Raw genomic sequence first — 228223 nt, 5'->3', positions numbered from 1 at the left:
GCTGGCAGGCCAGGCGATGCCCAGGTCCATCAGGCGGCTGCGCTTGATTTCGAGGATCTCGACGTCGAGCATGACTTCCGGTTCGGCGACATCCTGCAGCGCCACCAGGCGCGTGGCCAGCTTGATCACTTCCGGGCTGTCGCGCAGAATCACCAGGTTCAGCTTTTCGTCCACCACCACGTCGCGCGACTTGAGGATGGTCTTGAGGGTGTTGGCGACGTTTTTCGCATCGGCGTTGGCCAGGAAGAAGGTCTTGACCGCCATCTCCTGGTATTCCTTCACCTTGCCGGCGACATTCGGGTAGACCAGGATCGTGTTGCCGTCCATGACCTGCTGCTCGAGCTGGTTGCTGACCAGGAGGTAGTACACTGCCGCTTCGACGGTGCTGTTCTTCAGGAAGATCGAGGTGCGCTGGTCGGTCTTGACGTCCTTGTCGAACAGGAAGTTCAGGCCGGAGCGGCGCGAGATCACTTCGAACACCTGCTTGAGCGAAGCGTCGCGGAACTCGATATTGATCGGCAGCTTGAAGGCGGCGGCCAGGCCGGTGTCGGCGGCCGGGGCGGCGGTCTTCTCGACCACTTGGGCCATCAGCAGGCGCGCCGGCTCGTGGCCGGGGCGCTCGGTCAGGATCGCGGCCAGCTTCTGGCGCGCCAGCTCATAGTCCTTGCGCTCGAACGCGGCGGTCGCCTCCTCCATCAACACCGCGTGGCGCGCATCGGCTTCGACCTGGCGCAGGCCGGCCCGCGCGCGCTCGTTGGCCGGGTCGATCGACAGCGCACGCCGATAGCTGCGCAACGCCAGGTCGGCATGGCCGTCGGCCAGCTCACGCTCGGCCTGTTCGACCAGGCGCGTGGTGTTGCGGTCGCGCGCCCGCAGGAAGGCGGCCTTGTATTGCGCGTTGCCCGGATCGGCGGCGATCGCCTCCTGGTACTTCACCAGGCCGGCTTCGATCTTGTCCTCGGCCACCAGCTTCTCGCCGTCGCGGTAAGCCATTTGCGCGGCGCAGCCGGCCAGCGCCACGGCGATGGCGCCGAAGGCCAACAGGCGCGGCAGGCGGTTCAGGTGGATCGACATCACTCGGCTACTCCAATATTAAGCTGTTGAACCTGATTCAAAGGCAGGTAGGTGATTTTCAGGGTCGGCGGCGCAATGGCGTCGATGCGGTACACGCCGTCGAGCACCATCTGGTTACGCACGATCAGGGTTTCGTTGCCGCGCGCGAGGAACACTTCCCACGCACCCTTCTCCTGCGCCTTGCCGACGAAGCTATACGGCAGCGGCGGCGCGGTGGGCGCCGGCGGCGGCGGCGCCGGTGGCGGCGGAGGCGCCAGCGGCGTCCAGTCCTTTCGGCCGAATACCATGTCCGCGTCGTTCGGCGGCATCATCGCGCTGGCGCGCGGTTCCAGCCGCATGATCATCACGACCGGCGCCGCTTCCTGTTTCGGCGCGACCGCGGCAACCCGCGCAGGGGCAGCCGCAGCGCGGCGCTGGGCCGGCTCCACCACCACGCTGCCCGGCGTCTTGTCGCCGAACAGCGCGAATCCGGCCGCCACGATCAAGGCGGCGCTAAGCGCAATATGGCGCGGTTTCATTTCGATGCTCCCAATGGCTGGTCGGCCAGGTACAGGGTAAGGCGCACGCGCGCTTCGACCGCCGGCTCGCCGACGGACTCGCGGCGGAAGCTGATCTCGTCGAGCGAAGCGAACGGGATGGCCTCCAGCGCCAGCGCGCCGAACTGCCAGATGGCGCCGTAGCTGCCCTTCACGGGCAAATTGATCTGATAGGTATGGAAGCGGCCGTTCTTGTCGTAGGCGGCCTTGTACTCGCCCTGGCTGAGCGTGAGCCCGGCCTTGGACGCGAGGCCGAACAGGGTCTTGACCTGCTGCTCGGCGTAGCGGCGCTCGCCCAGGGTGCCGTAGAACAGCGCCAGGTTTTCGTTCGGGCTTTCGGGCACGGCGACCGCCAGCGGCTTGGGCGGCGGCAGCGCGGCCAGGCTCAGGGCGACGGCGCGGCGCTGGCTTTGCAGGGCGCGCTCGGGCAGCAGCCACGCCAGCGCCAGCGCGCCGGCCAGGCACAGCGCCGCGCCGGCGCAGGCCACCGGGCCGCGCGCGGCGAGCCACAAGCGAAGGCGCAGCATCAGCGAGGCGGCCTTCATGGCGCGCTCCACTGCGCGTCGAGCTGGAAACGGATCGGCTTGTTCGGATCGAGTTCGCTGATTTCATGGCGCACCAGCGCGACGGCGCCGAACAGCTCCTGCCGCTTGAGCTGTTCGACGTAGGCGATCATGTCGTCGCTGGTTTTGGCCTCGGCGGTGATGCGCATGCTGCGCCGGCGCGGATCCGGTTCGAGCGTCAGCAAGGCGATGGAAGGCGGAGTCGCGGCGCCGATCGCGTCGCGCAGCGCCTGCCACGGCGTATTCAATTGCAGCACGGCGGCGTTCACCGCCGCGGCCTGCGCCTCGGGAATCGGCGCGCGCGGCTGCACAGGCGCGGCCACGACGATCGGCGCGGCGTGGCTGCGCACCGCCGCCAGCTGGGCGTCGAGCGCGCCCTGGCGCAGGTGCATCTGCCAGCCAGCCGCGCCGGCCGCCGCGCACAGGGCCAGCGCGAGCGCGGCGAGAGCCCAGGCGCCCGGGCCGGTGCGGTGGATCGTGCGCGCCAGGCTCGGCGGCGCGAAGTCGATGCGCACGCGCTTCATGCGGCGCTCCCGCTGACGGCCAGTTGCGCCGCGGCCGACCAGCCGCGCGGCGCCTCGGCGCCGAGCATGCTGGCGCGCGCGCCGATCCAGGCCGGCGGCAGGTCGCCGCACAATTGCAGCTTCGCCGGCGCGGGCAGGTTCAGGCGCAGCGCCTCGCGGTCGAGGTGCTCGGCCAGCCAGGCCGCGCCGGCGCCTTCCGGCACCCTGGCCGCGCGCACCGCGGCAATCGCGCCGCGGTCGCAGGCGCCCAGGGTCAGCACGCCGTCATGCAGCACGCCGAACCAGGCGCCGGGGCGCAGCGCGCCGCGCCAGCGATTGAACAAGCCAAGGAACTGGGGCACGATTTCGACCGCTTTCAATTTGTGCGCCGAGGCGCCCTGCTCCAGCGCGCCGAGCAGCGCGCGCGGCATCGCCGCCGCGAGGAAGGGGCGCGCCGCGTCCCAGCCGGCGCTGAATTGCCACGGCGCGGCGGGTTCGCCGTACAGCTGCTGGAATCGCAGCGCGGCCGCCGCTTCGAGGTCGGCCAGCCGCGTGCTGTCGGCCGGCGGCGTGACTTGCCAAAGGCGCACCAGGTCGTCGGCCAGCACGATGGTCAAGGGCCAGCCGGCGCGGCCGGCGCCGTCCAGCAGCGCGGCCAGGGCGTCGGGCAGCGCCGCCGCGTACGGCCGTTCGGCCAGCAGCACGGCCTCCCCGCCCCAGCGGCTGGTCTGCACCAGCGCCAGCGCGTCGTGCGACACGCCCAGCCGCAAGGCCTGTCCGAAGCGCCTACGCATGAAGAGTTACCCGCTTGATTTCGGCCAGCGTGGTGGCGCCGCGCCGCACCAGGTCGAGCGCGGCCAGGCGCAGGCTGCGCGTGCCGTTGTCGAAGGCCGCCTGCTTGATCTGGCGGATCGGGCGCTTGTCGACGATCAGCTCGCGGATCTCGTCGTTCAGGGTCAGGATCTCGGCGATCGAGCGGCGCCCCTTGTAGCCGGTGCCGCGGCAGTCGCCGCAGCCTTTGCCCTGCATGAACAGGTAGTCGTGCACGTCGGCGCGCGCCAGGCCGGCCGAGGCCAGCTCGGCGTCGTCGGGACGGTAGGCAAGCGCGCAGTGCGGGCAGTTCATGCGCACCAGGCGCTGCGCCCAGATCCCGTTCAGCGCCGACACGAAGGCGTACGGGTCGATCCCCATGTGGGTGAAGCGGCCGAACACGTCGAACACGTTATTGGCGTGCACGGTGGTCAGCACCAGGTGGCCGGTGAGCGCCGACTGCACGGCGATTTCGGCGGTCTCGCGGTCGCGGATCTCGCCGACCATGATCTTGTCCGGGTCGTGGCGCAGGATCGAGCGCAGGCCCTTGGCGAAGGTCAGGCCCTTCTTCTCGTTGACCGGGATCTGCAGGATGCCGGGCAGCTGGTATTCGACGGGGTCTTCGATGGTGATGATCTTCTCGCGGCCGTTGTTGATCTCGGTGAGCGCCGCGTACAGCGTGGTGGTCTTGCCCGAGCCGGTCGGGCCGGTCACCAGCAGCATGCCGTAGGCTTCCTGCGCCAGGCTGCGCAGCGACACCAGCGACGGCGCATCGAAGCCGAGCGCTTCGAGCGTCAGCGCGCCGTAGGCTTCGATCATGGCGCGCTTGTCGAGGATACGGATCACCGCGTCCTCGCCGTGGATGCTCGGCATGATCGACACGCGCAGGTCGATCTCGCGCCCGTTCGACTCGACCCGGAAGCTGCCGTCCTGCGGGATGCGGCGCTCGGAGATGTCGAGTTCAGCCAGCACCTTCAGGCGCGAGATGACCTGCTCGGCCACTTCGATGCCGTTGACCGAGGTGGCGTGATCGAGCACGCCGTCGATGCGGTACTTGACGGCCAGCCCGAGCGCCGTGCTTTCCAGGTGGATGTCGGAGGCGCCGGCCTTGAGGGCGTCGTACAGGGTCGAATTGACCAGCCGGACCGCCGGACTGGCGGCCTCGCTGACCGAGGCGAAGGACAGCACCGCGGTGGTCTTGCCGTCGCGCCGCTCGCCGGCGTCGCCGGTGACCAGGCTGTCGACCGCGCGCGCCGATTCCTCGTGCTTGCCGAGGTAGGCCTGGATGTCGGAGGCGAGCGCCAGGCGCGTTTGCAGCGGCGCGCGCGGCGTGGCCTGGGCGCGCGCGCCGAGCCAAGTTTGCAGGTCGAGGTCGAACGGGTCGGCCACCACGCCGATCAGCTCGCGCGACGGGCTGCGCAGAAGCACGCAGCGGCGCGCCAGCGCCTGCGACAACGGTAGCAGGTCGAACGCCGGCGTGAACGCCAGCATGTCGGCCGTCTCCGCCACCGTCAGTCCGAACGGCGCGGCGAGCGAGCGCACGATGTCGCGCGGATCGGCGCCAGTCTCGGCCTCGATCTCGTCGACCAGCGAGCGCTGGGTGCGGGCCGCCTGCGCGCGGGCGCGCGCCAGCAGCGCGGGATCGAGCCGTGCGGGATCGAGCGGCGCGTTCAAGACATGTCTCCGGCAAGGTCGAAAATCGGCATGTACAGCAGCACGACGATGGCGCCGACCACCAGGCCGATCGCGGCCATCAGCAGCGGCTCGAAGGTGCGCGTGAAGCGGTCGATCCAGCGGCTGATCTCGCCGTCGTAGAACGCCGCCGACTGGGTCAGCATCGGGCCCATGTCGCCGGTGCGCTCGCCAACGCGCAGCATGCGCAGCGAAATCGGCGTGGTCAGCGCGTGGTCGGCAAACGCCTTCGACAGGGGCTGGCCCGATTCGATTTCCAGGCGCGCGTTCTGCAGCGCCGTGCGCATCGACGGCGACACCATCGACTGCACGGTGTCGATCGCATGCACGATCGGGATCCCGCCTTCAGTGAGCATGCCCAGCGTCAGGTACAGGCGCGAGAGCTCGTAGATGCGCACGCGCTCGCCGATGCCTGGCAGGCGCGCCAGCAGGCCGCCGACGCCGCCGCGCGCCATCATGTGGCGCACGCCAAGCGCCGCCAGCGCCGCGGCGGCGGCCACGCCGGCCAGCAGCACGGCGGTGTGGCTGGCGGCGAACTGGCCCCAGGACAGCAGCAGGCGCGACATGAACGGCAGGTTGCGGCCGGCGCCCTGGTAGACCTCGGCGAAGCGCGGCACGACGTAGGTGATCAGGAAGGCGCTGACGCCGCCGCCGACCAGCAGCAGGATGGTCGGATAGATCGCCGCGCTGACGATCTTGGCGCGCACCGCGTCGATGCGCTGCTGGTAATCGATGTAGCGCGACAGGGAGCGCGGCAGGTCGCTGGTGCCCTCGGCCGCCTTGACGATGCCGATGTACAGCGGCGGAAAACGGTCGCCCTGCTCGGCCAGCACGCTCGAGAATCGTTTTCCCTCGCGCAGGCCGGCGAGCAGGCGTTCGAGCACGTTGGCCAGCGCCGGGCTGGCTTCCTTCTCAAGCAGCGCCTCGAGCGCCTCGACCACGCCAAGGCCGGCCGACAGCAGCGCCAGCAACTCCTGGCTGAACAGCACCAGCGAGATCGCGCCCTTCGCGCGACCGCCGGCGCGGCGCTGGACCGACGCGACAAACAGGCCGCGCGCCTCCACCTGGCGGCGGGCGTCGGCCTCGTCGAGCGCATCGACACTGAGCTGGGCGACCGTGGAATCGGCCGTCAGGGCACGCACCTGGAACTGCATTGCTCGCCGGTCCGGTCAGTTGGTGATGTCGGCGTCTTCGCCGGCCCCGCCCGGCTGGCCGTCGCGGCCCAGCGAGAGGATTTCGAACTCGCCCTTCGGACCCGGCGCGCGGTATTGGAATGGATGGCCCCACGGATCGAGCGGCAGGGCTTTCTTCAGGTAAGGGCCGTTCCATTTGCCGGCGCCGGAGGCCGGCGCGGCCAGCAGCGCGGCCAGGCCTTCCTCGGTGCTCGGATAGCGGCCGACGTCGAGCCGGTAGGTGTCGAGGGATTTCTCGAAGGCGTTGATCTGGGCCCTGGCGATGGTCACTTCGGACTTGCCAAGCTGCGAGAAGTATTTGGGGCCGACATAGGCGGCGAGCAAGCCGATGATGACGATCACGACCAGCAGTTCGAGCAATGTGAAGCCGGCGGCAAATGAGCGCCGGGCGCGCCGTTGTGACGTTACTGCATGCATCCGACCAACTCCTCGATGACCTTTGTTTTGATTCAGCGGCCGTCCCGGCGCAGCGCGCACATGACAGCCGAACACAGCAATTCTTCAGCCCGACAAGGCTACCACGCCGCCTCGCGTTCCGACAATATTTCTTTCAATGGAGGAACGACATTTCCACCCGTGCGCGCCACAGCGAAATGGCGGACGCGTCAAACGAAAAAAAGCGGCCGCACCGGGTATTCCCGGCAGCGGCCGCGGGCGCCGCCTGCCGCAGCACAACGTCGAAACGCTGCGATGCGGCCGGCGGCTTGCCTGCTACTGCACCAGCTTAGTCCTGCGACTTCGAAGCCGAAATCGCGCGATCCGATTCCGACAGCGGGACGCCCGCGGCGCCGGTATCGACGCGCAGCACGGTCGTGGCCTGCACCGCGTTGTTCAGGTCGAGGAAGTGCGCGCCACCGACAAGGCGCTGGTTGGCCGTCAGGCCCGACCAGCTCATGCCGACGGTGGTGTTGTTGCCAGCGACCACTTTACCCGGCACTGCGACGACGAACTTGCCGCCGTTGTCGGCAGGCGTGACCACCCACGAGGACAGCTTGTGGGTCATGACCGGCGAGCCGCCGTACGCAACCACGCAGACCTTGTAGGTGCCTGCAGCCGGGGCGCTCACCTGCACCGACTCATTGCTGCCGTTGTTGCCCGAGTAGCCCCAGGTGGTGCCGTTCGGCGCCAGGACGCCCATGTCGTTGTCGTCGATCGGCGAGCTCACGTCGACCTGACGCAGGGCGAAACGGGCGACAATCGCGCCGGCCGGAACGTTCACGCTGTAGACCTTGACCGACGCCGTATCGACGCCGGCGATGCACGCGGCCTTGAGGCCTGCCGAGTCCATCGCAGCAGGGACCAGCGACACTTCGCTGCCCATCGTCACGTCCTTCAGCCCGCCCTTGATGAAGCCCATGCGGCCGGAGAAACCGGTCTTGACGGCGAACAGCTTGCTGCCCGAGACCTTGTCGCTGGTCATTTCAGCCGGCGCGGTGATCGGCTTGCCCACCTTGGCCTGGATCGGGCTGCGCACCGTGGTGGTGCCGCTGGTCCAGATCAGGCTGCCGAACTGCCAGACATCGGCAGGCGCACTGGTCGCCGTCATCTTGACGGTGAAGCTGCCGCTGGCGCCTGGCGCGAGGGTCAGGCTCGATGGGGAGACCACCGTGCTGAAGCCCGGCACCGATGCGGCGGCGGTGTAGGTCGCGCTCGCGGCGCCGACGTTGGTCACCTTGCGGCGCACGGTGACGTTGCCCTGGACGCTGCTGACGGTGATCGACGGCAGGTTCAGGTTGTACGACTCGTCCAGGATGCCGTAGGTGGTGCAATCGGAAGCTGGCGACACGGCGGGCCTGTTCACCTTGCACTGGTAGGACACATAGTCGGCCTTGCCGGCGTCGTACACCAGGCCTGGATTGGCGGCCTTGTTCGGGTCGACGTGACCTGCGCCCTGCGACCATGGCAGCAGACCGTTGGAGGCGCCGGCCACGCCGTCGTTCAGGGTGGTGTAGCCGGTGGTCATCAGCGCCGACTTGACCGCCGCCGGCGACCAGTCCGGATGCAACTGGCGCAGCAGCAGCGCGAGGCCGGCCACGTGCGGGCTCGACATCGAGGTGCCCTGGTAGGACTCGTAGGCAGGCGGCGGCACCATCGCGCCGGCGGCGACCTGGGCGTGCTGGGCGACCGTCAGCGCCGGCGTGACGCTGGCGATGATGTCCACGCCAGGCGCGGTCAGGTCAGGCTTGAGGATGTTGCTGTCAGCCTGGTTCGGTCCGCGCGAGGAGAAACCGGCCATGATCGGCGCCGGCTTGGTGCCGATGTAGAAGGCGCTCATGGCGCTGGTCGCCGCGGCGGCCTGGGCTACCGCGTAGGTCTTGATCGCGGCGCCGTCGGCGGCCGAGACGTGGACGGTCGGGACCGAGTGCACCTCGGCCACCAGGCCGGCGCCATTATCGGCCAGCACCATGCCGACGCCGCCGGCGTTCTGCACCGCCAGGCTCTTGTCCACGCGCGCGTTGGTGCCGCGCGTGCAAATGACGATCTTGCCGTTGACCTTGGCCGGATCGAGCATGGCCTGGCCGGCGGCGGTGGCCGCGGCCGCGTCGCTGTAGCACAGGTTGGCGTTGCCGCCGGCGACGCCTGCGTCTTCGGCGCGAATCAGCGCCGTTTGCGGCAGCGGAACGATGTTGTCGGAGGCGCCGAAATAGGTGGTGCCGCTGCCCAGGGTGACGTCAGCCTGGAACTTGCGGTCGTGGGTCGATGCCGCGACCGTGGTCAGCCATGGGCTGTTGTGGGCCACGGCGTTGGCCGGGCCGCTGTTGCCGGCCGAAGCGGCGACGAACACGTTGGCCAGCGAGGCGCGGTAGAAGGCCTGCTCGACCGCGTCGGCAACCGAGGTCTGCGAACCGCTGATCGAGAAGTTGATGACGTTCACGCCGTCCTTGACTGCCTCATCGATCGCCTTGACGGAGTCCGAGCCGAAGCAGCTGTTCGAGGCGTGGGTGCCGTCGACAGCGGTCGGATCGTCATAGGTCCAGCAGACCTTGTAGGCGGCAACGCGTGCGCGCGGGGCGATGCCCGACGCTTCGCCCATCGGCACGCCGCCGATGACGACCGGGACGCCAGCATTACCGGCCGAGGTCGACGCGGTGTGGTCGCCGTGGCCGCCGTGGCCCTGGCTGACGCCGTTGCTGCCGGCGTTGGAATCGCGCGGCGAGAAGAATTCGCTCCAGTTGGTCGGCAAGGCGGCGGCCAGGTAACCCGCGTTGAAGTACTTCGCGCCCACCAGCTTGTTGTTGCAATGCTTGAGCGGATCGAAGCCTTCGCCGGCCATGCACGAACCGGTGAAGGTTGCCGGAGGGCTGGTGTAGGCCAGCGTGCCGGCTTGGTCGAAGGTTGGCTTGCCGTTGGCGTCGGTGCGGTCGGCGAAGGCCGGATTTTCCGGCCAGATGCCGCCGTCGATGATGCCGATGACCATGTTCTCGCCCTTGACCAGGGAGCCGCCGGCAAATTGCGACCACAGGCCGCCAGCGTTGGTCAGGCCGAGGAATCGCGGGGTCGATACAGTGTCGACGTGGCGCGGCACATCGGCTTGGATGTCGGCGACGGCAGCGTTGTTCTTCAGCGTCAGCACTTCATCGTCGGTCAGCATTACGGCAAAGCCGTTCAGCACGACGTCGTAGTCGGCGATGACCGGGGCGGCGCTGATGGTGGCCAGCACTTCGCTCTTGCGGTCGCCCAGGTAGCGCACGTAGTTCTGAACGTCGGCTGCGTGGTAGTCGAACACGGCGCCGGGCGCCGGCTGGGTGGCTGGCAGCCCGTCGATACCGCCGACGTAGCTGGCGGCCGGCTGGTCCTGCAGTTGAACGATGTAGGGACGGCGGACTTCCTGGGCGGTGGTGCTGACGGCGACGCCGGCCAGCATCAACATCACGGCGAATGAAATTGGGCGTAGGTTGAGCTTCATGTGTCTTCTCGAATGAGGTAATCGGATGGAAGCGGCGGCGAATCAGGCGCGGCGGCGGCGGGACAAGGCCAGGCCGGCCAGGCCGAGGCCGAGCATGGCCCAGCTGGTCGGCTCGGGAACGGTCACGATGTTATCGATCGCGAAGTTCGCCAGATTGGTGTTGCGGAGGCAGTTGGCCGAAGCGTCGCAGGAATAGCCCAGCACGCGCACGAACGACACGTCGTTGTTGCTGAATGTGCCAAGGTTGTAGGTGGCAAAGTTAAACTGGCCGTTGGTCGGGCCCGCCAGGCCGAGCTGCAGGGCGTTGCCCACGGTGTGACCGGTAATGTCGAAGCCTTGCAGGACCAGCATGCCGCTGATGTCCGGGAAGCTGGCCTGGCCGGCGCCGATGAAGCTGGCCTGCAGGCTCTTGACCTTGAAGCTGGCGTCGTTGGTCATGCCGAAGTAGAAGTAGCCGTCGTCCAGGCCGGCGAAGTAGTGGGAGCTGTTGTTGACCGGGCACGCCACCGAAAAACAGGTGCCGGGATCGCTGCCGTCGACCAGCGCGCCGACCAGGTCGCTCGACAGCGCGCCGCCGTAGGTCTGGACCCAGAAGTCGCCCATCTCGACGTAGCCGCCGGAAAAGAAAAACGGGCTGTCGACAGGCGCCTCGAAATCGAGGACGCCGGCCTGCGCGAAGGCGCAGGCGCTCAATGCGCCGGCGGCAACGATGGATTTAAGAAAATTCCCTGTGCTGCGGTTTGGTTTTTTTGAAATATTAGCCACGTCTTCCCCAGTTTTAGTTAACTTTTCGATAAATAGGTCGCCCGGATTTGTGACCCGGACCTTGCTGCTTGTTGTGCAAGTAAAAGCCGTCGGACATGTTGACGAGCGAACTCAGCGATTGTGAACAAGCATTATTTGTGCCTGGAAAAAATATCCAGCGGAATCAAAGAGTTGTTGCGAATCACCAATGTTTCCCCGCTGGACTGTAAGATTTCCCGACAAATTTTTGACCGGAAGTCATGTTTTCTTAACAATGCGCATGCTTGCGCAATGTTGCATTGCCGCATAGATTGGCACACATGCTTATTGCATACGGGAAGCCGCCTCGACAGCGACGTTATTGTCGAGAAGAAAAGTTGACTTTTGGTTTAAATGACAAGGGAGGAGCTCAGCGCGAAAAGCGCTGAGGCGCGGCGGGAGGACGGCGAATGCGAGCGGCCGCAGGAACCGATCGAACGACGGAAACTACCCGGCCAAGAGCCGCATGCCGGGCAGTGAGGGATCAGCTAGGGTCGTTGGCCATGGTGCGCAGCTGGCAGGTGCCTGCGACGCACAGGGCGCCACGATCGGGAATGACCTCGCAGGTGGACAGCATCCCGGAGGCGGCGACGTCGGCCTTGCGGCGCTCGGCATGGCGCCGCGCCAGTTCCTGCAGGGGCGCGCTGGCGGTCACTGTTGTCGAGTACGGCAGATAGCCTTCCGGGCCGCCGCAGGCGCGCGCGCCCACCGCGACCGTCCGGCATTGCGAGGACTCGGTGCAGCTGGCGGAGCCGACCATGCCGCGCAGGCGGATCAGCAGCGTCGCGGCGTCCTCGCCTTTGGCAGGCGCGGCGGTGGCGGTGACGGCTGGCGCCGCGGGGGGAACCGGCCCCGCCACAGTACAGGCGGAGCAGCCGAGGAAGAGGATCAGGAGAAGTTGTCGCATTGATATATGATCGCGCCACCCTAAGCCGGCGTCAAGCGCATTCGCGCCGCCGTGCCGCCCCGCTGTCGAAACGGCCAGGCGGCGACGAGGATCGTCCGCCAACGCAGCATGATTGCACGGCGATTGTCGTTCAACATACGGTTAAATTACCCAGCCAAAATAAATCGATGCCGTGTAATCGGAAGCGGCATCCGTCCTTACTGCGGCGAACCGAGGGCGGGCCCCGGCGCTTCGAGCAGGCGCAGCGCCAGGCAGCGCGCCAGAGCGTGGGTGCGGTTGGAGACGCCCAGGGTGCGGTAGATGCGCTGCAGGTGGTTTTTCACGGTCAGTGCGCTGATGCCCAGGATGCAGCCGACTTCGAAATTGCTCTTCCCTTCGCGGACCCAGCGCAGGATCTCCGTTTCACGCGCGCTGAGCGGACGCGCCAGCCCCTCCTGCGCCGCCAGTGCGGGCCGCCCGCCCGCCGACAGCCGCAGCAGCGCCATGTGCAGGTAAGGCAGGAGCAGCGCGAGGAAATAGGCGTGGCGCGCGGCCGGCTGCTCGCCCCAGCCGCACAGCACGAACAGGGTGGCGCCGCCGGCCAGCGCGCCGCTGCCGTGCACCACCATATGGTCGAGACCGGCCGCCTGCTGCAACTCGCGGCGAAATTGCTCGAGCATGGCGTCGCCGGCGCGCCGCCCTCCCCCTGTCATGGCCGGCAGCCGGTCGCTGTCGCGGCAATGGCGCGCCAGGCGCGCCGCCAAGCCGTCCGAGGGATCGCACAGGCGCCGCATCGCCGCATCGTCCAGCAGGCCGGCGTGCATCGGCTCGAGCCGCAGCAGCGCGCCGGCCGGGTCGAACTGCATGCACAGCATCAGCTGATGCGGCAGCAGCGCCTGCAGCTGGCCCTGGGTCCAGAGGAAAAACTGGCGCGCATCGCGCACCTGGTGGGCCGACTCGATCACCCGCAGCAGGTATTCCTGCTCGAGCTTGCTGAGGATGACCGGTTCCAATGCTTACGCGATCATGCCGCGGCGCCCGGCCAGCCCATCTTCAGGCGCGCGTCCCACGCGACGAAGCGGTAGCCGCTGCCGCGCACGGTTTCGATATGGTCCTGGTGCCCGCTCGGTTGCAAGGCGCTGCGCAGGCGGCCGACGTGGGCGTCGACGGTGCGCTCGTCGAGGAACACGTGGTTGCCCCAGACGCTGTCGAGCAGCTGGGCGCGGCTGTGCACCCGCTCCGGATGATGCATCAGGAAGTTCAGCAGGCGAAATTCGATGCGGCCCAGTTCGAGCTGGCGCGCGCCGGCGGTGACCCGGTGCGTACTGGGGTCGAGCCGCAGGCCGGCCATCTGCACGGTGTCGGCGGCCGCGTGCGGCACGCGCCGGCGCAGCAAGGCGTGGATGCGGGCGATCATTTCGCGCGGGGAAAACGGCTTGGTGATGTAGTCGTCGGCGCCCGATTCGAGGGCCAGGATCTTGTCATGCTCGCCGTTGCGCGCGGCCACCATGATGATCGGCAGGTCGCGCGCCTGCGGATGGGCGCGCAGGCGCCGGATCAGCGCGATGCCGCTCTGGCCGGGCAAGTCCCATTCGAGCAGCACCATGTCCGGCAGCGCCTGGCCGAGCGCGGCCAGCGCCGATTCGGCGTCCGGCACGCAACTGACCCGGTGGCCGGCGCGCGTCAGGTTCAACCCGATCAATTGCTGGATCGCTGGCTCGGCTTCGACGACGAGGACGTGTGCTGACATGGTTCAATTCCAGGCAAAGTGTGGCTTTTGTAGCAATATTATGTCTATTGAACAACAAACAATTCCACTATGCACGAGAAGGCCCGGCTTTGACAATACGATTTTTGTTTGGCGATGCACGTCACCGGCGAATTAACAGGGGGAAATGCCCGCCGCTATTGGTGCCGCGCGCCGTTTCGCGCCGCAGCGGTCGAATTTGCAAAAGGCAAAAAAAAGACACATGTGTCGTTTGCGGCACATGTGTCCATGAGGCGTTGCCCTCCCCTGCCGATGCCTTACTTGCGTGCTGTCTTGCGGCGCGCGACGGCGAAACCGGCCAGGCCCAGGCCCAGCAGCGCCAAGCTGCCCGGTTCCGGCACGGCGGCTGCGGCGCTGTCGAACGCGACATTGTCGAGCACCATGCCGCCCGTGCCCGAGAACTCGACCCGGCCAATCGCGCCGGCATCGGTTTCGTAGCCGTAGAAGTCGTCCCAGGACCACATGCCGAGGGAGTTGGCGTGCACGGTGTCGATCACCGCGTTGTTCATGTCGTAGAACGTCACATCGATGATGCCGTCCGCCGCCGGGGAGCCGTCTTCGCTCAGTGCCTCGGTGCCGTGGAAGCCGAAGCGCTTGACGCCGCCGGCAAAACTGAACGCGAACGTGGTCGGGCCGGCGCCGGTAGCAAAATACTTGCTGCCTTCGAAACCGCCATTTGCCCCAGCCAGCGCGCCCAGAACATAAAAGCCGTCGAAGTTGATCTGGGCTGGATCGCCCGTCAGGCTGGTGTAGACCATGCCGTTGCCGAAGTCGTAAGTGCTTGCCGTGACCGGCAGGCCGTTGAATTGCTCGACGGTCCCGGTGATGCCGGTGACGTCGATGCCTTCGACGATGCCGGCCTGGGTGGCGGCGCTGGCGCACAGGGCGATCGAGGCGAGGAGAAGTTTAAGGTTCATGTCGATTCCAGTAGTAGGCTTGATTGGAACAATGCAACAATCATGCCCGAAATAAAATATTGTTTAACAACAGCAACTTATCTTGACGCAGAGGATGAAAGGCGGGGCGAGTGTAAAGTTTTCCGACGCGCCCCGCCCCTGCCCTCTCTTAGTGTAACCAGCCGCCGATGGCCTGGTGTTGCGCGTCCAGGTAGTTCTGGCCGACCAGGGTGGCGATCGACCAGCCGTCCAGCACGACGGTGTCGCTGCCCAGGTTGCCACCGCTGATCGCCACCGCGTCGGCCGTGCCGTTGCCGTCGGCGTCGACGTCGACGAAGCTCCATGGCGCGGCCGTCGCCGCCAGCGGTGCGTTGCGGATCGTCGTGGCCCAGGTGGACGGATTGCCCAGGGCGCCCGTTTCGCCGAAGCCGGTCAGGATCGTGTCTTCGCCCGGCTTGAAGCCGAGGATCGTGTCGTGTCCGCTGCCGAGGCTGAACACGAACAGGTCGTTGCCGCTGCCGCCGTCGAGCACGTCGTCGCCTTTACCGCCCAACATGGCGTCGTTGCCGGCGTTGCCCACCAGGCGATCGGCACCCGCGCCGCCCTGCACCAGGTCGTCGCCGATGCCGCCGTCCACGAAGTCATCGCCATTTCCGCCGTTCAGGCTGTCGTTGCCGGCGCCGCCGTCGAGCGAGTCGTTGCCGTCGCCGCCAGCCAGGGAGTCGATGCCGTCGTTGCCGGTGATGACGTCGTTGCCGGCGCCGCCATCGATGGTGTCGTTGCCTTCGCCGCCGATCAGGACGTCGGCGCCGGCCGCGCCGATGATCTTGTCGTTGCCCTTGCCGCCATCGTAGGTGGTGTCCTTGCCGAGCACGACGCGGTAGGTGTCGTTGCCGGCGGTGCCCATCACGCTGATGTTGTCGCCCGCTTCCTGCACCGTCACTTGCGCCGAGATCGGGCCGGACAAGCCGCCATGGCCGTCGCTGATGCGGTAGGTGAACGTGTCGACCAGTTTGGTGTTGGAGGCCATCAGGTCGAAGCGGTCGGCATCGGCGCTGTAGCGCACCTGGCCGTTTTCCAAGGTCAGCGAGGCGCCCAGGGCGGACTTGGCGCCGACCAGCACGATGTCGAGCGCGTCGCCCTCGGCGTCGCCGTCATTGGCCAGTACGTTGATCAGCACGCTCGAGTCTTCCATCGCGACGGCCTTGTCCGCTTTGCCGAACGGATTGTCGTTGGCGCCCTGGATGTCGAAGGTGACCGGCACGCTGGCCGTGGCGTCGCCGTCGCTCACGGTGACCGTGAACTGCTCCTGCACGTGGTCGGCGGCGCCGAGCGAATCGGCCATGCCATTGTCGAGCCGGTAGGTGACGGTGTTGGTGTTGATGTCCAGCGTGGCCCAGCCGTACTGGCCATCCTGGGTGTACAGGCCGTCGCCTTGGTCGATCCAGCCGTCGCTGCCGAGCACCAGCGTGGCGCTGTCGATATCGCTCATGTGCAGCTGCACCGTGGCCACATCGATGCCGTCGCCGTTCATGCCCGCCTCGACCAGCACCGTGTCCGGCGCGTCGGCCGTCAGGACCGGGGCATCGTTGACGGCATCGACCGTCAGTTGCACGGTCGCGCCCGAGCTGAAGCCATGGCCATCGTCGACCAGGTAGCTGAAACTGTCGGCGCCGTTGTAGTTGGCGTCCGGCGTGTAGCTGAAGGAGCCGTCGCTGTTCCACGCCAGGCTGCCGTGGGCAACGCCGGTGACCACGTTGACCGACAGGGTGTCCTGGTTGACGTCGTGGTCGTTGGCCAGCACGCCTTGCAGGGCGTTGATCGTCAGCGTCGTGTCTTCATTGAGATTGAAGCTGTCGTCCGCAGCCACCGGTGCGCTGTTGATGTAAAACGTTCCCAGCACCGGATCGCGGTCGGCCTGGGTGGTGTTGGCGGCCTGGTTGGTGTTGAAGTGGACGATGTCGAACTGGGCCTGGCCGGCCAGGTCGCCCGACACCAGCAGATGGTCGAGCTGGCTGTTGTTGCCGTTGGTGGCGGCGGTATAGCGGTCGGTCGCATCGCCCAGCTTGTCGGTCAGGTTGACCAGGCCGGCGCCGGTGGCCAGCGCCGTCATCGCCGTGTCGAACTGGTAGGCGTTGAAATTGCCGCCCACCACGATGTGGCTGCCCGGATGCGCCGCCTGCAGTTCGGCGACGTAGTCCTGCACCGAGCCGATCTGGTCGGCGCGCAGGGCCTCGCCGGCGACGGTGGCCGGCTGGTTCTTGCCGAACATCTCGTCGCCGGGGCTGCGGCCGGCCATGTCCACGCCGACATAGGTGACGGTTTCGCCGCGGAAGACGAAGTCGGCCGCCAGCGGGTGCACCGCGTTGGCGAACGCCGTGCCATCGGCGGAATGGGTGTCGTCGAGCAGGCGCGCCGACTCTTCGACGTATTGCACCCGGTCGGCGTTGTACAGCACCACGCTGCGCACATTGGTGTTGAGCGTGCCGCCGCTGGTGTTTTCGTCGGACGGATTGACCTGGGCGAACTGGTAGCGCGGGCCGCCGGCAGCGACGATGGCGTCGATCAGCTTGCCAATCGTGAGGTCGGCGCCCAGTTCGCCGGCGAGGTTGCCGTTGCTGTCCTGCACGCCTTCCAGCCCCAGCAGGTCGGGCCTGGCCAGGTTGGCGACGATGTCGTGGGCCAGGGCGTCGTACTTGGCCTGGGAGTCGTTCACGCTCAGGGCGCCCAGGTTGTACGAGGCGACCGACAGATGGGTGGCGTCGCCGGAGAGGCCGGTCGTCTCGCGCGAAGCCGCATGGTGCACGGCTCCGGCCGGCAGCGCGGTCGGCAGCAGCTCGTAGTTGCCGTTGTAGTAGCTCATCACGCCGGTGACGTCGCCCAGCGTGTCGCCGGTAGTGTAGGCGCCGGTGATGCCGGTCGTCACGCCGGTGTCGGCGTAGATCTGGAAGCGCTCCGGATTGACGTCGCCCAGCGAGTTGGTCAGGCCGCCGCGGTCGTTGGCGCCGCTGGCGCCGTCGGTGACGACGAAGGTCGCGCCGGCCACGGAGTTGCTGACCACCTGGACGTTCTTGACCTGCAGCAGCATGCCTTCCACCGATTCGTAGAAATCGATGGCGTCGTGGTCCGGATTGAACACGCGGAAATGGTCGCTGTCGACCACTTCGCCGGGCACCGCGCGCCCGCCCGCGCCGATGATGGTCGGCGCGATCACGTTGTTGTGGCTGACGATGCTCAGGTTCTGGACCGCATTGAGCTGCGTGACGGTCAGATTGTTGGTGTTGCTGCCGACGTTGGTGCTCTCCTCGACCACGCCCTGCAGGTCGAGCAGGTCGCCGACCTTGATGGTGGTCAGGGTCGACGAGACGAAGATCGCGTCGGAGGTGGCGGTGTTGCCGTCGCCGGCGGCGTCCTGGATCCAGAAGCCCTTGTTGCCGGTGGTGTCGATGGCCGTGACTACGCCGCCGGTGTGGACCGTCTGGCCCACCATGGACGAAGTGTGGCCGGCGCCCTGGATGTCGTAGATGCCGGTGAACTTCAAGGAGGTGGCGAAATCGATCGGATTGGCGGCGTTGCCGGCGAAGGCATTGCCGGCCAGGTCGACCACGGCGCCGGCCGGCAGCGTCAGGTGGTAGGTGGCGCTCAGCTTCAGGTCGTCGGTCGGATTGATCGTCAGCACCTGCCCGCTCAGGCTGACCTGGCTGGCGTCGGTCACCGCGATGATGCGCGTGTCGCCGGCGCCGTCGGTGAGCGTGATGTTGCCGGTGCCGAGGTTGACCGCTTCGCTGAACGTCACGGTAAGGTTGCCGCCCGCGGACACGTTGGTGGCGTTGTCGGCCGGCGATGCGGCCGCGATGGTCGGCGCCGTGGTGTCGGCGCCGACCACGATCGCCGTGCCGGTGACGCCAATGTTGTCGATGCCGATCCATTCATCGGAGCCGGCGGCATCGACCGTGAGGATGCGAATCTGCAGGTTGGCCTGGTTGTCGGCAGCCGATGGCAGGGTGATGTCGACGTGCGTCACCAGGCTTGCGCCGCCCGCCGCGCTGGCGTCGGCGATGTAGGCGGTCGAGCCGGGGGTGGGCGTCTTCGGCGCGATGTTGGTCCAGTTGCCGCTGTCGCCGATGCGGTATTGAATGGCGATCTGCTGGATCGAGTTGTCGGTCACGTCGAGGTCGCGCAGGTCCAGCGTCAGGTTGACCTTCTCCATGCCGGTCGAATCGAGGTAGAGCACCAGGTTCGGCGCCTGCCCCGTTCCCGAGCCCTGCAGGCCGACCACGGCATTGCCGCTGTTGTTTGGATTGTGGAACTCGGCCACGCCGCCGGACGACAAGGTGGTCGCCCTGTTGAAAAACAACTGGGGGGTGGCGGAGACGGGATTGTCGGCCACCAGCGCGCCCGCGTCCCTGCCCGGGGAGCCGGACATGCCGGCGCCGTTGTAGCCGACGATGCTGGCGACGTGGGACCAGTCGTTGTCAGCGGTGAACTGGCTCAGGTCCGACCAGTCCTGGAAGAAATTACCGGTCGAGAGTTTAAAGGCTGTTTTGGACATGGTGGTTTTCCTTATTGCACATTGACGCTGACGTCATCGATGATGAACGAGGTCGCAGCCCCGTCATTTTCGGTGCCGGCGAAAGTTACGGTGACAGCCTGGCCCTTGTAGGCGGTCAGGTCGAGGGTCTTGAGGACGTAGTCGTTGCCCTTGTCCAGGTTCGAGTAGGTGGCCAGGGTGGTCACGACGCCGCTGGCGCTCTTCGCCTGCACTTTCAAGGTATCCACCGGCGCCGAGCCGGTTTCCTCCGACGTCACGCGCAGCCAGAAGCTCAGCTGGGCCAGGCCAGCGGTGCTCGGGATCGTCACCTTCTGCGCCAGCGAGGCGCTGCCCGCGGTGCCGGCGCCGTTCAGCCAGGCCTTGTAGGTGCCGGTGCGCGCCGCTTCGCTCGGATCCTTGTTGATCACGCCAGCGGTGGCGGTCCACTTGGTGGCGCCCGATTCGAAGCCGCCGTTGAGGATCAGGTTGGTGGTGGCGTTGCTGACGCTGAAGCTCAGCGGCGCGGACGTGCCGGCGTTGCCGGCGGCGTCATAGGCCTTGGTCACCAGGCTGTGGGTACCGTTGGCGAGCTGGGTCGAGTTCATCGCCAGCGAGTACGGCGCCGCCAGCGAAGTGCCCTTCAGCACGCCATCGACGTAGTACTCGACCTTGGTCACGCCGATGTTGTCGGACGTCGTCGCGCTCAGCGTGATGGTGCCGCTGGTACCGCTCTCGCCTGCCGTCACCACGGGGGCGATGGTGTCCGGATTGTCGATCGTGAAGGCGAAGGCGGCGGCGCTGCCGATGTTGTTGGCCGCGTCGTAGGCCTTGGCCGTCACGTTGTGGCTGCCGTTGGTCAAGAGCGTCGAATCGAACGCCAGCGAGTAAGGCATGGCGGTGGTCGAGCCGGCCAGGCTTCCGTCGACGTAGAACTCGACCTTGGTCACGCCGATGTTGTCGGTAGCGGCGGCGCTCAGGGTGATCGAGCCCATGCGGCCCGTTTCGCTGGCCGACACGACCGGAGCGGTGCTGTCGACGATCGGGTTGTTCACTGCGAAGGTGACGGCGGCCGAGCTGCCGACGTTGTTGGCCGCATCGTAGGCCTTGGCGACCAGGCGGTGGTTGCCGTTCGACAGCGTGGTCGAATTGAGGGTGGTCTGGTAAGGCGTCACGCCGGTGGCCTGGACCAGGGCGTTGTCGACATAGAATTCGACCATCGTCACGCCGGTGTCGTCGCTGGCGTCGGCGGCCAGGGTGATGTCGCCGCTGCTGCCGGTCACGCTGGCGCTGACGGTCGGCTTGATGTAGTCGCCGGTGCCGTTGGTCTGGGTCACCCAGAGCGGGGCCGACCACAGGATGTTGCCGTCGTTCTGGGTGACCTTGGCGTAATAGAAGTGCTCGCCCAGCGTCGGCACGATGCTGGCGGTGGCGCTGTTGACCAGCACCGAGACCGTGCCGTTGCGGCCCGGTACGCCTTCATAGATCGCCACCGTGGCGACCGACTTGCCGCTGGTGTTGGAGAAGCTGGCGGCCAGGGCGAGCGGGCCGCTGTTGTAGAAGCGCTCGCCCATCATGTGGCCGTTGGCGGTGAAGATCAGCTGCGAGGCCTTGTCCATGGTGGCGAACACGCGGCGGTCCTTGATGGCCGCGATGAAGCTGTCCTTGGTGAAGGCGGTGCCGGTTGGCACCAGGATGCCGGTGCGGTTGGTGTAGGACGCGCCCCAGTTCGCGCAGTGGTTATCCTGGTCGGTGGTAAACGCGACGTGGTAGCCCGCTTCGAGCGCCTTCTGGCAGGCGCCCTCGTAGCTGCTGCGGCCCGTTTCCGTTTCCGTCGCGTTGGTCGAGAAGGCCGAGGTGTTGAGCACTTCGCACAGGGCCATCGCGGTGTCGCCGTCGGCCGTGTAGCCGAGCGGCACGCCGTTGACCAGGAACTGGCCGCTGGAGGACGGGTGGTTGAACTGGCCGACCCAGCCGCGCTGGGCCATCAGGGTGTACAGGCCGGCGTAGTCGCCCTTGGCCGTGTAGGTGTCGCCGATCAGCTGGCCGCTGCTGTTCGATTCCCAGCCCAGCAGTTCATTGGTGTTGAAGATGTTCATGTGACCGCCGTTGCTGATCACGCCCCATTCCAGGCCATAGACGCCGAGGAAGTTCGGGTGGGCGGCATTGAAGTTGGTCGCCGCCGCCAGGCCGGACTGGTACAGCGCCTTCGCGTTGGCGGCGTTGGCGCTGGCGTTGGTGCTGTCCGAACCGTCGAACATGTGGTTGTGCTCGGAGGCCATCAGGAAGTCGAGGCCCTTGTTCATCGCGTAGGTGTAGGCCTCGGTCGGGCCGCCGGCCGTGCCGGACTGGGGGTTCTGCGCGCCGACGCAGGTCGACAGGGCGCCGCCGCCGTCGCTGTGGTTGGTCTGGCTGTGCAGGTTGCCGAAGTAGACGGTGTAGGCCGGCGTGGACGAGCCGGTTGCGGGCGCCGCATCCATGGTGGCCGGCGCGGCCATCGTGGCGGGCGCGGCCAGGGTGGCGCCGTTCGCCGCGACCGATTTGCTCTGCGCGGCCATGCGCTGCAGGCTCGACGCGCTTGCCTTGCGCGCCGGCGCGGCGAATCGGGCGGCGCTCGGCATCGCGGCGGCGGGCACGTCGCCGACCAGGATGTCCCATTTTTGTTCTTCGGTTTCCGCGGCGCCGGCCAGCATGGCGTCCACTTCCGCCTTGCTGACGACGGCGGCCTTGGCGCCCGTGGCCGGCTTGGCGAAGGCAAGCATGCGCGCCGTGTACAGGCCATCGGCCAGGGACGGGTCGGCGCTGCGGGCGGCCCAGTCGATATTGACTTTGCGCGGCGCGCCGGTCAGGCGCTCGACGCCCTGCCACTGCTGCACGCTGCGGCCGCGGGCATCGAGCAGCTCGAGGCGCCAGACGATGTCGTGGGCGCTGCCGACGAAGGGGTAGGAGAAATCCATCGTGAAGCTGCGGCTGCCTTGCGGGCCGGCGGCGTAAGGCGCGTACAGCGTGGCCTCGAATTCGCGGTGATCTTCTTCCAGATGTTGCGCCAGGGCGCCGAAATTGATTGCTGCCAATGCCATCGCGAGCAGTGCGCGACGCGGCAATTGCTTGCCCAACTGATTTTTTCCGTTCATACCTGAGCCTCTTCGTTGTTTTTCGCCTCGGAAAGCCGGTGCTTCCGCGGGTCAATATGCATTAGCCGCTGAGCTAAACGCAAATTCGATTTCGTTAATGAATTCAGATGAAATCCGACTAAATTTGTTTTTTCCCTATGAAAAGATAAATTCTTTTGATAAAAGTTTCTTAAAATAAATGCACTAACTGTTGCGAAAAAGCCGTGCTAAATAGGCATGAATGTGTCATTCGTTATATTTCACGCAATATGAGTGGTGTAGCTAACAAAACATATTGATTTATGGCAAAAGTGATACTAATTGCCGACGATGACCGCTGTGTGACCAAGGCTTAGTCCGTTCGGATCAATTCGTGGTTTTTCGAGAGAATTTATGCAAGATTTTGCATAGTGGGCGCCCATTCAAACGCCGAAAAAAAACCGGAGCATTCTCTGCTCCGGTTTTTTTCTTGTGCGCGCCTTGTCACCTTCAGCGGAAGTAGCTGGCCACTTCGCCCACATCGGCCGCCGACAGCGTGCCCGCCGCCGCGCGCAGGCGCAGCTGCGCCACCAGGTAGCCGTAGCGGGCCTGCGCCAGATCGCGCTGCACCCCGGTCAGCTGCTGCTGCGCGTTGAGCAGGTCGAGATTGATGCGCACGCCGCCCTTGATGCTCTGCTCGGTCGCCTTGATCAGCAACTGGGCCGACGCCACCGCCTTGTCGAGCGCGGCGATGCGCGCCACGCTGCTCACCGCCATGCTGTGCGCCTTGCGCAGTTCGATCACCACCTTGTCGGTGCGCGCCTGCAGGTCCGCCCTGGCGCGCTCGTAGCCGTCCACCGCCTGGCGCACCATCGCGCTGACCTGCCCGCCCGCGTACAGCGGCACGTTCATCTGCACCCCGATGGCGCGGTTGACGCTGTTCTGGTTGTAGGTGTTGACCGTCTCCGCGTCGTTCTTCGAATAGGTCGCCACCAGGTCGATGCGCGGCGCGTGCCGGGCCTGCGCCTTCTGCACTTCCAGCCGCCCCGCCTCCACCATCAGCCGCGCCGCGGCCAGGTCCGGATTATTGGCCAGCGCGATCGCTTTCCAGTCGTCGAAACCGGCCGGCGACAGCGGCGAAAAATGGAAGGTCGGCGCCAGCGGCTGAAGCACGCCCGGGTCCATGCCGATGACCGCCGCCAGCGCGTTGCGGTCGGTTGCCAGCGCATCCTGCGCTTCGAGCACCTGTGCCTCGGCCTGGTCCAGCCGCGCCTGCGTCTCGAGCATGTCGGTGCGGGTGCCCTCGCCCTTTTCGAACAGGCGCTGGTTGACTTTGGCCTGCTCGACGTACATGTCGCGCTGCGCCTGGGCCAGCGCCAGCGCATCGCCCGACAGCAGCGCGCCGAGGTAGGCGCCGGCCACGCGCAGCACGACTTCGCCGCCGCGGGTCCGGTACTGCGCCTCGCCCGCTTCGGCCTGCACCTTGCTCTGGCGGTAGAGCGCGACCGCTTCGAGGTTCAGCAGCGGCTGGCGCAGCTGCACCGCGGCCGAACGGCTGATGTATTCGGGCTGCGTCAACTTCGCACGCCCCAGCAAGTCCGGAGCGGTCAGGTCGACCCGGTTGCGGCTGGCCTGATAGGTGGCGCTCACGTTAGGCAGCAGGCCCGCGCGCCCGATCACCGCGTTCTCCTTGCTGTATTCGTTCTCGTAGTAGTTCATCCGGTAGGTCGGATCGTTGCGCAGCGCGGCTTGATACGCCTCGGCGAAGGTCACCGCGCCGGCCCCCGCGCACCACGCCGTCAACGCCAGCGCCGCCGCTGTCCGCAGCGCGAACGGCGTCCTGTTCTTCAAAGCGATGCTCACGCTATTCCTCCGACATCGACGTCTTGGCGCGGTCGAACACCGGCTTTAGCAGGTAGCTCATCATCGTGCGCTCGCCGGTCTTGACGAACAGTTCGACCGGCATGCCGGAGCGGATGTCGAGCTTCTGCGCGGCGATCAGCCGCGCGCCGGCCGGCGTCACTTTCGCTTTCATGCGGTAGTAGGCGGCGCCGGTGCGCTCGTCCACGGTACGGTCGGCCGACACCTGCGTCACCACGCCGGGAATGTGCGGCGTCTTGTTGGCATTGAAGGCCGAGAAGATCAGGTCGACCGGCAGGCCGGCGTGCACCTTGTCGATCAGGTTCACAGGCAGCTGGCCCTCGACGATCAGCGGATCGTCGGTCGGCACCAGGTCCATCATCCGGAAGCCAGGGCCGACCACGCCGCCGCGGGTGAAGATGTTCAGGCCGACGACGGTGCCGTCCACCGGCGCCTTGACGTCGGCGTTGGCCAGCTCGTAATCGAGCGCCGTCATGCGCGCGCCGAGCGCCTCGGCTTCGCGTTCGGTGTCGGCCAGCGTGGCGCGCACTTCCTTCTGGTAGTCCTGGATGCGCTGGGCGCGGCGCAGGCTCAGCTCCATCACCTGGCGCTGGGCGCGGCCGATGTTGCCGATGTCCTCGGACAGCATCCCGCTGGTCTGCACCCAGGTGCGCTCGACGTCCAGCAGCCGCGAACGCGCCACATAGCCGTCCCTGGCCAGGTCGCGCATGTTGTCGAGCTGCTCCTTCAAGATCGCCAGCTGCTGCTTCTTGCTGTCGCGCGATTCCTGCAGGCCCTGGGTCTGGATCTTCAGGCCGGCGATATTTTCGTCCATCGCGGCCAGTTCGTTTTGCAGCGCCATCTGGCGCGACGCCATCAGCTGCGCCTGCAGCGCCATCACCGGCGCCACGCGCGGATCGGCCTTGTACGGCGCCAGCGCGGCCGGCGGCGTGATGGTCTTCCGACCTTCCAGTTCGGCGCGCAGCCGCGCCTCGGCGCCGCGCGCATTGAAGTACTGGGCGCGGGTGATGTCGGACTGCGACCTGGCCTGCACGCCGTTCATGCGCACCAGCACCTGGCCGGCCTTGACGTTGTCTCCCTCGCGCACCAGGATCGCGTCCACCGTGCCGCCGGCCAGGTGCTGCACCGCCTGGCGGTTGCTTTCCTTGGCCACCGTGCCGGTCAGCGGCACGCCCTTGTCGAGCGGCGCCCAGAATGCCCACAGCAGGAAGCTGCCCACGCCGAGCAGCACGATCCACCATCCGAACTTGCTGTAGGCGCCCGCATCGGTATCGACCGTCAGCGGCTCCACATCATGCGCAACGACTTCGGTCGCCGGTTCTTTTTTCAGGAGCTTCATGTTCATTCCTGTTCAGTAGTGACTGCCGCCGCGGCCCGGGCCCGCTGTGCCTGTTGCGCCGACTGCGCCTGCGCCTGTTTCTGGCCCGCTTCCTGCAGCGCCGCCAGCACCTGCTTCGTCGGCCCGAACATCTCGGCGACGCCGTCGCGCAGCAACAGCAGCTTGTTGGTCACGCCGACCGCGCTGGTGCGATGGGTGATCAGGATGATGGTCTTGCCGCGCTGGCGCAGTTCGCTCAGCGCCTGCACCAGCGCCTGCTCGCCGACGTCGTCCAGGTTCGAGTTCGGCTCGTCGAGTACCAGCACCGACGGGTCGCCGTACATCGCGCGCGCCAGGCCGAGGCGCTGGCGCTGGCCGCCGGACAGGCCGGCTCCGCCGTCGCCGAGTACGGTGTCGTAGCCTTGCGCAAAGTGCAGGATCATGTCGTGCACGCCGGCGCGCTTGGCCGCCTCCACCACACGCGCCGGATCGACCTCGCCGAAGCGGGCGATGTTGTCGCTGACCGAGCCGGCAAACAGCTCGATATCCTGCGGCAGGTAGCCGATATGCGGGCCCAGCTCGGCCTTGTTCCAGGAATAGATATCGGCGCCGTCGAGGCGTACCTTGCCCACTTGCGCGGACCAGACGCCCACCAGCAGCCGCGCCAGCGTCGATTTGCCCGAGCCGCTCGGGCCGATGACGCCGACCACGTCGCCGGCGGCGATGGCGATATTCAGGCCCTTGATCACGGGAGTGGCGGAACCCGGCGGCGCGGCGGTGACGCCTTCGACCGTGAGCGCGCCCAGCGGCTTGGGCAATGCCATGCCCGCGGGACGCGCCGGATTGGCCGCCAGCAGCGTCACCAGGCGCTCATAGGCGCTGCGCGTGCTGCTGTAGCTTTTCCACACGCCGATCACCTGCTGCACCGGCGCCAGCGCGCGCCCGACCAGGATCGACGCGGCGATCATCATGCCGGGGGTGATCTTGCCCTCGATGACCAGCAGCGCGCCAAAGCCGAGAACCAGCGACTGCAGCGATACCTGGACAAATTTCGTGACGGCGCCGACCATGCCGCCTTTTTCGCTCGCCTCGGCCTGCAGGTGCAGGAATTTGCCATGCAGTTTGAACCAGCGCGCCAGCAGATTGGGCAGCATGCCCATCGATTCGATGACTTCGGCGTTGCGCAGGTTGTTCGTCGCCAGCGTGGTCGAGGCGATCGCCATTGCATTGGCTTCGGCCAGCGGCGCCTTGGTCACTTTTTCGTTGATGAACGCCAGGCTCACCAGCACGGCGGTGCCGGTCAGGGCAAACAAGCCGAGCGCGGGCTCGAACAGGAAAATAACGATCAAATACACCGGGAACCACGGTGCGTCGAAAAATGCGAACAACGCGTTACCGGTGAGAAATTGACGGACAGTGGTCAGGTCGGCCAGCGCCTGGCCGGCGTTGCCGCCGGATTTCTTCAAATTCTGTTCGAATGCGGCGGTGTACACCCGCTTGTTGAGGCGCATGTCGAACTGGGCGCCCACCCGCACCAGCACGAAAGTGCGCACCACCTCCAGAGCACTCATCAGCAAGTAGGCGCCGAGCATCATCAAGGTGAGCATCAGCAAGGTAATCTCATTGCGGCTGGCCAGCACCCGGTCGTACACCTGCAGCATGTAGAGGGATGGCACCAGCATGAGCAGATTACTGATCGCCGAAAATGCGCCGACGGTAAAGAAGACGCGCTTGAACGACGCCAGCGTCAATTCAATTTCGTTCTTGACGGAAGAATTTTTTGATTTCATTGAATCGTTGCGCTCTGATCGGGTTGCGAGGCGTACCTCGTCGGGAAAACAAGCTTGCGGGGAATTATCGCTGAATTCCTGCAATAAACATGATCAGAGTCACAACAATTCTGGAATTTTTGTGGAAGTGATGTTTTGAAGCCGCAACCCGTCGCCGGCGCCTACTGCTTCGCGAATCGCATCAATTGCACCGTGTCCATCATCATCTCCCCCCACAGCGCTTGCCGCGCCTTCGCCTCGTCCGGCGTGCAAAAGGCACGCGTTGGATGCGCATGGTAGCGTTGGTGAACCAAGATGGCCTGCCCTTCGCGCAGGTATTCGGCGTTGTAGTCAAACTGCGCCGTCTTCAGCGCCACGGGCGGCGGCAGCTTGGCAAGCCGAAATCTGGCGGGAACCCGAATGTGCGTGCGCTGTTCGATTTCCTCCGCCGCGCACGGATACGGATGAATGCGCGATTTCTCTGCGACCATGTCTCGGGTCGTCACAAGCCACGAGATAGCGGGCCCGGCTGCCTGTTCCGCCCACAGGTCGATATGTTTCTGATCTGGTGACGGCGATTTGCCGCGAATTGTTTCCTTGTACACGTACTCGTCCCCCCCACCATCGATCATGCCCGGCTCGACCACGGTCGTTTCCTCTGACCTGTGCGGGCCCGCATCGGGGTCGCGACGCCGGTAATGCTCGGCGGCCGCACCCTGCGCGGTGGTGGTGCGAACAATCTTGTAATCGCCGTGCGCGTCGATCACGAATCTCGATTCGACCAGCACCTTGGTCTTTTGCCGCGCGGGCGTGCGGGCCAGTGCTCCCGTTTTCGTCAGCACCACCTGCTTGTCCAGGTCCGCTTGCGGCAGAAAGCCAGCGGCGACTTTCTCTGCCGTCGCGTCGACGAACAGGTCCAGGCTCGGCACATAGGTGATCACGTGATTGAGCACGCCAACCGCCGCGACCGAAGGCAGCGTGAATGCGCTGCCCGAACTGATCAGCGCAGGCGTGCTGTCGATACCGGCCGATGCGAGCAGCGCCTCGAGCAGGGTCGCGTGGTCCTTGCAGTCGCCATAACGCTGCTCCAGAACTTCATCAGCTGAATGCGGGACGACGCCGCCGTGGCCAATATAGACCGCCACGTAGCGGATATGCTTGCGCACCCAGTCGGCCAACAGCAGCGCCTTCGCGCGCGGCCCATCGGCGCCCTGCGTGATGCTTTGTTCAAGCGCGCGGATCGCAGGCGAGACGGCCGCCTTGCCCTGGGCGCCACGTTCATACGCGGCGGCCAGCGCTGCGTAGTCGGCCATGGTCGACACAACCAGCCGGTCGGCGACGTCGAGCGGGGATACCGCGCCACGTTCGTGCTCGGCGCGATCGTGCTCTGCATATTCGTACTGGTAGCGCTTGCGCCCAGGCGCCGCGTCAACCGGCCTTGCGACGTAGCCGCGCGCGTCGGCATACAAGGCCATGCCCGCCGGCAGGTCATAAATCAATCGCTGCTGGGGCGCCGCCTGCTCCGGCGGCATGACGATGTCCTGGAATTGGCCCGGAATCAGGGCTGCGATCTGGTTCTGCCGAATCTGCATCACCAGCCGGTCGCCGACTTCCACCTGCGGGAAGATCGCGACCTTGATGCGTTCGTCCGCGAACAGGGTCGTATCGCGCGAACCTTGCGCCTGCTGTTCACGGATACGGTCGGGCGGTACGGGCACCCTGCGGCCATCGGGCTTTTCGGTATAGGCGCCGACGATATCGAGCGTTTCCAGCGTGGCGTTGTAATCGAAGGCCTGATTGGCGAACTTGGCGATCGCCGGCGCACTGTTAATCCGAATCGCCAGGTCGCGCGTCATCGCCGCCGTGCCGTTGGGATTGATCAGATAAGTTCGCTGGTCTTTTTCAATTGTCGCCGAGGGATCCGGCACCGCGGCCTGCGCAGCGAAGAACAATGCCGAGCCGGCAGTTGCGAGAAGCAGGGAAAGCAAGCTGAATGGGGTTGAGCGCATGGCGATTTCCGAAAAAAGGAGATCGCTCATTAAGCGCCCGGAATTGTGGAAATGCCAACGAAATGTTGCTGAGGATTGCGTAGTGTCACATCCGGAGATAGGCGTCCTCCGTCCAACTGTTTCGTTACCCAACTAGGCAAAAAACAGCTGGGCGCAGCTGGCCGGACCACGCATCCCTGATGCATTTCAAGCAAGGGTCCCGCTTGCGCTTCTTTCCACCTTATCATTGCGAATTGTCAACACAAATTAACTTGCTTGCATCATTATCGCATTGGCATTAAATGGTAGAGCGGCAATGCACCATGGTAATTTTTCGAACGAACCAGCGTAGGTACAGAATGAATCTCACTTCTAGAACGGTGCTCAACACGTTTGCAATTGTCGGATTTTGCGTGGCTGCAAATGCTGCAGAAGCGCCGCCCAGGCTGTGGGAAGTCACCGGGAAAAATGAACAAGGCGTAACAGGAAAATTCTATATTCTGCCGGTGACCCACAACGGTCTGGCGGCCGAACACGACGACTATTTCTACAGGACGGTCGTACCTATCGCAATGCAAGCGGATCTATTTTTGCATGAATCGTCGGGCATGCTGCCGGCCGACGCGCCAGCGTGTCCGATACCTTTCGCCGACACTACGGAAAACCGCGAAATCCTTGGAAAAGCGCACGCGGATGTGGCGCGGGCACTGTTAAATATTATCCCGCCTGCCGCCGCAATGCCGGGCGACACCGAGAACGACCGTCTGCAGGCGCGCGAAGCATCCCGTATTTTCGCGCACAGTCTCACGCGTGACTTGTCCGAATACGGGTTAATCATTGCAATGGGCTCGTATCTGACCAAAACCCAAGAATCACATCCCGAAAGACTGCCGAAGGCGGATGCCGGCTACGCGTCTCGACCAGAAATCGCCCGCTACATCGCGTATCGCCGGCAAAAGGATGGCAAAAAGGCAAATGCGTCGATCGACGAGAAATACGACTTGGTCAATGCCTATTGCGGCCTAGGGAAAGATCGGCCCCGCTATTTGCAGCGGTGGCTCGCATTGCTTGATCCGACGAAGTTCGCGCCTCCATCGAAAAATGAGCTCGTGCGCATGGATGAGGGCTTCGTCGATGCGGTGCGCGACAAGCAATTGAACGGTGTTCTGGTCGACGCACTGGCCGGTTATGGCGATGCCCCGATCGTGTGTGACCGTAACGACAAGTGGTTGGCCAAGATGAAGCAAAACCTGGGCGGTGGGATTAGATTTTATGCCTTGGGAATGGCGCACGTATTCCAACCGGCGCCGAACGACAAGAAACGATGTGACGGATTGCTCTTGCGTCTGGAGAAGACGGGTTTCACGATAAGCGTGGTCAAGTGAGCCGAATGTGATTCACCAACGAATCGTTTGAGCGTGGTGCCGCGGGCGGCCACGTTAGCGATATCGCGCATGCCATTGCGCAAACCTTTTGACCTCAACCATGGAGAAATGATATGAGAAGTTTGGAACATGCGAAGTGGGATTTCGTCGCTGGCGGCGGAACGACGGGTATGGTGTGTGCGCCAGCGGTGCCGACACACATCAAGTCGCGGGATATCGATGTGTCGAGTTCGTCGCAGCTCTGCCAATTAGCCAACGGCAATTCCGTGACCACTACGGTTGACATCACCGTAGTGCACGCGTCAATAGGCATAACAGGACTGGTCAAACGGATGGTCGGGTTGGACGCAGGCGTCGATGTCATCAAAACTACGACCGAGACCAAGACGTGCAAGCCGAACCTCGAATGTGAGACAAAAAAGGATACAACGATCACCCCGACGAGCAGCGACACCTCGGACGGTTCCGTCTTCGAGGGTTTTGCCGACTTCGGTAGCGATGGCTGGGGAGACAGCGCTGGTTGGGGTGATGGGGGCGCATGGGCTGGAGGCGAAAGCGGCGGCGCGGGCGGCGGCTTTGGCGGCGGCGTTGGCGGCGGCGGTGATGGTCTCGATGAATATAACGCGGAAATCTGCTGATGTTCGCCATTTGCGCCATGAGCTGTAGCACTTGGGGCTGGACCGCGCGGCCCTGACGCTCCAACCTGTTTCTTGTCAAAAAGGCGAACGCCTTTTTGACACTTATTCCAGCGCGTGTAGGAGAGAAACTTATGGCGTCCGGCCAAAGTGTATTTCGGGCAGAAGTCCTCGATTCCGACGGCAAGCGCGCTTTCGGCGACGTGCTGTTGGTCTATCCAGTTTCGAACTATTTTATAGTGGCATTGGCTACTGCCCTGCTGACGGCACTTTGCTCCTTTGCGTACGTCGGTAAATATACCCGGCACGCCAGCATATCGGGCGTACTCGAGCCGAGCGAGGGCGTGGTCAAACTTTATGCCCCGCAAGGCGGCACCCTGAAAACGTTGCGCGTCCAGGAGGGCCAACAAGTGCGAAAAGGGCAGGTCTTGCTCATATTCGAATCGGAGCACGTTGGCGCAGACGGTAAGGCCATCGAAGTGGGACTCGACGCCAAATTGACCGAACAACTAGCAGCACTTCGCCAAGAGCTTGGCGGCACCGCGAAGCTGCATGTGGCAAGCGTGGCAACGATGCGCCGGGATCTTGATGCTGCGCAGCGCAATCGCGCCACGTTGCGCAGCGAAACGCAAACGCAGGCAGCGCGGGTAAAGTCGGCGGAACGGATGGTTGCGCGCTTCAAGTCGCTGCAAAAATCCGGCTTCATGCCCGCCATGCAGACGCAGCAGAAAATCGATGAACTGATGGATCAGCAAATGCGCCTGCAAGGTTTGCAAAAGCAGGCGACCAGCGCCGACGCCGATATCGCGCGGCTGACGCTCGAACTGGAAAACAGTCCGCTACGCGAACAAGTGGCCGAGGCCCAGCTTAGTAGAAGCATTTCCACCACTGAGTCGGAATTGAGCAAGCAGCAAAACAATCATGAATGGTCGGTGCTTGCGCCGTGCGACGGCGCCGTGTCGTCGCTCACGATTTCTCACCACCAGAACGCAGCCATCGGCGTTCCGCTAGTCACTGTTGTGCCGAGCAACAGCAAGCTGCAGGCGATCCTGTATGCGCCGAGCAGAGCGCTGGGATTCCTCAAGCCCGGTCAAGCGGTCAAACTAAAGCTCGATGCCTTTCCTTACCAAAAATTTGGGGTGGCCGAGGGCAAAGTGATGTCGATTGCCGACAGCCCTGTGCGCGCATCGGAGAGTTCGGCTGGCACGCGCCTTGCGACCAGCACGGAAACCGGCGAGCCGATGTACACCGTGCGGGTCCAGCTGGACAAGCAGCTCATCGACGCCTACGGAAGCCAGCAACGATTGCGGCCAGGCATGCAGCTCGACGCCGAAGTCCAGCTCGATACCCGCCGGATCTACGAATGGGTGTTGGAACCGCTGTACAGCCTCCGCCGCGGCTGAATCCCGAAAAGGCAAGATCATGAATCTGGTCAAGGACCTGAAACTCGGCTGGAGCCAGCGCGTGCCGGTGTTAATGCAAACCGAGGCGGCGGAATGTTCCCTGGCGTGCATTGCAATGGTCGCCTCCTACCACGGCCACGAAACCGATGTCGCCGAAATGCGCAAGCGTTATCCGGTTTCGCTAAAGGGCGCCACCGTCGCCCACATCGCCGAGGTGACAGACCAGATGGGAATGGCGTGCCGGCCATTGCAACTTGAACTGGCCGAATTGTCGCAGTTACAGCTGCCCGCCATCTTGCACTGGAACCTCAACCATTTTGTCGTCCTCCACACCCTCACAGGGGGATGGGCCTACATTCACGATCCGGCGATCGGCGCCCTGAAACTGCGTCTCAAGACCGTTTCAGACCACTTCACCGGCATCGCAATAGAACTTGAGCCTGGCATGGCGTTCAGGCGCAAGGCGCCGCCTCCCGCGATCGAATTGAAGGCGTTGATCGGCAAGGTCGTCGGACTCAAGCGAGGGTTGGCGCAGCTATTGGGTTTGGCACTCGTGATCGAAGTGTTGGCTCTGGCCCTGCCGATCCTGACTCAGTGGATCACCGATGAAGCCATCGTCGGCGGAGATCGCGACCTTTTGACGGTGCTCGGCTTCGGCATGGTCGCGATCGGGCTGTCGACCGCCGTGATTGGAGCGGTACGCTCCTACATCGGTATGTATATCAGCGCTCGCTTCAACATGCAGTGGATGTCCAACGTAATGGGGCGCATGATGAAACTGCCCGTCGAATATTTCGAGCGACGCCACGTAGGCGACATCGTGTCACGATTCGGCGCCGTAAAATCGATTGAACATGGACTGACGAATGCCGCCATTGAAGCCGCCCTCGACGGCTTGCTGGCGATCGGAACCCTTGTCATGATGGTGCTTTACGCTCCGGCCCTGGCAGGTGTGACAGTGGGAGCGGTGAGCCTGTACGGCACCCTGCGGTGGCTGCGCTACAGTGCCGAGAGAACAGCGGCGACCGGCATGATCGCAAAGCAGGCAAAGGAACAAACCTTCTTTCTTGAAACGGTACGCGGGGTTCGCACGATCAAGATGTGCAATCGGGAGCGCGAGCGCCGCACTGCGTGGCTGAATCTGTGGGTCGATGCCACCAATGCCGGCCTGGTCATGCAAAAGCTCAGCTTGCTATTCGGAACCAGCTGGTCTTTCATCTCTTCTGTGGAGCGCGCCTTTGTATTCTGGCTGGGCGCGGTGGCCGTGATAGATCACCGGATGTCGCTTGGAATGCTGTTTGCCTTCCTGAGCTACAAGGAGCAGTTCGCCGGCCGGATCAATCGCCTGATCGACAGCGTCGTTGAATTCAAGATGCTCGGTATTTCGGCCGAACGGCTGGCGGACATTGTTCTCACCGCGCCGGAAGAACGCAACATCGCCCACCGGCGTGAACCGTCCGACGATCTGACCCTTGCGCTGGAAGATGTGAGCTTTCGATACGCGGCGGACGATGCCCTGCTGTTGAACGGTGCCACGCTGAAGGTAAAGCCGGGCGAGTGCGTGGCGATCATCGGGCCTTCGGGCTGTGGCAAGACGACTTATTTGAAACTCATCCTCGGTATTCTCAAACCGGAAAAGGGGAAAATTCACCTTGGCGGTCTTTCGGTCGCGCAGCTGGGGCTGCAAAATTACCGAAACGTGGTCGCGACGGTCATGCAAGACGACCATCTTTTCGCTGGTTCGGTGTACGACAATATCGCGTTTCTCGATCCGAAACCCGACACTGAATGGCTTCACGCCTGCGCCCGGTCCGCTTGCATCCATGATGAAATCGTCCAGATGCCGATGGGCTACCAAACGCTCGTTGGAGACATGGGTTCGGTACTATCGGGTGGCCAGAAACAACGGGTACTGCTGGCGCGCGCTCTGTATCGACGCCCGAAAATCCTGCTCCTCGACGAGGCCACGAGCCAGCTGGACGTTGGGAACGAAGCCATGATAGGCGAGGCAATCGCGGCGCTCGATATCACCCGGATCATGATCGCCCACCGCCCACAGACTATCGCAATTGCCGATCGTATCGTCCGGCTTGAGCAAGGAAAATTCGTTGATGTCACGGCTGGCACCGGAATCGCTCCGCGTCAAATGGCGGAGTCCGAGAAATCCGTGCGACCGGTTTGAGCGACGAATGGGGTCAGGTCCGCAGGACCAGACTCCGCGGCCTTCGTGAGTGCGGCGAAAAAAAGGAGGCCGCAGCCCCCTTCGCTTGTTGCCGGCGCCCAGTCAGGCGCGCTGGTAGATGTCCTCGAAGCGCACGATGTCGTCTTCGCCCAGATAGCTGCCCGACTGCACCTCGATGATGTGCAGCGGCACCTTGCCCGGGTTCTCGAGTCGGTGATTCATGCCGATCGGGATGTAGGTCGATTCGTTTTCCGACAGCAGCTTGATGGTATCGCCGCAGGTCACGCGCGCCGTGCCGCTGACCACCACCCAGTGCTCGGCGCGGTGATGGTGCATCTGCAGCGACAGCTTCTCGCCCGGCTTGACCGTGATGCGCTTGACCTGGAAGCGGTCGCCCATGTCGATGCCCTCGTAGTGGCCCCACGGCCGGTACACCTTGGTGTGGTGCAGGTGCTCGGTGCGCGCCTGCGCCTTCAGGTGGTCCACCACCTGCTTGACGCGCTGCACCTGGTCCTTGTGCGCCACCAGCACCGCGTCGCGCGTTTCCACCACCACCAGGTCCTGCACGCCGACCACGGCCACGATGCGGCTTTCGGCACGCACCAGCGAGTTGCTCACGCCGTCGAGGTAGACATCGCCGCGCTTGGCGTTGCCGTCGCCGTCGCGCTGCTGCACTTCCCACAGCGCCGACCAGGAGCCGACGTCGCTCCAGCCGATGTCGGCCGGCACCACCACGGCGCGCTCGGTCTTCTCCATGACGGCGTAGTCGATCGAGTCGGACGGGCAGGCGTTGAACGAGTCCTCGTGCAGGCGGCAGAAGTCAAGGTCGCTGTAGCCGAGCCGCACCGCCGCTTCGGCCGCCGCGGCGATCTCCGGCTTGCAGCGCGCCAGCTCGGACAGGTAGCGGTCGGCGCGGAACAGGAACATGCCGCTGTTCCAGTAGTAGCCGCCGTCGTCGACGAATTGCTGGGCCGTGGCGCGGTCCGGCTTCTCGACGAAGCGGTTGACCGCGAAGCAGCCCTCGGCATCGAGCGCGGCGCCGCGGCGGATGTAGCCGTAGCCGGTTTCGGGACCCTGCGGCACGATGCCAAAGGTGGCCAGCGCGCCGCCGGCGACCGGTGCCGCGGCCCGCTGCACGGCGGCGGAAAACGCGGCGCGGTCGAGGATCACGTGGTCGGCCGGCAGCACCAGCATCACCGCCTCGGGGTCAAGCTTGGCCAGGAAGTGCGCGGCCGCGGCCACCGCCGGCGCCGTGTTGCGTCCGGCCGGCTCGAGCAGAATGCCGAGCGGAGCGACGCCGATCTCGCGCAGCTGCTCGGCCACCAGGAAGCGGTGATCGTTGCCGCACACCACCACCGGCGCCATCAGGCCCGGCCAGTCGGCCACCCGCAGCACGGTTTCCTGCAGCATGGTCTTGTCGGACACCAGCGGCAGCAGTTGCTTGGGCAGCACCGCGCGCGACAGCGGCCACAGGCGGGTTCCGGATCCACCGGACAGGATGACTGGATAAATTTTCATGGACGTTCTTTCTGTTCTGTTGAAACGGAAGCGGCCGGGCTTTCCTTGCGCCGCTTGTTGCGGCGGTCGCGCGCGTTGACCCATTCTTCCGACGAATATTCCGAAACGTGCTTCATGTCGCCCTTGCGGTCGACACTGTAATCCTTGAACACGATCATCTCATGCAGGCTGACATCCGGCAACACCCGAGTATATTCAAATAACACGCTGCGCACCACTTCCGCGCCTTCGCAGATGTGGCTGCCGTGGCCGATCCAGGTCGGCCCGACGATATGCACGCCCGACTCGATCCGGGTGCCCGAGCCGATGTACACCGGCCCTTCGATGGTGGTGCCGTGCCAGTCGATGCTGGTGTTCAGGCCCACCCACAGGCCCTCCTCGACGCGCGTGCCGGGCACGTCCATGTGCGCCACTTCGCCCATCAGCACGTTCTGCAGCACTTCCCAATAGTCGGACACGCTGCCGATGTCGAGCCAGTTGAACGGCCGGCGCTGGGCGTAGAACGGCAGGCCGCGCTCGGCCAGCAGCGGGAACAGCTGCGAGCCGATGTCGAACGGCACGCCCGACGGAATCAGGTCGATCACTTCCGGCTCGAAGATATAGATGCCGGTGCTGATGAAGTTCGAGCGCGCCTCTTCCTGGCTGGGCTTTTCCTGGAACTCGGTGATGCGCCCGTCGGCGTCGGCCACCACCACGCCGTAGCTCGACACCTTGTCCCACGGCACCTCCTTGGTCACCACGGACGCCAGCGCGCCCTTGCGGCGGTGCTCGAACAGGGCCGACTTCAGGTCGAGGTCGATCAGCGCGTCGCCGCACAGCACGATCGTGGTCTGGTCGAAGAAGCCGCCGAACTCCTGGATCTTCTTCATGCCGCCGGCCGAGCCGATCGGCATCGGCACCACTTCGCCGTCGTCCTTGGTGTAGCCCTCGAACGAGTAGCCGATCTGCACGCCGAACTGGTGGCCCTCGCCGAAGTATTCCTCGATCTTGTCGTGCAAATAGCTGACGTTGACCATGATCTCGTTGACGCCGTACTTGGCCAGGTGCTCGACCAGGTAGGCCATCACCGGCTTGCCCAGCAGCGGGATCATCGGCTTGGGTAAATCGTAGGTCAGCGGCCGCACGCGGGTGCCCTTGCCGGCCGCCAGGATCATTGCTTTCATGTCCGTGTCCTTACTTCGCAGTTGACTGGTAGCGCCAGGAATCGGCGCACATTTGGGCGATGTTGCGCTCGGCGCTCCAGCCCAGCTCGGACAGCGCGCGCGCCGGGTCGGCGTAGCATTTGGCGATGTCGCCCGGGCGCCGCGCGACGATCTTGTACGGGATCTTCTTGCCGCTGGCCTGCTCGAAGGCCTGGATCATCTCGAGCACGCTGTTGCCGCGTCCGGTCCCCAGGTTGTAGGTCACCACGCCGGGCGCGGCCGCCAGCCTGGCCAGCGTCTTGACGTGGCCGATCGCCAGGTCGACGACGTGGATGTAGTCGCGCATGCCGGTGCCGTCCGGGGTCGGATAGTCGTTGCCGTACACCGACAGCTGCGCGCGCTCGCCGCTGGCGACCTGGGCGATGTACGGGACCAGGTTGTTCGGGATGCCGTTCGGGGTCTCGCCGATCAGCCCGCTCTCGTGGGCGCCCACCGGATTGAAATAGCGCAGCAGCGCAATGCGCCATTCCGGCCTGGCGCGCGAAAGGTCGCGCAGCATTTCTTCGATCATCAGCTTGCTGCGGCCGTAGGCGTTGGTGGCCGACAGCGGGAAATCCTCGGTGATCGGCACCGAGGCCGGGTCACCGTAGACCGTCGCCGACGAGCTGAACACCAGCGTGCGCACGCCGAACTTTTCCATCGTCTCGAACAGCGCGATGCTGCCGGTGACGTTGTTGTCGTAGTAGCGCAGCGGCTGCTCGACCGATTCGCCGACCGCCTTCAGGCCGGCGAAGTGGATTACCGCGTCGACCGGGTGGGCGGCAAACGCCGCCTCGATGGCGGCGCGGTCGCGGATATCCGCTTTCACGAACTGGACCTTCTTGCCCGCGATGCGCTCGACGCGCGCCTGCACGCCCGGATCGCTGTTGCACAGGTTATCGAGGATCACCACCTGGTGGCCCGCCTGGAGCAGCTCGACGCAGGTGTGGGAACCGATGTAGCCCATGCCGCCGGTAACGAGGATATTCATTGTCGTATTCGCTCTAAAAAAATTCAAAAACTCCCGCGGGCGGACCCGCGAACAGACTGATTGTGCACCAGCGCCGCGCCACCACAACCGCAATCGGGAAATCGATGTTTAATGGAAAAATGTTATTGTAATCCGGCACTCTACCGGAACCCCGTTCGATAGAGTTGTTATTTTGAGAACGCCGCAGGGCGGGCGCGGTTGCCAGCCCAGCGCCGGATTCTCGATGCCGCGCGCGCGCCGCCTTCAGGCCCCAAGCTCCCGGTACAGCGCGCTCAAGGCGCCGACCGCGCCTTCGGCGCTGAAGCGTTCGCGCACGGTGGCGCTGGCCGCGTCGCCCATGCACTCGCGCAGCGCCCGGCTGGCCAGCAGCTTGCCGAGCGCCGCCGCCAGCGCGGCTGGGTCGCGCGGCGCCACCAGCACGCCGTTGGCGCCGTCGGCAATCGCGTCGGGGACGCCGCCGACGGCGCTGGCCACGATCGCTTTTCCCGCGGCCATGGCTTCGAGCATCGCCATCGGCAGCCCCTCCGCGTGCGACGGCAGGCAGAACACCTGCGCGCGCGCCATCTCGCGCTCCCTGGCGCGCGCGTCCAGCCAGCCCGGCAAGATCACGCGCGCGCCGATGCCAAGTTCTTCCGCGCGCCGGCGCAGCAGCGCCAGCTGGCCGGCGCCGCCGATCACCAGCCGGATATGCGGCAGCGCCGGCGCCAGCAGCGCCACCGCCGCGAGCAGGTCGAACACGCCCTTGCCGGCGTCGGCGCGGCCGAGGAACAGGATGCGGCCGCGCTCCTCGCGGCTGCGGTCGGCGCTTGCCGGCAGCGCGACCGCGTTGGGCACCACGACCACGCGCGCGGCCGGCGCGTAGCCGCGCACGAATGCTGCCCAGCGGTCCGACAGCGCGATCACGGCGGTGCTGCGCTCGAGCGTGCGGCGAATCCACCAGCGCATCGGCGCCCAGGCCCCGGTCGCGGCAAAGCGGCCGAACTGGGCGCCGTGCAAATGGAAGATGGTACGGCAGCCGGCCGCGCGCGCGAGCAGCAGTAGCAGCGATTTGCGCGCAAAGCTGGCGCGCGTGGCCGAGTGGACGTGCACCACTTCCGGCCGCCGGCGCAGGCAGGCGGCAACGGTGCTCAAGAATGCGGAGAGCGCGGCGCGCGCGCCGACGTGGTGCGCGCCCGCGCGGTGCGACACCACGTAGCGCACCGCCGCGCGCTCGAACAGGCCGCCGGCGCGCAGCACGCCGACCACCGAAGCGATGCCGCCGCGCCCGCCCGGCGCCGTGCCGATCATCAGCACGCGCGGCACCTCCGGCAGGATGCGCTCGTAGGTCTCGGCCACCTGTGCGCCGAGGATGGCGTAGGTGCGGTGGCGCGCAACCCACGGCGGCCCCAGTTTGGCCAGGCGCGCGCGCTGCGCGGGATCGTCGAGCAGCGCGCGCACGGCTTCGCTGAAGGGGCCGGGCAACATGGGCGCGAGCACGCCCGCCCCGCTCTGCTCGATCGCCAGTGCCTGGTCGGGGATGTCGCTGGCCACGCAGGGAATGCCGAGCGCAAGGTATTCCATCAGCTTCGCCGGCGACGAACCGTCGAACAGCGTGCCGCGCGGGAGCGGCGACAGGGCGACTTCCGCCCGCACCGCGTAGCGGAGCGCTTTTCGCTGCGGCAGCCAGCCGGTCAGCACCACATGCTCACCGAGGCGGCGCTCCCCGATCAGGCCGCGCATCCACGCCATGTCGGCCGACGATGACGCGTCGCCGGCAATCACCAGCAGGATGCCGGGTATGCCGCGGCGCAGCGCTTCGACCACGTCGAGCAGGAAGCCCGACTGGCGCGACTGCGAGACGCGGCCCAGGTAGAGGATGACGCGGCGCCCGTCCAGGCGCGGATCGCGCGCCGGCTCGATGGCCGCGCGCTCGAACAGCGCCGCGTCCACGCCCATCGGCACCGCGCTCATGCGCGCGCGCGGCACGCCCTGCCCGGCCAGCCATGACGCCATCGCGTCGCTCTGCACGAACACGTGGCGCGCGCCAGGCAGCACCAGCCGGTACAGCACCAGCCGCGCCACACGCGCGCGCAGCGCATGGGCAGCCCAGCGCGGGCCGCGGCCGGCGCGGCCAATCTCGTCGCGCCGCGCCTCGAAGCCTTCGACGACCGGGAACGACATCCAGTAGACGAACGGGACGCCGAGGATCGCGGCGGCGACGCGGGCCAGCACGCCGCTGGCGATCTTGTCGCGCACCTGGATGCCGTCGACGCGGCGCGCGCGCCACAGGCCAAGCGCGTCCCGCAAAGGGCTCGCAGCAAGCGCCAGCACGCTGCGGGTCTTCCCCTGCCCGATCAATTCGCTGTCGATGCCGTGGCGCGGCAGTTCGGCGCCGAACAGCGTCGCCACGTCGGCCCGGGTCGGCGGCAAAGGGTCGCGGACGATGAAGGCGATGCGCTTCATGGCGCGCACGCTTCGCGCCGGAGCCGCGGCGCGCCGCCGGCGGCGGGGTTGAGACAGGTCAGGAACTCGTCGTCCGCCATGCGGACCACCAGCGCGCTGAGCTGGTCCAGGTTCTTGTGCGCGTGGATCAGGATTACCTGCCGCATGGCCGCCTCCCGGGATCGGATCCGGCGGACCCGACCTTGAAAGCGTAGCACCGGCCGCGTAGGGCGACCTTGATCCGTTCAGGGTGATCGGCTGGGCGCCCGCACTGCGGGCTTATTCGGCGTAGTAGTCGAGGATCTTCGGCACCGCATGGATCACATCGAGCGCGGCCGCGGGAGGCAGCGGCTGCGCCGCCGGCGGCCGCGCGAGCCGCTCGCACAGCATGGCGACCAGCCGGTCCATCGACCCGCCCAGTTGCAGCTGGCCGGCGTGGAGCTGGTAGGCGGCCAGTTCGGGCGTGCCCCCGCGCGCCAGTGCGACGCAGGGCCGTCCCAGCGCCAGCGCTTCGAGCACGGTGGTGCCGCATGGCTCTTCCCACCGCGACGGCACGACGCAGACATGGCTGCGGGCGGTCAGCGCGAGCACTTCCCGGTGCGGCCGCCAGCCGAGGAAGCGCACTTGCCGGCTGGCGTAGCGCTCTTCGAGCGCGGCGCGTTCCGCGCCGTCGCCGACGACCAGCAGGCGCGCGTCCGGCGGCATGCGCCCGCGCGCCGCGGCCAGGAATTCGCCGAAGCCCTTCCCGGCATCGATGCGCCCGGCCAGCAGCACTTGCCCGGCGCGCGGCGCCTGCGCGCAATTCGCCAGCATCGAATAATCAACGAAGTTGTGGATGACGCGGCTTCGCGCCAGGTCGGCGCCGGGAATCTGGCGCAGGAACTGGCGGCGCAGGAAATCGGACACGAAAATGGTCTTGTGGCGACGGAACGCCTCCGCCGCGTCGCGCCGGTAGCGCGTCACCGCCAGCGCCGAGACGTGCTCGCGCAGCGGGCCGGGCGCCGGATGGATGCAGCCGGCGCAGGCGCGCGCGGAGGCCGCGGCGCACACGACGCCGTCGCGAAAGCGCAGGTGGGTGATGCATTCGCTGCCCTGGTCGTGGCGCGTCTGGATGAAGTTGAGCGCCCGGTCGACGTGCAGCGCCACCATCGGCAGGTGGCCGTGGTAGTGCACCACGTCGAAGCCGGCGGCATGCGTGGCGATCGCACGGGCGATCTTGCGCGCGAACCAGGGCCGCTTGAGCGGATTGAACACGCCGAGCTGCGTCTCCTTCCATCCGGGATGCGCGAAATCGAATCCCGGGATGAAGCGGCCATTGAAACCGATCTGGCGCGCGCTGCCATCGGCGGCGGCGCCACTGAAACTGCGGCCGAGGATGGCGACCTCGTGGCCGCGCGCCAGCAAGGCGTTCGACAGCGTGACCACGTGCTTGCCCAATCCGCCGATCTGTTCGCCGGGCAGGTCTTCGGACACCATCAGAATCTTCATGCGAGCGCCCCTTTCACGCGCAGCCGTGGCTTGCTGCGGCCGTCCTTGTCGATCACCGGGTCATGCCTTGCCCAAGGGTTCACTCCAGTGAAATGGCGACGTCGTAGCCGTTCGCCTGCAGCAGCTTGTGGCGGCGCGCGCGGTCCAGATCGTGCGCCACCATTTCCTTCACCATCGACTCGAAGCTGGTCCGCGGCGTCCAGCCAAGCCGCGCCCGCGCCTTGCCGGCGTCGCCCAGCAAGGTATCTACCTCGGTCGGCCGGAAGAACCGCGGGTCGACGGCGACGATGGCCTGGCCCACACGCGCGCCGCGGCATCGGTCCCCCATGATGGAAGCGATGACGCCGTGCTCATCGACGCCGCTGCCATGCCATGCGATTTCCATCCCCAGTTCGCGCGCGGCGATGTCGACGAAGTGGCGCACTGAGTACTGGCGGCCGGTGGCGATGACGAAATCGTCGGCCTGGTCCTGCTGCAGCATCAGCCATTGCATCTCGACGTAGTCGCGCGCGTGGCCCCAGTCGCGCAGCGCGTCCAGGTTGCCCAGCAACAGTCGCTGCTCGAGGCCCAGCGCGATGTTCGCCAGCGCGCGCGTGACCTTGCGGGTGACGAAGGTTTCGCCGCGGCGCGGCGACTCGTGATTGAACAGGATGCCGTTGCAGGCGTACATGCCGTAGGCTTCGCGGTAATTGACCGTGATCCAGTAGGCGTACAGCTTGGCCGCCGCGTACGGGCTGCGCGGATAGAACGGCGTGGTTTCGCGCTGCGGGGTTTCCCGCACCAACCCGTACAGCTCGGACGTCGACGCCTGGTAGTAGCGGGTGGTGGCGCCGAGCCCGAGGCAGCGGATCGCCTCGAGCAGGCGCACGGCCCCGACGCCATCGACGTCGGCCGTGTACTCGGGCGACTCGAACGACACCGCCACGTGGCTCATCGCGCCCAGGTTGTAGACCTCGTCGGGCTGGACCAGCTGCAGGATGCGGGTCAGGTTGGACGTGTCGCTCAGGTCGCCATGATGGACGTGGAAGCCGGCGTTTCCGCGCAGATGGTCGATGCGCCCGGTGTTGAGCAGCGAGGCGCGGCGCCGCAGGCCGTGCACCTCGTAGCCTTTTTCCAGCAGGAACTCGGCCAGATAGGAACCATCCTGCCCCGTGATGCCGGTGATCAGTGCTTTTTTCATGGTATCCCCCTCAAGTTTCCGCTGGACGCGGACGCGCTGGCGGCTGCCGCTGCGGCCGCAGCGGGGCGCTCCGCCGAATGCGGTGAGGGAGAAGGAAAAAGAGTCGGGCCGGTCGGGAACTCAGCGGATTGTGTCAATGTCCAAATGATCAATCCGCTGCCTCCCTCCTGTCACCAATAGGACCAGCTACCCGTGTGCACCACCCACGCGCCCAGCAAACCGTTGGTTACAGCATGGGCCAGGATGGGGGACCAGATCGTGCGATGGCGCATATACAGTGCACTGTAAGCAAGACCGGCGACGATTCCGGCCAGCCACAGGTTGTGCTCGAAGCCGAACAGCACCGACGAGATCAGCACGCTCCTGATCGTCACTTGCGCTGGAGCAACAGTGTCGAAGTCGGGGTTGTCGAGCCAGCGCAGCAGGAAGGAGCGCCAGAACAGCTCCTCCATCACCGGCACCACCAGTGCGGCGCCGGCGATGCGCACCACCACCAGCGCCCAGTCGATGCGCCCGTTCGTGGTGGGATCGAAGCCGGCCGACGTGCCGATGGTCATCCAGTCTGCGCCCAGACCGATCCACAGCACCAGCACGACCACCCCCACGGCCAGCGCGAAAAGCAGGCGCGGCGGCCGCAGGCGGAATATGTGCAGCTCGGTGTAGTGGCGCCAGAACACGGCTAGCGCCAGCGCCACCGTGGCGGCCTTGACCGCATACAGCCAGCGCAGTTCGGCCGCGGTCCAGCCGAGCCGGGCCAAGAGTTCGGTCAGCGCGATGAACGCCAGGTAGACGGCGAAAGGAAGGACCCGCACCAGGGCGGCGCGGGGAAACAGTGACGCCCCGGCGCCGAGGGCGGCGGAGCTGGGTGCTTCTTGCTGCTTGGACATCGGGATCCTCCAATGTTTTCAGCGTGGCTTATTCGCCTTTTGAGCGGGCCTCGATCTGTTCCCATTTTTCCAGCGCGACCATCAGCAGATCGTCGATTTCCGCAAAACGCGCATTGATGCGCTTTGCGTCGGCCGGATTGGTCTTGTAGAAATCGGGAGCATTGAGCTGCAAGGTGATGGCCGACTGCTCATCTTCCAGGCTGGCAATGAGCAGCGGCAATTCTTCCAGCTCGCGCTGTTCCTTGTAGCTCAATTTGGCCTTTTTTGCAACTTCCTTGGGTGCGGCGGCGGGCGCCGCCTTGGCCGCCGGCTTCGGCGCCGCGACAGGGGCCTGCGCCTTGACGCGCTCCCAGTCGGTGTAGCCGCCGACGAATTCGCGCCATTTGCCCTCGCCTTCGGCCACGATCACCTGGGTGACCACGTTGTCGAGGAAGGTGCGGTCGTGGCTGACCAGGAACACGGTGCCGGTGTAGTCTTCCAGCAACTCTTCCAGCAGTTCCAGGGTGTCGATGTCGAGGTCGTTGGTCGGCTCGTCGAGCACCAGGCAGTTGGCCGGTTTGGCGAACAGGCGCGCCAGCAGCAGGCGGTTGCGTTCGCCGCCGGAGAGCGATTTGACCGGCGAGCGCGCGCGTTCGGGCGCGAACAGGAAGTCGTTCAGGTAGCTCATCACGTGCTTCTTGGCGCCGTTGATTTCGACCCAGTCGCTGCCCGGCGAAATGGTTTCCATCAGGTTCGCCTCTTCATTGAGCTGGGCGCGCATCTGGTCGAAGTACGCCACCTGCAGCTTGGTGCCGAGCTTGGCCTTGCCACTGTCGGGAGTTTCCTCGCCGAGGATCATCTTCAGCAAGGTGGTCTTGCCGGCGCCGTTCGAACCGATCAGGCCGACCTTGTCGCCGCGCAGGATGGTGGCGCTGAAGTCCTTGACGATGACCTTCTCGCCATAGCTCTTCGAGATGTTCTCGAGTTCGGCGACGATCTTGCCGGAGCGATCGCCCGCCGCCACCGTCAGGTTGACCTGGCCCTGCTGCTCGCGGCGCGCGGCGCGCTGCAGGCGCAGCGCTTCGAGGCGGCGCACGCGGCCTTCGTCGCGCACCCGGCGCGCCTTGACGCCCTTGCGGATCCATACTTCCTCCTGCGCGAGGAACTTGTCGAACTTGGCCGCTTCGACCTCTTCGATTTCCAGCTGCTCGGCCTTGCGCACCTGGTAGGCGCTGAAGTTGCCCGGATACGACAGCAGCTTGCCGCGGTCGAGTTCGACGATGCGGGTCGAGACGTTGTCGAGGAAGCTGCGGTCGTGGGTGATGAACAGCACCGAGCCCTTGAAGTCGCGCAGCAGGCCCTCGAGCCACATGATCGACTTGAAGTCCAGGTGGTTGGTCGGCTCGTCGAGCAGCAGCACGTCGGGCGCGGACACCAGCGCCACGGCCAGCGCGACGCGCTTTTGCATCCCGCCCGACAGCGTGCCCATCAGGTCGGCGCCGGCCAGGTTCAGGCGGTCGAGCGTGGTATCGACCTTGTTCTGCATGCTCCAGCCGTCGGTCGCGTCGAGCTTGACCTGCAGGTCGTGCATGCGGTCCATCAGTGCCTCGTCGTCGCCCTGGCCGAACTGGCCGGTCAGTTCCTCGTACTCGGCCAGCATGGCAGCCTGCTCGCCCATGCCGGCGGCGACCGCGTCGAACACCGACATGGATGGGTCGAAGGTCGGCTCCTGCTCGACGTAGGCGATTTTCAGGCCCTGCTGCATGACCAGCAGGCCGTCGTCGAGCTTGAACTTGCCGGAAATGACCTTCAGCAGCGTGGACTTGCCGGTGCCGTTGCGGCCGATGATACCGACGCGCTCGCCGGTTTCGAGGGAAAATTCCGCGTGATCGAGCAACGCGACGTGGCCGAACGCGAGCTGCGCCGACGAGAGGGAAATGACTGCCATAGTAGTGAGGAATGCCCGGCCGCGGAGCTTTTCGCAAGGAAATGCGTGGCCGAAAAAATGAAAGAAGCGTGCATTGTACCGACTGTCGCGGCAGCAAGCGCAATTTGCTGCCGAAGGTCGGCTATAATTGCGCTCGATTCACGACACCGGACGGCGAACGCGCCGTCACGATCGCCGAATTGCAGGCCTGGCCTGCCACTGCCCGCCGGACTTCCCGGCGGCGCGAGCGTCCTCTCCGTAGCACAATGGATAGTGCACATGCCTCCTAAGCGTGGGATACTGGTTCGATTCCAGTCGGAGGGACCAAGATCACGTCTCGGCGAACGCACCGACCTGATCGAACACCAATTAGCCCATGCCCTAAGAGATCCAAATGGACGGGCATACACTCGCCCTGCGCGCCTGCCCGCTCCAAAGGCAAAGATGCCGCGTTGGCGACGGTGCCCCTCCACACCGCGAGCTACTTCACCCAAAGTAACAACATGACTCGTATGCACGGCGCACGATTATTCATTTCGGGTGTTTTGTTCGGCACTGCCCCCGTTTGCGCTCGCAGCGCGGCCTTGGGACGCGACGAAGCAAGATGTCACCGCTTCGCAGCGTTAGTGGAATTTCGACGTAAACCGAACCGTGCCACGTCGTTCAGGTGACGTTAGATACCGGGAAAGCTCAACAAGAATCCCTTCTATCGAACGACTATTGCATAATGGACACGTGTCTTGCTTGAGGTTAAACTTCCACTATGCCAGCTCTCATCCGAGTGCCGCAGAATCCGGCATTGGCAACCAACTGCCGCTGCACCTGACAGGCCTTATCTTAGACCCGACTGTGGATTTACTACAGAACGATACGTCAAATGTCGCTCGATTGTTAGATGTGGTACAGACCCGAAAAACGCGGATTTACATGCCGGGTACGTTTTTCCGACAGAACTTTAAAGGAGCGGTAATTGTTAGAGATTTTTATTTTAGTGGCATTACTGCTTGTAACGTACCAAATTTATGCCTTTATATATTTTGGGAGCAAAAAATTCCTGCAAACCAAAATCGGTATTAGTCAGCACACCGACAACTGTAACGAGCTAAACGACCACATAGAGAATTTGAAATCGACATACTCATATGTTACATCAGTCGATTACGGTCAAAGTGATCTACGTGACAATAGCCGCTACAACATGAAGAGGACGAAGTGGCAAGAGGTTGTGAGAAGTAGTTGGGTACACAATTGCTCTGCGACGGTCTGTAAAAATGCGAGCAATCAGCCTTTTAAGTATCTTTGCAAATATTTTGACATCAAACCAAGTGAAGAGACACTGTCGAAGTTTGAGGAAGTGATCAACAACTTTTCGGCAGCTGAGCAAGGAAAATTCTTACTGGAAAATGAGAGGGATGAAATCGTATCAAGTATTAATAACGAGGTACCCTTCGCGATATACTGTTTCAGCCGGAACAGGTTAATAAAGGAACTGGGGTTCAACAAGATTGATTTAAGCGATTTGTATTTTCCTGTCTATACCTTCCAGTATGTTTCCGCGGGAGGCAATAGTTCGGCCAGGTGTGATATAAAACTCGATCTAGGAAATCTGGATAGATTCATTGCGTACCTGAGCACACTGGTCAAATTTCGGAATAGCGTCGCGGGACAGCGCGCGCTAATGACGCCGAGCTTACGGGAAAAAATTAAGAACCGGGACAATTTTACCTGCAAGATTTGCAACCTGTCGACTTCGGACGAGAAAAACCTTTTACTTGAGATTGACCATATCAGGCCCCTTGCTAAGGGGGGGATCACATCAGAAGAAAACCTTCAAACTTTGTGTTGGAAATGTAATCGCTCAAAAGGGGCGAAAATTATCGGAGAATAGCTGTCCCTCAAGACCCGAACCGTTGGAGCGGTTCGGAAAGCACCAGTTGATGTCCGCTGGTCTATCGATGGGCATACTCTCAGAATACGCCGCAGGCATCGCAAGGACAGCTTCTTGCCGGAAGAAGCATGGTTGAGGGGCCGCTAACGCTGCCTTGTTGTCGTTGGCCCTGGGGCTTCGATGGGCGCCTGTCGCACTGCGAAGCGGGCATCCAGCTCCGCACAGGAAAGCGCTGATCCGACCAACAGGAACAAGGCGAAGCGCGAAGAACAAAGCCCGCCAGTGCTTGCTGGTACCGCCGGTTTTACTTGCCACTCCTCCAGCGAGCCCCTAAATTAGCGTTTATGCCTGCTGAACAAAACTCCCAAGTCCGATCCCACCGACACATCAAGGAAGAGTGCGCTTCAGGATCGGCGCCATCTTGAAGATCGCCCGCATTCTCCTTCCGCGAGGCGCCCATCCATCCGCCCTGCCGCTGCTGCTCGCGCGCGCTCTTCGGGCATTCGCCGACGGCTATGTCGCGATCTTGCTGCCTGCGTATCTGCTCGCCCTGGGATTCGGAGCATGGGAGGTGGGCGTCCTGGCGACGGCGACCCTGCTTGGATCGGCCTGCGCGACGATGGCCGTCGGTGCATGGGGCCACCGCGTCCACCACCACAGCCTCATATCCGGCGCGGCGATCCTCATGGCCGCCACCGGCTTCGCCTTCGGTCTGGCCTCGACGTTCTGGCCGTTGCTGCTGATCGCCTTCGTCGGCACCCTCAATCCAAGCTCAGGGGATGTCAGCGTGTTCCTGCCGCTCGAGCACGCCCGACTGGCTGAGTCCGCCGATGGCGACGCCCGGACTTCCCTGTTCGCCCAATACAGCCTTATTGGCTCCTTTTCCGCTGCGCTGGGGGCCCTCGCTGCAGCCCTGCCACCCCACATTTCCATGGCAACCGGGTTCTCGGCGGTGGATGGCCTGCGCTGCATGTTCGCGTTCTATGGACTAGTGGGATGTGGAGTGTGGATGCTTTATCGATCGATTCCCACTCCCCGCGAAGCGTCCCCGAGACCACGGACCAGCCTTGGGCAATCGCGGCCCACCGTCATCCGTTTGGCGGCCCTTTTCTCCGTCGACTCCTTCGCGGGTGGGCTTGTCGTCAACGCCTTGCTTGCGCTATGGCTGTTCAAACGCTTCGACATGTCGCTCGCTTCGGCTGGCCAATTCTTTTTTTGGTCCGGACTCTGCGCCGCCGCCTCGCAACTCGCGGCGCCTCCGCTGGCGCGGCGAATCGGCTTGGTCAATACGATGGTGTTCACCCACATTCCGGCGAGCCTGTGCCTGATCGGCGCTGCATTCGCGCCATCGATCGGGCTCGCACTTGGCTTGCTGATCGTCCGCGCGCTGCTGTCGTCCATGGACGTGCCGGCGCGCAGCGCCTTCGTCATGTCGGTTGTCACTCCGGCCGAACGCACGGCCGCCGCGAGTTTCACCGCCGTTCCTCGAAGCCTGGCGTCCGCTGCCGGCCCCGTCATCGGAGCAGGCCTTTTCGCCGCCGGATACCTTGCCGCTCCGCTGGTGGCCTGCGGGGCGCTGAAGATTGCCTACGATCTCGCAATCTGGAGGTCCTTCAAAGACACGGAACAATCGCGCTAGCCGACCGCAATCTCAGCGCCGTAACTCCAACATGATCTTTTCGGCGAGGAAGTCGCACGGCGGGCGCTTCGATTTCGTGCTGCGCGCCAGGACAAGCTCCAGCGGATCAATTTCCGGCAATCCCTGCGCCTGGCCGAGCAGGGTAAGGTGAGCGGGAACGGCACAGCGCGCGAGCGGCGCCACCGCGAGCCCCGCTTCGACCATGCTCAGCAGCCCCATCAGGCTTGGGCTCTCATACGAAGTCCGATACGGGATGTGCGCTCGCTCAAGGCTGCGCACCGCGTTTTCCCGCGCCACGCTGCCCGGCAGGAAAACGGCGATCGGCAGCGGCCGCTCGCGCCAGATGTCGTGGGCACTGGGATTGGCCGCCCAGACCATCGGTTCGAACCGGATGAACTCTCCCGACAGGCCTTTCACGCGCGTCGCGCAGACCAGGTCGACCGATCCGTCTTTCACCATGGGCGCGAGCGCCACACTCGGTAGCCCAACCACCTGGATCTCCACCTTCGGGTAGGTCGCGGAAAATTTCTTGAGGATCGACGGCAAGAGCGATGACGCATAGTCGTCGGGCACGCCAATGACGACGCGACCGGTGACGTCGGGCTGCACAACCGCGGCCCACGCTTCATCGCGCAGTGCCAGCATGCGCCGCGCAAACGTCAGCAGGATCTCGCCATCCTGCGTCGGCGTGACGCTCCTGGGCCTGCGCACGAACAAGGGCTTGCCGATCGCGGTTTCAAGCGTCTTGATCTGCATGCTCACCGCCGATTGCGAGCGATGAACGACTTCCGCCGCCCGGCTGATGTTCCCCGTATCGGCCACTGCCACCATCATCGCGAGGACGTCCAGGTCGAGTGCTTTCATTTGGTATCAGATAATCAGATAGATGCGATCAATATTATGCGATTTTCTTAGGCGGCGCCATCGGGCATAGTATGGGAAAGGAGCCCATTCATGAACGCACGGATCGATCGACCCATTTTCGCCAGCCCGGACTTGAGCGTTGCCACCCTCGCCTCCGGCGTCCGCATGCCCTTCGTGGTTTCCGGATCGGGAGCGCCGCTGGTGTTTGTTCACGGTTCGCTGTGCGACTACCGCTATTGGGCCGGTCAGGCCGAAGTTCTTTCGAAGCATTTCTCCTGCGTTTCAGTCAGCCTCAGCCATTATTGGCCGGTGCCGGATGGTGGCGCCGAAAGCCCGTTCAGCTGGAGCACGCACGTCGCGGAGCTCGCCGAGTTTATCGCAGGCATGGACGCCGGGCCGGTTCACCTGGTGGGTCACTCGCGCGGGGGCTGCGTCGCATTCCATCTGGCGCGCCAATATCCGGCGCTGGTAAAAACGCTGACGCTGGCCGATCCCGCGGGCCCCTTGCAGATCGACGGCGTGGCGGAAGCAGCGCTACCGCCCGCGACAATCGCCCTTCGCGGGAAAGCCGCCGGTCTGATCGAAAGCGGTGAGATTGAGGCCGGACTGGAATTGTTCGTCGATTCGGTCAGCATGCCCGGTATCTGGCGGAGGAGCTCCGCCAATTTCCGCACAATGGCAATTGCCAATGCGGCCACCCTGCCAATGCAGTTTCGCGATCCATTGCCAGCTTTTACGCGCATCGGCGCTACGGATGTGAAATGCCGGACCTTGCTGATCGGAGGCGAAAAAAGCCCCCGCATGTACCGCGACAACATCGAAAAGCTTGCGGGCTGGATCGGCCAGGTGGACAAACGATCCATTGCCGGCGCATCGCATGGGATGAACATCACGCACCCGCGGACATTTAACCGGCTAATCGGAGCCTTCGTGACCGGCGGGGACTAACGCGCGCACGACAATCTTGACGCCCGGAAGTGCGCGCAAACATCGACGGCTCTGCCGGTACCTCGTCCGCGCGGGCAGGCATGCACTGCGTCGTGGGAGGCGCGATCCGCCGCGGATTCACGATGTACGGCAGCTACAACGCTTCGCGGGTAATTCCAGCCTTCCTCGCAATCTCCGTCATCCCTTCGGCGCGCGCGATATCTCCTAGCGCCGATGCAAGCAAGCCGGCATCGTCTTCCAGGATAATTTCGCTAAGATAAGCGGCGATGGTCTCTGGGGAATCCAAAAATTCAGCGGCATCGAACTCGGGCAGGCTGTCCACCTCAATCAGATTGTTCACGGCTTTTCCCCTTGCTGCAAAATCGATTTCTTGGCTAACTTCGTTGCCTCATGAATGTTTGACGTTTGCGTCCCTTATGTGCCACCGACGAGCAGGATTATCTCGGCTCAATTTCTCACAAAGGTTGCAGCACCCGCCCAATATTTGAGCGCGCTGCGAAAATGGGGTCCGGTCCGCGGACCAGCCCCCGGCATCGAAGGTTGAGCGTTAGAAAGATGGCTAGTGCCGCAACTGCTCCCGCGGCGCAGTCAGCACGCGCTCGGTGAGGTCCGGGTCGATGCCGCGCAGCAGAAGGAATTTGCGCGCGACATCGTCGCCGAAGGCGCGCTTCATCGCGATTCCCTCATCCACCTGGCGGGCCGTTTCCGTGTCTGTGCGTGGGGCATGCTGTTCGTTCATCGCGTCCTCCCTGTCGATGAAGATTTATAACATGCTCGGCAAAGCGCACGATTGCCTGTAGGACTTCACCCGCAGATCAACGCGCCGTGTGTAACGCCGCGGCCACCGGCTTGAATGCGGCCGGCGCCCTGCCCGCCTCGCCGTCGCGCCGTTCCAGCACCAGGTGCTGCGCCGGACCGCCGCTCGACACGCCCATCTCCTCGAACGCTTCCATCGCTTCGAGCAGGATCGCCTGCTGCGTATCCATGAACTTGCCGTAGGCGGCGTCCAGCACGAAGAACACCAGCTCGAATTCCAGCGCGTCCTGCGCCACTTTCTTGAGGTGCACGCGGTCGAAGCGCACGTCCGGCTGGCGTTCGATGATCGCGCGCAGAACGCCCGGCACCTTGCGCGCCAACGCCGGCGGCGTGGACGGATCGGCCATCAGCGAGAACTGCACGCGCCGGTTCGACATGCGCTTGAAATTGCGCACGGTGTTTTTCAGCAGTTCGGCGTTGGCGATGACGATCTGCTCGCCGCTGTCGGCGCGGATGCGCGTCGTCTTCAGCCCGACGTGCTCCACCTTGCCGGAAAAGCCCGCCACGCTGATCGCGTCGCCCACCTCGAACGGCTTGTCCACCGCGATCGACAAGGATGCGAACAAGTCGCCGAGGATGTTCTGCACCGCCAGCGCCACCGCGATGCCGCCGATCCCCAGGCTGGCGACGAAGGCCGACACGTTGATACCGAGGTTGGACAGCATCGCCAGCGCGAACATCACCCACAGCATGGTCTTGATCGCCCACACCATCAGCGTGTGCGCCACCGTGGACGGCGCATCGGGATCGGCGGCATGGCGATGGAAGTAACGCTTCGCGCCGACGCTGATCGCGCGGTCCAGGTACAGCGCCAGCTGCGCGCCCAGGGCGATGAACCACAGGTGGCGCAGACGCTCGTCCCAGGGCGGCGCCAGGTCCAGCACCGTCAGGCCCACGAGCAGCGACGTGACGATGACGGCCAGGTTGCTGGTGCGCGCGAGGGTGGCCTTGAGCAGTTCCGCGGCCGGGCGGTCGGCGCGGCCGTCCTCGCCCAGCTTGCACAGGCGGCGCCGGAACAGGATCACGGCGCCATGGATGACGACGAAGCTGACCACCGCAACGACCAGTGCCATCAGCCAGTTGCCGGCGTCGATGCCGGCGAAGGGGACGAGGATTTTTTCGAATTTCAAATTGCACTCCTATACAGCTGCGACCGTCCCGAAGGATCAGGCGCTCTCGGCAGCAGGTTACAGGCTGAGCCAGAATCTCGTCTTTTCTATTCCGCAGTGCAACAGCCAGGATGCCGTGATATTCTCGGCGCCATGGCTCCTCCCCTCGTCCTCATCACCGGCGGCGGCCGCGGCATCGGCGCGGCCTGCGCGCTGCTGGCGGGCCGGCGCGGCTACACCGTGTGCATCAACTACCTGCGCGATGCCGACGCCGCGATGGCGGTGGCCGGCGCGATCGAACAGGCGGGCGGCAGCGCGATGGCGATCCAGGCCGACGTCGCACGCGAAGCAGAGGTGCTGCGCATGTTCGCCGAAATCGACGCGCGCTTCGGCCGGCTCGATGCGCTGGTCAACAATGCGGCCATCCTCGGCAAGCAGATGCGGGTCGATCAGATGGACGTGGCGCGCATCGAACGCATCTTGGCCACCAACGTGACCGGCAGCTTCCTGTGCGCGCGCGAAGCGGTGCGGCGGATGTCGACTGCGCACGGCGGCAATGGCGGCGCCATCGTCAACATCTCGTCGCGCGCCGCGGTGCTCGGTTCGGCCGGCGAGTACGTGGACTACGCCGCCTCCAAGGCCGCCGTCGACGCGCTGACCATCGGCCTGTCGAAGGAAGTGGCGGCCGAAGGCATCCGCGTCAACGGCGTGCGGCCTGGCCTGATTCGCACCGAAATGCATGCGAGCGGCGGTGAGCCGGGGCGGGTCGAGCGCTTGCAGGGATCGGTGCCGATGGGACGCGGAGGTTTGGCGGAGGAAGTGGCGGAAGCGGTGCTCTGGCTGCTGTCGGCGCAGGCGTCGTACACCACCGGCAGCTTCATCGACGTGTCGGGCGGCCGCTAGCGACAAGATGAGACGACGGCCGCGTCACGAAGCCGGGTCTGGTTCTAATGCCGTTAAGTTAAGGAGTAAATCAGCACTGCACGGAGGCGCGTCAGCTTGAAAAACCGTCGTACCCGCGCAGGCGGGTACCCATACTGAGCATGCCGACGAGGTAAAGCACGCTCAGTATGGGTACCTGCCTGCGCAGGTACGACGGCTTAACTTAACGGCATTAGGGTCTGGTCCTGCGGACCTGCCCCCCATTTTTTGAACGCGCGAGCGATCGATCAGTCCGGCGCGTTCACGCCCACCTGGCAGGCGTACAAGTGCACATCGGTGTCGTCTTCGCGGATCGTGCGTTCGAAGCTGAGCCCCAGCTTGGACAGCACGCGCGCCGACGCCAGGTTTTCCGGCATGACCAGGCCGACGATGCGTTCGAGCCGGTGCGTTCGCACGCCGTCTTGCAGCAGCGCCCGCGCACTCTCGGTCGCATAACCTTTTCCCCAGCACTCGGGCAGGAAGCGATAGCCGATGTCGACCTCCTGCAAATGTTCGACAAACTTCAAGCCGCTGAATCCCACCAGCCGTCCCGAGCTCTTCTCCACGCAGGCCATTCGCCCAAACCCATGCACTTCGTAGTGGCGCATCGGATAATTCAGCAATATCTGGCGAGCGCCTTCCACCGATGTCTGCGCAGGTTCGCCGATGTAACGCAGGACTTCAGGCATCGACACCAGCGGCAAGTAGGCCTGCGCATCGTCCAGCGTGAAGCGGCGTAAATAAAGGTTGGGTGTTTCAAGTGTAGTCATGTGGTTTTGTCGTCCGCGGCGTTCAGGTGCTGCTTCATTTGCGATAGCAGCTCTATCAGGGTGCCCTTGTCTTCGGGCGGAATGTCCTTCAGCAGGTCGGCCACCCAACCCTCGTGCACGGCCGCCATGTCGGAGAACGCGCGGCGCCCGGCCGGCGTCAGCATCACGCTGTAGGCACGGCGGTCCTTCGGGTCGGGAACGCGCACCACCAGCTTTTCCTGCTCCAGCTGGTCGGTGATGCCGGTGATGTTCCCGCCGGTGACCATCATGCGCTTCGACAGCTCGCCCATGCGCAGCCCGTCCGGATGGCGTTCGAGCTGCGCCATCAGGTCGAAGCGCGGCAGCGTGATGCCGAAGGTTGCGCGCAGCCGCGTGCGGATTTCGTTCTCGATGCGCGTCGTGCACGACAGCATGCGCAGCCACAGCTTGAGCGACTGGTGATGGTCCTGGGTCAGGCGGGTGGCCAGGTCGATATCGCGGTCCTGCATGTGGTCCTTATCCGGCATCGCCGCTGCGCAGCTTGAAGCGCTGCAGCTTGCCCGTTTCGGTGCGCGGAAGCTTGTCGAGGAAGCGCACCGAGCGCGGGTACTTGTACGGAGCGATCGACTGCTTGACGAAATCCTGCAGCGCGACGGCCGTCTCGGGCGACGGCTCGACGCCGGGCTTGAGCACCACAAACGCTTCGACCACCTGCCCGCGCTCCTCGTCGGGCCGGCCGACCACGCCGCATTCGGCCACCGCCGGATGGCGCAGCAGCGCCTCCTCCACCTCGACGCCGGCGATGTTGTAGCCGGCCGAGATGATCATGTCGTCGGTGCGCGAGCGATAGTGGAAATAGCCGTCGGCGTCCATTTCGTAGGCGTCGCCGGTCAGGTTCCAGCCGTCGACGACATAATCGCGCTGGCGCTCGTCGGCCAGGTAGCGGCAGCCGGTCGGCCCCTTCACCGCCAGGCGCCCGATCACGCCCGGGCCCACCGGCTTGCCGTCGCTGTCGAGGATGCAGGCCTGGTAGCCGGGCACGGGCTTGCCGGTCGCGCCGGGCCGCACGTCGGCGCCGGCGGCGGAGATGAAGATGTGCAGCAGTTCGGTGGCGCCGATCCCGTCGACCATCTCGAGGCCGGTCGCTTCGCGCCAGGCGTCGCGCGTCGCCAGCGGCAGCGCTTCGCCGGCCGACACGGTCTGGCGCAGGCTGGCCAGGTCGAACTTGTGCGCCAGCGGCGCCATCTGGCGATAGAAGGTCGGCGCGGTAAAGCAGATCGTCGCGCGATACTGGGCGATCGCGGCCAGCAGCGTCTCGGGCGTGAGTTTTTCGAGCAGCACGCCGGCCGCGCCGACGCGCAGGGGGAACAGCAGCAGCCCGCCCAGGCCGAAGGTGAACGCCAGCGGCGGCGTGCCGATGAAGATGTCGTCCTCGCGCGAGCCGAGCGTGTGCGGCGGGAAGCAGTCGCAGATCGCCAGCACGTCGCGGTGGAATTGCATGGTGCCTTTCGGGATGCCGGTGGTGCCCGAGGTGAAGCTGATCAGGCAGACGTCGTCGGCGGCGGTGTCGCACGGGGCGAACGGCTCGTCGTGGCGCGCCATGCGCGATTCGAGCGAGTCCGGGTCGACGGGCGCGTCGAAGTACAGCGCCGGCGGCAGGCGGTCCATCCCATCGAGTTCGGCGCGCAGGCCGGCGGCGCACAGCACAGCGTCCACTTTTGCCTTGTCGATGATCTTGCCCAGCTCGCGCGCGCGCAGCAGCGGCATGGTCGGCACGGCGATGCAGCCGCACTTGATCACGGCGAGGATGCTGGCGGCCATGGTCGGATTGTTCGCGCCGCGCAGCAGCACGCGGTTGCCGGGCACGAGTCCGAGGTCGCGTCGCAGCACGTGGGCGATGCGGTCCACCCGCGCCGTCAGCTGGGCGTAGGTCAGGGTTTCGTGGGCGCCATAGACGGCGATCCGTTCGCCGCGGCCGCGCGCGACCGCCGCGTCGAGCAGTTCGGCAACGCAGTTCAGGCGCTCGGGGTACTGCAATGCGGGCAGGTCGAAACGGAATTCGGGCCACTCCTCGGGCGGCGGCAGGTGCGCGCGCGCGAAATCGTCCTGGTGGGCGGAAGGGCTCAGTGCTGCGGGCATCACGCTTGTCATGGTCGCCTTGGATTGAGGTATCGGTCAGACTGGCTGCTGGCGAATACTTTAATTCTAAACAATCACAACATCAAGCTTATTCTGGACACGGGAAGCGTTACCGCAAAATGGGGTCAGGTCCGCAGGACCAGACCCCGATAAATCCCGCGACGCTGGAATGCCGGGGTCTGGTCCTGCGGACCTGACCCCATGCTCAGTCTTGCAGCTTGCGCACGCGCTCTGTCTGCTGCCCCACCGCCTCGCGCGCCGCGCCGAGCGCCGACTGGATGCGTGGCCCGTCGATCTCGCCCTGCGCCAGCGCCTGCAGCCGCGCCGCCGCGCCTTCCAGTCCCAGCGTCACGCACCCCGCGTGCAGCTTGTCGATCCGCGCCCGCACCTCGCCGTCATCGGCCGCGGCCAGCTCGTGCGCCGCCGCCGCGAGCTGATTCTCGAAACCCGCGAGATAGGCCAGCAGCCGCGCGCTGTCGATGCCGAGGCGCTGCATGGTGGCCGGCGGGCTTTCGGCCGCGTCGTCCATCCGCGGCCGCAGTCCCGCCAGTTGCGCAAGCACCAGGTCCTGCTCGAAGGGCTTGACGATGTAGCCGGCCGCTCCCAGGCTGCTGGCCTGCGCCATCGTCGCGTGGTCGTTGGCCGACGACGCCAGCACGAAGCGCATGTCATCGAGCGCGGGTTCCGCCTTGACGCGCGCCAGCAGCGCCATGCCGTCCATATTGGGCATGCGCAGGTCGCAGAAGCAGATCGACGGCCGCAGCCCTTCCTGCAGCTGGCGCCAGGCCTCCGCTCCGTCCTCGGCTTCGAAAATTTCGTACGCGCCGCAGCTGTCGACCAGGTGCATCAGCACCATGCGCGACACCACGTCGTCGTCAACCACCAGCACCTTCATCGCGTCTCCCGTCATCCGGTTCGATTATATCGGCTGGCGCGTTCAGGCAGCGCCATCTTCGAACCGGTCGAGCAGCCGGCGTAGCCGCGGCATGGCGGCGCCGATCACTCCCCACTGGCGCTGGTCGGCGGCCAGTTCGAGCTCGCCGCACAGCAGGTGCAGTTCGGTCGCATCGAGGTAGGCGGCACTGCCCTTGAGCCCATGCAGCACGCGCGCCGCGGTGTCGTGGTCCTGGTCCGACAGCGCCTGCTCCAGCTGCGCGCGCCGTCCCGGCAGGTCGCCGGCGAAGGCGCTGCGCAGGCGCGCCTTCAGGTCGGTGGTGCGGCGCCCGGCGTTCTGCGCCACCGCCACCGCCAGCGGCGTCGGCCCGGTCAGCACGCCGAACATCGCATCGAGGTCCGCGATGCCGGGAGCGCCGGCCGGCGCCGCGGGCATCGTGGCCAGGGCGACGCCGCGCGCCAGCTGGCGTTCGATCGCACGGCTCAACTGATCGTGCAGCGCCGCCTCGTCGATCGGCTTGGACAGGAAGTCGTCCATGCCGCTTGCCAGGTAGCGCGCCCGGTCTTCTTCGCTGGCGTTGGCGGTGAGCGCGATGATCATCAGGTCGCGATCGCGCACCGGCGCCTCGGGCGGGCCGCCGGCGCGGATGATGCGCGTGGCGCTGGCGCCATCGAGCTCCGGCATGCGCCCGTCCATCAGGATCAGGTCGTAGCGGGTGCGCGCGCAGGCCGCCAGCGCCAGCTGGCCGTTGTCGACGATGTCGGCCTGGTGACCCAGCTCCTGCAGCATCATGCGGATGATGATCTGGTTGGTCGGGAAGTCCTCGGCGCACAGCACGCGCAGACGGTGGCTGTGCGGCGCGCGAGGCGCAGGCTCGACCACGGGCGGACGCACGCCGTCGGCCAGCGGCAGCACGAAGCTGAAACAGCTGCCCGCGCCCTCTTCGCTTTCCACGCCGATGGTCCCGCCCATCAGCTCGACCAGCTGGCGGCAGATCGCCAGTCCCAGACCGCTGCCGCCGTAGCGCCGCGTGGTGGTGCTGTCGGCCTGCTCGAATTTCTGGAACAGGCGCCCCAGCGCATCGGATGCGATACCGATTCCGGTGTCCTTGACCGAAAACCGTATCATGTTGATGTTCGGCCGCGCCGGGTCGGCCGGCAACGCCTCGACCTGCACGCTGACGCTGCCGCGCTGGGTGAATTTGAAGGCGTTGCCGACCAGGTTGACCAGCACCTGGCGCAGGCGCGTCGGGTCGCCCACGACGAAGCGCGGCAGGTCCGGCGCCAGCTCGATGTCGAAGCCGATGCTGTGCGCCGCGGCCTGCTCCTCGAACAGGCTGACCACGTGTTCCAGCGTGGCCGACAGCGCGAAGTCGATGTTCTCGATGGTCAGCTTGCCCGCCTCGATCTTGGAGAAGTCGAGCAGGTCGTTGATGATCGCCAGCAGCGCCTGGGCGTTGGCCTGGCCGCGCAGGATCTGTTCGCGGGTGCCGTCATGCAGCCGGGCGTCGCGCAGCGCGAAGCCGAGCATGCCGATCACGCCGGCCAGCGGGGTGCGCATCTCGTGGCTCATGTTGGCCAAAAATTCCGACTTCTGGCGCGTCGCATCCTCGGCGCGCTGCTTGGCCAGGCGCAGGCGCTCATCGTTGTCCTGCAAGGCGCGGTTGGCCTGCGCCAGTTCGTCGGTGTTCAGGCGCACCCGCTTTTCCATCTCTTCGAGCTGGCGGTAGGCGCGCGCATTGTCCAGCGCGACGGCGGCGTGCGCGGCCAGCGTCTGCAGCATGTCGAGGTGCACGCGCCGGTACGCATTCTTCTCGATGCTCTGCACGCACAGCACGCCCATCACGCGCTCCTTGACGATCAAAGGCACGTACATCGTCGACATCGCCACCGAGGAGGCGCTGCCGTCGGCCCGGGGAACATGGGCCAGCGGGCCGGGCGCCGGGTGTTCGATGTAGTTGTCGTATTCGGCCTCGATGTCGTTGATGAACACCTCGCGCCGGTGCGTCAGGCACCACACCGCCAGCTGGTTCGGCTGGTCCACCGGGCGCGTGTAGCGCGGCGAGCGCATGCCCTGGTCGATCGCGAACGGGAACTCGATGACGCCGAGGTCCTCGCGGTAAATGCCGATGCCGAAGATGCGCGCATCCATCAGGTGCTGGACGTGGCGGTACACCGTATCCATGATCGTTTCCATGTCGAGCGTGGCGGTCAGTTCGCGGCCGATCTCGGACAGGATCGAGATGTTGCGGTGGGCCAGTTCGACATTCTCCTTCTGCAGCTCGACTTCCTCCTTCTGGCGCTCGGCGTCGCGGCGGCGCTGCTCGGCTTCGGCGCGCTGCGATTCGGCTTCGACGCGGCGCATGTCCAGTTCGAGCTTCTGGCGTTCGAGCAGGCGGTTCTGCTGGCCGATTTCGGCGGTGCGCGCGTGCACCTGCTGTTCGAGCAGGTCCTTCTGGCGCCGCAGCCCGCGCATGCGGAAGCGAAAAGCCGCGTAGGCGCTGCCCAGAACGAACATGCCCATCATCGTGCGGAACCACCAGGTCTTCCAGAACGGCGGCCGGATCACGATCGAGAGCGTGGCGCCGGACGCGCTCCAGACGCCGTCCTTGTTGGCCGCCTTCACCTTGAAGGTGTAGGTGCCCGGATCGAGGTTGGTGTAGGTCGCAAAGCGCCTGGAGGCGTCGGTGGCGACCCAGTTCTCGTCGAACCCGACCAGCTGGTAGGCGAAGCGGTTGCGCTGCGGCGCGGCGTAGTGCAGCGCCGAAAATTCGAGCGAGAACACCGAGTCGGCGGCGTCGAGCGTGATCTCGGAGGCGTGCTCGATCGGCCCTTTCAGCAGGCCGGGATGGACCTGCTGCACCGGCTTGTTGAATACCTGGAAGCCGGTGATCACCGCGCGCGGCGCAATCAGGTTGTCGCTGATGGCGCGCGGGTGGAAGGCGGTGATGCCGTTGAAGCCGCCGAAGTACAGCGTGCCGTCGCGCGACTTGAACGCGGAGCCGTCGAAGTAGGCGCCTTCGATGGTGCCGTCGGCGCCGTTGTAGGTGCGCCACTTGCCGGTGGCCGGGTTCAGGCGCGACAGGCCGGTGGTGGAGCTGACCCAGATGTTGCCGTCATCGTCTTCCAGCATCGCCGCCACCGCGTCGTCGGCCAGGCCGTCGGCGGAAGAATAGCGCTTGAACTTCACCCCGCCCCGGTCCTGGATCATCTTGTTCAGGCCACCCGCGGTGCCGACCCAGATGTCGCCCCGGTGGTCCTCCAGCAGGTAGTGCACCTCGTCGTGGTTAATGCTGGCCGGGTCTGCCGGATCATGGCGGAAGTGGCGGAACTTGCCGGTGGCGCGGTCCAGCAGGTCGAGCCCGTCGAAGGTGCCGATCCACAGCTGTCCGCGGCGGTCCTCGAGAATGGTGCGCGCGACGTTGTCGGCCAGGCTGTCCGGGTCGGCCGGGTGGTGCTGGTAGGTCCTGACCTTGCGCGTGGCCGGATCGAGCCGGTGCAGGCCGCCGAGCGACGAGATCCACAGCACGCCCGCGCGGTCGGCCAGCATGCCGCGCACGGTTTCGCCGGCCGGGTCGCCGGCCGCCAGCAACTGGCGCGTGAAGCGTCCCTTGGCCGGGTCGAAGCTGGTGACGCCGGAGCGCCCGCCGGCCCACAGCACGCCATTGCGGTCGAGCGCCAATGCATTCACCAGCGCGTCCGACAGGCTGTTCGGATTGTCCGGGTCATGGCGCCACACTTCGGTCGTGGCGGTGACCGGATCGTAGCGGTCGATGCCGTCGTTGGTGCCCAGCCACACCTTGCCGGCGCCGTCGCCGACGATCGCGCGCACCTTGTTGTCCGACAGCGCGCCCTGCCCGCCCGCCTGCCTGACGATGCGGGTGAACCCGCCGCTGCCCAGGTCGACCCGGCTCACGCCCGCGTACCAGGTGCCCACCCAGAAAGTGCCGAGACGGTCGCGAAACATCGAAGAGACGTAATTGTCGGCCAGGCTGTGGCCATCGCCCGGCTGGCTGCGGTAGTTTGCAAAGCGGCGCAGCTGCGGCAGCCAGCGGTACAGTCCATCGTCGTGGGTGCCGGCCCAGATGGTGGCGTCGGCGTCCTGGAACAGCACCGTCACCTTGCTGCGCGCAACGCCCTCCGCGGGGCCGAGCAGGCGGCGCGCGGCCGGGCCGGCCGACGGCTTCCACATCTCCAGCCCGTCCAGGCTACCGATCCACAGCGTCTGGTTGGCGTCGGCCAGCAGCGCCGAGACGGTATTGAGCTTGGCGCCGCCGCCGGCCACGGCGTGATGCTCGAACCCGCGCGCCCCCGGAGCCAGGCTGTCGAGGCCCGAGTCGGTGCCGATCCACAGGCGCCCGCCGGCGTCGAGCGCCAGCGCGTTGACCTTGTCGTCGGCCAGGCTTTGCGGCATGCCGGCGACGTGGCGCCACACCTTGAAGGCGCCGGTCTTCATGTCGAAGTGCTGCAGGCCGTCGGCGGTGGCGATCCACAGTCCGTCCTTGCCGTCGTCGAGCAGCGCGTGGATGTGGCGGTTGCCGTTGCCGCGCTTGACCGGCTCCTGCGGATCGTAATGGGTGAAGGTCTGGGTCTCGGGATCGAAGCGGTCGAGCCCCCCGTCGGTGCCGATCCAGAGCCGGCCGACGCTGTCGATGTGCAGCACGCGCACCCAGTTGTTCACCAGGCTGGCGGGATTGCCGGCCTCGTTGCGATAGGTGGTCACGCGGTAGCCGTCGAAGCGCGACAGGCCCGACTGGCTGCCGAACCACATGAAGCCGTCGCCATCCTGGATGATCGCCAGGATCGATTCCTGCGCCAGTCCGTGTTCGACCGACAGCTGCTCGAAGCGCAAGCTGCGCGCCGGCGCCGCATGGGCGCCGGCGGCGCACAGCAAGGACAAGGCCAGCAGCAGCGCGGCGCACAGGCGGAGGGGATGAAACGTCATGCTAGTCCCCGAAAAAAGCCAGCACGTCGGCCGCGCGCGCGTGGGTGTCGCGCTTGCCCAGCTCGATCAGTTCGCGCGTGAAGCTCGACTCGAACAGCAGGTAGGACGCCAGCGCCGAGCCGCGCGCCTCGGTGGCGCCGATCCCCGACAGCAGCGCGCGCACCGGCCCGGGCAAGCTGGCGACGTGGCGCGCGGCGATGTCGTCGAGGCGCTCGGACGGCGCGATCACCAGCAGCTCCACCGGCTTGAGGGTCGTCTTCGCATGGTGCTCGGGCGGCATCATCGACAAGGTGGCGTTGATGCGGTTCAGGCGCTCGACGTCCACGGCCAGGCTGTCGAGGAAGATCGACGACATCGCGTGGCCGGCGATTTGCGCCAGGCTCGGATAGCGCGCAGCCTGCGGCGCGCTGCGCACCGGCTCGTTCATGCGGCCGGCGCCGACCACCAGCACCCTGGTGGCGCCAAGGTGGATCGCCGGCGAGATCGGCGCCAGCTGGCGCATCGAACCGTCGCCGCAGTATTCCTGGCGCCCGCCCAGGTACAGCGGCACGGCCGGAAAAATGAAGGGGATCGCCGACGACGCCAGCAGGTGCTCGACGCCGATCTGGTCCTGCATCGCCACGCGCTGCATGCGGATCCACGGCGCCACCTCGACCGCGCTCTGGTAGAAGGTGATGTGGTGGCCGACCGTGTACGACGAGGCGGTGACGGCGACCGCGTGCAGCAGCCCTTCGGACAGCGCGGCGTCGAGGCGCGGCAGGTCGAGCATGCGGTGCAGCAGGCCGGCCAGCGGCGTGTTGTCGAGCAGCGAACTGGGAGGCGCCGCGCGCCATTTGCGCAGCAGCCAGCCGAATGACAGCAGCGACAGCCAGCGCGCGCCCGAGCGCAGTACGCCGATCGAATCGGCGCGGTAGACCTGTTCGGCGGTGAAGTTTTCCCATACGTCGAGCAGCGCCTGGACGCCCTCGCCGAAATTGTCGGCGCGGCAGGCCAGCGCGGTGGCGTTGATCGCGCCGGCGGAGGTGCCGCAAATGATGTCGAACGGATTGCGCGCCGGTGACCAGCCCTGTTCCCACAATAGTTGGGAAATCGCCTGGAGCACGCCCACCTGGTAAGCGGCGCGCGCCCCTCCCCCGGTCAGAATGAGTCCGGTTTTTTCTTGTATTCCCATGCTGCAAGATTAGCAGGGAGTGGGGTTGCCCGGCTAGCAAAAGTTACAAAACCGGGGACACGTTTTTCCGCTTGTCGTTCCTGGGCTCGGCGCCCCCCTTGGCAGGAACCTATACCGACTTCGCGTTGCTCAGCATGGGTTCCTGCCTGCGCAGGAACGACAGCCAAAGGAAGTCAGTCGCCTTTGGCCACGCCTTCGCGGCGCGGATCGGCGCCGCCGAACCAGAAATCCTGCCCGTGGATCGACAGGCGCTGGATGCCGTGCAGCCCGGAGTTCTGCTCGGTCAGGCGCACCGTGTGCCCGCGCGCCTTGAGCGCGTCGATGGTCGCCGCGGGGAAGCGCCGCTCTTCCAGTTCGGTCGGGCCGTTCTTGCTGCCGAAGTTGGGCAGCGCGATGGCCTGCTGCACGTTCAGGTTCCAGTCCAGCGTCCCCACCAGCACCTTGGCGACGTAGTTGATGATCGCCGGCCCGCCCGGCGAGCCGACCGCCAGCACCAGCTTGCCCGTGCCCTTGTCGAACACGATGGTCGGCGACATGGCGCTGCGCGGCCGCTTGCCGGCCTGGACCCGGTTGGCGATCGGGCCGTCCTTGTCCACCGAGTCGAACGAGAAGTCGGTCAGCTGGTTGTTCAGGATGAAGCCATCGACCATCTGGCGCGAGCCGAACAGATCTTCCACCGTGGTCGTCATCGACAGGCCGGCGCCGTGGCTGTCCACCACCACCAGGTGCGAGGTGGACGGATTGTCGATCGCGGTGTCGGCGCCCCACGCCACGTCCATGCCGGGCGGACGGCCGGCGGGCGCGACGCCCATCGACTTTTCGCCGATCAGCATGGCGCGCTGGGCCAGGTAGTTCTTGTCGATCAGGCCTGGCACGCCGCGGCCCGGCAGCGGCACGAAATCGGTGTCGGCGGCGTAGCGGTTGCGGTCCGCGTAGGCCAGTCGCCCCGCTTCGGTGAACAGGTGCAGCGCCTCGGCGCCAGGCACTTCGCCGGCCGCCGGCGCCAGCGCGCGCATGTCGCGCGTTTCGAGAATGCCGAGCATCTGCGCCACGGCGATGCCGCCTGACGACGGCGGCGGCATGCCGCACACGGTCCACGCGCGGTAGTCGCTGCACACCGGCGTGCGCAGTTTGGGCTGGTAGCCGGCGATGTCGCTCGCCGTCAGCTTGCCGGGATTGGTCGGATGGGCCGCCACCTTGGCCGCGATGTCGCGCGCGATGTGGCCGGTGTAGAAAACATTGGCCCCGCCCTGGGCGATCTCGCGCATGGTCTTCGCCAGCGCCGGGTTCCTGAGGATGTAGCCGATCGGACGCGGGTTCATCTCGGCGTCGTAGAAATACTTCGCGGCCACCGGGTCCTTGCGGATGTGCTGGTCGAACATCAGCAGGCCGTTCAGGCGCTGGCTGACCGCGAAGCCGTGTTCGGCCAGGCGGATGGCCGGCTCGAACAGCGTTTTCCACGGCAGCTTGCCGTGCTGCTTGTGCGCCAGTTCGAGCATGCGCAGCACGCCGGGCGCGCCGACAGAGCGTCCGCCCACCACGCCGGCCACGCGCGACAGCGGCGTGCCGTCGGGATTCTGGAACAGGTGTTCGTCGGCCGTGGCCGGCGCGGTCTCGCGGCCGTCGAAGGCTTGTACGTGCTTGCCGTCGTAGTACATCAGGAAGGCGCCGCCGCCGATGCCCGACGATTGCGGCTCGACCAGCGTGAGCACCATCTGGGTCGCGATCGCCGCGTCGATGGCGGTGCCGCCTTTTTTGAGCATCTGGTAGCCGGCGTCCACGGCCAGCGGATTGGCCGCGGCCACCATGTACTTCTTCGCGGCCCAGCCGGTCTTGTCCTGGAAGGCGGTGGCGACTTCCGGCGCCTCCTGCGTGGTCTGCGCCCGCGCGGGCAGGTGGGCAAAAGCGCCCGTCAGCGCGGCCGCAAGGGCCAGCGTCCTCAAAGTAATCATCGAATCTCCAACAGCGGCTGTAAAAAATCGGGGCCAGATCCATCGGACCTGACCCCAGCTGTTGGCATCCTACATCAAATTGTGCAAACGTTTACTTCGGCTGCATGCGGATCGCGCCGTCCAGGCGGATCGTTTCGCCATTGAGCATGGTGTTTTCGATGATCGTGCGCGCCAGGTGGGCGTACTCGTTCGGACGGCCCAGGCGCGGCGGGAACGGCACCATCTTGCCCAGCGCGTCGCGCACTTCTTCCGGCATCCCCATCAGCATCGGCGTCTCGAAGATGCCCGGCGCGATGGTCATCACGCGGATGCCGCTGCGCGCCAGGTCGCGCGCCATCGGCAGGGTCAGGCCGACCACCGCCGCCTTCGACGAGCCGTAGGCCGCCTGGCCGATCTGGCCGTCGTAGGCCGCGACCGACGCGGTGTTGATGATGATGCCGCGCTCGCCCGACTCGCCTGCTTCGGTCTTGCCCATTGCGTCCGCCGCCAGGCGCGCCATGTTGAAGGTGCCGACCAGGTTGATGTTGACGGTGCGCTGGAAAACGTCCAGCGGATGCGCGCCGTCCTTGCCGACGGTCTTCACAGCAGGCGCGACGCCGGCGCAGTTGACCAGGCCGCGCAGCGTGCCCATTTCCTGCGCCGCGGCGACGACCGCCATGCCATCGGCTTCGGAGGTGACGTCGCACTTGACGAAGCGGCCCTTGAGTTCGGCGGCCAGCGCGGTGCCGGCTTCGACCTGCACGTCGGCCAGCACGACCTTGCCGCCGGCTTCGACGATCATGCGCGCGGTCGCGGCGCCGAGGCCGGATGCACCACCGGTGATGATGAAGACATTGTCCTGAATTTGCATGGATTTCCCCTGAATGTTCGATTTAACGTTTACGTAAACGTCAACCTGCAGGATTGTAGCGAACTTTGCGCCGGACAGCGACTAAAAGCACTGGGCGTTCACCAGGCCCTTGTTGCACAGCTGGCCCTGCGGGCCGATCAGGGTGGTGCCGATGCCGCCGTTGAAGCGGTTGCCGTTGGTGTCGGTGCAGCCGGCGCCGTCGCAGCTGTTCATGCGCACCGGGCCGGGGATGGGCTGCGACAATGGTGCGGAGGGCCGGACTTCGAGGACGGGGCGATAGGGTTCGGTCACGATGCGCGGGGTCGGCTCGATCACCTGCTGAACCGAGCGGCGCTTGAGCGGCTTGCGCTTGGGCGGCGGCTTGACCTCGGGGACGGCAGAGCGCTCTGGCGCGGGCGCGGGCTCCTGTTGCGCATAGGCGCAGGTGCAAGCGATCAGCAAGGCGATCAGGGCGGGCTTCAGGGTGTTCATGATTCCAACATTAGCACTTTTGGGGGAAATGGCGCGCACCCGCAACGTCAAAATGGGGTCAGGTCCGCGGGACCAGACCCCGGCCGCCGAGTAAGCCCGGGGTCAGTTTCCTGCGTTAGTATTTCCCCATAACGAGGAGACGGCGATGCAAACGGCACACCAGCTGTACCAGAGCAAACGCATGGGCGCGGCCGACGCGCTCGACCTGCTGCGCGACGGCGACATGATCATCGTGCCGACCGGCGTGGGCGAGCCGCCCACCCTGCTCACCGCGCTGTCCGAGCAGCGTTGCCGCTTCAACGACATCAAGGTCGCGCAGATCCTGGCGATGCGCAAGTTCGGCTATTTCGACAGCGAAACGGCCCACCACGTGCGCCATGCCGCGCTGTTTTTCGGCGGCGCTTCGCGCGCTGGCGGCCAGGCCGGCTGGTGCGATTTCATCCCGAATTATTTCTCAGAGATTCCGATCCTGATCGAGCGCGGCCTCATGCCCGCCGATGTGGTGTTCGCGATGGCGTCGAGCATGAACGAGCAGGGCTTCTTTTCCGTCAGCCTCGGCACCGACTACACGATGGCGGCGATCGCAAAAGCGCGCGCGGTGGTGTTGGAGGTCAATCCCAACGTGCCGTTCGCGCACGGCCAGTGCCACGTGCATGTGTCCCAGGTGCATGCACTGGTCGAGAACGATGAGCCGATCCTCGAGGTGGGACTGCCAAAGATTGGCGCGGTGCAGGAGCCGATCGGCAAGTATGTGGCGGACATGATCGAGGACGGCTCGACGCTGCAGATCGGCTACGGCGGCATTCCGGACGCGGTGGTGATGCAGCTGACCGCCAAGCGCGACCTCGGCGTGCACACCGAGATGATCGGCGACGGCATCCTGACCCTGATCGAGGCGGGCGCGGTGACGAACCGCAAGAAGACGCTGCTGCCCGGGAAGATGGTGGCGACCTTCGCGCTCGGTTCGCGCAAGCTTTACCAGTTCATGCACCACAACCCGATGCTCGAGATGCATCCGTCGAACTTCACCAACGATCCCTACAACGCTGGGCTGAACGACAAGCTGGTGTCGATCAACGCCAGCCTGCAGGTCGACCTGCTGGGCCAGTGCGGCTCAGAGAGCATCGCCCACCTGCCCTACTCCGGCACCGGCGGCCAGGTCGATTTCGTGCGGGCGGCCAACCGCTCGCGCGGCGGCCAGTCCTTCATCGTGCTGCCGTCGACCGCCAAGGACGGCGCCGTCTCGCGCATCGTCCCCATGCTCACGCCCGGCACCCACGCCACCACCAGCAAGAACGACGTCAACTACGTGGTGACTGAGTTCGGCGTGGCTCAGCTGCGCGGCAAATCAGCCCGCCAGCGCGCGCGCGAACTGATCGCCATCGCCCATCCGGACTTTCGCGCCGAACTGCGCGCGGCGGCCGACAGGATGTGCGTGTTCTGAGCAGCTAGGCCGGCGGCGTGCCGGTGTGGATCGCCTTGGTGAGCGCCTGGCGAAATTCCGGCGTGTCCTGGTGGCCGTGTACGCTGACGGCGTGCTGGACCGCCACATCCATCAGCTCTTTCTCGGTGTCGGCGGCGATTGTCACCGAGCACTTCGACTCGCTGGGAACCTCGCGGCAGTCGATGTATTTGCGTGTCATGATAAACCTCCAAAAATGGCGGGTTCGGGCTTAAAGTATACGCAACGAAGGCGCGACTTCAAGGGAGGCACAACATGAGTCCGACAGTTTCGATTCATCACGACGACCACATGCAGGGCAGCAAGGACGCCGGCATCGTATTGGTCGAATACGGCGATTACCAGTGCCCGTTCAGCAAACAGGCGCACGCGGCGGTGAAGGACCTGCAGCACCGGCTGGGCAGCCAGCTGTGCTTCGTGTTCCGGCCGTTCCCGCTGACCGGCAAGCACCCTTACGCCGAAGTGGCGGCCGAAGCAGCGGAAGCGGCGGCGGCGCAGGGCCGCTTCTGGGACATGCACGACGCGCTGTTCGCGCTGCAGGAGCGATTCGAGCCGGCGCTGATCCCGGTGCTCGGCGCGCGCCTCGGGCTCGATGTCGACATGCTGCAGCTGGACCTGGCGAGCCGGCGCTTCATGGACCGCATCGAGCAGGTCGCGGCCGGCGGCACTCACCTCGGCGTGGTCGAAACGCCGGCCTTCTTCGTCAACGGCGAGCGCCACTCGGGGGAGTCGGACGAAATGTCGCTGGTGTCGGCGATTATGCGATTTGTTGCATAATTAAAGGTCACTCTCGAAAGGAAGCGCATGAAGACCCACCGCATCGCGGTACTGGCCGGCGACGGCATCGGCAAGGAAGTCATGCCCGAAGGCCTGCGCGCGGTGCAGGCGGCGGCGGAGCGTTTCGGCATCGGCCTCGAATTCACCACCTTCGAGTGGGCCAACTGCGACTACTTCGAGGAGTATGGCCAGATGATGCCGGACGACTGGTTCGCCCAGCTGTCGGGATTCGACGCGATCATGTTCGGCGCGGTCGGCTGGCCACAAAAGGTGCCGGACCACGTGTCGCTGTGGGGTTCGCTGATCAAATTCCGGCGCGAGTTCGACCAGTACGTGAACCTGCGCCCGGTGCGCCTGATGCCCGGCGTGCCCTGCCCGCTGGCCAACAAGAAGCCGGGCGACATCGATTTCTACGTGGTGCGCGAAAACACCGAGGGCGAATATTCGGCCGTCGGCGGGCGCAGCTTCGAAGGCACCGAGCGCGAAGTGGTGATGCAGCAGGCCGTGTTCAGCCGCCACGGCACCGACCGCATCCTGAAGTACGCGTTCGAGCTGGCGCAGCGCCGGCCGAAGAAGCACCTGACGTCGGCCACCAAGTCGAACGGCATCTCCATCTCGATGCCGTACTGGGACGAGCGCGTGGAGACGATGGCGCTTTTCTACCCGGACGTCCGCTGGGACAAGTACCACATCGATATCCTGTGCGCGCGCTTCGTGCTGTCGCCGGAGCGCTTCGACGTGGTGGTGGCGTCGAACCTGTTCGGCGATATCTTGTCGGACCTGGGGCCGGCGTGCACGGGCACGATCGGCATCGCGCCGTCGGCCAGTTTGAACCCGGAGCGCAAATTTCCGTCGCTGTTCGAGCCGGTGCACGGATCGGCGCCTGACATCTACGGCAAGAACATCGCCAATCCGATCGCGATGATCTGGTCGGGCGCGATGATGCTGGATTTTTTGGGCCACACGGAAGCGCATGATGCGATCGTGCGGGCGCTGGAGAAATGCCTGGTGGAGGGGCCGCGGACGCCGAATATGGGCGGGACGGCCAGCACCACCGATGTGGGCAAGGCGATCGCCGCGGCGATTTGAAACGCGATCCAGCTATTCAAGTATTGCGCGCAAGCGCGCCAAGGCATCTTCAACGACAAATTCCGGCGCGACCTCGATCTTCTTCCCGTGCCGCGCCGCGAGGTCCAGGGTGCGCACCATATTAACCAATGCCACTCCCTGCGTCTCGGTGCCGGAACCGGACAATGGCACCGCGAAGCCGGCATAGCGGGCGAAATCGCCTCCTTGCGTAATCGGAGCAACCAACGCCACTCCCATCAGGTTGAAGGCCGCGGGAGAGAGCACCAGTACCGGGCGAAAGTCGCCTTGCTGTTCATGCCCGAAGGTCGGATTCAGGTTCACCCGAACGATGTCACCCCGATTGAAGCCCTGGCGCCTCACCATGCTTCGTGGCCTACCCGCTCGATTGCATCCCACTCCGCCAGATCCGCAGGCGGTTCCGCGGTCAGATCGCACTGCGCCATCAAGTCGGACAGTGCATAGCTCTTGCGCGCAGGGCGCAGCATCATGCCGTCCGGTTTCACATCGACGACCAGTTTATCGCCAAGCGATACACCTATCTGCGTCAGCAAGGCAGATGGGAGTCGGACCGCCGCGCTATTTCCCCATTTTTGGATCGAGAGTTCCATGAAGTGCCTCCAATGTAGAGACATTGTATATTCACGACAGTCTCAGTTCAAGCGTAAAAGTGGGGTCAGGTCCGTGTATGGCCGGGGGACATGGGTAACACTTTGTCGGGGGACATGGGTTACACATGAAGTTCGATTTTAGGCGGTTTTTCTAAGGTCGAGCGTGCGAATTTTCTGGCTGCAGTAGAAGACGTCCATGACTCCATCAATAGCGGACTGACGCACCGCCACGGGCTGTCCTTTCAATCCCTCGCCGATAAAGTGTTCGTCGCTGTTGTATTTGATCCGGCCGGTGCGCCGCACCATGCGCACCTCGTCTTCGGGTTCGTACTCAATCGTGGGCAATGACTCCGGATAGGCGCGGCCGCTGACCGAATACCGGGAAACGGGGGGACATTGCCCTAAGGCTTGGTGGGGCCGAATAAGGTTGTACTCGTCGCGCCAGCGATCAAAACTGGCTTGGCAAAGCTCAATCGAGTTGAACCCGTAGCGCTCCAACAATTCGCGCTTTAAGGTGCGGTGAAACCGCTCGTCCTTGCCTTGCGTTTGCGGATGGTATGGCGTGCTGTGGCCGACGCGAACACCGAGTCGTATCATCCAGGCCTCCAGGGCCGACACAGTCCCGCGTCCGGCAGTTCCCCACGGCGGACCGTTATCGCAGGTGATCCGCTGAGGTAAGCCATACTTCCTGAATGCCTGGATCAAGGCAGTCTGTACCTGCTCGCCAGACTCTGCGGAACAGGCGATCAGGCAGATATTAAAGCGCGAATGGTCGTCGAGAACGGTCAACGGGTGACAGCGTCTGGCAGCAGCGTCAGTGAGCGGGAAATGACCTTTGAAGTCCATTTGCCAAAGCAGGTTCGGCGCTTCGTGTTCAAACCTGCTCAACGCAAGCTTGCCAGGGTTGGTCAAAGGGACCAACTCGCAGCCATTGCGCCGAAGGATGGAATCAATCGTGGAGTGGTGAAGGTCGGGAAACCCGTCTGGCAGAAGCGCCTTCAGTTTACGCGCCCCCCAGCAAGGATACGCACGATGCAGGTCGACGATCGTCGCTTCAACATCTCTGCTGCTTCGCCCTGGCGAGTTGGAAGGACGGCGTGAACGGTTTGCCAAACCATCGACGCCGCCTAATTCATGGCGCTGCAGCCATTTGTAGCCAGTCTTCCTGCTTATGCCGAACGCCGTACAAAGCGCTGAGATATTGGCGTCGTGAGCTTGGGCCAACCGCACAAATTCAAGCCGTGAGGACATCTGAGAACACTCCATCCAAGGCATCGTACGCTCCACATTTATCGGAAAGTACGATGATGATAAAAGTGTTACCTATGTCCCCCGACAAAGTGTTACCCATGTCTCCCTACAAAACAGTCCGCTGGACCTGACCCCGGTTTTGATGCTGGCTGCCGAATCGCCGCAGCGTCGATTCAGGCTGCGGCTAGAATTGCGGGGTCAGGCCCGGCGGGCCTGACCCGACTTCAATTACTTCAGCGGCTTCGGCTCCTCCGTCTCGCTCTTCGGCATCGGCTTCGTCGGATCCGTCGCCGGCGCGACTTCAGGCGCCAGCGGCTTCGGCTCGGCCGTCTCGCTGGTCGGCATCGCCATTGGCGCGACGACAGGCGCTGGCGCCACGGCCGGCGCATGCACCGCGGCCGCAGGCGCCGTCACCGCAATCCAGCCAGTCGCCGGCAGCAGCGGCACCAGCAGCAGCGCGACGATGTTGATGATCTTGATCAGCGGGTTCACCGCAGGACCTGCCGTATCCTTGTACGGGTCGCCCACCGTGTCGCCGGTCACCGCGGCCTTGTGCGCCTCGGAGCCCTTGCCGCCGAAATTGCCGTCTTCGATGTACTTCTTGGCGTTGTCCCACGCACCGCCGCCGGTCGTCATCGAGATCGCGACGAACAGGCCGGTGATGATGGTGCCCATCAGCAGGCCGCCCAGCGCCATCGGTCCGAGCAGCATGCCGACCACGATCGGCACCAGCACCGGCAGCAGCGACGGGATGATCATTTCCTTGATCGCCGACGCGGTCAGCATGTCCACCGCCTTGTCGTACTCCGGCTTGCCGCTGCCGTCCATGATGCCCTTGATGTCGCGGAACTGGCGGCGCACTTCCACCACCACGGCGCCGGCCGCGCGCCCCACCGCTTCCATCGCCATCGCGCCGAACAGGTAAGGAATCAGACCGCCGATGAACAGGCCGACGATGACCATCGGGTTGGCTAGTTCGAACGAGACGACGTGGCCGGCCGACTCCAGCGCGTGCGTGTAATCGGCGAACAGCACCAGCGCGGCCAGGCCGGCCGATCCGATCGCATAACCCTTGGTGACGGCCTTGGTGGTGTTGCCGACCGCGTCGAGCGGATCGGTGATCGCGCGCACCGAGTCGGGCATGTGCGACATCTCGGCGATGCCGCCGGCGTTGTCGGTGATCGGACCGTAGGCGTCGAGCGCGACGATGATGCCGGCCATCGACAGCATCGAGGTGGCGGCAATCGCGATGCCGTACAACTGGCCCATCTGGTAGGACGCGAGGATCGCGGCGCACACCGCCAGCACCGGATACGCGGTCGACTTCATCGACACGCCCAGGCCGGCGATGATGTTGGTGCCGTGGCCGGTGGTCGATGCTTCGGCGATGTGGCGCACCGGATGGAAATCGGTGCCGGTGTAGTACTCGGTGATGTAGACCATCAGGCCGGTGAGGACGATGCCGACCAGCGCGCAGCCCATCATCTTCATGCGCATGTCGGGAGCCCACATGTACCAGGTAACGGCGGCGAAACCAATCAGCGACAGGCCGGCAGCCCACCACAAGCCGGTGTACAGCGCCGACATGATTTTCTTGCCCGGCTTGGCCTTGACCAACGCGCAGCCGACGATGGAGCCGATGATCGACACGGCGCCGAGCAGCAGCGGATAGAGCATGGCGGTGCCCGTGTCGGCGCCCATAAACGTCAAGGCGCCCAGCAGCATGGTGGCGATCAGCGTGACCACGTAGGTCTCGAACAGGTCGGCGGCCATGCCGGCGCAGTCGCCGACGTTGTCGCCCACGTTATCGGCGATCACCGCCGGATTGCGCGGGTCGTCCTCGGGAATGCCCGCTTCGACTTTTCCCACCAGGTCGGCGCCGACGTCGGCGCCCTTGGTGAAAATGCCGCCGCCAAGACGCGCGAAGATCGAGATCAGCGAGGCGCCGAACGCCAGGCCGATCAGCGGCTTGATGATGTCATGCGCGGACAGCGCGCTGCCGGCCGCCTGCGCGGTCAGCATCCAGTAGAACAGGCTCACGCCCAGCAGGCCCAGGCCGACCACCAGCAGGCCGGTGATGGCGCCGCCCTTGAAGGCCACGTCGAGCGCGTCGTTCATGCTGCGCGTGGCCGCCTGCGCGGTGCGCACGTTGGCCCGCACCGACACGTTCATGCCAATGAAGCCGCAGGCGCCCGAGAGCACCGCGCCGATCAGAAATCCGAATGCCGTCTGCCATCCGAGGAGGACGAAGATGGCGATGAACAGCGCCACGCCGACGATCGCGATGGTGCGATACTGGCGCGCGAGGTATGCCGCGGCCCCTTCCTGGATCGCCTGGGCGATCTCCTGCATGCGCGCGTTGCCGGCATCCTGCCGCAGGATCCAGCTGCGCGACCACAATCCGTACACTACTGCGATGACACCACATACGACTGCATAAATCAGTGGATTTGCTACCATTTCGTCCCCTTAGTTTTCTTATCAAGTAACACAAAAACACACTTCGACAGCCCGCCCGGAAAGAGCGGCCAACCTTACTGCGTACTGCTAAACCTTGAATCCAAAACCTGGTGCGAGGGCGGCAAACCCTGGCCAATCCATCTGCAGCGGCCAAAAAAATAGCGGACACGAAGTCCGCTGGTTTTGTTGGCTTTAGTCCGTCAGCGCCGCGAAGGCGGCGTCACGGATTTGCTCGACAGGTCCGACACCGGAAATGCGGCGGTATTTCGGCGCGCCCGGCAGGCCGGACTGCGACCAGTTGTTGTAGTAGCCGAGCAGCACTTCGGTCTGGGCGTGGTAGACCGCCAGGCGCTTCATGACCGTCTCGGCCTTGTCGTCGTCGCGCTGGATCAGCGGTTCGCCGGTGACGTCGTCGACGCCTTCCGTTTTTGGCGGATTGAATTTGGTGTGGTACACGCGGCCCGAGCCCGGATGCGACCAGCGCCCGCTCATGCGCTCGACGATCAATTCGTCCGGCACGTCGATTTCGAGCACGTAGTCGACATTGATGCCGGCGTCTTTCATCGCGTCGGCCTGCGCGATGGTGCGCGGGAAGCCGTCGAACAGGTAGCCGTTGGCGCAGTCCGCATCCTGCAGGCGGTCCTTGACCAGGCCGATCATGATGTCGTCCGACACCAGGCCGCCCGCGTCCATGACCTTTTTCGCGGCCATGCCCAGCTCCGTGCCGGCCTTGATGGCCGCGCGCAGCATGTCGCCGGTGGAAATCTGGGGAATGCCGTACTTTTCCTTGATGAAGTTAGCCTGAGTGCCTTTGCCGGCGCCGGGTGCACCTAACAGTATGAGACGCATGAACAAGTCCTAAAACAGATGTTGAATAATTTTTTGGTGGCACCGAAGCGTTGATGCATATCTGACTACCTTGGAACGAAACTTACCACAAAAGTCATCGTCAACGCCAATATCAAAATTGCCGGTTATTTATTTTTGTTGGCTGTGGTCAGCCGGGGTAATGGCGGCGCACGCGTTCCAGGTCGTCCGGGGTATCGACCCCGGCGGCCGGCGCGGCATCGGTGATGTGCACGGCGATCGGATAGCCGTGCCACAGGACGCGCAACTGCTCGAGCGCTTCGACCGCTTCCAGCGGAGCCGGATCGAGCCCGGGATACAGTTGCAGGAAGGCGTTGCTGTAGGCATACAGGCCGATGTGGCGCAGCGGCGCGTAGCCGCTTGGGAGCGCCTGCTGCGACTGCGCGAAGCCGTCGCGGTGCCACGGGATGGCCGCGCGGGAGAAGTACAGCGCGCGGCCGGCCTTGTCCAGCACCACCTTCACCACGTTGGGGTTGAATACGTCGGCGGCCTCGCCGATCGGATGGGCGCACGTGGCCATCGGCACGTCGGCCGAGATGCGGCTGGCGCAGGCGGTCAGCAGCGAAGGATCGATCAGCGGCTCGTCGCCCTGCAGGTTGACCACCACTTCGTCCGGCGCCAGGTTCAGCGCCCGCGCCACCTCGGCGATGCGGTCGGTGCCGGACGGATGGTCGGCGCGCGTCATGCACACTTCGACGCCATGCGCCGCGCAGGCGGCTGCGATGTCGGCGTGGTCGGTGGCGACGATGATGCGCGACGCGCCCGATTCGGCGGCCCGTTCGGCCACGCGCACCACCATCGGCTTGCCGCCCAGGTCGGCGAGCGGCTTGTTCGGCAGCCGGGTCGAGGCCAGGCGCGCCGGGATGATGACGGTAAACTTCACGCCGGGCGACGTCACGCCGGTTCGACCTTGCGCGCCTCGTCGGCCCACATGATCGGAATGCCGTCGCGGATCGGGTAGGCCAGGCGGTCACCCTTGCAGATCAGTTCCTGCGCCTTTTTGTCATATTCGAGCGGTCCCTTGCACAGCGGGCAGACCAGGATATCAAGCAGTCGAGCATCCACGACATTTCTCCACAATTTGTTCGGCCAGCGCGGCGTCTAATTGCGCCGTCACCGGAACGACCCACAGTCTCGGGTCGTTGCTGAGATTTTCAATTTGCCTACATTTTACTGCATCCTTCTCGGTGATCAGGATGATGTCGGCGTCGACCCGCGCGAACCGCTGGTCGAGGAAGTCGTGGTGGTCCGGCAGCGGCAGCTCGGCGAAGTCCAGGCCTTCGGCGCGCAGCATCGCGAAGAAGCGGCCCGGGTTCCCGATGCCGGCCGCGGCGACAATGCGCCTGCCGGCCAGCGCGGTCAGCGCGACGCGTTCGGCCGGCTGCGCCAGGCGCTCGGCGAACCTGCCGGCCAGCTGCATGCGAAACGGCCGGCCGCCGACGTTGCCTGGCATCTGCGGCGCGTTGACCACGGTGAAGTCGCGCCGGCGCGACACCGGCTCGCGCAGCGGACCGGCCGGCAGCAGCCAGCCGTTGCCGGCGCCGCGGCCGTCGAACAGCACGATTTCCACGTCGCGATGCAAGGCGTAATGCTGCAGGCCGTCGTCGCTGATGATGACGTTCACGTTCGGGTGCGCCGCCAGCAGCGCCCTGCCCGCCTGCGGCCGGTCGCGCCCAACCATCACCGGGCAGCCGCTGCGGCGCGCGATCAGCAAGGGTTCGTCGCCGACCTCGCCGGCCAGCGCATCGAGCGTGACTTCGCGCGGCACGCTGCCGTCGCCCCCGTGGCCGCGCGAGATGATCCCGGGCGTGAAGCCGGCCGCGCGCAGGACCTCGGCCAGCCAGATCGTCAGCGGCGTCTTGCCGGTGCCGCCGATGAAGATGTTGCCGACCACGACCACCGGCACGGGCAGCCTGTGCGACTTGAGGACGCCGGCGCGAAACAGCAGCACGCGCAGGCCCGAGAGCGCGCGAAAGACCAGCGACAGCGGCCACAGCGCGCAGGCCAGCGGGCCGCGGCGCAGCCAGGCGCGGGTGAGGATGGCTTCGAGGGAAGGATTGGATGCGGACATGCGCGGGCGGGCGAAACCGGTTCGCCCGCGTGGCCTTACTTCTTGCCGGCGGTCTGGGCCGCGAAGGTCAGCTTGTCGTAGCCGGCGATGCGCGCCGCCTCGAGCACGTTGATGACCATTTGGTGCATCGCGAACTGGTCGGCGTTGACGATCACCACCGGGCTGTTGGCCGCGGTCGCGTTCGGCGCACCGGCTTTCGCGGCGGCCTTCAGGTCGTCGGCCAGGCCGGCCACCGTGTGGAACGACACCGGCTGGTTGTTGACCGTGTAGTTGCCCTTGGCGTCGACGGTCACGTTGATTTCAAACGGCCGGTCGAGCGCCTTCTCGGCGTCGGCGGTCGGCAGCGTGATCTGCAGTTCGGTGAACTTGCTGTAGGTGGTGGTGACCATCAGGAAGATCAGCACCACCAGCAGCACGTCGATGAACGGGATCAGGTTAATTTCCGGATCCTCGCGTTTGCGGCCGCGCCGGAAATCGATCATTTGCGGGCACCGTGGACGACGTCGACGAATTTCACCGCCTGCAGTTCCATGTCGATGATGAAGGAATCGACCAGCGCGCGGAAGTGACGGTAGAACACCAGGGCCGGCATCGCGATGGCCAGACCGAAGCCGGTGTTATACAGCGCCACAGAAATGCCGTGCGCGAGCTGGGCCGGGTTGGTGCCGGAAGAATTTTGCGCGCCAAAAATTTCGATCATGCCGACCACGGTGCCGAACAGGCCCATCAGCGGCGCCAGCGAGGCGATGGTGCCGAGGGTGGTCAGGAAGCGCTCGAGCACGTGGGCCACGCCGCGGCCGGCCTCCTCGATCGATTCCTTCATCACGTCGCGCGGGGCGTCGATGTTGCGCAGCGCGGCGGCCAGCACGGCGCCCAGCGGCGAGCTGTGCTCGAGCTTGTCGATGATGTCGGGCGTGATCTGGCCGTTGTGATACACGCGGATGACCTCGGCGAGCAGCTGCTTCGGCAGGATCTTGGCGCGGCGCAGGTAAATCAGGCGCTCGAAAATCAGGGCCAGGGCGACGACGGAGGCAATCAGCAACAGCCAGATTGGCCAGCCTGCAGCTTGAAGAATGGCGAGCAAAGGAACTCCTGAGAATAAGGTGGAACGACAAACTGGTGAATGCGGCAATGTAACTTGTTGCCAGCTGAACGGCAAGTATAGTTCTGCACATCTTCTGTGGATAAGATTGTGCGCAAGGAATTTGACTATGGGAAAGAGCGTTGATTCTTAAGGGAAAAATCTTGCTGCGCAAAAACGAGGCAGGTGGAGGATTGTTGAAGAAAAACGTCCCAGGGCCAACTTTTAGCGCCCCTTTCTCGTCCGGCACCGATGCTTTGTCCGTCGTTTCCGTGCCGGGCCAGTGAAAACGGTGGGCAGCTGTAGCGCTGTTGATAAAGATGGGGTCAGGTCCGCAGGACCAGACCCCGGCCTGAGGGGCTCGATGCAAAATGGGGTCAGGTCCGCAGGACCAGACCCCGGACTTCGTGACGCGGCGCCGGCAGCATCGGGGTCTGGTCCTGCGGACCTGACCCCATTGCATTGATCTGTGGAAACACTCAGATGTTGCACAGTTCTGCACATCTTCTGTGGACAACATTGTGCGCAAGGAATTTGACTCTAGGAAAGACCGTTGATTTTAAAGAATAAATTACCCATGCGCAAAAATCAGGCAGCGTGAGAAATCATCGTCAAAATGCCCCTAAGACGGGATGTTTTGCTCCGTTGGACGCCCGGAACGGGTCGGAACATCAGGCGATTCGGGGCGATTGAGGTGAGATCGTTCGGTCGGCGCACTTGTCCACCTTTCTGCACATTTTTTGTGGATAAGATTGTGCGCAAGAACTTTGACACTAGGAAAGCTCCTTGATTTATATAGGAAAATTCCTACTGCGAGAAAAAACGGCAGAGCATGAAATGAACGTCGAAAAGGCGTTTCGGCCAATTTTTTGCGGCCGAGGCGGGATCCTAGCCGCCAAACGCCCGGAAGTTATCCACGGACGAGAGTTTTCGTTCAGTTTGGACGAAGGAATGGCCGTCCAGTCGTTCTGCACATTTTTTGTGGATAAGAATGTGCGCAAGAACCTTAACTGTAGGAAAGTTCGTTGATTCGTAAGGAAAATTTTGCACTGCGCAAAAACGAGGCAGCGGGGAATTTTGGGGGAAAATCCGACAATCAGAAGAGTTTGCCATGCTTCCTGCCCCTGCGGCGATGTTCTGCACAATTTTTGTGGATAAGATTGTGCGCAAGGACCTCCACCGCCTCTCATCACCTTGATTCATATGCATATTTTTCCCTTGCGCAAAAACAAGGCACCCGGCCGTTTTGTGGAGAAAACCACGAAATTTCGGTTTGTGTCATGCTGTTCGGCTCAGCGATTTCAATCCCCGACGGCTTTCTGCACACCTTTTGTGGATAAGATTGTGAGCAATGGGCTCAACCCCATGCGAAGTGGTTGATTCCATTGAGAAATTTTTTGACGCTTAAAAAAGAGGCAGCAAAAAACGCTGGTTTTCCACAGCGGCGCGCCGCGCTTTGCCACAGAAAATGTGGACAACTTTGTGAGCAAGTGCGCGGGGTGTGGCCAAAGTCCTTGATCCGTAAGGCTTTTTCATTCCTGCGAGAAAATGAGGCATGCCGTTTTCCCTTTTAAAATCAGGCACTTGACAAGAAATGCTTGAAGTCTTGAACAATTTGTGACATAAGCATGACCGCCAGAAATTTTTGTGGACAGATTCCAGCCCCATGCACAGCCTCTTCGACCCTGACGCCCCAGTTGCCGCCCCACCCGTCCTGACGGTCACCGCGCTGAACCAGCAGGTCGCGCGCCTGCTCGAGCGCAGTTTCCCCCTGACCTGGATCGGCGGCGAGATCTCGAACTTCACGCGCGCCAGTTCCGGCCACTGGTATTTCACGCTGAAGGACGATGCGGCGCAGGTGCGCGCGGTGATGTTCCGCGGCCGCGCCCAGTACGCCGGCTTCATTCCGCGCGAGGGCGACAAGGTCGAGGTGCGCGCGCTCGTCACGCTGTACGGCGCGCGCGGCGACTACCAGATCAACGTGGAAGCGATCCGGCGCGCCGGCGTGGGCGCCCTGTTCGAGGCTTTCCTGCGGCTCAAGGAAAAGCTGGGCGCGCAAGGCTTGTTCGACGAGGAGCGCAAGCGCCCTCTTCCGCTGTTTACACGCAGTGTGGGCATCGTCACCAGCCCGCAGGCGGCGGCGCTGCGCGACATACTCAGCGCGCTGCGACGGCGCGCCCCCCACGTGCGCATCGTGCTCTACCCGAGCCCGGTGCAGGGCCAGGGCGCGGCCGAGCGGATTGCCGACGCGATCCACAGCGCCTCGCGCCGCGCCGAGGTGGACGTGCTGCTGGTGTGCCGCGGCGGCGGCTCGATCGAAGACCTGTGGAGCTTCAACGAAGAAATCGTCGCGCGCGCGATCGCCGCCTGCAGCATGCCGGTGATCGCCGGCGTGGGCCACGAGACCGACTTCACCATCGCCGACTTCGCCGCCGACGTGCGAGCGGCGACGCCCACCGCGGCGGCCGAACTGGCGGCCACGCCGCGCGCCGACTGGATGGCCTCGCTGTCGGCCGACTGCATCGACCTCAAGCGCGCGATGCGGCGCACCCTGTCGGAAGCGAACCTGAACCTGGACAACTGGGCGCGCCGGCTGCAGAGCCCGTCGGCGCGGATCGGCCACCAGCGCCTGCAGCTGCTGGCGCTGTCCACCGCGATGACGCATGCGGTGCGCGCGCCGGTCAACCGCCACAGCTTTACGCTGGAACAGCTGCGCGCGCGCTGGTCGCGCCACCGTCCCGACGTGCGCGGCTGGCGCGCCGAAATCGCCTCCCAGCAGCGCCACCTGGGCGCCAGCTTCGCCAGCCAGCTCGGGGCGCGGCGCCATGCGCTGGGCGCGCTGGCGGCGCAGCTCGAGCTGCTCAATCCGCAGCGCACGCTCGAGCGCGGCTACGCCATCGTGCGCGACGGCGCCGGCAAGGTGTTGCGCTCGCCGTATGCGATCAGGGTCAACGACAAGCTCACCGTACGCCTGGCCGAAGGCAGCGCCGAAGTGGGCGTGGCCAGCGTGCAGGGACTGCTCGAATAGCCGGCGAGAACAAATCAGCAACGAAGCGGCATCCGTTTTACAATAAGCGTCGTTTCAGTATTATCAACGCGTTTCCAATCAACAAAAGGACAAGACATGGAACATACTCTGCCACCCCTGCCGTACGCGATGGACGCCCTGGCGCCGACCATTTCCAAAGAAACGCTCGAGTACCACTACGGCAAGCACCACGCGACCTATGTGACCAACCTGAACAACCTGATCAAGGGCACCGAGTTCGAGAACATGTCCCTGGAAGAGATCGTCAAGAAATCGTCCGGCGGCATCTTCAACAATGCGGCGCAGGTATGGAACCACACCTTCTACTGGAACGGCATGAAGCCGGCCGGCGGCGGCGCGCCAACGGGCAAGGTCGCTGACGCGATCAACGCCAAGTGGGGCTCGTTCGACAAGTTCAAGGAAGAGTTCACCAAGTCGGCGCTGGGCAACTTCGGTTCGGGCTGGACCTGGCTGGTGCAAAAGGCCGACGGTTCGGTGGACATCGTCAACACCTCTAACGCCGGCTGCCCGCTGACGACCGGCGACAAGCCGCTGCTGACCTGCGACGTGTGGGAGCACGCCTACTACATCGACTACCGCAACGCGCGCGCCAAGTACGTCGAAGGCTTCTGGAACCTGGTCAACTGGGACGCTTGCGCCAAGAACGCAGCCTGATTCCCGTCCTCCGGACATGATGAGCGGCCCGCCACGTGCGGGCCGTTTGTTTTTCAGCGTCAACTAGATCGACCCGGCACCAATCTTGCGCCACGTTTACGGCGGTGCGCTATCATGCCTCGTCAGCGCCGCTTTTCTCACTCCATGCGTGCAAGGAGGTCGAGTTGGACGTCTCCCCGCTGCCGATCGCCGTCTTCGTTGTCGATGCGGCCGGCACGATCCAGAGCTGGAACAAGGCCTGCGAAAAGATGGCCGGCTACGCCGCGTCCGACATCCGCGGAAGCCGGCTCGACCGGGTCATCGCCTTCGACGAGGCTGGCGGCCACGGGCCGTCGCTGCCGCTCTCCGGGGAATCGGAGGCCACCGGACACCTGACCAGCATGGACGGCCGGCGCATCCCGGTTCGCGTGACCATCGCGCCGCAGTCGCTGTCCCCTGACAATCCCGACTCCTACAGCGTCATCGTCGCGCCGCGCGCCGGCATCGTGCCGCCACGCTACGCGCTGATCCAGGATCTCCCGGTTGCCGACATCATCGAAGGCCTGCCCTGCGTGTTCTACGTGATCGACCAGAGCGGCCACCTGATGCTGTGGAACCACCAGCTCGAGGCCGCGCTGGAAATGTCGAGCGAGGAACTGCCGACGGTCGATGTACAGCTGTTCTTCGACCCAAAGGAACGGCAGAAGATCGTCAAGGACATCCTCGACGTGTTCGATCATGGCACGTCGATCCACGAGGCGGAACTGATCGGCAAACATGGCAAGCGCACCGCTTTCCTGTTCCACTGTGCGCTCACCAGCCTGGGCGGGATTCCCTGCGTGTTCGGCACCGGCCTCGATATTTCCGCGCGCAAGGAGGCCGAACTGGGACTGCTGCTGCGCGAGCGCGCCATCTTTTCCAGCGTCAACGCAATCGTGATTACCTGCTGCAAGGACCATGAGTACCCGATCGAGTACGTCAATCCCGCGTTCGAGCAGACCACCGGCTACACGCTGCAGGAAGTCAAGGGCCGCGACCCGCGCTTCATGCGGGTGGAAGGCTGCGACGTGCACGAGCACGAGCGCATCCACGAGGCGCTCAAGCGCCACGAGAGCGTGCATGCGATCGTGCGCAACGCCAGGAAAAACGGCGACATCTTCTGGAACGACCTGCGCATCGACCCGGTGGTCAACAACCACGGCGAGGTGACGCACTTTGTCGGCGTCATCAACGACATCACCGAGGCCAAGCACTACGAGCGGCGGCTGCAGCACATGGCCCATCACGATCCCCTGACGGGACTTGCCAACCGGACCTTGCTGCAGGACCGGCTGCGCTTCGCCATCGAAGACGCAGTGCGCGAGCACGCGCTGGGCGCGGTGGCCTTCCTCGATCTCGACAACTTCAAGTACATCAACGACACCTTCGGCCACGAGGCCGGCGACCAGGTGCTGCGCGAAATCGCCGGGCGCCTGCGCGCGGGCGTGCGCGAGGACGACACCGTGGCGCGCGTCGGCGGCGATGAGTTCGTGCTGGTGATCAACAACGAGCCGAGCGCGGCGCGCGTGGCCGAGCTGGTCGAACGCATCCGCCACCATGTCAGCGCGCCGGTGGTGGTGGACGGCAACGACATCGTGCCGGGCGTGAGCATCGGCGTCAGCCTGTTCCCGCGCGACGGCGACAGCGCCGAACGGGTCATGCGCGCGGCCGACGCCGCCATGTACCACGCCAAGACCATGGGCAAGAACAACTGCCAGTTCTACTCCCCTGACCTGAACCAGGCGGTGCACGAGCAGTTGCTGCTCGAGGCGAGCCTCTCGCGCGCCATCCACGACGACGAAATGGTGGTCGGCTACCAGCCCAAGGTGGACCTGCGCACCGGCAAGATCGTCGGCGCCGAAGCGCTGGTGCGCTGGAGCCATCCCGACAAGGGGGTGATCCTGCCCGGCCGCTTCATCCCGGTCGCCGAGGAAACCGGCCTGATCGTCCCGCTCGGCGAGCTGGTCCTGACCAAGGTGTGCGAAACGCTCAAGCAGATGCAGGCCGAAGGCGTGAAGGATTTCGTCATTTCGGTCAACCTGTCGGCGCGCCAGCTGCGCCAACGCCAATTCGTCGACCGGCTGGGCAAGATGCTCGAGCAGTACCAAGTCGATCCCGCATCGCTCGAACTGGAGGTGACGGAAAGCCAGCTGATGGACCAGCCGCAGGAAGCTGTCGAGACGCTCACGCTGCTCAAGGCGCTGGGCGTGCGGCTGTCGATCGACGATTTCGGCACCGGCTATTCGAGCCTGAGCCACCTGCAGAAATTTCCCCTCGACTTCATCAAGATCGACCGCTCATTCCTCAGCGACGTCGGCCTGAACGGCAACGCGGTCATCACGCGCGCCATCATCGCCCTCGGCCACAACCTGCAGATGAAGGTGATCGCGGAGGGCGTGGAAACGCGCGAACAAATCTCCTTCCTGCGCGATCACGGCTGCGACCAGATGCAGGGCTTCTACTTCAGCCCCGCCCTGCCGCGCGACGGCCTGCGGCAGATGGTGTCGGCGGACACGCGGCTGTCGCACTAGGCGCGATGCGCGAATCGTTGGGGTCTGGTCCCGCGGACCTGACCCCATCTTTCTGCGATCGTCATCTCAAAAAATGGGGACAAGTCCGCAGGACCAGTCCCCGTTGTCAATCCGGGCGCAGGCAAACGCGAAATGGAGGTCTGCCCCCGGTTTATCGGCGATGTTTCCTCTACAATAGCGGGCGAGGAGATTGCCCATGTTTCGAGTCATGCTGGTGGAAGACGACGTCAGGCTCGCCGAGCTTGTCACCGAATATTTGAGCGGCTACGAGTTCGCCGTGGAGACCGTCGCGCGCGGCGACCAGGCGCTGGCCCGCTTCGCCGACATCGCGCCCGACATCATCGTGCTCGACCTGATGCTGCCCGGCCTGGACGGCATGGTGGTGTGCCGCCAGTTGCGCGCCATCACCAGCGCGCCGATCCTGATCCTGACCGCGCGCGAAGATTCCTACGACGAGGTGTCGGGGCTGGAACAGGGCGCCGACGATTTCCTCAACAAGCCGGTCCAGCCGCGCGTGCTGCTGGCCCGCCTGCGCGCGCTGATGCGGCGCGCCAGTCCGCAGCCGGCCGGCGACGGCCAGCCGCTGGTGTTCGGCGCGCTCACCATCACGCCGAGCGAACGCAGCGTCACCTGGCGCGGCGTGCCCTGCGTACTGAGCAATACGGAGTACAAGCTGCTGCAGGTGCTGGCCAGTGCCGCCGGCCAGGTGCTGTCGCGCGACGCGCTGCTGAAAAAGATGCGCAACATCGAATTCGACGGCCTCGACCGCAGCATCGACAACGGCATCTCCAAACTGCGCCGCCGCTTCGACGACGCCAGCTCGGAAAAAATCAAGACGGTTTGGGGCGAAGGCTATCTGTTTTCGCCGACCGCCTGGGGCTGACTACTCGAACACCGGCACGACCGCTTGCGGCGCCTGCCGGGTCACCACCTGGGAATGCGCCGGCAAGTCCGCAAAGCGCACCAGCACCGTGTGGAAGCCGTCATCGGGGTCATCGGCAAACACCGGCCCCTCCACCGCCGCCAGCGGCGTCGCCGACTCGCCGTTGCGTATCCGGACCGCCGGCGCCGCGCCCTTGCGGCCGAACCCGAAACGCACACCCACGCACGCGAGGCCGCGCGCCGACGCCTCGACGTAGCGGGCGAAGTTCAGCGCCTGCTCGCACGCGTCGCGCAACTCGGCCGCCTCGTAGATGCCGTCCGCGCGCACCGCCAGCGTCACGCGCGGCCGCACGGTGAACTGGCCGATATTGTGATCGAGCACCAGCGCGGCGTTGTCGTCGTAGGCGGCTTTCAGCAGCGGAAACACGGTACGCCCGGTCGCGTCGAGCGCCAGGTTCAGCTGCGTCGACTTGCCTTCCAGCGCCAGCCGCAGCCCCTCGCGCAGGACGCCCCGCGTGCGCGGCACGACCTGCAGCTGGCTCTGGATCAGGTGCTTGGGCTTGCCGTACTTTTCGAATACCACCATGGCCCGGTAGGCGTCGCGGTAGCTGACCCACTCGGCGCCCTGCGCCTGCGCGGCCGCCTGGCCGGCGGCCAGCAGCAAGGCAGCAATCAGGACGAGTGGGCGGGTCAGGGACATCGGATCAGAACCTGTAGGCAAGTGCGGTCGAGACCGTCAAGTTGGTTGGCCGCTGAACCAGCGGGCTGTCTTTGGCGCTGCCCGCCAGGCGCGTCGCCTGCAGGTTCGAGGTGACGAGCCAGGCCGGCGCCAGCGCCCAGTTCCAGCGCGCGCCGAGGTGGAAGTCCTCGATGCCGGCGCCGGCGCGGTACGCCGGATAGCCGCTGCGTGCCGATTCGGCCTCGGACACGCCGAAGAACGCCTGGCCGTGGGCGTGGTTGGCCAGCGTCAGCCCCGCGCTCAGCGCCACCGTATGATGCGCCGGCAATCCGGCGGCGACGTGCTGCAGCCCGGCGCTCCAGGTCGCACCCTTGCGCGCGTTGCCGGAACCGGCGAGCAGGTTATTGGTCAGACGAAGGCGTGGGGTGAGCGCCAGGTTGAGAAAGGCGCCGGCTTGGACGCGCGTTGCGATCGGATCCATGCCGGCAAGGCCGTCGCCGCCGCGGGTGGCGCGCTGGGCGATCATGGGCGGCGAAATCAGCGCGGGAGGTCGGGCGCTGTCGACGCCGCCGATGCCGCCGGCACTGCCGTTGTCGTTGCGGCGCGGCTGCAGGGCCAGCAAGGGCCCGTACTCGAGCGACGGTTCGCTGGACAGGTGCATACCGGCGCTCGCGCCCGAAACGAACACGCCGTTGCTCCACTCGAACTGCACCACCGGCCAGGCCGACACCTTGCGCGCGCTTGCGCCCTCATAGCGCGGCGCCGACGCTGCACCCAGGCCCAGGTACAGGTCGCGGCTGCCGTCGGGCATCCGGTTCAACGCCGGCGTTTGCGCCGCGGCCGCACCCGATGCGGCCGCCAGCGCGAGGCAAAGATATCGTTTCATGTGGTGTGTGCTTGAGTTCGCGTGCCGGTATTCTACGGTGACAGTCGCCTCCCCTTCAAATTCCTCAGTTTCGCGGCCATTGCTGGCGCCGCAGTTTTTCAACGATGGGGTCAGGTCCGCGGGACCAGACCCCAGTTATTCACGCGCCGCGGTCAGCATCGGGGTCTGGTCCTGCGGACCTGACCCCGTTTTTCGCTAATGCGGCGGAACCGCGATCGGCTCGACCTGCTGCGGACTCCAGCCATCCACGCGCCGCGGTCAGCATCGGGGTCTGGTCCTGCGGACCTGACCCCATTTTTCGCTAATGCGGCGGAACCGCGATCGGCTCGACCTGGTGCGCGCCGCCCAGCCCCAGGTCGCTCTTGTCTAGGTTGGAGGTGATGGTCGCAAACAGCGGGCGCGACGACTCGTCGTTGCAGCTTGTCCTGGGACCGGCGATCGAATCGCTGAGCGAACACAGCACTTGCTGCGGCGTGGCGCCAAACAGGATGCGGCCGTAGCTGTTGTCGGGACAGTGGCCGGCGCGGTCCCAGAACACCATGGTCTTGTCGATTATGTACAGGCGGTTGCTCAGGTCGGCGCAGTCGGCCGCCTGCGCCATCGCGATGAAGTCGGCGGTCAGCAACATCGACGCGGCCATGGACGCCGCGCCGATCAATTTTTCGGATGAGGCCATGAAATGTCCTCCCAAACACGCGTCCGGCGCCACCGGCGGCCCGACGCGTTGCGAATAAAAAGAGCCCGCCGGCATTGGCGTACCGGGCGGGCAAACGGAAAACGCTAATGCACCCAGCATAGCGGATTGCCGCCATCGATTCAGCCGCGATTTGTCGGCCAATTGTCATCAATTTGTAATGGCGAGTTTCCGGATTACAATGCTGGCCGAGGAGAGATCGATGGTTTCGAGAATGGCCGCGGCGTGAATCGCCTTTTCTTCCGTTTCTTTGTGCTGGTGACGCTGTCGATCACCGTGGCGGCCTTCGTCATTTATTTTGCCATCAGCCGCCTGTTCGGCGATCCGCTCGACGACATCGCGCGCCGCCAGGCGGCGGCGGAGATTTTCCTGCTCGAACAATATGTCGACAAGGCGCCCGCCGACGAGTGGCTGGTGCGGCTGAACAAGGTGCGCGAGGTCTCGCGCGCGAACCTCGAGCTGGTGCCGCTGGCGCGGGCGCGCAACGCCGTGCCGGCCCACGGGCAAGCGGCGCTCGAGCGCGGCGACGTGGTGCTCGACGCGGCCCACAAGGCGTTCTTCCGGCGCGTGGACCTGGCCGGCGACCGCTACATCGGCAGTGCCGACGAAGTGATCCACGCGCAGAACCTGCCGATCGACGTCGGCTTGGCGCTGGAGATGGAGGCGCTGCGCTACGCGATCGTCGCGCTGGCGCTCCTGATTCCGATCGCGCTGTGGTCGCGCGCGCACTGGCGCGGGCTGCAGTCGCTGTCGGCCGTCGCCGACGAGTTTGGCGCCGGCAAGCTGTCGGCGCGCGCGAAGGTCAAGCCCAGCGCCAGCATCTACCCGCTCGCCGAGCGCATCAACCACATGGCCGGGCGCATCGAGGGGCTGGTGGAGTCGCAGGCGAACCTGCTGCACTCGGTCTCGCATGAATTGCGCACGCCGATCGCGCGGCTCGAGTTTGCCCTGGAGCTGTTGCGGGCGAAGGCGCCGGACGGGTCGCTGGAGCCGCGCATCGCGGCGATGGAGGCGGACCTGGCGGAACTGAATGCATTGGTGGGCGAGCTGCTGGGCATGGCGAAGATGGGCGCCCGCGAGACCGTGGCCAGGGCGCCTTTCGACCTGGCTCTGGCGCTGCGTGACTGCGCCAACTCCACACCAGGATCTGAGCCCGCGGGGTCAGCCCCCGCAGCGGCGAACCGCAAGCTCCACACCGATATCGATGCGGCGCTGGGAATGATCGAGGGCGACCAGCGGCTGCTGATGCGCGCCGTCAGCAACCTGCTGCGCAATGCGGAAAAATATGCGAAATCTCGCATAATTTTACGCGCGCGCCGCGATGGCTCCGGCGTCGAGATCGTGGTGGACGACGATGGGCCCGGCATCCCGGACATGGAGCGAGACCGCATCTTCGAGCCGTTCTACCGCCTCGACCGCAGCCGCGACCGTGCCACCGGCGGCTTCGGCCTGGGCCTGTCGATAGCGCGCAAGGCGGTGGAGCTGCACGGCGGGACGATCCTCGCCGACCAATCGGCGCTGGGCGGCGCGCGCTTCGTCATCGCGCTGCCGGCCGGGGGTCTGGTCCTGCGGACCTGACACCATCTTGGGACGGGACGCACGCCAAAATGGGGTCAGGTCCGCGGGACCAGACCCCGACGTTGCGAAACACGCAGCAGAAAAAAACTCCGCCGCGGCGGAGTTTTTTTACTTCTTCAGCGCCGTCTGGCGCACGTGCGTCATCGCGTAGCCCAAGTGTTCCCACCAGTGGTCGCGCGACTGCACCATCACCAGGCACTGCTGGTCGATCTCGCCCTTGAACAGCGGATCGGCGCACTTCTTGGTCACCAGGGCATAGCGCTGGTTCTCGGCGTTGACCAGCGCGATCATCAGCCAGATCACCAGCCCGCCGAACAGCACCGCCAGCGTCCATGCGACCTGGTTCACGTGGCTAGTCTCGAACAAGTCCTCCTCGACAGGCCGGGACTTGTCGTACATATTGAGGACCTTGCCTTCGACTTCGTTCATTTCGATTTCGCCACTTTCGTCACGATGTTGTCCAGCGCCTGGATGGTGGCGCGCGACAGCGACGCTTCATCCATGCTCGGATTGCTGGCGCCAACCACCGACGGCGAGGTCATCAGCTTACCGTCGATGACCAGCGTCGGCACCGAATCGACCTTGTACGCATTCAGGATCGACTGCAGGCGCTTGAGCTTGGTCATCACGCCGAACGAATTCCACGTGTCCATGAACTTGGCCTTGTCGACGCCGTTCTTCACAACGAAATCGATCAGCGCCGGCTCGGTAGGACGCATCCGGTCGACGTGGATCGCCTTGAATACCTTGGCGTGCATTTCGTCGAGCTTGCCCATCGCTTCGAGCGTCAGGTACAGATGCGCTTCCGGGTCGTTGGCGCCGGTGAACGGCATGTGCACGCGCTTGAACACGATGTCGTTGCTACGCTTTTTGACCCATTCGGCCAGGAATGGTTCCAGCACGTTGCAATGCGGGCAGTGATACATGAAGAATTCGATGACTTCGACCTTCTTGCCGACGGCTTGCACCGGCTGCGGGCTGGCCAGCTGAACGTAGTCGGTGCCCAGCTTCGGATCGGCCGGCGAGGCAAACGCGGTGGAGGCGACCAGCCCGAGGGCGGCTACAGCGAATCGCAGGTAACGCATGTGTGTCCTTATAAAGGTTAAGCGAACGACCGCGAGATTACCACTTTTTCGACCATCCCTGCGGAGCCCGGCTGGAATATTGCAAATGCTTACGTCTTTAACGCGATGCTACTTGCGACGTTGACGCGCCAGCTCGATTTTTTCGCACAGCTGGGCCACGCCCTGCGCCATGCGCGGCCCGGGCCGGGTCAGCAGCTCGCCTTCGAGCCGGAACAGGTTGCCGCGCTCGACCGCGAGCAGGCTGCGGTAGGGCTTCCAGATGGCGATGCCGGCGTCGTCCGGTTCGTGCTGGTCGCCCCCGACAATCGCTTCCGGATTGGCCTGCAGCACCGCCTCGGTGCTGACCGACGGCGCCACCACGTTCAGGTCGGCGAAGATGTTTCTGCCGCCGCACAGGCGGATCGCGTCGTCGATGATGTGCTTGCCGCTCAGGGTGTACAGGGGCTTGTCCCAGATCTGGTAGAACACCCGCACCGGCGGCCGCCTGGCGTAGCGCGCGCCCAGGCTGGCGATGCTGGCGCGGTATTGCGCCGCCGAGCTTGCTGCAGCCTTTTCGGTGCCGAGCAGGCGGCCAAAGCGCGTCAAGCTGTCGGCCACCTGGTCGAGCTTGTGCGGCTCGCTGTAGAACACGGGAATGCCGAGCTTCCCAAGCTGTTCGAGCTGGCGTCCGGTGTTACCACTCTGCCAGACCACCAGCAGGTCCGGCTTCAGCGCGATCACGCGTTCCATGTCGATCTGGGCGTTGCTGCCGACCAGCGGGATCTTCTTCGCCGCTTCCGGGTAGTCGCTGAAGTTGATCGCGCCGACGATGCGCTCGCCCCCGCCGGCGGCGAACAGCAGTTCGGTCACGTGCGGGGCCATGGAGACGATGCGCTGGGCCGGCGCAGCCAGCGTGACGGCGCGGCCGGCGTCGTCCACAACCGTGATGGCGGCGCTGGCCAGCAATGGCGCGCAGAGCAACGCTGCGGCTATTCCGACGGCGGCGCCCAAGATGGGGTCAGGTCGCGCAGGACCTGACCCCAACGGCAGCGGGCTTCGGCTAGAAGTCATAGCGGGCGGCGAGTTTCAGCTGGCGGCCGTTCTCGGGATAGATCCCGGACTGGCAGCCGAAGGCGTTGCTGAAGAACCGCTTGTCGGCCAGGTTCTGCCCCGACAGCGCCAGCTCCCACGCGCCGATCTTTCGTGCGTAGCGCGCGTCGAGCGTCGCGTGCGACGGAATGCGCGCCGCGCAGGCGTTGGTGAAGTCACTGCCGTAACGCTGGCTGCCGGTCCACTGCACGCCAACGTCGGCGCTGTGGCCCGCGGCCGGCGCCCAGGTCAGGCGCGCTGTCAACAGGTCCTTCGGCACCAGCACCATCTCGCGCCCCGCGTTCAGACCTTCGCTGAACGTGGCCTTCACGTGCTGCAGGTGGCCGCTGACGCGCCAATCACCGCCAAGGCGCGTTTCGGCGTCCACCTCCAAGCCTTCGCGCCGCGTCGGATCGAGGTTGGTGTTGATGCCGCCGAATCCCAGCGTCGGATCGAAGAAGATCTCGTTCGTCAGCTTGTGGCGGAACGCGCGCGCGCTGACCTGGCGCCCGGCGCCGCCGATCGTGACGCCCACTTCGAGATCATGCGAGGTCTGTGCCTTCAATACCGTGATCGATGAGCGGTAGCTGTTTTCGTCGGCGTTGGCCATGCGGTAGCTCTGCCCCGCTTTGGCATGCAGCGTCACGTGCGGCAGCACGTCGTAGCTGCCCTGCGCGTCCCACGCGTTCTGGGTTTGCGCGGTGGACTCGTTCACTGGCGGGAAACCGAGGGGATCAGCGTAGTCCTTGTCGAACACTTCATGGCGCGCGCCGGCCGAGAAGCGGCCGTTGTGCGCGGCGTCCCAGCGCACCTCGTCGCGCAGATAGATCGCCTTCGAGTCCTGGCGCGCGTCGGCGGCCGAGAAATCGCTGTGCGTCACGCGCTTCCAGCGAATCAGGTCGACGCCGGCGATCGCTTCATTGAGCATGGCGCCGAACTGCGCGAGGTGGCGCAGGCGCGGCGAGAACTGGGTCTGCTCGCTGTCGTACGACAGGTCGGTGATGCCGAAGCTCGATTCGTAATGGGACTTGACGGTCTTCTCGCGATGCGACAGTTCGGCCGCGAGATCCACGCCGCCGATGCGCTGGTCGATGAAGGCGCTGATGCGGTCCGAGTCGAGCGAACCGTGGTCGTTCGGCGTCGTCGTCTGGCGCGGGTCGGCCTGGAACTGGGCCAGCGTCAGCGATCCCGGGAAGCGCGAATCCTGGCGCGCGCTGTCGATGCGCAGGCCGACGCGGCCGGCGCCCACCAGCCACTGCGCGCCGCCGCTGAAGGCGGTCTGGCGGAAGTCGGCGTTGGCGCGGTAGTTGTCGGTGGCCTGGTTGTCGATCGCCGCGTCGATCGACACGGCGCCAAAGCTGCGCGAGGCCGATGCACGCACGTCGTGCGATTTGAACTGGCCAATTTCGGCGCTGACCGAACCGCGCCCGCCGTTCTTGCCGGGCCGCCTGGTGACGATCTGGATCACGCCGGCGGTGGCGCCTTCGCCATACAGCACGGCGCTGCCGCCGCGGACGATCTCGATGCGCTCGACGGTTTCGATCGGAATGGTCGACAGCACCGGGTTGGCCAGCTCGTTTTCGCTCATGCGCACGCCGTCGAGCATGATCACCATGTTCTGGCCGCTGTTGGCGCCGAAGCCGCGCAGGTCGAGCGAGAAGTCGGGGCTCGAATCGAGGCTCTGGCGGCCCACCACGCCGCCGATCTTGCGGATCGCCTGGTTGACGTCGGCCACGCCGGCGCGGCGGATCTCGTCGGCGGTGATGACGGTGGCGCCGATCGGCGCCAGTTCGGGTGCGCTGGCAAAGCGCGCGCCGGTGATCTGCACCGACGGGATGTCTTGCGCGAAGGCCGCGGGGCCGATGAAGCACAGGGAAATGGCGAGGGCGAGCGGACGAATGGCGCGCGCGGACAGCGGTGCTGCTTGAAAAGTCATTGTGAAGGTCTTCGAAAAAGTCCCCGGCCGTGCGTCCCCGCAAGCCGGATTCAACGGAAGCGGCCGCAGTGCGAACGCTTCCACCTGTCCTGGCCGGTATCCGGGCTCGCAAGTCGGACCGCCTCACCTTCCTATGCACGCACAGTGGTGTTCGAGGCAGCCAGTCGCCGTATTCGCGGCGACGCTTGTTTACCGTTGCGGGGGCAGCACACCTTTGGACCGCGGCGCCGAAGCATGGCGCCGCCGCCTGGTGTTTCCCGTTTAACTGTCCGCGTGATCACGCGAACGGGCACCAAAACGCGTCTATTATAAACGTAACAATGAGGATTCGCCCGGCGGCGGCGACAAAGACGGGGACCAGGCGTCCCCGTCGCTTCGAAGGACCTGACCCCATGTTCAAGCCGCGAGCCAAAATTAGTTCTAACTAGTACAATATAGTCTCATCCCCACTTTCAGGAGCCATCATGAGCCACACCCTGCCCACTTTCTTCGTCTCGCACGGCGGCGGACCGTGGCCATTCATGAAGGAGCAGTACGGAACCACCTACGACAAGCTGGAAGCGTCGCTGGTGGACATGAAGCGCCAGGTCGGCGCGCGGCCGAAGGCAGTGCTGGTCGTCACCAGCCACTGGGAGGAAGACGAGTTCATGGTCTCGTCCGGGACGGCGCCCGGCATGATCTACGACTACGGTGGCTTCCCGCCACACACCTACCAGGTCAAGTATCCGGCGCCCGGCTTGCCCGAGCTGGCGCAGCGGGTGGCGGACCTGGCGGCCAAGTCGGGCCACGCCGTCAGCCTGGATCCGCTGCGCGGCTATGACCACGGGACGTTCTCGATGCTGTACCCGGTGTATCCCGAGGCGGACATGCCGGTGGTGCAGCTGTCGATCAAGCATGGCTACGATCCGAAGACGCACCTGGAGATCGGGCGCGCGCTGGCGCCTTTGCGCGACGAGGGCGTCCTGATCATCGGCAGCGGGCTCAGTTACCACAACCTGCGCCAGTTCGGGCCCGGCGGGCAGAAATCGTCGCATGAATTCGACGCGTGGCTGCAGCATGTGCTGCTGAAGCTGACGCCGGCCGAGCGCAGTGTCGCGCTGATGCACTGGAGCGAGGCGCCCTACGCGCGGCTGGCGCATCCGCGCGAGGATCACCTGGTGCCGCTGATGGTGGCGCTGGGGGCGGCGGAAAACGAAGAGGCTGCGTGCGTGTACCACGAAGACGATTTCTTCGGCAGCCTGGCGGTGTCGAGCTTCAGGTTCGGCAAGGCCGCCGACTAACGCAAGATGGCGTAAGGTCCGCGGGACCAGACCCCGGCGTCGGCAGCATCGGGGTCTGGTCCTGCGGACCTGACCCCATTTTGTGTGTTACGAGCCGCGTTTGCCGCGCGCTGCGTTGGCGGCCTTTTCGGCGGCGATCGCCGCAGCCTTCGCAGCCTTCTCCGCCATCGCGGCCGCATGCTCGGCCAGCGCCTTCGCGCGCGTCTCCGGCGTCTCGAGGCTGATGCGTCCCAGCGCGCCGGTGCGGTAATCCTGCAGGAAGGTGTGCGCCGCCTTCTCGAAATCGAGGTCGCCGCCCTTCTGCCGGTAGCCGCGCCGCGCCGCCACGCCTTCGATCACGGCGATGCCGTCCATGCCTTCGAGCTTGAAACCGTAGCGCGCCGTCAGCAGCTGCGGATAGCGCTCGAGCAGCACCTCGGCCAGGAACACCGCCACCTCGTCTTCGATCAGCGCGTTCGATCCGATCGCGTGGCTGGCGGCGAGCATCAGGCCGTCGCTGGCCAGCGCAATCTTCGGCCACAGCATGCCCGGCGTGTCGACCAGGATGGTGTTCTTGCCCAGGTAGAGCTTCTGCTGCATCTTGGTGACGGCCGGCTCGTCGCCCACCTTGGCCACTTTTTTCTTCAGCAGCGCGTTCATCAGGGTCGATTTACCAACGTTGGGAATGCCCATGATCATGATGCGCAGCGGCTTGGTCGGCACGCCGCGGTGCGGCGCCAGCGACTGGCACAGGTCGGGAATGCGCGCGACGTCGGCCGGCTTCTTGGTCGTCATCGGGTAGGCCGTCACGCCTTCCTGGGCGTCGTAGTAGGCGCTCCAGGCGGCGGTCGCCACCGGATCGGCCAGGTCCACCTTGTTGAGGATCTTCAGGCAGGGACGCTGGCGGAACAGGCGCAGCTCCTCGACCATCGGGTTGCAGCTGGCCTCGGGCAGGCGCGCGTCGAGCACTTCGATCACCAGGTCGGTGTTCTCCATCTGCTCCGCCGCCTTCTTGCGGGCGGCGTTCATGTGGCCCGGGTACCATTGTATCGACATGCTGTGCTTTCAAAATCTCAAGTAATCCCGCTATTTTACGGGTTCATCGAGAACTTGATGTAACGCAGTAAGTTGGCGTACGGAAAGAAGAACAATAGACCCATCTTTGGGAGGGTCTGGCGATGAGCGCACAGAAACACATGGAAACCATTTTCGCCGTGGTCGTGGTCGCCGGTTGCGTGGTCGCCGCGCTGCCCGACAGCACGGCCAGGCCGGCGCCGCGCGAGACGGTGGCGAACGCCCGCATGCCGGTGGTGGTGATCAAGGCCAAGCGCATGACGGCGCGGGAAAAGCGCCAGTCCGCCGTCATGGACGCCACCGCCGGCGCCGCCGCCGCAAAAGGGACCTGAGGGGCTACTTCGCGTACGCTTCCATGTCGGCGCGCATCGGGGCGGTAATGCCTTCCCAGTTGCCGCGCAGGTAGTGGTTGAAGTATTCGGCGTCGTCGCGGTACCAGACATCATGGTTGGTCCACTTCGGCCAGCCGCCCTCGTTGACCTCTTCGTGCATCCGCAGGTCGTTGCACCACCAGTCGCGCGGATTGCAGTAGGCGCCGCCATCGGTGCCGGACACCGCGCCCGAGCTGTGGTAGGCAATCACTTCGTCGTCCTGGCCGGGCAGGATGCCGGAATACAGCGTGCCCTTCGCGCCTGCATACATGTAGAACTTCAGGCCGCGCGTGTTGTTGTGGTTGTACATCGCGCGCATCGTCGTGGTTCGCATGTCGTGCACCAACGGCTCGCCCGTGGTCCAGCGCCCGGCGTCGGACAGCTCGCTGCCCCCGGCCGCGCCGGCCGCCGCGCGCACCCAGCGGATGTTCCAGCCGGTTTGCGTGGTGCTGCCAACGCTGGCGCACACGCCGGCCGCGTTTGGTGTGGCATTCTTGACATGGCGCGTGGAGCCGCCGTAGTTCGCCAGCGCGTAGCCCATCATCGGATCGCCGGCGCTGTAGGTGGCGATGAAGCACCAGTTCGTGCCGGTGCAGAAGCAGTCGAGCGCATTGCGGATGATGCCGTTCTGCGAGGCGATGCTGTTGTAGCCGTCCCAGTTGACGGCCTTCTTGTTGACGCCGGCGTTGAACCGGGCCGGGCCCCAGTACGAAAAGTCGTCGTAGTTGCCGACCACGCCGCCGGAACCGCGGCCGTTGATCCAGAGCGTGTAATCGGTGGCGCCGGCCGCCGCGCAGCTCAGCAATACACCCAGCCACATTACCAGCCGCATCATCTTGTTCATGTTGTTCTCCCAGGGTCGCTCTAATTTAGACAATATTGCCTAGCGCTGGTTCGCCCGATTGACGGCGCAGCCGCTGGGCGGCAGTTCCGCTTGCGGATCGAACGCAGCCAGCGCGGCGCGCGCCTTGTCCCGGCTCCTGCCGAACTCGGCGAGGTAGCGGCTGCGCTCCTCGCTCTGCCATTCGGCGTCCGAGAACGCGCTCAAGGGATGCGCCGCCACCGCGGTGCGGCCTTCAAGGCGCGGCATCAGCTCGCGGTCGGGGTCGGTGTTTTCCTTCAGCAGGTAGCCGTCCACATCGCGCAGCGACAGCGGCAGCGCCGGTTCGCCGTCGCGCAGCAGCTTGCCGAACACGGTCAGGCGCACGTCGTTGGCGCCCTCGCCTAACATGTCGTTGAAGGTCACCACGGCGAATGGGCGGCCGCTGGCGTCGTCGACGCGGCCGGTGACGATGTAGCGGCCGGCGTGACGGATGTCGGCGCCCAGGTAGAAATTGAGCGAACCGTTTTCGACTGCTTCGCGCACCTGGCCGGTCCAGGCGCCGGGCGCTTCGGGAGAATAGATCACGTCGAACAGCACGACACCGGCGCGCCCGGCCACGCGGTAGCGCACGTCGGCGCGGATGGTGCCGGCGAACGCGGCGAGCCCGGACTGGGCCGGCGCCAGCGTGGCGGCGAGCGCGCCGTCGCCGGCGTCGGCGAACGCCAGCGTGGCCTGGGCCCCGGGCCGGCGGCCGGGCACCGGCAATCCTTGCGCCACCGCGCGCGTCACCACCAGCGGCAGCGCTCTGCCCGCGGCATCGAGGGCGCGCAGCGAGAACGCCACGGTCTCGCCGGCCGCAAGGTGGACGCGCGTTTGCGAAGTCTGGATCTGAACGCCGGGGTCGGTGTCGCCGCCTTCGAGCCGCAGCGCGTGGCTGCCGGTGACGGGCGCGTTGGGATAGACCTGGTCGGGCTGCTCGGAAACCGGGCGGGAATCGTGGGGATATTTGCTCGATTCGCGATAGCTGCAATAGGTGTAGTCGGCCAGGCGAAGATCTTCGACCAGTTGGCGGCGGATCAGTGCGGGCGCCGCGGCAACCGGCGGCGCGGATGGACGTTCGGCGCGGGCCGGCGCGGCCAGCGTTGTGGATTGCGCCGGCGCCGTAGCGGTCCGGTCGCCGCGGGCCAGCCAGGCCAGCGCGCCGGCCAGCGCGCCAATCGCCATCGCCATCAGCACTCGCCGCGAACCACGCATGCCGTCCTCCCAGTAACCGACCGGTCCCCTGTTTAGACAACGACCGGGGCCGCCGAGTTCTGCGGACTAGTCGAGTTCCGCGAGCGCCCTGACGTGCGCGACCACGCTGCGGCCCAGCGCCGACAGGTTGTAGCCGCCTTCGAGGCAGCTGACGATGCGGCCCTGCGCGTGCTCGCGCGCGACGGCCATGATCTGGCGCGTCATCCAGGCGTAATCGGACTCCACCAGCGCCATTTCGCCGAGGTCGTCCTCGCGGTGGGCGTCGAAGCCGGCCGAGATGAAGATCATCTGCGGCTTGAACGCGTGCAGCGCCGGCAGCCAGTATTCCTGCACCACGGCGCGCACGGCGTCCCCGCCGCTGCGCGCCGGCACCGGGATGTTGACGCAGTTGGCAGTGATCGGCTCGGGCTCGGTGTAGGGATAGAAGGGATGCTGGAAAAAGCTCGCCATCAGCACGCGCGGATCGTCGCGGAACGCTTCGGCCGTGCCGTTGCCGTGATGGACGTCGAAATCGATGATCGCCACGCGGTCCAGCCCGTGGCCGTCCAGCGCGTGGCGCGCGGCCAGCGCGACGTTGTTAAACAGGCAGAATCCCATCGCCCCGACCGGGCGCGCGTGGTGGCCGGGCGGGCGGATCGCGCAGAAGGCGTTGGCGATGTCGCCGGCCAGCACCGCATCGGTGGCGGCCATCGCGGTGCCCGCCGCGCGCAGCGCCGCCTGGTAGCTGTGCTCGTTGATCAGGGTGTCGGCGTCGAGCGGGTAGTACTCGCCCGTGCCGGGCAGGTTGTCGCGCAGCAGCGCGATCGCCGCCTCGCTGTGATTGCGCAGCAGCGCCGGCAGTTCGGCCAGCGGTCCTTCGCGGCGCTCGACCAGGCCGTCGATGCCCGAGCGGATCAACTGATCGTCGATGGCGCGCAGGCGGTCCGGCGATTCCGGGTGCCAGTCGCCCATTTCGTGGCGCAGGCAATCGGCGTGGCTGTAGATGGCAGTGCTCATGTGCGTAAGTTTTGTGTCCTGATGCCATCAATATCATGCCGGACCCGCCGTTCTCTTATAGAATCTTCGGACCGGTAGCGATGACGAATCAATTAAATCGGTATGGCGCTAATCTACCACGCCGCCACATCATTCAGAAAAGACAAGCACATGTTCAACAAGTTGCACGCGGTAGCCAGTCAGGTCAGCGGGATCATCGTCGGCAAGGACCTGCAGGTTCGCCAGGCGCTGACCTGCCTGCTGGCCGGCGGCCACCTGCTGGTCGAGGACGTGCCGGGCGTGGGCAAGACCACGCTGGCCCACGCGCTGGCCATTTCGCTGGGCATGAAGTTCAACCGCGTGCAGTTCACCAGCGACCTGCTGCCGGCCGACGTCGCCGGCATCTCGGTGTACGAGCGCGAACGGGCCGACTTCGTGTTCCATCCGGGGCCGATCTTCACCCAGGTGCTGCTGGCCGACGAAATCAATCGCGCCACGCCGAAGACCCAGTCGGGCCTGCTCGAGGCGATGGAGGAGCGCCAGGTCACCGCCGACGGCGTCACGCGCCCGCTGCCCGAGCCGTTCTTCGTGATCGCCACGCAGAACCCGGCGCACCAGGTGGGCACCTTCCCGCTGCCCGAATCGCAGCTGGACCGCTTCCTGATGTGCCTGTCGCTGGGCTATCCGGACGCCGCCGCCGAGCGCGCCCTGCTGATGGGCGAGGACCGCCGCAGCATGCTGCGCGCGCTGCCGGCGGCGATGCAGCCGTCCGAACTGATGGATGCGCAGCGCTCGCTGCGCCAGGTGCATGCGTCGGCGTCGCTGATCGACTACGTGCAGGCGCTGGCGCAGGCCTCGCGGCGCGACGGCCTGTTTGCCGAGGGCCTGTCGCCGCGCGCCGCGATCGCGCTGCTGCAGGCGGCGCGCGCCTGGGCCGCGCTGGAAGGACGGGACCACGTGGTGCCGGAAGACGTGCAGGCTGTGCTGGTGCCGGTGTGCGCGCACCGCCTGCGTCCGCTCAAGTCGGCGCACGGCGTGGCGCTGGCCAGCCGCGACCTGGTGCTGGAACTGCAAAAATCGGTGCCGGTGTAAGGCCAGGCATGATCGCCGCATTGCGCCGCAGGGCCAGGCAGTGGATGTTCAAGCCGCGCGGCTTCGAGCGCGGCGAGATGTTCCTGCACAGGCGCCGCGTGTACATCCTGCCCACCAACGCCGGCGTCGGCTTCGCCTTCCTGTTGCTGGTGCTGCTGGTGGGCGCGACCAACTACAACCTCGCGCTCGGATTCGCCCTGACCTTCCTGCTCGCCACCTGCGCGGTGGCCGACATGTATCTCACCTATCGCAACCTCGGGCAGCTGTACGTGCGCGGCGGGCGCGCGCCGAGCGTGTTCGCCGGATCGGAAGCGCGCTTCGAGATGACGCTGGTGAACCGCAGCGCGCTGGACCGCTACGCGATCGGCGTCGATTTCCTGCGCGACGACGGGCCGCGCTACCTGGCCGACGTGGCGGCCGGCGCCAGCACCGTGATCGATCTGACCATTGCGGCCGGGGAGCGCGGCTGGCTGCGCGCGCCGCGCGTGCGGCTGGTGTCGCGCTTTCCGCTCGGGCTGTTTCGCGCCTGGGCCTACTGGCAGCCGGACATGCGCGCGCTGGTCTACCCGTTTCCGGAAGCCGATGCGCCGCCGCTGCCGGTGGCCGGCGTGGCGCGCGCCGACGGCCGCGGCGGCGCCGGCGACGACGACTTCGCCGGCATCCGCAATTACCAGCCGGGCGATTCGATGCGCAGCCTGGCGTGGCGCCAGATCGCGCGGCTCGACCTGGCCGACGGCGGCCAGCTGGTGACCAAGCACTTCGAAGGCGGCGGCGCCGATGAACTGGTGCTCGACTTCAATGCGCTGCCGGTGCAGATGCACCTCGAACTGCGCCTGTCGCGCATGACGCGCTGGGTGCTGCAGGCGGAGCAGCGCGGCCTGCCGTACGGATTTCGCATCGGCGCGCAGGACTACCCAGCGGGCCTGGGCGCGGCGCACCAGGCGGCCTGCCTGCGCGCGCTGGCGCTGCACGGCATCGCGGCGGAGCAGCCATGAAGCGGCCGACGCTGTCGTCGCTGCGCGCGCGCTGGAGCGGCTTCGTGCTGCGCATGCCGCGCGACAAGGCCGACACCCTGACGCTGCTGGCAGGCGCGCTGCTGGTGCTCGCGCCGCACGCACTGCACCTGCCGCTGTGGGTAACGGCGCTGTGCGCGACGACGCTGGCGTGGCGCGCGGCGATCACCGTGCGCGGCACCCGGCTGCCTCCCTCGGCGCTGCTGCTGCCGCTGGCCGTGGCGGCGGCGGGCGGCGTCTGGCTGACCTTTCACACCGTGCTCGGACGCGAAGCCGGCGTCGCGCTGCTGGTGCTGCTGGTCGCCTTCAAGATGCTCGAAATGCGCGCCCGGCGCGACCTGTACGTGGTGATCTTCCTCTGTTTCTTCCTGCTGCTGACGACCTTCTTCTACGCGCAGGGCATCGGCACGGCGCTGATGATGGTCGCCTCGACCGTGGTGCTGTTCACGGCCCAGCTGTCGTTCCAGTTCACCGGCACCGTGCCACCGCTGCGGCGCCGCCTGTGGCTCGCCGCGCGCGTGGTGCTGCTGGCCGCGCCGCTCGGGATCGCGCTGTTCCTGGTGTTCCCGCGCATCCCAGGTCCGCTGTGGGGCATGCCCGAGGATGCCGGCACCGGCCGCACCGGCATGTCCGACAGCATGGCGCCGGGGAACCTGGCGCACCTGGCGCAGTCGGACGAAACCGCGTTCCGCGTGCGCTTCATCGATCCGGCGCCGGCGCAGCCGCAGTTGTACTGGCGCGGCCTGGTGCTGAGCCGCTTCGACGGGCGCACCTGGACCCAGATCCAGCGGTTGCGCCCGGCCAGCGCCGCGGCCCATCCGACCCGCGGGCCGGCGGTGCGCCACGAAGTCACGCTCGAGCCGAGCGGCCAGCGCTGGCTGTACGCGCTCGACCTGCCCGACGCGGCGCCGCAGGTGAGCGGCCGCCCGAGCGCGATATCGCACGAGCAGGAGCTTGCCGCCTTCGGCCCGATCGACCAGCGCGTGCGCTACGAGGCGGTCTCGCATCCGGACTACCGGCTCGAAGCGGGCCCCGCGCTGCCGGGCGCGGCGCGCTGGCTGGCGCTGCCCGAGGGCTTCAATCCGCGCGCGCTGGCGGCGGGCGAAGAGCTGCGCGGCTATGCCGATCCGGCGCAGCGGGTCAAGGCGGTGCTGCACACCTTCCGCACCGAAGGCTTCGCCTACACGCTCGATCCGCCGCCGCTGGGACGCCACAGCGTGGACGAATTCCTGTACGAGACCCGCGCCGGCTTCTGCGAGCACTACGCCAGCGCATTCGTGGTGCTGATGCGCGCGGCCGGCGTGCCAGCGCGCGTGGTGACCGGCTACCAGGGCGGCGAACTCAATCCGGTGGACGGCTTCATGACGGTGCGCCAGTCTGATGCGCACGCGTGGGCCGAAGTGTGGCTGGCGGGGCGCGGCTGGCTGCGCATCGATCCGACTTCCGCGGTGGCGCCCGAACGGGTGCAGCAAGGCGCGGGGCGCGCGCAGACGCGCAACGGCGGCCTGACCGCGCTGGGCCACTTGATCGACTTCGGCGCCGGCGCCAGCCCGCTGTTCGAGCGCGTCCGCTTCGAAATGGCCGCGCTGAACAACGGCTGGAACCAGTGGGTGCTGAACTACACGCCGGAACGCCAGCGCGGCGTGGTCGAATCGATCGCGGCGGCCCTGCTGGACTGGCGCAGCTTCGTCGCGCTGGCTTTGTGCGCGGCGCTGCTCGCGCTGGCGCACGCGCGGCGCGTGCGGCGCCGGGGCGATCCGATCGATGCGCTATACTCGGCGCTGTGCCTGCAGCTGAGCCGGCGCGGCCTGGCGCGCGGCGCCGACGAAGGCCCGAACGACTACCGCGCGCGGATTGCGAACACGCCGCTGGCGCCGGCGCAAAAAGACGCCGCCGTCCAATTCCTGCGCCTTTACAGCGCCTACAAATACGGCGCCCGGCCCTCCCCCGCGAGCCTGGCCGCCACCCTGAAAAGTCTGCTGACAAAATTCCGATGACATTCCCGCTGCGCTTTATCCCCCGCCGTTCCACCCTGTTGTTGCTGGCCCTGGCCTGCGCCGCCGCGCCGCTGGCGGTGGCTGCCAAAGCCAAAGCGAAGACAAAGACCACGATGCATGCGAAGGCCGTGAAGGCGTCGAAGCTGGTCAAGGCGAAGAAGGCCCCGCCCGCGCCGCAAAAAATCGATTACGCCGGCGAGCAGGTCAACTTCCGCGAATGGAAGGCGGTCGCCGACTTCGAGGACGAGATGGTGGCGAAGCACGGCTTCGACCGCGAGGCCTTGAAGAACGTGATGGCGCAGGTGAATTACATCGATTCGGCGGTGCAGCTGGTGAAACCGGCGCCGCCGGGCAAGCCGAAGAACTGGCAGGCTTACCGCGACCGCTTCATCGAGCCGGTGCGGATCGAAGCCGGCGTCGCGTTCTGGAACGAGAACGCCGCGGCGCTGGCGCGGGCTGAAGCGGAATATGGCGTGCCGGCCGAAATCATCCTCGGCATCATCGGCGTCGAAACCGTGTACGGCCGCAATACCGGGCGTTTTCGCGTGATGGACGTGTTGACGACGCTGGCGTTCGCCTACCCGGACACGCCGAACCGCGAAGCGCGCCAGGTGTTCTTCCGCAGCGAGCTGGAGAACACCCTGCTGCTGGCGCGCAAGTCGAACATGGATCCGCTGTCGCTGGTCGGCTCGTTCGCCGGCGCCGTCGGGCTGCCGCAGTTCATGCCGGGCAGCATCCTGGAATACGGCGTTGATTTCGATGGCGACGGCAAGGTCGATTTGCGCAATTCGCCGGTCGATGCGATCGGCAGCGTGGCCAATTTCCTGGTCAAGCATGGCTGGCAGGGTGCGCGCGGCGGGCCGGCGGTGTTCCCCGCCGAAGTGTCGCCGAGCCGGGCGTGGGAAAGTTTCATCGGCCAGGGCCTCGCCGCCAAGTTCACCGCGGAGCAACTTGCCGCGGCGGGTGTGACCAGCACCGCGGCGCTGCCGCCAGGCACCCTGTTCGGCCTGATCGACCTGCAAAACGGCGCCGAGGCCACCGAGTACTGGCTCGCCACCGATAATTTTTTCGCGATCACCCAATACAACCGCAGCTATTTTTATGCCATGTCCGTGGTCGAACTGGGCAGGGCGATCCGGCTGGCGCGCGGCGCTTAACAACGATATCGAAAAAGCACGGAGACCGAAGTGTCGCGTGCTCTTCGATGGAATGGTAAAAAAATACCGCGAAAGCAACAGTTCACTGCTCGGGCACCGATAATTTTTTGGCTACCAGCCATTACAATCGTAGTTATTTTTATGCCATGTTAGTTGTCGATTGTGGGCAACTCGCGGCGGCTAGCGCACGGTGCATGAGCGTTGCCGACTAGGAAACTTTGTAATCAACTGTAACGGGCATGCCCGCGCACAGACCGTTGCGGGCTCGCGCCGCTCCATATACTCCCCTCAGTATCCCGAGAAGGCTCGCCGCTACATAGGGGAATTCATGGAAATTCCAAACATACTCCGCCAATTTCATGGTGCGCGTGTATGCAGACCGGAATTGTGCGGCAATCCAACTACAATTACCCTACACTTAACTTTACCCACAAAACAATTTCAGATTTGTGAATATGTGAGAGAATTGCATTGGGGCTATGTTGCAGGTGAACAACATAGCGATGCCTTCGGCGGTCGAATTTTTATTGCTGTCAGGTATTAACTCGGAAAAGGTTGTACAATTGTGTATATATTTTCCAAATTGTTCTCGGAAGCCAAGCAGCAAGTGAAAATTAAGACGGTTGTAGCACACGGACGCCGAGTGTAGGAACCAGCAAGACAACTCAAAATAGGAATGATCGAAATCATGACAAACCAAGTCGGCATTGATATGAACAGCGATTCGGATTCGGACGATCTGCTGCAATACAACCCTAACCGGTTGCTCGACACGCTCATCGAAAACCTGCGCCTGAAAAACGACGCCGCGCTGTCGCGCGCGCTGGAAGTGGCGCCGCCGGTAATCTCGAAGATCCGTCACCACCGCCTGCCAGTCGGCGCATCGCTGCTGATCCGCATGCACGAAGTAAGCGACCTGTCGATCCGCGACCTGCGTTACCTGATGGGCGACCGTCGTAACAAGTTCCGCATCAGCGACAAGCAGTTCAAGCCAAAAGAAGGCGAGCCACAAGCTTAAGCCGGACCGGATTTACTCGCCGGGTCCCTTCGCGTGAAGGGACCTGGGCGCAGCATTCAGGCGGGGAACACGCCCGTCGACAAGTAGCGATCGCCGCGGTCGCATACGATGAACACGATGGTTGCGTTCTCCACGGTCTGCGATATCCGCAACGCGATTTCACAGGCGCCCGCCGCCGAAATTCCGCAGAAAATTCCCTCTTCCGCAGCAAGCCGACGCGCCATGTGCTCGGCCTGGGCCTGACTCACGCTTTCAACCTGGTCCACCCGCGCCTTGTCGAAAATTTTCGGCATGTAGGCTTCCGGCCATTTGCGGATGCCGGGAATCGAGGACCCCTCTTCCGGCTGCGCGCCGATGATGCGGATCGCCTCGTTCTGCTCCTTCAGGTATTGCGACACGCCCATGATGGTGCCGGTTGTGCCCATCGCGGAAACGAAGTGGGTGATGCGCCCGCCGGTGTCGCGCCAGATTTCCGGGCCCGTGCCTTCGTAGTGGGCGCGCGGATTGTCGAGGTTGGCGAACTGGTCGAGGATGACGCCCTTGCCTTCGCGCTGCATCTGCTCGGCCATGTCGCGGGCGTATTCCATGCCGCCGGTTTTCGGCGTGAGCACGATTTCGGCGCCGTAGGCCGCCATGCTCTGGCGCCGCTCGACCGACAGGTTGTCGGGCATCAACAGAACCATCTTGTAGCCGCGCACCGCGGCGACCATCGCCAGCGCGATGCCGGTGTTGCCGCTGGTGGCCTCGATCAGGGTGTCGCCCGGCTTGATGTCGCCGCGTTCTTCGGCGCGGCGCAGCATCGACATCGCCGCGCGGTCTTTCACCGAGCCGGCCGGATTGTCGCCTTCCATCTTGCCGAGGATGACGTTGTTGCGGGCGGCGGCGTCGGCGCCAGGCAGGCGCACCAGTTGCACCAGCGGCGTGTTGCCGATCGTATCTTGAATGGTCTTGTAAGACATGGGTGCTCTCTTGCAGTTCGTACAGACCCCATTGTATGCCGGGATGCATTTCTGCGTCTGCGAGAACTCAGTCCCCCAACGATTGTCGTACCGGCGAAGGCCGGTACCCATGCTGAATATGCTTGACCGTGTTGCCAGCTCGGCATGGGCACCTGCCTCCGCAGGTACGACGAGACAACTATGCTTACATCTTCGCGGCAGGCTTGGCTTCAGCCTTGGCTTTCGCCGGCGCCTTCGGCACGACCGCCGTCTCCACGCCATCCATGGACTTGCCGCCCACCATCAGCCCGGCGGTCGACAGTTTCTTGGCGTTCTTCGGCCCCACGCCCTGCACGCGTTTCTCGAAATCGGCCCAGTCCTTGAAGGCGCCGCCCTTGGTGCGCTCGTCGACAATCGCCTTCGCTGTCTTCGGTCCGATTCCTTTCACGGCGTCCAATGCGGCGGCATCGGCCTTGTTGACGTCGACCTGCGCGAAGGCGAAACCCATCGTGGCAATCATTGCAGCGACGGCAAGCATCAGTTTCTTGATCATGTCGGTAATCTCCGTTGTAGTTGGAAGAAGGACGGCGGATGCCATCCACGACCATCAACGGGCGCCGGACGGCTGAGTTGACGCTGGCGGTTTGAGGCTTCTCAAGGCGCGAGAGCCGGGTCTGGGGTCCGACCCCGCGGGGTCAGACCCTGGTGTTGCCTGTGGCTTACATCGAGGCTTTGGCGCCGGCGGCGGCAGGCTTGGCCTTCATGTCGGCCGGGGCCTTGGCTGGCGGCATCGGCTTGGCTTCCGGCATCGGCTTCGATTCCGGCATCGGTTTGGCGTCAGGCATGGCCTTGGCCGGCTTGGCCTTGGCGTCCATCTTCATCTCGGCGCCGTCCATCGACTTGCCGCCCACTTGCAGGCCGGCCATCGACAGCTTCTTGCCATTCTTCGGACCCACGCCCTTGACCCGCTTCTCGAAGTCGGCCCAGTCCTTGAACTCGCCGCCCTTGGCGCGTTCGTCGATGATGGCTTTCGACAACTTCGGCCCCACGCCCTTCACGCTGTCGAGCGCGGCCGCGTCGGCCTTGTTGACATCGACTTGCGCAAAGGCAAAACCCATCGTGGCAATCATCGTCGCCACTGCAAGCATCAGTTTCTTGATCATGTCCGTCATCTCCGTTGTTGTTGGGAATGGACGGCGGCGCCGCCCTTCCCGCTTAACGGTTCAGTAAAGACATGGTTGACAAGAATTAGGCGCCGAACAGTTCCTCGCGCGTGACGGTGGCCGTGCCCAGCTTGCCGACGACGATGCCGCCGGCGCGGTTGGCGGTGATCAGCGCGTCGGCAATCGGCATGCCGGCGCCGAGCATCGCCGCCATCGTGGCGATCACGGTGTCGCCCGCGCCCGACACGTCGAACACCTCGCGCGCGGCGGCGTGCATGTGCAGCACCTCGGTGGCGCTGTACAGGCTCATGCCCTCTTCCGAGCGGGTCAGCAGCAAGGCGTCGAGCCCGAGCTGTTCGCGCAGGGCCTGCGCCTTGGAGGTCAGCTGCTCTTCGCTGTTCCAGCTGCCGACGATGCGCTTGAGTTCGGACTTGTTCGGCGTGAGGATGGTGGCGCCGGCGTAGGGCGAGAAGTCGTCGCCCTTCGGATCGACCATCACCACCTTGCCGGCCGCGCGCGCGGCGCGGATCATCTCGGCCACGTTGACCAGGCTGCCCTTGTTGTAGTCGGACAGGATCACCACGTCGTAGTCGGCCAGCACGCCGTTGAACTGGGTGAGCTTGTCGCGCAATACGGTGTCGGTCGGCGCGTCCTCGAAGTCGATGCGCAGCAGCTGCTGCTGGCGGCCGATCACGCGCAGCTTGATGATGGTGGAAATGGCCTCGTCGCGCTGCAGGTAGCTGTGGATGCTCGACTCACCCAGGAGCTGCTCGACCTGCGCGCCCGCCTCGTCGGCGCCGACCACGCCGAGCAGGCCGCAGTGGGCGCCCAGCGAGGCCACGTTGCGCGCGACGTTGGCGGCGCCGCCGAGGCGCTCCTCGCGCTTCTCGATGCGCACCACCGGCACCGGCGCTTCCGGCGAAATGCGGCTGACGTCGCCGAACCAGTAGCGGTCCAGCATGACGTCGCCGACCACCAGGATGCGCACCGCGCCCAGCTGCGGCGCGACGATGTTCGGGTTGCTGTCCGGTGTCAGCAGGCGGCTCGGCACGGGGTCGTTCATCGGCTTACCTCCGGGTCAGCACGGAGCGGCCGATGCCGTGGTACTCGAAGCCGGCTTCGGCCATCACCTCCGGCTCGAACAGGTTGCGGCCGTCGAATACGACCGGCTGCTTCAGGCGCGCCTTGATCTGGTCAAAGTCGGGACTGCGGAATGCCTTCCATTCGGTGACGATGGCCAGCGCGTCGGCCTGGTCCAGCGCATCCATCGGGCTGGCGGCAAAGCGCACGCGCGCCAGCTGCTCCGGCGCCAGGTCGAGCGCCAGCACGCGCTTGGCCTCGATCATCGCAACCGGATCGTACACCGCCGCGCTGGCGCCGCGCGCGAGCAATTCGCCCAGCAGAACGCGGGCGGGCGCCTCGCGCATGTCGTCGGTGTTCGGCTTGAACGCCAGGCCCCAGATCGCGAAGTGGCGGCCGGCCAGGTCCTCGCCGAAGCTGGCGACGATCTTCCTGCCCAGCACCTGCTTCTGGTTGTCGTTGACCGCTTCCACCGCGCGCAGGATCAGCAGGTCCTGGTCGTACTGGCGCGCGGTGCGCTCGAGCGCCTGCACATCTTTCGGGAAGCACGAGCCGCCGTAGCCGGCGCCGGCGTACAGGAAGCTGTGGCCGATGCGCGGGTCGGAACCGATCCCGTGGCGCACCGCCTCGATGTCGACGCCGACGCGATCCGCCAGGTTGGCCAGTTCGTTCATGAAGGAGATGCGGGTCGCCAGCATCGCGTTGGCCGCGTACTTGGTGAATTCGGCCGAGCGCACATCCATCCAGAAGGTGCGTTCGTGGTTGCGGTTGAAGGGCGCGTACAGCTTCTTCATCATCTCGCGCGCGCGCAGGCCGGCGGCGTCGCCGTCATGGCCAAGGACGATGCGGTCAGGGCGCATGAAGTCCTCCACCGCGGCGCCCTCTTTCAGAAATTCGGGATTCGACACCACCGAGAAGGTCGCGTCGGATCCGCGCGCGGCGATTTCCTCGGCCAGCGCGGCGCGTACCCGTTCGCCGGTGCCGACCGGCACGGTGGACTTGTCGACGATGACCTTGAAGCCGGTCATGTGGCGGCCGATCGAGCGCGCCGCGGCCAGCACGTATTGCAGGTCGGCCGAGCCGTCTTCGTCGGGCGGGGTGCCGACCGCGATGAACTGCAGCGCGCCGTGCGCCACGCTGGCGGCGACGTCGGTGGAGAACTGCAGGCGGCCGGCGGCGCGGTTGCGCGCCACGACTTCTTCCAGGCCCGGCTCGTGGATCGGGATCCCGCCGTTGTTGAGGAGGTCGATCTTGTTCTGGTCGACGTCGAGGCAGAACACGTCGTTGCCCAGTTCGGCGAGGCAGGCGCCGGTCACCAGGCCTACGTAGCCGGTGCCGATAATGGTAATTTTCATGGTGTCTTGATCAGTTCATCACGTTGAGTTCTTCGGTGCGGCGCGGCGGGTAGGTCTCCCAGCGGCTGCATCCCGGGCACTGCCAATAGAACTGGCGCGCCTTGAAGCCGCAGTGGCCGCACTGGTAGCGCGCCAGTTTCTGGGTGTAGCCATGCACGAGGTTCTTCACCATCGACAGCTCTTCCCAGATGTTGGCCGGGGCGTCCATCATGCGCGCCTCGAGCAGCTTGTCGAGGCCGAGCAGGGTCGGATTGCGGCGCAGTTCTTCGACCACCAGCTGTTTGGCAGCTTCCACGCCATCGAGTTCAATCACGGCCTTGAACACCACTTCGATCAGGTCGATCGACGAGGCCTCGGCCAGGTAGGCGCGCAGCAGGTTGACGCCTTCCTGCGCCCTGCCCACTTTGCGGTAGCCGTCCATCAGGCGCGCGGCCACCAGCGCCACGTGCGGCACGCTTTGCTGCTCGACGCGGCGCCAGGTCACCAGTGCGCCTTCGGTGTCGCCCTGGGCCAGCTGGGCGTCGCCCGAGAGCATGGTGGCGCGCACGTTCTTGCGGTCGGCCAGCAGCGCCTGGTCGAGCAGCGCCATCGCTTCGGGCACGTGCATGTGCACCAGCGCGTCCTGCGCCAGCTCGCAATAGAACTGGGCGATTTCCTTCTGGCGCGCGCCGGCGCCGGATTCCTGCAGCCCTTGCGCGGCTTCGATCGCGCGGCGCCACTCCTTTTCGCGCTGGAAGATCTCGAGCAGCGCGCGGCGCGCCTGCACGCCGTAGCTCGAGTCGAGCAGCAGGTTGAAGGTCTCTTCCGAGCGGTCCAGCAGGCCGGCCTTCAGGTAGTCCATGCCCAGTTCGTAGCGCGCGTGCTGCTGCTGTTCGAGCGGCAGGTCGGGGCGCGCCAGCAGGTTCTGGTGGACGCGGATGGCGCGCTCGATCTCGCCGCGGCGGCGAAACAGGTTACCGAGCGCGAAGTGCATGTCGGCCGTTTCGGGGTCGTGCTTGACGATGTCGATGAAGGCGTCGATCGCCTTGTCCGGCTGCTCGTTGAGCAGAAAGTTCAGTCCCTTGAAGTAGCTGGTCGGCAGGCTGCGCGACTCGGCCAGCAACTGCTTGATGTCGACCCGCGCGGCGATCCAGCCGAGGGCGAAAAAGAAGGGGATGCCGAGCAGCCACCAGAGTTCAAATTCCATGCGTTTCTTTTTATTCGATGGGTAAAGGACGGATTCAGCCGCGCGGGCCGACGCTGTCCGGTTGCGGCGCGGTCGCCACCTTGGCGTTCTGCAGCGCCTGGATGGTGTCCTCGTGGCGCGTGCGTTCGCGGCGGTGGCGGAATACGGTCGGCGTGACGGCCAGGATGCCGAGGGCGGCGCCGGCGACGAAAAACGCCAGCAGCATCAGCACCAGCGGGCCGCGCAATTCGTAATTGAGGAAAAAGTGCAGGTCGACTTCCTGCGTGTTTTTCAGCGCGAAGCCGAAGAACAGGATAAACAGAACTAATCCAACGATGGAGGAGAGAAATTTCATCTGCCAGGACCTGGTGAGTCGAAGTGCGAAGTGTCGCACATCATGGGGGAATATTCAAAGAACAGCTCAGCGATCGCGTGCAAAAGATGGGGTCAGGTCCGCAGGACCAGCCCCCGATGCTGCATGCGTCCGCGGGACCGTATCCAAAGGCGAAAAAAAACGGCATCCAGGGACGCCGTTCTTTGCATGCTTTGCCGCCAGACGACTTAGTCTTCGATGATCGGCTGCCCGACCGTCGCGTCTACGCGCTCGCGCAACTGCTTGCCTGGCTTGAAGTGAGGCACCCGTTTTTCGGGCACCATCACCTTGTCGCCCGACTTCGGGTTGCGGCCGATGCGCGGTGGCCGACTATTCAGGGCAAAACTGCCGAAACCGCGGATCTCGATGCGCTGGCCAGTCGATAAGGCATTGGTCATCGCATCGAGAATGGTTTTGACAGCGTACTCCGCATCTTTGGCCACCAGCTGAGAATAGCGCTCAGCGAGGCGGTTGATCAATTCGGACTTCGTCATCTGGCTGGTTCCGACTGCTTAGTTCTTGTTGTCGAACTTGGCTTTCAACAGCGCGCCCAGGCTGGTGGTGCCCGAAGCTGCGTTGTTGTCGGTCGCTGCCATCTTCTGCATGGCTTCCTGGGTCTCGACATTGTCTTTCGCCTTGATCGACAGCTGGATGCTGCGAGCCTTGCGATCGATGTTGATGACCAGGGCTTCAACGGTGTCGCCTACCTTCAGGTGGGTGCCGGCATCTTCAACGCGGTCGCGCGAGATTTCGGAAGCACGCAGGTAGCCTTCGACTTCGTCGGACAGCTGGATCACAGCGCCCTTAGGCTCGACCGACTTGACGGTACCCGAAACCAGGGAACCCTTGTCGTTCATTGCCGCGAAGTTGTTGAATGGGTCGCCTTCCAGTTGCTTGACGCCCAGCGAAACGCGCTCGCGCTCCACGTCGATGGCCAGAACGATGGCTTCCAGCTCGTCACCCTTCTTGAACTTGCGCACGGCTTCTTCGCCGGACTCGGTCCACGACAGGTCGGACAGGTGCACCAGGCCGTCGATGTTGCCGGCCAGGCCGATGAACACGCCGAAGTCGGTGATCGACTTGATCGCGCCCTTGACCTTGTCGCCCTTCTTGTGGGTCACGCCGAAGTCATCCCATGGATTCGCTTTGCACTGCTTCATGCCCAGCGAAATACGGCGACGCTCTTCATCGATTTCCAGGACCATCACTTCAACTTCGTCGCCCAGCTGGACAACTTTGTTTGGAGCGACGTTCTTGTTGGTCCAGTCCATTTCCGACACGTGGACCAGGCCTTCGATGCCCTGCTCGACTTCGACGAACGCGCCGTAGTCGGTCAGGTTGGTGACCTTGCCGAACAGGCGGGTGCCTTGCGGGTAGCGACGGGACAGACCGGTCCAAGGATCGTCGCCCAGCTGCTTCACGCCCAGCGAAACACGGTTCTTTTCCTGATCGTACTTCAGGACTTTCGCGGTGATTTCCTGGCCAACGGTCAGCACTTCCGATGGGTGACGCACACGACGCCATGCCAGGTCGGTGATGTGCAGCAGGCCGTCGATGCCGCCGAGGTCAACGAACGCGCCGTAGTCGGTGATGTTCTTGACGATACCGGTAACCACGGTGCCTTCTTTCAGCGTTTCCATCAGCTTCTGACGCTCTTCGCCCATCGATGCTTCGATGACGGCGCGACGCGACAGAACCACGTTGTTACGCTTGCGGTCCAGCTTGATAACCTTGAATTCGAGGGTCTTGCCTTCGAACGGGGTGGTGTCCTTGACAGGACGGGTGTCGACCAGCGAACCCGGCAGGAACGCGCGGATGCCGTTGGTCAGAACGGTCAGGCCGCCCTTGACTTTGCCATTGACGGTACCGACGACGATCTCGCCCGATTCCATGGCCTTTTCCAGTGCCAGCCACGACGCCAGGCGCTTGGCCTTGTCGCGCGACAGGATGGTGTCGCCGAAGCCGTTTTCCAGCGACTCAATCGCTACGGAAACGAAATCGCCAACTTGAACTTCCAGTTCGCCCTGGTCGTTCTTGAATTCTTCGATGGGAATGAATGCTTCGGACTTGAGGCCGGCGTTGACGATCACAAAATTGTGGTCGAGGCGCACGACTTCAGCGGAAATGACTTCGCCGGAGCGCATATCTTGACGCGACAACGATTCCTCGAAGAGCGCTGCAAAACTTTCCATACCGGTTGCTTCAGTTGTTGCTGTAGACATAGGATTTACTTTGTGAGCCAGCAGAGATCGCACGATGCGACTTAAACTGGGTTAGGTTGAACCACGCCCGAAAACGGCACCATTGCCGCGCCGGGCACCACGGTACTGCCACGCTGCGCCTCCATTCAGGCTTTCTCAAAGGCCGGCATCGGCCGTCATATTGAAAGCGTCGAGGGTCGGCGCCTCGCGCGGGACGCCTTATTTTGCGTCCCTGTGCGCCCACCACGACAGGACTTCCTCAATGGCCTGGTCGGCCGTCATATTGGAAGTGTCGAGGAGGTGCGCCCCTTCTGCCGGAACCAGCGGTGCGATTGCCCGGTGAGTATCACGGTCGTCGCGCGCTTTCAAATCTGACAGGAGGTCTTCCATATTAGCAGAAATTCCCTTGTCAATCAATTGCTTATATCGGCGCTCAGCCCTTGCCTCGGTACTTGCGGTGAGGAACACCTTTAATTTGGCATGGGGAAAAATCACGGTACCCATGTCGCGCCCGTCGGCGACCAGGCCGGGCGCCTTGCGGAAACTGAGCTGGAGAGCGAACAGCGCCTGGCGCACGGCCGGCAGCGCGGCGATCTTCGATGCCAGGTTGCCAACCTCCTCGGCGCGGATTGCGTTGGTGACGTTTTCGTTCGCCAGCAGGATCTCGGGGCCGTCAAAGTGCACCTGCAGGTGTTCGGCCACCTTGGCGATGGCGTGTTCGTCGGCCTGGTCGGTGCCGCGGCGAATCGCCGACAGCGCAGTGAGGCGGTACAGCGCGCCGGAATCGAGGAAGTGAAAACCGAGGCGATCGGCCACTTTGTGGGCGACTGTGCCTTTGCCGGACGCGGTTGGGCCGTCGATGGTGATGACCGGGATTGGGTTGTTTGGCATGGCGCTTCTTATTCAGTTGTCACAAAAATGGGGTCAGGTCCGCATGACCAGACCCCGATTCTAACCGCGGCGGCGGCGACCCGGGGTCTGGTCCTGCGGAGCGACGGGGACGCCTAGTTCCCATTTTCTTATTTGGCGATGGCGGCGAACGCCTCGAAATAGTCCGGGAAGGTCTTGGCGACGCACTTCGGGTCGTTGATGCGCATCGCCGCGCCCTTGATCGTGGCCAGCGAGAAGCACATCGCCATCCTGTGATCGTCGTACGTGTCGATGGTCGCCGGCTGGATCGCGGCCGGCGGGGTGACGCTAATGTAATCGGCGCCCTCTTCCACCACCGCCCCCAGCTTGCGCAGCTCGGTCGCCATCGCGGCCAGGCGGTCGGTTTCCTTCACGCGCCAGCTGGCGATATTGCGCAGGGTGGTGGTGCCGTCGGCGTACAGCGCCGCCACCGCGATCGTCATCGCCGCGTCGGGAATGTGATTGAAATCGGCGTCGATCGCCTTCAGCACGCCGTTCGACTTCGCTTCGATCCAGTTGTCGCCGCGCGTGATGGTCGCGCCCATCTGCTCGAGGGCTTCGGCGAAGCGCACGTCGCCCTGGATGCTGTTGGCGCCCACGCCCTCGACCCGCACCGGCCCGCCGCCGATCGCGCCCGCCGCCAGAAAATAGGAGGCCGACGAGGCGTCGCCCTCGACGTGGATGACGCCGGGACTGCGGTACTTCTGGCCCGGCTGCACCGTGAACGACTGCCAGCCGTCCTGTTCGACGGTCACGCCGAAGCGGCGCATCAGGTTCAGGGTGATCTCGATGTAGGGCTTGGAAATCAGTTCGCCTTCGACGTCGATGTGTACGGCGCCGGTTTTGGCCATCAGCGGCGCAGCCATCAGCAGCGCGGTCAGGAACTGGCTCGACACGTTGCCGCGCACCGACATGCGTTCGGCGTTCAGCTGGCCGCGGCCGATGCGCAGCGGCGGGAAGCCCGGCGCGCCCGTGTATTCGATATGCGCGCCGACCGCGTTCAGCGCATCGACCAGGTCGCCGATCGGGCGCTCGTGCATGCGCGCGACGCCGTGCAGCGTGTAGTCGCCGCCGATCACGGCCAGCGCCGCCGTCAACGGTCGGATCGCCGTGCCGGCGTTCCCCATGAAGAGGTCGGCCTGCGGGACCGGCAGCACGCCGCCGGCGCCGTGCACGACGTGGGTGCGCGCATCGGTCTGCTCCCATGCGATGCCCAGCGAGCGCAGGGCCGCCAGCATCACCTGGGTGTCATCGGAGTCGAGGAGGTCGACGATGGTGGTGCTGCCCTCGGCCAGCGCGGCCAGCAGCAAGGTGCGGTTGGAGATGCTTTTCGATCCAGGCAGGCGCACCGTGCCTGCAACGTGCGCGACCGGCGCGAGGTCGATGTGGTGCGGGTAGGTTTTCTGCTGCGTCATGCGGGTAATCCTTGAAAGCTATTCGGCACTGCGCGGCGCGGGCGATTCGGCCGCCTCGATCTCGCCGGTCCATCGGCGGCGCGCGCGGCGGGCGTTGGCGTAGACGGTTTCGATGGCGGCGCCGTCGGAGGCGGCCAGCATCGCGCGCAGTCCGACCAATTGTGACAGATATGCGTCGAGCTCACCGAGCAGCGCCTCGCGGTTGGCCAGGCTGATGTCGCGCCACATTTCGGGAGACGAGGCGGCGATGCGGGTGAAATCGCGAAATCCGCTGGCCGCATACTGGAACAGCAGTTCGGCGTGCTCCTTGCGTGCGATGTCGTCCACCAGCGCGAAGGCGAGCAGGTGCGGCAGGTGGCTGACCGCGGCGAACACCTTGTCGTGCTCCGCCGGCGTCAATTGGTGGACGATGGCGCCGCAGGAGCCCCAGGCGGCGGCCACGCGCGCGACATCGCCGGCGGCGTTTTCCGCCAGTGGCGTCAGTACGGTCTTCTTGCCGTGATAGAGGTCGGCGATGGCGGCGTCGGGACCGTTCGATTCGCGCCCGGCGATCGGGTGGCCCGGCACGAACTGGCCGATGCGCGCACCCAGCGCCTTGCGCGCGGCCGCCACGACATCGGATTTGGTGCTGCCGGCGTCGGTGATGATGGTGCCCTCCTCCAGGTGGGGCAGCAGCGACTCCAGGATTGCTTCGGTCTGCGCGACGGGCGCGGCGATCAGCACCAGGCTGGCGCCGCGCATCGCTTCTTCGACGGACTGGCCGACGCTGTCGATGATGCCCAGCTCCAGCGCGCGCGCCATCGCTTCCGGCGAACGGCCCATGCCGACGATGTTGCGCGCGGCGCCGGCATGCCTGAGCGCCAGCGCGAACGAGCCGCCGATCAGCCCAACGCCGAAGATGACGACCTTGTCGAGCATCAGCCCAACGCCTTTTTCAGCGCGGCGATGAATACCGCGTTTTCGGCCGGCAGCCCGATCGACACGCGCAGCCAGTTCGGCAGGCCGTAGTTGCCGACCGGGCGCACGATGACGCCCTGCTTGAGCAGCGCCAGGTTGACGCGGGCGCCGGCCTGCTCGTCGTCGCCGACGCGCACCAGCACGAAGTTACCGTACGACGGCACGAACTCGAGTCCCAGTTCGGTGAACGCCTCGACGAACTGCTGGTAGCCGGCGGCGTTGTTCTTCGCGCCCTGCTCCAGGAAGGCCTGGTCGTTGAGGGCGGCGATGGCGGCGGCCTGCGCCAGCGAGTTGACGTTGAACGGCTGGCGGATGCGGTTCATCAGGTCGGTCACGTGCGGCTGCGCGATCGCGAAGCCGACGCGCAGGCCGGCCAGGCCATAGGCTTTCGAGAAGGTGCGCGAGACCATCAGGTTCGGGTACTTGCGGACCCAGTCGGCGGACTCGAACTGGTGCTCGGGCGCCAGGTACTCGTTGTAGGCCTCGTCGAGCACGACGATCACGTGCTCGGGCACCTTGTTGAGGAATGCTTCGATGTCGGCCGCGGGAATGAAGGTGCCGGTCGGGTTGTTCGGGTTGGCGATGAAGACCAGGCGGGTGTCGGGCTCGATGACGGCGGCCATCGCGTCGAGGTCGTGGCCGTAGTTCTTGGCGGGGACGACGATGGCGCGCGCGCCGACGCCCTGGGTCGCCAGCGCGTACACGGCGAACGAATACTGCGAGTACACCACCGACTGGCCGGCCTGCACGAAGGCGTGGGCGGCGATTTCGAGGATGTCGTTGCTGCCGTTGCCCAGCGTGATCCAGTCGGCCGGCACGTTGTAGCGCTTCGACAGCGCTGCCTTCAGCTCGAAGCCGTTGGCGTCCGGGTAGCGGCCAAGTTCGGCGGCCGCCGCAGCCATCGCGGCGCGGCTGGACTCGGGAATGCCGAACGGGTTTTCGTTCGACGCGAGCTTCACGATGGATGCCTCGTCGAGGCCGAACTCGCGCGCGACTTCCGCGATGGGTTTGCCGGCCTGGTAAGGAGCGATGGCGCGGACGTAATCTGGACCGTATTGCTTGGACATGTGACGACTCTCTGTAAAAAAGTTAGAGGCTGCGCGGGTAGGAGCCGAGCACTTTGAAGAAGGCGGCGTTGTGCTTCAGTTCTTCCATCGCCTTGGCGACGGCCGGGTCGAAGATGTGACCTTCGATATCGACATAAAAATAGTATTCCCAGGTGCCGATGCGCGCCGGGCGCGACTCGAAACGGGTCATCGACACGCCGTGGGTGGCCAGCGGCGCCAGCATGTTGTACACGGCGCCGGCCTTGTTGGGGACCGCCAGCACCAGCGAGGTCTGGTCCACGCCGGACGGGTTGGTCTGCAGGTGGCCGATGACGGCGAAGCGCGTGCGGTTGTGCGGGTCGTCCTGGATGTGCGCCTGCACCACGCCGAGCTTGTACTGCTCGCCCGCCATTTCGCTGGCGATGGCCGCGATGGTGGGATCCTGGCTGGCCATGACGGCCGCTTCGGCATTCGACGCAACAGCGCGGCGTTCGATTTGCGGATAGTGCTGGTTCAGCCAGACCTGGCACTGCGCCAGCGCCTGCGAATGTGCGCACACGACCTTCACGCCATCCATCGAGCCCGTTTTCGTCATGAGGCTGTGGTGCACGGGGATGGCGACTTCGCCGCTGATGATGGTGGTGGTGGCCAGCATGAGGTCAAGCGTGCGGTTGATGGCGCCTTCGGACGAATTTTCGACCGGGACCACGCCAAAATCCGCAGTGCCGGCTTCGGTGGCGCGGAACACTTCGTCGATCGACACGCACGGCAGGCCGTCGACGGCGCCGCCGAACTGCTGGTACACGGCCTGTTCGCTGAAGGTGCCGGCCGGCCCGAGGTAGGCGACGGTGACGCGCTTTTCGAGCGAGCGGCAGGCCGACATGATCTCGCGGAAGATGGTCTGGACGTCGTCGTTCTTCAGCGGCCCGGGATTGCGGTCGGCGACGCCGCGCAGCACCTGCGCTTCGCGCTCGGGGCGGAACACCGGCGCTTTGGTCTCGGCCTTGATGTGGCCGACGTCCTGCGCGAGGCGCGCGCGGCGATTCAGCAGGTCGAGAAGCTGCGCGTCGATCGCATCGATCTGTTCGCGCAATGGTTTGAGTTTGTCTGTCATCGTCTGCTTTTATTGGTTCGGTTGAAGCCGCGGTTCTCTATGATTAGACTACCTTCCGGCGAACTCGTTCAAATAATCGACCAGGGCTTGCACGCCCTCGATCGGCATCGCGTTGTAGATCGATGCTCGCATACCGCCGACGGACTTGTGGCCCTTCAGTTGCAGCAGGCCGCGCGCTTTTGCACCGGCCAGGAATTTGTCGTTGAGGGATTCGTCGCGCAGGAAGAACGGGATGTTCATGCGCGAGCGGTCGGCGACCGCCACCCGATTCGAGTAGAAATCGTCGGCGTCGAGCGCGGCGTAGAGCAGGCGCGCCTTTTCGATATTGATGCGCTCCATCGCCGCCACGCCGCCGATTTTTTTCAGGTGGGCGAATACCAAGCCGGCGATGTAGATGCCGTAGGTGGGCGGCGTGTTGTACATGGAGTCGTGGTCCGCGACGATCTTCCAATCGAATGCGGACGGGCAGATGGGCAGCGCGTGACCGAGCAGGTCTTCGCGCACGATCACCAGGGTCAGGCCGGCCGGGCCGATGTTCTTCTGGGCGCCGCCGAAGATGACGCCATACTTCGACACGTCGATGACGCGCGACAGGATGTGGGAGGACATGTCGGCCACGAGCGGGGTGTCGCCCTGCACGGTCGGCACGAAATTGTATTCGACGCCGTCGATGGTCTCGTTGGTGCACAGGTGCAGATAGGCGGCGCCTGGCGTGAGCTTCCACGATTCCTGGGGCGGCACGCTGGTGAAGCCATCGGCGGGCTTTGCGGCCACGTTGACGTTGGCGTAGCGCGCGGCTTCCTTGATGGACTTACCGGACCATGAGCCGGTATGGACGAAATCGACGGTGGCCGGCTGGGCGACCCGGCCGACGAGGTTCATCGGCACGATGGCGTTTTCGGCCAGGCCGCCGCCCTGCAGGAACAGGATCTTGTAGTTGTCCGGGACCGCGAGCAGTTCGCGCAGGTCGGCCACGGCCTGCTGGTAGATGGAGATGAATTCGGGACCGCGGTGGCTCATCTCCATCACCGACATGCCGCTGCCGTGCCAGTCCAGCATTTCGGCGGCGGCCTGCTGCAGAACCTCTTTCGGAAGGACGGCGGGGCCGGCGGAGAAGTTGTAGATATGGGTCACGTAAAGTCAGCTCGATGAAAATGAACACAAGGCCGCCGCCCCATTACTGTCGTTCCAGCGAAGGCTGGAACCCATACCATGCCAGATCTGGCATCGGCGCTGTTCAAGTGGCGCATGGGTTCCAGCCTGCGCTGGAACGACATTCATTTGGGGCCGGCGGCATTTCGCACAGCCTTCCTGATGAAGACGGACCATAAAGTGTAGCCCGTCCGCCGACTTTTCGCTGAGCAGGCCCAAAAAGGCCCGCCAGCGGATTACTGGGTCTTCACGACTTTGGCAATTGCGGCTTTAATCCGCGGCATCATGACCTTCTGGCTGATCACCATCGACTCGCCCATGACTTCGGGCATGGTCGCCATCATCTTCACGCCCACCGGGGATCGGTAAAACGCGGCCATTTGATGGAGTTCGTCGACTGTGTAATGACGGGCGTACAGCGGAACCATTTCGTTGGCCAGTTCATCCATCAGCGCCGGGTCGCTAAACGTCGCGCCGAAGGAGGCCGACGCCTTCGGGATTTCCTCGCGCGCCTTCTTGATTTCGGCGGCCTTCTGCTCCGCGGTCAGCTTCGGGTTGCCTTCGATGGCCGCGGTGGCGCCCTGCAGCATCACGGCCGGCATATTCTGCTGCATCTGCGTCATCATCGCTTTCATGGTGGCGCGGTAGTTCATCGATTCGAGCAATTCGCGCGCGGCGGCAGCGGTGGCCGGATCGACCGGCGCGGCTTTTTGGGCGTACACCGACGGCACGGCGAACGACAGGGCGAGGCAGGCTGCGAGAACGATCTTTTTCATTGGGTTGCCCTTTGAGTTGGATAAAAAAAGGGAGGCCGCAGCCTCCCCTTTGCACTACGCTTACTCCGGCGCCGCTTCGAGGTCCGGTTCTTCCAGGTCGGTCTCGACGATGCGCTGGAGGCCCGACAGCTTGGTGCCGTCTTCGACCGCGATCAGGGTCACGCCCTGGGTCGCCCGGCCCATCTCGCGGATCTCGGACACGCGGGTGCGAATCAGCACGCCGCCGGTCGTGATCAGCATGATCTCGTCCTTCGGCTCGACCAGCGTGGCCGCAACGACCTTGCCATTGCGCTCGCTGGTCTGGATGGCGATCATGCCCTTGGTGCCGCGGCCGTGGCGGGTGTACTCGGTGATCGGAGTACGCTTGCCGAAGCCGTTCTCGGTTGCCGTGAGCACCGACTGCTGCTCGTTCTCGGCCACCAGCAGCGCGATCACGTTCTGGCCCTCTTCCAGGTTCATGCCGCGCACGCCGCGCGCGGTACGGCCCATCGGACGCACGTCGTTTTCATCGAAGCGCACCGCCTTGCCCGAATCGGAGAACAGCATCACGTCGTGCTCGCCGTCGGTCAGCGCGGCGCCGATCAGGAAGTCGCCTTCGTCGAGGTCGACCGCGATGATGCCGGCCTTGCGCGGGTTGCTGAAGTCCTTCAGCGGCGTCTTCTTGACGGTGCCGAGCGAGGTGCCCATGAAGACGAAGTGGTCTTCAGGGAAGGTGCGGTTTTCGCCCGACAGCGGCAGGATGACCGTGATCTTCTCGTTGTCCTGCAGCGGGAACATGTTGACGATCGGCTTGCCGCGCGAGTTGCGCGAGCCTTGCGGCACTTCCCACACCTTCAGCCAGTACATCCGGCCGCGGTTCGAGAAGCACAGCATGTAGTCGTGCGTGTTGGCGATGAACAGCTGGTCGATCCAGTCCTCTTCCTTGGTCGCCATGGCCTGCTTGCCGCGGCCGCCGCGCTTCTGGGCGCGGTACTCGGCGATCGGCTGGGACTTCATGTAGCCGGTGTGCGACAGGGTCACCACCATGTCCTGCGGCGTGATCAGGTCTTCGGTTTCGAGGTCGGTGGCGTTCATCTCGATGGTCGAGCGGCGCGCGTCCTTGTTGCCGGTACCGTAGTCGTTGACGATGACGGTCAGTTCGTCGGTGATGATGGTCGTCACGCGCGCCGGCTTGGCCAGGATGTCGAGCAGGTCCGCGATGTGCGACATGACGTCCTTGTACTCGTTGACGATCTTGTCCTGCTCCAGGCCGGTCAGGCGCTGCAGGCGCATCTGCAGGATCTCTTGCGCCTGCTCGTCCGACAGCTTGTACAGCCCGTCCGGCTGCATGCCGTAGTGCTTCGGCAGGTGGTCAGGGCGGAAGGCCTCGATGCCGCCGGCGGCGCCGGTTTCGGTACGCTCCAGCATCTCGCGCACCAGCGACGAGTCCCAGCCGCGCGCCATCAGCTCGGTCTTGGCGAGCGGCGGCGTCGGAGCGGCCTTGATGATGGCGATGAAGTCGTCGATGTTGGCCAGTGCGACAGCCAGGCCTTCGAGCATGTGGCCGCGTTCGCGCGCCTTGCGCAGTTCGAACACTGTGCGGCGCGTGACCACTTCGCGGCGGTGCGACAGGAAGCACTCGAGCATTTGCTTCAGGTTCAGCAGCTTCGGCTGGCCGTTGACCAGCGCGACCATGTTCATGCCGAAGGTGTCCTGGAGCTGGGTCTGCTTGTACAGGTTGTTGAGCACCACTTCCGGCACTTCGCCGCGCTTGAGTTCAATGACCACTCGCATGCCCGACTTGTCGGACTCGTCGCGGATATCGGAGATGCCTTCGAGCTTCTTGTCACGCACGTTTTCTGCGATGCGCTCGAGCAGCGACTTCTTGTTGACCTGGTAGGGCAGCTCGTCAACGATGATGGCGATGCGGCCGCCGTCCTTGCCGTATTCCTCGAAGTGGGTCTTGGCACGCATCACCACGCGGCCGCGGCCGGTGCGGTAGCCGTCGCGCACGCCCGAGACGCCGTAGATGATGCCGGCGGTCGGGAAGTCCGGCGCCGGGATGATCTCGATCAGCTCGTCGATGGAGCAGTCCGGATTGCGCAGCACGTGCAGCGCACCGTTGATCACTTCGGTGATGTTGTGCGGCGGGATATTCGTCGCCATGCCCACGGCGATACCCGAGGAGCCGTTGATCAGCAGGTTCGGGATGCGGGTCGGCAGAACGGTCGGCTCTTTTTCCTTGCCGTCGTAGTTAGGCTGGAAGTCGACGGTGTCCTTGTCGATATCGGCCAGCACTTCGCTGGCGATCTTGTCGAGGCGGCACTCGGTGTAACGCATCGCCGCGGCGGAGTCGCCGTCGATCGAGCCGAAGTTGCCCTGGCCGTCGACCAGGGTGTAACGCAGCGAGAAGTCCTGCGCCATGCGGACCAGGGTGTCGTAGATCGATGCGTCGCCGTGCGGGTGGTACTTACCCATGGTTTCGCCGACCACGCGCGCGCACTTGACGTACGGGCGGTTGTAGACGTTGTTCATCTCGTGCATGGCGAACAATACGCGGCGGTGCACAGGCTTGAGGCCGTCGCGCACATCCGGCAATGCGCGGCCGACGATCACGCTCATCGCGTAATCGAGATAGCTCTTGCGCATCTCTTCTTCGAGGGAAATAGGGATTGTTTCTTTTGCGAATTGATCCATTGGCAGGGACTGGTCTCAGGCTGTGGTTATGTTACAAGCGGGCGATTTTACCATGCGGCTTATAGCATTAGCGCAATTCCCCGCTGTTGATTTTTTGTCCAATTCAGAGGGTGGAAAGGGTCTGTCAAGCGCGGCCGTGGGCGGATCTGACGATGTTGCAAATAAACAACGTCAGTTTCGGATTGGACCGCGTTTGAATTGCGGGGCGTCGTGTGAATTCGGTTGGTGTGGCAAAATGGCCGAGAAGTCAATTGCCTGTTTCGCAATCCGAGCAGGCAAGGCATGAGAAAGTGTTAGTATTCTGACCATGCACGCCAAGTTGCGCAGAGTTTGCTGCGGAAATTACCCCCGAAAGGAAGAAAACTATATGAATAAATTAGCCACCTTTATCCTCGCCGCCTCCGCAGCGCTGGCGGGCAGCGCGTTTGCGCAGAGCTCGGCCGCGACCGCGCCGCCATACGCACCGCTGACCACCGACATCAAGGCGCCGTCGCCTTACAGCGCTTACGTGCAGGATGCGCGCGGCGTCATCGCCCGCAACCCGTTCGGCCTGTGCTGGCGCACCGGCTACTGGACCCCGGCCGATGCCGTTCCAGGTTGCGACCTGCCGCTGTGCGTGGCTCCTGAGAAGCTGGAAAACGGCAAGTGCGTCGCGCCTCCGCCGCCGCCAGTCGTCGAAGCCCCGGCTCCTGCGCCGGCGCCAGCACCGGCTCCAGTGCCAGTGCCGGTTTCGGAAAAAGTCAGCTACTCGGCCGACGCGTTCTTCGACTTCGACAAGGCCGTGCTGAAGCCAGCCGGCAAAGCCAGCCTGGACGACCTGTCGTCGAAGCTGAGCGGCATGAACCTGGAAGTGATCATCGCCGTCGGTCACACCGACTCGATCGGTACCGATGCGTACAACCAGAAGCTGTCGGTGCGCCGCGCAGAAGCCGTCAAGGCCTACCTGCAGTCGAAGGGCGTGGAAGCGAACCGCATCTACACCGAAGGCAAGGGCGAGAAGCAGCCGGTCGCTGACAACAAGACCACCGCCGGCCGCGCCAAGAACCGCCGCGTGGAAATCGAAGTCGTCGGTACCCGCAACAAGTAATGCCAGGGCGGCTTGCCGCTCTCTTCAAGGACCCCGCTGCGGCGGGGTTTTTTTATGGTGTGTGCAGACGCACGCGGAGCCGACAACCCGGGGGCCGCGGCTCGGCCCTCCTCTCGCGCGCCAGTTGTTCGCCCACCGTTTGAATTTCCCGTTATTATTCCGCCTATGAACGCCGACCAACACGAAATCCAAAAATTCAGTGACCTCGCCCACCGCTGGTGGGACCCGACGTCCGAATTCCGCCCGCTGCACGACATCAATCCGCTGCGCCTCGAATGGATCAACGCGCGTGCGCTGCTGACCGGCCGCAAGGTGATCGACATCGGCTGCGGCGGGGGCATCCTGGCCGAATCGATGGCGCGCAAGGGCGCCGACGTGACCGGGATCGACCTGTCCGACAAGGCGCTGAAAGTGGCCGACCTGCACAGCCTGGAGTCGGGCGTGGCGATGCGCTACGAGCTCATTTCGGCAGAGGACATGGCCGAGCGCGAAGCGGGCCGGTACGATGTCGTCACCTGCATGGAGATGCTCGAGCATGTGCCCGATCCGGCGTCGATCGTGCGCGCCGCGGCCAAGCTGGTCAAGCCGGGCGGCCGCGTGTTCTTTTCGACCCTGAACCGCAATCCGAAGTCCTACCTGTTCGCCGTGATCGGCGCCGAATACCTGCTGCGCATGCTGCCCAAGGGCACGCACGACTACGCCAAGTTCATCACGCCGGCCGAGCTGTCGCAGTTCGTGCGCCAGGCAGGGCTGCAGCTCGATGCGATGAAAGGCCTCGGCTACAATCCGCTGACCAAGCTGTATTCGCTCAACGACGACACCGACGTCAACTACATGGTGGCCTGCACCCGGCCGCTTTGACCTTTCAAGACTTCCATGAATCGCGCACTCCCAATCCAGGCACCGCGTGCCATCCTGTTCGACCTCGACGGCACGCTGGCCGACACCGCGCCGGACCTGGCGGCGGCCGTCAATTTCCTGCGCGTCCAGCGCGGGCTGGCGCCGACGCCTTACGACGTGCTGCGCCCGACCGCTTCGGCGGGTGCGCGCGGCATGATCGGCGCCGCTTTCGGGCTGACGCCGGCCGATGACGGCTACGAGGAACTGCGGCTGCAGTGGTTTGACCGCTACCAATCGGCGATGGCGGTGGAGAGCTCGCTGTTTGGCGGCGTGGCCGAGCTGCTGGAAGGGATCGCCGGCGCCGGCATGGCGTGGGGCATCGTCACCAACAAGCCGGCGCGGTTCACGGACCCGCTGATTCCGCAGATCGGGCTGTCGCATGCAGGCTGCATCATTTCGGGCGACACCACCCCGCATCCGAAACCGCATCCGGCGCCGCTGCTGGAAGGCGCGCGCCGGCTGGGTGTGGCGCCTGAGGATTGCTGGTATGTCGGCGATGACCTCCGCGACGTAGAAGCCGGCGTCGCCGCGGGGATGGTCACCGTCGCTTGCGCCTGGGGCTACTGCGGCGCCGTCGAGCCGGGCACATGGGGCGCGGACTTCCTGCTGGAGTCGCCGGGCGCCTTGCTCGACACCTTGCTGGCGCTGTCGGGAAACGCCGTGGCGGCGTGACGCCCCGCCGCGTCGTACCTGCGCAGGCAGGTGCTCACACTGAGCGTGCTTGACCTCTTCGGCTTCTTCAGCATGGGTACCAGCCTTCGCTGGTACGACAGTCCGTACTTACACCTTGTAACGACTGAAACAGCCTTCCGCCTATCCGGGCGCGGCGCGCGCGGTTAATCTGTTCCTGCAGCACAACTTAACGCTCAGGAGCAGAAAAATGGAATCGATCAAAACCGCAACCCGTATTCACCCACTGATGGCAGCGGCAGCCGCCTCCGTCATCATCGTCAGCGTGGCTGGCACTGCGGCGATCACCGGCCTGCTGCCCTCCTCGCGTGGTGCCGTTGCACCCGAGCAGACTCCGCTGCCAACCGCCGCGCCATTGGTGGCAACGCCGGCCGCGGCGCCGATGAACCTGGCAGCGGCAACGCCGCAGCCGGTCCAGCCGCAGCAGCTGTACGTGGACGAGCCGGCGCCCGCGCCAGTGCACAAGGCGCCGGCGGTCAAGCACGCCGCGCCGCGCCATGTGGTGCATCACCAGACCCAGCAGGTTGCGCATAACGACTACAACGACAACTACCGCGCGCCAGCGGTGCAGCAGGCGCCGCAGCCTGCCAAACCGAACTACGTCGGCATCGGCGTGGGCGCGGTGGTCGGCGGCCTGCTCGGCAACCAGGTTGGCAGCGGCAACGGCCGCAAGCTGGCGACCGTGGCCGGCGCGATCGGCGGCGGCATGCTGGGCAACCAGATCGCCAATCAGAACCGCTAAGGGACCGGCCCTGCGTGCGGCGCAAGGATGAACCGCACGCAGGGGAAGATTGGGATACAATGATGGTTCTGTGGGGGCGACCTGGTTTCGACGTGGGTTGCGAAGCAGCGCAGGGCATACCGAGGGCTGGTTACCTCGTAAATACACCCAGAAAAAACTTAACTGCAAACGATAACTCGTACGCACTGGCAGCTTAATTGCTGCTAGCTCTAGAACACCTCGTCCCTGGGGTGGGCCGTTAAAAGCTCTAGAGTCATTTACAGGGACTCGTCCGATACTGGGTTACTTAGTATTCGACTAAATAATAGGTAACTCGCTTGTACACAGCGTGCACGTCCGCGTTGTACCGGTTAAATTAAATGGCAGTGCTAAGTATGTAGAACTGTCTGTGTAGTGCTTGCGGACGCGGGTTCGATTCCCGCCGCCTCCACCACCGCATCCTAAAAGACCGTCCGCGGGACGGTTTTTTTTCGTCTCTCACGGGCTCGTCTGTGGAGCGCGCGAATCGTCTTCATCAAGGCAACGGTGAAATCGAGACCCTGGCCGTCCCTCCAGTTGAGCAAGTGTTGGAATGACGGCACTGAACTGTTCTGGCGTGACGAAGTGACCGCACTGTATCTACGTTACGAAGAACGATACGTTTTCGGCGCACCCGACTTGAAATCCGTCACTCGTCGATATGAATGGGATCCGTCCTCTCCGGTTTTTAACGACGTTATAGGCCTAACGGATGAGCATGAAAGTCCGGTGCTTGACTATCAACCGCGCATGCATATTGCCGGCGAACACGTGAATACATCTGCCGATTTTGTACCGACTGTCGAAATTTTTTTGGCCTAGGCACCATCATGCAATCGAATCCTGCGCCTCCCGCTCCTCGGGAGGTCTGACAATAACCGCATCATGCGCCACGAGGCCGCCCTGCAGTAACACCACGCGTCGGGCGCTGGCGATCGTCTCGGGCCGGTGGGCGATGATGATTCGGGTCATCGGCAGGCTGCCTATTGCCGCGTTGACATTGCGCTCCTGCTGCACGTCGAGGGCGCTGGTCGCTTCGTCGAGGATCAACACCTTCGGCTCTTTGTACAACGCGCGCGCCAGCAGCACGCGCTGCTTCTGCCCGCCGGACAGGCTGCTGCCCATGTCGCCGATCAGCGTTTCGTAGCCCATCGGCATGCGCTCGATGGCGTCATGTACCTGCGCCAGACGGGCGCAGTGGACGATGCGCGACGCGTCGGGCCGTTCGGCGCTGAAGCACACGTTGTCCCTTAGCGAACCGGCCAACAATACATCGTCCTGCATCACCGCCGCCAGCATGCTACGGTAGGCCGCCATGCCCAGCTGCTCGATCGGCACGCCGCCGTAGAGCACTTGGCCGGTGGTCGGTTTCAGGCTGCCCAGGATGATCTTGGCCAAGGTGCTCTTTCCGCAGCCGGATACGCCGGCGATTGCCACCGAATCGCCCGGTTCGATCACCAAGTTGACGTCCTGCAGCACCCACGGTTCCACAGCGCTGTAGCGAAAACCGACGTGGACTAGTTCTAGCCGCGGCAAGAGACGCTCCACCGGCACGGCGTGCGCGATCTCCGGCTCCGTAGCCTCCAACACGATGTCGGCCAGCCGTTCGCAGTGCAGCGACAGCATCTTGTAGTCGATGGTGACGTTGATCAGGTTGGCCATGCGGCTTGAAAACACTCCACTGTAGGAGGTCAGCGCGAACAGCATGCCGACCGTGAAGGCGCCCTCCATTACGAGGCCGGCGCCCAGCCACAGCACCAATGCGCCCGACAGCGCGCCGATCGCACTGTTGATGTTGGAGAACCACAGACCCATGTGTTGCGTGCGCACGTTGCGGTTGACAGTGTCGATCTTCATTGCCAGCCAGCGCGCGCGGCGGTCGGCCTCCTTGCCAAACAGCTTGATCGGCCCGATCGCGCGGATCGTCTCCATCAAGCAGCTCTGTTCCTTCGCGCCCAAGGCCATGCCTTCCAGGCTGGCATTGCGGACCGGCCGGTACGCCACCCCCCGTACCAGCGCGTACAGCAGAGTTGTGCCGACCACCACTGCGGTCAGCACCCGACTGTAGAGCAGCATCATGCCAAGCGTGGCCGTCGCCATCATTCCGTCGAGTACGGCGCCTACCGCGCGCGTGGTCAGCAGGTCCTGGATCGGCCCGACCGAGCCGAAGCGCGACAGCACATCGCCCAGTTGGCGCTTTTCGAACCATTCCAGCGGAAGTTTGACGAGACGGCTGAAGACGTCGCTGACCCATTGCACGTTCAGGTGGGTGGTCACATGTAAGATAGCCCAGCCGCGCAGCAGCGACAGGCCGTTCTGCGTCAGCAGCAGCAGCACCATGCCAAGCGCGATCACATCGCGCAGCGTCGCGTCGGCTGTCAGCAGAACCTCGTCGACCATGTATTGGCTCAGCTTGGGCGTGACGAGGCCGAGCACTTCGATGCCCAGCGCCATGGCGAAAAGCTGGGCCAGCGACTGCCACCAGCCATCGAGCTTGCCGATCATGCCGGCCAACGAAATCTTTCGCCGCTCGTCGGCCAGGCGGAACTCCGTGCTGCGCTGGAATTCGAGGGCGTTGCCGGTAAAACAGCAGCTGGCCTCGGCGTAACTCAGCTCGCGCACGCCTTGGGCCGGGTCGTGGATGGTAATCTTCCTTGCGGTGGCGCGGCGCAGCACCACGAAGTGGTTCAGGTTCCAGTGCAGGATGGCCGGCGCTTTCAGTTGCGATAGTTCGTCGAGGGTCAGCGAGTAGGCGATGGTCGAGAGATTGAGCTGGACGGCGTACTGGTCCAATACCTCGAAGGAAGTGCCGCGCAGCGAGCCCGGGAAGCGCGCGCGCAGGGTGGACAGGTCCGTGCGAAAGCCGTGGTGGCCAGCCACCATGGCGAGGCAGGCTAGGCCGCACTCGGCGACCTCGGTTTGCAGGATCAACGGCAGAGACGAAGAAGGCATGACGGGATTCCAACAAAAGTAGCTTCCCAGCCGGCGCGATGAAGCTGCGTGGGCCTGGACGGAGCGGGAACTATTTCCAGATGCGCGGCGTGAAGGTTGTCTTGTCAGGCGACAGGCACTGGCGCCACCATGCGTACAACAGCACCAGGCACAGCGCGCCGAAGGCGCACTTGGCCCACAGCGGTACGTCATCGAAGATCGGCGCGGCGAAGGCCACTGGAAACAGGATGGAGCCCGGCAGCGTGGCCAGGAAAAAGACGCGGTGCAGCTTCATCTCGTGTCGCAACTTCTTGCTCGGTTTCATGGGAGGGGCTCCAGGAAGGTGGACGGCAACGGTTATTCAGCTGACGAGCAGGAACCTAGCCGTCTGCGTAAGCAAAGGCAACTTCACAGCCGGGGGCGATGAAGCTGCTGCTTAGGAACAGGCGACGCCTACTACCACCTGGGTTTGAAACTGGTCCCATCAGGCGCCATGCACTGGCGGAACCAGACAAAGCAGGCCAGCATGCTCCCCACCGGGAAACCAATCAAGAGCCACAGTGGCCAGTCATGAACCCCAGGCAGCTCGTAAAAAAGTAGCCACGCCGGCGAGGCCAACAGTATGCCGAGGGCCGCCTGCAATTGCAGCTTGGTGGACGGTTTCAGGACGATGCGTTTCATGAAATGCTCCAATCGGGGATTGTCCGTCGCTTACGGATGGAAGACGGGTTCACGCTTGTGCTCGATGCCGAGAACCCAGGCGCCGACCTCCTTGACATCTTCGACAGCTTCAAGCGCGGCGCCGACCAGCGTCTGCGAGACGTCTTGCACGATTTCACTTTGGCCATAGAGCAGCGCGCCCGCACCGACGCCTACGCTCGCCGAGGCCACCACGCCCACGAGAGCGGCGGAGGTGACCCCCACTGCGGCGCTGCCCATCGTTCCGATTTGGCCGAAACCTCCTGCCGCCTCGATGGCCGCGCTGGCACCCCAGCCGCCGCCGATGCCAGCCGCGGCTGCGGTAGCGCCGGCAGCGGCGCCTAGCGTTTCCGTCATCGTCATGCCAAACAGGCCGCCCGCCGGCGGCTGCGCCACGCAGCTGTTTGGGCCGACTCCGTTGCTATCGAAGCCGCTGCCGCCGACGTTGGCCTGCACGCTGCCGAAATTCAAGGCCAGGCTAGCGGGACCGTCATTGCTAGAGCCGCCGGCACCGAACATTTCGTTGCTGCTATTATCCCAATTGCCCCATCCGCCCGCGTCGCCGCCAGAGCCGCTGCCGTCTTCGTGGTTGAACTCGAGTTCATCGCCGAAGCCGCCGGCCACTTGGGCCAACAGCGTTTTTTTAAGAACTTGCAAGATTTTTCTCCTGTAACACTTCACTTTCCACGCGCCTCATGGCGCGCGGCCCTTCGCGGCGCTGACAAGCGGGTCGAACACCCACTCGATCAGGCGCCGGCGATCGTTAAAGATGTCCGCTTGCAGCGTCATCCCTGGTTCAAATGCGGTGCGCTGGCCATACATCGTCAGCGCGTTGGCCGACAGCGTGACACTGGCGCGGTACAGCATCGCGCCCGGCGCGGCGCCGGGAGGGAGATCGGTGATCGGGCTCAGCTCGATCTGCTCGACGGTCCCGGGAACAAGGCCGTATTTCTGGTACGGGAATGCGTCGATGCGCAGCTCGACGCGCTGGCCGCGCTTGATCGCCGCCTTGGCGTGCGACGGCACCAGCAGCTGCGCCTCCAGCGCGGCGCCGGCCGGCAGCACCGTTGCCAGCACCGTGCCCGCCGGGACCGTCTGACCGACGCTGTAGGCGAATGTGGTTACGTGCCCGGCAGCGGGGGCCAGAACGGTAGTGGCGCGGCGCCCGTCATGTTCGGCAGTTTCCTGTGCCAGCGCGGCCAAGCTGGCGCGCGCGTCGGCTTCGCTCACCCTGCTTTGCCCGGCCAGCGCCGCCAGTTCACCCTTGATCTGTTCCAGCGCGCGGCGCGCGTTTTGCAAATTGATCGCCAGCGCCGTTCGCTTGGCAAGCTCCACGTCCCGCGCATTGGCGTACTGCGCCAGCAGGGCCTGCGCGACGAAGCCTTGCCTGGCCAGCTTGGCGTAGCGGGCGTATGTGGTGCGAGCGCTGCGCACCAAGGTGTCCTGGATGGCAATGGCGCCTTGGTGGTTGGCCAGTTCTGCCTCGGCCAATAGACGCTGCCGCCCGAGTGCCGCCGTTTGTTGGGCCAGTTGGTCGCGGGTGGCGGCGCGGCGCAGGGCGGCCTGGGTGCGCCGCTCGGTGAGCTGGGTCTCGACCCGGTCGTCGATCGAGCCGCCGGCCCCAACCCGCTCGGCCGAAAGCTCGAACAACAGCTGGCCGGCCTTGACCGCGTCGCCCTCGCGGACGTGGCGCGCGCTGATCCGGCCGAACTGGCCGGCGACGACCTTGATGGCGCCGCCAGCCGGCGCCAGCAGACCGGTCACCCGCACCTTGCTGGTGTACTCGCCGAAGGCCAGCAACATCGCGACGCCCACCACAACCGCCGCGCCGAAGCCAGCCGCAATCTTCATAGGCACTGGGCGTGCCAGAATGATCGCGCCTGCCTTACGGCTGCGGCGCGCGTCGATCACTTCGGCCCGAATCGGCACAAGGTCCATGCGAGTCTCAAAAAATTGCGCGTTCGGGACGAATGCGCAGCCAATCGATGATGGCCGCCCGGCACGCTGTACCTTGAGCCAGTAGCGAGATGGGACAATGCTTCAACGACAGCACACGGCTTACTAACAAAAAGATACGGAGTGTTATCGCGTTGCCAATATTAGTGCGTACAGATGAGCTCTGACACCGTTTTACGCAAACTTCAGTAATTCATTCGCAGATTGATAACCTTGAGAAAAAGTCGGTCACCAGGAACTTCCTCAACCCAGCGCCAATGGTGATCAGAATTGCCATACGTCCGATGCCCGCGTGGTGCGAACGGCGCAGGGCTGCCTGCCCAGGCCCGATGCGCACATCCGCGCCGTCCATCGCTTTGATTTTTGTAGCATCCGACTTAAAATGGCTTGAATTTTCGACATTCAACACCCGGCTAATCATATGGCGACAGACGAGGTTTCACCGCGGGCCATTATCGAGCAAGGCTTGGCGCGCGACCCTGGCGCGATCGTCGATACCAGCATCGAAGTGCTCGAACAGCTGGCGAACCGCCTGATCGAGATGATCGGCGAACCGGGTTTCGAAACCCTGCTGTTTCGCAGCGCGCATCGCGTCAGCCTGGATTTTCCCTGGCTGATCTTCGACCCGCGCGCGCGCCCCGCCGACCCCGAGTTCCATCTGCTGCGCCGCTGTTTCGAAGGCCAGGATCCGGCCCAGGCGCACGCCGCCTTTTCGCTGCTGTTCAACACCGTGATCGACATCCTGTCGACCTTCATCGGCACCCACCTGACCATGCTGATCGTGCAATCAGCCATCGGCCGCGTCGCAGCAACAAAAACAAGCAAGGAGCAGGACGATGGGTAATCGAGTCAACATCGGCAGGCTGGTCACCGGCGTGCCCGGGTTCGATGAATTGCTCGGCGGCGGCGTGCCCGAGTTTTCATTCAACCTGATCGCCGGCACACCCGGCAGCGGCAAGACGACGCTGGCCCACCAGCTGATGTTTTCGCTGGCTAATCCCGAGCGGCGCGCGCTGTTCTTCACCGTGCTGGGCGAACCGCCCTTGAAGATGCTGCGCTACCAGCAGCAATTCGCGTTCTTCGATTTCGACAAGCTGGAACAGTCGATCAAGTTCGTCAACCTGGCTTCCGACATGGTCGACGGCAATTTCGACCGCGTGATCGCGCGCATCATGGACGAGGTCCAGGAATACGCGCCGAGCCTGGTGTTCGTCGATTCGTTCCGCTCGGTGGCGCAAGCGGCGCCGGCCGCCGACCAGGGCTTCGCCGACCTGCAGCTGTTCATCCAGCAGCTCGGCATGCAGATGACCAGCTGGCAGGCCACCACCTTCCTGATCGGCGAATACCTCAAGCCCGACACCGAAGCCGGTCCCGTCTTTACCGTGGCCGACGGCATCGTGTGGCTGTCGCAACGGGTGCAGGGCGACTCGATGGTGCGCAAGATGCAAGTGGTGAAGATGCGCGGCGCCGCGCAGAAGCTGGGCGCGCACACTTTCCGCATCGACGGCGGCGGCATCCATGTCTTCCCGCGCGCGGTGTTGCCGGCGCCCTCCCAGACGACGCGTGAACGGGTGCCATCGGAACGCGTGTCGATGGGCGTGCCGGAAGTCGATGCGATGCTGGGCGGCGGCGTGCCGGCCGGTTACTCGCTGCTGGTGGTCGGTCCGTCCGGTGCCGGCAAGACCGTCCTGGCCACCGAGTTTCTCGTCGAGGGCGCGCGATTGGGCGAACACGGCGTGATCGCCGCATTTGAAAAAAGTCCCAACCAGCTGGTCAGCCACAAACTGAAGAAACTGGTCGATGACGGCAAGGTCGGCATCATCAATACGCGCGAGCTGGACCTGTCGATCGACGAGATCCTGCACGACCTCGTAACGATGATCCGCAAGGTCGACGCCAGGCGCGTGGTGATCGACTCCCTGTCCGGGTTCGAACTGTCGCTGTCGGCGATCTTCCGCGCGGACTTCCGCGAATCGCTGTATCGCCTGGTCGCCGTGCTGACCAGCATGGGGGTGACCGTGCTGATGACGGCAGAACTGGAAGACCGCTACACGATGCTCAGCTTCAGCGCCTACGACAACGCCTTCCTTGCCGACGCCATCATCATGCAGCGCTACGTGGAACTGGCCGGCCAGCTGCGCCGCGTGATGGCGGTGATCAAGGTGCGCGGCAGCGCGCACAGCAAGGACCTGCGCCTGTTCGACATCGTCGATGGCCACACCCGGATCGGCGAGCGGCTCGCGAACTACAGCGGCGTGCTGTCGGGCCAGCCGGTGCGCCGCACCGGCGCGCCACGCGCCAGGAAGAACCGGTAGCGGCCGGCGCCCTGAGTGCGCGCCCCTTCCCCGCTGGTCAGGACGACGGCCCGGTGTCCGGTTCGCTATCCGCGGCCAGTTCCTTGAGCAGCGCGTCGTTAAATTTCGGCAGGTCGTCCGGCTTGCGGCTGGTGATCAGCCGGCCGTCGACCACCACCGCCTCGTCGGTCCATTCGGCGCCGGCGTTGCGCAAATCCGTTTGCAGGCTGGGCCAGCTGGTCATGTGCTTCGACTTCGCCACGCCCGCATCGATCAGCGTCCACGGGCCGTGGCAGATCGCCGCGATCGGCTTTTCCGCATCGGCAAACGCGCGGATGAAGTCGATGGCCTCCGGGCTCAGGCGCAGCATGTCGGGATTGGCCACGCCGCCCGGCAGCACCAGCGCGTCGTAGTCGCCAACCTTCGCTTCCTTCACGTTTTTCTCGACCTTGAATTTGTCGCCGGGCGCCATGTGATTGAAGCCCTGGATGTCCTCGCCGGTTTTCTTCGGCGACACCAGGGTCACCTTCGCGCCGTGCTGTTCGAGGAAGCCGCGCGGCGACGTGTACTCGATCTGTTCGACGCCGTCGGTCATCAGCACCGCGACCTGCTTGCCTTTTAACGCCTGGGTATTCTCCGCCATGTTCGCTCTCCGATGTCATCAGTATTGATCAGCTGTTTAACCGATTCTAGTGCGCGCCCCGCAGACACGGCGCGCGCATGCCCGCGATCGCGAACGCCCGATGAGATTCTGATGCGCCGCCGACCAAAAGCTGGGGGGGTCAGGTCCGCCGGACCTGACCCCGGTTTTGTCAGCGCCACATGCAGAAAGCTACTCGCCGCCCAGCACGCGCAGGCGCGCGCGCAGCCGGTGGATCTCGTCGCCCAAATCGAGCACCAGCGCGGCGATGTCCTCGTTGGCGTCGAACACCGACTCCAGGCTCAGCAGCCGGCGTGCGCGCACCAGGTCGCCGCTGTAGAAATGCCAGGCGCTCACTTCGACACTGTCGCCGCTGCCCAGCACACCGGCGCGCACGTGGCGCACCACCCAGTCCGGCTCGACCGCGCAGGCGCGCGCCAGTTCTTCCAGGCTGAGGGCAACTTCGTCGACCAGCACGCCGTCCAGGGGATTGCCTTGCGCCATCATCTACGCTCCTATGCGGGCGCGCGGGTCGAAGGCCAGTTCGCGCGCCATGGTTTCGTACAGTTTGCGCGCCTGCTCGCTGTCGGCCGGCGGCAACACCACTTCCAAGACCAGGTACAAGTCGCCGTGCGGATGGGCCGGAATGCCGCGACCCTTTAGCCGGAGCTTGCGTCCGGTCTGCGAGCCGGGCGGCACCGTCACCTCGACTTCGCCGGACGGCGTCGGCACCGCGATATTCGCGCCCAGCGCCGCCTCCCACGGCGCCACCGGCACGGTTTCGTACACGTGGCTTCCTTCGACCGTGTAGCGGCGGTCCGGGTTCAACTGGATTTCCAGGTACAGGTCGCCGTTCGGCCCGCCGCCGGCGCCGGGATGCCCCTGCCCGGTCAGGCGCATCTGCTTGCCCGGCAAAATACCTTTGGGAATCTTGACCTCGATGGTTTTTTCGCTGGTGACCACGCGCCCCGAGGCGTCATGCTGCGGCACGCGCATGCTGACCTTGCGGGTGGCGCCGTGATAGGTGTCGTGCAGGTCGATGGCGATGGCCGCGTGCATGTCCTCGCCGCGCATCTGGTAGCCGCCGCCTCCGCCGGCACGGCCGCGCCGTCCCACATGGGCGAACAGGTCGGCGAAGAAGTCGCTGTCCATGCCGCCTCCGCCGCCGAAGGCCGAGGCCCAGTCGGGCGGCGGCTGGAATTCCTGGCCGGCGCGGCGCCCGCTGCCCAGTTCGTCGTAGGCGGCGCGCTTTTCCGGGTCGCCCAGCACGCCGTAGGCCTCGTTGATTTCCTTGGTCTTGGTGTCGGCATCCTTGTGCTTGCTGACGTCGGGATGGTACTTGCGCACCAGCTTGCGGTAAGCCTTCTTGATGTCCTCGGCCGAGGCGGTCTTCTCGACCCCGAGGGCCGCGTAATAATCCTTGTATTCCACGAAATGGCTCTCCGGGAGATGTTTTGTGTTTTTATTATCGTACTCCGCGCGCCCTAAGAGCGCACGCTTTGACGCCGCCGCCACGCCAAATATTTGTAAAAATCGCACTCACCCCGTATTTTTCGGTTTCGGCTTTCTTGCCATGATGATAAATTGACACAACGGTCAGTTTGTTGAGGAAAGGAACTTGACAATGGTGAGCAAATGGACGAAACGAACCGGCATCGCCCTGGCGGCGCTGGCATTGGCCGGCCTGGCCGTCGCCCTCGGCGGCAAGGCGGCGGGCGAGAGCAAGCTGACGCGCAAGATCGCGGTGCCGGTGGCGCCGGTCGCCTTGAGCAACGATCCGGCACGCATCGAGCAGGGCCGCTACCTGTTCAGCACGCGCGGTTGCGCCGAATGCCACGGCGCCAACGGCGCCGGCAGGACTGTCATGAAGGAAGGCGCGATACTGGTCATGTCGCCCAACATCACCTCCGGCGCCAACAGCGTCACCACTGGCTACAAGGTGGAAGACTGGGTGCGCACCGTGCGCCACGGCGTCAAGCCGAACGGCAACCCGGTGATGATCATGCCCAGCGAGGACTACAACCGGCTGACCGACGAGGACATGGCCTCGCTGATCGTATATATCAAGTCGCTGCCGCCGGCGGCGGGCGTCCCGCCGGTGATCGAGCTGCCCACGCCGGCCAAGGTGCTGTACGCGTTTGGCGTGATCAAGGATGCGGCCGAAAAGATCGACCACACGCTGCCGCCGGCGGTGCCGGTGGCGCCGGCGGTGACGGTCGAGCATGGCGCCTATGTGGCCAACACCTGCATGGGATGCCATGGCGCCCGCCTGTCGGGTGGCAAAATTCCAGGCGCGCCGCCGACCTGGCCCGCTACCGCCAACCTGACGCCTGGCAAAGGCAGCGTGATGCCGCGCTACCCGACGCCCGAAGTGTTCATGGCGACCTTGCGCAGCGGACGCCGGCCCGACGGCAGCGCAATCAGTGAAGTGATGCCCTTCGCTTCGCTCAAGCAAATGAACGAGACCGACCTGCGCGCGCTGTACACCTTCCTGAAGACCCTGCCGCCGGTCGAAGCGGGCAAGCGCTGAGGCGAATACCGCCGTCGCACGGCGAAGGCAGGTACCCATGGTGAGCCGATTTCCCCACGGCAGCGAATTCGGCATGGGTGCCAGCCCGCGCCGGCACGACCGTTGACGCATTCGCGCGCCCCGTCGTTTTCCAGCGAATTGCCAGTAGAATAGCCGGTTTGGCCCGCCGCTATTCAATGTCCACTGCCGCCGTTTCATCACCCTCCCCCGTCCTCCAGGAAATCAGCTCGCTGTGGAAGCTCGCGTGGCCGATGCTGGTCGGCCAGATCGCCACGGTCGGCATGGGCGTGGCCGACGTCGCGATGACCGGCCATGTCAGCGCCGACGAACTGGCCGCGGTGTCGCTGGGCGCGTCGGTATGGTCGATCATTCTGGTCACCGTGATGGGCGTGATGATGGCGATAAACACAGTGGTCGCGCACGAAGTGGGCGCCGCCAACTTCGCCAAGATTCCCCATTCGGTGCGCCAGGCCCTGTGGATGGGCGTGGGCACCGGACTGCTCGGCTGCGCCGCGCTCAACCTTGCCACCCTCGTGTTCGACCACATCGGCCTGGGCGCGGCCGTCAACGCCAAGGCGTCGATGTTCGTGCACGTAATCAGCCTCGGCATGCCGGCATTCGCCTGCTACCGCGCGCTGTACGGCTACACCACCAGCATCAACCAGACCAAGCCGGTGATGGTGATCGCGCTGGGCGGGCTGGCCTTCAACGTTGTCGTCAACTGGCTGCTGGTGTTCGGCAACCTCGGCATGCCCAGGCTGGGCGCGGTCGGCTGCGCGGTCGCCACCGCGACCGGCATGTGGCTGATGCTGGCGGCGATGATCGCGTGGATGCGCGTCGCGCCGGAATATTCCCGCACCTTTCCGTTCACGCACTGGGAGTGGCCGAACCGGGGCGAGATCGGCAGCATGCTGCGCCTTGGCCTGCCGATCGGGATCACCTATTTCGCCGAAGTGAGCGCCTTCGGCGGCGTGAGCCTGCTGGTGGCGCGCTTCGGCGTGGTGCAGGTGTCGGCGCACCAGGTTGCGCTCAATTTCGCATCGCTGGTGTTCATGGTGCCGCTCAGTTTCGGCATCGCGCTGATTACCCGCGTCGGCCAGTCGCTCGGCGAGGGCAATCCGCGCAAGGCGCGCTTCGTGTCGTGGGTTGGAGTGGCGATGTCGGTGGCGTTCGGCGTGCTGTCGGCGGTGTTCATCGCGGTGTTTCGCTGGGAAATCGCGCGCGCCTACACGAGCGATCCGGCGGTCCAGCAGCTGTGCGTGCAGCTGCTGCTGTTCGCGGCCGTGTTTCAGCTATCGGATTCGACCCAGGTGGCGGCGTCGAGCGCGCTGCGCGGCTACAAGGTCACGCGCGAGCCGATGATCATCCAGCTGCTGTCGTTCTGGGTGTTTGCGCTGCCGATCGGCTACGTGCTGGGGCGGGCGCCGGCGTGGTTCCCGTGGTCGCCGCATGCGCCGATGGCGGCGTTCGGATTCTGGATCGGGCTGGTGCTGGGGCTGACGGTGGCGGCGGTGCTGCTGACGGCGGCGCTGTACAAGCTGGCGCGGCGAAGGGTCGCTGCCCTCTAACGGCCGATCGCCTGGCGGCGCCAGTCGAAATTCGATTCGACATGGCAGGATGCCCGTTGTTACACTAGAGCATTTGATCCGGACAGAAGCCCAAGAATGACAAGTAGCGCAGCGGATGGCGGCAGCACGATGACGGCACTGGTGGCAAACCATGACTGGGAGGCGACCCCGCTCGGGCCCATTTCCAAATGGCCGCCGCACTTGCGCGGCGTGGTCGACGCCCTGTTGAGCAACCCGGCCCCTGGCGCCCTGCTGCTGGGGCCTTCGGGACTGCTGATCTACAACCAGGGCTATGCGGCGATCTGCGGCAACAAGCATCCCGCGGCGCTCGGGCGTACCCTGGAAGAAACCTGGCCGGAAGTCTGGGAATTCAACCGCGCGGTGCTGGCGGCCGGGCTGGCGGGCCGGCACCAGGTCTTCAAGGGGGCCTGTTTCGCCCTCGAGCGCGACGGCGTGCTGCGCGATTCCTGGTTCGATCTGTTCTACGGCCCCGTGCCGGACGCGCGCGGCAAGATCGTCGGCGTGTTGGCGACGGTGATTGAGATTACCGACCGCGTCGAAGCCGAGCAGCTGTACCGCGAACAACAGACCGAACTCGACCTGGTGCGCAAACGCCTCGAGGCGATGAGCCGTGCCAGCTTCGACCTGACCTACCGCATGAGTCCCGACTGGTCCCAGATGCGCCAGCTGGAGGGCCGCGGATTCCTTCGCGATACCTCCGATCCCAGCCAGGTCTGGGTCGACGATTACATTCCCGAGGATGAACGCACCCGCGTGCACGAGGCGATTGCCCGCGCGATCCGGGACAAGGCGGTGTTTTGCCTCGAGCACCGGGTCAAGCGCCTGGACGGCAGCGAAGGCTGGACCTTGTCGCGCGCCGTGCCCATGCTCGATGGCGACGGCGAGATCAGCGAGTGGGTCGGCGCCGCCAGCGACATCAGCGTGCGCAAGGCCAACGAGGAGCGGCTCAAGCAAGCGGACCAGCGCAAGGACGAGTTCCTGGCGATGCTGGCGCACGAGCTACGCAACCCGCTGGCCCCTGTGCGCACCGCCGCCGACCTGTTGCAGACCGGACGCCTGCAGGCGCCGGACGTACAACGCACCAGCGCGGTGATCGGCCGCCAGGTGAGCCACATGACCGGCCTGATCGACGACCTGCTGGACGTGTCGCGCGTCACCCGCGGCCTGGTGCAGATCGAGATCGAGCCGCTGCAGGTCACCGACCTGGTGCTCGACGCGGTCGAGCAAGCTACGCCATTGATCCAGGCCCGCAACCACCGCTTGCGCCTCGAGCTGGCGCCCGAGGAGATGCCGATCTCCGGCGACCGCAAGCGCCTGGTGCAGGTGCTGTCGAACCTGTTGAACAACGCGGCCAAGTACACGCCGCCGGGCGGCGAAATCGCCGTCCGCACCGGGGTCTCGTACGGCTGGGCCAACATCGAAGTGCGCGACAACGGCATCGGCATGTCGGCCGAACTGGGCGAGCGCGCCTTCGACCTGTTCGTGCAGGGCGAGCGCACGCCGGACCGCGCCACCGGCGGCCTGGGCCTCGGCCTGCCCCTGGTCAAGAGCCTGGTCCAGCTGCACGGCGGCACGGTACATTGCGTCAGCGAGGGCGTCGGCAAGGGCAGCTGCTTTACCGTGTGCCTGCCCTGCCACCGCGCTTGCGCCAGCGAACCCTCGGCGCCGGCGCGCGCCGCCCTGCCGGACAAGCCATTGCACATCCTGATCGTCGACGACAACGCGGATGCGGCGGAGATGATGGGCGAGCTGCTGCAGCTCAGCGGCCACCGCACCAGCGTCGAACTGGGCGCACACGCCGCGCTGGAACGCGGGCGGCGCGAGCTGCCCGAGGCCTACCTGATCGATATCGGCCTGCCGGAAATGGACGGGTATGCCGTCGCCCGGGCGCTGAGGGCGCAGCCGGCCACGGCTGACGCCCTGCTCGTCGCACTCACCGGCTACGGGCAGGACAATGACCGCGCGCAGGCGCTGGCGGCCGGGTTCGACGCGCATCTGATCAAGCCGGTCGAGATCGCGCCGCTGATGGACGCCCTGGCGCGCGGGCGCCTGAATTCGCGCAGCGCCGCTTAAGTGTGGGCGGCGCGCTCGATGGCGCGCTCGACCACCGCCGCCAGTTCGGCCAGCGGAAACGGCTTGCGCAGCACCATCTCCTGACCAATGAGTTCCTCGACCGCGTGCATGTCGGCATAGCCGGTCGCGATCACCATCGGAATCGCGGGCGCGCGGCGGCGCACCTCGCGTATCAGTTCGGCGCCGGAGATGCCGGGCATCATGTAGTCGGAAATGATCAGGTCGGGCGTGGACTCCTGCACGGAACGCAAGGCCGCTTCGCCGTCGCACGCCTGGCGCACCGCGTAGCCGATCGCTTCGAGCGACTCCGCCATCTGCTGGCGCACCGCGTGGTCGTCCTCGACCAGCAGGATGCGCGTGCCGCCCCTGGCGCGGCGCAGGGCGCCGCGGTCGACGCTGTCCATCTTCTGATCGGCGCCGGCGCACGGCAGCACGATTTCGATCGAGGTGCCTTCGCCGACCTGGCTAAAGGCGCGCGCCATTCCGCCGGACTGCTTGGCCATGCCATACACCTGGCTGAGCCCCAGCCCGGTGCCGCGGCCGATCTCCTTGGTCGTGAAGAACGGTTCGAACACCTTGCCGAGCACCTCAGGCGGCATCCCCTCGCCGTTGTCCTCCACCGCGATGCGCACGTAGCGGCCCGGCGGCAACTCGTCCGGCACGGTCCCGATATTCCGGGCGCTGAAGGTCAGCCGGCCGCCATCGGGCATGGCATCGCGCGCGTTGATTGCCAGGTTCAGCAGCGCCATCTCCATCTGGTTGGCGTCGGCCAGCACGCAATCGACCGCCTCGTCGACGTCGAAGCGCACATCGATGCGCGAACCGGCCGAGGCGATGACGAGTTCTCGCACCCCGGCGAAAATCGTCTGCACCCGTACCGCTTGCAGGTTGAGCGTCTGATTGCGCGAGAACGCCAACAGCTGCTGGGTAAGCTTGGCGCCGCGCTCGCACGCGCGCCGCGCGACGTCGGCGCGCTTCTTCGCCATCTCGTCGGCCGACAGCAGCAGGATCAGGTCCATGCTGCCCTGGACCACATTGAGCAGATTATTGAAGTCATGGGCAATGCCGCCGGTCAGGCGCCCGACCGCTTCCATTTTCTGCGAATGCAGCAGCGCCTGCTGGACGCGCTCGCGCTCGAACAGTTCATGGGTCAGCCGGTCGTTCGCCAGCGCCAGCTGGCGGGTGCGCGCCGACACGTGCGCTTCGAGCTTCTCATTCAGCTCGATCAGGTTCGCCTGCGACTCGCTCAAGCTGCGCGCCGTGGCGGTGCGATCGATCAGGTCTTCGCGTGCCTGGTATTGACGCCGGCGCGCGCGCGCCACCGACTTCATGGCGCTGCGCAGCGTTTCCATGTTCAAGGGGCGTTCGAGCAAGATGACATTGCCCAGTTCGTCCCAGTGCCGGGCCAGGCCGCGCGGATCGGAAAATTGCTTCCCGACCAGAACCACGAAGGGAAAATCCGACCAGGTTTCCTGCTCCGCGAGGAAGTCCAGTACCTGGCTGATATCGATCTTGTGCAATGCCTCTTCGGTGACGATCGCCGCGCCGGCGCCTTTGCGGATCTCCAGGTTCAGCTGGTCGAAGTCCTGCATCACGTGACAGCCGAATCCTTCCGCGCGCAAGGCCGACGCCACCACCGAGCCGTCGCGGCCCCATGGCATCAGAATCAGGATGCGCTCCTCGAATGCGGTAGGCGGCGTCAATTGCTGGGATCTTCCATCAGCGGCGTCGAACCGCGATAGGTCGGAAGACCGGTGAGCACCCCCTCGAAGCCGAGCAGCGCCGCGCCGATCTGAATGCCGGCCGAGTTGATCTGCAGCTCGTGGATCGTCATCGCATGGTTGGCCGTGCGATTCTTGATGACGGTAATGGCGCGCCGCAGCCGGCCATTGGACTCGAAGAAGCGCAGCAGGATCGTGGCGTCGCTCAGGTAGCTCAGGTCGACGTCGGAGGTCACGTCGCCGATCAGTCCGTGCTGGCCCAGCACCATCATGGTGGTGACGCCCTGCTGGCTCAGGTAGGACAGCAGTTCGTGCATCTGGAGTGTGAGGAACTGCTCGCCCGGCATCGCTTGCAGGTAGGCGTTGAGGCTGTCGATGACGATGAAGCTCACCCCGCTCAGCTCCACCGCGTCGCGCAGCATCTGAGCAAATTCTCCCGGCGCCAGTTCCGCCGGGTCGATGTGATGGATGTACAGCAGGCCCTGATCAACATAACGCTTGAGGCTCATCCCCAGCAGCTCCGCGCGCGCATAAAACGTGCCGAGGCCTTCGTCGAACAGGTAGAAACTGGCCTTCTCGCCGCGCTCCAGCGCCGACAGGACGCAGCGCACCGCCAGCGTCGTCTTGCCGATGCCGGACGGCCCGGCAATCAGGGTATTGGTGCCCGCGGTCAGGCCGCCGCCGAGCAGCATGTCCAGTCCCTCGCAGCCGGTCTGGCTCTCCTTGGGCGCAAAATCGCTGCTGTGTTCGGACGCCACCAGACGCGGGAACATGCGAATGCCGCCGGTGTCGAGCACGTAATCGTGGTAGCCGCCGCGAAACTTAATGCCGCGCATCTTGATGACGATCGCGCGCCGGCGCTCCTTGCCGAACTCTTGCGCCACCTGCTCGAGGCTGATCACGCCATGGGCAATGCTGTGCAGGTGCTGGTCGTTGTTCGACTTGTCGTCGAGCAGGAGCACGGTGCAGGCACGCGCGGCGAAAAACTGCTTCAGGGCGAGGATCTGCCGGCGGTAGCGCAGCGGGTTCTGGGCCAGCAGGCGCATCTCCGACAGGCTGTCGAACACGATCCGCACCGGCTTGATCTCGTCCACCACGTTCATCACGTTCTTGGTCGTCTCGCCCAGCTCGACTTCGGACGGGTTGAACACCGATTGTTGCGAATCGGGACTGAGCGCCTTGTCGTCGGCCAGCTCGAACAGGTGCAGGCCGGCCGTGGTCCAGACGTGGCTGACCGCCACCGCCTCCAGCTCTTCCGCCGTTTCCGACAGCGAGATGTACAAGCCCGATTCGCCATTTGCCAGGCCGTCGAGCAGGAATTGCAGGCCCAGCGTGGTTTTTCCCGTGCCGGGCGAGCCTTCGACCAGGTAGACGCGTTGGGCGGTCAGCCCGCCATGAAGAATGGAGTCGAGGCCGACGATGCCGGTCGACACGCGATGCGACGGGGCCGGGATGGGATGCGGTGAGGACATTGTTGAGGACATGAAAATTTATTATAAAAAAATAAGGTGGGATAGAACACAACTCATATTGTTGCATTTGAGAAAGAAAATACCCCGTGTTTTTCTAGGACGATACTTTTCCCGGGGGATTCCTGTCGCACAATTCGCGACAGGCCGCGCGCGGGCGCTGCAGCCCCATATTTACAGCTTTCCGCCCCCTATTCTGGTATCGTCTCGGAGTTGTCCAAGTTCAACCATTATTCCGAGACCATCCCATGCGTTTTTCCCTTTGCCTTATTGCCGCACTGTTGGCCGCTCCCGCATTTGCCGAGCGCCTGACCCTGGACCGCATCCAAGCCGACCCGGCGCTGTCGGGACCGGGCGTGCGCAACCTGCGCGTGTCGCCAGACGGCGAACACATCACCTTCCTGCGCGGCCGCGAGGACAACCAGTTCCAGCTGGACCTGTGGGAATTCAACATGAAGGACAAGACCACGCACCGCCTGGTCGACTCGAAGCTGCTGGTCCCGAACGAATCGATTTCGCTGGAAGAAAAAGCCCGCCGCGAACGCGCGCGCACGGCCAGCCTGTCCGGCATCCTCAATTACAGCTGGTCGCCGGACGGCAAGCAGCTGCTGGTGCCGATCGCCGGCGACCTGTACCTGGTCGAGGCGGCCCATCCCGAGAAGGCGCGCAAGGTCGCCTCCGGCAACGTCGCCGATCCGAAGATCTCGCCGAAGGGCCGTTACGTATCGTTCGTGCGCAACCAGAACTTGGTGGTGATCGACCTGACCACGGGCGCCGAGAAGCAGCTCACCACCGACGGCCAGGGCACCGTGCATAACGGCGAAGCCGAATTCGTCGCGCAGGAAGAAATGGGCCAGCGCACCGGCTACTACTGGGCGCCGGACGATTCCGCGATCGCCTACAAGCGCTTCGACGAAGCCCAGGTGCCGGTGGCGCGCCGCTTCGAAATCTTCGCCGACCGCACCGACGTCGTCGAGCAGCGCTACCCTGCCGCCGGCGACCCGAACGTGGTCGCGGAACTGTTCATCGTGTCGCCGACGACGGGTGTGCAGCGCAAGGTCGATATCGGCGCCGACAAGGACATCTACCTGGTGCGCGCCGACTGGTCGGCCGACAGCAAGCACCTGGTCTACCAGCGCCAGACGCGCGACCAGAAGCGCCTCGACCTGATCGCCGTCGATGCCGCCACGCTGGCGCAGCGCACGCTGCTGACAGAAACCTCGAAGACCTGGGTCAGCATCCACGACGACCTGCGCTTCCTGAAAAACCAGAACGCGTTCCTGTGGTCGTCCGAGCGCACCGGCCGCAATCACCTCTACCTGTACGACATGAACGGCAAGCTGCTGCGCGCGGTGTCGAGCGGCGACTGGGGCATCGACGCCGTGCAGGCGGTCGATGAAAAGACCGGCCGCGTGTTCGTCGCATCGAACCGCGACAACGTCGTCGACAAGCAGATCTACGCGCTCGCGCTCGACGGCAGCACCGCCAACAAGCCGACCCGCATCACCAAGGCCGACGGCTGGCACGACGCGGCGTTCTCGCGCAACGGCGAAGTGTTCGTCGACACCTTCTCCGATCCATCGACGCCGCCGCAGGTGTCGATCCGCCGTCCGGACGGCTCGATGGTCGGCTGGCTCGAGCACAACGAACTCAATGCTTCCCACCCGTACGCCAAGTACAAGGCCGACCTGCTGCCGACCGAATACGGCACCCTGAAGGCGAACGACGGCCAGGCGCTGTACTACTCGATGATCAAGCCGGCGAACTTCGACGCGACGAAGAAGTATCCGGTGTTCCTGTACACCTACGGCGGCCCGCACGCGCAGCAGGTGCAGCGCAAGTGGGACAATCAGTTCTACCAGTACATGGCGCAGCAGGGCTTCATCGTGTTCCGCCTCGATAACCGGGGTTCCTCGCGCCGCGAGCGCCAGTTCACCGACGTGATCTACAAGGAGCTGGGCAAGCACGAAGTCGAAGACCAGGTCGCCGGCATCGACTGGCTGGCCAAGCAGTCGTTCGTCGATGCCAAGCGCATCGGCGTGTTCGGCTGGAGCTACGGCGGCTTCATGACCTTGCGCCTGCTGTCGGCGGCGTCGGACAAGATCGCGATGGGCGTGGCGGTGGCGCCGGTGACCGACTGGTCGCTGTACGACACCCACTACACCGAGCAGTTCGTCGGCGCGACGCCGAAGTCCGATCCGAAAGCGTACGAGAACAGCGGCGTGTTCACCCACCTGGACGGCCTGAAGTCGCCGCTGCTGCTGGTGCACGGCATGGCGGACGACAACGTCCTGTTCACCAACACGACGAAACTGATCGACGGACTGGTCAACCGCAACATCAAGTTCGACCTGATGACCTATCCGGGCGCCAAGCACGGCATCTCGTCGCGCGCCGGCCAGCGCCACGTGTACGGCACGATCGAAGCGTTCTTCAAGAAGCACATCGGAGGCTGACGCCGTTGAGGTTGGGGTCCGCCGGACCTCAACGCAAAAACAAAAACAGCCGCGAAGTTCGCGGCTGTTTTGTTTGGTGCTGGGGCTTTGCGACGGATTTGGATTCCCGCCCGCGCGGGAAAGACACCGCACACGCCGCCCCCGAGTTGGCGAAAAGCAAGGCGGACGAACGGATTTCCTTTTACCGTAGGAGGGCTTGGCTAGATTCACCGAATATCCTCCCAACCAGCAAAAGGACGTACTCATGAAAATACGAACAGTTGCGGCATCCAGCTTGTGGCTCGGTTTGACATTCTTTGCGAACACCGTCTCGGCCAACGATTGTAGGGACGCTTTACTCGGTGATTTTGCCACTGAGCCAAACGGCAAGGCGGGATTACGAATCGAGAAGATCGACGGAAAAATCATCTCCCGAATGAAAAGCAATGGCGCATGGATGGCGGAATTTAATGAAACCCAAGTGATTTCTCCGGAACAACTGGCCAAGTTTTTCGACAATGAGGAACTGGCAGCAAGATCGTGTGGCTTGGGTGTTGCGGGTGTAGGAATGGTCCTGAAAATGCCGATTGGCACTGCGTATGAAGTGAGTTCACCCACCGAAAAATCATTTGTTCCCAAGCGGACCAAAAGCGGTTTTCTGGCGTACGCTGCGCAAGGGTTTGCTGTCTCGGCTGTCGATTTATACCAGGTTCACCACCAGGGTGAACCGAAGCCGAAGCCTGTTGCGCTTTCGAAGTCTCCTTAGGGAGAATACAGGTCCGGCTAAGCAAGAATCGTCGCTGCAAGCGAATGTGGAGTCCCCATGTAAAAACAGCCGCGAAATTCGCGGCTGTTTTGCTTTCAGGCGGACCGGATTAGTTGGTCGCGTCCTTGATCACTTCCTTGGCATCGCCCAGCTTCTCCTGGGTCTTGCCTTCGACCTGATTGGCCAGGCCTTTTGCCTGCTGGTCGGCGCTACCGACCAGCTTGCCCGCTTCTTCCTGAATCTTGCCGCCGATGTCTTTGAGCTTGCCGTTGACTTGGTCCTGGTTCATGGTAATTCTCCTCAAGTTGGTAAGCACATGCCGGAATGGCCATGCATTGAAGCCAGAATACCGCGCCAGGCTCAGCTCTTCTGTTAGGGAACGAACGTTGGCTGATCAATAAAAAAACAGCCGCGAAAATCGCGGCTGCGGTTTCAGTGCTAGGTCGATCAGCGATTGCCGCGATCCTTGATGACTTCCTTCGCATCGCCGGCTTTTTCCTGCAGCTTTCCTTCAGCCTGCTTCGCCAGTCCCTCGGCCTGTTGCTTGTTGCTGCCAACAACCTTGCCGACTTCCTCCTGGATCTTGCCGCCGATGTCTTTTGCCTTGCCTTTAACCTGGTCCTTGTTCATCTGGATCACCTCCTTCCGCGATTAGCAAGTCTCCACCTTAAGGCGCATCCACCACGCGCTCTGTTCGCCACTTAACTTACCGGCTTACGCCACACGCTTGCCAGCCACGGCTGCTGTTCGCGCGGCAAGCCCGCGGGCCGGTAGTAATGATGCACGTGGGAAAAACCTGCAGCGGTCAGATGATGCTGCCACGTATCGAAATCGTAATAGCTGCCGTAGCGCGGGCCGTTCCAGCCTTCCTCGTTGTGGCCGCGCGGATTGGAGCTAAACAGCACGCCGCCAGGTTTCAGCGAGGCGTACAGCTCGCCCAGCACCTTGGGCAGGACCACGCTGGGCACGTGGAACAGGGCGGCGTTGGCGAAGATGCCGTCGAACATGGCCGGCGGCAGGTCGAGGTGGAGGAAATCCTGCTGCCACACTTCGCAGCCGCTGTAGGCGCGCGCCATCTCGACGAAGTGGGAGGCGCCGTCCAGGCCGATGGCGCGGTGGCCGAGCGCGCTGAATGTCTTCAGGTCGCGGCCCGGACCGCAGCCGAAATCGAGGATGGTGAATGGCGGCGGCGCTTCGATGGCTTTCAACAGCGCGTCGATGTTCTGCGACACGTCGTGGTCGATGGTGCCGTCGAAAAACTGCTGCGCATGGCGCTCGTAGTGGTCGAGGGTGCGGCGCGAGATGTCGTCGAGGTCGTCGGTCATGGGAGTAGTTGGCAAACCAGGGTCTGACCCACCTGGGTCAGACCCGAATAGCTAAAGCCTACACTACCACACGCGCACGCGGTCGGCCGGCGCCAGGTACAGGCCCTGCCCCGGCTTGACGTCGAACGCCTCGTACCAAGCATCGAGATTGCGCGCGGTGGCGGCGCGGTACGCCGACGGCGAATGACCGTCCGACAGGATGCGCTGGCGCATCGCCGGTTCGCGCATCTTGTTGCGGTTCTTCAGCGCGTTACCGATGAAGAATTCGCGATCGCTCGCTACCGTCGCTTTGCCATCCATCGCCGCACGGTAGGCGTCGTACGACGCGCCCATGCCGGCAAGGTCGGCCAGGTTTTCGCTGAGCGTCAGCTGGCCGTTCACCGCGAGATCCGGGAAAGGCTTGTAGGCCGAATACTGCGCCACCAGCTTGGCCGACGCCGCCTTGAAGTGCGCCAGGTCTTCCTTGGTCCACCAGTCGCGCAGGCGGCCCTGCGCGTCGAACTGCGCGCCCTGGTCGTCGAAGCTGTGGCTCACTTCGTGGCCGATGGTGGTGCCGATCGCGCCGTAGTTCTGCGCGTCCGACGCCTTCGGATCGAAGTACGGCGCCTGCAGGTAACCGGCCGGGATGTTGATCGCGTTCTGCATCGGCATGTTGACCGCGTTGATGGTGTGCGGCGACATCGCCCACTCCGTGCGGTCGACCTTCTTGTGCAGCTTGCCGAACTGCTGCGCGGTGCGGAACTCCTCGGCGCGCACGGCGTTGCCGAAGGCGTCGCCCTGCTTCACGTCCAGGCCCGCGTACGACTGCCACTTGTCCGGAAAGCCGATGCCGACGTACAGCGTATCGAGCTTGGCATGCGCCTGCGCGCGCGTCGCCGGCGCCATCCAGTCAAGCTTGTCGATGCGCTTGCTGAAGGCGGCGATGATGTTGGTGGCCATCTGGCGCACCCTGGCCTTGTGCTCGGCCGGGAAGTAGCGGTCGACGTACATGTGGCCGACCGGCTCGCCCAGCGCGCCGCTGGTTGCCGCCAGCGCGCGCTTCCAGCGCAAGGTCTGCTCCGGCGTGCCGGACAACGCCTTGCCGTAGAAGGCGAAGCGCTGCTCCACAAACGCCTTCGACAGGTTCGGCGCGAAGTGGTTGATCTGATGGAAGGCGAGGAAGTCCTTCCACGTCGCCAGGTCGGTCGAGGCGACCAGCGCAGCGGCGCCCTTCACCGCGGACGGATGCCAGACGATGAATTTTCCTTGATCGCCGAGTTTGGCGGCCTTGAAGAACGCCGGCCAGTCGATGCCCGGCGCGTTGGCGCTGAAGTCTTTCAAAGTCCACTGGTTGTTGGCCTTCTGGATGTCGGCCGAGTCTTCGCGGCTGGCGTGCGATTTGGCGATCGCCATCTCCAGCGCCATCACCTTCGCGGCGCGCGCTTCGCTGTCGGCGTAGCCGGCCAGCGCCAGCATCGCGGCGATGTGCTGCTGGTATTTGGCGCGCAGGTCGGCCATGCGCGCGTTGTCGGTCAGGTAGTAGGCGCGGTCGGGCATGCCCAGGCCGCCCTGCAGGATGTAGGGCACGTTGTGGGCCGGGTCGTTCAGGCCCTGGGCGATCCACACGCCGAACAGGTTTTCGGTGAAGAAGTTGGTGGCGTTGAGCGGGTCGACGTCGGCGCGCAGCGATGCGCCCAGCGCGCGCTGCAGGGCCGCCTTGTCCTTGATGGCATCGATCTTCGCCAGCATTGGCTTGAGCGGCGCGCCGCCCTTCGCTTCGATCGCCGCTTCATCCATGTAGCTGTTGTAGAAGGCGGCGACCTTGCGTGATTCGGCGCTGGCCTTGGGATCGGCGGGCACCGCTTCGATCAGCTTCAGGATGCGCGCGTTGGTCTCGTCCGACATCACGGACGTCGCGCCCCATGCCGCGCGGTCGGCCGGGATCTCGGTTTTGGCGAGCCATTCGCCGTTGACGTAGTTGTAGAAGTCGTCGCCCGGCAGCACGGTCATGGCGGCGGGCTTAGTCTCCTGCGCGTGTACTGGGTTGATTGCCAACGCGGCGAGCACGATGGCGGTCTTGATTGGGGTCCAGCGGATGTTCATGGATGTTCTCTCGGGTCGGAAGAATGTCGTACCTGCGAAGGCAGGTACCTATACTGAATATGCTAGCGCCGATCGTTTGGCTCAGCATGGGTACCTGCCTTCGCAGGTACGACAAGCAAACTTTTTCTGGGTCTGACGCGAAGTGCGGGACTCTGCGTCTCCGTCAAACCCAGGTGTTGCTGTTACTTGAAATTACCAGACGCGCACGCGATCAGCCGGCGCCAGGTACAACGACTGGCCCTGCTTGACGCCAAACGCGTCGTACCACGCGTCGATGTTGCGCACGGTCGCGGCGCGGTACTGCGATGGCGCGTGGCCGTCGGTCATGACCTGGCGGCGCAGCTGCGCTTCGCGGATCTTGCTGCGCTCGCTGTGCGCGAAGCCGAGGAAGAACTGCTTGTCGCCTTCCGCAGTCGCCTTGCCGCCCAGCGTGGCGCGGTAGGCGTCATACGCCGCGGACAGGCCGGCCAGGTCGGCCAGGTTCTCGCTCAAGGTCAGGTTGCCGTTGATGGCCAGGTCGGGGAAAGGCTTGTAGGCCGAATACTGCGCCGCCAGCTTGCCCGAGGCCTTCTTGAAGTGCTCCATGTCCTCCTTGGTCCACCAGTCGCGCAGCTTGCCCTGGGCGTCGAACTGGGCGCCCTGGTCGTCGAAGCTGTGGCTGATTTCGTGGCCGATCACGGTGCCGATGGCGCCGTAGTTGGTCGCGTCGGACGCCTTCGGATCATAGAACGGCGGCTGCAGGATCGCGGCCGGGAACACGATCGCGTTCTGCAGCGGCATGTTGACAGCGTTGACCAACTGCGGCGGCATCGACCATTCGGTCTTGTCGATCTTCTTGTGCAGCTTGGCCAGCTCCTGCTTCGTGTGGAAGTCTTCGCCGCGCACCACGTTGCCGAAGGCGTCGCCCTTGACCACTTTCAGCGCGTCATACGAATCCCACTTGTCCGGATAGCCGACGCCGACATACAGCGTCTTGAGCTTTTCCTGCGCCTGCGCGCGGGTGGCCGGCGCCATCCAGTCGAGCTTTTCGATGCGCTTGCTGAAGGCGGCGATGATGTTGGTGACCATCTGCTTGATGCGCGCCTTGTCTTCGGCCGGGAAGTTCTTCTCGACGTAGACATGGCCGACCGGCTGGTCCAGCGCGGTGTTGGTGGCCGCCAGCGCGCGCTTCCAGCGCACCGACTGCTGCGGTGTGCCCGACAACGCCGTGCCATAGAACGCGAAGCGCTGGTCGACGAAGGCCTTAGACAGGTTCGGCGCGAAGTGGTTGATCTGGTGGAAGGCGAGGTAATCCTTCCAGGTCGCCAGGTCGGTGCTGGCCATCAGGGCCGCTTCGCCGGTGGCCGCGCCCGGGTGCCAGACGATGAACTTGTCCTGCCCTTTCAGGCCGGCGGCGTTGAAGAATGCCTTCCAGTCGATGCCCGGCGCCTTGGCGGCGAAGTCCTTCATGGTCCAGGTGTTGTTACCCTTCAGGACGTCGGCCGAATCCTCGCGCGTGGCGTGGGTCTTGGCGATTGCCGTCTCGAGCGCGAAGATCTTCGCGGCGCGCGCGTCGCTGTCGGCGTAGCCGGCCAGCTTCAGCATCGCCGCGATATAGGCCTGGTACTTGGTGCGCAGGTCGGCCATTTTCGGGTTCTGGTCCAGGTAGTAGGCGCGGTCCGGCATGCCCAGGCCGCCCTGCAGCAGGTAAGGCATATTGCGCGAGGTGTCGGTCAGGCCCTGGGCGATCCAGATGCCGAACACGTTCTCGGTGAAGAAGTTGGTGTTGTTGAGCGGGTCCACGTCTGCGCGCAGCGAGGCGCCCAGCGCGCGCGTCAGGCCGGCCTTGTCCTTGATGGCGTCGATCTTCGCCAGCATCGGCTTGATCGGCGCGGCGCCCTTTGCCTCGATCGCCGCTTCGTCCATGAAGGTGTGATAGAAGGTGGCGACCTTGCGTGCCTCGGCCGTGGCGTTCTTGTCGGTCTCGATGGCGTCGAACATCTTCACGATGCGTTGGTTGGTGTCTTCCGCAATCGACTGGAACGCGCCCCAGCTGCTACGGTCCCCCGGAATCTCGGTCTTGTCGAGCCACTCGCGGTTGGCGAAGTTGAAGAAGTCGTCGCCCGGCAGCATGGCCATGTTGGCCGTCTTTGCCGCAGGCGCGGTCTGCGCCGCGGTCTGCGCAAACGCCGGCGCGAACGCGAAGGCGGCGCCGCAAATGGCGAGGCTGACGGCGGTCTTGATTGGAGTCCAGCTGGTGTTCATGGTGTCCCTTTTTTTGAGTTTGACTGCGGTATTTTATTTCAATGCGGCGCGCAGCTGCGGCCACAGGCGCGCCTTGAGTGCGGCGCGAGTGCGGATGCCGTTGGCGACGCGCTCCGCATCGACCAGCGCCTCCGGCCCGAAGTGCTGCTTCACGTAGGTCTCCAGCATGTCGGCGTGCGCCGGATTCGACGAGCTGTAGACGATATTGCCGAACGCCCGGTTTTGTCCGAACGAGTCCTGGTTCTTCATCAGCGCATCGCGGTTGGCCACGGCGAATGCCCAGGCCTGGTCGATATGCTCGTTGGCGGCGACCGACGGCACGATCCACGTCGTCGCCTGCGCCGGCAAATGCGGCGAAAGCGCCATCTGCAAGGTGTGCGCGGCGAGCGCCGGATCCTGCGCCTTGGCCAGCGCGCTGCCGAGGCGGTTGCGTTCTTCGGTGCTCTCGGTTTGCATCACGCGCGCGGCCATTGCCTGGTAGGTTGCGGCGTCGGCGTAGCGGCCGGCCACGCCCAGGACGAAGCCGATCATCGACGGGCTGACGCTGGACGGATCGGCCAGGTAGCGCGCGAAGCGCTTCTGGCCTTCGGCGATGGCGGCCGGGTCGCCGGCGCGCGCCAGGGTGCCCGCCATCAGGGCACGCAGCTGGCGTTCCTCGGTCGTCTCGCCGGCTTTTTCGTCCCAGCCCATCTTCGCGAACTTCGGCGCGATCAGGTCGATTATGAAGCGGCGCACCAGCGGCCGCTCCGCTTCGCCCAAGGCGAGGTTGTCCAGCGTGGTCAGGTTGCCGAGGATTGCATCCCACACCGCCAGGCGCGGCTCGTCGCCGTACTTCGACACCAGCTTCAGGTAGCTGTCGAGCTGCATGCGGTCGGCCATGACCATGCCCCAGGCGTCGGCCTGCAGTTTCAGGCGCGTGGTGTCGGGCAGCTTGGGAACCTGCGCGGCCAGCGCGGCGAACGAGGCCTGGTCGTACTGCACGCGGAAGAAGCCGACGCTCATCGGGTCCACCACCAGCGCGCCATCGCAGCCGCCCTGCACCACCGTCGTCGAGGCGCCCGACAGCAAGGTGTAATAGGCCTTGCCGCCGACGGTGCCGACCTGCACCGGCACGTTCCAGAGGCGCTGCTCCTTGGCCGGCTCGTCGAGGCGGAACTGCTCCTGCGACAGCGTGACCTTGCGCTTACCGCCTTCGCACACCTGCGCCACCTTTACGACCGGGAAGCCCGGCTGGGTGGTCCAGTCGGACGCCAGCTTCTCCACCGGTTTGCCGGAAGCCTTCTCCAGCGCGGCCCACAGGTCGGCGCTGGTGGTGTTGGAGTACTGGTGCTTGGCGATGTAGGCGCGGATGCCCTTGCGGAACTGGTCTTCGCCGAGGTAGGCCTCGAGCATGCGCAGGAAGGCCTGCCCCTTGCCGTAGGTGATGCCGTCGAAGGCGCTGGCCGCCTGCGACTCGTTCAGGACCGGCGTCTGGATCGGGTGCGTTGTCTTGCGCGCGTCCTGGTTCATGACGCTCTCGCGGTTGACCTGGCCATCGAGGAAGGGCCGCCACTCGGGATGGAAATGGTCGGTGGCCTTGGCCGCCATCCACGAGGCGAAGCCTTCGTTGAGCCACAGGTTGTCCCACCAGGCCATCGTCACGAGGTTGCCGAACCACTGGTGCGCCACTTCGTGCACGTTGACGCGGAAGGTGTCCTGCCTGACGTTGTCCGGCGTGGTCTTCGGATCGACCAGCAGCGCCGACTCGTTGTACACGATGCCGCCCCAGTTCTCCATCGCGCCGTTGATCCCGCCCGGGATAGCGATCTGGTCGAGCTTCGCCAGCGGATACGGCACGCCGAAGTAGTTGTTGTAGTAGCGCAGAACGTCGCGCGTGACGGCCAGCGGATAGGCCGCGGAGGCGAGCTTGCCCTCGGTGGTGACGATGCCGATGTCGACGCCGTCCTGCTTGCCGGCCAGGCGTTCGAGTTCGCCCGCGACCAGCACCACCAGGTAGCTCGGCATCTTCGGCGTGACGCCAAACCAGATCCGCTGCAGGCCGCCTTCGAGCTTTTCCTGCTTTTCCACCGGCGTGTTGGAGTAGGCCTTGAAGCTGGCCGGCACGTCCACCGTCAGCTTGAAGGTCGCGCGGAACGACGGCTCGTCCCAGGTCGGCAGCATGCGCCGCGCGTCGGTCGGCTCCATCGTCGTCGCCAGCATTTTCTTGTCGACGCCGCCGGCCTTGTACTGCATGTGGAACATGCCGCGCCCCTCGCGGTTGATCGTGCCGCGGAATTTCAGCGCCAGCTTGTAGCGGCCCGGCGCCAGCGGACGCGAGAGGTGGAAGCTGAGAGTCTCCTGTTCCTTGTCGATCTGCGGCGCCAGTTTCAGCTCGCCGATGTCCCTGCCGGCCAGCGTCGCCGCGTCGATGTCGATGTTGACGGCGTTGAGCATGATGGTCGACGTCGGGCTGAGCACCTCGATTTCGACCGATTCCGAGCCGAGGAAAGTGTTGTCGGCCAGGTTGGGAACCAGGTGGGCGGCGTACTGCAGGGGAATCACGTCCTTCGGCAGCTTGCCGGGCGTGGCGCTGAATTTGTAGGGGGCTTCGGCGTGGGCGGCGAAGGCGGCGACGGCCAGCGCAACGCCGGTGGCCAGTCGCTTGGCAGGAAACTGTCTCATGGGATCCTTGTTGTTTTTGAAAGTCAGGTTGGCATAACTACCGCAGCGTGCACTCTAAAGGAGCGGCGCCGTTGCATGCGCACAAATGCGACGAACTGCAAAAAGCGGGGCCAGAGCGTCGAAATCGCGGAATGGCGGGCGGCGCAAGGGTAACAAATTGAAAGAATTTTCAATTATTTTTCAAAACACCCTAAAGTTTGCTTTGCCGGGACCGTTACGTAGAGACACGCGGTGATCCGCCCCAAACAACGATGGTGCAAGAATGACATCAAATGACGTACTGAACATGTACGAGAGCCTCGCAGGACTGACAGCCAAGATGTCGCTGGCAGCCCAGGCAGGTGATTGGACTTCGCTGGCCGCGCTGGAAAAGCAGTGTGCGACCCATGCCAAGACGGCTGAGACGGGCGTGCCTGCCCTGTCGGGCGCCTCGCGCATGCGCAAGATCGACCTGCTCAAGCAGATCATGGCCAACGACCGCGCGATCCGCGACGTGACCGAGCCGTGGATGAACAATGTGATGGCGGAAGCCGCGCACTAAGCGCCTTGCCGTCGTATAAAAAGCGGGCCTCTTCGGAGGCCCGTTTGCTTTCCGGCGTTCCACAACGCGAATATCATTGACTTTATAGCCGAAGCTCCCCATGATTATTGGGTAAAGCAGATCATGCGGGAGTCTTCCATGGGCAAGGCAAAAATCGGATTTGAGGTGGATGAAAGGGATCTGGCCACGGCCAAGGCTTATGTCGCCAAGCATGGCGGGTCACTCAACAAACTCGTCTCCGCCTTGTTCGCTTCGCTCGGCCAGGATGAGGCTGACCGAATGCCGGTGCTCGATCCAGCGACAAGCACTCTCATGGAGGTAAGCACGGGCAAGCTCTCGATCATGGAAGCGGCCCGCCGGCTTGAGCTGCCTGACGCCGGCTATGTGCTCCATCGATTAGCGGAGAAGGGCTTGCCACTGCCGCGCTTGCCTGATGATTTTGTAAAAAGGCAACTAGACGAGGCTCGTCACGCGCTGGACGCATGCCTGGTTGAGCCGGAGACTGGTGTCAAAAAACGCCGAGAGGCCCGCCGCCAGACCGCAGCATGATGCGCCTCTTGATTCCCGATGCTGGCCCACTTTTCTCGTTGGCCGCAGGGAATCTGCTTCCTCTTTTAGCCAAATTCAATGTGGGCATTACCGACATCGTCCGCGATGAGACGATCAGCCGTGGAAACCTGCCCAACGCCTCTGCCGAAGCGCAGGCGCTGCTCGCCTACTACAATCAAAATGCGCAGAATATACAGACCTTTACGACTCAGGTAGGGGTTCGCATCGCCGCCCTTCGAACGCTGAATCCCGGATATAAAACGCCCCACAACCTCGGCGAACTTTCAATACAAAGTCTGCTTATCGACTTGCAGCTGACGGCGCCCGGATCCGACCCAGTGATTCTATTTGAGGATAATTGGTTTTTCACCAATGGGGCTATGCTAGCGAGACCTTGCACTTTAATTAGCACCCAAGCGTTTTTGGAATATGCGGAAAGCAAAAAATGGATCGCATCCGCGGAACAGGCCAGGCAGGCAATCGCCCAGAACCGCCCGTATGCGTATAGCGGAAGCACGACGATTCTTAATACTTCGCCCCCTGGCTTCTCACCTTGACCGAACAAAAAAGCGCCCCGGAGGGCGCTTTTTTGTGGAATTCTGGAAGGCGAACACCAGGTATCTCCTGGCGTCGCCTCTGGCCGGTTGCATCCGGCGTCCGCGCGGCATTGTCGCCGCACAGACCGCTTCCAGGACAGGCGTTTCCTCAACGATCACCTGTTGTCGCGCCACGCTATCGGTGGTGGCTGCGCCAGGCCTCTGCCCTGTTTTTTGCAGTCCCTCGGGACCACGAAATCGAGTATAGCTGAAAAAGCAATCTTGTGTAGACAAATTTTAAATTATGCAAAGTTTCGCATAATCATCCCGCCACGGGCTCCGCTTCGGGCTCGGGCTCGAGTTCATTTTTCTCCGCCGGCTTCAGCCGGTCGCGCACGCTGGCGATAAAGCGCGGCATCGCTGCCTGGGCCGCCTGCGCCCTGATCTTCACCTCTTTCTTGCGCTTGCCGCGCCGGATCATGGCCAGCAGACCGGCCAGCGCCAGCATGATGAAGCCGGCGATGCCGATGAACAGCCATGGCGTCTCGCCGACCGGTTTGCTCACCGGCTCGCCCATCGGCGACAGCTTGGCCGGCAGCGGCTTCGCAGCCGGGGGATGCGCCTTGGCGACCGGCGCTGGCGCCGCAGCGGGAGCCTTGGTCGCCTGCAGCGCGGCGCCCAGCGTTTTCACTTTCTCTTCCAGTTCGACGATGCGGCCGCTCAGCGCGGCATTCTTCGCGTCGAGCATGGCGGCGGTGCGGATCTGGGCCGCGGTGAACGGCTGCGGCGCGGGCGCCGCGTGCACCACTGCGGGTTTCGGAGCCGGCGCAGGCGCTGCCGACTTCACCGGAATCACCGGCGCAGCCTTCACGGCAACCGGTATCGGCGCCGGAGCCGCGGCCACGGGCGCAGCGGGCGCAGACGCAGGCGGTGGTGGTGGCGGCGCCGGGTTTGGATCGGGCGTAAACCACAGCGTCGCCTGGCGCACCGACGGCTGGCCGTTTTCCGTCAGGGTGAAGAAGGCCAGCAGGTGGTCGGCATCGACGATTTTGGACGACGCGATGTGCAGGAACCGCCGTCCGTCGCGCCGAACGATGGTGATGTTCAGCCCCGCCAGCGCCGGATGCATGGCAACGCTGGCGCCGCGATAGACCTCCGGATCGGCCAGCGCCGCCTGCACCACCGCGGTGTCGCTGGCCAGCCCGGTCAGCTCGATGTCGGCCGACAGCGGCTGGCCGATGTGCGAGCGCACCAGGGCGTCGCCCAGTTCCACCGCGTGAACGCAGCAAGACAGGCCGGACAGGATGATGGCGCTTCCGAGGCGCGCAACGTGGCGACGAAACATGGTGGAACCGATCAGCGGTGACAATTGGACATCAAAAAAAGCGTACTACCAACGTCGTTAACGTGCGTTGGAGTAAACTCTTTAGTTCCAGCACTCAAAAACAGGATGTGAATATGGACAGCAGGATCGAAAAGGACAGTTTCGGGCCGATCGACGTACCTTCCGGCCAGTTGTGGGGCGCGCAGACCCAGCGTTCGCTGGAACATTTTCATATTTCTACCGAGCGCATGGCGCCGGAGCTGATCGCCGCGCTGGCCCAGGTCAAGCGCGCCGCCGCCGAAGTAAACCGTTCCCTCGGCCTGCTGAAGGACGAACACGCCGACGCCATCATCCGGGCCGCCGACGAAGTGCTGGCCGGCGACCATGCGGGCGAATTCCCGCTGGCCGTGTGGCAGACCGGCTCCGGCACCCAGACCAACATGAACATGAACGAGGTGCTGGCCAACCGCGGCTCCGAGCTGATGGGCGGCGCGCGCGGCGAGGGACGCCTGCTGCATCCGAACGACCAGGTCAACATGGGACAGTCGTCGAACGACATCTTCCCCACCGCGATGCACGTGGCGGCGGCGCTGGCCGTGTCGCAGCAGGTGCTGCCGGCGCTGGGCCAGCTGCGCGGCACACTCGAAGCGAAGGCCGCGGCGTTCGCCGACATCGTCAAGATTGGCCGTACCCACCTGCAGGACGCGACGCCGCTGACGCTCGGCCAGGAGTTTTCCGGCTACGCGGCGCAGCTGGACTACGCCGCGCAAATGATAGAGGCCGCCCTGCCCGGCCTGATGCTGCTGGCCGCAGGCGGCACCGCGGTCGGCACCGGACTGAACGCGCATCCGTCTTTCGCCGCGCGCATCGCCGACGAACTGGCAAAGCGCACCGGCGTCGCCTTCCGCTCGGCGCCGAACAAATTTGCCGCGCTGGCCGGCCACGACGCGCTGGTCGCCGCGCACGGCGCGCTGAAAACGCTGGCCACGGCGCTGATGAAGATCGCCAACGACGTGCGCTGGATGGCGTCGGGCCCGCGCTCGGGCCTGGGCGAAATCACGATTCCCGAAAACGAGCCAGGCAGCTCGATCATGCCGGGCAAGGTCAACCCGACCCAGTGCGAGGCGCTGACCATGCTGTGCTGCCAGGTGTTCGGCAACGACGTCGCCATCACCGTGGGCGGCGCCTCGGGCAACTTCGAACTGAACGTGTTCAAGCCGATGATCGCGCATAATTTCCTGCAAAGCGCGCGCCTGCTGGCCGACGGCATGCGCTCTTTCGACGAGCACTGCGCCCACGGCATCGAGCCGAACACCGCACGCATCGCCGAACTGATGGAACGCTCGCTGATGCTGGTGACGGCGCTGGCGCCGCATATCGGCTATGATCGCGCCGCGCAGATCGCCAAGCTGGCGCAGCACGACGGGCTCACGCTCAAGCAGGCGGCGCTGCAACTGGGCTTCGTCACGGAAGAACAATTCGACCAATGGATCGTGCCGATCGACATGACGCGCCCGGGATAATCGGTCTCAAGTGTGCGTGGCCTAACCAACAATCGGAAATCACAAGGATAAGATGCAGAAACTAACTTTTGAATTGACCTCGGAATTTATCGAGGTCAACCAGCTCTTGAAGTTGTCGGGACTGGTCGACAGCGGCGGCGCAGGCAAGAACCTGGTCGCCAGCGGTGCGGTCAAGGTCGACGGCAAGCAGGAGTTGCGCAAGACCGCGAAGATTCGCGCCGGCCAGACGGTAAGCCTGGGCGATGTGCAAATCAGCGTGGTTGCCGGCTGAGGCGTCCTTACTGCGCGGGCGCATCCAAAGGTTAGGACAGCGGCGCGCGATCCCTCACATTTGCGGCGACACAAAGATGGATGGGCTTGCTTGCTTATATTATAAGACGTGATCAACCGCCCCAAGGTGAGCGACATGAACAGGCCCGAAGAAAGCCCACAAACGCAGGAACGACTTATCGGCGATTTGCGCCTGGTGATCCAGAACGCGGAAGAATTGCTGAAGAACACCGACAACTACACCAGCGTGCTGTATCGGAACGCGCGCGAAAAACTCGCGCTGGCGCTGAATGCGGCGACCGAGGAGCTCACGCGCTTCGAAGACGCCCAGCTTGAACGCATGATGGTCGCCACGCATGAAGCGAGCATCCAGCACGCCGACAAGACTGGCGAAGCGCGGATTCTGCGCGCCTTCCACTAGCCTTCAGCAGCATCGGGGTCTGGTCCTGCGGACCTGACCCCATTTTGAAAAACCCCGAGCCGCAACCACTCCCCCAGGTTGAACGCAACGTCGAACTGCTCGTCGATGGCGAACGCGACATCGAGCGCCTCACCGAATGTGGCGCCCTTAGCGAGAGTCACAAGCGCCGCATGCGCCGCAGCCCCAATCGGCACCAGCTCCGCCTTCCACTTCGGGCGCGCAACCAGCGCGTAGCTCGGCGCCGCCATCTGCTCCGGGAACGCCACGCCGACCTCCTGGTGCGCCTGCCACAACTGCACCACCGCCCAATTCGACGCGATCAGCGCGCACGCCGGATGCAAGGCGAAGCGCGCCGCCTCCAGCTGTTCCGGCGTGCCGAGATCCGCGGCGCCAAGCGCCGTCGCATCGGCCGCAAAGTGCGCGCGGTGCAGCGCCCATTCCAGGCTCGCCATGTCCGGCAGGTAGGGATATTCGGCCACATGCTCGCAGTGCTCCAGGAACTGAGCGAACGTGGCGCCGAAGCGATTCAGGTCGGCGTCATCGGACGGATGCGCCATGCCGTACGCGCGCGTCAGGCCGCCAAAGAATTCGGCCCCGACCAGTTCGCGCAGCACCGGATACGCGGCAGACAGCGCCTTGTTCCAGGTTGACGTGAGATTGCCGCGGTAGATCGCCAGCCGCTCCGAGCCGCCCTTGAGCCGCGCGATCACCGGGCCGGCGGCATCCGGCGAGAACAGCGCGTCGGCGAACTGCTGCTGGTGCGCGGCGATGTCGGAACGGCTTGCGCCAGTCGCGGCCACACTCGCCGGTTGCGCGCCAGCTCGCATCCCGAAGCCTGCGGCGATCGCCTCCGCCTTGCGCACCTCGCCGAGCAGCGTGTCCAGCGGCGGGATATCGGTATCCCATTCGATCAAGGTCGGCACCTTGCCGAATCGCGCCAGCGCGGCGCGGTACAGATCCCATACCGGCTGCGCCACCGCGGCGCCGTGATGGTCGATGACGGCGTCCGGCGTCGCCAAGTGCCCGGCCAGGTGAATCTCGCCGACCATGCCGGGCGCGATCGTGGCCAGCGCGGCGTATGCGTCCTCGCCGTGGTTGCACTGGTTGACGTACAGGTTGTTCACGTCGAGCAGCAGGCCGCATCCGGTGCGCCGCGCCAGCGCGGCCATGAATTCGGCCTCGCTCATCGCATCGTCGCAAAAGCGCACCAGGCTCGACACGTTCTCCAGCAGGATCGTGCGGCCCAGCGCGTGCTGGACGCGGTCCACCCGCTCGGCCAGCAGATTGAGCGCGGCGTGGTCCAGCGTAATCGGCAGGAGGTCGTTGAGATTGCGGTCGTGGACCGCGCCCCAGCTCAGGTGCTCGGATACCAGGAAAGGCTCGACGCGCTCGGCCAGCTGGCGTACGCGTTCGAGATGAAGTTCCGAAAAGCCGCGCGCCGAGCCGAGGCCGAGGCCGACGCCATGCAGGCTGACCGGATAGTCGCGCCGCAGCTGGCGCAGCACGTGCCAGTCCCAGCCCGACTGGCTGATGTAGTTTTCAGTGTGGACCTCGAGCCAGCCCACGCGCGGGCGGTGCTCGAGAAATTCGCGGTAATGCGCAGCGCGCAGGCCGACGCCGACTCCTGGCATCGCGCCCTCGCCTGCTTACTTCTTGGGAGCCAGCGTGCCGCCGACTTTTTCGCAGGTGCCCTTGGGGACGAACTTCCAGTCGGCTGGACCTTTGTCGACTTTGGAATCGCCCGCGCAGCCGTGCGCGCCGTCGGCCGCCGAGCAGTCGTTCTGGCCGGCCTTGGCGACGCCGTAGCATTTTTCCTTTTCGGCCTTGGCGGTGTCGGCAGCGGCAGCGGCGCCGGCGGCGCAGACGGAGGCGATGGCGGCGGCAAGCAGGGCGTGGCGTTTGGTCATGAGTAGATCTCCGGGTTCTGAGGTTCTTGGGGTGTTCGCGATTTTACACGCAAAAAAAACCGGCGCCTCCTTGCGGACGGCGCCGGTTTCAATGGGTGACAGAAGCTCAAGCCTTGGTATTGATCGTATTACCCAGATGCGCCGGCAGGTTCTGCACGCTCGGCGCCGGCTGGATGGCGTCGATCAGCTGTGTCGCGGTCGACGTGGCGATATCCTGGATTTTCTTCTGCACGGCGAATTGAACATCCTGCCTGGTGCCTGTTTCAGCCATGTTGGTTGCAGTCTTTGCAATATCCATTTAACTCTCCGGTGGGTGGCGTCTACCTCGTTATCGGCGCGACCTGCCAAACCTTTAGGCCGGGGCGCCGATCCGGCCATTGAGCCAGCTCAAAACCGCGGCGGGAGCGTTCAGGTCGAGCCAGGCGGTGGTCTCGCGCACGCCCTCCGGACGCGGCGCATCGGACGCCACCGCCACCACGTTCGCATCATCCGGGTACAACGCCGGCTTGCCCAGCGACGGCCGAAACACCTCCAGCTTCGGCACCGGTTCCCATTTGTAGCCCTCGACCAGCGTCAGGTCGGCCGGCGCCAGGCGCGCGATGTGCTCGGCCAGCGACGGCTCGTCCGCGCCGCGCAGTTCGCGCATGATCGCCACGCGATACGGCGACGCCAGCATCACCTCGGCGGCGCCGGCCATGCGCAAGCGCGCGCTGTCCTTGTGCGGCGGCTCGAGCAGCACGTCGTGGTGGCTATGCTTGATGAAGTTCACGCGCAGGCCCCGCGCTGCCAGCTGACCGACCAAAAATTCGAGCAACGTAGTCTTGCCGCTGCCGGACCACCCGACCACGCACAGGGTATTAGTAAGGGACAAGGTAACGATATCCTTTGTAGTTCATGACCGCGGCCTTGGCCCGCAGCTGTTCCAGCACCAGGCCGGGCGCGACCTCCTCACCTTCGTGGCGCAGCACCTTGTCGACGAGGAGCAGGCGGTCGGCCGGATTGGCCGAATACATGTAGCCGCCGAAGGTCACCTGGGGCACCGTGCTTCGGACCGCGTCCGGCAGCTCGCGCAGGAACGGCAGCTTTTCTTCCGCCGGCGCAGCCGGCTTGGCGACGGGCGACGGTTTGAGTGCGAGCTCCGGTTTGAGTGCGGGCGCCGGTTTGAGTACGGGCTCCGGTTTGGGTGCAGCCTCCGGTTTGGTTGCTGGCGCCGACGGCGGCACCACAGCCAGCGCGGGCGGCGCGGCGACCGCGGGCGCAACCGGAGGCGGCGTGGCCACGAGTACCGCTGCCGGCCGCGTCACGATCGGCGCCTGCATGCGCCATACGGCAACAGCGGCCGCCAGCGCCAGCACAACGCCTCCCGCCACCAGCCAGGGCAGGCGCGAGTTGCGCGAAGGCCGCGCGGGCGGCGCGCCAAGCGGCACCGCCTGCAGGGTCGGCGCGCTGCCCACCTGGCGTTCGGCTTGCGCCTTCTTGAGTGCTTCGAGAATGTATGACATATCAATGAGCTTTCGGCGCGGCGGGGCTCGCAGGCCTGGCCCCATTGTGCAGCAGGCGCGGTTCGTCCACCCCGCCCAGCTGGTTCAGGCGCATGTACGTGCGCGGCCCCGCGACGCCATCGGCCTTCAGGTTTTGCTGCTTCTGGAATTCGCGCAACAGCTTGCGCATGCGGGCGTCGAGCGGCTGGTTCAGCTCCGGCGCGGCGACGTGATTGATTTGCGCCAGCCGCGCCGCGATCCAGTCGACATCGGGACCTGCTTCGTCAGCCCCCACCTGATCGCGGAACCCGCGCGGCGCCGACCACAGCGTGGTGTACTCGCCGTCGAACCGCGCCGCCAGCGCCGCCACGCCCAGCGTTTGCGACTTGCCGTTCACGCGCAGCGTCGCCTGGTTGTCGTCGAGTTTGGCCAGCACGGCGTAGGCGACATCCGGCCCATCGTGCAAGGTCAGTATCGCCGGCCGGTCGAGCAGGCGCACTTCGTACAGGCCGCCCTTGCCCTTGTGGCAGTGCAGGTTCCGCTGCAGCGCGGCCTGGCATGGCTCGCCGGGCGGCAGCGGATCGCCCCACAGGCCCGCCAGTTCGCGCAGCGCGTCGTCGATGCTGGCGTAAGCGGGCATGGACGCCGGCGGCACCGGCGCCTTCACTGCCGGCGCGGCCTTGACAGGGGCCGGGGCCGGGGCCGGTGCCGGCGCATGGGCCATCAGCTGCCACGCGGCCGCCGCACTGATCACCGCGCCCGACAGCACCGCCGCGACAACCGCCGGCCACCGGCTTGCGGGTGCGCGCTCGCCGTCGAACACTTCGCCCGCAGCCCGCCGCAGGATGGCGCGCGTCACTTCGCTGGTGTTCTCGACATAAGCGCCGAGCAGCGCGCGGTCGCACAACAGGTTGATCCGGCGCGGTACGCCGTGCGTGAGCCGGTGCACCAGCGGCATCAGGCCACGCGGGAACAGCGTTGCCGCCCCTGCCCCCGCCACGGCCAGCCGGTGCGCGACATAGCTGCCGGTTTCGTCCTCGGTCAGCGAACCGAGGTGATAGCGCGCGATCACGCGCTGCGCCAGCTGTTCGAGTTCGGGCCGCGCCAGCATCGCGCGCAGCTCGGGCTGGCCGATCAGGATAATCTGCAGCAGCTTGCGCTCGCTGGTCTCCAGGTTGGTCAGCAGCCGCAGTTGTTCGAGCACATCGGCCGACAGGTTCTGCGCCTCGTCGATGACCAGCACATTGTTCTTGCCCTGCGCGTGGCTGGCCAGCAGGTACTTGTTGATCGCGTCGACGTAGGCCTTGACGCTGACTGCACCGGAGCCCGCGGGCGGCAGAGTGATGCCGAATTCGTCGCACACCGACAGCAGCAGCTCTTCGACCGACAGCTTCGGATTGAAGATGTAGGCCAGCTTGCAGTTCTCCGGGATCTGCTCGATGAAGCAGCGGCACACGGTGGTCTTGCCTGCGCCGATTTCGCCGGTCAGCAGCACGAAGCCGCCGCCGCTGCCGATCCCGTACAGCAGGTGCGCCAGCGCCTCGCGATGGCGCTCGCTCATGAACAGGTAGCGCGGGTCGGGCGCGATGGAAAACGGCGCTTGCTTCAGGTTGAAGAAATCGGTGTACATGAATCGGCTAACCTGCCGGCAGCGGCTTGTACTTCACGCAGTAGATTTTCGACTTCTGGTTGAAGTAGACGATCTGGCTGCCGGGGATCGATCCGCGCACCGGAAACTGCGATGCATCGACCGGGCGATGGCGGATGCCGGCCGCCGCGCGGATCGCCTCATCGAGCTTGTCCGGACTGGCTTCGGCGACGGCGCCGACGAATACCAGCTCGCTGCTGTCGTCGCTGACCATCACTTCGGTGACCGGGGTGCCCCAGAGCGAACCGTCCGCCTTGAACCAGAAGGCGCCGCCCTCGTGCTTGTAGGCCGGGCCGAACGCGGAAGTGAAGTAATCGTAGAAATAGGCGTTGTCCAGGTGGCTGCGGCACAGCAGCGCATTGCCGATGACCGGGCCGAAGGTCGACGGCGCCGCGCAAGCGAATGGCGCGGCGAGGCAAACCAGCGCGGCGCACGCAAGTCGGATCAATGGGATCGAATATGCCTTGGACATGGGAGCATTATGACATTGCGCGCGGCGGAAGCCACGGGTCGGACTCTGGGCGCGGAAACTGCGCGCTCATGAACTCGACGAAGCTGCGCACCTTGGCCGACAGCAGGCGCCGGCTTGGATACACCATCATGATCGACAGCTGCTCGACGTAGTGCCCCTCTAACAGCTGGACCTGCCGTCCGGTTTCCAGGTCATCCTCCAGCGTGTACGACGAGCGCAGCATGATGCCCATCCCCGCCAACGCTGCCTGGCGCAGCACGGCGCCGTTGTTCGACACCATGCGGCTGGTGACCGGCACATTGATCCGTTCTCCGCCGGTTGTTACCGGCCAGTGGTGGCGCAACTGCTCGAAGGAGAAGTTGAGGCAGTCATGTTTCGAGATGTCCATCAGCGTGGCCGGCGTGCCGCGGCGCTTCAGGTAATCGGGCGAGGCGCACAGCACGACGTTCGATGTCGCCAGGCGGCGCGCGATCATGCTGGCGTCGAATTTCTGCAGGCCGATGAAGATCCCGACGTCGAAGCCCTCCGCGACCAGGTCGACCGCGTGATCTGCCAGCGTCACGTCGAGCACCACGCCGGGGACCAGCTGTGCGAACTTCGGCAGCAGCATCGCCAGCTGCGCCTGGCCGAAGCCGGGATGACAGTAGATGCGCAGCGTGCCGCCCGGTTCGCGCGCGCTGGACGACGCGATCGCGTCGGCATCGTCGATGTCGGCGAGGATCTGGCGCACGCGGTCCAGGTACTGCTGGCCGGTTTCGGTCAGCGACAGGCGGCGCGTGGTGCGGTTCAGCAGGCGAGTGCCGAGGTGCGTCTCGAGGTCGGCGATATTGCGTGTGACGACCGCCGCCGACATATCCAGCGCCTGCGCCGCACCCGCAAAACTGCCCTGCTCCACCACCTTCGCGAACACCCGCATCGAACCCAGCCTGTCCATCGCTCCTCCATTCTTGCGTAATCCGCAATTGTGCATTGCGATTATTCGTCTTTTTTGCGGAACACGCAATGTGTAAAGTGGTTTCCATCAACCAAACACAACCAGGAGAACAACCATGAACGCACAAAAATTCCTCGCAGCCGCCGCAATGATCGCCGCCGCCGGTTCCGTTTTTGCTGGCGAGCCGCCAGTGTCCGAATCGAAGTTGAACGTGCCCGTGCTGGCCAAGACCTCGGCGCGCAGCCGGGACGACGTGCGCGCCGAGGCGATCGAAGCGGCCAAGAACGCCAAGACCACGCTGGCGGCGCAGCTGGAGCAGTACAAGAACTGAGTTGGCGCCAGGGGTCAGGTCCCGCGGACCTGCCCCCGGGGCCCAAAATCCGGTGCCAATGTGATAATGTACCTGCGCGCCAAGCGAGGCCCGCCTGGCATTGCGGTTACGCTCACAAGGACGCCCATGACGCCATTCCTCGCCCGCCTCGCCCCGCTCGCCCTCGCCGTTGCCAGCCTCGCCCACGCGCAAACGGCCACCTACCCCGCGCTCCCTTCCGAAACACCTGCCGAATTCGTCCCCGTCACCTCCAGCTTCAACTACATCAAGCGCACCGTGATGGTGCCGATGCGCGACGGCACAAAGCTCAATACGATCATCATCGTGCCGCGCAACGCCAGGGGCGCGCCTATGCTGCTGACCCGCACGCCCTACGACGCCAGCGGCATGACCAGCCATAACGAGAGCTCGGACATGATGTCCATCCTGCAGGGCTACGACAACGCGGCCGACGTGATCGTCGAAGGGGGCTACATCCGCGTGGTGCAGGACGTACGCGGCAAGTACGGTTCGGAAGGCGACTACGTGATGAACCGCCCGCTGGCCGGCAGCGCGCTGAACCCGACCCCGGTCGATCACTCCACCGATACCTGGGACACGATCGAGTGGCTGACGAAAAACGTGCCCGAGTCGAACGGCAAGGTCGGCATCATCGGCATCTCCTACGACGGCTTCCTGCCGCTGATGGCGCTGGTCAATCCGCACCCGGCGCTGAAAGTGTCGGTGCCGATGAACCCGATGGTGGACGGCTGGATGGGCGACGACTGGTTCCACCACGGCGCCTTCCGGCAGATCAATATGTCGTACATGCTCGAACAGGTCGTCACGCGCAAGAACGACGCCAAGTGGTTCACCTCGACCTACGACGATTTCGACACCTACCTGCGCGCCGGGTCGGCGGCCGAACTGGCGCGCCAGCGCGGCGTAACGCAAAGCGGCTTCTGGAAAAAGCTGTCGGCCCATCCCACCTATGACGCGTTCTGGCGCGAGCAGGCGATGGACAAGATCCTCGCGCGCCAGCCGGTCACCGTGCCGACCATGCTGGTGCACAGCCTGTGGGACGCGGAAGACATCTACGGCGCCATCGCGGTGTACAAGGCGATCAAGCCGAACGACAAGGCCAACGACAAGGTGTTCCTGGTGATGGGGCCGTGGTCGCACGGCGGCGCCATCGGCGACGGCAGCAAGCTGGGCGAGATCCGGTTCAACAGCGACACCGCGCTGCACTTCCGCCAGGAGATCCTGCGTCCCTTCCTCGACCGCTACCTGAAGGACGCGGCGCCGGCGGCCGATATCGCGCCGGTGTCGGCGTTCGAGACCGGCACCAACAAGTGGCGCAGCCTGGCCGCGTGGCCGAGCGGCTGCACCAGCGGCTGCGCGATCAGGCCGGTGCCGCTGCGCCTGGTGGCCGGCGAAAAGCTGATCCTCGGCGGCGCCGGCGACCAGGGCTACGACGAATACATCTCCGATCCGGCCAAGCCGGTGCCGTACCGCGCGCGGCCGCTCAATTACGGCTACGACGAAACGAAGGGCCAGACCTGGCCGCGCTGGCTGACCGACGACCAGCGCGAAGCGTCGGGCCGCACCGACGTGCTGACCTTCACCTCCGAAGTGCTGACCGCGCCGCTGAAGATCAGCGGCGAACCTATCGCCAACCTGGTGGCCTCGACCAGCGGCACGGATTCTGACTGGGTGGTGAAGGTGATCGACCTGTATCCGGACCAGGTGGCGAGCCAGCCGGCGATGGGCGGCTACCAGCTGATGATTTCGGCCGACATCTTCCGCGGCCGCTACCGCGAAGGCTACGAGACCGCGAAGCCGGTCCGGGCCGACAAGGCGCTGCCGTACAAGTTCGCGCTGCCGACGGCGAACCACGTGTTCCTGCCGGGGCACCGGATCATGGTGCAGGTCCAGTCCAGCTGGTTCCCGCTGTACGACCGCAATCCCCAGACCTTCGTGCCGAGCATCTTCGATGCCAAGCCGGGCGACTACAGGAAGGCTACGCAGCGGATTTACCACACCAGCTATGTCGAGCTGCCGGTGGTCGAAGCCGCGAAATAACCCGCCTGTCGTTCCTGCGAAGGCAGGAACCTATACTGAGCATGCGTCGCCTTGACTCTAATTCAGCATGGGTTCCTGCCTTCGCAGGAACGACTGCAGAGTGCAGACCGCACCAATACCAGTGCGGTGCGCGCCTCCATTGAATATCAACGAGTTATCGACATAACCGCGCGTTATTCGACGATACCGGTTCGACATATTTCAATACCACTTAAATACCTGTTGACAAGCTTGGGTGGCAAACCTATAGTGCCCTGACCTCAATTCCGCACCCCCAACAACAGCACAACATGATCGAATATTTCATCGGCGTCGACGGCGGCGGAACCGGCACCCGCGTACGCCTGGCGAACGCCGACGGCGTGGAACTGGCGCAAGCCCAGGGCGGCCCTTCCGGCCTCGCGCACGGCATCGACAACGCCTGGAAAGCCATCAACGACGCGGTCGGCAAGGCGTTCGCGCTGGCCGGCATCGCATTCGCGCCGATCGGCGCATCGGCCATCGGCCTCGGACTGGCCGGCGTCCACAATAAACAATGGGCCGCCGAGTTCATCGCCGCCAATCCCGGCTACGCCGCGATCCGCCTCGAGACCGACGGCTTCACCACCCTGATGGGCGCGCACGGCGGCGAGCCGGGCACCATCGTCGCCATCGGCACCGGCAGCGTCGGACAGGCGCTGCTGCCGAACGGCGAGCAGCGCGAAGTCGGAGGCTGGGGCTTCCCCGCCGGCGACGAAGCGAGCGGCGGCTGGATCGGCCTGCGCGCCATCAACCACATCGAAAAGGTCATCGACGGGCGCGAGCCGGCCAGCGCCTTCGCGCAAGCCGTGATCGACGCCTGCGGCGGCCACCGCGACGCGATCCAGGTGTGGCTGGCGAAAGCCAACCAGACCGCCTACGCCCAGCTGGCGCCGATCGTGGTCGCGCATGCCGCGACCGACGACACCGCGCGCGGCTTCCTGGCCGACGCCGGCCGCGAAGTGGCCAGCATCGCGCAAGCGCTCGACCCGTCGGGCACCCTGCCGCTGGCCCTGTGCGGCGGCCTCGGTGCGCCGCTGCGCGCATTCCTGCCGGACGGCCTCCTCGCGCGCAGCAGCGCACCGCTGGGCGACGCCGCCGCAGGCGCGCTGCGCATGATCATGACTACGGAGCCACGCCAATGAGCGCTGCAATCAAAGGTAATATCCTGACCCCGCAAGGCTGGGTCAACGGCGCAATCGGTTTCGACGGACGCATCACCACCATCGACGGCGCCGCGGCCGATCCGTCGTCCAACGGCGACGACTACATCCTCCCCGGCTTCATCGACCTGCACGTGCACGGTGGCGGCGGGCGCGACGTGATGGAAGGCGGCGACGCGCCGCACGTGATCGCGGCGATGCACGCGAAACACGGCACCACCAGCCTGCTGGCGACCACCATGACCGCGCCGCCGGAAGACATCGTGGCCGCGCTGAAGGCCATCGGCGCCGCCTGCTCCGCGCCGCGCAAAGGCGCTTCGCGCATCCTCGGCGTGCACCTCGAAGGTCCGTACATCAATCCCGGCAAGCTCGGCGCGCAGCCCGACTATGCGCGCTCGGCCACGCTGGCCGAAGTGCAGGAACTGGAATCCTACGCGCCGATGCGCCTTATAACCGTGGCGCCGGAAATGGAAGGCCACCTGGCGCTGGTGCGCGAACTGGCCGACGCCGGCATCCGCGTGCAGATCGGCCACACCACCGGTTCCTACGACGACGGCGTGGCGGCGCTCGCGCACGGCGCGGCCGGCTTCACCCACCTGTTCAACGCGATGAACCCGCTGCACCACCGCGCGCCGGGCATGGTCGGCGCCGCGCTGGCGCACGCCGACTACGCCGAGATCATCCCGGACCTGCTGCACGTGCATCCGGGCGCGATCAAGGTCGCGCTGCGCTCGATTCCGCACCTGTTCTGCGTGACCGATTCGACCGCCGCCACCGGCATGCCGGACGGCGAGTACATGCTGGGCCGCCAGCTGGTCCACAAGTGCATGGGCGGCGTGCGCCTGCCCGACGGCACGCTGGCCGGCAGCACCCTGACCATGGACCAGGCGCTGCGCAACCTGGTCAGCATCGGCCTGGACCTGGCCGACGCCTCGAAGCGCGTGTCCACCAACGCCGCCGACTACCTGGGCGAAACCCAGCGCGGGCGCCTGGCGCCGGGCTGCTTCGCCGACATCGTGGTCCTCGACCGCAACCTGAACATCAAAGCCGTTTATATCGAAGGAGAAGTTTGTGACCTCACTGATGCTTAAAGAGGCTGTATCCGCAGCCGAATGCGTCGCCCTGCAACTGTCGAAAGACACCGACCGCTACGCCGAGCTTGGCCGCAAACTTCGCTCCACCAATTTCAACACCGCGCTGACCATCGCGCGCGGCAGCTCGGACCACGCGTCGAACTACGTCGCCTACCTGATTATGGCGCGCCTGGGCCGCGTGGTCGCATCGCTGCCGATGTCGCTGCTCACGCTGTACAAATCGCCGATCATCACGCGCGACACCCTGACCATCGCGATCTCGCAATCGGGCCAGAGCCCGGACGTGGTCGAGCCGACCCGCTACTTCCGCGACGGCGGCGCCACCACCATCGCGCTGGTCAACGACATCGATTCGCCGCTGGCCCACGCCGCCGAATGGGCGATGCCGCTGCACGCCGGCAAAGAGCAAAGCGTGGCCGCGACCAAGAGCTTCATCACCAGCCTGGTGGCCGGCGCGCGCCTGGTCTCGCAATGGCAGAACGACCCTGAACTGGCCGAAGGCCTGGCCGCGCTGCCGGAGGCGCTTGCCGCCGCCGCGCAAGCCGACTGGTCGGCCGCGATCGACGTGCTGGCCCCGGCCCGCAACATCATGGTGGTCGGACGCGGCATCAGCTTCCCGATCGCGCTCGAATCGGCATTGAAATTCAAGGAAACCTCGGCGCTGCAGGCCGAAGCGTTTTCCGGCGCCGAGATCAAGCACGGCCCGATGGCGCTGATCGACGAAGGCTACCCGCTGCTGATCTTCGCAACCCGCGGCCCGGCGCAGGCCGGCCTGGTGCAACTGGCCACCGAGATGCGCGGCCGCGGCGCGCGCGTGCTGCTGGCCGCGCCCGCCGACATCGCCGAGCGCGACCTGACCTTGCCGGTCGCCGCCACGCCTGACCTTGACCCTATCGTCGCGATCCAGTCGTTCTACGTGATGGCCGCGCACCTGTCGAAAGCGCGCGGCATGGACCCTGACCGTCCGCGCCACCTGAGCAAAGTCACCAAGACCAACTGATATGACCAACTCCAGAAACCTGGCCGGCCGGCTGATCATGGTGCGCATCGCCGGCACCGAGCTCGATGCGGCGACGGCGCAATTCCTGAAGGCGAACAGCGTGCGCGGCGTGTGCCTGTTCCGCAATAACATGACCGACGCGAATCAGCTCGCGCGCCTGACCGCCGACCTGCGCGCGGTGATGGGCCCGGACGCGCTGATCGCGCTGGACCAGGAAGGCGGCGCCGTGGTGCGCTCGACCTGGGTGCCGGCGCCGCCGTCGGCGATGGCGCTGGGCGCGGCCGACGACGCCGAACTGGCGCGCAAGGTCGGCGCCGCGGTCGCGCGCGCGGTCAAGGCGCTCGGCTTCAACTGGAACTTCGCGCCGGTGCTGGACCTGAACAACAACCCGCACAACCCGGTAATCGCCGAGCGCTCGTTCGGCGCCGATCCGCAGCGCGCGACCGAGCTGGCGATGGCCTGGATGGCGGGCAGCGAGTCGGAAGGCGTGGCCTGCTGCGTCAAGCACTTCCCCGGCCACGGCGACACCCACGTCGATTCGCACCGCGACCTGCCGACGGTGGACAAGCCGGTGGCCGAACTCGAGCAGTTCGAGTTCGCGCCGTTCCGCATGGCGGCCGGCCACGCGCCGGCGATGATGACCGCGCACATCGTGTACCCGGCGCTCGATCCCGAGTTCCCGGCCACCATGTCGCGCCGCATCCTCACCGGCCTGCTGCGCGAGCAGTGGCAGTACAACGGCGTGATCATCACCGATGCGATGGACATGCACGCGATCGCGCACCGCTTCGGCGCCGGCCATGCCGCCGTCAACGCGCTGGTGGCCGGCGCCGACATGGTGATGGCGCTGGGCGACGCGGCGATCCAGGAAGAGACGATCGTGTCGATCGCCGCTGCCATCGACGACGGCACCCTGAGCGGCGACGACGTGGCGCAGCGCCTGGCGCGCCTCGAAGCGCTGGCGCGCGCCTATCCGTGCGTGCAGCGCGGCTATCCGGAAGACTGTGCCGACCGCGACCTGATGGCCGAGGCGTGGAAGCGCGCCCTGACCGCGCGCGGCGAGCCGCGGCGTCCCGCGCCTGGCGCGAAGGTGCGCCTGGTGGTGCGCCAGGACCGCGTCAGCGACGGCGTGTCCGAAGCGGGCGTGCCGGCCGCCGCGGTGGCTGCATCGCTGGGCCGCCTGTACGACCTCGAACTGGTGACGTTTGCCGACGCCGAAACCTTCGACTGGAGCGCGCTGCCGGCCGACGGCCGCTTCACGATGCTGGCGTCGACCTCGCGCCTGCGGTACGGGCTGAACGCACGCGCCGGCTGGAAGCCGGACCTGCACCTGTGCCTGTGGAATCCCTACCAGGCGCTCGACATCGCGGCGCCCGCGCTGATCACCTACGGCTTCGCCGCGCCGGCGCTGGACGCCATCAACGGCTGGCTGTCGGGCGAACTCGAAGCGCGCGGCCGCGCCCCGGTCGCCGGCTTCTGAGCGCCTGTCGTATCCGCGCACGCGAAACGCAGGCGTTTGCCCCATGCTGAGCATGCCGACGAGGTAAAGCCATCTCAGCATGGGTCCCTGCCTGCGCAGGGACGACACCCGTCTCTCCCTTACAGACGCTCACACAATTGCAGCGTCGATTTTTCTGGTTTATGGGACAATACGCGCTCTTCGATATCGGATTATCGAACCGGCATGTCCACGGAACGACGCGTTCGCGCGTTATCCCTGCCTCAGCTCATTTTTTTGTCTTTGATTGAAGGGTTTTCCATGTCCCAATTCCGCCTCGCCCGTATCAGTCTGATGATGGCCGCGATCGGCCTCGCAGCGCCTGTCCTGATGAGCAGCGCGTTCGCGCAGCAGACCCCGCCGGCGCCCGCCGCCGCGGCTGCAAAGCCTGCCGATACCGTTCGCCCCGAGCTGTTCAAGCTGCTCGATCCGGCGGCCGTCAAGCAGTTGATCACGGACAAGAAATACGACGAACTGAAAACCCGCATTACCCAGGCCGACGCCTTCCCTGCCAAGACGCCGTACGAAACCTACGTGCTCGATCGCATGAAAGTGGCGTACGGCTCAGCCACGGGCGACGAGGCGATGATGACGACCGCGCTGGAAGCGGTGGTCAATTCGGGCCGCATGCCGGCGGCCGACCAGGCCGAATTCGTCCTGGCGCTGGGCAACTCGTACTACAACGCGAAGAACTATGCGAAGGCGATCGAATGGTTCAAGCGCTACCAGAAAGAAAGCCCAACGCCGCAGAAGGCGCAAGCCGCGCTGATCCGCGCCTACTATCTGAGCAACGACTACGCCACCGCCAAGACAATGCTGGTGCCGGTGATCGCCGAATCCGAAAAGTCCGGCCAGCCGCCGTCGCAGGAAGACCTGCGCCTGCTGGGCAGCGCGGCGTCCAAGGTCAAGGACGAAGCGGTCTATGTATCGACCTTGGAAAAGCTGGTCGCCTACTACCCGACCGACGAGCTGTGGACCGACCTGCTGCATCGCGCGCAGAGCAAGCCGACCTTCAACGCGGCGCTTGACATCGACGCACTGCGCCTGATGATGGTGGCCGAGAAGCAGCTGGCGCCGGAAGAGTACACCGAGCTGGCCGAGCTGGCGCTGCGGGCGGGCTTCCCGACCGAAGCGAAGAAGGCGATCGACGCCGGATTCGCGGCCAACGTGCTGGGCACCGGCTCGAACGCCGCCAAGCACAAGTCGCTGCGCGACCGCGCCAACAAGGGCGCGGCCGACGACGCCAAGAACATCGCCAGCGGCGAGGCGGGCGCGGCCAAGGCCAAGGACGGCACCGGCCTGGTCAACCTGGGTTACGCCTACGTGACGATGGACCAGTTCGACAAGGGCATCCCGCTGATGGAGCAAGGCATCGCCAAGGGCGTCGGCAAGCGTCCTGAAGACGCCAAGCTGCACCTGGGCATCGCCTATGCCAAGGCCGGCCGCAAGGCCGACGCGATCAAGACCTTCCAGTCGATCAAGGGCACCGACGGCGCGGCCGACCTGGCCAAGTACTGGACGCTGTGGGTCAACCGCGGCGCTGCCGTCGCCGCCGCGCCGGCGCCAGTGACCAAGTAATTTTTTGCCGCACCACCGACGGGGTTGGGTCCGAAAGGATCCGGCCCCGTTTTCACATCTGCGTCCAATGGTTAATTGGCGTACATAAACGTCATGCTTTTTCTTGGATACTCGATTCACATCCATGAAAGGTTCCGCCATGACTGACGTGCGCAAAGGACAAGCCCCGGACAAGCTGGGGCGCGACGAATTCCACCTGGTGTTCAAACGCTCGTTCATGGATCCCGCGTTCGACCAGGTCGGCGCCGAACTGGCCAGTGTCGAGGAAGTCGCCTGGAACAACTACCAGGAATCGCACAAGGCGCCCATTACGGAAAAGGCCGGTCCGGGCTTCGCCGATCCCGGCTACGACCTGTCGGTCGAGTGGAAGGCGACGCGCGACCGCCTGCTCGCGGCGGAAAAGCTGCAGAAGGATCCGGCCACCAAGTCGCGCGTGCTGCTCATCATCGGCTCGGCGCGCAACGACGGCACCTGCCCCGGCGAGGTCTCCAAGACCTGGCGCATGACCGGCTGGGCGCGCGAAGTGCTCGAGGCGCAGGGCATGGAGGTGGACCTGCTCGACCTGTCGCTGATTACGTCCGATTACGACCGCCACATCCATCCGTGCAAGGGCTGCGTCTCGACCGCGATGCCGCTGTGCCACTGGCCGTGCAGCTGCTATCCGAACCACTCGCTGCACCAGACCAGCGACTGGATGAACGAGATCTACGAAAAGTGGGTGGCGGCGCACGGCGTCATCATCATGACGCCGGTGTACTGGTACCAGACGCCGGCCGTGCTCAAGCTGATGATCGACCGGCTGGTGTGCGCCGACGGCGGCAATCCCGATCCCACCACTACGCACGGCAAAAAGGTGGAGGAAGCGAAGGCGCTCGAACTGGCGGGATGGGATTATCCGAAGCACCTGCAGGACCGCGCGTATGGGCTGGTGGTGCACGGCGACGTCGCCGGCATCGAATCGACGCGGCGCGGGCTGTCCGACTGGCTGGACTGGATGGGCCTGATCGACGCTGGCAGCTTCGCGCGGCTGGACCGCTACGTCGGCTACTACGAGTCGTATGCGGAGAGCCATGAAGCGCTCGACCGCGATACCGATTTCCAGGAAGAGGTGCGCAACGTGGCGCGCGCGGTGGGCACCGCGGTGAAGGCGCTGCGGGCCGGCCATCTGTCCGCGCCGGACCGGCGCCTGCAGGCTCCGCGGCCGAAATAAGCGCCGGCGCCACCGGATTCTGGTCCTGCGGACCTGACCCCATTTTTGCTCTTCCCGCCACCACTACCGCGCGAACCTTTTCGCCTCCCAGCGCGGAAGTGCAAACCGCCCCTTCATTTGTCATTGCATCAATATTAGTTCCCAAGTAACATCGAGAAAATTTGCGTGGTGGAAGTTAAGATTTTCTTGAAGGGATCACAATGACGAAGAAGCAGCTCTCCCGTTGGTGTATCGCGCTGTTGGCCGGCGCTCCGATTTTCATCCCGACAGCGGAAGCCGCCTCCACGGCTGCCGTTTTCGCCACTCCCCATCAGCGCGTCGACATCGGCGGCCGCAAGCTTCACCTGTACTGCAGCGGCAAAGGCGCCACCACCGTGGTGTTCGACTCGCCCTCCGGTGACGGCGGCTGGGCTTGGTTCAAAGTGCAGCCCGAAGTGGCCCGGCATACGCGCGCCTGCGTCTACGACCGCGCCGGCCTCGGCTTCAGCGATCCGTCGCCGCGCCCAAATACGTCCGCCAACGCAGTCGAGGACTTGCACAAGGCGCTGGACGCGGCGGGCATCAAGCCTCCGTATCTGCTGGTCGGCAATTCGCTGGGCGGCGCCAATGTGCAAGTGTATGCGTACCGTTATCCCGAACAGGTGAAGGGCCTGGTGCTGGTCGAGCCGCAAACGGAAAATGAAACGGCGCGGCTCGACAAGGCCACCGGCGGCAAGATCAAACAGATCTACGCAATGGTCAAGCAGCAGGATCAGTATTGTGCAAGCGAAGCGCAGAAGGGTTTCAAGGCGGGCAGCGAAGCCTTCTCCAACTGCATTGGCAACCCTCCTGAATTTTACGGGCCGGAGCTGGGCAAAGTGGTCCAGAAAGCCGAGATGACGCCCTCTTACTGGCGCACTCGCGCCGACGAATTCAATGCCATCGACACCAGCGACGACCAGCTGCGCGCCCTGCGCAAGCCGTTCGGCGACCTTCCGCTGCTGGTGCTGACCCGCGGCGTCAGCCCGTACGCCGTGCCTGGCCAACCGCAAAGCGCCCTCAACAAGGCGACGGAAGACGAAAACGAAAAGATCCACAAGGAGCTCGCCGCCTTGTCCACCCGCGGGAAACAGCGCGTGGTACCCGGCGCGTCGCACACGATCCAGGACCAGCAGCCGGCGGCGGTAACCGCGGCCGTGCTGGAGGTGCTCGGCCAGATCAAATAGAAGTCAAGACCAGGGCGGCGGTTGTCGCCCTGGGTAACGATGTCCATCGAAAGAGCACCAAAATGCCCGACATCTTCCTGATTTTCGCGTGCGTGCTTCTCGTCATTTGCGCACTGCTTTATTTTGTACCGCATCTCAAGCTGCTCAACTTTGTCGACTACGGCGCACCGGCGGACATTGTGCGGCTGAACCGGTATGCGGCTGTCCGGCTGCTCTTCCCGGTCCTGGTCAATGTCGTCTGCAGTTATGTCGCCAGCCGTCGGCCCGGCCTGATGATGCCGCTGATTTTTCTGACACCGCTGTCGATTTTGGGCGTCGTGATTTGGATAAGCGCCGGCATCAACAAACTTCGGGCCAAAGGGTAAAATCAGCGATCGCTTTACCCTTCCCTTGCAAAGAACTGGTGACCGAAGACCGCGAATGACCCCATCCTGCAGGACGCCTTCACGGCAAGGGATGAAGGCCGCGACGACGACGCTCTGCGCCATTTGATGTCTCTGTACGACGACGACGGCGAACTCGCACCAGGTGTCGCCGCGAGTCATTTCATGGCGACGTTCCTGTGGGAGTTGCTGGCGCCGGCCCACCCCGCGGCGCGCGAGGCCTTGACGCGCATGCGCGACCGCCAAGTGCGCAAACTCCTGGATGGCGACCAGATCTACAGCGCCGATCAGCGCTGGCCGCGCTCCCGTTTCGAAGCCGTCGCCGGAATGAACGACATACTCAAGGACTCGCGGTCGACCTACGAAGTGTTCCGCCAGTTCGAGGCGCTGATGCCGGACCTGGCGCGTCGCCATGCCTATCGCGCCCTGCCCGCGATTGTCGAAGCCCGCGATTTCGCGCTGGCTGAACGCTATCTGTCGAACCCGCTCGACGACCTCGATTTCGTGAATGAACTGGCCTTGACCCTGCCGCTTTTTCCGCCAGAGGGCGCGGCGCCGCGGCTTGCGGCCGAGCTGTCGAATTTCATGCGTAACGTCCGCCTGTGCGAGGCGACTTTGCGGGGCTTGGGCCGGGGAGGAGAAGCGGATGCCCTGCGCACCGCGGCGCTGGCGGGGATTGCCCCGGACGAAATGCGTGAACTCGCGCAGCGCGAGATCGCGATCCCCGGCGCCATCACGCGCGAAGCGACCGCTCGCCGGGCTCTGGAAGACCGTGACGCGTCGGGCGAATGAAGGAAGGAGCCGGAGCCCGCGTACGTGGAGCGCAGAATGGGGTCAGGTCCGCAGGACCAGACCCCGTCAGAATTGAGCTCGCCAGATTGGCCGAGCTTCGCTGAGCGATCTCGCGCCGTTCAATTCACCGAAAAACTATCCAGTTCAGCGGTCGTGCGATGCTGGACCGCCCCGTACTGATCGTAGTCTTCCGACAGCATCTTCACCTCGCGCTTGACCTCGGGAACGTACCAGGTGAGCTTGTAGAGCCGGCCGCTGGTCGGATCGGGTGTGCGGGCGCCCTGGGAATGCATCGCGATGCTCGCTCCATTGGGACCGTTTTGCACCGCACTGGTGGCGGAGGCGCCCTGCGGCTCGAATTCCTTGCTCCACTCGCCTTCCATTTCGATCTTCAGCGCCTTGAACGTGCCCGCCGGGACGGTGACCTGTTCCCACCCGAGCACCGTGTAGTGCTGCTTGTTCCGGAGTGTCTTCACGAGCGGATTCGGATGCTGGTCGGCTGAATCCGTGTCCCATGTCCTGCCTGGCTTGAGCGGAAAATCGAAAGGCAGGCCCGTGACGACATCCTTCCCGCTCACGATCCGGCTGACACTCCAGTCCAGGTTCATGTTGACCTCACGGGCCGGAAGGTTACTGTCCGTCGCCTTGCGAGCGAGGATGAACGCATGCGATCCAACGCGCGTCACGGCGCCTTCGAATTTGCGCGTTGATGCGGTCAGGATGCCACCTTTGGGCTCTTCGGAACGCACTGAATATACCCACCGGTCCCCTTCCTTGATGAGGGGGCGCTCCAGGGTCTGCGCGTGCAGCAGTGCGCTGGTCCCGCAGGCGAAAACGGCGAATGCGATCGGAATGAAGCGTGGCACTTGAACCTCCGCGAATTTTACATTCGTGCAATTATATGTGCCGTTCCATCCCTGCAACATTGCCGTTCGGAGAGGCCACAAGAGGAAGCGGTGGCGGGGTCAGGTCCGGCGGACCTGCCCCCATGTTGAATCAGATTGCGGTGAGGCCGCCATCGACGGTCAGCTGGTGCCCGGTCACGAACGACGCCTGCTCGGAACACAGCCACAAGGCCGCATTGGCGATTTCGTTCGCCTCGCCGAAGCGCCCGATCGGATACAGGTTGCGCAACGACTTCTGGCGCGACGGCTCGCGCTCGAGCGCGCGCGCCAGCATCGGCGTGTTGATCACGCCAGGGCAGACGCTGTTGATGCGGATGCCCGAACGGCCGTATTCGGCCGCGGCGGTCTTGGTCATGCCGACCACCGCGTGCTTGCTGGCCGCGTAGATCGCCTGCGTCGGCGCGCCCACCAGGCCGGCCACCGACGCGGTATTGACGATCGCGCCGTTGCCCTGCTTGACCATCTGGCGCAGCTGGTACTTCATGCACAGCCACGCGCCCTTGACGTTGACGTTCATGATGCGGTCGAACATCGCTTCGTCGGTGTCGGCCAGGTGCAGGTACTCTTCTTCGATTCCGGCATTGTTGAAGGCGCAATCGAGCTTGCCGTAGTAGGACACGGTCTTGTCGATCAGCGCCTCGACTTCGTTGGCGCGCGTGACGTTGGTCTGCACGAACAGCGCCTTGCCGCCGGCTTCGACGATCATCGCCGCGGTCGCGTGGCCGCCGTCGACCGACATGTCGGCCACCACGACGCAGGCGCCGGCGCGGCCGAACGCCAGCGCCGTGGCGCGGCCGATGCCGCCCGCCGCTCCCGTCACCATCGCTACCTTGCCTTCAAACGCCTTTTCCTGTTGGACCTTGTTCTTGCCGACCATTCCGCACTCCGTTATTGAACATAGGAAGCAAATGCTGCCTCAAGGCAACATTGTACTTCGCCATGAACAATCAGGCAAACAAAGCAGTGCAATTGAGTTATGCGATTTGCACTATTTTGTTGCGAGTTTGGCCTTTTGCTGATCGCCCGCCATCACAACGGAGAGTTTCGCCGGGTCGATCGCCTTGCGGAAGGCCGCATTCAGCTGCGGCAGCGTGACCGCGACCAGTTTCTGCTCGAACTGGCGGCTCCATTCGAACGTCTTGCCGCGGTATAGGTAAGCGGCCCATCCGCCCGCCAGCGCGGCGTCCTCGGCGCGCGTCTGCAGGCGCTGCTGCATCAGGCCGGACTTGGCGGCGGCCAGCTCGGCCGCCGTAAATCCGCCCTTCACGGCGCGCGCCAGTTCCTCGCGCACCGCCGCATCGACCTTGCGCAGGTTCTGCGGCGCGGCGATGGCGCTGATCTCGAAGGCGCCCGCACGATCCAGTTCGCCCGCGTCAAGCTGCGAACCGCCGCCGTACGACAGGCCATCCTTCTGGCGGATGCGGTCCATCAGGCGCGACTTAAGCCCGCCCTCGCCGAAGATGTAATTGGCCAGCATCAGCGCCGGGTAGTCCGGATCGTCGATGTTCAGGTCCAGGTTCAGGCGCGCGGTGAAGAAGCCGTTTTCCTTGTCCGGCGTGTCGAGCACGGCGCTGGCCGGCGCCACGTCCGCATGGCGGCGCAGCACCGGCGCGACGTGGGCTGGCGCCTTCCACTGGCCGAACAGTTCGTCGATCAGCGGCACGACGGCGTCGGCGTCGAAGTCGCCGACGATGGCCAGCTCGCTCGGCGCCGCGCCGTAGAACTCGCGATGGAACGCCTTCACCTGCTCGAGCGTGGCCGCGCGCGCGTTGGCGATGTCCTCGTCGATCGTGGTGGCGGCGCGCACGTCGCCGCGCGGGTAGATGTTGAAGTGTTCGGCCAGCGCGCGCGAGGCGACCGCCTGCGGCTCGCTGCGGCTCGACTCGATCCCCACCAGCACCTGCTGGCGCAGCTGTTCGAATTCCGCTTCAGGGAACGACGGCTCCTTCAGCACATGCGCCATCAGCTTCAGCGCCGCCGGCAGGTTGGCGCGCGTGGTTTCGAAATGGCGCGGCCCGCCCGTCATGCGCAGGCGGTCGAATTCGTCGGACAGCGCGATGCGGCTGTACTTCGTCGTGCCGCGCGTGAGCATGGCCCCGGTCAGCGCCGGCACCATGCCCTTGCCGAACAGGTTCTGCTCGTCGCCGAAGTGCTGCACGAACTGCACCGACACCGCTTCGCCGCGGTTCTTCTTCGGCAGCAGCGCCAGCTTCACGCCGCCGGCCGTCACCAGGCGCGTGCGCTTCATGATGTTCTCCTGGCTCGGGTCGAAGTCTTCCGACACCAGCGACGCGGCCTTCGGCTTGAAGTCCTTCAGCAAGTCCGCCACCGCCGGCGCGGCGGGAATGTCGGCGCGCAGCGGCGCGTCGTCCGGCGTGAAGAAGCCCGTCACGCGGTTGTCGCGCCTGAAGTATTTGGCCGACACGCGCACGACGTCGGCGGTGCTGATGGTGGCGACGCGCTCGCGGCCGACGAAGTACAGGCGCCAGTCGCCCAGCGCGATCGCTTCCGACAGCGCCACGCCCACCTGCTGCGGGTCGTTCAGGCTCTTGTCGATCTCGTTGGTGATGTTGCGGCGCACCCGCTCCATCTCTTCGCTGGTGGGCGGATGGGTGGCGAAGCCCTCCACCGCTTCGGTCAGCGCCGCGCGCACCGGCTCGATCGGAGCGCCCTTCTTGACCATCGCGCCCATGATCTGCAGGCCCGGCGCGTAGCCGGTCTGGCCGAACGAGAACACTTCGCTCGCCTTGCCGCTGTCGATCAGCAGCTTGTGCAGGCGCGAGGCCGGCCCGCTGCCGAGAATGTCGGAGGCGAACGCCAGCACGTCGCTGTCGTCATGCAGCGACGACGGCACCTTGTAGGCCAGCGCGACGACCTGCACGTCGCCCTGGCGCCGCACGCTGAAACTGCGCTCGCCATCCTGGATCGGCTCGACCGTCCAGAATTTCGGCAGCTCGCGCCGCGGCTTCGGGATCGCGCCGAACTTCTGCGCGATGAAGCCGAGCGTTTTGGACGGATCGAATTTGCCGGCCACCAGCAGCACCGCGTTGTCGGGCTGGTACCAGGTGCGGTAGAACGCCTGCAGGTTGCCGATGCCGACGTTCTCGATGTCGCTGCGGTTGCCGATGGTGGCGCGGCCGTAGCTGTGCCAGTCGTAGGCGATGCTTTGCATGCGCTTCATCAGCACGCCGGTGGGCGAATTCTCGCCGCTCTCGTACTCGTTGCGCACCACGGTCATCTCGGAGTCGAGGTCCTTGCGCGCGATGAAGGAGTGGACCATGCGGTCCGCTTCCATCTGCAGCGCCCATTCCAGGTTGTCGCCGCCGGCCTGGAACACCTCGTAGTAGTTGGTGCGGTCGAGCGAGGTGGTGCCGTTGAACTGCATGCCGCGCGCGGAGAACTGCTCGGTGATGGCGCGGTTGTGCGTGGCGCCCTTGAACATCAGGTGTTCGAGCAGGTGCGCCATGCCGGTCTCGCCGTAGTTCTCGTGGCGCGAGCCGACCAGGTAGGTGACGTTGACGGTGACGGTGGGCTTGGAGGCGTCGGGGAACAGCAGCACCTTCAGGCCGTTCGGCAGTTTGTATTCGGTGATGCCTTCGACGGACGGACCCTGAATGACGCCTTTGGGCAGGGGTAGCGCGCTGGCGCCGGCGGCGACGAACAGGACGCAGGCGCCCAGCGTCAAACGGAATGGATTCATGCTATCTCGCAGTGGTGAAGTATGCGGATATTAGCATGGGGTCTGACCCGTTTTTGGGGTCGGACCCGGGTGTGGATGCTGAAAACCGGGGTCTGACCCTCACCCCGGGTCAGACCCCTACCCCTCAATGGCGGGCGCGCTTCTCCTGCGACTGCTGGTGCGGCGCGATGCGCGCCAGTTCGCCCATCTCCTCGGCCAGGAAGCCGAGCATGTCGTCGGCGCTGACGATGCCGGCCAGGCCGCCATTCGCGTTCAGCACCGGCACGCGGCGGATGCCGCGAAGGCGCATGCGCTCGATGGTCTCGTACACGTCGTCGCCCTGGTTACAGGTCAGCAGGTCGTCGCTCATGATGTCGCCCACCAGCAGGCTGGCCGGGTCGAGTTCGAGCGCGATGACGGAGACGACGATGTCGCGGTCGGTGACGATGCCCACCGGGACCGGCTCGCCATTGGGCTGGTCGACGACAACGAGGTCGCCGACGTGGTGGGTTCGCATCAGCAGCGCGGCCGCCTGGACGGTCTCGTCGCGTTTGCAGAAGATGGTGTTGATCGTGCAGATTTCGCCGATGTGCATGGTGCTCTCCCCGGGTGATGGACGCCTGCTTTCAGCATAGCGCGATTGGGGAGGATGGCAACTGTCCTGATTGTCGTACCAGGGCTCGGCGCCCCCCTTGGCTGGTACCGATTCTGAATTAGCAGAGAGGTGCAGCGTGCTCAGCATGGGTGCCTGCCTGCGCAGGCACGACATCTCAGGCGACGCCGGCTTCGGGCAGGATGCAGGCTTCGATCACCTGCAAATCGTTGTCCTTGGCGAAATTGCAGACGAAGTGGTAGGCCAGCGGCTCGATCTCCTTCAGCGCGCTGTCGACCGCGACGGCTTTCACGCCTTCGAGCAGGGTCGGCTGCACGTACGGGGAAAACTGCAGGTGGGAATTGCGGCCGCCCTGCGGCTGGAAGCAGGACATCGCGCCGCACAGGCGCTCGGCCCAGTCGCTCGGACGAAACTGCTTGCCGTCGCTGGTGACGCCAAGAATGAAAAACTCGTTCTTGATTTGCGGGGACTCGGCCATTGGGCGGCTTGCTCGAACTCAATGCTGCGTGAATGGGCCCGATGCAGGCATCGGGCAGCTGACGCAGTATTATATCTTATAGAAGACTTGAAGTCCGAACTTTGGCGCCCCGCCCTGCGCCGTACGGTGGCCTAGCCCAGCCAGACAGCGCCGGATAACAACAACAGTAACATCATCCACAACAGCAAGGCGCGCCACACCAGCCCCACCGTGCTCTGCAAAGCGCGCACATTCGGCTCGACGCCAGGCAGCACTTCGGCTTCGGTATCCATCGAGTCCACCGTGGCCGCGTCGATCGGCAAGGCCACGCCGGAAGCGTTTTCTTCCGGCGTGCCGAGGCGCACGCCCATCGCGCCGCCGCCGGCGGTCAGGATGATGCCCTTGGCTTCGTCGGCCCAGCGGTGGGCGAAGTTGCGCCAGGCGTAGATCGCGTCCTCGAAGTTGCCGACCACGGCAAACGCCACCGCCGTCAGGCGCACCGGCAGCCAGTCGATCCAGTAGAAGGCGCGCGCGGCGAACTGGCCGAATGCTTCGTTGCGCATGTGCTCGGGCTCGTTCCACGCGCGCGCCAGGTATTCGGCCACCCTGTACATCACGGCGCAGGCGGGGCCCAGCGGCATCAGGAACCAGAAAAACACGCCGAACACGTTGCGGTGCGTGGTCACCAGCGACTTTTCGACGGCGATGCGGGCGATCTCGGTGGGCTCCATGCCGACCGTGTCGATCCTGGTCCATTCGGCCAGCAGCGCGCGCGCGGCCGGTTCGTCGCCGGCGTTGAGCGCCATCTGGATCGACGTGAAATAGTGGCTGTAGTGGCGAAAGCCCAGGGTCAGGTAGACGATCAGGACGTTCCAGGCGAAGGCGGCGAACACGTTGAAGTGCAGCAGGCCCCAGTAGATCAGGGCGGTCGGCGCCATCAGCGCGGCCATCATCAGGAACCAGCCCAGCCGGCCGTCGGAAGGATTGCCTGCGTTGAACCAGCCTTCCATGCGCATTGCGAAACTTTTGATCTCGGCGTAAATCATGTTATCCGCGCGCAAAGGCTTGAGTTGCTCGATCAGCAACGCGCACAGAATGGAGAGAAAAGTCATGAACGTCCTTTGTGAAATGTAGCAATACTGTCCAGCCCCGCTACGATAGCGCAGAGCATCGGCAGAATCAAACTAATTGGCCAGCGCCACTCTTCACGCGCGCAGGAAATGGAACAGGTTGCGCAGCATGCCCGCCGTCGCGCCCCAGATGAAGTAACGCTCGTACGGCATTGCGTAGAAGCTGCGCCGCCCGCCCGCCGGCAGGTCGATCGACAGGCGCTGGTGGTGCGCGCCGTTCATCAGGTGCGCCAGCGGGACTTCGAAAATCTCGGCCACTTCGTTGTGGTCGGCCGCCAGCTCGAACGGCGGCGTCAGCAGCCCCACCACCGGGACCACGTGGTAGCCGGTGCCGGTCAGGTAGTCGGGCAGCGTGCCGATGATTTCGACGTGGCGCGGGTCGAGGCCGATCTCTTCCTGCGCCTCGCGCAGCGCGGTCTCGAGCGGCGAGGCGTCGCTGTCCTCGGCGCGCCCGCCCGGAAAGCTGATCTGGCCGGCGTGATTGCTCAAGTGGGCGGTGCGCTGGGTCAGCAGCATGGTCAGCCCCTCGGGACGCGCCACCAGCGGGATCAGCACGGCCGCCGGGATCATCACCGGCCGGCGCCCGACCGACTCGTCCAGCGCCTCCGGCTCCCATTCCGGCGGCGCGGCGAAGTGGCTGCGCAGCCAGTCCGCGGTCAGGCGCGCAGGATCAACCGGGTCTTCGCCGGCGATGCTGTCTATCGGTAACTGCTCGGGATCGAATGGAAGCTTGGGCAAGCGCGTTTCCTCCAGCAAAAAACAAAAAAGGCATCCGGTTGGATGCCTTTTCCAGGCGCCCGGAGGCACCCTTTCGTTCACAACGCAGACGCTATTATTACTTGGCAGCGGCTGGAGTTGCAACTTTACGCTGTGGCAGCTTCTCTTTGATACGTGCCGACTTGCCCGAACGCTCACGCAGGTAGTACAGCTTGGCGCGACGGACGTCACCGCGACGCTTGACTTCGATCGAAGCGATCAGCGGGGAGTACAGCTGGAACGTACGCTCGACGCCTTCGCCGGACGAGATCTTGCGAACGATGAAGTTCGAGTTCAGGCCACGGTTACGACGCGAGATGACCACGCCTTCGTATGCCTGGGCGCGCTTGCGGGTGCCTTCGACTACGTTGACGTTGACGACAACGGTGTCGCCTGGTGCAAAGTCAGGAATAGTCTTGCCGAGACGGGCAATTTCTTCTTGCTCGAGAGTTTGAATCAGATTCATTTTATGACTCCTATTACCATCATGCCGGCGCTGCTTGGTGCCCGGTAGAGGATGGGGTTGAAACGGACGGGCAACATGCCCGCCGGGTGCTGCAACAGGTTTTTATAAACCTGCCAAAAACTTTTCGTCGGCTTTCGTCAGGATGCCGGCTTCGCGCGCCCTGGCCAATAAGTCTGGCCGCTTGCGCGCGGTCGCCTCTAACATCTTCTGGCGCCGCCACTTGACGATCTCGGCGTGGTTGCCACCCATCAGGACCGGCGGCACGCTGACGCCTTCGTACGTCTCGGGGCGCGTGTAATGCGGCGAATCGAGCAGGCCGTTGACGAAACTGTCTTCGACCGCCGAAGCGTCGTCGCCCAGCACGCCCGGCAACTGCCGCACCACCGCATCCATCAGCGCCATCGCCGGCAGTTCGCCGCCGGACAGCACGAAATCGCCGAGGCTGATTTCTTCATCGACTACCCGGTCCAGCAGGCGCTGGTCGACCGCTTCGTAGCGTCCGCACAGCACCACCAGGCCCGGCTCGTCCTTCAACTGCATCACCCGCTCGTGCGTCAGCGGCCGGCCTTGCGGCGACATGAACACCACGCGCGGCGCGGCAAGGCCCAGTGCGACCTGGCGCTCCTTCGCCGCGGCGATCGCCGCTTCGAGCGGCTTCGCCAGCATCACCATGCCGGGACCGCCGCCGTACGGGCGGTCGTCCACGGTGCGGTGATTGTCGGTGGTGAAATCGCGCGGATTCCACAGCGACAGGCCCCAGCGCTGCTGCTCGAAGGCGCGGCGGGTCACACCCGACTGCGTCAACGCGGCGAACATCTCGGGAAACAAGCTCACGACGTCAAATTGCATCGCGTTTTCCCTTCATGATTCGCTTCGTCCACTGGCCCTTAATAATCCAGGCCCCAGTCCACAGTAATTTTTTTGCCTGCAAGGTCAACCTGCCTGACGTATTGGTCGACATACGGGATCAGGCGTTCGGGCGCTTTCACACCCTCTTGCGCGACCGGCGTAATGCGCAGGATCGATTGCACGCCATTGTCCATCATGTCGTTCACCTGGCCGAGCGCTTCGCCCGCGAGGTTAACGACATCCAGCCCGATCAGGTCGGACCAGTAGAATTCATCGGCCGGCAGTTCGGGGAACTGGCTGCGCGGGATCGTCACTGCGGCGCCTTTCAGCGCCTCGGAGGCATCCCGCCCCACCACACCAACCAACTGGGCCACGACGTCGCCGCCGTGCAGTTTTGCCGTCCGTACCGAAACGGCATGCTGGCCGGGTTTATCCAGCCACCAGGTTTTCACGTTCAGCAGCGCGTCGGCGTCGGCCGAAAACGGGGTGACCCGAATCGACCCGGTGACGCCGTAGGCGCCCGACACGTACCCGACTTGAACCAGGTCGTCGGGGATTTGCTGCTCGGTCAAACCTGGCCTAGCAAAATTACGCTGCTACTGCTGGCTGCGAAGCCACCAGGCGTGCAACGGTTGGCGACAGTTGTGCGCCAACGCCTTGCCAGTAAGCCAGACGGTCTGCGGTGATACGCAGGCCGACTTCGCCACCAGCTGCCATCGGGTTGTAGAAACCGATGCGCTCGATGAAGCGGCCGTCGCGGCGATTGCGCGAGTCCGTTGCAACGATGTTGAAGAACGGGCGCTTCTTGGCGCCTCCACGAGCTAAACGAATAACGACCATAATTAAATCCAAAAAGTTATGCTGGGCGGAAAAAGCCGACAATTATAGCGCGCAATGCCGCACAGCAGCAAGCGGTAATGATTACAGGGCGCGCAATTCGGGCCGAAGTCGAGCATTATCGCCGATTTATGGCCTCTTCGGCAAAGCCTATTCCCAAAAAAGGCTGCCGGGTGCGGCTTTTTGGACGATACTGCGTGCTTTCCTGATAATGGCTGGCATCAATTCATGAGTGCAACGCACAAGAACAAGACTTTCGCGACCTGGACGGCGCTGCTGGGCGGCGCGGCCGGGATCCACCGGATCTACCTGCGTGGCGCCGGCGACCGCCTGGCGCTGGCACACTACGCGGGCGTGGCGGGCACGCTGGCGCTGATGGCGGCGGCGCCCGGGGCGAACGTCTTCTGGAAGCTGCTGCCGCTGACCGTGTCGGCGATTGCGGGCTTCATCGAGGCGCTGGTGATCGGGGTGATGCCGGACGAGAAATTCGATGCGCGCTACAACGGCGGCAGCGGACGAGCGTCGGACTCGGGGCCGCTGCTGGCGCTGGGATTGGTCGCGACCCTGCTGGTGGGCGCTACGGTGGTGATTGCCACCATGGCGCGCCTGTTCGACTTGCTGTACACCGGCGGGGCCTACGGCTGATTCGCTGGCGCAAATAAAATGGGGTCAGGTCGCGCAGGACCTGACCCCGATGTGCTGGCGTCTGCGGTAGCGGGGGCGGGTCCGCAGGACCAGACCCCGCTGCCCAACCTCTAGTGGCTCCGGCGGGCGCCCTGCAAATCGTCACGCACCGCACGCGGCGCGCTGCCAGTCACCCCCATCCGCAGGCTCGACGGCTGCACCGCATTGCCTGCCGGGCTGATCGCCAGGTTGGCCGTCCAGCTCTGCCCCACCCGCATCATGATTGGCGCCGGCAGCGTGTCCACCGCCGCCGCTCCGATCCACGGCGCAATCCGGTCGACCACCAGCTTGATGCGCGGCTTGATCGACGGCTCGGCAATGCGCCCGCGCTCGCCCCACGCAACGATCACGTCGTCGAAGGTCATGTTGTCCTTGAAGACGTTGGTGAACGCGATGTCGTACTGGATTCCATGCCGGTAGCTCATCATGAACTCCTCGAACAGCATCGCGAGGTCTTCGCGCGAATTGTTGTCCTTGTAGATCGAGTAGGCGTAGTCGTCCGACGCGACATCCGGCCCGAAGAAGCTGCCGACCTGGGCCGCGGTGTAGGCCTTTTGCGCATCGGTCGGCGTGGCGCCCTGGAACAGCACCTGGCCCAGCGCCTTCATCTCGGCCGAGCGCAGCGGATACTGGGCCGCGAGCGCGTCCGACGGCAGCGACTTCGCCGCGATGCGCGGCACCGCGTTGGCGTAGATCGACAGGGCCGGCGTCAGGCTGCGGTCGGTGGTCGGGTAGAAGTCGCTGGCGTGGCTCAGCTCGTGATACAGCAGGCGGCCGAGGTCGACGATCAGGTCCGGCGTGTCGCGCGTGACGCGCAAAGTCGACGGGAAGCTGCGCCGCGCGTAGTCGTTGTTTTTCACCAGGCGGCCGAAGCTGCTGTAGTTGAGCGCGTCGGCGTAGGCCAGGCGGTAGTCGGGCACTTCGGTGACCACGTCGCGCTGCTCGGGCGTGAGCCAGAAGTTGTTGGCGTCGAGGTAGATCGCGCCGGTCGCCGAGGTGTAGTAGCTCGGACGCACGTGCGAGCCGAGCACGATCGCCGACACGCCGGCGAACAGGCGGCGGAAGTCGCCGTACGGGTCCTGGGTCAGCAGGAACTGCTCGAAGTTCGCGCCGAGGAAGTCGTGCGACACCAGCACGCGGCCCATGATCTGCGCCACGCTCGGCACCGCGCCCGGCCCCGCTTCGGTCTGCAGCAGCGGCAAGGTCGCGGCGGAGCAGAAATTGGTGTGGCTCGAATCGACGTAGAACAGGCTGATGTCATACACGCAGCGGGTCAGCACGCTGGTGTACACGCCGGTCGAGCGGTACGGATGGACGCGCTCGGTGGCGTCGAACATGTAGCCGTTCGGCTTGGCGGCCTGGGTCTCGACGCCGACCATCACGTCGTCGGCATCCTGGCGCCCGCTGCTGGTGGTCAGCACCGCGCGGAACTTGAGCACGGTGTCGGTGGAAGTGGCCGGCGACTTGAACATCAGCACCCGCGGGTTGGTCGTATCCATCGTCACCGCCGGGCCCGCGGTCTGGGTCCAGACGATGCTGGAAACCGTTTCGCCGCTGGCCAGCGTCGGCCAGGCGCGCACCGAGGTGTCCATTTGCGGGCGTACCGAGTGGTCGGCGCGCACGGTCAGGGAGCTGCCGGCCACCGGCGCGGTCACGACGACGTCGGTCGTGGCGCTGGCGGCGGTGCCGTCGGCCAGGTGCATGTCGGCGCGCAGCCGGATGGTGCCGGCCACGCCAGGCTCGAACGAGACCGTCGCGCTGCGCGAAGCGAGCAGGGTCACGGCGGGGCCGCTTTCCTGGGTCCAGGTCACGTCGGCCAGCGTGCCGCTGCACGCGAGCGCGGTCGCGCCGCCCGTCTTGCCGGCGGCGATGGTGGCGTCCGCGTCGATACGGACGCTGCTGCAGGCCGGCGTTTGAACCGGAACCGGAGCCGGGCTCGATGAACCGCCGCCGCCGCCGCATGAAGCGAGCAGCGCGCCCAAAAACAAAACGCCGGTCAGGCGCGATGACAAGGTGACCAGATTCACAATAGTTTTCCTGTTTGGTGGCATAAGTTGCGCCGCATAAGATACATCAAATTAATCCGCCAAATTTGGCGAAAAGTAACAGGCACTAAAAAAAATAGTGACAACTTTCTTGCCGCGCTGTCAGCAGGGGTCTGACCCCGGTTCTTCTTTTCAGGGTCGGACCCCGGATTCGTCAGCGCCAACCCACAACGGGGTCAGACCCAAAAAAAGCAACACCGGGGTCTGACCCCTCGATCGCCGGGTCTGCCCCCTCGATCGGCGCAGGGGCCGAGTGGCCGAAAAAAAAGCAGCCGCGCGGGCTGCTTTTTTACTTGACTAGTCAAGTATCAGAACTGGTCTTCGCCCAGCGCCAGCACGCCGGCGCTGCCTTCGACGATCGCCGTGCGCAGGCTCGCCGCCTGCGACAGGATGTGATCGGCGAAAAAGCGCGCGGTGGCGATCTTGGCCTTGTAGAAGGCCGCATCGCCGTCGCCGTCATCGAGCTTCTGCCGCGCCACCAGCGCCGCGCGGCCCATCTGCCATCCGCCCAGCACGATGCCGGCCAGGCGCAGGTAAGGCACACTGCCGGCGTACACGCCCTTGATGTCGGACTTGACCGTGGAGACCATGAACTCCACCACCGATTCCAGCGCAGTGGCGCCCTCGTCCAGCTGGCGCGCGATGGCGTTGAAGTCGCCGCCGCCGGTCTGCTGCAGTTGCTCCGCTGTCGCGCGCACTTCGGCGATCAGGCTCTTGGCCACGGCGCCGCCGTCGCGCACCGTCTTGCGGCCCACCAGGTCGTTGGCCTGGATCGCGGTGGTGCCTTCGTAGATGGTGAGGATCTTGGCGTCGCGGTAGTGCTGCGCCGCGCCCGTCTCCTCGATGAAGCCCATGCCGCCATGGACCTGCACGCCGTCGCGCGTGACGTCCTGCGACATCTCGGTCGACCAGCCTTTGATCACCGGCACCAGGTACTCATAGATCGCCAGGTTGGCCTTGCGGGTATCCGCGTCTGGATGGTGGTGCGCCAGGTCGCTGATGCCGGCGCCGACGTAGGCCAGCGCGCGCGCCGCCTCGGTGTGGGCGCGCATCGACATCAGCATGCGGCGCACGTCCGGGTGATGGATGATCGACACAGGGCCGGCCGAACCGGCCAGGTCGCGCGACTGCACGCGGTCCTTGGCGAACGCCACCGCCTGCTGGTACGCGCGGTCGGCCAGGCCGATGCCCTGCATGCCGACGGCGAAACGCGCCGCGTTCATCATGATGAACATGTATTCCAGGCCGCGGTTCTCTTCGCCGACCAGCGTGCCGATCGCGCCGCCGTGGTCGCCGAACTGCAGCACAGCGGTCGGGCTGGACTTGATGCCCAGCTTGTGTTCGATCGAGACGCAGTGCGCGTCGTTGCGCGCGCCCAGCGAACCGTCGGCGTTGACCATGAACTTCGGCACCAGGAACAGCGAGATGCCCTTCACGCCCGGAGGCGCATCCGGGGTGCGCGCCAGCACCAGGTGGATGATGTTCTCGGCCATGTCATGCTCGCCGTAGGTGATGAAGATCTTGGTGCCGAAAATCTTGTAGGTACCGTCGTCCTGCGGCACCGCGCGCGTGCGCACGGCGGCCAGGTCGGAGCCGGCCTGCGGCTCGGTGAGGTTCATCGTGCCGGTCCATTTGCCGGAGATCAGCGGCTCGAGGTAGGTCGCCTTCTGCGCGTCGGAGCCTGCCGTCATCAGCGCCTCGATGGCGCCGTCGGTCAGCAGCGCCACCAGCGCGAACGAGATCGACGAGGCGTTGAGCATTTCGATGCAAGGCGTGGCGACAAGCTTGGGCAAGCCCTGGCCGCCGAATTCGGACGGATGCTGCACGCCCTGCCAGCCCGCCTCGCCGAAGCCCTTGAACGCTTCCTTGAAGCCGCCGGCGGTGGTGACCTCGCCGTCGTGCCAGAAGCTCGGCTCCTTGTCGCTGGAGTGGTTCAGCGGCGCGACGACGTTGCCGCAGAATTTCGCGTTCTCTTCGAGCACCGCCTCGACCGTGTCGGCGGTGGCGTCTTCGCAGCCTGGCAGGTTGTTGATGGTGGACAGTCCGGCCAGTTCGTTCATCACGAACAGCATGTCTTTCAGCGGGGCTTTGTAGCTCACCTTGATCTCCTAAATACGCATATCCAAAAACGTCGTTCCCGCGAAGGGGCGACGCATGCGCCGCCCCCATGCTGATTCGGATCCGCCTGCGCAGCTCATATTCAGTATGGGTTCCCGCCTGCGCGGGAACGACAGTCCAACAGATTGTGGCTTAGCCCAGTTGTTTGACCAGGTCGGGCACCACGTCGAACAGGTCGCCCACGATGCCGTAGTCGGCCACCGAGAAGATCGGCGCTTCCGGATCCTTGTTGATGGCGACGATGGTCTTCGAGTCCTTCATGCCGGCCAGGTGCTGGATCGCGCCCGAGATGCCGACGGCGATGTACAGCGTCGGCGCGACGATCTTGCCGGTCTGTCCGACCTGCCAGTCGTTCGGCACGAAGCCGGCGTCGACGGCGGCGCGCGATGCGCCCATCGCCGCGCCCAGCTTGTCGGCCAGCGGTTCGAGGATCTTGAAGTTTTCGCCCGAGCCCATGCCGCGCCCGCCCGATACGATGACCTTCGCGGCCGTCAGTTCCGGACGGTCCGACTTGGCCAGCTCGCGGCCGACAAAGCTCGACTTGCCCGAATCGGCGACAGCGGCGATGGTTTCGGTTGCAGCCGAACCGCCGGTGGCCGGCGCCGAATCGAAGCCGGTGCCGCGTACGGTGATGACCTTGACCTTGTCGCTCGACTGCACGGTGGCGATCGCATTGCCGGCGTAGATCGGACGCTCGAACGTATCCGGCGAATCGACCTTGGTGATTTCGGAGATCTGCGCGACGTCCAGCTTGGCGGCCACGCGCGGCAGGATGTTCTTGCCGTAGGCGGTGGCGGGCGCCAGGATGTGCGAGTAGGCGCCGGCGACGGCCAGCACCTGCTCGGCGACGTTTTCGGCCAGGCCGTCGGCAAAGTGCGGCGCATCGGCGACCAGCACTTTGGTGACGCCGGCGATGGCGGCAGCTTGCGCCGCTGCGGCGCCGCAGTTGCTGCCGGCGACCAGCAGGTGGACTTCGCCGCCGCACTGTGCGGCAGCGGTGACGGTGTGGTGGGTGCTTCCCTTCAGGGATGCGTTATCGTGTTCAGCGATGACTAATGCGACCATGATGATTCCTATTCTTGTGAGAGCGAACGGCGTGGCCGCGATCAGATAACTTTGGCTTCGGTGCGCAGCTTGGCCACCAGGGTCGCCGCGTCAGGCACCTTGATGCCGGCCGAGCGCTTGGCCGGCTCGACGACCTTGAGCGTCTTCAGGCGCGGCGCCACGTCCACGCCCAGGTCTTCCGGCTTGACCACGTCGAGCGGCTTCTTCTTCGCCTTCATGATGTTCGGCAGCGTCACGTAGCGCGGCTCGTTCAGGCGCAGGTCGGTGGTGACGATGGCCGGCAGCGTGAGCGCCAGCGTTTCCAGGCCACCGTCGACTTCGCGGGTGACCGTGACCTTGCCCTCTTCCAGCACCACTTTCGAGGCGAACGTCGCCTGCGGCCAGCCCAGCAGGGCCGCCAGCATCTGGCCGGTCTGGTTCGAGTCGTCGTCGATCGCCTGCTTGCCCAGGATGATCAGCTGCGGCGCTTCCTTGTCGGCCACCGCCTTGAGCAGCTTGGCCACGGCCAGCGGCTCGAGCTCGGCCGTCGTCTCGACCAGGATCGCGCGGTCGGCGCCGATCGCCATGCCGGTGCGCAGGGTTTCCTGGGACTGCGTCACGCCGCACGACACTGCGATCACTTCGGTGACCTTGCCGGCTTCCTTCAGGCGCATCGCTTCTTCAAGCGCGATCTCGTCGAACGGATTCATCGACATTTTGACGTTGGCGATATCGACGCCGCTGCCATCGGATTTGACGCGGACCTTGACGTTGTAGTCGACCACACGTTTGACGGGGACCAGGACTTTCATGGGGGGCCTTTGGAAAAAGTGAAATTCAGTGACTGCCTTGAGTGGCCTAGATTATAAGAGAAAAACACCTGCACGGCGAAATTAAAGCACGGTCGTGCGATTAATGCGTGGAAGGAGTCCTCTAAAAAACCGTCACCCGACGCGCCGAACCACCCGCTTCAGAAAATTACCGGCGGATCAATGCTTTCCAGAGTATTTCGATTCTTTTGGGGAATTACAAAAATGACACACGATTGCGCACCCGCCATACGCATCTTGCCGAAATTGCACCGTTATCAATATTAACACGTTACAACTTCTTACAGCGAGGCAGCAACAAAGCGGCTACGCTAGGCCCCTCGAAGTTTCCCCCGCGTAATTCTGTAGCAATACCCCCCTTTCACTTCCCTGGGATTTTCTATGCGCTCGAACACCCGCACTTCATCCGCCTTTCCCCTGCGCGATCTCGCCGCCGCCTCGCTCCTGTGCTGTGCAGCAACCGCCGCCTCCGCCGCGACCCTGTCGGTCGGCCCTGGCAAGACCTACGCCACGCCGTGCAGCGCCCTCACGCGCGCCGCGGCCGGCGACGTGGTCGAAATCACCGGCGGGACCACCTATTCCGGCGACGTCTGCACCGTGACGGCGAGCAACCTGACGATTCGCGGCGTGAATGGCCGCCCCGCGATTAACGCCAACGGCGCGAACGCCGGCGGCAAAGGCACCTGGGTCATCACCGGCAACAATGTCGTCGTCGAGAATGTGGAGATGTTTGGCGCCAAGGTGCCGGACCAGAACGGCGCCGCGCTGCGCCTCGAAGGCGTCAACTTCACCCTGCGCAACAGCTTTTTGCATGACAACGAAAACGGCATCCTGAGCGGCGCGCAAACGACCAGCAACATCCTGATCGAAGGCAGCGAATTCGGCCACAACGGCTACGGCACCGGCTATACCCACAACCTGTACATCGGCAACGCGGCCAGCCTGACCTTCCGCAACAACTATTCGCACGATGCGAACGTCGGTCACAACCTGAAGTCGCGCGCGATGGTCAACACCATCGCCTATAACCGCTTCTCGAGCAGCGCCCCGGGCGTCGCCGGCAGCGGCCAGCCAAGCTACGAAATCGACCTGCCGAACGCGGGCACCTCTTACGTCATCGGCAACGTGATCCAGCAGCCTTCGGCCAATCAGAATCCCGGCATGCTGGCCTACGGCGAAGAAGGCGCGACCAATCCTGGCAAGGATCTGTATGTCGTCAACAACACCTTCCTGAACGAGGACAGTTCGCACGGCACCTTCGTGCTGGTGGGTAGCGGCGTGACCGTGCCAGCCCTGCTGCAGAATAATATCTTCGGCGGCACCGGCACCGTAAGCACGCAGGCGTCGAGCATCGACCGGACCAACTACCGTTCGGTGGCGCCAGGGTTCGTCGACCGCGCCAATTACGATTTGCATCCGACTGCAAACATCCAGGTGATCAACGCGGGCACGGCGCCAGGCGTGTCGGCATCGGGCGTCTCGCTCGTTCCGGTCATGCAGTACGTGCATGTTGCGCAAAGCCAGGCGCGTCCGAGCGACGGGAAAATCGATATCGGCGCTTACGAGGCGGCACCAACGGCGACGCCAACGCCAACGCCGACGCCGACGCCGACTCCTACCCCGACCCCGACCCCGACTCCGACGCCAACGCCTACTCCGACGCCAGGACCAACGGCCGACGTAACGCCTCCGAAAGTGGCGTTCGCCGCGCCGCTGGCCGGCGGCACCACCAAGCGCTCGTTCAGCGTTTCAGTGTCGGCCACCGACGATCGCGCGGTCGCGAAAATCGCGTTGTTCGTCGATGGCGCCAAGGTCGCGGAACAGCCCGGTGCAAAGTTGACCAAATCGGTGAGCGTGCGCACAGGCACGCACACGCTGAGCGCAACGGCTTACGACACGTCGAACAACGTGGCGACGACATCGATTTCGGTCAAGTCCGGGAGATAAGCACGCAGGTAATGGCGCCGAATGAATTCCGGCGCCGACGTTGCGAAGCCCGCCAATGCGCGGGCTTTTTTTGTGCGCGGCGATCGAACGATAAAAACAGGCGTGGAGAAAAAAACGGACCTGACTGGTCCGTTTGGGGGTCTTACTTGCGGCGCATGAGGAACGTGAATTCCAGGCCGTTCTGGCTGTGCGCCAGCAGCGCGTTGCCGGTCTGCTTGGCAAACGCCTGGAAATCGCGCACGGAACCGGAGTCGGTGGCGACGATGCGCAGCACCTCGCCGGTTTGCATTTCGGCCAGCGCCTTTTTCGCCTTCAGAATCGGCAAGGGGCAATTCAGGCCGCGCGCATCGAGATCCTTCTGGTATTCCATGACGTCGCTGTCTAACGTGATCGTACTCATCGATGGGTTCGCTAGGTTGGTTACGGTGTTCATGACGCCATACTACTCCAATTGGAGGATTATGACGCACCGCACCAAAATAAACTTGAACCGTTGCAAAAGAACAACGACCGTGTTCAGGATGCAAACAATCTATGCAAACCGGATAAATGGCGAAGGACGGGGTCTGGTCCTGCGGACCTGACCCCATTTTGATTTTTCGTCGTCACTGCAAGATGGGGTCAGGTCCGCAGGACCAGACCCCGACTTCGGTGATATTAGGCGACGCGCTGGCCGACCCACTCCACCACGCCAGCCAGCGCCGCCGGCAAGCCGCTCGGATCGGTGCCGCCGGCCTGCGCCATGTCGGGACGTCCGCCGCCCTTGCCGCCCACCTGCTGCGCGACGAAGTTGACCAGCTCACCGGCCTTGACCTTGGAGGTCGCATCGGCAGTCACGCCGGCGATCAGGCTCACTTTGCCGTCGGCCACGCTGGCCAGCACGATGGCCGCCGTCTTCAGCTTGTCCTTCAGCTTGTCCATCGTCTCGCGCAGGCGCGCCACGTCGGCGCCTTCCAGCGTCGCCGCCAGCACCTTGATGCCGTTGACGTCGACCGCCTTGGTCACCAGTTCGTCGCCCTGCCCTGCCGCCAGCTTCGACTTCAGCGCGGCCAGTTCCTTCTCCAGCGACTTGACCTGGTCCTGCACCTGGCCGATACGCGCGGTCAGTTCTTCCGGATTGGTCTTGAGCGCGCCGGCCGCTTCCTGCAGGCGGCGATTGAGCGACTGCACCAGCGCCAGCGCGCCTTCGCCGGTCACCGCTTCGAGGCGGCGGATGCCGGCGGCGACGCCGCCTTCATTGATGATCTTGAAGAGGCCGATGTCGCCGGTGCGGCCGACGTGGACGCCGCCGCACAGCTCTTTGGACGAACCGATGTCGAGCACGCGCACTTCGTCGCCGTACTTCTCGCCGAACAGCGCCATCGCGCCATGCTTGACGGCGTCGTCGAACGACATGTGCTGCGCCTTGGTTGCCTGGTTCTGCAGGATCTCGCGGTTGACGATCGCCTCGACCTTCGCAATCTGCTCGGCAGTCAGCGGCGCGTTGTGGCTGAAGTCGAAGCGGGTCTTGTCCGGATCGACCAGCGAGCCTTTTTGCGCCACGTGCGCGCCCAGCACTTCGCGCAGCGCCTTGTGCATCAGGTGCGTCGCCGAGTGGTTGCGGATGGTGCGGCCGCGCTTTTCTTCATCGACCACCGCGTCGACCTTGTCGCCCACCTTCAGCGAGCCCTGGGTCAGCACGCCGTGGTGGCCGAACACGTCGGCCTGGATCTTCAGCGTGTCTTCCACTTCGAAGGCGCCGCCGTCGGCGCGGATGATGCCCTGGTCGCCGACCTGGCCGCCCGACTCGGCGTAGAACGGCGTGGTGTCGAGCACCACGATGCCGCTCTGGCCGGCCTTCAGTTCCGCTACCGGCGCGCCTTCGGCGTACAGCGCGATGACCGACGCGTTGTGGGTCAGCGACTCGTAGCCGACGAACTTGGTCTTGGCGCCCGAGTATTCGACGCTGGCGGCCATCTTGAACTTGCCGGCGGCGCGCGCGGTTTTCTTCTGCTGCTCCATCGCGGCGGCGAAGCCGGCTTCGTCCAGCGTCACGCCGCGCTCGCGGCAGATGTCCGCGGTCAGGTCGAGCGGGAAGCCGTAGGTGTCGTACAGGGTGAAGGCGGTGGCGCCGTCGAGGTTCTTGCTGTCTTTCGCCAGCTGCGCCTCGAGGATCTTCATGCCGTGTTCCAGCGTTTCGCCGAAGCGCTCTTCTTCCTGCTTGATGGTCTGGGTGACGCGGTCCTTGGCGTCGGTCAGCTCCGGATAGGCTTCGCCCATCTCCTTCGTCAGGTCGTCGACCAGCTTGTAGAAGAACGGCTTGCTCTGGCCCAGCATGTGGCCGTGGCGCAGCGCGCGGCGGATGATGCGGCGCAGGACGTAGCCGTGGCCTTCAGGGCCAGGGATGATGCCGTCGACGATCAGGAACGCGGCGGCGCGGATGTGGTCCGCGATCACGCGCAGCGACTTGCTTTCCAGGTCGGTGACGCCGGTTTCGCGCGCGGCGGCGCGGATCAGGTTCTGGAACAGGTCGATTTCGTAGTTGCTGTGGACGTGCTGCAGCACGGCGGCCAGGCGCTCCATGCCCATGCCGGTATCGACGCACGGCTTCGGCAGCTTGTGCATCACGCCCGCTTCGTCGCGGTTGAACTGCATGAACACCAGGTTCCAGATTTCGATGAAGCGGTCGCCGTCTTCGTCGGGCGAGCCTGGGGGGCCGCCCGGGATGTCGGCGCCGTGGTCGTAGAAGATCTCGGTGCACGGACCGCACGGGCCGGTGTCGGCCATCTGCCAGAAATTGTCCGACGCGTAGCGCGAGCCCTTGTTGTCGCCGATGCGGATGATGCGCTCTTTCGGCACGCCGATCTCGTTGGCCCAGATGTCGTAGGCTTCGTCGTCCTCGATGTAGACGGTGACGGTGAGTTTTTCGACCGGCAGGCCGTACACCTTGGTCAGCAGCTCCCACGCGTAGTTGATCGCGTCGCGCTTGAAGTAGTCGCCGAAGCTGAAGTTACCCAGCATTTCGAAAAAGGTATGGTGGCGCGCGGTGTAGCCGACGTTTTCCAGGTCGTTGTGCTTGCCGCCGGCGCGCACGCAGCGCTGCACGGAGGTGGCGCGGGTGTACGGGCGGCTGTCGGTGCCGATGAAGACATCCTTGAACTGCACCATGCCGCTGTTCGTCAGCAGCATGGTCGGATCGTTGCCCGGTACGAGAGGACTGGACCGGACAATCGTGTGTCCCTTCGATTCGAAGAATTTGAGGAATTTGTCGCGAATTTCAGATGATTTCATGTCGTATGGGCGAAGGATGGCAGCATGCTTTAAAAAATTGATTATAGCGTAGGCAGGAGCTATGTTGTCGTACCTGCGAAGGCAGGTGCCCATACTGAGCGTGCTGAACTCAGAGAGAGGCTCAGCATGGGTCCCTGCCTTCGCAGGGACGACGGTCTCCAGGTTGTCGTCCCTTGAACGGACTAGCTGAAATCCGGGCCGATCAGGTCGATCCGGTCGGTGCAGAAGCCGTCCACGCCCCACATCAGCAGCTCGCGCGCGCGGATCGGGTTGTTGACGGTGTAGCAAAACAGGCCGAAGCCGGACAGCCGGATCTCGCGCGCCACGCCCTGCGTCAGGTGCTTGTGATTGGTATGGATCGCCACCGCGCCCAGCGCCCGTGCGCGGTGCAGCCAGTCGCGCGGGACGACGTCAAGCAGCAAGGCGCGCGCCACCTCCGGCGCGGCGTCGCGCGCGGCGGCCAGCGCGGTCTCGCTGAACGACGACAGCAGCGGCGCCTGCCCCGGCTCGCCTTCGAACATCGCGCGCGCGGCCTCGGCGACAACCGCGCCGGTTTGCGCCTCGAAGCCGGGCGCTGGCTTGATTTCGATGTTCATCCAGATGCCGCTGGCCTTGCAGAAGGCCGCAAAATCGGCGAACAGCGGCACCGGCTCGCCCTGAAACTGCTTGTCGAACCAGCCGCCGGCGTCCATCCGCGCCAGCTCGGCCGCGTCGTAGTCGAACACATTGCCGGAGCCGGCCACCGTGCGGCCGAGGTAGGGATCGTGCATCACCACCGGCACGCCGTCGCGCGCGAGCATCACGTCGAACTCGACGGCGCGAAAGCCGTGCGCCAGCCCGCACTTGAGCGCCGCGATGGTGTTCTCGGGAGCGAGCTTGCCGCCGCCTCGATGGGCGAGGACTTTTGGATAGGGCCACATGGTCATGACGATACACGAATGGGGTCAGGTCCGCCGGACCTGACCCCGTAGTTGAACGCGCGGCGAAACTGGGCCGGCGACTGCCCGACCAGCCGCTTGAACAGCGCGCTGAAGGTGGCCACGTCCAGATAGCCGACGCGCTCCGTGATCTGCGCCAGGCTGAGCGTGCCCGACTCGAGCAGCCGCTTGGCGATGTTGATCCGCTCGCCCTGCAAGTAGCCCAGCGGCGTCTGCCCCGTTTCCGCTTTCAGCCGGCGCAGCATGGTGCGCTCGCTGACGTGGAACGCGGCCGCGAGCACGGCGAGGTCGAACGGCTCGGCGACGCGCTCGGACAGCCAGCTTTGCACGTGATCCGAAAACTGCGCCGGCGGCCGGGCCAGCATCGCCGTATCGACCCACGCGGCCTGGCTGCCGCGCGCGGTGAGCAGCGCCATGCGCGCCACCGCCCTCGCCTCCTTCGGCGCGGCGACACGGCGAACCAGCAGCATCGCCAGGTCGAAGGCCGACGAGAACGAGCCGGTGGTGATCACGCCGCCGTCTTCCACCAGCATCGCCTCGGGATCGACCCGCACCTGCGGGAAGCGCCGGGCCAGGTCGGGCGCGAACATCCACGACGTCGTCGCGCGCCGGCCGTCCAGCAGCCCCGCTTCGGCCAGCAGGAATGCGCCGACGCACATCGACGCCACCGGCGCCCCGCGCGCGAACGCCCTGCCGATGGCTGCCACCTCGCCCGCAAGCCGGGTGTGCGGCCGGGTGCAGCCATCGCGATCGCCGATGTCCATGCCAGGCACCACCAGCATGTCCGCCGACGCACGGAACTTGCGCGTGCCGATCGCCAGGCCGCCGGCCGCGTTCACGCTGCCGCCGGCGAGGCTGGTCACGCGCACGTCGAACAAGGGCTCGGACTTCGCGCCGCGCACCGCCCGGGCGACGCGGTTGGCCAGCAGCAGCGTATCGCACAGGCCGAAGATTTCCATGCCCATGCAGCCGTCAAAAGCGAGGATGTTGATTTTCATATGTGGCGATATTGCCATAAAAATGGGCGCTATCGCCAATTTTCTCCGCCCGCCCGCCGATCGATAATTCGTTTCGTCCAAAGGAGGAACTCATGCGCTTGACCATTTTGCTGTTTGACGGATTTACCGCCCTCGATATCGTCGGCGGCTACGAGGTGCTGGCCAACGTGCCCGGCATGGAGGTGGAGTTCGCGGCCACCGCCGAAGGGGTGGTTGCGGCCGACAGCGGCCGGCTCGGCATGATCGCGTACAGGCGCTTCGACCAGCTGGAATCGACCGACATCCTGTACGTGCCGGGCGGGCCCGGGGTCGCCGCCGCGCTGGAGAACCAGCCGCTGCTCGACTGCATCCGCCGGCTCGACGCGGCCAGCCAGTGGACGGTCAGCATCTGCAACGGCGCCGAACTGCTTGGCGCCGCCGGCCTGCTGCCTGGCCGGCGCGTGACGACCAACTGGTTCACGCGCGACAAGGTGGCGGCGTATGGCGCGCTGGTGGAGCCGTCCCGTTTTCAGCGCGACGGCAAGCTCATTACCGGCGCCGGCGTATCGGCCAGCGTGGACGCGGCCCTGTTCCTCACTGGCCTGCTGGCCGGCGAAGCGACCGCGCGCCTGATCCAGCTCGGCATCGAATACTATCCGGCGCCGCCGTTTGGCAACGGCACGCCAGACGAGCAGCCCGACGCGGCCAAGGCCGTCATCCGGAGCATCGAACAATCCGCGGCACAGCGCATGGCCGTGCGCGACATCCCATTTTAGGAATTCATTTCGCCACTGGCGGCGGGACGTCGCTCAAGGCAAGCTCACGCGGTGCCGGCAAACCCGGGGTCAGGTCCGGCGGACCTGACCCCAGTCTTTGGTCCGCGGCGTGCCCGCACGCCGCGATATCACCACTAAGGAAGGAAGTGACATGCGCATCATCCAGCTCAGAAACGCCACCATCGTCATTCACTCCGGTCCGCACCACATCCTGGTGGACCCGATGCTGGCGACGAAGGACGCCTTGCCCGCGCTGCGCCTGTTCGACGGCAAGCGCCTGCGCAATCCCACGGTCGAACTGCCGCAGTCAGCCGGCGCGGTGCTGGATGAAGTGACGCATTGCCTGATCACGCACTGCCAGAAGGGCCACTTCGATCATCTCGACCGCGCCGGCGCGCGCTGGCTGCGCGAGCGCCAGGTGCCGGTGATCTGCACGCCGCACGACAGCGAGCACCTGCGCCAGCTCGGTCTGAATGTGCTGCCGCTGGCCGACGGTCACGCGCAGCCGCAGCCTTTCCTCGGCGGCGCGATCCGCACGGTGCGCTGCCGCCACGGCCGCGGACTGGTTGGCGCGGCGATGGAGCACGGGGTCGGCTACTTCATTGAACTGCCCGGTGAGCCGTCGCTGTACCTGTCCGGCGACACCGTGCTGACCGACGACGTCCGTGCATTCGTGCGCGCGCATCAGCCGCAGGTATGCGTGGTGCCGGCCGGCGGGGCGCGCTTCGACCTGGGCGGCGAGATCATCATGGGCGTCGACGAAGTCATCGAACTCACGCGGATCGCGCAAGGCACGGTGGTGGCGAACCACATGGAAGCGATCAGCCACTGCCCGGTGACGCGCGAGCAGCTGCGCGAAGCTGCCAGCCGCGATGGTGTCCGGGTCGTGGCGCCGGCAGATGGTGAAACGGTGACCGTCCTAGGCGATCGCGACGCGCTGCGCGCCTAACCAAAATGGGGTCAGGTCTGAGATGCACCGGTTCGGTGGACAGGTTAATTAGCAACACATGTGCTGCGCTTGGACCTGCGCCGGCGTTTTGTAGCCGAGCGATTGATGAAGTCGGATTGTATTGTAGTACACCTCAATATGATCTTTGACGGCGGCAACCGCGGCAGCGTGATCTACATACACGAAGTGATGCGTCAACTCGTTCTTCAGGTTCGAGAAGAAGCTCTCCGCAACCGCGTTATCGTGACAGTTCCCTTTGCGGCTCATGCTCGCAATTGCGCCCTTCGACTCGAGGTAGTCGCGAAACTTCTTCGAGCCGTAAGGCGATCCCTGATCCGTGTGGCAAACGAGCCCTGGCGGCGGGCGATATCGCTCCATGGCCGCTTCGATCGTCTGCACGGCCAGGGCGGCGGTCTGGCTCGTTCCCATCGCCCAGCCAATGACAGCGTGCGTGGACAAATCCAGGAATATCGACAGATGGCTTATCCCCGTCAGTGTGGTGATTTGCGTCATGTCGCCCACCCACACGCGGTTTGGAAGGGCAACCTTGAATTTCCGGTTCACCAGATTCGGGGCTGGCGGTTCTTTTTGTTGCGGTGCTGGTTTGCTTTGCAGTCGTTGGGTTCGAAGCGTCTGAATGCCGGCGCTACGTCGTAGACGTGCCACTCGATTTCGCCCGCATGGATTTTTTTCCGCGCGCAGCACCTGCCACATCTTGATGACGCCTGCAGCGCGCCGGTGTTCCGCGTCGATCTCATGAAGCCTCGCAATCAAGGCGATGTCCGCGCTATCGCGCGGGCTCACAGGGCGACAGCGCGAGGCATGGTAGCCGCTTCGACTTACGCCGAGCAAGCGGCACATCAGCCCTACCGGAAACATCTCGGCATGCTCGCGAATGAAGGCGTACCTCAGCGCTATCGGCGCATGAAGTACGCCTCGGCTTTTTTTAGAATTTCGAGCTCCAGTGCCAGGCGAAGGTTCTCCTTGCGAAGCCGCGTCAGCTCGTCTTCCTCGCCAGCAGGCGGGCGCCCAGGCGGTCGAAACGCCAAGTCCGGGCCGACCAAGTCGACCCGCTTCGCCCATTTATAAAGCTGATTTCGACGCACGCCGAGCTCTCGCGCCAGCGCCGCGGCGTTATCGCATTGCTTCAGGCGTTCAACCGCTTGGAGCTTGAACTCCGGGCTGAAGACCTGGTTCTCAGATGATTTTACGAGTTTGGTATCCATGGAACGTATTGTCCCCTATTTGGATGTCCACCAAACTCGGTACATCTCAGGTCCGCAGGACCAGACCCCGGCTACGTGACGCGCCCACAATCGGTGTCTGGTCCTGCGGACCTGACACCATCTCGAGCACACCCCCATTCGGTCTGTCACTAAACCTGCCCCGCGCCCGAGGCCAGCCACGCGAACGCGCTCAGGTTCAGGCCGACAGTGCCCCAGAAGGGCATCTGAAATCCTGGCTTCACCGATTTGTGCCGCAGCCATTGCTGCGCCAGCATGGCGCCGGGCCAGCCGCACATCAGTCCCAGCAGCAGCAGGTTGCGCTCCCGCGTGCGCGTGCGTCCCGCGCGCGCGGCGGACTTGTCGAGCGCGTACGCGGCGAAGCACAGCGCGCTGGCGCCCAGATAGACCATGCCGACGGCCGGCGGCAGCTTCCACGCGACCGTCGCAAATGCATACAGGACGGCGAAAGCGAGCAGCGTTGCGTAGCGCATGGCGAGAATTGATTGGCGGAAAAACGCAGCTTATCCGCGAAGCCGTGCTGTTGTCCACGGGGAAAATGACGTCGGGCGCCGTTGGTGCAGTGGCGAACAGATAACTTCTTCCATGCGGCATACGCTTGTCATCTCGGCATCGCGCAAGCGCATGCTTCATTCAATTTACGTGGAGGTCGACATGGGTTTCGATTTAGGTAGTCTGCTTCAGCAATATGCGGGCTCGCATCCCGCCAACCCGGACCAGGCGGAAAACGATTTCGACCAGGTCGCACAGAACGCCTCGACCACCGACCTGGCGCAGGGCGTGACGCAAGCATTCCGTTCCGATCAAACGCCGCCCTTCCCGCAGATGGTGGGCCAGCTGTTCGGCAACAGCGACGGCAGCCAGCGCGCCGGCATGCTCAACCAGCTGATCGGCGCGATCGGCCCGGGCGTTCTTTCTTCGATCGCCGGCGGCGCACTGGGCAATATGTTCGGCGGCGGCAACAGCAACGCCGCACCGCAGATCACCCCTGAGCAGGCGCAGCAGATGTCGCCGCAGCAGGTGCAGGAGATCGCCGAAAAGGCCCAGCAGGCAAATCCGAGCATCATGGACCGGATGGGCGAGTTCTACGCGCAGCATCCGCAGCTGGTCAAGGGCCTTGGCGGCGCCGCGCTGGCGATCGCGCTCGGCCACATGGCCCAGGGCATGCGCCGCAATTGATTCACTTTTTCACCCACTCGAACAAGGACAACATCATGGGCATCCTCAGCAATATTTTCCACAAGATCTTCCCTTCGTCGCACCCGGCCAATACCGGCGCGGCCACCACCACGACCGCGGCTCCGGCGCCGGGCGCCGCTCCTGCCGCGCCAGCGCCTGCGGCGCCAACGCCGATGTCGGAAGTCGATGTGGAATCGGTGCTGAACGGCATGGCTGGCTCGGCCGGACAGACGCTGAACTGGCGCTCCTCGATCGTCGACTTGCTGAAACTGCTCAACCTCGACAGCAGCCTCGATTCGCGCAAGGAACTGGCGAAGGAGCTTAACTACACCGGCGACATGAACGATTCGGCGTCGATGAACATCTGGCTGCATCGCCAGGTGATGAACAAGCTGGCGGCCAATGGCGGCAAGGTGCCGGCGGACCTGAAGGACTAACTTGCAGCCGGGGCCGGGTCCTGCGGACCTGACCCCATCTGGCATCGTTTCAATCGCTCATGCTGACATTTGCGGGCGTGCCGCACGAAAAACAGAATCGCGCGAACGCGCTCTTGCGCGTCACGCAGTGCCCGCAGCGGTCGTACACGCCAATGCCGCAATGCGGACAGAAGTCGGTCTTGGCGTCCTTCAGGTCGATGGCCCGCTCGCATCCCGGGCAGACGCCCTTGTCGAGGCGCGCAATGGCCGTGTCGTAGCGCAGCGTCTCGCGCCGTTGCACGTCGGGCAGCGCTTCGGCCGCCTTCTGGCGCTCCAGGTAGCGTTGCAGCGAAACGATCGCGTAACGGCCGACGACGCCGGTTACCACAATCCCCACGATGTAGCGCACGTAGCCGCCGTAGCTCGGCAGGTATGGCACGAGATCGACGAAAAACGCGAACAGCGCGAAGAAAATGAATCCCCACACGAACGGCCAGTAGGCGCCGTGGCGCTTCTTCGCGAACAGCCAGCCTGCCGCCAGCAGCAGCGGCAGGGTAATCGCGAGGCGATACAGGAACACACGCAGTTCCTGCTCGGTGCGGGCACGCTCCATCGCCATCCGCGCCGGAGTTTCGAGGCGGCGCCACTCGGCCTCGGCGCGGTCGCGGGCCTGGCTGGCATCGAGCAGCGCCTGCTGCTGCGCCTGCACCTCGGCCAGCGCGGCCCGCTCGGCCGCCTTGAGTTTGTCGAGCTCGCGGGTGCGTTCGATCAGCTCGGTATCCTGGTCGGGCCGAGCCGTCGCGCGCCGGGTCGACAGCCAGTTCTCGAACGTCTGCTGGGCGGCGTTGCTGTTGGACCGGGCCACTTCGTGCTTCTGCTCGGCCTGCTGCTGCAACTCGGCGGCGGCAACGCGCTTCGCGTCGGCCTGCCTGGCGGCCTCGCGCGAGGCCGGACCGCGCACGGGATCGATGAAACTCTCGAAAGGCGCCGGCGGCGCGACCCGCCACATGTTGTCGACGATCTTGCCGCCAAGACCGATGAGAAATCCGGCGAACACGAAGGCAACCAGCCACAGGCCGCGCTGCATCCATTTTTCGGTCAATCGCAATCCTTTGCTCATGCTGATCTCCTGTGTATTTTTGGCAACGGTGAGAGAGTGCCATGGGCGGGCGGTTTCGGCCAGCGCTATTGGCGAAGGCGCGGCGGAAGATACGCGCGATGTCGGCGCACGCGTCGAGACGAGTTGGCCGCGAATAAACAGCAATGCGGGAAGTTGCCGCGCGAGCAGCCGGGGTCAGAACAGCTGGTCTGACCACTTGGTCTGACCCTAATGCCGTTAAGTTAAGGAATAGATCAGCACTGCTCGGAGGCGCGTCAGCTTAAAAACCGTCGTACCCGCGCAGGGGAACCGCATGCGTTTCCCCCATGCTGAACATGCCGACGAGGTGAAGCACGCTCAGTATGGGTACCTGCCTGCGCAGGTACGACGGCTTAACTTAACGGCATTATGGTCTGACCCCGGTGCAGGTCACGGTATAAAATGTAGGCACAACAACCACTTCCCAGGCCCTCCGTGCCAGAACACCACGCCTTCCCCTTTCTTCGGGAAATCCTCCTGTTCCTCACGCTCGCCGGCATCCTGATCCCCCTGCTGCAGCGCCTGCGCATCAACCAGGTGCTCGGTTTCCTCGCCGTCGGCGCCCTGCTCGGCCCGTTCGGCCTGGGCCTGATGGCGGCGCACACACCTTGGCTCAATTACCTGACCTTCCCGCGCATCGAAGGCGTCGAAGTGCTCGCCGAACTGGGCGTGCTGTTCCTGATGTTCATGATCGGCCTCGAACTGTCCGCCGCGCGCCTGTGGTCGATGCGGCGCTGGGTGTTCGGCGCCGGCAGCGCGCAGATCGCCGCCAGCGCGGTCCTGATCGGCGGCGCGGTACTGCTCCTCGGCCAGCCTATCGAAGCGGCGGTCATCCTCGGCCTCGTGCTGTCGCTCTCGTCCACCGCCGTCGTCATGCAGCTGATGACCGAGCAGCACACCACCGCCACGCCGCTCGGGCAGGCCACGTTCTCCGTGCTGATGCTGCAAGACCTTGCGGTCGTGCCGCTACTGATCCTGATTGGCGTGATGACCAAGGGCGCGGGCGCCGGCGCGGCAACGCTGATCCTGATGACGCTCGCCAGGGCCGGCGTGGCCATCGCGCTGATCTACCTGGCCGGCAGCCACGTGATCCGCCCGCTGTTCCGCGTGTTCGCGCGGCGCCACCAGCCCGACGTTTTCATGGCGCTGATCCTGCTCACCACCCTCGGCATCGCCGGCGTCAGTGCCGCAGCCGGCCTGTCGATGGCGCTCGGCGCGCTGATTGCCGGCCTGCTGCTGGCCGAGACCGAATTCAAGCACGAAGTCGAACTGATGATCGAGCCGTTCCGCGGCCTGTTGATGGGATTGTTCTTCATGACCGTCGGCATGGGCATGGACGCGCGCCAGGTGCTGCACGCGCCGCTGTTCATCGCCGCCGCCGTGTTCGGGCTGGTCGCGATCAAAGGCGTGGTGGTCGCGCTGCTGTTCCGCCTCGGCGGCCTGAATTGGGGCCGCGCCGTCGAAGGCGGCCTGCTGCTCGGCCAGGGCGGCGAGTTCGCCTTCATCGTGATCGGCTACGCAACCGCCGGCAAGCTGGTCGATCCGGCGCTGGGCCAGCGCGCCATGCTCGCCGTCGGCCTGAGCCTGTTCGTCACGCCCCTGCTGGCGCGGCTCGGACGCGCGATCGGCGACCAGTGGGAAATCCGCCAGCACGCCATCGCCGCGCACCAGCACGAACATGCGCTCGCATCGGCGCGCGGACGCATCATCATCGCCGGCTTCGGGCGCGTCGGCCAGATGCTGGGCAAGCTGCTGTCCGACCAGGGCATCGAATTCATCGCGTTTGAAAACGATGTGCGGCTCGCGTCGGAGCTGCACAAGCGAGGGCTGCCGGTCTACTTCGGCAACGCCTCGCGCGCCGAGCTGCTGCGCCGCGTGCACGCGCACGAGGCGCCGGCCATCGTGCTGACGATGGACCATCCGCAGTCGGCCTTGCAGGCCGTGCGCGGCATCCGGCGCGAGTTCCCGGACATTCCGCTGTTCGCCCGCGCGCGCGACGAGAAGCAGGCGCGCTTGCTGAAGGCGGCCGGCGCGACGGTGGTGGTGCCGGAGACGCTGGAAGCGAGCCTGCAGCTTTCGGCGTTCGTGCTCGAGGCGATGGGCCTGGAGGAGATGGAAGTGGACGGCATCGTCGACGAAGAGCGCGCGCTGTTCAACGAGGCGCTGTCGCACATCAAGCCAGCGAAATAATTCACACGCCGCAGCCCAAGGGCTGGGGTCAGGTCCGACGGAGCGACGGGGACGCCTAGTCCCCGGGTTTGTCGCCGCCGCCGAGCCGCGCCACTGGCATCATCAATCCACCGTCGTACCTGCGGAGGCAGGTACCCATGCTGAGCGTGCAAAACGGGGACCGCAGGTTCAGCATGGGTACCAGCCTTCGCTGGTACGACAGGCCTCAGGCCCTGGCTTTTAGCGCGGCCTGCACGCCCCACCACGCGGCTTCCTCAAACACCGAGAAGCCCGACAAGTCCGCGTGCGCGAACACGATCGGCCCATCGGCCTCGCGCAACGCGCGCGTGCCCGCGTTCGCGCGAAACCCCGGCAGCGGCGCCGCCATCGCATGGCCGCGCAAGGTGATATCGACCCGCTCCACGCATGGCGCGAACTTCCAGCCGTACGCGCTTTTCAGGTCCACGCTGGCCAGCTCGATCAGCTGCTCCGGCGTCGCCGCCATCATCCACTTGCGCGCCTGTTCCGGCGTGCGGTCCGACAGCGCGACGTAGGCGGAAAACACGGTCTTCTCAGGCGGCTGCACGCGGATGTCCTGGTGCGTCGAGACCACATACCCCAGCCCCGGCTCCTGGTACACCACGTTGTCCCACGACAGCGGCGCCTCCGGCCGCTCCGCCGGAAAATCCTTCATCAGGAAGTTCGCCACCATCCACGGCGCGTAGCTTGGGGTGTGCAGCTTCGGATCGAAGCCGTAGTCCTGAATAGACGCCACCACCCGCGCCGCCACATACAACGGCATCGCGCAGATGGCCTTGCGCGCCTTGACCACGTAGCTGCGCGCGACGCCGCCCTCCAGCGTGAAGCACTGCGCCTCGACGCCCTCCCCTGCCTTCTTCAGCCACACCGCGGTGCCGGCCAGCCGCCTGATGCCAGACTTCGCCGCCATCGCCTCGGCCACCGGCGCCATCCCGCCCGGCCAGGTCAGCCACGCGCCGTTGCCGGCATTCGCCGCCTGCCCCCATCGGCTGCAGTAGTAATGCAGGCCGGCCCACGCCGACACCTTGTCGTAGCGCGTGCCGTAGTCGTCGCGGCAGCAGTAGTTCAGGTACCAGTGCAGGGTCGGCGACGTATAGCCGCTCTGGTCCAGCCAGGCCTTCAGCGTGATCCGGTCGAGCGCATCGAACGCGGGATCGCTTGACGACTGCACGGTCGGGAACACGAAGATGCGCTTCCCATCCGCGCCCCGCAACGCACGCAGGCGCTCGACCTCCGCGAAAAAGCGCTTGTGCTGCGCCAGTTCCTCCGCGGGCACGCCGTGCGTCGGAATGAAGCCGTCCTGCCAGGCGCCGTTGAACAGCAGCCGTTCCTCCGGCCCGTGCAGGATGAAGCGCTCGTCGTAAGTCGGCTTCTCGGCGTACGGATCGCGCTGCAGGATGCCGAGATCGAACAGGATCTCGCGCACATGCGTCGATTCGGGCGACGGCAACGGCAGGTAATGGCCGCCGGTCGGATACGCCAGGTCGCCGAAATGCCCGCCGGCCGCGTTCCCGTATGGCTGCGGCCCGTCGATCATCAGCGCGTCGCGATGCCCGTCCTTATTGAGCTTCCACGCGGCGGCCAGCCCGGCGATGCCGGAACCTAGGATGACGATGTCGGTCTCGATTGTCTGCGACGGCGCCGGCAGCTCGCCGCGGTCACGCAGGAAGTGGCCTTCGGCGCGGCCGGGATAGCTGACGCTCGCCGTGATCTCCTGCCACTTGTAGAAGCCCGCGGCGCCCGCGAGCGCCGACACGCCGGCGGCGGCGAGGAAGGAACGCCGGTCCATCAGCGGATCACCTGGCGCCAGTCCTGTTCGAACTCGCGCACCAGCGACTGGGTGTTGAGCCGGTTCGGCGCCATCTCGATGCGCTGCATGTCGGGCGGGAAGCTGAACATCTCGCGCGTGGTGTCGGCGTTAAGGAAGCGCATCGGCAGGCGGTAGCTGGTGGGCGGCGCATACTGCTGCTGCGGCGACGCCAGCACGAAGCCCCACTCCCCGAACGACGGCACATACGCGTGATACGGATACGTCTTCATGCCGACGTCGCGCAAGGTGGCGTCGATGGTCCAGTAAGCATGTGGCGCAAAAAACGGCGACGTGGACTGCACCACCACAAGCCCGTTGGCCGCGACGTGCTTCTTCAGCATGCCGTAGAACGGCACCGAATACAGCTTGCCGAGCGCGAAGCTGGATGGATCGGGAAAGTCGACGATCGCCGCGTCAAAGGTATCGGTGCTGTCCTGCAGCCAGATCGCCGCGTCGGCGTTGATGACCTTCACGCGCGGATCCGAGAACGATCCGTGATTGAGCTTGGCCAGCTCGGGCCGCGTGGTGAACGCCTTCGTCATCGCCGGGTCGAGGTCCACAAGCGTGACGCTCTTGATGTTCGGGTAGCGCAGGATTTCGCGCAGCGCCAGGCCGTCGCCGCCGCCCAGCACCAGCACGCTGCGCGCCCACGGCAAGGCCTGCAGCGCCGGATGCACCAGCGCCTCGTGGTAGCGGTATTCGTCACGCGACGAGAACTGCAGGTTGCCGTTGATGTACAGGCGCGTGTCGTCCTTCCAGCGCGTGATCACCAGCCGTTGGTACGGCGTGGTGGTCGAATACACGATCTCGTCGCCGAACAGGCCATGTTCGCCCCACTGCACCATACGGTCGGAAAGCGCAAAGCCGAACACCAGCAACAGCATCACGCACGACGCGCGCAGCACGCGTCCGCCCGTGCGCGCGAGCTCGTGGCGGAAGGTGTGCAGCGTCCAGAACGCGACGGCCACATTCAGCATCCCGAACAGGAAGCCGGTGCGCACCAGCCCGAGGTAAGGCGCGAGCACCAGCGGGAACAGCAGCGACACGGCCAGCGCGCCGAGGTAGTCGAAGGTCAGCACGCGGCTGACCAGCTCATTGAATTCGGTCTGCCGTGCATTCAGCGCGCGCATCACCAGCGGCACTTCCATGCCTACCAGCGCGCCGACCAAAAATACCAATACATATAACAGCGTGCGAAACGGCGCGGTCATCCACGAGAAGGTCATGAACAGCAGCGCCGCCGACAGGCCGCCGATCAGGCCCACCGCCAGCTCGATGTCGATGAAGCGCGCCAGCACGTCGTCGTCCTTCACGTACTTCGAGAAGTGGGCGCCCACGCCCATCGCGAACAGGTAGCAGCCGATGATGGTGGAGAACTGCAGCACCGAGTCGCCCAGCAGGTAACTCGAAAGCGCGCCGGCGATCAGCTCGTACGCCAGTCCGCACGAAGCCACCACAAATACGGAAAGGATCAGAATTCTTTTGGTCATAAATCGTCTTTTGAACTAAGATTGCCGTGTCCTGTCAATCTGACTATATTTATTAGGGGAAACCTAATGCCCGCCATCCTAGCCTATCTGCTGCACCTTTTGACGGCAGTTGCCATGGTTTTGGTGTTTTTTGTGATTTACACGCGCGCGACGCCCTTCGACGAAGTGCTGCTGGTCCGCCAGGGCAACCAGGCCGCCGCGTTTTCGCTGGGCGGCGCGCTGATCGGCTTCTCCGTCACGGTATCGTCCGCGCTGCTGCACACCGCCGACTACTACCAGTTTCTTGGCTGGTCCGCCGGCGCGATGATCGTGCAGATTCTCGTGTACACCGTCGCGACCAGCCTGCTGCGCATGTCGAAGGACCAGATAGAAGCAAACAACAAGGCGTTCGGCGGCCTGCTCGGCGCCATCTCGCTGTCGATCGGCTTAGTCAACGCCGGCTGCATTTCCTGATCAATCGCTGTTCACCGGAGACCCATCATGTCACTTGGCTCATTCATCAAGAAGCAGTTTATCGACGTCCTGCAGTGGAACGAGGAGACCGAGGGCGTGCTCGCCTGGCGCTACCCAATGCAGGACTTCGAGATCCAGAACGGCGCGATCCTCAACGTGCGCGAGTCGCAGGTCGCCGTGTTCGTCAATGAGGGCACCATCGCCGACGTGTTCGGGCCGGGCACCCACAAGCTGACCACGCAAACGCTGCCGGTGCTGACCAACCTGAAAAACTGGGACAAGCTGTTCGCATCGCCGTTCAAGTCCGACGTGTACTTCTTCAGCACGCGCGTGCAGACCGGCCGCAAGTGGGGCACGCCGCAGCCGATCACGATTCGCGACAAGGACTTCGACATGATCCGCGTGCGCGCCTTCGGCATGTTCTCCTACCGCGTGGCCGACGCGCGCAAGTTCTTCACCGAGATCAGCGGCACCCGCGAGGTGTACACCCGCGACGAGGTTGAAGACCAGCTGCGCGGCATCCTGATGGCGACGATGGCCAGTTCGCTGGGCGGCGCCAACGTCGCCTTCCTCGACATGGCGGCCAACCAGGCGCTGATGGCGCAGCAGATCAAAGGCGACCTGGCCACCGCGTTCGCGCGCTACGGCGTGGGCCTCGACGAATTCAACGTCGCCTCGGTCAGCCTGCCGGAGGAACTGCAGGCGGCGCTGGACGAACGGATCGGCGCCGGCATGAAGGGCGGCATGTCCGCAGACAAAATGGGCGGCTTCACCAAGTTCCAGGTCGCCAGCGCCATTCCGCTGGCCGCGCAGAACGAAGGCGGCCTCGCCGGCATGGGCGCGGGGCTGGGCGCCGGCGTCGCGGTCGGACAGGCGATGGCGCAGGGCCTGAGCGGCGCGTTCGCGCAGCCGGCAACCGCCGCGCCGGCAGCTCCCGCCGCACCGGCGCAGGAATCGATCGAAGACCGCCTGGGCAAACTCAAGGGACTGCTCGACAAAGGTCTGATCTCCGCGGCCGACTACGACAGCAACAAGGCCGAACTGCTGAAAAAGCTGATCGGCTAAGCGGCTGTCCATGCAGATCGTCTCGTGTCCTAGCTGCGGCGCCGAAGTCCAGTTCAAGTCGCACGCCTCCGTAGTGGCAGTGTGCGAGTACTGCCGCGCCACGGTGATGAAGGACGCCGACGCAGTCAAGGACCTCGGCAAGATGTCCTCGGTGCTGGAGGACTTCACGCGTATCCAGATCGGCACCGCGGGCGTGCTTGGCGGGCGCAACTTCACCGTGGTGGGGCGCATCCAGCTAAAGTACTCGGCCGGCATGTGGAACGAATGGTTCCTCATGTTCGACGACGCCGGCACCGGCTGGCTGGGCGACTCGTCCGGGCTGTACACGGCCACCACCGAGATGGAGGCCACCGGCTCCCTGCCCGCATTCGACGCGATAGCACCGGGCCAGCTGTACACCATCAACGGCCAGCGCTTTACCGCATCCGAAAAGCGCGTGGCCCAATGCATCGGCGGCCAGGGTGAGCTGCCGTTTCGCGTCGGCGAAGGCTGGCAGGCACGCGTGGCCGACTTCCGCGCCGGCGGCGCCTTCGTCACGCTCGACTACTCCGACGGCGACGTGCCCGCGCTGTACAACGGCGTGTCGGTGACGCTGGAAGACATGAATTGCCAGCTGCTGCGCGACGACGAGCAGATCAAGGCCAGCGCCGGCAAGTACCGCGGCAAGCTCGATGCGCTGGAGTGCCCGTCGTGCGGCACCGGCATCAAATACCTGCCCGGCGTGACCACCGCCCTGGTCTGCCCGAGCTGCCAGGCGCAGCTCGACGCGGCCGGCCCCAAGGCGCAGATCCTCGCCAAGGGCGAAAGCGTCGAAAGAGTACGCACGACGATCCCGCTCGGCTCGACCGCGATGATCTTCAACGTCCAGTACCAGGTGATCGGGGCGATGGTGCGCACCGACGACGAAGGCACCGCGTGGACGGAGTACCTGCTGTACAACACGCGCGCCAATTTCTTCTGGCTGGTGGAGACGAGCGAAGGCTGGTCGCGGTCCAACGTGATGACCACCTGGCCGCAATGGCTGTCCACGTCATCGGACCGGGTCGAACTCGAAAACGCCACCTACAACAAGCTGTACGACTATCCCGCGACGGTGCAGTGGGCCGCCGGCGCATTCAACTGGCGCGTGGCGGCGGGAGACGTGGTGCACGTATTCGAATTCGAGAACGGCCCGACGCGGCTGGCGGCGGAACTGACGAAGGAAGAACTGACCTGGTCGCGTTCGACCAAGGTATCGTTCGACCAGCTGAACGCGTGGTTCGGCAATGCGATGCGCGCCGACCCGCTGCACAAGATGCCAAACGAGGCGCTGCCGTCGACGAACGTTGCGACCAAATTCCTGTGGTGGATTCTCGGCCTGAACGCGATCCCGCTGATCTTCAATTTTTCCGGCACCTTCTTCTACGTGGTTATAGCGATACTGGCGATCTACCTGCCGGCCAAGCTGTTCGCGCCTGAGAAAGGCAAGAAATGATCACGGTCCGGCATGCAAAGCCGGGGTCTGGTCCTGCGGACCTGACCCCATCTTGGTCGACGCCAGTGAATCCAAGGTTGTCGTTCCTGCGCATGCAGGAACCCATGCTGACTCGGCATAGGGTCCTGCCTCCGCAGGACGGACCAGCTTCATGCCTGCGCCAGCGAATCAGTGCACTCCACATCCGATGAGTAAAAACCCGTGAACAACAAGTTCCTCCTGTACGCGGTAATCGTCACCGCCCTCACCACCGGCACCAGCTGGGTGAAAATGCTGCGCGCGGCGGCCAACACTGGTGGCGGCAGCAACTGGAGCTCGCACTCCGGCGGCTACTACGGCGGCAGCGGCTACAGCGGCGGTGGCGGCGGCCACAAGTGAACGCTCCCAAGCACCGCCCTGCCGGCGTCCATCTGCTGGCCGACTTCCACGGCGTCGCTGGCGCCCTGCTCGTCTCGCCCGAATCGATCGACACCCTGCTGCGCAACGCCGCGCTGGCGGCCGGCGCCACCATCCTGCACAGCCATTTCCACAGCTTCGGTCCGCAGCAAGGCGTGACCGGCGTGCTGCTGCTGGCCGAATCGCACATCTCGATCCACACCTGGCCCGAATTCGGCTTTGCGGCCGCCGACATCTTCATGTGCGGCCGCGCCGCGCCCAGCCTGGCGCTGGAGGTGATCGAACGCGCGCTGCAGCCGGGCCAGCGCGAGATCAAAACCATCCAGCGCGGCGTGCCCGCCTTCCAGGACGAATGATCGCCCGTCACCAAGATGCCCGAAACCGCATAGACCGTCGTACCCGCGAAGGCGGGTACCTATACCGAGCATGCCGGCGAGGTAAAGCTCGCTCAGTATGGGTACCTGCTGCCGGGCGCACCGATATAATCACAGGCTCGTAAAGTCACTGAACAAGGAAGCACCATGACCCCAGAATTACCGAAGGCCCTTGGCCACATCCGCGTACTCGATTTATCGCGCGTGCTGGCGGGACCGTGGTGCTCGCAGAACCTCGCTGACCTGGGCGCCGACGTCATCAAGATCGAGCGTCCTGGCACCGGTGACGACACCCGCGCGTGGGGGCCGCCGTACGCCAAGGACGCCGAAGGCCGCGACACCACCGAAGCGGCCTACTACCTCGCCGCCAATCGCGGCAAGCGCTCGGTCACGTGCGACATCGCCACGCCCGAAGGCCAGGCGCTGGTGCGCGAACTCGCGGCGCACGCCGACGTGGTGCTGGAGAACTTCAAGGTCGGCCACCTGAAGCGCTACGGCCTCGATTACGAATCGCTGAAGGCGATCAAGCCGGACCTGGTCTACTGCTCGGTGACCGGCTTCGGCCAGGACGGACCGTACGCGCACCGCGCGGGCTACGACTTCCTGATCCAGGGCATGGGCGGCTTCATGTCGATCACCGGCGAGCGCGACGACCTGCCCGGTGGCGGGCCGCAAAAGGCCGGTGTCGCGATCGTCGACCTGATGACCGGGATGTATTCCACCGTGGCGGTGCTGGCCGCGCTGACACACCGCGACCGCACCGGCGAAGGCCAGCACATCGACATGGCGCTGCTCGACGTGCAGGTGGCGATGCTCGCCAACATGGCCAGCAACTTCCACAACACCGGCAAGGCGCCGAAACGCTGGGGCAACGCGCACGCCAACATCGTGCCGTACCAGACCTTCGCCACCTCGGACGGCCACATCATCGTCGCCACCGGTAACGACGGCCAGTACGTCAAGTTCGTCGAAGCCGGTGGCTGCGCCGAACTGGCGACCGATCCGCGCTTCGTCACCAATCCGCTGCGCGTGCAGAACCGCGCGGTGCTGGTGCCTCTGCTTGAGGAGATGGTCAAGCGCCGCACGCGCGACGAATGGATCGACAGGCTGGAGGCGGTCGGCGTGCCGTGCGGGCCGATCAACGACATCGGCGAAGTGTTCGAGAACCCGCAGGTGCAGGCGCGCGGCATCGCGGTGGATATGCCGCACCCGACCGCCGGCAAGGTGACGCTGGTGCGCAGCCCGATGAAGTTGTCGGCCACGCCGGCCGGCGCCGCGACCGCGCCGCCGCTGCTGGGGCAGCACACCGACGAGGTGCTGCGGGAAGTGCTTGGCCGCAGCGATGATGAGATTTCAGCAATGCGCCAGCGACGCGTCGTGTAAGTCGACGAGGCGCAGGTACGAAACGCGTGCGCCCGGAATGTGCTGAACAGATGTATGGGTGCGGGCCTCGCATGCACGCATGAGTACAGTCTAAACACCGGCCCGAAAACAAACTCGCAAAACTTCTGCGATACTGCCGTTTGAATTGAGCCAGAGGAAACGTCGATGCAGGTTGAAAAGATCATATGGGTCCGAGCAGGTGAAATCACTGAGAAGATTCTCGGTGACTGCGCTGCGTTGTTTTGTGCGTACTATGGAAAATGGGGGCCTGAAGCATCGAAGGACAAGGCTGGCAAACCGGTAATGCAACAGGCCAGCAAACTCAAGAGTCAATACTTGGCCGCACCGGACTCGTGGTCCGCTCTCGCGTACTTGGACGATGTGTTGATCGGATACGCATTCTTTCAACGCCTGCTAATCGAGAAAAAAGGCTACGTCACGTGGGTAACACAGTTCGTCGTTCATAAAGAGCACCAGAATCGTGGCTTAGGAACTCGAATACTACGGTCGATTTGGAGTCAATCTCAGCAATACGCGTGGGGATTAGTGACAGCAAATCCTGCGGCGGTTCGCGCATTGGAGAAAGCGACATTACGACGATGCAACCTAGCGCACATCAATGCCGACTGGCAACTCCTTCGCGCTGCGGCCGCCCCAAATCTTGGATATATCCGGACGGCTTCCGTCGAACTGCGAGATGGAACGAGTTCATTGAACACACACTTCGCGCTTGACCATTCCGATTCGGATGCGTCTTTGAAGACCTTGTCCGAAAAGGCATACAAATGGCAATTGGGTGATCTCCGCGCGACCGAAGAATGGGCTGCATTCACCTTTGATCACCAGCCATATTCCGATGACGCAGTCTCACTTGTGGAAGAATGGGTTGCAGACTGTGATCGCACTGTTGCAGATGCGTACGAAAGTATGACGCTGGACACCTCACACAAATGGCAAGCGTATACTCCCTCCGAAATTGACTTTCTCATCCGGTCGATTCAACCCAGAGAGGACGCCAAAATCCTAGATCTCGGTTGTGGCGCGGGCAGACATTCCATCGAATTAGCTAGACGCGGATACATTTGCTATGGCGTGGATGCTTCGACCAAGCTGATCCTGAATGCGAAAGCAAATGTTTCTTCCGAAGACCTCTCAGACAAAGCTGGGTTCGTTGCCGCCGACGCCAGAGAATGGCGGTCCGCAGTCAGATTCGACCACGCGATTTGCCTCTATGACGTTATCGGGTCATTCGCTGCGGATGCAGAGAATGCAAAGCTACTTGCTACCGCGTTTTTCCACCTCAAGCCTGGTGGGAAATTTCTTGCTTCTGTTATGAATGGCGAACTAACTGATTATTTGGCTACTAACCGAGCCAATCGCAGCGACTTAGCGAACAAATTGCTGGACCTACCACCATCCAACATCATGCAAACGACCGGTGCTATTTTCGACCCTTCGTTTTTCGTTTGGCATGAAGAAGTTGGTGTCGCTTACCGACGCGAGCAGTTTGAAAGTGAGAAAGTGGCTCCGTGTGAGCTCGTCGTTCGTGACCGCCGATACTCAGCAGAGAGTGTTCGCAGGCTTTTTGCGCAGATCGGATTCGAGATTCTCGATGTTCAGTATGCGAAATTGGGTGCGTGGGGCCAGAAAGCCAGTTTTAACGACAAGGGAGCCAAAGAAATCTTGATCCTATGTCAAAAGCCGCTGCACCCTTAGCGTGACGCCGCTGAACTAGCAGGTTGCCAAGGGGCCGAGCATACGGGGTCAAGTTTGCCATTCGGCCACAGCCTCGACACTCCCTGGCGTTCTGAGCTGATCGTACTGTTGAACTTGTGTCGGAATGGCAGACTTGACCCCGTATTTCCGTGTTTTTCAAGGCATCAATGTTGATCAAACCAAATCAGCCCTAGCTCTTCAAGCCGAATAGCCATCGTCGTGGGGGATACTTTGAATTGGTGGGCAAGAGAGACCACTTGTCTCCCGTTGTATCGAACTGCAGTAGCGAGCGTGAATGCGAGCTCTCGACGATTCTTCACCTTTCGCCGGCTGGCTTCCGCGCCAGATCCCCATAGTGCGAACGTCGTGGCTTCAGAAAGTGCAAATCGATCGGTTTTGAATGTCTTTAGGAATCGATCTGTAACCAGCCGCGACGGCATCAAATAACTCGAAGCAAATCTGTCCGCCTCTCGCTCTATTAGATTGCGCGACACCACCGTCCCGTTAAGTGGCCTATCGCGATGCGCTTCCTTCAATTGCGGATGTAGAAGGATGTGCCCTAATTCATGCGCAGAGGTGAAAAGTCGAACATCTGACTTCATTTGTCTAGAGACACTGACCTTTCCTTTTACTGCTTCCAGTAAACCTGCAACCTCTAGTGTCCCTGCAGTAGAAGGAAATGTACCCAAGCTCTCCTCCAGAGAAAATCCATAACCTAAGAGTCGGAGTGCCACCTCCGGATTGAGGAGTTCAACAGGGTCGGTAGGCACCTGGTCTGTCGGCCAAAGTTCATTACGTTTTCTCCAAACGAGCGCGCGTAGTTCCCCTGCGCGTTCATCAATATCTACATCACTGTATGTTGCTTTTGCCCCCGACAACAAGCCGGTAATAGCAACCGCGAGTTCGTCTTCTTCCACAACATCGACGTCCTCAGAACGCAGCGCGTCAACCCGTTCGAGCGTCCCCGTGTACTTTTCCATCGCTAGCGCATGGAGTTGATCACATTCATGTCTTCGCTGGCGCGCCCAGTAATTTCGCTTGAAAGGCGCCAAGTTCAAATTGATCACGAATACCGCTGACAGCACCCCGGCGACCGCAGCACTCAGCGCGACCCCAGTATCACCCCGCGCCGCTTGGAAGCCAACGTCAAAGACTCGCGCCGATATTTCAATCAATTCAAGGCATGCTTCAGCAATCTTGAACGGGATTGCTATCGCAAGCTTCTGTTCATTCAGCGAGACTGCCTGTAGCCTTGCACCCTCCTTCGGATCGACTGCTTCATCGCGTGCCACTCGCGCTTGGTAGACAGCATCAAACGCCTCGGCATCGCGCTGCAGCAATTCACGAAGTGTGGGGATCAACACAGTTTGGATCTTCGCGCAGCTAGCATCAACCTCATCATGGTACTGCTTGTACTTTGACCTTTTGACGGTCAATTGTCCGACCGTGTACACCAAATTCGCGGCCAATAATCCGATAAGGGCTGCTGCACTGCCCGAACCAGGGGCGTGTCCGCCACCTCCGAATTCTTCTAACAGGTCACTTGCAGAAAGCTGGAGATAGTCTTTCATTATTGATCACTCTATTTTTGGAGCCAGTGCCACGCAACACAACGAAATTGTTCAGAAGCGCCTAAGCAGGCTAACCTCGGCGGGATGTTCAAGGCGAAGCGGTTAGGTAACTTGTCGTCACGAAAGTGTATTTTCGGAGCGAGACTAATAAGTAGAAACTGCAGTGTCCCTCGAACACACGTAGTCGCAGCGTATACGTCCTGCCGAATTAACCACGTCGTGTCTGCATCCATCGCCAACGCGCGTCACTCATCTGCCTCACGGGGTATTTCGTGTGAATGCATCAAGTTTTGGAGATCGCGAAACCAACTTTCTCGATGAACCATGCGTGCGTGGTGGGCGTTAGTATGAAGAATGTTCGCTTTGGTCATTGCTGAAACGGCTTCCCAATTGTCCTTCAGCACGTATGTCGCATTGTTCACCTCTGTACTTTCCAACAAGTATAAGTTGGCCTTCTCCCAGCCGTGCACTACGTACTTCGAAAAACCGTTGCGTCCTGTGGCTGTGAAATTTGGTCGATGCGCCGCGATTTCATTGAATCTCGAACGAAGAACTATCTGATTTGAAGCTGTCGCCTGGTTAATGACGCGTTCCATCGCCTCGACGATCTTCTCGCGGGGCCAAGCTCCTCGCGGCAATATCTCCCAGTTTAGTTGCCGCCGAACAACTGGCGCCGCCTCCCCAATTGGCTTCACGGAAAGATAACACTCTCCGAAAATCTCCACGAACATATGAATTGCGTTGGTTAGATCGAGTTGTGCTTCCATATCCGCGAGCTTGATGGGGCCCGCAGCAATAATGAAATCGCCGCTTTTGTTTTTTTCGATCCGAAGCTCAAGGCTGTAGGGTGGAGTCTGAGTACGCGGGTATCTGTAGTACGGTCGCTCTTTGATCCCCGTTTTCTCCACCGTATCAACGCCATGACGTTCTTTCCAAGTCCACTGTATTTGCTGATAGCGAACTTCCTTCGGTCTGTCTCGGTGTATGATTTCAAAGCCATTCGCATTTCGACGAGAAGCACGTCCGAATTTTCCTGAAGGCAATAGATATTCCCCGGCCTGAAGTGGGATTGTGTATCCTAATTCTCCCAGTTTTTCCAAATGCCGGTTCGAATCCGGAAGGATGATGTAAATTTGATCCCCGACCTTAAAATCTTGTAAATGCCCGGTCAGTTTGCGAATCCTGGTTTTTATCAACATTACACTCTCCTTGGTTCGTCGCACAACGCTCGCAATCCGAGCCCGTTCGGGCTGCATGGCTAAGGGAATATTACGCCCAATCAATGGTAAACTGGAGTTATTCACATCTTATTAAATCACTTGGTGCCAACTTTGGCACTTTTCAGATGCCACTACCTAAATTTGAAAACGCTGACCACTTAGACGCGGTACAACTGCGAACGCTTTTGGCAGATCGGGCCAGGCTAGAGCGTCGGCGCCTGGGACTCACCCAGAGCGATTTCGCCAAGACCTGCGCGATCCCACTGCGCACATATAAGCGATTTGAATTGGGGCAGTGTGATTCGGTTTTGGTGCTACTTAGAATCGTGCAAGGTTTCCGGCGAAGTGTCGGGTTAGAGATGCTCTTTCCTGCACCGACAGTTGTCTTGACACGAGGTTTGGATGCTGCGTTACAGAGTATTCGCAACAAGCTAGAAGCTGGGGTGATCAAAGGCGATGCAGGGCAATGAAAAAGCGACCTTCACAAATATAGATGCCAAGCGGCCGAGCGCGGTGATGTGGGAGGGGACGGAATTACCGGGCTGATGGCGCGTCGGTTGAGTTCTCAGTGTTTTGAAGTGGTGTTCACACGCAAAATTCTATAACACCGTGCCGCCGCTCAGTCCAGATGGCCGAGACAGCGGCACCCCCTATTATTCCTTATGGCATCGATGTTAGTGCAGCTTGTGCTTCAGCGCCGACAGTTCGGCATGCACTTTGGTGACAGCCGATTCCACCTGCGGCGAAATGTGCGAATCGCTGCGGCTCAGGCGGCGTGCTTCGTCGCCCATGTCTTCAAGGTCGTCGACGCATTTGATGATGCGTGACTCGTCGTTCGATTTGATGACGTCGCCTGCCGTCTTGGCGTCGCGTGCCATCTTGGAGATGCAGGCCTTCAGGTCCTGTGGCGTATCGGCGGAGGCATTGCAGGCTTGCTCGGCCTGGCCGATGGTTTGCTGGATGTGGCTGAACGTCTGCTGGATTTCGTTTGCTTGCAACATGATGCTACTCCCCATCAAGGTTTGGATTGGTTAGACCCGCCCTTCGATGTTAAGTTGCATTTTCATTCAGCCGGCCTGTCACACACCGGCAGCGAAAATGCCTGCAGCACTTCGCCCTGGGCGGCCTGGACGAATGCCGTGACGGCCAGGTCGGCCACCGGCGCCCCGCCCGGCAGCGGCAACGCGCGCTTCACTTGCACGCGGCCGTCGCGCCCGATCGGCATCGGCGCCAACCACTGGCGCACCACATAATCGTGGTGCAAAGTGCGGCCGCCGTTTTCGCCGGCAGTGACCCTGCTCGCCACTTTATTATGGACCAAGGCCACGTGCAGCAGCGCGCCGTTGGGACCGTTCGCCGTCACCTCGACAGGCAGCCCGGCCGTTGTGGCGCGGCCGAGCGTGATGGCGATCGCGGCCTGCGCGGGCCTGGCGTTGATGCGCTTCACCTCATCGCGCAGGCCGCCGCTCCAGTTGCGCAGCTCGCGACCGCCGACAAAGAATTCGGGCGTGTAGATGGTGCGGGTGTGGGCCAGGTCCGATAACGCGCGCTGGCGTTCGGTGAAGACTGCGCTGGAGAATGGGTCTTTCCAGCCGATGGCGTTCCAGTAGTCGACGTGCAGGGATAGCGGGACGGCCTGCGCGGCAGTCACGCCAGCGCCGCGCAAATCGCTGATGTAGCGGTCGGCCGGCGGACAGCTGCTGCAGCCTTCGGAGGTGTAGAGCTCGACCAGCGCGACGGTGTGCGCGGGACTGCGGGCGGTGCAGGTTTGGGCGTTTGCCGCACACGCAGTCAAGGCCAGGCAGAACAGGATGAATTTCATGGCGCCTCCGAAAATGGGGTCAGGTCGCGTGGGACCTGACCCCGGCTTTGTCGGGGCCGCAGGGAAGATCCTTACACTGCTGCCAGCGTCGGCGCCGGCAATGGCGCCAAGCCGCGCAGCTTCACGCCGATTACAAAGCCAACGCACAGGGTACCGCCAAGCAGCGCGACCACGCCGGGCCAGCCGGCGGCGCTCCACACCGTGCCGCAGAACGATCCCAGGACGCTCGATCCCATATAGTAGAAGAACAGGTAGATCGCCGACGCCAGCGCCTTCGGTTCCTGCGCGCGCCGGCCAACCCAGCTGCTTGCCACCGAGTGCGAGGCGAAGAAGCCGAAGGTGAACAGGCCCATGCCAAGCACGATGACGACCAGCGAGCTGGCGAGCGTCAGCAGCAGGCCGCC

The 228223-nt window shown here is 64.7% G+C and carries 203 protein-coding genes, 1 tRNA gene, 1 other RNA gene and 1 riboswitch (2 of these 206 only partly in view); of the genes, 68 read left to right on the top strand and 137 right to left on the bottom strand.

Annotated features, from left to right (window positions below; all coding sequences use genetic code 11):
- The 20 genes from Q4S45_RS03845 to Q4S45_RS03750 form a co-directional block, all read right to left on the bottom strand.
- A protein-coding gene (locus Q4S45_RS03845) for a secretin N-terminal domain-containing protein (protein WP_305509312.1) crosses the window boundary here: on the bottom strand, window positions 1-1074 show its 5' portion. It extends 834 nt beyond the left edge of the window; the window shows 1074 of its 1908 coding nt (coding positions 1-1074); the start codon lies at window positions 1072-1074; its stop codon lies off the left edge, out of view.
- Window positions 1074-1592 carry a hypothetical protein gene (locus Q4S45_RS03840; RefSeq protein ID WP_305509311.1) on the bottom strand — a complete coding sequence of 173 codons (519 nt, stop codon included), beginning with the start codon at window positions 1590-1592 and terminating at the stop codon, window positions 1074-1076. Before Q4S45_RS03840 ends, Q4S45_RS03845 begins: the two co-directional genes overlap by 1 nt.
- Complete coding sequence (locus tag Q4S45_RS03835; protein WP_305509310.1) at window positions 1589-2155, bottom strand: hypothetical protein; 567 nt, start codon at window positions 2153-2155, stop codon at window positions 1589-1591. Before Q4S45_RS03835 ends, Q4S45_RS03840 begins: the two co-directional genes overlap by 4 nt.
- Entirely contained in the window at window positions 2152-2697 is a 546-nt protein-coding gene (locus tag Q4S45_RS03830; protein WP_305509308.1) for a hypothetical protein, read from the bottom strand. Before Q4S45_RS03830 ends, Q4S45_RS03835 begins: the two co-directional genes overlap by 4 nt.
- Window positions 2694-3470, bottom strand: coding sequence for a hypothetical protein (locus Q4S45_RS03825; RefSeq protein WP_305509306.1), 777 nt, complete (start codon window positions 3468-3470; stop codon window positions 2694-2696). Before Q4S45_RS03825 ends, Q4S45_RS03830 begins: the two co-directional genes overlap by 4 nt.
- Complete coding sequence (locus Q4S45_RS03820) at window positions 3463-5160, bottom strand: GspE/PulE family protein (protein ID WP_305509300.1); 1698 nt, start codon at window positions 5158-5160, stop codon at window positions 3463-3465. Before Q4S45_RS03820 ends, Q4S45_RS03825 begins: the two co-directional genes overlap by 8 nt.
- A complete protein-coding gene (locus Q4S45_RS03815) occupies window positions 5157-6332 on the bottom strand; it encodes a type II secretion system F family protein (protein ID WP_305509298.1) in 1176 nt (391 codons plus the stop codon). The genes Q4S45_RS03820 and Q4S45_RS03815 overlap by 4 nt, the downstream gene beginning before the upstream one ends.
- Before the next feature lie 15 nt (window positions 6333-6347).
- Complete coding sequence (gene gspG, locus Q4S45_RS03810; RefSeq protein ID WP_305509296.1) at window positions 6348-6788, bottom strand: type II secretion system major pseudopilin GspG; 441 nt, start codon at window positions 6786-6788, stop codon at window positions 6348-6350.
- Between the two features lie 307 nt (window positions 6789-7095).
- Window positions 7096-10278: a S8 family serine peptidase gene (locus tag Q4S45_RS03805; protein ID WP_305509294.1), complete on the bottom strand. Its 3183-nt coding sequence runs from the start codon at window positions 10276-10278 to the stop codon at window positions 7096-7098.
- A gap of 42 nt (window positions 10279-10320) precedes the next feature.
- A complete protein-coding gene (locus Q4S45_RS03800) occupies window positions 10321-10971 on the bottom strand; it encodes an NF038120 family PEP-CTERM protein (RefSeq protein WP_305509293.1) in 651 nt (216 codons plus the stop codon).
- 574 nt (window positions 10972-11545) lie between these two features.
- Window positions 11546-11968, bottom strand: coding sequence for a hypothetical protein (locus Q4S45_RS03795; protein WP_305509291.1), 423 nt, complete (start codon window positions 11966-11968; stop codon window positions 11546-11548).
- A 197-nt stretch (window positions 11969-12165) separates the two neighbouring features.
- On the bottom strand, window positions 12166-12960 hold the full coding sequence (gene epsA / locus Q4S45_RS03790; RefSeq protein ID WP_305509289.1) for an XrtB/PEP-CTERM-associated transcriptional regulator EpsA: 795 nt from the start codon (window positions 12958-12960) through the stop codon (window positions 12166-12168).
- A gap of 11 nt (window positions 12961-12971) precedes the next feature.
- Window positions 12972-13697, bottom strand: coding sequence for a phosphate regulon transcriptional regulator PhoB (phoB, locus tag Q4S45_RS03785; protein WP_305509287.1), 726 nt, complete (start codon window positions 13695-13697; stop codon window positions 12972-12974).
- 275 nt (window positions 13698-13972) lie between these two features.
- Window positions 13973-14632 carry a PEP-CTERM sorting domain-containing protein gene (locus Q4S45_RS03780; RefSeq protein WP_305509285.1) on the bottom strand — a complete coding sequence of 220 codons (660 nt, stop codon included), beginning with the start codon at window positions 14630-14632 and terminating at the stop codon, window positions 13973-13975.
- A gap of 148 nt (window positions 14633-14780) precedes the next feature.
- Window positions 14781-19163 (bottom strand): Ig-like domain-containing protein, encoded by a 4383-nt coding sequence (locus Q4S45_RS03775; protein ID WP_305509283.1) that lies wholly within the window; start codon window positions 19161-19163, stop codon window positions 14781-14783.
- Between the two features lie 11 nt (window positions 19164-19174).
- Entirely contained in the window at window positions 19175-22273 is a 3099-nt protein-coding gene (locus tag Q4S45_RS03770; protein ID WP_305509280.1) for an Ig-like domain-containing protein, read from the bottom strand.
- Window positions 22274-22741: 468 nt separating this feature from the next.
- On the bottom strand, window positions 22742-24094 hold the full coding sequence (locus Q4S45_RS03765) for a TolC family outer membrane protein (RefSeq protein ID WP_305509279.1): 1353 nt from the start codon (window positions 24092-24094) through the stop codon (window positions 22742-22744).
- A gap of 1 nt (window position 24095) precedes the next feature.
- Window positions 24096-25451: an HlyD family type I secretion periplasmic adaptor subunit gene (locus Q4S45_RS03760; RefSeq protein ID WP_305509277.1), complete on the bottom strand. Its 1356-nt coding sequence runs from the start codon at window positions 25449-25451 to the stop codon at window positions 24096-24098.
- 2 nt (window positions 25452-25453) lie between these two features.
- Complete coding sequence (locus Q4S45_RS03755) at window positions 25454-27220, bottom strand: type I secretion system permease/ATPase (RefSeq protein ID WP_305509275.1); 1767 nt, start codon at window positions 27218-27220, stop codon at window positions 25454-25456.
- 161 nt (window positions 27221-27381) lie between these two features.
- Window positions 27382-29238 (bottom strand): DUF3857 and transglutaminase domain-containing protein, encoded by a 1857-nt coding sequence (locus tag Q4S45_RS03750; protein ID WP_305509273.1) that lies wholly within the window; start codon window positions 29236-29238, stop codon window positions 27382-27384.
- A 308-nt stretch (window positions 29239-29546) separates the two neighbouring features.
- Between Q4S45_RS03750 and Q4S45_RS03745 the strand changes: the two genes are divergently transcribed.
- The 4 genes from Q4S45_RS03745 (at window position 29547) to Q4S45_RS03730 (ending at window position 34792) form a co-directional block, all read left to right on the top strand.
- Window positions 29547-30572: a hypothetical protein gene (locus Q4S45_RS03745; protein ID WP_305509271.1), complete on the top strand. Its 1026-nt coding sequence runs from the start codon at window positions 29547-29549 to the stop codon at window positions 30570-30572.
- Between the two features lie 113 nt (window positions 30573-30685).
- The gene (locus tag Q4S45_RS03740; RefSeq protein WP_305509269.1) at window positions 30686-31210 is read left to right on the top strand and encodes a hypothetical protein; all 525 of its coding nucleotides are present in this window, start codon (window positions 30686-30688) and stop codon (window positions 31208-31210) included.
- A gap of 131 nt (window positions 31211-31341) precedes the next feature.
- Window positions 31342-32610, top strand: a complete 1269-nt coding sequence (locus tag Q4S45_RS03735; RefSeq protein ID WP_305509268.1) for an HlyD family secretion protein — start codon at window positions 31342-31344, stop codon at window positions 32608-32610.
- A 19-nt stretch (window positions 32611-32629) separates the two neighbouring features.
- The gene (locus Q4S45_RS03730) at window positions 32630-34792 is read left to right on the top strand and encodes a peptidase domain-containing ABC transporter (protein WP_305509267.1); all 2163 of its coding nucleotides are present in this window, start codon (window positions 32630-32632) and stop codon (window positions 34790-34792) included.
- Between the two features lie 102 nt (window positions 34793-34894).
- On the opposite strand, the gene Q4S45_RS03725 is transcribed toward Q4S45_RS03730, so the two are convergent.
- The 9 genes from Q4S45_RS03725 to Q4S45_RS03685 form a co-directional block, all read right to left on the bottom strand.
- On the bottom strand, window positions 34895-36310 hold the full coding sequence (locus Q4S45_RS03725; protein WP_305509266.1) for a mannose-1-phosphate guanylyltransferase/mannose-6-phosphate isomerase: 1416 nt from the start codon (window positions 36308-36310) through the stop codon (window positions 34895-34897).
- The gene (locus Q4S45_RS03720; protein ID WP_305509264.1) at window positions 36307-37473 is read right to left on the bottom strand and encodes an NDP-sugar synthase; all 1167 of its coding nucleotides are present in this window, start codon (window positions 37471-37473) and stop codon (window positions 36307-36309) included. Before Q4S45_RS03720 ends, Q4S45_RS03725 begins: the two co-directional genes overlap by 4 nt.
- Window positions 37474-37483: 10 nt before the next feature.
- Window positions 37484-38482, bottom strand: a complete 999-nt coding sequence (gene galE, locus Q4S45_RS03715) for a UDP-glucose 4-epimerase GalE (protein ID WP_305509262.1) — start codon at window positions 38480-38482, stop codon at window positions 37484-37486.
- 243 nt (window positions 38483-38725) lie between these two features.
- Window positions 38726-40924 (bottom strand): glycosyltransferase, encoded by a 2199-nt coding sequence (locus tag Q4S45_RS03710; RefSeq protein WP_305509261.1) that lies wholly within the window; start codon window positions 40922-40924, stop codon window positions 38726-38728.
- Entirely contained in the window at window positions 40921-41070 is a 150-nt protein-coding gene (locus Q4S45_RS03705; RefSeq protein ID WP_305509259.1) for a hypothetical protein, read from the bottom strand. Before Q4S45_RS03705 ends, Q4S45_RS03710 begins: the two co-directional genes overlap by 4 nt.
- A 112-nt stretch (window positions 41071-41182) precedes the next feature.
- Window positions 41183-42391, bottom strand: coding sequence for a glycosyltransferase family 4 protein (locus tag Q4S45_RS03700; RefSeq protein ID WP_305509257.1), 1209 nt, complete (start codon window positions 42389-42391; stop codon window positions 41183-41185).
- 79 nt (window positions 42392-42470) lie between these two features.
- Window positions 42471-43571, bottom strand: a complete 1101-nt coding sequence (gene gmd / locus Q4S45_RS03695) for a GDP-mannose 4,6-dehydratase (protein ID WP_305509255.1) — start codon at window positions 43569-43571, stop codon at window positions 42471-42473.
- Window positions 43572-43741: 170 nt separating this feature from the next.
- Window positions 43742-44383 (bottom strand): CAAX prenyl protease-related protein, encoded by a 642-nt coding sequence (locus Q4S45_RS03690; protein ID WP_305509252.1) that lies wholly within the window; start codon window positions 44381-44383, stop codon window positions 43742-43744.
- 103 nt (window positions 44384-44486) lie between these two features.
- Window positions 44487-46385: an ATP-binding cassette domain-containing protein gene (locus Q4S45_RS03685; protein WP_305509250.1), complete on the bottom strand. Its 1899-nt coding sequence runs from the start codon at window positions 46383-46385 to the stop codon at window positions 44487-44489.
- Between the two features lie 231 nt (window positions 46386-46616).
- On the opposite strand from Q4S45_RS03685, the gene Q4S45_RS03680 reads away from it, so the two are divergent.
- The 3 genes from Q4S45_RS03680 to Q4S45_RS03670 all read left to right on the top strand — a co-directional run bounded on the left by Q4S45_RS03680 (window position 46617) and on the right by Q4S45_RS03670 (window position 49891).
- A tRNA-Arg gene (locus Q4S45_RS03680) sits at window positions 46617-46691 on the top strand.
- A gap of 643 nt (window positions 46692-47334) precedes the next feature.
- A complete protein-coding gene (locus Q4S45_RS03675; RefSeq protein WP_305509248.1) occupies window positions 47335-48252 on the top strand; it encodes an HNH endonuclease in 918 nt (305 codons plus the stop codon).
- 421 nt (window positions 48253-48673) lie between these two features.
- Window positions 48674-49891, top strand: a complete 1218-nt coding sequence (locus Q4S45_RS03670; protein ID WP_305509246.1) for an MFS transporter — start codon at window positions 48674-48676, stop codon at window positions 49889-49891.
- Between the two features lie 12 nt (window positions 49892-49903).
- Here Q4S45_RS03670 and Q4S45_RS03665 read toward each other — a convergent pair whose 3' ends face one another.
- On the bottom strand, window positions 49904-50755 hold the full coding sequence (locus tag Q4S45_RS03665) for a LysR substrate-binding domain-containing protein (RefSeq protein ID WP_305509245.1): 852 nt from the start codon (window positions 50753-50755) through the stop codon (window positions 49904-49906).
- Window positions 50756-50845: 90 nt separating this feature from the next.
- On the opposite strand from Q4S45_RS03665, the gene Q4S45_RS03660 reads away from it, so the two are divergent.
- Entirely contained in the window at window positions 50846-51703 is an 858-nt protein-coding gene (locus Q4S45_RS03660) for an alpha/beta fold hydrolase (RefSeq protein ID WP_305509243.1), read from the top strand.
- Between the two features lie 133 nt (window positions 51704-51836).
- Here Q4S45_RS03660 and Q4S45_RS03655 read toward each other — a convergent pair whose 3' ends face one another.
- The 3 genes from Q4S45_RS03655 to Q4S45_RS03645 all read right to left on the bottom strand — a co-directional run bounded on the left by Q4S45_RS03655 (window position 51837) and on the right by Q4S45_RS03645 (window position 53649).
- Window positions 51837-52043: an addiction module antidote protein gene (locus tag Q4S45_RS03655; protein ID WP_305509241.1), complete on the bottom strand. Its 207-nt coding sequence runs from the start codon at window positions 52041-52043 to the stop codon at window positions 51837-51839.
- A 219-nt stretch (window positions 52044-52262) separates the two neighbouring features.
- Window positions 52263-52442, bottom strand: a complete 180-nt coding sequence (locus Q4S45_RS03650) for a hypothetical protein (RefSeq protein WP_305509239.1) — start codon at window positions 52440-52442, stop codon at window positions 52263-52265.
- 76 nt (window positions 52443-52518) lie between these two features.
- Complete coding sequence (locus Q4S45_RS03645; protein ID WP_305509238.1) at window positions 52519-53649, bottom strand: mechanosensitive ion channel family protein; 1131 nt, start codon at window positions 53647-53649, stop codon at window positions 52519-52521.
- A gap of 132 nt (window positions 53650-53781) precedes the next feature.
- On the opposite strand from Q4S45_RS03645, the gene Q4S45_RS03640 reads away from it, so the two are divergent.
- Window positions 53782-54531 (top strand): SDR family oxidoreductase, encoded by a 750-nt coding sequence (locus Q4S45_RS03640; RefSeq protein WP_305509236.1) that lies wholly within the window; start codon window positions 53782-53784, stop codon window positions 54529-54531.
- Between the two features lie 266 nt (window positions 54532-54797).
- On the opposite strand, the gene Q4S45_RS03635 is transcribed toward Q4S45_RS03640, so the two are convergent.
- The 9 genes from Q4S45_RS03635 to Q4S45_RS03595 form a co-directional block, all read right to left on the bottom strand.
- On the bottom strand, window positions 54798-55319 hold the full coding sequence (locus tag Q4S45_RS03635) for a GNAT family N-acetyltransferase (RefSeq protein WP_305509234.1): 522 nt from the start codon (window positions 55317-55319) through the stop codon (window positions 54798-54800).
- Window positions 55316-55825 carry a MarR family winged helix-turn-helix transcriptional regulator gene (locus tag Q4S45_RS03630; protein WP_305509232.1) on the bottom strand — a complete coding sequence of 170 codons (510 nt, stop codon included), beginning with the start codon at window positions 55823-55825 and terminating at the stop codon, window positions 55316-55318. The genes Q4S45_RS03635 and Q4S45_RS03630 overlap by 4 nt, the downstream gene beginning before the upstream one ends.
- On the bottom strand, window positions 55815-57437 hold the full coding sequence (locus Q4S45_RS03625) for an AMP-binding protein (protein WP_305509230.1): 1623 nt from the start codon (window positions 57435-57437) through the stop codon (window positions 55815-55817). Before Q4S45_RS03625 ends, Q4S45_RS03630 begins: the two co-directional genes overlap by 11 nt.
- 205 nt (window positions 57438-57642) lie before the next feature.
- The gene (locus Q4S45_RS03620; protein WP_305509228.1) at window positions 57643-58347 is read right to left on the bottom strand and encodes a response regulator; all 705 of its coding nucleotides are present in this window, start codon (window positions 58345-58347) and stop codon (window positions 57643-57645) included.
- A 27-nt stretch (window positions 58348-58374) separates the two neighbouring features.
- Window positions 58375-63276, bottom strand: a complete 4902-nt coding sequence (locus Q4S45_RS03615; RefSeq protein ID WP_305509226.1) for a two-component regulator propeller domain-containing protein — start codon at window positions 63274-63276, stop codon at window positions 58375-58377.
- A gap of 1 nt (window position 63277) precedes the next feature.
- Window positions 63278-64447: a patatin-like phospholipase family protein gene (locus Q4S45_RS03610; protein ID WP_305509224.1), complete on the bottom strand. Its 1170-nt coding sequence runs from the start codon at window positions 64445-64447 to the stop codon at window positions 63278-63280.
- Window positions 64448-64620: 173 nt separating this feature from the next.
- Window positions 64621-66399 (bottom strand): gamma-glutamyltransferase, encoded by a 1779-nt coding sequence (gene ggt / locus Q4S45_RS03605; protein ID WP_305509222.1) that lies wholly within the window; start codon window positions 66397-66399, stop codon window positions 64621-64623.
- Between the two features lie 91 nt (window positions 66400-66490).
- Complete coding sequence (locus Q4S45_RS03600; protein ID WP_305509220.1) at window positions 66491-67249, bottom strand: 3-hydroxyacyl-CoA dehydrogenase; 759 nt, start codon at window positions 67247-67249, stop codon at window positions 66491-66493.
- A gap of 81 nt (window positions 67250-67330) precedes the next feature.
- On the bottom strand, window positions 67331-67720 hold the full coding sequence (locus Q4S45_RS03595) for a hypothetical protein (protein WP_305509219.1): 390 nt from the start codon (window positions 67718-67720) through the stop codon (window positions 67331-67333).
- A 145-nt stretch (window positions 67721-67865) separates the two neighbouring features.
- Here Q4S45_RS03595 and Q4S45_RS03590 point away from each other — a divergent pair, with 145 nt between their 5' ends.
- Window positions 67866-69164 carry an acetyl-CoA hydrolase/transferase family protein gene (locus tag Q4S45_RS03590; RefSeq protein WP_305509216.1) on the top strand — a complete coding sequence of 433 codons (1299 nt, stop codon included), beginning with the start codon at window positions 67866-67868 and terminating at the stop codon, window positions 69162-69164.
- A 4-nt stretch (window positions 69165-69168) separates the two neighbouring features.
- Here the strand turns inward: Q4S45_RS03590 and Q4S45_RS03585 are convergent, their stop codons facing one another.
- On the bottom strand, window positions 69169-69363 hold the full coding sequence (locus tag Q4S45_RS03585; RefSeq protein ID WP_305509215.1) for a DUF1059 domain-containing protein: 195 nt from the start codon (window positions 69361-69363) through the stop codon (window positions 69169-69171).
- Between the two features lie 74 nt (window positions 69364-69437).
- Here Q4S45_RS03585 and Q4S45_RS03580 point away from each other — a divergent pair, with 74 nt between their 5' ends.
- Together Q4S45_RS03580 and Q4S45_RS03575 are read left to right on the top strand one after the other, a co-directional pair.
- Window positions 69438-69959 (top strand): thioredoxin domain-containing protein, encoded by a 522-nt coding sequence (locus Q4S45_RS03580; protein ID WP_305509213.1) that lies wholly within the window; start codon window positions 69438-69440, stop codon window positions 69957-69959.
- 27 nt (window positions 69960-69986) lie between these two features.
- On the top strand, window positions 69987-71048 hold the full coding sequence (locus Q4S45_RS03575) for a tartrate dehydrogenase (protein ID WP_305509211.1): 1062 nt from the start codon (window positions 69987-69989) through the stop codon (window positions 71046-71048).
- A gap of 12 nt (window positions 71049-71060) precedes the next feature.
- Here Q4S45_RS03575 and Q4S45_RS03570 read toward each other — a convergent pair whose 3' ends face one another.
- The 10 genes from Q4S45_RS03570 to Q4S45_RS03525 form a co-directional block, all read right to left on the bottom strand.
- On the bottom strand, window positions 71061-71411 hold the full coding sequence (locus Q4S45_RS03570) for a type II toxin-antitoxin system ChpB family toxin (protein ID WP_305509209.1): 351 nt from the start codon (window positions 71409-71411) through the stop codon (window positions 71061-71063).
- Window positions 71405-71656, bottom strand: coding sequence for an AbrB/MazE/SpoVT family DNA-binding domain-containing protein (locus Q4S45_RS03565; protein WP_305509207.1), 252 nt, complete (start codon window positions 71654-71656; stop codon window positions 71405-71407). The genes Q4S45_RS03570 and Q4S45_RS03565 overlap by 7 nt, the downstream gene beginning before the upstream one ends.
- A gap of 138 nt (window positions 71657-71794) precedes the next feature.
- Window positions 71795-72931 (bottom strand): IS481 family transposase, encoded by a 1137-nt coding sequence (locus Q4S45_RS03560; protein WP_305507920.1) that lies wholly within the window; start codon window positions 72929-72931, stop codon window positions 71795-71797.
- 204 nt (window positions 72932-73135) lie between these two features.
- Window positions 73136-75367 (bottom strand): sodium-translocating pyrophosphatase, encoded by a 2232-nt coding sequence (locus Q4S45_RS03555; protein WP_305509205.1) that lies wholly within the window; start codon window positions 75365-75367, stop codon window positions 73136-73138.
- A 192-nt stretch (window positions 75368-75559) separates the two neighbouring features.
- Window positions 75560-76216 carry an adenylate kinase gene (gene adk, locus Q4S45_RS03550; RefSeq protein WP_305509203.1) on the bottom strand — a complete coding sequence of 219 codons (657 nt, stop codon included), beginning with the start codon at window positions 76214-76216 and terminating at the stop codon, window positions 75560-75562.
- Window positions 76217-76364: 148 nt separating this feature from the next.
- On the bottom strand, window positions 76365-77117 hold the full coding sequence (gene kdsB / locus Q4S45_RS03545) for a 3-deoxy-manno-octulosonate cytidylyltransferase (RefSeq protein WP_305512037.1): 753 nt from the start codon (window positions 77115-77117) through the stop codon (window positions 76365-76367).
- An 11-nt stretch (window positions 77118-77128) separates the two neighbouring features.
- Window positions 77129-77299 (bottom strand): Trm112 family protein, encoded by a 171-nt coding sequence (locus Q4S45_RS03540; RefSeq protein ID WP_305509201.1) that lies wholly within the window; start codon window positions 77297-77299, stop codon window positions 77129-77131.
- Complete coding sequence (gene lpxK / locus Q4S45_RS03535) at window positions 77280-78305, bottom strand: tetraacyldisaccharide 4'-kinase (RefSeq protein WP_305509200.1); 1026 nt, start codon at window positions 78303-78305, stop codon at window positions 77280-77282. Before lpxK ends, Q4S45_RS03540 begins: the two co-directional genes overlap by 20 nt.
- 35 nt (window positions 78306-78340) lie before the next feature.
- Window positions 78341-78784, bottom strand: a complete 444-nt coding sequence (locus tag Q4S45_RS03530) for a biopolymer transporter ExbD (protein ID WP_305512036.1) — start codon at window positions 78782-78784, stop codon at window positions 78341-78343.
- Window positions 78784-79389, bottom strand: coding sequence for a MotA/TolQ/ExbB proton channel family protein (locus Q4S45_RS03525; protein WP_305509198.1), 606 nt, complete (start codon window positions 79387-79389; stop codon window positions 78784-78786). Before Q4S45_RS03525 ends, Q4S45_RS03530 begins: the two co-directional genes overlap by 1 nt.
- Before the next feature lie 1663 nt (window positions 79390-81052).
- Here Q4S45_RS03525 and xseA point away from each other — a divergent pair.
- From xseA to Q4S45_RS03505, 4 genes are all read left to right on the top strand, one after another.
- The gene (gene xseA / locus Q4S45_RS03520) at window positions 81053-82414 is read left to right on the top strand and encodes an exodeoxyribonuclease VII large subunit (RefSeq protein WP_305509196.1); all 1362 of its coding nucleotides are present in this window, start codon (window positions 81053-81055) and stop codon (window positions 82412-82414) included.
- Between the two features lie 96 nt (window positions 82415-82510).
- Window positions 82511-83089 (top strand): superoxide dismutase [Fe], encoded by a 579-nt coding sequence (gene sodB / locus Q4S45_RS03515; RefSeq protein WP_305509194.1) that lies wholly within the window; start codon window positions 82511-82513, stop codon window positions 83087-83089.
- A gap of 164 nt (window positions 83090-83253) precedes the next feature.
- Complete coding sequence (locus Q4S45_RS03510; protein WP_305509192.1) at window positions 83254-85638, top strand: EAL domain-containing protein; 2385 nt, start codon at window positions 83254-83256, stop codon at window positions 85636-85638.
- Window positions 85639-85834: 196 nt separating this feature from the next.
- A complete protein-coding gene (locus tag Q4S45_RS03505; protein ID WP_305509191.1) occupies window positions 85835-86521 on the top strand; it encodes a response regulator in 687 nt (228 codons plus the stop codon).
- Here the strand turns inward: Q4S45_RS03505 and Q4S45_RS03500 are convergent, their stop codons facing one another.
- The 3 genes from Q4S45_RS03500 to Q4S45_RS03490 all read right to left on the bottom strand — a co-directional run bounded on the left by Q4S45_RS03500 (window position 86522) and on the right by Q4S45_RS03490 (window position 88761).
- A complete protein-coding gene (locus Q4S45_RS03500) occupies window positions 86522-87241 on the bottom strand; it encodes a hypothetical protein (protein ID WP_305509190.1) in 720 nt (239 codons plus the stop codon). It lies immediately after the preceding gene.
- Window positions 87225-88085, bottom strand: a complete 861-nt coding sequence (locus tag Q4S45_RS03495) for a MipA/OmpV family protein (protein ID WP_305509189.1) — start codon at window positions 88083-88085, stop codon at window positions 87225-87227. Before Q4S45_RS03495 ends, Q4S45_RS03500 begins: the two co-directional genes overlap by 17 nt.
- Before the next feature lie 301 nt (window positions 88086-88386).
- Window positions 88387-88761, bottom strand: coding sequence for a hypothetical protein (locus tag Q4S45_RS03490; protein ID WP_305509187.1), 375 nt, complete (start codon window positions 88759-88761; stop codon window positions 88387-88389).
- Window positions 88762-89004: 243 nt separating this feature from the next.
- Here Q4S45_RS03490 and Q4S45_RS03485 point away from each other — a divergent pair, with 243 nt between their 5' ends.
- The gene (locus Q4S45_RS03485; protein ID WP_305509185.1) at window positions 89005-90357 is read left to right on the top strand and encodes an ATP-binding protein; all 1353 of its coding nucleotides are present in this window, start codon (window positions 89005-89007) and stop codon (window positions 90355-90357) included.
- A gap of 108 nt (window positions 90358-90465) precedes the next feature.
- Here the strand turns inward: Q4S45_RS03485 and Q4S45_RS03480 are convergent, their stop codons facing one another.
- The 4 genes from Q4S45_RS03480 to Q4S45_RS03465 all read right to left on the bottom strand — a co-directional run bounded on the left by Q4S45_RS03480 (window position 90466) and on the right by Q4S45_RS03465 (window position 94446).
- On the bottom strand, window positions 90466-90786 hold the full coding sequence (locus Q4S45_RS03480; RefSeq protein ID WP_305509183.1) for a hypothetical protein: 321 nt from the start codon (window positions 90784-90786) through the stop codon (window positions 90466-90468).
- Window positions 90783-91442 (bottom strand): thiol:disulfide interchange protein DsbA/DsbL, encoded by a 660-nt coding sequence (locus Q4S45_RS03475; RefSeq protein ID WP_305509182.1) that lies wholly within the window; start codon window positions 91440-91442, stop codon window positions 90783-90785. The genes Q4S45_RS03480 and Q4S45_RS03475 overlap by 4 nt, the downstream gene beginning before the upstream one ends.
- A gap of 108 nt (window positions 91443-91550) precedes the next feature.
- Entirely contained in the window at window positions 91551-92432 is an 882-nt protein-coding gene (locus Q4S45_RS03470) for a cobalamin-binding protein (protein WP_305509181.1), read from the bottom strand.
- 49 nt (window positions 92433-92481) lie between these two features.
- Window positions 92482-94446, bottom strand: a complete 1965-nt coding sequence (locus Q4S45_RS03465; protein ID WP_305509179.1) for a TonB-dependent receptor — start codon at window positions 94444-94446, stop codon at window positions 92482-92484.
- Between the two features lie 73 nt (window positions 94447-94519).
- Window positions 94520-94758: riboswitch (cobalamin riboswitch) on the bottom strand.
- 152 nt (window positions 94759-94910) lie between these two features.
- On the opposite strand from Q4S45_RS03465, the gene Q4S45_RS03460 reads away from it, so the two are divergent.
- Window positions 94911-95726, top strand: a complete 816-nt coding sequence (locus tag Q4S45_RS03460) for a class III extradiol ring-cleavage dioxygenase (protein WP_305509177.1) — start codon at window positions 94911-94913, stop codon at window positions 95724-95726.
- 87 nt (window positions 95727-95813) lie between these two features.
- Here Q4S45_RS03460 and ylqF read toward each other — a convergent pair whose 3' ends face one another.
- On the bottom strand, window positions 95814-96734 hold the full coding sequence (gene ylqF, locus Q4S45_RS03455; RefSeq protein ID WP_305512035.1) for a ribosome biogenesis GTPase YlqF: 921 nt from the start codon (window positions 96732-96734) through the stop codon (window positions 95814-95816).
- Window positions 96735-96883: 149 nt separating this feature from the next.
- On the opposite strand from ylqF, the gene Q4S45_RS03450 reads away from it, so the two are divergent.
- The gene (locus Q4S45_RS03450) at window positions 96884-97111 is read left to right on the top strand and encodes a hypothetical protein (protein ID WP_305509175.1); all 228 of its coding nucleotides are present in this window, start codon (window positions 96884-96886) and stop codon (window positions 97109-97111) included.
- A 4-nt stretch (window positions 97112-97115) separates the two neighbouring features.
- Here Q4S45_RS03450 and Q4S45_RS03445 read toward each other — a convergent pair whose 3' ends face one another.
- The 3 genes from Q4S45_RS03445 to Q4S45_RS03435 all read right to left on the bottom strand — a co-directional run bounded on the left by Q4S45_RS03445 (window position 97116) and on the right by Q4S45_RS03435 (window position 100223).
- Window positions 97116-97994, bottom strand: a complete 879-nt coding sequence (locus tag Q4S45_RS03445) for a hypothetical protein (RefSeq protein ID WP_305509173.1) — start codon at window positions 97992-97994, stop codon at window positions 97116-97118.
- Between the two features lie 39 nt (window positions 97995-98033).
- Complete coding sequence (locus Q4S45_RS03440) at window positions 98034-99227, bottom strand: hypothetical protein (RefSeq protein WP_305509171.1); 1194 nt, start codon at window positions 99225-99227, stop codon at window positions 98034-98036.
- 66 nt (window positions 99228-99293) lie between these two features.
- Window positions 99294-100223 carry a histone deacetylase family protein gene (locus Q4S45_RS03435; protein ID WP_305509165.1) on the bottom strand — a complete coding sequence of 310 codons (930 nt, stop codon included), beginning with the start codon at window positions 100221-100223 and terminating at the stop codon, window positions 99294-99296.
- Window positions 100224-100373: 150 nt separating this feature from the next.
- On the opposite strand from Q4S45_RS03435, the gene Q4S45_RS03430 reads away from it, so the two are divergent.
- The 5 genes from Q4S45_RS03430 to Q4S45_RS03410 all read left to right on the top strand — a co-directional run bounded on the left by Q4S45_RS03430 (window position 100374) and on the right by Q4S45_RS03410 (window position 106479).
- Complete coding sequence (locus Q4S45_RS03430) at window positions 100374-101294, top strand: MoxR family ATPase (protein WP_305509163.1); 921 nt, start codon at window positions 100374-100376, stop codon at window positions 101292-101294.
- An 8-nt stretch (window positions 101295-101302) separates the two neighbouring features.
- Complete coding sequence (locus tag Q4S45_RS03425) at window positions 101303-102289, top strand: DUF58 domain-containing protein (protein WP_305509161.1); 987 nt, start codon at window positions 101303-101305, stop codon at window positions 102287-102289.
- A complete protein-coding gene (locus tag Q4S45_RS03420; protein WP_305509159.1) occupies window positions 102286-104304 on the top strand; it encodes a DUF3488 and transglutaminase-like domain-containing protein in 2019 nt (672 codons plus the stop codon). The genes Q4S45_RS03425 and Q4S45_RS03420 overlap by 4 nt, the downstream gene beginning before the upstream one ends.
- Window positions 104301-105461, top strand: coding sequence for a lytic murein transglycosylase B (gene mltB, locus Q4S45_RS03415; protein ID WP_305509157.1), 1161 nt, complete (start codon window positions 104301-104303; stop codon window positions 105459-105461). Before Q4S45_RS03420 ends, mltB begins: the two co-directional genes overlap by 4 nt.
- 688 nt (window positions 105462-106149) lie before the next feature.
- On the top strand, window positions 106150-106479 hold the full coding sequence (locus tag Q4S45_RS03410; RefSeq protein ID WP_099788908.1) for a hypothetical protein: 330 nt from the start codon (window positions 106150-106152) through the stop codon (window positions 106477-106479).
- A gap of 56 nt (window positions 106480-106535) precedes the next feature.
- Here Q4S45_RS03410 and cysM read toward each other — a convergent pair whose 3' ends face one another.
- From cysM to serC, 15 genes are all read right to left on the bottom strand, one after another.
- Window positions 106536-107438 (bottom strand): cysteine synthase CysM, encoded by a 903-nt coding sequence (gene cysM / locus Q4S45_RS03405; protein ID WP_305509154.1) that lies wholly within the window; start codon window positions 107436-107438, stop codon window positions 106536-106538.
- Between the two features lie 184 nt (window positions 107439-107622).
- Window positions 107623-107970, bottom strand: coding sequence for a helix-hairpin-helix domain-containing protein (locus tag Q4S45_RS03400; RefSeq protein WP_305509153.1), 348 nt, complete (start codon window positions 107968-107970; stop codon window positions 107623-107625).
- Window positions 107971-108136: 166 nt separating this feature from the next.
- Window positions 108137-108580, bottom strand: coding sequence for a helix-hairpin-helix domain-containing protein (locus tag Q4S45_RS03395; protein WP_305509152.1), 444 nt, complete (start codon window positions 108578-108580; stop codon window positions 108137-108139).
- Between the two features lie 85 nt (window positions 108581-108665).
- Complete coding sequence (gene rfaE1, locus Q4S45_RS03390; protein ID WP_305509150.1) at window positions 108666-109643, bottom strand: D-glycero-beta-D-manno-heptose-7-phosphate kinase; 978 nt, start codon at window positions 109641-109643, stop codon at window positions 108666-108668.
- Window positions 109644-109647: 4 nt separating this feature from the next.
- A complete protein-coding gene (locus Q4S45_RS03385) occupies window positions 109648-111015 on the bottom strand; it encodes a UDP-glucose/GDP-mannose dehydrogenase family protein (protein ID WP_305509149.1) in 1368 nt (455 codons plus the stop codon).
- 10 nt (window positions 111016-111025) lie between these two features.
- Window positions 111026-112201 (bottom strand): lipopolysaccharide assembly protein LapB, encoded by a 1176-nt coding sequence (gene lapB / locus Q4S45_RS03380; RefSeq protein ID WP_305509148.1) that lies wholly within the window; start codon window positions 112199-112201, stop codon window positions 111026-111028.
- Between the two features lie 34 nt (window positions 112202-112235).
- On the bottom strand, window positions 112236-112535 hold the full coding sequence (locus Q4S45_RS03375) for a lipopolysaccharide assembly LapA domain-containing protein (RefSeq protein ID WP_305509146.1): 300 nt from the start codon (window positions 112533-112535) through the stop codon (window positions 112236-112238).
- Window positions 112536-112741: 206 nt separating this feature from the next.
- Window positions 112742-113047, bottom strand: a complete 306-nt coding sequence (locus Q4S45_RS03370) for an integration host factor subunit beta (protein ID WP_099793647.1) — start codon at window positions 113045-113047, stop codon at window positions 112742-112744.
- 18 nt (window positions 113048-113065) lie between these two features.
- Window positions 113066-114745: a 30S ribosomal protein S1 gene (gene rpsA, locus Q4S45_RS03365; RefSeq protein WP_305509142.1), complete on the bottom strand. Its 1680-nt coding sequence runs from the start codon at window positions 114743-114745 to the stop codon at window positions 113066-113068.
- 228 nt (window positions 114746-114973) lie between these two features.
- A complete protein-coding gene (cmk, locus tag Q4S45_RS03360; RefSeq protein WP_305509140.1) occupies window positions 114974-115645 on the bottom strand; it encodes a (d)CMP kinase in 672 nt (223 codons plus the stop codon).
- A 128-nt stretch (window positions 115646-115773) separates the two neighbouring features.
- Window positions 115774-117078, bottom strand: a complete 1305-nt coding sequence (gene aroA, locus Q4S45_RS03355; protein WP_305509138.1) for a 3-phosphoshikimate 1-carboxyvinyltransferase — start codon at window positions 117076-117078, stop codon at window positions 115774-115776.
- A gap of 18 nt (window positions 117079-117096) precedes the next feature.
- Window positions 117097-117996, bottom strand: coding sequence for a prephenate dehydrogenase/arogenate dehydrogenase family protein (locus Q4S45_RS03350; protein WP_305509136.1), 900 nt, complete (start codon window positions 117994-117996; stop codon window positions 117097-117099).
- A complete protein-coding gene (gene hisC / locus Q4S45_RS03345) occupies window positions 117996-119102 on the bottom strand; it encodes a histidinol-phosphate transaminase (RefSeq protein WP_305509134.1) in 1107 nt (368 codons plus the stop codon). Before hisC ends, Q4S45_RS03350 begins: the two co-directional genes overlap by 1 nt.
- Window positions 119103-119124: 22 nt before the next feature.
- A complete protein-coding gene (pheA, locus tag Q4S45_RS03340) occupies window positions 119125-120195 on the bottom strand; it encodes a prephenate dehydratase (protein WP_305509133.1) in 1071 nt (356 codons plus the stop codon).
- 48 nt (window positions 120196-120243) lie between these two features.
- Window positions 120244-121329 (bottom strand): 3-phosphoserine/phosphohydroxythreonine transaminase, encoded by a 1086-nt coding sequence (serC, locus tag Q4S45_RS03335; RefSeq protein ID WP_305509131.1) that lies wholly within the window; start codon window positions 121327-121329, stop codon window positions 120244-120246.
- A 78-nt stretch (window positions 121330-121407) separates the two neighbouring features.
- On the opposite strand from serC, the gene Q4S45_RS03330 reads away from it, so the two are divergent.
- Window positions 121408-121533: a hypothetical protein gene (locus Q4S45_RS03330; RefSeq protein WP_305509129.1), complete on the top strand. Its 126-nt coding sequence runs from the start codon at window positions 121408-121410 to the stop codon at window positions 121531-121533.
- A gap of 50 nt (window positions 121534-121583) precedes the next feature.
- Here Q4S45_RS03330 and Q4S45_RS03325 read toward each other — a convergent pair whose 3' ends face one another.
- Both Q4S45_RS03325 and gyrA read right to left on the bottom strand, forming a co-directional pair.
- A complete protein-coding gene (locus Q4S45_RS03325) occupies window positions 121584-122123 on the bottom strand; it encodes a DUF2059 domain-containing protein (protein WP_305509127.1) in 540 nt (179 codons plus the stop codon).
- A gap of 60 nt (window positions 122124-122183) precedes the next feature.
- Window positions 122184-124799, bottom strand: a complete 2616-nt coding sequence (gene gyrA, locus Q4S45_RS03320) for a DNA gyrase subunit A (protein ID WP_305509125.1) — start codon at window positions 124797-124799, stop codon at window positions 122184-122186.
- Between the two features lie 367 nt (window positions 124800-125166).
- Between gyrA and ompA the strand changes: the two genes are divergently transcribed.
- The 5 genes from ompA to ssrA all read left to right on the top strand — a co-directional run bounded on the left by ompA (window position 125167) and on the right by ssrA (window position 128651).
- The gene (gene ompA / locus Q4S45_RS03315; RefSeq protein WP_305509123.1) at window positions 125167-125886 is read left to right on the top strand and encodes an outer membrane protein OmpA; all 720 of its coding nucleotides are present in this window, start codon (window positions 125167-125169) and stop codon (window positions 125884-125886) included.
- Between the two features lie 165 nt (window positions 125887-126051).
- Window positions 126052-126747: a bifunctional 2-polyprenyl-6-hydroxyphenol methylase/3-demethylubiquinol 3-O-methyltransferase UbiG gene (ubiG, locus tag Q4S45_RS03310; RefSeq protein WP_305509121.1), complete on the top strand. Its 696-nt coding sequence runs from the start codon at window positions 126052-126054 to the stop codon at window positions 126745-126747.
- A gap of 15 nt (window positions 126748-126762) precedes the next feature.
- Window positions 126763-127458, top strand: coding sequence for an HAD family hydrolase (locus Q4S45_RS03305; protein WP_305509119.1), 696 nt, complete (start codon window positions 126763-126765; stop codon window positions 127456-127458).
- 208 nt (window positions 127459-127666) lie between these two features.
- The gene (locus Q4S45_RS03300; RefSeq protein WP_305509117.1) at window positions 127667-128218 is read left to right on the top strand and encodes a glycine zipper 2TM domain-containing protein; all 552 of its coding nucleotides are present in this window, start codon (window positions 127667-127669) and stop codon (window positions 128216-128218) included.
- Window positions 128219-128290: 72 nt separating this feature from the next.
- Window positions 128291-128651, top strand: a transfer-messenger RNA (tmRNA) gene (gene ssrA / locus Q4S45_RS03295).
- 413 nt (window positions 128652-129064) lie between these two features.
- On the opposite strand, the gene Q4S45_RS03290 is transcribed toward ssrA, so the two are convergent.
- The 6 genes from Q4S45_RS03290 to Q4S45_RS03265 form a co-directional block, all read right to left on the bottom strand.
- Window positions 129065-131188: a peptidase domain-containing ABC transporter gene (locus tag Q4S45_RS03290; protein WP_305509102.1), complete on the bottom strand. Its 2124-nt coding sequence runs from the start codon at window positions 131186-131188 to the stop codon at window positions 129065-129067.
- A 70-nt stretch (window positions 131189-131258) separates the two neighbouring features.
- Window positions 131259-131492, bottom strand: coding sequence for a hypothetical protein (locus Q4S45_RS03285; RefSeq protein ID WP_305509100.1), 234 nt, complete (start codon window positions 131490-131492; stop codon window positions 131259-131261).
- A 131-nt stretch (window positions 131493-131623) separates the two neighbouring features.
- Entirely contained in the window at window positions 131624-131848 is a 225-nt protein-coding gene (locus tag Q4S45_RS03280) for a hypothetical protein (protein ID WP_305509098.1), read from the bottom strand.
- Between the two features lie 30 nt (window positions 131849-131878).
- Window positions 131879-132523: a hypothetical protein gene (locus Q4S45_RS03275; protein WP_305509096.1), complete on the bottom strand. Its 645-nt coding sequence runs from the start codon at window positions 132521-132523 to the stop codon at window positions 131879-131881.
- Between the two features lie 36 nt (window positions 132524-132559).
- Entirely contained in the window at window positions 132560-133717 is a 1158-nt protein-coding gene (locus Q4S45_RS03270; RefSeq protein ID WP_305509094.1) for an HlyD family secretion protein, read from the bottom strand.
- 298 nt (window positions 133718-134015) lie between these two features.
- Window positions 134016-134231, bottom strand: coding sequence for a hypothetical protein (locus Q4S45_RS03265; protein ID WP_305509092.1), 216 nt, complete (start codon window positions 134229-134231; stop codon window positions 134016-134018).
- 57 nt (window positions 134232-134288) lie between these two features.
- Here Q4S45_RS03265 and Q4S45_RS03260 point away from each other — a divergent pair, with 57 nt between their 5' ends.
- Both Q4S45_RS03260 and Q4S45_RS03255 read left to right on the top strand, forming a co-directional pair.
- Window positions 134289-134666 (top strand): hypothetical protein, encoded by a 378-nt coding sequence (locus Q4S45_RS03260; protein ID WP_305509090.1) that lies wholly within the window; start codon window positions 134289-134291, stop codon window positions 134664-134666.
- Complete coding sequence (locus Q4S45_RS03255; RefSeq protein ID WP_305509088.1) at window positions 134659-136137, top strand: ATPase domain-containing protein; 1479 nt, start codon at window positions 134659-134661, stop codon at window positions 136135-136137. The genes Q4S45_RS03260 and Q4S45_RS03255 overlap by 8 nt, the downstream gene beginning before the upstream one ends.
- Before the next feature lie 37 nt (window positions 136138-136174).
- Here the strand turns inward: Q4S45_RS03255 and Q4S45_RS03250 are convergent, their stop codons facing one another.
- The 3 genes from Q4S45_RS03250 to Q4S45_RS03240 form a co-directional block, all read right to left on the bottom strand.
- A complete protein-coding gene (locus tag Q4S45_RS03250; protein WP_305509087.1) occupies window positions 136175-136759 on the bottom strand; it encodes a type 1 glutamine amidotransferase domain-containing protein in 585 nt (194 codons plus the stop codon).
- 189 nt (window positions 136760-136948) lie between these two features.
- Complete coding sequence (locus tag Q4S45_RS03245) at window positions 136949-137263, bottom strand: MerR family transcriptional regulator (RefSeq protein WP_305509086.1); 315 nt, start codon at window positions 137261-137263, stop codon at window positions 136949-136951.
- Window positions 137264-138187, bottom strand: coding sequence for a DnaJ C-terminal domain-containing protein (locus Q4S45_RS03240; RefSeq protein WP_305509084.1), 924 nt, complete (start codon window positions 138185-138187; stop codon window positions 137264-137266). It lies immediately after the preceding gene.
- A 193-nt stretch (window positions 138188-138380) separates the two neighbouring features.
- Here Q4S45_RS03240 and Q4S45_RS03235 point away from each other — a divergent pair, with 193 nt between their 5' ends.
- The 3 genes from Q4S45_RS03235 to Q4S45_RS03225 all read left to right on the top strand — a co-directional run bounded on the left by Q4S45_RS03235 (window position 138381) and on the right by Q4S45_RS03225 (window position 142948).
- Complete coding sequence (locus Q4S45_RS03235) at window positions 138381-139286, top strand: c-type cytochrome (RefSeq protein WP_305509082.1); 906 nt, start codon at window positions 138381-138383, stop codon at window positions 139284-139286.
- A gap of 176 nt (window positions 139287-139462) precedes the next feature.
- The gene (locus tag Q4S45_RS03230) at window positions 139463-140854 is read left to right on the top strand and encodes an MATE family efflux transporter (RefSeq protein ID WP_305509080.1); all 1392 of its coding nucleotides are present in this window, start codon (window positions 139463-139465) and stop codon (window positions 140852-140854) included.
- A 96-nt stretch (window positions 140855-140950) separates the two neighbouring features.
- Window positions 140951-142948 carry an ATP-binding protein gene (locus Q4S45_RS03225; RefSeq protein ID WP_305509079.1) on the top strand — a complete coding sequence of 666 codons (1998 nt, stop codon included), beginning with the start codon at window positions 140951-140953 and terminating at the stop codon, window positions 142946-142948.
- Here Q4S45_RS03225 and Q4S45_RS03220 read toward each other — a convergent pair.
- Window positions 142945-144651: a response regulator gene (locus Q4S45_RS03220; protein ID WP_305509077.1), complete on the bottom strand. Its 1707-nt coding sequence runs from the start codon at window positions 144649-144651 to the stop codon at window positions 142945-142947. The genes Q4S45_RS03225 and Q4S45_RS03220 overlap by 4 nt on opposite strands.
- Complete coding sequence (locus Q4S45_RS03215) at window positions 144648-146153, bottom strand: ATPase domain-containing protein (RefSeq protein WP_305509076.1); 1506 nt, start codon at window positions 146151-146153, stop codon at window positions 144648-144650. Before Q4S45_RS03215 ends, Q4S45_RS03220 begins: the two co-directional genes overlap by 4 nt.
- 233 nt (window positions 146154-146386) lie before the next feature.
- Here Q4S45_RS03215 and Q4S45_RS03210 point away from each other — a divergent pair, with 233 nt between their 5' ends.
- Entirely contained in the window at window positions 146387-148594 is a 2208-nt protein-coding gene (locus Q4S45_RS03210; RefSeq protein WP_305509074.1) for a S9 family peptidase, read from the top strand.
- A gap of 244 nt (window positions 148595-148838) precedes the next feature.
- Complete coding sequence (locus Q4S45_RS03205; RefSeq protein ID WP_305509072.1) at window positions 148839-149339, top strand: hypothetical protein; 501 nt, start codon at window positions 148839-148841, stop codon at window positions 149337-149339.
- Between the two features lie 109 nt (window positions 149340-149448).
- Here the strand turns inward: Q4S45_RS03205 and Q4S45_RS03200 are convergent, their stop codons facing one another.
- The 6 genes from Q4S45_RS03200 to Q4S45_RS03175 all read right to left on the bottom strand — a co-directional run bounded on the left by Q4S45_RS03200 (window position 149449) and on the right by Q4S45_RS03175 (window position 157651).
- Complete coding sequence (locus tag Q4S45_RS03200) at window positions 149449-149628, bottom strand: CsbD family protein (RefSeq protein ID WP_305509070.1); 180 nt, start codon at window positions 149626-149628, stop codon at window positions 149449-149451.
- A gap of 158 nt (window positions 149629-149786) precedes the next feature.
- Window positions 149787-149969 carry a CsbD family protein gene (locus Q4S45_RS03195; protein ID WP_305509069.1) on the bottom strand — a complete coding sequence of 61 codons (183 nt, stop codon included), beginning with the start codon at window positions 149967-149969 and terminating at the stop codon, window positions 149787-149789.
- 71 nt (window positions 149970-150040) lie between these two features.
- A complete protein-coding gene (locus Q4S45_RS03190; RefSeq protein WP_305512034.1) occupies window positions 150041-150664 on the bottom strand; it encodes a bifunctional 2-polyprenyl-6-hydroxyphenol methylase/3-demethylubiquinol 3-O-methyltransferase UbiG in 624 nt (207 codons plus the stop codon).
- Window positions 150665-150727: 63 nt separating this feature from the next.
- Window positions 150728-152746 carry a M13 family metallopeptidase gene (locus Q4S45_RS03185; protein ID WP_305509068.1) on the bottom strand — a complete coding sequence of 673 codons (2019 nt, stop codon included), beginning with the start codon at window positions 152744-152746 and terminating at the stop codon, window positions 150728-150730.
- Between the two features lie 192 nt (window positions 152747-152938).
- Entirely contained in the window at window positions 152939-154990 is a 2052-nt protein-coding gene (locus Q4S45_RS03180) for a M13 family metallopeptidase (protein ID WP_305509066.1), read from the bottom strand.
- Between the two features lie 33 nt (window positions 154991-155023).
- Window positions 155024-157651 (bottom strand): M1 family metallopeptidase, encoded by a 2628-nt coding sequence (locus Q4S45_RS03175; protein WP_305509064.1) that lies wholly within the window; start codon window positions 157649-157651, stop codon window positions 155024-155026.
- Between the two features lie 262 nt (window positions 157652-157913).
- Between Q4S45_RS03175 and Q4S45_RS03170 the strand changes: the two genes are divergently transcribed.
- The 3 genes from Q4S45_RS03170 (at window position 157914) to Q4S45_RS03160 (ending at window position 159298) form a co-directional block, all read left to right on the top strand.
- Window positions 157914-158192: a flagellar protein FliT gene (locus Q4S45_RS03170; RefSeq protein ID WP_305509063.1), complete on the top strand. Its 279-nt coding sequence runs from the start codon at window positions 157914-157916 to the stop codon at window positions 158190-158192.
- Window positions 158193-158330: 138 nt separating this feature from the next.
- Window positions 158331-158741 carry a hypothetical protein gene (locus Q4S45_RS03165; RefSeq protein ID WP_305509061.1) on the top strand — a complete coding sequence of 137 codons (411 nt, stop codon included), beginning with the start codon at window positions 158331-158333 and terminating at the stop codon, window positions 158739-158741.
- Window positions 158738-159298: a hypothetical protein gene (locus Q4S45_RS03160; RefSeq protein ID WP_305509059.1), complete on the top strand. Its 561-nt coding sequence runs from the start codon at window positions 158738-158740 to the stop codon at window positions 159296-159298. The genes Q4S45_RS03165 and Q4S45_RS03160 overlap by 4 nt, the downstream gene beginning before the upstream one ends.
- A 301-nt stretch (window positions 159299-159599) precedes the next feature.
- On the opposite strand, the gene Q4S45_RS03155 is transcribed toward Q4S45_RS03160, so the two are convergent.
- Entirely contained in the window at window positions 159600-160622 is a 1023-nt protein-coding gene (locus Q4S45_RS03155) for a FimV family protein (RefSeq protein ID WP_305509057.1), read from the bottom strand.
- A 113-nt stretch (window positions 160623-160735) separates the two neighbouring features.
- Between Q4S45_RS03155 and fumC the strand changes: the two genes are divergently transcribed.
- The 3 genes from fumC to Q4S45_RS03140 all read left to right on the top strand — a co-directional run bounded on the left by fumC (window position 160736) and on the right by Q4S45_RS03140 (window position 162815).
- Window positions 160736-162124 (top strand): class II fumarate hydratase, encoded by a 1389-nt coding sequence (gene fumC, locus Q4S45_RS03150; protein WP_305509055.1) that lies wholly within the window; start codon window positions 160736-160738, stop codon window positions 162122-162124.
- Window positions 162125-162176: 52 nt separating this feature from the next.
- Window positions 162177-162395 (top strand): RNA-binding S4 domain-containing protein, encoded by a 219-nt coding sequence (locus tag Q4S45_RS03145; protein ID WP_305509054.1) that lies wholly within the window; start codon window positions 162177-162179, stop codon window positions 162393-162395.
- 135 nt (window positions 162396-162530) lie between these two features.
- Window positions 162531-162815: a DUF883 domain-containing protein gene (locus Q4S45_RS03140; RefSeq protein WP_305509052.1), complete on the top strand. Its 285-nt coding sequence runs from the start codon at window positions 162531-162533 to the stop codon at window positions 162813-162815.
- Here Q4S45_RS03140 and Q4S45_RS03135 read toward each other — a convergent pair.
- The 8 genes from Q4S45_RS03135 to Q4S45_RS03100 all read right to left on the bottom strand — a co-directional run bounded on the left by Q4S45_RS03135 (window position 162812) and on the right by Q4S45_RS03100 (window position 169257).
- Complete coding sequence (locus Q4S45_RS03135) at window positions 162812-164446, bottom strand: DUF692 family multinuclear iron-containing protein (protein WP_305509050.1); 1635 nt, start codon at window positions 164444-164446, stop codon at window positions 162812-162814. The two genes, Q4S45_RS03140 and Q4S45_RS03135, sit on opposite strands and share 4 nt — an antisense overlap.
- Before the next feature lie 15 nt (window positions 164447-164461).
- The gene (locus Q4S45_RS03130) at window positions 164462-164722 is read right to left on the bottom strand and encodes a DUF2282 domain-containing protein (protein WP_305509048.1); all 261 of its coding nucleotides are present in this window, start codon (window positions 164720-164722) and stop codon (window positions 164462-164464) included.
- A 106-nt stretch (window positions 164723-164828) separates the two neighbouring features.
- Window positions 164829-165020: a YjfB family protein gene (locus Q4S45_RS03125; protein WP_305509046.1), complete on the bottom strand. Its 192-nt coding sequence runs from the start codon at window positions 165018-165020 to the stop codon at window positions 164829-164831.
- A 54-nt stretch (window positions 165021-165074) separates the two neighbouring features.
- Window positions 165075-165593: a molybdopterin-guanine dinucleotide biosynthesis protein B gene (gene mobB / locus Q4S45_RS03120; RefSeq protein ID WP_305509044.1), complete on the bottom strand. Its 519-nt coding sequence runs from the start codon at window positions 165591-165593 to the stop codon at window positions 165075-165077.
- A complete protein-coding gene (locus tag Q4S45_RS03115; protein WP_305509042.1) occupies window positions 165580-166224 on the bottom strand; it encodes a general secretion pathway protein GspB in 645 nt (214 codons plus the stop codon). The genes mobB and Q4S45_RS03115 overlap by 14 nt, the downstream gene beginning before the upstream one ends.
- A 1-nt stretch (window position 166225) precedes the next feature.
- Window positions 166226-167833: an ExeA family protein gene (locus tag Q4S45_RS03110; RefSeq protein ID WP_305509041.1), complete on the bottom strand. Its 1608-nt coding sequence runs from the start codon at window positions 167831-167833 to the stop codon at window positions 166226-166228.
- 7 nt (window positions 167834-167840) lie between these two features.
- Complete coding sequence (locus tag Q4S45_RS03105; RefSeq protein ID WP_305509039.1) at window positions 167841-168323, bottom strand: hypothetical protein; 483 nt, start codon at window positions 168321-168323, stop codon at window positions 167841-167843.
- A 7-nt stretch (window positions 168324-168330) separates the two neighbouring features.
- Window positions 168331-169257: a LysR family transcriptional regulator gene (locus Q4S45_RS03100; protein ID WP_305509037.1), complete on the bottom strand. Its 927-nt coding sequence runs from the start codon at window positions 169255-169257 to the stop codon at window positions 168331-168333.
- Window positions 169258-169372: 115 nt separating this feature from the next.
- On the opposite strand from Q4S45_RS03100, the gene Q4S45_RS03095 reads away from it, so the two are divergent.
- The 11 genes from Q4S45_RS03095 to Q4S45_RS03045 all read left to right on the top strand — a co-directional run bounded on the left by Q4S45_RS03095 (window position 169373) and on the right by Q4S45_RS03045 (window position 181590).
- Complete coding sequence (locus Q4S45_RS03095) at window positions 169373-169588, top strand: hypothetical protein (RefSeq protein WP_305509035.1); 216 nt, start codon at window positions 169373-169375, stop codon at window positions 169586-169588.
- Between the two features lie 126 nt (window positions 169589-169714).
- Window positions 169715-171649: a CocE/NonD family hydrolase gene (locus Q4S45_RS03090; protein WP_305509033.1), complete on the top strand. Its 1935-nt coding sequence runs from the start codon at window positions 169715-169717 to the stop codon at window positions 171647-171649.
- A 290-nt stretch (window positions 171650-171939) separates the two neighbouring features.
- Window positions 171940-172812 carry a BadF/BadG/BcrA/BcrD ATPase family protein gene (locus tag Q4S45_RS03085; protein WP_305509031.1) on the top strand — a complete coding sequence of 291 codons (873 nt, stop codon included), beginning with the start codon at window positions 171940-171942 and terminating at the stop codon, window positions 172810-172812.
- Window positions 172809-173921 (top strand): N-acetylglucosamine-6-phosphate deacetylase, encoded by a 1113-nt coding sequence (gene nagA / locus Q4S45_RS03080; protein ID WP_305509029.1) that lies wholly within the window; start codon window positions 172809-172811, stop codon window positions 173919-173921. The genes Q4S45_RS03085 and nagA overlap by 4 nt, the downstream gene beginning before the upstream one ends.
- On the top strand, window positions 173914-174924 hold the full coding sequence (locus tag Q4S45_RS03075; protein WP_305512033.1) for an SIS domain-containing protein: 1011 nt from the start codon (window positions 173914-173916) through the stop codon (window positions 174922-174924). Before nagA ends, Q4S45_RS03075 begins: the two co-directional genes overlap by 8 nt.
- A 1-nt stretch (window position 174925) precedes the next feature.
- Window positions 174926-176404: a beta-N-acetylhexosaminidase gene (nagZ, locus tag Q4S45_RS03070; protein WP_305509027.1), complete on the top strand. Its 1479-nt coding sequence runs from the start codon at window positions 174926-174928 to the stop codon at window positions 176402-176404.
- Between the two features lie 279 nt (window positions 176405-176683).
- Window positions 176684-178000 (top strand): lipopolysaccharide assembly protein LapB, encoded by a 1317-nt coding sequence (locus tag Q4S45_RS03065; RefSeq protein WP_305509025.1) that lies wholly within the window; start codon window positions 176684-176686, stop codon window positions 177998-178000.
- Window positions 178001-178139: 139 nt separating this feature from the next.
- Window positions 178140-179210 (top strand): flavodoxin family protein, encoded by a 1071-nt coding sequence (locus Q4S45_RS03060; protein WP_305509023.1) that lies wholly within the window; start codon window positions 178140-178142, stop codon window positions 179208-179210.
- A 200-nt stretch (window positions 179211-179410) separates the two neighbouring features.
- Entirely contained in the window at window positions 179411-180415 is a 1005-nt protein-coding gene (locus Q4S45_RS03055) for an alpha/beta fold hydrolase (protein WP_305509021.1), read from the top strand.
- A 62-nt stretch (window positions 180416-180477) separates the two neighbouring features.
- Window positions 180478-180780: a hypothetical protein gene (locus Q4S45_RS03050; RefSeq protein WP_305509019.1), complete on the top strand. Its 303-nt coding sequence runs from the start codon at window positions 180478-180480 to the stop codon at window positions 180778-180780.
- Between the two features lie 126 nt (window positions 180781-180906).
- Window positions 180907-181590, top strand: a complete 684-nt coding sequence (locus tag Q4S45_RS03045) for a hypothetical protein (protein ID WP_305509017.1) — start codon at window positions 180907-180909, stop codon at window positions 181588-181590.
- A gap of 119 nt (window positions 181591-181709) precedes the next feature.
- Here the strand turns inward: Q4S45_RS03045 and Q4S45_RS03040 are convergent, their stop codons facing one another.
- The 11 genes from Q4S45_RS03040 to rpsP all read right to left on the bottom strand — a co-directional run bounded on the left by Q4S45_RS03040 (window position 181710) and on the right by rpsP (window position 191285).
- A complete protein-coding gene (locus Q4S45_RS03040) occupies window positions 181710-182456 on the bottom strand; it encodes a hypothetical protein (RefSeq protein ID WP_305509016.1) in 747 nt (248 codons plus the stop codon).
- A 130-nt stretch (window positions 182457-182586) separates the two neighbouring features.
- Complete coding sequence (locus Q4S45_RS03035) at window positions 182587-183372, bottom strand: SDR family oxidoreductase (protein ID WP_305509014.1); 786 nt, start codon at window positions 183370-183372, stop codon at window positions 182587-182589.
- A gap of 111 nt (window positions 183373-183483) precedes the next feature.
- Window positions 183484-186195, bottom strand: coding sequence for a pitrilysin family protein (locus Q4S45_RS03030; RefSeq protein ID WP_305509012.1), 2712 nt, complete (start codon window positions 186193-186195; stop codon window positions 183484-183486).
- Window positions 186196-186319: 124 nt separating this feature from the next.
- On the bottom strand, window positions 186320-186769 hold the full coding sequence (locus Q4S45_RS03025) for a CBS domain-containing protein (protein ID WP_305509010.1): 450 nt from the start codon (window positions 186767-186769) through the stop codon (window positions 186320-186322).
- 175 nt (window positions 186770-186944) lie between these two features.
- A complete protein-coding gene (locus Q4S45_RS03020) occupies window positions 186945-187265 on the bottom strand; it encodes a DUF3579 domain-containing protein (RefSeq protein ID WP_305509009.1) in 321 nt (106 codons plus the stop codon).
- Window positions 187266-187396: 131 nt separating this feature from the next.
- Window positions 187397-188356, bottom strand: a complete 960-nt coding sequence (locus Q4S45_RS03015; protein WP_305509007.1) for a CobD/CbiB family protein — start codon at window positions 188354-188356, stop codon at window positions 187397-187399.
- A gap of 93 nt (window positions 188357-188449) precedes the next feature.
- Entirely contained in the window at window positions 188450-189112 is a 663-nt protein-coding gene (locus tag Q4S45_RS03010) for a CoA pyrophosphatase (protein ID WP_305509005.1), read from the bottom strand.
- 97 nt (window positions 189113-189209) lie between these two features.
- Window positions 189210-189596 (bottom strand): 50S ribosomal protein L19, encoded by a 387-nt coding sequence (gene rplS, locus Q4S45_RS03005; protein ID WP_305509003.1) that lies wholly within the window; start codon window positions 189594-189596, stop codon window positions 189210-189212.
- Window positions 189597-189698: 102 nt separating this feature from the next.
- Window positions 189699-190445, bottom strand: a complete 747-nt coding sequence (gene trmD / locus Q4S45_RS03000) for a tRNA (guanosine(37)-N1)-methyltransferase TrmD (protein WP_305509001.1) — start codon at window positions 190443-190445, stop codon at window positions 189699-189701.
- A gap of 38 nt (window positions 190446-190483) precedes the next feature.
- Window positions 190484-191017: a ribosome maturation factor RimM gene (gene rimM / locus Q4S45_RS02995; RefSeq protein WP_305508999.1), complete on the bottom strand. Its 534-nt coding sequence runs from the start codon at window positions 191015-191017 to the stop codon at window positions 190484-190486.
- Between the two features lie 16 nt (window positions 191018-191033).
- The gene (gene rpsP, locus Q4S45_RS02990; protein WP_099791876.1) at window positions 191034-191285 is read right to left on the bottom strand and encodes a 30S ribosomal protein S16; all 252 of its coding nucleotides are present in this window, start codon (window positions 191283-191285) and stop codon (window positions 191034-191036) included.
- A gap of 225 nt (window positions 191286-191510) precedes the next feature.
- Here rpsP and Q4S45_RS02985 point away from each other — a divergent pair, with 225 nt between their 5' ends.
- Complete coding sequence (locus Q4S45_RS02985; RefSeq protein ID WP_305508997.1) at window positions 191511-191927, top strand: hypothetical protein; 417 nt, start codon at window positions 191511-191513, stop codon at window positions 191925-191927.
- Between the two features lie 110 nt (window positions 191928-192037).
- Here the strand turns inward: Q4S45_RS02985 and Q4S45_RS02980 are convergent, their stop codons facing one another.
- The 4 genes from Q4S45_RS02980 to Q4S45_RS02965 form a co-directional block, all read right to left on the bottom strand.
- Window positions 192038-193993 carry a hypothetical protein gene (locus Q4S45_RS02980; protein ID WP_305508995.1) on the bottom strand — a complete coding sequence of 652 codons (1956 nt, stop codon included), beginning with the start codon at window positions 193991-193993 and terminating at the stop codon, window positions 192038-192040.
- A 326-nt stretch (window positions 193994-194319) separates the two neighbouring features.
- A complete protein-coding gene (locus Q4S45_RS02975) occupies window positions 194320-196110 on the bottom strand; it encodes an acyl-CoA dehydrogenase (protein WP_305508993.1) in 1791 nt (596 codons plus the stop codon).
- A 151-nt stretch (window positions 196111-196261) separates the two neighbouring features.
- Window positions 196262-197194 carry an electron transfer flavoprotein subunit alpha/FixB family protein gene (locus tag Q4S45_RS02970; RefSeq protein ID WP_305508991.1) on the bottom strand — a complete coding sequence of 311 codons (933 nt, stop codon included), beginning with the start codon at window positions 197192-197194 and terminating at the stop codon, window positions 196262-196264.
- Window positions 197195-197235: 41 nt separating this feature from the next.
- A complete protein-coding gene (locus tag Q4S45_RS02965) occupies window positions 197236-197985 on the bottom strand; it encodes an electron transfer flavoprotein subunit beta/FixA family protein (RefSeq protein ID WP_305508989.1) in 750 nt (249 codons plus the stop codon).
- A gap of 399 nt (window positions 197986-198384) precedes the next feature.
- Between Q4S45_RS02965 and Q4S45_RS02960 the strand changes: the two genes are divergently transcribed.
- Entirely contained in the window at window positions 198385-199950 is a 1566-nt protein-coding gene (locus Q4S45_RS02960; RefSeq protein WP_305508987.1) for an Ig-like domain-containing protein, read from the top strand.
- A 142-nt stretch (window positions 199951-200092) separates the two neighbouring features.
- On the opposite strand, the gene Q4S45_RS02955 is transcribed toward Q4S45_RS02960, so the two are convergent.
- From Q4S45_RS02955 to Q4S45_RS02940, 4 genes are all read right to left on the bottom strand, one after another.
- On the bottom strand, window positions 200093-200320 hold the full coding sequence (locus tag Q4S45_RS02955; RefSeq protein ID WP_305512032.1) for a sulfurtransferase TusA family protein: 228 nt from the start codon (window positions 200318-200320) through the stop codon (window positions 200093-200095).
- 287 nt (window positions 200321-200607) lie between these two features.
- On the bottom strand, window positions 200608-203220 hold the full coding sequence (gene alaS, locus Q4S45_RS02950; RefSeq protein WP_305508985.1) for an alanine--tRNA ligase: 2613 nt from the start codon (window positions 203218-203220) through the stop codon (window positions 200608-200610).
- Between the two features lie 182 nt (window positions 203221-203402).
- Window positions 203403-204140, bottom strand: coding sequence for a glycerophosphodiester phosphodiesterase (gene ugpQ, locus Q4S45_RS02945; RefSeq protein WP_305512031.1), 738 nt, complete (start codon window positions 204138-204140; stop codon window positions 203403-203405).
- A 2-nt stretch (window positions 204141-204142) separates the two neighbouring features.
- Window positions 204143-205156: a GlxA family transcriptional regulator gene (locus Q4S45_RS02940; protein WP_305508983.1), complete on the bottom strand. Its 1014-nt coding sequence runs from the start codon at window positions 205154-205156 to the stop codon at window positions 204143-204145.
- A 92-nt stretch (window positions 205157-205248) separates the two neighbouring features.
- Here Q4S45_RS02940 and Q4S45_RS02935 point away from each other — a divergent pair, with 92 nt between their 5' ends.
- Together Q4S45_RS02935 and Q4S45_RS02930 are read left to right on the top strand one after the other, a co-directional pair.
- Window positions 205249-205911: a DJ-1/PfpI family protein gene (locus Q4S45_RS02935; protein WP_305508981.1), complete on the top strand. Its 663-nt coding sequence runs from the start codon at window positions 205249-205251 to the stop codon at window positions 205909-205911.
- Window positions 205912-206062: 151 nt separating this feature from the next.
- Window positions 206063-206860 (top strand): MBL fold metallo-hydrolase, encoded by a 798-nt coding sequence (locus Q4S45_RS02930; protein ID WP_305508980.1) that lies wholly within the window; start codon window positions 206063-206065, stop codon window positions 206858-206860.
- Between the two features lie 48 nt (window positions 206861-206908).
- Here the strand turns inward: Q4S45_RS02930 and Q4S45_RS02925 are convergent, their stop codons facing one another.
- The 3 genes from Q4S45_RS02925 to Q4S45_RS02915 form a co-directional block, all read right to left on the bottom strand.
- Window positions 206909-207757: an IS3 family transposase gene (locus tag Q4S45_RS02925; RefSeq protein ID WP_305512030.1), complete on the bottom strand. Its 849-nt coding sequence runs from the start codon at window positions 207755-207757 to the stop codon at window positions 206909-206911.
- A 17-nt stretch (window positions 207758-207774) separates the two neighbouring features.
- Complete coding sequence (locus tag Q4S45_RS02920; protein ID WP_305505222.1) at window positions 207775-208086, bottom strand: transposase; 312 nt, start codon at window positions 208084-208086, stop codon at window positions 207775-207777.
- 149 nt (window positions 208087-208235) lie between these two features.
- Window positions 208236-208577: a DUF1294 domain-containing protein gene (locus tag Q4S45_RS02915; RefSeq protein WP_305508978.1), complete on the bottom strand. Its 342-nt coding sequence runs from the start codon at window positions 208575-208577 to the stop codon at window positions 208236-208238.
- Window positions 208578-208758: 181 nt separating this feature from the next.
- Here Q4S45_RS02915 and Q4S45_RS02910 point away from each other — a divergent pair, with 181 nt between their 5' ends.
- Together Q4S45_RS02910 and Q4S45_RS02905 are read left to right on the top strand one after the other, a co-directional pair.
- The gene (locus Q4S45_RS02910; protein WP_305508976.1) at window positions 208759-209283 is read left to right on the top strand and encodes a hypothetical protein; all 525 of its coding nucleotides are present in this window, start codon (window positions 208759-208761) and stop codon (window positions 209281-209283) included.
- Between the two features lie 35 nt (window positions 209284-209318).
- A complete protein-coding gene (locus Q4S45_RS02905) occupies window positions 209319-209720 on the top strand; it encodes a DUF3597 domain-containing protein (protein ID WP_305512029.1) in 402 nt (133 codons plus the stop codon).
- A gap of 49 nt (window positions 209721-209769) precedes the next feature.
- Here the strand turns inward: Q4S45_RS02905 and Q4S45_RS02900 are convergent, their stop codons facing one another.
- Window positions 209770-210819, bottom strand: coding sequence for a zinc ribbon domain-containing protein (locus Q4S45_RS02900; RefSeq protein ID WP_305508974.1), 1050 nt, complete (start codon window positions 210817-210819; stop codon window positions 209770-209772).
- 453 nt (window positions 210820-211272) lie between these two features.
- On the opposite strand from Q4S45_RS02900, the gene Q4S45_RS02895 reads away from it, so the two are divergent.
- Window positions 211273-213027 carry a cation:proton antiporter gene (locus Q4S45_RS02895; protein ID WP_305508972.1) on the top strand — a complete coding sequence of 585 codons (1755 nt, stop codon included), beginning with the start codon at window positions 211273-211275 and terminating at the stop codon, window positions 213025-213027.
- 205 nt (window positions 213028-213232) lie between these two features.
- On the opposite strand, the gene Q4S45_RS02890 is transcribed toward Q4S45_RS02895, so the two are convergent.
- Both Q4S45_RS02890 and Q4S45_RS02885 read right to left on the bottom strand, forming a co-directional pair.
- Complete coding sequence (locus tag Q4S45_RS02890; protein ID WP_305508970.1) at window positions 213233-214834, bottom strand: NAD(P)/FAD-dependent oxidoreductase; 1602 nt, start codon at window positions 214832-214834, stop codon at window positions 213233-213235.
- A complete protein-coding gene (locus Q4S45_RS02885) occupies window positions 214834-216345 on the bottom strand; it encodes a polyamine aminopropyltransferase (RefSeq protein ID WP_305508969.1) in 1512 nt (503 codons plus the stop codon). Before Q4S45_RS02885 ends, Q4S45_RS02890 begins: the two co-directional genes overlap by 1 nt.
- Window positions 216346-216411: 66 nt before the next feature.
- On the opposite strand from Q4S45_RS02885, the gene Q4S45_RS02880 reads away from it, so the two are divergent.
- From Q4S45_RS02880 to Q4S45_RS02850, 7 genes are all read left to right on the top strand, one after another.
- Window positions 216412-216798, top strand: a complete 387-nt coding sequence (locus Q4S45_RS02880; RefSeq protein ID WP_305508968.1) for a DUF350 domain-containing protein — start codon at window positions 216412-216414, stop codon at window positions 216796-216798.
- A gap of 27 nt (window positions 216799-216825) precedes the next feature.
- Window positions 216826-217863, top strand: a complete 1038-nt coding sequence (locus tag Q4S45_RS02875; RefSeq protein WP_305508967.1) for an SPFH domain-containing protein — start codon at window positions 216826-216828, stop codon at window positions 217861-217863.
- A 10-nt stretch (window positions 217864-217873) separates the two neighbouring features.
- A complete protein-coding gene (locus Q4S45_RS02870; protein ID WP_305508966.1) occupies window positions 217874-219337 on the top strand; it encodes a DUF4178 domain-containing protein in 1464 nt (487 codons plus the stop codon).
- Between the two features lie 201 nt (window positions 219338-219538).
- Complete coding sequence (locus tag Q4S45_RS02865; protein ID WP_305508964.1) at window positions 219539-219715, top strand: hypothetical protein; 177 nt, start codon at window positions 219539-219541, stop codon at window positions 219713-219715.
- Window positions 219712-220089, top strand: a complete 378-nt coding sequence (speD, locus tag Q4S45_RS02860; protein ID WP_305508962.1) for an adenosylmethionine decarboxylase — start codon at window positions 219712-219714, stop codon at window positions 220087-220089. The genes Q4S45_RS02865 and speD overlap by 4 nt, the downstream gene beginning before the upstream one ends.
- Before the next feature lie 165 nt (window positions 220090-220254).
- Entirely contained in the window at window positions 220255-221490 is a 1236-nt protein-coding gene (locus Q4S45_RS02855; RefSeq protein ID WP_305508955.1) for a CaiB/BaiF CoA-transferase family protein, read from the top strand.
- Window positions 221491-221655: 165 nt separating this feature from the next.
- Complete coding sequence (locus Q4S45_RS02850; RefSeq protein WP_305508953.1) at window positions 221656-223206, top strand: bifunctional GNAT family N-acetyltransferase/class I SAM-dependent methyltransferase; 1551 nt, start codon at window positions 221656-221658, stop codon at window positions 223204-223206.
- A gap of 164 nt (window positions 223207-223370) precedes the next feature.
- On the opposite strand, the gene Q4S45_RS02845 is transcribed toward Q4S45_RS02850, so the two are convergent.
- The 5 genes from Q4S45_RS02845 to Q4S45_RS02825 all read right to left on the bottom strand — a co-directional run.
- Entirely contained in the window at window positions 223371-224777 is a 1407-nt protein-coding gene (locus Q4S45_RS02845; RefSeq protein WP_305508951.1) for a cyclodeaminase/cyclohydrolase family protein, read from the bottom strand.
- Between the two features lie 245 nt (window positions 224778-225022).
- On the bottom strand, window positions 225023-225976 hold the full coding sequence (locus Q4S45_RS02840) for a hypothetical protein (RefSeq protein WP_305508949.1): 954 nt from the start codon (window positions 225974-225976) through the stop codon (window positions 225023-225025).
- 695 nt (window positions 225977-226671) lie between these two features.
- Window positions 226672-226998 carry a hypothetical protein gene (locus Q4S45_RS02835; protein WP_305508947.1) on the bottom strand — a complete coding sequence of 109 codons (327 nt, stop codon included), beginning with the start codon at window positions 226996-226998 and terminating at the stop codon, window positions 226672-226674.
- Between the two features lie 62 nt (window positions 226999-227060).
- Window positions 227061-227819, bottom strand: coding sequence for a thioredoxin family protein (locus tag Q4S45_RS02830; RefSeq protein ID WP_305508945.1), 759 nt, complete (start codon window positions 227817-227819; stop codon window positions 227061-227063).
- Window positions 227820-227890: 71 nt separating this feature from the next.
- On the bottom strand, window positions 227891-228223 hold the end of the coding sequence (locus Q4S45_RS02825) for an MFS transporter (protein ID WP_305508943.1). It continues 873 nt past the right edge of the window; the window shows 333 of its 1206 coding nt (coding positions 874-1206); the start codon falls outside the window, past its right edge — the gene reads right to left on this strand; it ends in the stop codon at window positions 227891-227893.

Source organism: Massilia sp. R2A-15, from assembly GCF_030704305.1.
GTDB lineage: Bacteria > Pseudomonadota > Gammaproteobacteria > Burkholderiales > Burkholderiaceae_D > JAFCUW01.
The sequence above is the reverse complement of the archived record's forward strand: the minus strand, read 5'-3'. Positions and strand labels throughout refer to the sequence as shown.

What these genes read in the sequence shown, in the direction of transcription:
- rplS (WP_305509003.1), bottom strand. Translation starts at nt 189,596, where the DNA reads ATGAATCTGATTCAAACTCTCGAGCAAGAAGAAATTGCCCGTCTCGGC.
- Q4S45_RS02880 (WP_305508968.1), top strand. Translation starts at nt 216,412, where the DNA reads ATGCCCGCCATCCTAGCCTATCTGCTGCACCTTTTGACGGCAGTTGCC.
- Q4S45_RS03165 (WP_305509061.1), top strand. Translation starts at nt 158,331, where the DNA reads ATGGGCAAGGCAAAAATCGGATTTGAGGTGGATGAAAGGGATCTGGCC.
- Q4S45_RS02870 (WP_305508966.1), top strand. Translation starts at nt 217,874, where the DNA reads ATGCAGATCGTCTCGTGTCCTAGCTGCGGCGCCGAAGTCCAGTTCAAG.
- adk (WP_305509203.1), bottom strand. Translation starts at nt 76,216, where the DNA reads ATGCGTCTCATACTGTTAGGTGCACCCGGCGCCGGCAAAGGCACTCAG.
- gspG (WP_305509296.1), bottom strand. Translation starts at nt 6,788, where the DNA reads ATGCATGCAGTAACGTCACAACGGCGCGCCCGGCGCTCATTTGCCGCC.
- Q4S45_RS02985 (WP_305508997.1), top strand. Translation starts at nt 191,511, where the DNA reads ATGAGTGCAACGCACAAGAACAAGACTTTCGCGACCTGGACGGCGCTG.
- trmD (WP_305509001.1), bottom strand. Translation starts at nt 190,445, where the DNA reads ATGCAATTTGACGTCGTGAGCTTGTTTCCCGAGATGTTCGCCGCGTTG.
- Q4S45_RS03385 (WP_305509149.1), bottom strand. Translation starts at nt 111,015, where the DNA reads ATGAAAATTACCATTATCGGCACCGGCTACGTAGGCCTGGTGACCGGC.
- Q4S45_RS03130 (WP_305509048.1), bottom strand. Translation starts at nt 164,722, where the DNA reads ATGACCAAACGCCACGCCCTGCTTGCCGCCGCCATCGCCTCCGTCTGC.
- Q4S45_RS03585 (WP_305509215.1), bottom strand. Translation starts at nt 69,363, where the DNA reads ATGACACGCAAATACATCGACTGCCGCGAGGTTCCCAGCGAGTCGAAG.
- Q4S45_RS03145 (WP_305509054.1), top strand. Translation starts at nt 162,177, where the DNA reads ATGCAGAAACTAACTTTTGAATTGACCTCGGAATTTATCGAGGTCAAC.
- Q4S45_RS03190 (WP_305512034.1), bottom strand. Translation starts at nt 150,664, where the DNA reads ATGACCGACGACCTCGACGACATCTCGCGCCGCACCCTCGACCACTAC.
- gmd (WP_305509255.1), bottom strand. Translation starts at nt 43,571, where the DNA reads ATGAAAAAAGCACTGATCACCGGCATCACGGGGCAGGATGGTTCCTAT.
- Q4S45_RS03250 (WP_305509087.1), bottom strand. Translation starts at nt 136,759, where the DNA reads ATGGCGGAGAATACCCAGGCGTTAAAAGGCAAGCAGGTCGCGGTGCTG.
- Q4S45_RS03580 (WP_305509213.1), top strand. Translation starts at nt 69,438, where the DNA reads ATGAGTCCGACAGTTTCGATTCATCACGACGACCACATGCAGGGCAGC.
- Q4S45_RS03825 (WP_305509306.1), bottom strand. Translation starts at nt 3,470, where the DNA reads ATGCGTAGGCGCTTCGGACAGGCCTTGCGGCTGGGCGTGTCGCACGAC.
- Q4S45_RS03620 (WP_305509228.1), bottom strand. Translation starts at nt 58,347, where the DNA reads ATGACGGGAGACGCGATGAAGGTGCTGGTGGTTGACGACGACGTGGTG.
- Q4S45_RS03555 (WP_305509205.1), bottom strand. Translation starts at nt 75,367, where the DNA reads ATGGTAGCAAATCCACTGATTTATGCAGTCGTATGTGGTGTCATCGCA.
- Q4S45_RS03480 (WP_305509183.1), bottom strand. Translation starts at nt 90,786, where the DNA reads ATGAACGAAGTCGAAGGCAAGGTCCTCAATATGTACGACAAGTCCCGG.
- cysM (WP_305509154.1), bottom strand. Translation starts at nt 107,438, where the DNA reads ATGTCTTACAAGACCATTCAAGATACGATCGGCAACACGCCGCTGGTG.
- Q4S45_RS03300 (WP_305509117.1), top strand. Translation starts at nt 127,667, where the DNA reads ATGGAATCGATCAAAACCGCAACCCGTATTCACCCACTGATGGCAGCG.
- Q4S45_RS03325 (WP_305509127.1), bottom strand. Translation starts at nt 122,123, where the DNA reads ATGAAAAAGATCGTTCTCGCAGCCTGCCTCGCCCTGTCGTTCGCCGTG.
- Q4S45_RS03635 (WP_305509234.1), bottom strand. Translation starts at nt 55,319, where the DNA reads ATGACTACACTTGAAACACCCAACCTTTATTTACGCCGCTTCACGCTG.
- Q4S45_RS03350 (WP_305509136.1), bottom strand. Translation starts at nt 117,996, where the DNA reads ATGCTCGACAAGGTCGTCATCTTCGGCGTTGGGCTGATCGGCGGCTCG.
- Q4S45_RS03735 (WP_305509268.1), top strand. Translation starts at nt 31,342, where the DNA reads ATGGCGTCCGGCCAAAGTGTATTTCGGGCAGAAGTCCTCGATTCCGAC.
- Q4S45_RS03225 (WP_305509079.1), top strand. Translation starts at nt 140,951, where the DNA reads ATGACAAGTAGCGCAGCGGATGGCGGCAGCACGATGACGGCACTGGTG.
- Q4S45_RS03030 (WP_305509012.1), bottom strand. Translation starts at nt 186,195, where the DNA reads ATGAATCCATTCCGTTTGACGCTGGGCGCCTGCGTCCTGTTCGTCGCC.
- Q4S45_RS03105 (WP_305509039.1), bottom strand. Translation starts at nt 168,323, where the DNA reads ATGTCCAAGGCATATTCGATCCCATTGATCCGACTTGCGTGCGCCGCG.
- Q4S45_RS02910 (WP_305508976.1), top strand. Translation starts at nt 208,759, where the DNA reads ATGGGTTTCGATTTAGGTAGTCTGCTTCAGCAATATGCGGGCTCGCAT.
- Q4S45_RS02935 (WP_305508981.1), top strand. Translation starts at nt 205,249, where the DNA reads ATGCGCTTGACCATTTTGCTGTTTGACGGATTTACCGCCCTCGATATC.
- Q4S45_RS03630 (WP_305509232.1), bottom strand. Translation starts at nt 55,825, where the DNA reads ATGCCGGATAAGGACCACATGCAGGACCGCGATATCGACCTGGCCACC.
- Q4S45_RS03065 (WP_305509025.1), top strand. Translation starts at nt 176,684, where the DNA reads ATGTCCCAATTCCGCCTCGCCCGTATCAGTCTGATGATGGCCGCGATC.
- Q4S45_RS02830 (WP_305508945.1), bottom strand. Translation starts at nt 227,819, where the DNA reads ATGAAATTCATCCTGTTCTGCCTGGCCTTGACTGCGTGTGCGGCAAAC.
- Q4S45_RS03140 (WP_305509052.1), top strand. Translation starts at nt 162,531, where the DNA reads ATGAACAGGCCCGAAGAAAGCCCACAAACGCAGGAACGACTTATCGGC.
- Q4S45_RS03505 (WP_305509191.1), top strand. Translation starts at nt 85,835, where the DNA reads ATGTTTCGAGTCATGCTGGTGGAAGACGACGTCAGGCTCGCCGAGCTT.
- Q4S45_RS03135 (WP_305509050.1), bottom strand. Translation starts at nt 164,446, where the DNA reads ATGCCAGGAGTCGGCGTCGGCCTGCGCGCTGCGCATTACCGCGAATTT.
- Q4S45_RS03805 (WP_305509294.1), bottom strand. Translation starts at nt 10,278, where the DNA reads ATGAAGCTCAACCTACGCCCAATTTCATTCGCCGTGATGTTGATGCTG.
- lapB (WP_305509148.1), bottom strand. Translation starts at nt 112,201, where the DNA reads ATGGAATTTGAACTCTGGTGGCTGCTCGGCATCCCCTTCTTTTTCGCC.
- Q4S45_RS03640 (WP_305509236.1), top strand. Translation starts at nt 53,782, where the DNA reads ATGGCTCCTCCCCTCGTCCTCATCACCGGCGGCGGCCGCGGCATCGGC.
- nagA (WP_305509029.1), top strand. Translation starts at nt 172,809, where the DNA reads ATGAGCGCTGCAATCAAAGGTAATATCCTGACCCCGCAAGGCTGGGTC.
- cmk (WP_305509140.1), bottom strand. Translation starts at nt 115,645, where the DNA reads ATGCCAAACAACCCAATCCCGGTCATCACCATCGACGGCCCAACCGCG.
- Q4S45_RS03450 (WP_305509175.1), top strand. Translation starts at nt 96,884, where the DNA reads ATGAGCGCACAGAAACACATGGAAACCATTTTCGCCGTGGTCGTGGTC.
- Q4S45_RS03015 (WP_305509007.1), bottom strand. Translation starts at nt 188,356, where the DNA reads ATGACTTTTCTCTCCATTCTGTGCGCGTTGCTGATCGAGCAACTCAAG.
- Q4S45_RS03660 (WP_305509243.1), top strand. Translation starts at nt 50,846, where the DNA reads ATGAACGCACGGATCGATCGACCCATTTTCGCCAGCCCGGACTTGAGC.
- Q4S45_RS03570 (WP_305509209.1), bottom strand. Translation starts at nt 71,411, where the DNA reads ATGGTGAGGCGCCAGGGCTTCAATCGGGGTGACATCGTTCGGGTGAAC.
- Q4S45_RS02855 (WP_305508955.1), top strand. Translation starts at nt 220,255, where the DNA reads ATGACCCCAGAATTACCGAAGGCCCTTGGCCACATCCGCGTACTCGAT.
- Q4S45_RS02915 (WP_305508978.1), bottom strand. Translation starts at nt 208,577, where the DNA reads ATGCGCTACGCAACGCTGCTCGCTTTCGCCGTCCTGTATGCATTTGCG.
- Q4S45_RS03100 (WP_305509037.1), bottom strand. Translation starts at nt 169,257, where the DNA reads ATGGACAGGCTGGGTTCGATGCGGGTGTTCGCGAAGGTGGTGGAGCAG.
- Q4S45_RS03370 (WP_099793647.1), bottom strand. Translation starts at nt 113,047, where the DNA reads ATGACGAAGTCCGAATTGATCAACCGCCTCGCTGAGCGCTATTCTCAG.
- Q4S45_RS03210 (WP_305509074.1), top strand. Translation starts at nt 146,387, where the DNA reads ATGCGTTTTTCCCTTTGCCTTATTGCCGCACTGTTGGCCGCTCCCGCA.
- Q4S45_RS03035 (WP_305509014.1), bottom strand. Translation starts at nt 183,372, where the DNA reads ATGGTCGGCAAGAACAAGGTCCAACAGGAAAAGGCGTTTGAAGGCAAG.
- ugpQ (WP_305512031.1), bottom strand. Translation starts at nt 204,140, where the DNA reads ATGTGGCCCTATCCAAAAGTCCTCGCCCATCGAGGCGGCGGCAAGCTC.
- hisC (WP_305509134.1), bottom strand. Translation starts at nt 119,102, where the DNA reads ATGTCCAAGCAATACGGTCCAGATTACGTCCGCGCCATCGCTCCTTAC.
- Q4S45_RS02965 (WP_305508989.1), bottom strand. Translation starts at nt 197,985, where the DNA reads ATGAAAGTCCTGGTCCCCGTCAAACGTGTGGTCGACTACAACGTCAAG.
- Q4S45_RS03775 (WP_305509283.1), bottom strand. Translation starts at nt 19,163, where the DNA reads ATGTCCAAAACAGCCTTTAAACTCTCGACCGGTAATTTCTTCCAGGAC.
- Q4S45_RS03610 (WP_305509224.1), bottom strand. Translation starts at nt 64,447, where the DNA reads ATGGGAATACAAGAAAAAACCGGACTCATTCTGACCGGGGGAGGGGCG.
- Q4S45_RS02970 (WP_305508991.1), bottom strand. Translation starts at nt 197,194, where the DNA reads ATGGTCGCATTAGTCATCGCTGAACACGATAACGCATCCCTGAAGGGA.
- Q4S45_RS03465 (WP_305509179.1), bottom strand. Translation starts at nt 94,446, where the DNA reads ATGACTTTTCAAGCAGCACCGCTGTCCGCGCGCGCCATTCGTCCGCTC.
- Q4S45_RS03685 (WP_305509250.1), bottom strand. Translation starts at nt 46,385, where the DNA reads ATGGCAGTCATTTCCCTCTCGTCGGCGCAGCTCGCGTTCGGCCACGTC.
- Q4S45_RS03050 (WP_305509019.1), top strand. Translation starts at nt 180,478, where the DNA reads ATGCCCGACATCTTCCTGATTTTCGCGTGCGTGCTTCTCGTCATTTGC.
- Q4S45_RS02960 (WP_305508987.1), top strand. Translation starts at nt 198,385, where the DNA reads ATGCGCTCGAACACCCGCACTTCATCCGCCTTTCCCCTGCGCGATCTC.
- Q4S45_RS03615 (WP_305509226.1), bottom strand. Translation starts at nt 63,276, where the DNA reads ATGACGTTTCATCCCCTCCGCCTGTGCGCCGCGCTGCTGCTGGCCTTG.
- galE (WP_305509262.1), bottom strand. Translation starts at nt 38,482, where the DNA reads ATGAATATCCTCGTTACCGGCGGCATGGGCTACATCGGTTCCCACACC.
- Q4S45_RS03115 (WP_305509042.1), bottom strand. Translation starts at nt 166,224, where the DNA reads ATGTCATACATTCTCGAAGCACTCAAGAAGGCGCAAGCCGAACGCCAG.
- Q4S45_RS03710 (WP_305509261.1), bottom strand. Translation starts at nt 40,924, where the DNA reads ATGAAGCGCATCGCCTTCATCGTCCGCGACCCTTTGCCGCCGACCCGG.
- Q4S45_RS03460 (WP_305509177.1), top strand. Translation starts at nt 94,911, where the DNA reads ATGAGCCACACCCTGCCCACTTTCTTCGTCTCGCACGGCGGCGGACCG.
- Q4S45_RS03280 (WP_305509098.1), bottom strand. Translation starts at nt 131,848, where the DNA reads ATGAAACGCATCGTCCTGAAACCGTCCACCAAGCTGCAATTGCAGGCG.
- Q4S45_RS02845 (WP_305508951.1), bottom strand. Translation starts at nt 224,777, where the DNA reads ATGAAAGACTATCTCCAGCTTTCTGCAAGTGACCTGTTAGAAGAATTC.
- Q4S45_RS03745 (WP_305509271.1), top strand. Translation starts at nt 29,547, where the DNA reads ATGAATCTCACTTCTAGAACGGTGCTCAACACGTTTGCAATTGTCGGA.
- Q4S45_RS03215 (WP_305509076.1), bottom strand. Translation starts at nt 146,153, where the DNA reads ATGTCCTCAACAATGTCCTCACCGCATCCCATCCCGGCCCCGTCGCAT.
- Q4S45_RS03560 (WP_305507920.1), bottom strand. Translation starts at nt 72,931, where the DNA reads ATGCCTTGGATGGAGTGTTCTCAGATGTCCTCACGGCTTGAATTTGTG.
- Q4S45_RS03180 (WP_305509066.1), bottom strand. Translation starts at nt 154,990, where the DNA reads ATGAACACCAGCTGGACTCCAATCAAGACCGCCGTCAGCCTCGCCATT.
- sodB (WP_305509194.1), top strand. Translation starts at nt 82,511, where the DNA reads ATGGAACATACTCTGCCACCCCTGCCGTACGCGATGGACGCCCTGGCG.
- Q4S45_RS02955 (WP_305512032.1), bottom strand. Translation starts at nt 200,320, where the DNA reads ATGGAATACCAGAAGGATCTCGATGCGCGCGGCCTGAATTGCCCCTTG.
- ylqF (WP_305512035.1), bottom strand. Translation starts at nt 96,734, where the DNA reads ATGAACGCCGCCCGCAAGAAGGCGGCGGAGCAGATGGAGAACACCGAC.
- Q4S45_RS03750 (WP_305509273.1), bottom strand. Translation starts at nt 29,238, where the DNA reads ATGAGCGATCTCCTTTTTTCGGAAATCGCCATGCGCTCAACCCCATTC.
- aroA (WP_305509138.1), bottom strand. Translation starts at nt 117,078, where the DNA reads ATGACGCAGCAGAAAACCTACCCGCACCACATCGACCTCGCGCCGGTC.
- Q4S45_RS03780 (WP_305509285.1), bottom strand. Translation starts at nt 14,632, where the DNA reads ATGAACCTTAAACTTCTCCTCGCCTCGATCGCCCTGTGCGCCAGCGCC.
- Q4S45_RS03290 (WP_305509102.1), bottom strand. Translation starts at nt 131,188, where the DNA reads ATGCCTTCTTCGTCTCTGCCGTTGATCCTGCAAACCGAGGTCGCCGAG.
- Q4S45_RS03200 (WP_305509070.1), bottom strand. Translation starts at nt 149,628, where the DNA reads ATGAACCAGGACCAAGTCAACGGCAAGCTCAAAGACATCGGCGGCAAG.
- Q4S45_RS03410 (WP_099788908.1), top strand. Translation starts at nt 106,150, where the DNA reads ATGACAAACCAAGTCGGCATTGATATGAACAGCGATTCGGATTCGGAC.
- Q4S45_RS03445 (WP_305509173.1), bottom strand. Translation starts at nt 97,994, where the DNA reads ATGAACAAGATGATGCGGCTGGTAATGTGGCTGGGTGTATTGCTGAGC.
- Q4S45_RS03170 (WP_305509063.1), top strand. Translation starts at nt 157,914, where the DNA reads ATGACATCAAATGACGTACTGAACATGTACGAGAGCCTCGCAGGACTG.
- ubiG (WP_305509121.1), top strand. Translation starts at nt 126,052, where the DNA reads ATGAACGCCGACCAACACGAAATCCAAAAATTCAGTGACCTCGCCCAC.
- Q4S45_RS03440 (WP_305509171.1), bottom strand. Translation starts at nt 99,227, where the DNA reads ATGCGTGGTTCGCGGCGAGTGCTGATGGCGATGGCGATTGGCGCGCTG.
- Q4S45_RS03720 (WP_305509264.1), bottom strand. Translation starts at nt 37,473, where the DNA reads ATGAAAGCAATGATCCTGGCGGCCGGCAAGGGCACCCGCGTGCGGCCG.
- Q4S45_RS02890 (WP_305508970.1), bottom strand. Translation starts at nt 214,834, where the DNA reads ATGGACCGGCGTTCCTTCCTCGCCGCCGCCGGCGTGTCGGCGCTCGCG.
- rfaE1 (WP_305509150.1), bottom strand. Translation starts at nt 109,643, where the DNA reads ATGAACGACCCCGTGCCGAGCCGCCTGCTGACACCGGACAGCAACCCG.
- Q4S45_RS03435 (WP_305509165.1), bottom strand. Translation starts at nt 100,223, where the DNA reads ATGAGCACTGCCATCTACAGCCACGCCGATTGCCTGCGCCACGAAATG.
- Q4S45_RS03760 (WP_305509277.1), bottom strand. Translation starts at nt 25,451, where the DNA reads ATGAAGCTCCTGAAAAAAGAACCGGCGACCGAAGTCGTTGCGCATGAT.
- Q4S45_RS03665 (WP_305509245.1), bottom strand. Translation starts at nt 50,755, where the DNA reads ATGAAAGCACTCGACCTGGACGTCCTCGCGATGATGGTGGCAGTGGCC.
- fumC (WP_305509055.1), top strand. Translation starts at nt 160,736, where the DNA reads ATGGACAGCAGGATCGAAAAGGACAGTTTCGGGCCGATCGACGTACCT.
- ggt (WP_305509222.1), bottom strand. Translation starts at nt 66,399, where the DNA reads ATGATTACTTTGAGGACGCTGGCCCTTGCGGCCGCGCTGACGGGCGCT.
- Q4S45_RS03475 (WP_305509182.1), bottom strand. Translation starts at nt 91,442, where the DNA reads ATGCGTTACCTGCGATTCGCTGTAGCCGCCCTCGGGCTGGTCGCCTCC.
- Q4S45_RS03175 (WP_305509064.1), bottom strand. Translation starts at nt 157,651, where the DNA reads ATGAGACAGTTTCCTGCCAAGCGACTGGCCACCGGCGTTGCGCTGGCC.
- Q4S45_RS03625 (WP_305509230.1), bottom strand. Translation starts at nt 57,437, where the DNA reads ATGCCCGCAGCACTGAGCCCTTCCGCCCACCAGGACGATTTCGCGCGC.
- Q4S45_RS03725 (WP_305509266.1), bottom strand. Translation starts at nt 36,310, where the DNA reads ATGAAAATTTATCCAGTCATCCTGTCCGGTGGATCCGGAACCCGCCTG.
- Q4S45_RS02850 (WP_305508953.1), top strand. Translation starts at nt 221,656, where the DNA reads ATGCAGGTTGAAAAGATCATATGGGTCCGAGCAGGTGAAATCACTGAG.
- Q4S45_RS03575 (WP_305509211.1), top strand. Translation starts at nt 69,987, where the DNA reads ATGAAGACCCACCGCATCGCGGTACTGGCCGGCGACGGCATCGGCAAG.
- Q4S45_RS03755 (WP_305509275.1), bottom strand. Translation starts at nt 27,220, where the DNA reads ATGAAATCAAAAAATTCTTCCGTCAAGAACGAAATTGAATTGACGCTG.
- xseA (WP_305509196.1), top strand. Translation starts at nt 81,053, where the DNA reads ATGCACAGCCTCTTCGACCCTGACGCCCCAGTTGCCGCCCCACCCGTC.
- Q4S45_RS03195 (WP_305509069.1), bottom strand. Translation starts at nt 149,969, where the DNA reads ATGAACAAGGACCAGGTTAAAGGCAAGGCAAAAGACATCGGCGGCAAG.
- phoB (WP_305509287.1), bottom strand. Translation starts at nt 13,697, where the DNA reads ATGTCAGCACACGTCCTCGTCGTCGAAGCCGAGCCAGCGATCCAGCAA.
- Q4S45_RS03730 (WP_305509267.1), top strand. Translation starts at nt 32,630, where the DNA reads ATGAATCTGGTCAAGGACCTGAAACTCGGCTGGAGCCAGCGCGTGCCG.
- Q4S45_RS03425 (WP_305509161.1), top strand. Translation starts at nt 101,303, where the DNA reads ATGATCGCCGCATTGCGCCGCAGGGCCAGGCAGTGGATGTTCAAGCCG.
- Q4S45_RS03330 (WP_305509129.1), top strand. Translation starts at nt 121,408, where the DNA reads ATGCCAGATCTGGCATCGGCGCTGTTCAAGTGGCGCATGGGTTCCAGC.
- Q4S45_RS02930 (WP_305508980.1), top strand. Translation starts at nt 206,063, where the DNA reads ATGCGCATCATCCAGCTCAGAAACGCCACCATCGTCATTCACTCCGGT.
- Q4S45_RS03490 (WP_305509187.1), bottom strand. Translation starts at nt 88,761, where the DNA reads ATGGCCTCATCCGAAAAATTGATCGGCGCGGCGTCCATGGCCGCGTCG.
- Q4S45_RS02900 (WP_305508974.1), bottom strand. Translation starts at nt 210,819, where the DNA reads ATGAGCAAAGGATTGCGATTGACCGAAAAATGGATGCAGCGCGGCCTG.
- Q4S45_RS03125 (WP_305509046.1), bottom strand. Translation starts at nt 165,020, where the DNA reads ATGGATATTGCAAAGACTGCAACCAACATGGCTGAAACAGGCACCAGG.
- Q4S45_RS03110 (WP_305509041.1), bottom strand. Translation starts at nt 167,833, where the DNA reads ATGTACACCGATTTCTTCAACCTGAAGCAAGCGCCGTTTTCCATCGCG.
- lpxK (WP_305509200.1), bottom strand. Translation starts at nt 78,305, where the DNA reads ATGTCCGCATCCAATCCTTCCCTCGAAGCCATCCTCACCCGCGCCTGG.
- Q4S45_RS03045 (WP_305509017.1), top strand. Translation starts at nt 180,907, where the DNA reads ATGTCTCTGTACGACGACGACGGCGAACTCGCACCAGGTGTCGCCGCG.
- alaS (WP_305508985.1), bottom strand. Translation starts at nt 203,220, where the DNA reads ATGAAATCATCTGAAATTCGCGACAAATTCCTCAAATTCTTCGAATCG.
- Q4S45_RS03795 (WP_305509291.1), bottom strand. Translation starts at nt 11,968, where the DNA reads ATGCGACAACTTCTCCTGATCCTCTTCCTCGGCTGCTCCGCCTGTACT.
- Q4S45_RS03740 (WP_305509269.1), top strand. Translation starts at nt 30,686, where the DNA reads ATGAGAAGTTTGGAACATGCGAAGTGGGATTTCGTCGCTGGCGGCGGA.
- Q4S45_RS03160 (WP_305509059.1), top strand. Translation starts at nt 158,738, where the DNA reads ATGATGCGCCTCTTGATTCCCGATGCTGGCCCACTTTTCTCGTTGGCC.
- Q4S45_RS03205 (WP_305509072.1), top strand. Translation starts at nt 148,839, where the DNA reads ATGAAAATACGAACAGTTGCGGCATCCAGCTTGTGGCTCGGTTTGACA.
- Q4S45_RS03020 (WP_305509009.1), bottom strand. Translation starts at nt 187,265, where the DNA reads ATGGCCGAGTCCCCGCAAATCAAGAACGAGTTTTTCATTCTTGGCGTC.
- Q4S45_RS03235 (WP_305509082.1), top strand. Translation starts at nt 138,381, where the DNA reads ATGGTGAGCAAATGGACGAAACGAACCGGCATCGCCCTGGCGGCGCTG.
- Q4S45_RS03595 (WP_305509219.1), bottom strand. Translation starts at nt 67,720, where the DNA reads ATGAACACCCTGAAGCCCGCCCTGATCGCCTTGCTGATCGCTTGCACC.
- Q4S45_RS02840 (WP_305508949.1), bottom strand. Translation starts at nt 225,976, where the DNA reads ATGTTGATAAAAACCAGGATTCGCAAACTGACCGGGCATTTACAAGAT.
- Q4S45_RS03770 (WP_305509280.1), bottom strand. Translation starts at nt 22,273, where the DNA reads ATGAACGGAAAAAATCAGTTGGGCAAGCAATTGCCGCGTCGCGCACTG.
- Q4S45_RS03565 (WP_305509207.1), bottom strand. Translation starts at nt 71,656, where the DNA reads ATGGAACTCTCGATCCAAAAATGGGGAAATAGCGCGGCGGTCCGACTC.
- Q4S45_RS03090 (WP_305509033.1), top strand. Translation starts at nt 169,715, where the DNA reads ATGACGCCATTCCTCGCCCGCCTCGCCCCGCTCGCCCTCGCCGTTGCC.
- Q4S45_RS02835 (WP_305508947.1), bottom strand. Translation starts at nt 226,998, where the DNA reads ATGTTGCAAGCAAACGAAATCCAGCAGACGTTCAGCCACATCCAGCAA.
- Q4S45_RS03705 (WP_305509259.1), bottom strand. Translation starts at nt 41,070, where the DNA reads ATGCGGCAGGTAATCCTGATCCACGCGCACAAGAACCTGGACCAGCTC.
- Q4S45_RS03095 (WP_305509035.1), top strand. Translation starts at nt 169,373, where the DNA reads ATGAACGCACAAAAATTCCTCGCAGCCGCCGCAATGATCGCCGCCGCC.
- Q4S45_RS03840 (WP_305509311.1), bottom strand. Translation starts at nt 1,592, where the DNA reads ATGAAACCGCGCCATATTGCGCTTAGCGCCGCCTTGATCGTGGCGGCC.
- Q4S45_RS03700 (WP_305509257.1), bottom strand. Translation starts at nt 42,391, where the DNA reads ATGAAGATTCTGATGGTGTCCGAAGACCTGCCCGGCGAACAGATCGGC.
- Q4S45_RS03495 (WP_305509189.1), bottom strand. Translation starts at nt 88,085, where the DNA reads ATGAAACGATATCTTTGCCTCGCGCTGGCGGCCGCATCGGGTGCGGCC.
- Q4S45_RS03060 (WP_305509023.1), top strand. Translation starts at nt 178,140, where the DNA reads ATGACTGACGTGCGCAAAGGACAAGCCCCGGACAAGCTGGGGCGCGAC.
- Q4S45_RS02885 (WP_305508969.1), bottom strand. Translation starts at nt 216,345, where the DNA reads ATGACCAAAAGAATTCTGATCCTTTCCGTATTTGTGGTGGCTTCGTGC.
- gyrA (WP_305509125.1), bottom strand. Translation starts at nt 124,799, where the DNA reads ATGGATCAATTCGCAAAAGAAACAATCCCTATTTCCCTCGAAGAAGAG.
- Q4S45_RS03430 (WP_305509163.1), top strand. Translation starts at nt 100,374, where the DNA reads ATGTTCAACAAGTTGCACGCGGTAGCCAGTCAGGTCAGCGGGATCATC.
- Q4S45_RS03245 (WP_305509086.1), bottom strand. Translation starts at nt 137,263, where the DNA reads ATGATGGCGCAAGGCAATCCCCTGGACGGCGTGCTGGTCGACGAAGTT.
- Q4S45_RS03400 (WP_305509153.1), bottom strand. Translation starts at nt 107,970, where the DNA reads ATGATCAAGAAACTGATGCTTGCCGTCGCTGCAATGATTGCCACGATG.
- Q4S45_RS03395 (WP_305509152.1), bottom strand. Translation starts at nt 108,580, where the DNA reads ATGATCAAGAAACTGATGCTTGCAGTGGCGACGATGATTGCCACGATG.
- Q4S45_RS02940 (WP_305508983.1), bottom strand. Translation starts at nt 205,156, where the DNA reads ATGAAAATCAACATCCTCGCTTTTGACGGCTGCATGGGCATGGAAATC.
- pheA (WP_305509133.1), bottom strand. Translation starts at nt 120,195, where the DNA reads ATGACAGACAAACTCAAACCATTGCGCGAACAGATCGATGCGATCGAC.
- Q4S45_RS03075 (WP_305512033.1), top strand. Translation starts at nt 173,914, where the DNA reads ATGCTTAAAGAGGCTGTATCCGCAGCCGAATGCGTCGCCCTGCAACTG.
- Q4S45_RS03055 (WP_305509021.1), top strand. Translation starts at nt 179,411, where the DNA reads ATGACGAAGAAGCAGCTCTCCCGTTGGTGTATCGCGCTGTTGGCCGGC.
- Q4S45_RS03085 (WP_305509031.1), top strand. Translation starts at nt 171,940, where the DNA reads ATGATCGAATATTTCATCGGCGTCGACGGCGGCGGAACCGGCACCCGC.
- rpsP (WP_099791876.1), bottom strand. Translation starts at nt 191,285, where the DNA reads ATGGTCGTTATTCGTTTAGCTCGTGGAGGCGCCAAGAAGCGCCCGTTC.
- Q4S45_RS02875 (WP_305508967.1), top strand. Translation starts at nt 216,826, where the DNA reads ATGTCACTTGGCTCATTCATCAAGAAGCAGTTTATCGACGTCCTGCAG.
- Q4S45_RS03590 (WP_305509216.1), top strand. Translation starts at nt 67,866, where the DNA reads ATGCAAACGGCACACCAGCTGTACCAGAGCAAACGCATGGGCGCGGCC.
- Q4S45_RS02920 (WP_305505222.1), bottom strand. Translation starts at nt 208,086, where the DNA reads ATGGATACCAAACTCGTAAAATCATCTGAGAACCAGGTCTTCAGCCCG.
- Q4S45_RS03375 (WP_305509146.1), bottom strand. Translation starts at nt 112,535, where the DNA reads ATGAAATTTCTCTCCTCCATCGTTGGATTAGTTCTGTTTATCCTGTTC.
- Q4S45_RS03420 (WP_305509159.1), top strand. Translation starts at nt 102,286, where the DNA reads ATGAAGCGGCCGACGCTGTCGTCGCTGCGCGCGCGCTGGAGCGGCTTC.
- Q4S45_RS03835 (WP_305509310.1), bottom strand. Translation starts at nt 2,155, where the DNA reads ATGAAGGCCGCCTCGCTGATGCTGCGCCTTCGCTTGTGGCTCGCCGCG.
- Q4S45_RS03830 (WP_305509308.1), bottom strand. Translation starts at nt 2,697, where the DNA reads ATGAAGCGCGTGCGCATCGACTTCGCGCCGCCGAGCCTGGCGCGCACG.
- Q4S45_RS03285 (WP_305509100.1), bottom strand. Translation starts at nt 131,492, where the DNA reads ATGAAACCGAGCAAGAAGTTGCGACACGAGATGAAGCTGCACCGCGTC.
- Q4S45_RS03230 (WP_305509080.1), top strand. Translation starts at nt 139,463, where the DNA reads ATGTCCACTGCCGCCGTTTCATCACCCTCCCCCGTCCTCCAGGAAATC.
- Q4S45_RS03815 (WP_305509298.1), bottom strand. Translation starts at nt 6,332, where the DNA reads ATGCAGTTCCAGGTGCGTGCCCTGACGGCCGATTCCACGGTCGCCCAG.
- Q4S45_RS03650 (WP_305509239.1), bottom strand. Translation starts at nt 52,442, where the DNA reads ATGAACGAACAGCATGCCCCACGCACAGACACGGAAACGGCCCGCCAG.
- ompA (WP_305509123.1), top strand. Translation starts at nt 125,167, where the DNA reads ATGAATAAATTAGCCACCTTTATCCTCGCCGCCTCCGCAGCGCTGGCG.
- Q4S45_RS03305 (WP_305509119.1), top strand. Translation starts at nt 126,763, where the DNA reads ATGAATCGCGCACTCCCAATCCAGGCACCGCGTGCCATCCTGTTCGAC.
- rpsA (WP_305509142.1), bottom strand. Translation starts at nt 114,745, where the DNA reads ATGGAAAGTTTTGCAGCGCTCTTCGAGGAATCGTTGTCGCGTCAAGAT.
- Q4S45_RS03270 (WP_305509094.1), bottom strand. Translation starts at nt 133,717, where the DNA reads ATGAAGATTGCGGCTGGCTTCGGCGCGGCGGTTGTGGTGGGCGTCGCG.
- Q4S45_RS03185 (WP_305509068.1), bottom strand. Translation starts at nt 152,746, where the DNA reads ATGAACATCCGCTGGACCCCAATCAAGACCGCCATCGTGCTCGCCGCG.
- nagZ (WP_305509027.1), top strand. Translation starts at nt 174,926, where the DNA reads ATGACCAACTCCAGAAACCTGGCCGGCCGGCTGATCATGGTGCGCATC.
- mltB (WP_305509157.1), top strand. Translation starts at nt 104,301, where the DNA reads ATGACATTCCCGCTGCGCTTTATCCCCCGCCGTTCCACCCTGTTGTTG.
- Q4S45_RS03155 (WP_305509057.1), bottom strand. Translation starts at nt 160,622, where the DNA reads ATGTTTCGTCGCCACGTTGCGCGCCTCGGAAGCGCCATCATCCTGTCC.
- Q4S45_RS03600 (WP_305509220.1), bottom strand. Translation starts at nt 67,249, where the DNA reads ATGCAAATTCAGGACAATGTCTTCATCATCACCGGTGGTGCATCCGGC.
- Q4S45_RS03255 (WP_305509088.1), top strand. Translation starts at nt 134,659, where the DNA reads ATGGGTAATCGAGTCAACATCGGCAGGCTGGTCACCGGCGTGCCCGGG.
- Q4S45_RS02905 (WP_305512029.1), top strand. Translation starts at nt 209,319, where the DNA reads ATGGGCATCCTCAGCAATATTTTCCACAAGATCTTCCCTTCGTCGCAC.
- Q4S45_RS03025 (WP_305509010.1), bottom strand. Translation starts at nt 186,769, where the DNA reads ATGCACATCGGCGAAATCTGCACGATCAACACCATCTTCTGCAAACGC.